Here is a 230,686-nt window from a genome sequence, read left to right as displayed (position 1 = left end):
GATACGTTTCCACCTCGTCCAATCGATCAACTTCGAAGATGTGTTGAAGGAGCACCGTCTTAAAATCTTGAATATCCAAGTTCTGATACGCTGGCGCCAAATATTGCCGCAGATTGGTGATGGGCACGCGGTTGGAAGCCACACCCCGGTGACGCCGCTCACTGACCGGAATCAACGCCTGATGGGCAGCCGCCACGTTCAAATCGTACATGATCGTCCCACCAGCCGCATAGCCATCGCCATTTTTAAACATAGTCATCCCGGAAAACTTCTTATCACCGACAACCAGATTACTCTTCTGGCTGACCGCCAAGTCGGGCACGCCCATGGCCGCCAGTGCTTTTAAAATTGGAGCCGCAAACCCAGCATAGTCCCCAAATTGTGACCCATCTTGGGGATCGCCATTGACGATGTGTTCAAAGATCAAGTTTCGTTCATCGTGATAGACAGCTCCCCCACCAGAGGTCCGCCGTACCAGTTGAACGTCGTGCTTAGCCAAGTAGTGGAAGTCCACCTCGGCCGTGACATTTTGGTTAATCCCAACAATGACGGCCGGGCGATTAACGTACATCATCAGGCCGTGACCGGGAAGCTTGAGGTCGTTGACCAGGTAATTATCGATGGATTGGTTGACCACGGCATCGGTCACCACTTGGCCTTGCCGGTTCGTATCAATTAGAAACATAGGTGAACCCTCCTTGATTTAATTCCAAATGTTAGATTTAAACTGTCGTCTACGGCTGCCAGGGATTCTGCTGCTGTGGGGACCGCCTGCAGCCAAAGAACGGGCTTCCGGCTCGGTTTGAAACCTCGCCAGATTCAGGCGAGTTTCCAAACACGTCCCACGCTGTAAGACCGGGAAAAACCAACCGCCCGGTCTAACACCGTCGTCACGGCTAGCGCCATCCCTGGCCTCCTCCGACTAATCTAGTTTTCAACCATAACCTTAGAAGGGGCATTAGCGTATATACCAGATTACCATTTTAATTCTTACTATAACCTATTGACAACAATTGACTGGCACTACAGGTACGCAAACCAACTAATATCCGCCACAGCGCCAATGTAATTTTGATTTTAGTTTAGCATATCCCTCTGTCAGCAACAACTTAGGTAAGAACATATTGTCAGCGGTTACAGCATAAGGGTATACTAAAGAACGTAATGAGATTAAGGGAGGAATTTACCATGCCTGAACAACAAAGGCCATCAGTTTGGGAACTATTCAAAAGCTTCTTTCACCCCAAAAAAGCTGAACCAAAAGTAACGACACTCAACGGCGTGTGGTGGGAACAACGGCACGCCATCTACCGCCTGGGGATCACCAGCGATGCCATTCAACAACTCGGTAAGATCAGTTTTGCTGAGCTGCTTGTCGAACCCGATCAGGTACTCGATCAAGACCAAGATATTCTCGAGGTTGAAAGCGATAAGACCGTGCAAAACTTCAAGACACCATTTGAAGGAACCGTTGTAGACGTCAATCACTTTCTCGTTGAGAACCCAGATGCCATCAACTCCAACCGTCAATTGGAAAACTGGGTCTTAGACATTCGAATTGATTTCGATTAATCCAAACGACACCACCTTGAAGGAGGGCGACCGTTAGAATAAACTTCCAATGGTTGCGCCCCTTTTTTAGTCGAACGATAAGGGCCACTACCAACGGCTTGGCATCAAGGTTAACGCCCCTGCTACAGGTGTTGCGGCGGGGTCACTCAGAATCCATTTAGACAAAATATTTACCATTTTCGATTTAAAGGACTACCATGAGAATTGAAGCCGGTGGTACCCATGCCAATCACAGATCCGCTGACCCCAAAATTTTTTTGGAGGTAATGGTTATGGCTGTTGTAGAAAAGACTGCTTTATTGGATGAAAAAATGAACGAAGTATTTGACTGGTCCGATGCAACGTTACCTGTTCGTGACGCTTTGTGGGATCACTTCATGGAATCCAATGGTCACAACACCGATGAAACTGAAGCTTCAATGAAGGAAATCGATGCGAAGTCCGACGCTGATGTTCGGTCTTACGTTGAAGATAACCTCAAGAAGTAACCGGCTGTTTCAACCTAAAAATAACCTCGCCAATTTGGCGGGGTTATTTTTTATCTTATTTTAAGTTAACTGGGGACTCACACTATAGAATTTCAAATAGCGATGACCCGTTGCCGGATCAATCACCATGCGCGTCACACTGGTATTAGTTGGTTCTGGTAACGCAGTGGTTGCCGGAGCCGCCAACATCAACAGCGCGGTCGCCTTGATGGTCAGGCCATGGCTAACCACCAGGATGTGGTCAGCGGGATGATCCACGACCTGTTCGGCCAACCATTGGCCAACCCGGTGCTGAATTGCCAGGTAGGACTCACCGCCTATGGACGCCAAGACATCCGGCAGTGCTTCACCCGTAACCGCATCAAAATCCTGTGGCCGTTGTTCACTGATTACTGGCAAACTCTTGCCGGTCCAGTCCCCATAATCGGCTTCCATCAATCGGTCATCAAACGATGGTGTTAGGGCCATCATGGTTGTGAGGGCCGCCGTCGTTTGGCGCGTCCGGTGAAGTGGACTACTGATCAACTGATCGTAGTGCTCACCTTGCAGCCACTGGGCGAGATGTTCCGCCTGTTGAAGACCGCGCACCGTTAAGTGAGTGGCCGTCGTATCCAATTGTCCTTGCATGATTTGATCCACGTTGGCCTGAGTCTGCCCGTGGCGTACCCAATCGAAAGTCGTCATTTGTTAGTCACTTCCTACTCCATTAAAGCTCTTTCACAGTGTTTCGTCGACCCCGTTGGAGTAAATAAATTGCAACGATCACCAAGACTGACCCCAGCACTTCGGCACCCGAGATGGCTAAACCCAGGAAGATGATCGACAGAATAAAGGTCATCACTGGCTGGACGGCATCGACGATACTGATGACATCGGACGGTGCAAAGTGAGTACTGTAGAGAATCAGTGAGAAAGGCACGATGGTCCCAAACACGATGACCGTTGCCATCGAAGCAATCAGCGTTCCAGTCAGTGGGGGCGTGCTGACCCAGACTGGCTGATGCAGGTTGAAGATAATTCCGGCGATAAACGTCCCCCAACCCAACACGGTGATTGGTGAGTGGCCGCCACGCACTAACGGCCGTGGCAGGACCACGTAGCAGGCTGCGGTAATCCCAGAACCAATCCCCCATAATAACGAATCGAACGGAATTGCCAATTGAGATAAGTTCCCACGCGTAATGGCCAGGAAGACCCCAATCATCGCGATGGTAAAAGCAATCAGGTCACTACGCAGTGGGCGATCATGCTTAAATAACAGGCTACCCAGGACGATGAACAGTGGACTCAAGTACTGTAGGATCGTCGCCGCAGCCGCATTCCCCGTCTGTACCGCGATGTAGAAAGTTAACAGGTTCGCGCCCAGCCCAATAACCGCGTAGGCAACTAGCCAGCCGACCTCACGCCAGCTACTGAAGACTGAAAAAGTCTTTTTCCAGCCATACAAGATAAAACTAATCATGAGCAGCACCACCCCAGCGCCTAACGTTCGCGCTGACAAGAACCAATTGGTCGGAATGGATTGCCCCTGTGAAATAAACTGCAAAACTGTTCCGGACACCCCGAACATCGCTGAAGCAATGGTGGCCCAGAAAATACCCTTAATGACGTTCCCCGTCGATACCTCTGAATTTTTCAAACCTGTGAATCCTTTCTCTCTCACACTCACGGCGTGCATTATAATTCTCCAATTTTAACCGATATTCATTAGAATTTGATGGTAAAATGGCGAAAAACAGCGATTGCGGTCAACTTTTTTTCTGCCCCTACTGACGCTTCATCCACTAATACAAAAGTGGACGTGACTTTGCAACGCGTCACGTCCACACGCCCTGCTTAAGCCGTGTGATCCACACGCCGAGCGAGCAAGTCTCCAATTAATTGAATAGCAAACACGATAACTAAGATAATTAGCATTGCCATGACAGTCACATCGGTTTCAAACCGACTGTAGCCGACATTGATTGCTAAGTTACCCAAACCACCACCCCCGATGGCACCAGCCATCGCGGTCAAGTCGATCAGACTGATCAACGTTAGGACGGAAGAACGGATAATATCCGGCAATCCTTCCTTTAAGTAAACCCGAAAGATAATGGCAATCGGACCGGACCCAACTGACTCAGCAGCTTCGACCACCCCATGGTCAACTTCGGCCAAGGCATTTTGAATCTGACGGGCATAAAACGGTGCGGAACCAATGACCAGCGGCACGATGGCTGCGGTCGTCCCAATCGCCGTCCCCACGATGATCCGGGTCAACGGTGCAATCACGGCTAATAAGATAACGAATGGAATCGACCGACACAGGTTGACCAGCTTGTCCAAAATGTTATAAACGACGCGATTCTCCAAGATACCACCGGGCTGGGTGACAATCAGGCCAATCCCGATAGCCATCCCAATAATCCCCGCAACAATCGCCGTAATGGCGGTCATGTAGAGGGTCTCACCGGTCGCCTGCAGGAAGTCACTCTTCATCGTGACCGCGTTAGGAAAATATTTTGCTAATAAATTCACTTAGGCCACCTCCGAATCGTTAGGGTTCAAGTGGGTAATATTGATGCCGGCATCCTGACAGTATTGCCAAGCGGCAACCAACTTATCCGGTTCACCAGACATCACCACAATCAAGTTACCCAGTGGCGTGTCCTGCAGAATTTCAACGTTTCCATATAAGATGTTCGAGACCACACCATACCGCTTATACAACTCGGTAATCAGTGGTGCGTCGGTGCTGGCACCCACATATTGCAGCTGAACCAATTGCTGGCTCTCACTGAGGTTAAGGGTCGCTGCTTGCCGGAAAATCTTTTCCAATGCCTGATTGATCTGCGTGGCCGTGTTGATAAAGTCCTGGGTCAATGGCTTCTCTGGGCGACTGAAAATCGTGACCAGATCACCCCGTTCAATGATTTCCCCAGCTTCCATGACGGCAACCTTGTTACAGATTTCCTTAACAGCTTCCATTTCATGGGTAATCAGTACAACCGTCAGGCCTAATTCCTTATTCAACCGCTTCAGTAATTCCAAAATGGATGACGTGGTCTTGGGATCCAGTGCACTGGTTGCTTCATCACTGATCAGAATTTCCGGGTCATTGGCCAAGGCTCTGGCGATAGCAACCCGTTGCTTTTGCCCACCAGAAAGTTGGGCAGGATAATCTTCGGCCTTTTCACTCAGACCAACCAGGTCCAACAGGTGAGCAACCTTCTTCTTCCGTTCATCGTGGGCAAGCCGACCCTTTAAGGGGTAGCCAACGTTGTCCGCAATCGTCCGGGAAGCCATCAGGTTAAAGTGTTGGAAGATCATCCCAATTTTCGTCCGCGCAGTCCGTAGCTCGCGGGGATTCAAAGCCAAGATGTCCTGACCACTGACCTCTACGGAACCGGCAGTCGGCCGTTGGAGCCGGTTAATCACCCGCACCAACGTACTCTTACCGGCGCCGGAATACCCGACGACCCCGTAGATGTCGCCGCGCTCTACCGTTAGCGAAACCTTTTTAACGGCTTCAACGGTCTGCCCCTTATTATGGAAGGTGACGTCGATATCTTTTAACTTAATAATCGCTTCGTTAGTCAAATCTTCGTTCTCCTTACTCGCCTATGCTGGCAATTTTCTCTCTACTTATATAAGTTAATTTTCCAATGTCATCACCGATAGCGCTCAGGCACCATTGCTGTGAGGATACCATCATCAGCACAGCACGGTGCCCGTCAGTCATCAACGACGTTTAGTTGGTTAGCTTAAATTAACGTGATGCCTTTTACAATGCGCTTCTATTTACCAAGCTGGAATGGTCAAACCGTGGTAGTACTTCGTCAACAACTTCTTCGTTGCTTCGGTCTGGTAAGCCTTCACGATCTTCTTGTAGGTCTTGTTGTTCTTGTCAGACTTGTTGGTAGCGATGATGTTGATGTAAGGAATGGAAGCCTTGTTGATCTTTTCCTTAAAGATTGTTTCGTTGTTTGGCAGCTTAGCTTCAGCAGCGAATTCGTTGTTGATAACGGCTCCGGTCGCATCGGTCAATGAACGTGGCGTTTGGGCAGCATCAACGGCCGTGATCTTCAAGTTCAACTTGTTTTGCGTGATGTTCTTTGGCGTTGGTAATTCAACCTTGGAATCCACCTTGATCAAGCCAGCGGATTGCAGTAAATGTAAGGCCCGGCCTTCATTGGTTGAATCGTTGGGAATGGTGATTTGGTCACCCTTCTTGATGTCAGCAACGTTCTTAACCTTCTTGGAGTATAACCGTAGTGGTGCGCGGACGGTCTTACCGATGGAAACGATATTGGACTTGTGCGCCTTGTTCCATTGATCCATGAAGTAAGTGTGTTGGAAGGAGTTCAGGTCAATTTCGTGGTTCGTCAACGCAGCGTTAGGCTGGTTGTAATCGGTGAAAGTGACCAATTTGATATTGATACCTTGCTTCTTCAGCTTTGATTGGATGGGTTTCCAGATCTTTTCGTCAGAACCCATGATCCCAACTTTAACGGTTTTGTTGCTGGAACTACTGCTGGACTTACCACAGCCAGCGACGATTAACAGTGGAATCAATAATACCAAGAGCCAACTAAAGCGTTTAAATGATTTCTTCATATGCAATATCCCCTTTTTTACAAATAAGTTCTAATTAATTTGATTAAATGTCGCGAGAGAAAACGGTGACCAAAAGAAAAGAGTCCGCTTCTAAATTAATAGAAACGAACTCTGTCGTGGTACCATTCTAATTCAAGTCAGACGTATGCCGACCCCTCATTAACACTCGCCAGCTTACGCCTTAAAGTGCGTGCACGATAATGAGTGCCAAGCATTACCACTTCATCACTAGGACTTAGCGGTACCAATTCATTTCAGGCCATCTTCACCCCGCCGTGGGTTACTCGCTTTCAGCAAAACGCGAGCTCTCTTGAAACCATTGACGGTGGTTACTCTCCTGATCACATTGTTTTCAATCGCTTAATTTAATAGCAAGTCTAATGCAACTTTAATCCGGTGTCAAGGAAAACCTTTAATAAATTTATTTATAAAGAGTCCCGTCCCACCGGGCTTTCACCGCCACATCTGCTTTTTAATCGGTTTCAGGCAAGCAGAAACTCTCACGCAAATTTCACTTAATCCGCGATGACTTGCTCCCGCAAGATGCCAGCGGCCAACAGGAACATGTGGGTCACAACCGGACCGACGAAGCTGAACCCCCGCCGCTTTAAATCCTTAGCCACGGCACTACCAATGGGCGACTGATTAGTCAGCTCGTCACGCGTCACTGCCGGCAAAAGATACGGCGTCCCGTCAACGAAAGCCCACAGATACGCGCTGAAACTGCCAAACTCCGCTTGTACCTTGAGGATGGCCCGCGCATTCCGTAAAACAGCGCGGATCTTACGCTGATTGCCAATCATCTCAGCATCGGCAGCAATCTCCGGAATCGCCAGTTCATCGATCATCGCAGCGACTTCGGGAATTACCATGCCAGCAAAGACGCGCCGGTAGACCGGTAGCTTGCTAGCCGCCGCCTGCCAGCTCAATCCCACTTGGAAAACACCGACCGTGAGCAGTTCGAACAGAACATGGTCATCATGCGTAGGTGTGCCGAAATAATTGTGATACTCCTGTACACCATTTGTGTGCCAGTCTCGGCCGTCGTTTGGACTGATGGTCATGGTCAACCGCCCCCCTTTCATTGCTAAATCCATTGTACACGAAGACTAGCTGTGATGCGATTGACTTTGATTGTCGACTGCGGCTGCCAGAGATTTCGCCCAAGATAGCTCTCATCCCTCACGACAATGTTCTTCACCAGACTATATCCGTCATGAATTTGCTTAATCTGATCTATCATTTTTCTTTTCTGAACATTTACGTCCCAAAAAAGGCCATTAGTTCTGGCGTTTGGTCCAGAATTAATGGTCTTCACGGGAGATAACTATACGGCGACACTACTCGCTAGTTTGGGGAAATTACCTCAAAACCATCCAGCGCCCACCACTGACGATTTCCTAGAGAACTATGAGCCGATAGTCTTTCAGCTGACTGAAATTTTCCCACTATACCTACAATGATGGCAATCTTACCAGCTATTTAAGATAAGCGTACTTGTAACTCCACTGCGTACCGGCAGTGTTGTGGATAACGCCCTTGATTGTTGAGCGCTGCAAGTAGGCGTAGTTGGCCTGGTAGAGTGGCGTAAAACTCTGTTCCTTATTGATCAGCTTGGACGCCTGAACCATGTCTTGCCACCGAGCCTCATCGTTCCCGGCATCGGCACCCTGAGCCTTATCGATCAGGGCATCATACTGCTTGTTGGACCACTTACCGTAGTTCAAGGCATTTGAACTGACTGGAATCTGTAAGAAGGAGATTGGGTCATTGAAATCGGCACCCCAGTGAGACAAGTAGAGGTCAAAGTCCCCACTGGTTGAGCGCGACTGGGCAACGGAAGCTGGAACGTTTTCAATCTTCAAGTTGAAACCGCTCAGATTCTTTTCCAGCGTACTCTTCAGATACTGCGTCACGGTGCTGGCCGCAACGTCATCGTTGCCGGCTAAGATATTCAAGTTAACTTTCTTGATCCCCAATTGCTTCAATCCGGCCGCCCACTTCTGCTTAGCCAACTTGGGGTTATAAGTCGTGGCATTCTTGACCGTTTGCTGCTTGGCGAAGTCTTCACCAGTCTTCGGATCACTCGCTAACCCACTGGCAACGAATCCAGTTGGCGTCACGGAGCCATCCCCCAACACCTTCTTAGTCAGCTGACTACGGTTGATGGAGAGAGCAATGGCCTGCCGAATATTGCGGTTATTCATGATTCGCCGCTTTTCCTGATTGGCATCCTTAAAGTTATATTTCAGATGAATCACGATGGAATACGGGTATTCCTTGAAGGCACTATTGTTCTTGTAATTCTTCACCTGTTCCGTTGAAAGCTGTGCGAAATCAAGCTTCTTGTTCTGATATAAGCTCAATCCGGTCTGTGGATTGGTGACCACTTGGTAATTGATCTTCTGAAGCTTAACAACCTTCTTGTCCCAGTACTGGTGGTTCTTGACGAATGACCAGGTATTCCCCGTCCCACTCCAGTTGGTGATCTTAAAGGGACCACTATAGACCATGTACTGTGACTTCGTGGCATATTTCTTGCCGTACTTATTGATAACCTTCTCGTTTTGTGGGGCAAATAACGGATAAGCCATCAGGATCTTGAAGTACGCAATCGGCTTGTCCAACTGAATCACAACGGTCTGCTGATTTTTAGCGTGAATCCCAATCGACTCAGGATTAGCCTTGCCCGCAATGATCTTATCACCGTTCTTGATTCCGGAGAACATGGTCGTGTAAGAAGCCTTAGTGGCTGGGGTTAACGTCCGGCGCCAAGAATAAACAAAGTCCTGTGCGGTAATCTTATCGCCGTTACTCCACTTGGCGTTGTCACGGATGTGGAAGGTCCACGTTTTTTTATCCTTGGAAACTTTGGCAGAATCCGCCAAACCCGGTGCAACCTTCCCATTCTTACCGAGCCGATAGAAGCTTTCAAAGACATTCCCCGTCTGACCATACCCGGTAGCTTTGGCCAGGTCGATGGTGTCGAGCTGAGCCGTAGCGGGTAACTTTAACGTTTGTGATGGCTTAGTCGTTGCTGTCGATTGACCGCAGGCAGCTAATCCCAATCCCATTACAATCACTGCGGCGACTAAGCCGATGCTGGTCCATTTTTTCATAAAATTCATAGCTCCCTTTTCCTCAAATTTAGTGGTGTGCAATCCCCAAATTCGTATTTAAGTGCAGAAAAAGGCGGGTCTCCCTCACATAATCGTGATGGGAAACCCGCCTACAGTGACAACAATCGCTGTTGTCGTCGTTATGTAGGTCTACTGGTTAACCGGAAAATCACGATTAAACGCAACACAAACAAGCACGTTACATTGGCAACATGCGGCTAACATCATTTGTTGTTGGTTGGCGTTTACTAGCATCGTGATTTTCCCTCCTAACTTTTTGTAATCGAATTGGATTGCACAAGATTAAAGATAGCCTTCTTCTGCTGATTTGTCAAAAGAAAAAACTCGCCACTAACATCTCCCCCTGGAAAACTGTATACTGGTGGTAGTTGAACTAGTAGAAAGGATTTGAACGTATGGACATCGAACGAACGCTTGCTGCACTGACGTTACCGGAGAAGGCCGCACTGGTCTCCGGCAAGAACTTTTGGTATACCGCTGCCGTGGATCGCTTAGGCATCCCGGCACTGATGATGACGGACGGACCTTCTGGGTTACGGAAACAGAAACCCACGGCTTCGGCTGGCGACATTACGGATTCGGTTCAAGCCATCACCTATCCTGCCGCAGCGCTGAGTGCCAGTTCCTGGAACACTACCCTGATGCGCCAATTGGGGGAACATCTTGGTGAGGAGGCTCGCGCAGAACAAGTGAGCCTGTTGCTGGGACCCGGTGTCAATTTGAAGCGGTCCCCCTTGGGTGGTCGGAACTTCGAGTACTTATCCGAAGATCCGCTGGTTGCTGGTAAACTAGCAAGCGCCTACGTCGATGGTGTTCAATCCCAACACGTCGGGGTTTCGGTCAAACACTTCGTTGCCAATAACCGGGAAAATCAACGGTTCACGGCCTCCAGTGATATGTCAGCCCGGACCCTTCGTGAACTTTATTTACGGACTTTTGAAATCATTACCAAAGCTGCTTATCCGGCAACTATCATGACTTCCTATAACCGGACCAATGGTGTCTTGAATTCCCAAAACCGGCACCTGTTGCGCGATATTTTACGTGACGAATGGGGCTTCCATGGTGCCATCATGTCCGACTGGGGCGCAGTGGCTGATCACGCGGAAGCACTGAAGGCGAGCCTCGACTTGGAAATGCCAGGAAAGGGTCAAGCCTCGGTTGATGAAATCATCCGGGCCGTTCAAACGGGCGAGCTGGATGTCGGCACCTTAAACAAGGCTGTCCGTCACCTGCTACACGTGGTCGACAAGTGGCGTCCGGCAGACACTGCTGGCACTTACGATCACCAGGCCCATCACGACTTCGCCCGTAAGCTGGCCGATGACAGTATCATTCTCCTGAAGAACCACCAGAATGAACTGCCACTGAAATCGACCACGGCTGGTAAGGTCGTCGTGATTGGTGAATTAGCCGAACATCCCCGCTATCAAGGCTCCGGGAGCTCCCATGTCAATCCAACAAAACTGGTAACTCCACTGGAAGCCTTGCAGAATACCGGTTTACAGGCGACTTACTACCCTGGTTACCGCCTGGATGAAAGCGAAACGGATGACCAGCTGGCCCAAGCGGCGCTCGATGCCGCTAAGGATGCCGACCACGTCATTGTATTTGCCGGTTACCCAGCCGCGGCTGAATCAGAAGGCTTCGACAAGAATTCAATTCTGTTGCCCGAAAATCAAACGGATTTAATCGGTTCGCTGGCTAAATTAAACGAACATACAACCGTTGTCCTCCAAAATGGCTCTGCCGTTGAGATGCCCTGGATTCATACGGTTGCGGCAGTGGTTGAAACCTACCTGGCTGGTGAAGCCGTGGGTGAAGCCACTTGGGATATTCTGACGGGGGCTGTCAACCCTTCCGGTCATTTGACTGAAACATTCCCCGTTCGTCTGACCGATACACCAATGGCCCCAACGTTTGCGCAGGATCCCCGGCACGAACTCTACTCGGAAGGAATCTTCATGGGCTACCGGTACTACGATACCCATGAAATGCACGTCCTATATGCATTTGGCCACGGCCTAAGCTACACTGAATTTGAATTTACTAACTTAAACATCAAACAGAGTGAACACGGCGCAACGGTTACTTTTGATGTCACCAACACCGGTGACTGTGCGGGCCAAGCGGTTCCCCAACTTTACGTGGCGAACCACACGTCCCACGCGCCGATGCCAACGAAGGAACTCCGTGGATTTACCAAAATCGCGGTTGAACCGGGCGAAACTAAGCCAGTTACCCTGAAGTTAACGCGTCAGGACTTTAGCTGGTGGCGTCAAGGCAAACACCGGTGGCAAGCCGATTCTGGTGATTACGAAATCATGATTGGCCAATCATCCCGTGATATTCGCCTACAGACTAAGCTGACCATGGACTTCAAGAATTCGCCAGCACCAATTACGGATGAGACCTATCTCACTAACGTTGCGTGGAATCCGCGCCTGCTCGAACTCTTTAAGCAAAAAGTGATTGCGCCAGCTAGCCAAGCGGGTACCAGCCTGTTGGGCGCAACGGATGCGGATGGCACACCAACCATTCTGCAAGACCGCATGTTCCTTAACATGCCACTACGTGCACTGATTGCTCAAGGCGTTCCTGCCGACTTAATTGAAGACTTTATTCGTGCTGCTAACGCGCGTTAACTGTATGAAAATGGCCGTCATCCTAACTATTGAGGATGACGGTCATTTTTGCTTTAACTAAGTTAAGGGCAACACCATGTCAATGTGCGGAATTCCGGTATCTAAATAAACGGCGCTCGTAGGTTGAAACCCAAACGAAGCATAGAATTTCTGCAAGTAGGCCTGGGCCTGAATCACGATGACTTGGGCTGCCGGATAGGTCCGTTGCGCCGCCGCAATAGCGGTGCTGACTAACTGGCGACCTGCACCGTTTCCACGATTGGTTGGCGCCACTAGCACCCGACCAATTCGGACCTGTTGGCCTTCATCTATCAACCGGGCATACGCCGTAATGGCACCGGTCGCATCCTGTGTAAATAAATGCTGGGCCTGCACATCGAGATCATCGACCTCCTGATAGGCACAGGTTTGTTCCACAACGAAAACGGCCACCCGCACCCGGTAAATTTCAAATAATTCTGTCGTTGTTAACTGTTCAAACGACTTTTGTTGAAAAGCTGACATGCATCCACCCACTTAATTCAAATGCTTAATATGATTTCTGTGTTCCAGGGGATACTCAACAGGTGTATCCCAATCGCTCAACATTTTATCCGTAATTTCTACACGTTGTAATTCTAAATTATCGTATGGCTCCATGTAGTAGGCACGTTCGTTAAGTCCCATGTAACCACGATACTGAGTGTAATCGCTACTCCCATCCGGCTTAAGCTTAACCCCTTTGGGAATCGTGACGCCATCCAGTAAGTGTTGCAGCAGGTTCATCGTCGATGGTGTATCAGCAGTAGGCTTGCTATAGTGTTTGTTAAATACGGTCCGGACAAAGCGAGATGGTGAGGTATAATCCCCAGGCATCCCAAACGCCCCGGTTCCTGGACCAACCGTTTTTAAGCCAAAGCCTTGGTAATCATGCAGTGGCCGCGTATCCGCAACTAAGGTACCGTACGTACTCAGGTTCTGCAAGTGCCAGCTCAATTGCGGCGAGTTGGCCATTACCCCAACGGGATCTTCAATCAGTTTAAGCTCATGATCGGTAGCTTCTAAAACAGCCGTGTCCCCAGACGGATCACTGAAGATGAAGTGCAGAGGTACCGTGATACCTAACAAGGCAACGGGTTTAGCCACGATTTGAACGGTCGTAATCAATTCACGTAAATCAGCTACACTCTTTGCATTGCCCAACACCCAAGCTGTCAAGTCATGGGGCGCAATACCCAGCTTGTCGGCTGGGGCTTTTTCAGCATACTTAGCGTAATCGGAAAAGTACAGTGCAGCGGCACCTAACCCGTATTCATTAACGCCGTCCACGAAGATATAATGACTCAGATTCCGACCGGCACCTACGAAGCCGTACTTTGTGGTGAATTCTCCCGCGTCTCCTTGAATCTTCTGTTGCCGTGGCATAAAGATTGGTTGACCACCCAACTCGAAGCCAAAATCCATGGTCCGCGCTAGGAAGTGATCACCTTGGCTATTTTCATAGGTTAAACTCGTACACATCAAAATCATCCCGTTTCTAATTTAGTTATCCATTATTCTAAACCTAAATTAGACATTGTGCACGGATAATCGTTAATTATATAACTGATTTTATTAAATCGCGATAAATCGCGTCATACCGCCGTTTAACGGTTTAAGCCTAGAACCATATTCAGCTAAAACCTTTACCCACCAAAATTAGCTTACTAACAGAAGTTCACCAGGAAAACTAGGCATTTTCCAGACATCTCACGGTTCTCCGGTATCTATCCCCTGAGTCCTCAGGTATCCTTAGCGTGGAAAGTATGCCAGCCAGAATTCCGCGACCCCCAAGGGACTAACGATTGACTTCATTCTCAGAACCATCGTCCCGATTACGCCACCATAAACGTTTGTGTCGCCGACCAGAACAGGCAGAGTCCATCACCTCGATTATCAGTAGGCCTGCTCGTTAGTCACCCCAGTTATCCTCCCTTTTCAGACACAGTCCCGTCAGCCACGACATACTTTCCTGCTAAGAGCCGCCACCATCGATGACGACTCTTTTTTAGCTTTCATCAATTTGATAAGTAATTTTGCTTTCACCATTGCCATTGCTAACAACCTGCAATTGATTGGGCACCTGTGCGCGGAGTTCACTCACATGACTGATGATGCCAATCATGCGATGCTGACCTTCAACCGTCTCAAGTGACTCCAGTGCAGTCATCAAGGCATCTTCGTCGAGGGAACCAAATCCTTCATCGATAAACAATGCATCAACATCCACGCTACCCGTAGTCTGCTGAATAACTTCGCCCAAGGCCAGAGCTAAGGCTAAAGCTGCAATAAAGCTTTCCCCACCAGACAGGGTATGCACGCTACGTTGCTCACCAACGTGATCATCATAAACGTTGATTTCCAACCCAGAGTTTTTCTTATACGTGGCTGGTTGATCGTCCACTAAGAATTGATAACGACCATTGGTCAACTGCTGCAAGCGCTGGTTACCCACCGTCAAGATTTGTCGCAAGTAAGTCTGCAAAACGTATCGTTCCAATCCCAATTTGCTATTGGGACCATCCCCGTTGACAACCCCTACGAGTTCAGTAAGCTCTTGGGTTTTCTTGAGAGCGACGGCCCGTTGGTCGATCTGCGTTTGCAACTGCGTGGTCACCTGTTGGTTGTGTTGATACTGATCCTGTTGCCCGTGTCGTTGGTCCTGCAAACTAACAACTTTTTCTGTCGCCGCTTTCAGTGCAACTTGCGTTTGATTGCGATCTGGTTCTGGCTGATCCAACACGCGCTTCTTCAGCTCGGCAATCGTAGTTGTAACCTGTTCCTGTTGCGTACGAAAATCTTGTAACTTCTGACGTTTAGCAGTCAACGTATCGAGTTGTGCTAGTTGGGTGGTCACAATGGCTTCTGTTTTCTCAGTAACCGTCTCGAAATGCTTAGCCATTAACGTTTGCACCACACTATCAGCTTGGGCTAGTCGCTGCTCACTCTGCGTCAGCTCTTGTGCGGCCGTCTTTTCTTCAGTTATGGCAACCGTCAGTCGCTCATTGGCCTGTGTCACTTGCTTAGCCGCCGCGTCCCAAGTCTGTTGGTCCGACTGCAATTGCTTTTGCAAGTTCGTTTCTTGCTGCTGGAATTCAGCCAACGTCGGGGCTGTAGCGGGCAGTTGTTGCTTTTGCGTCGCCAGTTGCGCCGTCAATCGATCCACATGGCTGGTTTCATCTTGCTGGGCAATCTGGTCAGCCTCCAATTGCTGGGTCAGCTTGGATGCTGCGACCGTCAATTGCTCAAGAGCGTGCTGGGCGGCTGTTACTGCCTGCAATTGTTGCTCATTCCGGGTTTGATTAGCCCGTTGTGTGGCCGCCAACTGCTCAAAATGTTGACTGAGCTGATCAAACTGATTAACATCCTCGCTAGTCTCAGGCAAGCCAACGTTTTCTAAAAGTTCAGTCAACCCCCGTTGTTGTGGTTCCTTCAACTCGGTTAGCGTTGTTTGCAAATTCTGCAGTTGGGTCGTCAGCTTCGTCAGTCGATCCTGTTCCTGCTGAGCTTGCGCTTGTGCAGCCTGAACCTCCGCCTCCGTAACCGTCGTATCAGCGATAGCGGTAGGTGCTGGATGCTCAGTCGAGCCACAAACTGGGCACGGACTACCCGGCTTCAGTTGACCAACTAATCGGACGATTTCATGGGCTAAGAGTTCTTGATTTAGCTCTTCGGCGTGCTGCTGTGCAACCTCTGCTGCTGTGGTTTGCGCGGTCACTTGTGTCCCTAAACTGGCCACCTGCTGCGTTAACGTCCGCTGGCGTTGGTCACCTACCTGCAAATCTGCCAATTGTCGACGCCATTCCTTTAGCTGTCCGGCCTGCTGGGTCAATGTCTGTTGCGTTTGATAAAGCTTTGTCTGGGTCGCAATCACTGTTTGCTGTGCCTGCTGGTCTTTCTGATTCTTCTGTTGCTGTTGTTGCCCTGCGGTAACGCGCTGTTGAGCGGCCAACAATGAATTTTGGGCAGAAGCAACTTGTTGGGTCAACTCTGCAATCTGCCGATAAATCGGCTTGATCTTAGCCTGTTGCGCCAGCTGATCCTTTGTCTTATTAATCCGCACTTCCACTGGCGCCAACCGCTGTTGGGCCGCTAGTGCCTTTTGCTGGACCGACTGAGCCGTAGTTGATTGCGCCTGCGCTTGCGTCACTGCTAATTGACGACGTTGCTGATTAGTTTGGGCGAATTCGCGCTCTTGCCACTGCGGTCGAATCTGTTGGGTCCACTCCAGCTCCGTGATCAATTGATGTAACGCGGCCATGGCTGGCTCCTGTATCACTAACGCGTGCTGACGTTCTTGTGCTTGGACTAACTGATGTTGATCATGAACGAGTTGTTCCTCACGCGTGTCCTGCTGTGTCAGCTGTGTAACCTGCCGCTGAGCAGTCGTTACCTGAGTCGTGAGCTCTTGAATTACCGTTTGCGCCGCAGTCTGTTGCGTTGCCATCAGCGCCAACAATTCCGTTGTCTGCTTTGCCTGTAATAAAGCCTCGGCGCGCTCCTGATTGGCCGTCGTCCAAGTCAGACTTGTCTCCAATCGTTCCAATTCTTTTGCAGCTTCCGCATTCTGTGTCCGATCTTGACGTAATTTATCACGCAACTTGTCTGTCCATTGGGCAAAGATCTCGGTGTTAAACAATTGCTCCAAAACTGCGGCCTTATCTTCACTAGGCGCTACTAAGAAGCGGCGAAATTCTCCCTGTGGCAACAAGACAATCTGGGCAAACTGCTTGCCGTCCATCTGTAAAAGGTCTTGCAAATAGTCATTGACCTGTCGCGCTTTCGTTAACTGGTCTATTTCAGTTCCGTTCTCAAACACCGTGAGTTCAACGCTAGCGGCAGCCCGCGTCACGCCAGAACCACGCTTTTTCTGCAGGGTTTGGGCAGGTTCTCTAATAATTCGATAACGCCGATTACGGTGATTAAATTCAAAGGTCACACGCGTATGATCCGCAGTCGTAGCAAAGTCTGACCGCATTTCCTGAGGTTCCCGATCCACACCAGAGGACTGATCGAATAGGGCATAGCACATCCCATCAAAGATAGTCGTCTTCCCACTTCCGGTTTTTCCGCTGATCAGAAATAGAGGCGTCGCATCAAACTTTTGAAAGTTAATCTCCTCATCACGGTACGGGCCGAAATATTGGAGGTGTAGTGTTAGTGGTCGCATTATTTTTCCTCCTTCATAGCCTGCTGCAACGTCTGTTTCGCCCAATTTCCTTGCTGTTTAGTCAGGGTGTGGTCCGTCACCGTCTCAAAAAAGTCATCTAGCAACGTCAGGGGATCGCGCTGAACCTCTTCGATATTAAGGGTTTCCGGCGTCACATCCAACTGGTTAACCCGCTGCAGTTCAATGATCCTTGGAAAACGCGTCTTCAATCGCTGCATCACATTCGCAATTGGCGTGGTATCAGTTAACTCTATCGCAATAAAGTCTTCTGCCTTCACGGAATAGCTGACCTCGGGGTCCATTAAGTGCGTAAAAGAATCGGTCAGGACCACCAAGTCATTCAGGGGTTTTAAGGGTTTAAACGTCACAGATACTGGGGTTGGGTCTGTATCAACAATCCAAACGCCCTTGGTATCCTCGGCCTCACTAGTTGAAAATTTCAAGGGTGAACCACTGTACTTAATTGTTGGTTCATTCTGCAAGGCTTCTTTCCGATGTAAATGGCCTAACGCCACGTAGTCAAACGGCTTCAACAAGTCGACAGGGACTGCATTCAGGCCCCCCACTTGCACCAATGTTTCCGAATCACTGTGTTGACTCCCCGCCGCAAAGAAGTGAGCAATCAGCACATGCTTCTTGTCCGGCGCAAACTGCTCCTGCATGGCAGCAACCAGTCGTTCCATTCCCGCCGCTACCGTCTTAATGCTGTCATCGTCAAAATACTGCCGGACCGCAAACGGCTCAAAATAAGGTAATAGAAAGAACTGCGTATCACCGAGCACAACTGGCTTGACACTATCCGCAATCCGGGTATTCAGGTAAAAGTCGGTACTGCTAAACCACTCACTCCCCTGGCTCAAACGTACCGCTGAATCATGATTACCACTGATTGCCAGCAATGGAAAATGGTGGTGCCGGTTCAGATCGACTAACATGGTATCTAAGGTACTAACCGCATCCTCACTGGGAAGTGCACGATCATAAAGATCGCCGGCAATCACCACGGCGTCAACCTTTTCAGCGATTGCAATAGCCTTAATCTGCTCGTAAGCGTCCCGTTGTTCCGTCAGTAAGTCATACCCATGAAGCTTCTTACCAATATGCCAATCGGCTGTATGTAAAAATCGCATGAAACTTATCCCCTTTCCCGTTGATTCTCAGGTGCCCAATCGCAAGACATGAGGTGGTCGTTGACCAACCCCGCAGCCTGTAAGAATGAATAGACCGTCTTAGGACCAACAAATTTAAATCCCCGTTTCTTCATTTCTCGAGAAATATGCTGGGCAAGATCGGTTGTCCCGGGAATTTGACTGGCGCTGGTTAGATGATGACGGATTGGCCGATCACCGACAAACGCCCACAACCAAGTTGAAAAATCTGTAGCTTCCGACCAATTGCGCAAGACCTGGGCATTATTGATCGTTGCCTCAAGCTTACGGCGATTCCGAATAATGGCGACATTAGTCATCAACTGATCGATCTCGGCAGGCTTCATGACTGCCACCGTTGCCACGTCAAAGTTATGAAAAGCTGTCTCAAAGGCTGCTTGTTTATTTAACACGGTCTGCCAACTCAGTCCCGCTTGATACGTTTCCAAGCAAAGTAACTCAAATAGCTTCTGCTCATCATGTTCTGGCCGCCCCCACACCTCATCGTGATAGCGTTGCATCTTGGGCGAAGACGTTGCCCATTCACACCGTTTGACCATCAGGAAACCTCCTTTTTTCTGCTGACTTTACTATACCAGATTACTATCGAAAACACCCGAACAAATGTTCACTTTTATATTTTTGAAACCGGTATCATCCCCACCGTTACTGATGAAACTACAAAATAATTTGTTGATTTTTTTACTTGACCCCCTTCGTAGAAAAGTCTATGTTATTGTAAATGTTACGTTTTGGGGAATTGAGGAGGTTAGCATCATGCACAGATCACACCATTTAAGAATTCGGTCCTTACTGGTTGCGGCAGCATCGGCCCTATTATTCGTACCGGCCATTGCCACCAGCACCGTTACCGCTCAAGCGGCCAGCGTGAACCCTTCATCAGCAATTCTAAAGAAGTCAGCGCGTTATTATCGGAAGCACGCCAAGACCTTAGGAAAGAAGTACAAGCTGGCATTCGACGCCCAAACTGGGCTTAAAAAGAATGGTAAAGCGACTGTCTACATCAACACCAAAGACGCCAAGCTCAAAAGTAGCGTCAAGATTGCCATGAATTATTGGAATAAGAAGCTCGGTAAGAAAGAATTCGTTCAGGGTTCTAAGAAGCATCACACCTTGACCTTCTCCGTCTCCAAAGCCAAGGCAACGAAGAACGATCAGAGTGATGCATGGTGGACACCTGGCAAGAAGAAACTGCAAGTTCGCTGGTCTTACTACCAAGCCGAAACAAAGAATATTGGGATTGCTATGACAAGTCAACTTAACGATGCCTTCTACAAGAAGTATGCTAAGACGATTGAAGCCAAAGCCAAGGCTAACTTGGCTGCCAGGGGCGTCACTTCTACTGACAGCAATTACCAGACTGAATTCAATGCTGAAGCCGAATCCGTCGAGAAGTCATTGCCAGCCTATGCAACGCTTAAAAACGAAGTTAAGGGTGTCAATACCGTGGCCAAGAATGGACGGATGTATGAATACGCCAGCACGATTGCCCATGAGTTAGGCCACGTGATGGGGCTGAATCATTCCCCTAAGAAGTCTGACCTCATGTACTTTGAGAGCGGCAGCAACAACGTTTACAGCTACAAGAAGGTCAACCAAGGATTGTCCAAGTACAACCCGATTACGAAGACCGATAAGAACCGAGCCAAGCTTGCTCTGAAGATTTATACGGCTGTCCATTAAATTTACACGAACTGAGTCATTCGGAATTTCCCGAATGACTTTTTTGTTGTCGTCTACCTTCCACCCAAACGCTTTCTTTACTCTTGCAATCTAACTGTAATCAATTGTAAATCTGTAGTAACCTGTTAGCCGGTCACACCGTGTACAATGAAAGGCAAAGACTGAGGAGGATGTATTCATGCAAATTAAGTTACATAAGTTAGTTGCAGGTGTTGCGGCCTTTGCCGCTGTATTAGCCGTCGGGGTTGGATTAAACACGACTACTGCTAACGCCGCTGGTAAGAAAGTTGCCGACATTTCGCAATATCAAGGAAACGTTAACTGGAAGAAAGCATCTAAGGACTTAAAGTACGCTATCATTCGTGTGCAACACGGAAGCAAGGGCGACGCTGGTTATATGATCGATAGCAAGCGGAACGTCAACGCTAATGGGGCTTACAAGTATGGTGTTCCATTCGGCCAATATATGTTCGCCGAATTCACGAGTGTTAAGGATGCCCAACAAGAAGCCAAGGACTTCTACAAGCGCAGTAACAAACACACCAAGTTCTTTGTCCTTGATGAAGAAAAGCGGATGCCTTCTGCTAAGGGTAAGGAACAAACTTACGTCAATGCTTGGCTGAAGACGATGCGTGGCCTGACCGACAAGCCTCTGATCATGTACGCCGGCGAATACTACGCGAACTCTCACAAGCTGAACTTTGATAAGTTCGATGGGACTTGGATTGCCAAGTACAGTTCTATTAAGCCTAAGGTTGCCGGCACGTCCGTTGACTTGTGGCAATACACCAGCAAAGGTCGGGTTTCTGGAATCAGCGGAAACGTTGACTTGAACAAGGTCTTAGACAGTTCTGCCGTTAACAAGTGGTTCTCTGGTAACGACAAGAAGGCCAAAGTTAGTTACTTCAAGAGTGCTGACGACGTTACTGGTATCAAGACGAAGAAGACCGTTTACGAATACAAGTCTACGTCATTCACCAGTAACAAGCGGAGTACTAAGGTCAAGGCTGGCACTAAGTTAGCCGTTAAGGCCATCACCAAGAACAATAAAAATGCCTACCGTTTCCAATTAACGAACGGGCATTACGTCACGGCCAACAAGGCATACGTGGCAACTTACTAAAATGATACGTTGAAAAAGACATCCCGCGGGATGTCTTTTTTCGTCCCCACACGCTGATGACACGCAACCATGAGCACCCAACACGAGATTTGCGCGCATGGTCAGTTATGAAAGCGATTAATTATGCTATCATAAACTTATTAATACCTGGGGGGTCTCATTATGCATCAAGGTTTACTACTGGTTAATTTAGGCTCACCGGCATCGCCACAAACCGCGGATGTCCGGGCTTATCTCAAAACATTTCTCAGTGACCGTAGCGTGATTGAAATGCCACCCGCACTGTGGCAGCCGATCCTGCGGGGCATAATCCTACCATTGCGGTCATGGCGGTCAGCAACCTTTTACCAACACATCTGGACCAAGGAAGGTTCGCCACTGATTGTCTATACCCAACGTATCACACAACAGGTACAATCACAGCTACCCGGTTGGGATGTTCGTTACGCCATGACCTATGGTGAACCGGATATTGCTAAAACGCTGAAATTCATGGTACGGGCGGGTTGTGATAATATCGTGCTTCTCCCACTCTTTCCACAATACACACAAAGTACCCACGACGCAATCTTCAAGCAGGCGGCGACCAGTCAGGCACCACTGATCACCATTCGCCACTTCTATCAGGACAGTGCTTACCTCGATCTGTTAGCCGACCAGGTGTGGCAGGCTTATCAGCAGGGAAGCTTTGATGCCGTCCTCTTCAGCTACCACAGCATTCCCAGCGCCATGGTCGCTCACGGCGATCCCTACCCTACGGAATGTCAGGCCACGACTCAGGGCGTACTGGCACGCCTACCCAACCTGCCTGCCACCAAGGTTCAGACCGTCTACCAGTCTAAATTTGGCCCGATGCCTTGGCAGAAGCCCTATCTCAAAAACACGTTAATGCAACTAGTCGAACTGGGCAAACGCAACGTCTTAATTGCGACACCGTCCTTCGTAGCCGACTGCCTAGAAACGCTAGAGGAAGACTACGTTCAGAACTATCAAATATTTAAGGCCAGCGGTGGTGACACTTTCCAAATGGTCCCGCCCATGAATGATGATCCCCGTTTTGCCAAGGTTCTAGCCAACCTCGCGCGACGAAAGGTCCGTGATGTCCATGCCTAATCCAGACCGTCCCAGTCTCGACGAAGTCAATCAGAGTGTTGCCGTTCCCAACAACGGGGCATCATTCTTTCAAAAGTTTCTCGCGTACAGCGGTCCCGGAGCCTTAGTGGCCGTGGGTTACATGGATCCCGGTAACTGGCTCACGTCACTAGCCGGTGGGAGTCAATATCGCTATCAACTCCTAGCCGTTCTGGTAATCGCCATTCTCGTCGCCATGTTCATGCAGACCCTCGCTATCAAATTAGGCGTTGTCGCCCGTCGCGACCTTGCGCAGGCCATCGCAGCACGAGTCCCCACTCCCATTCGCTACATTCTCTGGCTACTCAATGAAATTGCCATGATGGCCACCGATCTGACTGGTGTTGTCGGGACTGCCATCGCACTAAAGCTACTACTAGGCTTACCGCTGGTCTACGGCATCCTTCTCACAATTGCAGATGTTTTGATTGTGCTCCGCTTCCTGCGCTTTGGCATTCGCCGCGTTGAGTTCATCGTTCTGGTTGCAATTCTGACGGTTGGCATCATTTTCGCCATTGAAGTTGGTCGGGCTCACCCGGCCGTCCCCGCCATCCTGCAAGGTGTCATCCCCACTACTAGTTTGCTGACAGACCACTCCAAACTAATTCTGAGTGTTGGGATCATTGGGGCAACCATCATGCCTCACAACCTCTACCTCCACTCCTCGTTGGCCCAGAGTCGGCGCTACGATGTGCACGACCCCGCCCAAGTTAACGAGGCACTCCGTTTTGGCAAATGGGATTCCAACGTCCACTTATTTGCTGCGCTAATTGTGAACGCGCTCTTACTGATTCTTGGCGGTACCCTCTTCTTTGGTCGAACCGGCCAGTTATCCAGTCTGCAGGCCGTCTTTAACGGTTTACAAGATTCGACAATTGTCGGCAATCTTGCCAGTCCTCTGATGAGTTGGTTATTTGCCTTTGCTCTGCTGATTACCGGTCTGATTTCCTCTATCACCAGCACCCTCTCCGGTCAGATTGTGATGGAGGGCTACATTCACATTCGCCTGCCGCTCTGGCAACGCCGCCTACTAACCCGGTTCGTGACACTGATTCCCATCCTAATTATTGGCTGGCTAATTGGCTTTAACGACCGCACATTTGAGCATTTGATTGTCTACGCTCAGGTAACGCTCAGCATTGCCCTGCCGTTTACACTATTTCCAATGGTCGCGTTGACGGGCAACCACCACCTACTGGGGACACACGCCAATCGCCGCTGGGTCACACTGGTAGGGTACTGCTTAACTGCAGTGATCACAATTTTTAACCTTCAATTCTTATTAGACTTGCTATAAAAAACGAGGACCTTGGCAATCGCCAGAGTCCTCGTTACGTCTCTAAATGTTCCTTGCTACATCAGATACCGCTTGGCAAGCTAGTCTCAAGCTTTCCTTACGATAACTCAGTCACCACTTGTAACGTGGCGGAATAGTAATTGTGTTTTTCAATAGACTTAGGCATCTGCTTAGCCGTTTTCTTCTTCAATGACGTCTTCTTCATGGTCGTAGCCGCAAAGTGGACCGGCGCCGTAAACGCCGTGTTCACGTAACTATTGACAGCTCGCCCACCTAGCGTGTAAACAGCGGTAATCTTCTTTTTCTTGTTGAAGAAGGTCAGCTGCTTCGTCAAGGCTTTCTTGGTCACACTATCCTTACTGAGCTTGTACGTCTGTGCCAAGCGCCACGGAACCCGGTTAGCGTTATACCCGACTTGATTATCGGTCCCAGATTCGATGCTGTAAGGTTTAACGGCCTTGAGCTTGATGCTCTTGCCCGTTGCCAAGATAAAATCGGGGAATAGTCCCGTCTTATGCCGTGCACTAAGTTTCTTAACGGCGACTTGACTGCGTTTAGCAACCTTGGTCCAGGTACTATCCTTGGTGTACTTAGCGAACGTCTTGAAGTAGCCGGTCATCAGATCTGAGGACCGCAGCTTGCTGACATCGTAACTGTTCGTGGCCCAATTTCCCATCGTTGGCAAATAGGTTGTCTTGTTGATTTCCTTTTGCTTAATAGCCTTGATGAGCTTCTTAGCCGCTGCCCGATAATTAGTCTTCTTACTGCCCCACTTCTTATCAGCCAAAATTAACGCGTACGCAATGTCTAAATCCCCATCGGTCGCAGAGTTTCTCTGTGAGCCGGTACTCGTCATCTTGCCAGAACGCTTGGTCTGTTGCCACTGCATCAGTGGCACCTTACTAGAGACCCGGTGAGCCCGATAATACTTGTACATTTGATTAAAGGTGGCGTGGGTATTGGCCCCCTTCTTGGCTGCCAGCACGGCCGCTAGCATCCCATAACCCTGACCCTCGGATAGCGCGGTTGTGGTGCCTTGCCCGTTATTAGATTTCACATATTTCTGCGTCTTACCACCCACGTACACCTTCTGCCACTGTTTGTACTGGGTAACTGCTTGGCTAGTCTTGGCCTGGGCCGGCGTTGGTTGAATGCTGGTTAATCCCCAGACGAGGCCGCCGACAAACACGATACCCAATAAATTAGCTAAAATTTTCCGTTTTCGCATGTTGTCTGACTCCTCAATTTCAGAATAGGTTGCTTCCTTCAATTATGCAATATTTCCTTAGAATTGTCGCCGGAAATGGCCCACCCGCACTTTTTTGACCCGAAAAAAATACGCCCCACAACCATCATTGGTCGTGAGACGTAATTCAAGCTAGTCTCTAAAGACTTCCTTCGCAATACCAAATGCAGACCACGCTTTAGGCCAGCCAACGTAGAAGGCTAAATGCGTGATCACTTCGGCAATTTCATCCTTGGTGATACCGTTGCCCTTGCCAATCTTCATGTGTGCGGGCAACTGCTCAAAGTTTCCCCCAGAGATCAGCGCAGAAATCGTGATCAAACTCCGCTGGTGCGCAGACAATTGTTCCTCTCGCGACCAAACTTGCCCAAACAAGACATCGTCATTCAGTTCAGCAAACTTAGGAGCAAATTCACCCAAGTTATCCCGACCAGCCGTTTGTTTCTTAGCCATAATTTACTAGCCTCCTAGTCTAAAACATCATAATGAGCGTCGTCAACGGGTTCCAGCCATTCTGGAGTTCCGGCCGTAATGGCGATATGACTAAACCAACTGTCCTTAGTTGCACCGTGCCAGTGCTTGACGCCATCTTTGGTCACAACAACGTCACCAGCATGTAACCGCCGAGCGGGTTGGCCAGCTTCTTGATACCAACCCTCACCACCGGTAACCAGCAAAATCTGAAATCCATCGTGATGAATGTGCCAGTTGTTTCGGCAACCGGGTTCAAAGGTCACGTTACCGACACCCACACTAACATCCGGATCATTCACTAAGCCTTGTAAGTAGCTTTGACCGGTGAAAAAGTCTTGATAGGCGACATTCTTATCGCCAGCCGGAAAAATAACACCGTTCTTAATATCTTCATTTTTTGCCATCTTAAAACGCTCCTTCACTTGTCATTGAATCGTTGTAAATAATCATGGAAACTCTCGGAATCGGCAATGGACTGATCCACCTTACCATCGTACCAATCGATTTTTCGGCTCAGTACTTGCAGGTGCATCTGAAGTTCCGCGATATCAGCCTCGGCATCATCCTTGGTCTTCTGTAGCATCGCACGTCGTTCTGGAATGGTCGCATCGCCCTTGGCCCGCAGCTTAACGTAACGCTTCAAATCATTGAGCCGCATCCCCGTTCCTTTCAGATGCAAAATGAAGCCCACCCAGCGAATATCTTCGTCGGTGTAATACCGCACACCATTCTCATCACGCTGGGACTTCACCAGCCCCTGATCCTCATAATATCGTAACGTGTACGTGGATAGACCAACTAATTTGGCAAACTCACCAATCCAGTAATGCCGCTGTGCTTCAGCCATCAAACCGCCTCCTTGAATTCCTTACACGACCTAGTAAACACCTTCGAGTGCACTTTAAGTCAACCCTCATTTTGCAAAATTTTTCTATGTATGAGAAAAGAGTTTGAGAACTAGTCCCAAACTCTCCTCGTTATTATTCCACCGCAATTTGATCGATTGCCAACTGCATCATCAGCTGGAAACGTTCATCAATCTTACGCTGAGGCAACGTTAAATAACCCCCTAGTTCTTGCATGATAAAACCAAATAAGGCCGACCGATAGAGTGTCGATTCCACCAGACTGTGATTATCCGCACCATCCAAGAGGTGTAGACTCCGAAACATTTGATTGTATAAATCACTCAATGCTTGATGGGTACGCTTCAACTGTCGCAGATCATTCGGGTTGATTAAGATGGGGGCCAGATGCTTCTCATGACGGCACCCCTTGCGAAACTCCTGGGCGAAGACCATCAAGGCTTCCTTACCCCCCACCCCAAATAAACGTCGCATAAGTCGCTCACTGAGCTGATTGACAAACCGCAAGCCCACCTGATCCAACAGATCCGTTAAACTATCTGCATAGTTATAAACGGACTGCGGCCGAATTTCTAACGCGTCTGCTAAGGCTCGAATCGTCAGATTATCCAATCCTCGTTCTGCAATCAGCTGATCCGCACGGTCCAAAACAATCTCCCTAGTCAACGTTCGCCGTTTTACCATGTTCTCGCCTCTTCCTGAAGTTCTTCTAGATTATTATACATTGAAAGGGCTTTAACTTAAACTACATTACCTGTTTATCACCTAAAATATTATTATCTTAATATGTTGTTCTCGTGCCGGAACAATTCGGCCATAGGCGCCCACGCTTGACCATAACCGCCACCAATTAACGCGCTCCCCAGCATCGCTAATAACCAACTACGTTTGAATTCCGCCGACTGTTTCATATTGTCCTCCCATTTAACTATCCGCCAATTAAACTGACCAGCGATAAATATAGTAACTCCCCGAAGAATGATTCATAAGCTGAACTTGAATTTCACTCAGTATAGCATATAGTTGTCAGCTAAGATAGTTAATTCTGTTATAAATATTTCGATAAAACGGCAGCCTGCGTGCTCCACAGACTGCCGCTTAACATTAGCGTCTAAAACGGTTAATCCTTGCGCTTCAAAGCAACAAACCCGAGTCCACTAGCCAGGAGTAAGGCCACACCAATCCACGTTACTGGCCGAGTAGAACGTTCACCGGTCTGTGGCAAGGTCTTGCCTACATACTGTCCTGACCCAGCGCCGGCACCGTTACCACTGCCCGCTGGTTGACCACTCACAGCCCCAGCGTGGCCGCCATTGCCACTACCACTAGTTGTGTACGCACCCGCACCACCAGCGACAGGTTGCTGACTCCCGCTTCCTGCTGGATAGGTCACAGAGCTTCCCGGCTGATGAGTCGTTGTACCAGGTTTAGTTGGCTTAGTCGGCTTAGTCGGCTTAATTGGCTTAACCGGCTTAACCGGCTTTACTGGTTTAACGGGGTTAACTGGCTTGGTCGGTTTCGTTGGCTTTTCAGGATTCTGCGGATTCTCAGGATTCGTTGGCGTCTCTGTCCCGGGATTTTCAGGATTTTCTGGATTCTCAGGATTTACTGGCGTCTCCGTTCCAGGGTTCTCAGGATTGGTTGGTGGCGTGACACCGCCAGGATTCTCGGGGTTGCCACCACCCTCAGAGCCTGAATTTTCCCGAACATCTTCCGCGGCCACCGTTACTGCAGCCGTTTGACCGTCCTTAATCGTAAATGGGATCGGTGTCTTGCTCAATTCAAAACCTGCTGGTGGCGTTGTTTCGACGAATTGGTAATCGCCGGCAGCCAAGCCATCGACTTTGATGATTCCCTCAGCATCAGTCACCAAGTCGGACTTGATAACTTTACCCGTAGAATCTTGCAACTCGTAGACCGCGCCAGCCAAGACTTCACCATTAGCTGCCGCCGTCTTCTTCAAGATAACTTCGCCGACTTGTTGGTCAGAACCACCGTTACCGGTACCACTACCACCCCAAACGATCCGTGACCCAACGCTTTGACCGTTCAGTGAAGCATTGTTCTTCCAAGTACCACCAGTCCCAGAAACCTCTGGTGTTGTTTGATACGTCATGTTGACCGCCGTCGTCACATTGCTAAAGGTAAAGGTCAACGTACTTCCCATGGTATTGATCTCGGGCGTAATCGTGCCACCATCGCTGGTGAAGAAGCCATTTGAATCATAGCTACCGGTCTGCGCATGAACACTTCCCGGAATATACGTTTGACCCGGTCCTAAGCTATCCGTGATGACCGCTTTATCCATTTTAGAACTGTTCGGATTAAAGGCAATGTTCCACGTTAACTTAGCAGGGGACCCGTCTGGATTCCGTTCAGCAACCCAACCGACCTTGTTAATTCCCCAGTCTAAGCCGATATTGTTACTCTCAGCACTCCCTTTAACATAGAACTGCAGACTACCTTTACGATCCTTCGTGGTGTTCGCAAGGGCGCCGTTAAACGTAATCATCCCGGTACTCTCGCCTTCCTTAATGCTAAACGTCCCAATCTGCTGACCGTTATCATCATACAATGGGAACGTCACATCTCGTCGTCCAACCGCAGTTGGTGGGAACGTTACCGTTACCGTATCGCCGTCCTTGATGGCTTCCCCATCCGGAATGCTCCAGTTGTAATCCAACGTATAGTTATCCCATTTCCCCAAGTCGGTCCCATTTGAAACAACGTTACCGTTGGAATCCGTGATAACCGCGTCACCACCATCTAAGCCAGAAACAACAACACTACCAGCGTGAGCGGTAATCCCACCAGTAGCGAAGCCGCCAACTAAACAAACGGCGATGACTATCAGAACGCCGATTACGGCGGTAGTTACCTTTCTTCGCATCGCAATCCTCCTCCAATCACCTTTCACCAACAGTCAGCCTCATTGACCAAACATCAATGATAGTAATTGCTCGCGTTATAAATCACTTAACTTTGCCAATACTTCCACCGCTCTGTATTTACTATACCTGCTCACAGAAAATCCAGTATCACAGTGAGAAACATTTCGTGTGGTTGGCGTCAACGTAAATAACAACATTGCATTTTTGTTGCCTCCAAGTTGACTCATAACTAAACGCGTCACCACTGACGTTGACCTGACGCGATTTGATGGTTAATTTAATCTGCTAGTGAATCACTAAATGGCTCATAGAAGTCACACAAAAACGGCCGCTCCACTCATGGATCGACCGTCTTTTCTTGCTATATTTCCAACGCACCACCCTGTTGCCCAACAACTCGAGCAGCCAAGACGTTAGCTCGCTGAACTGCCTGGGCAGTCGTATGACCAGCCGCCAATTCGGCCAATAAGCCCCCACAATGGGTGTCACCGGCGCCAATCGTATTGACGACCTGCGTCGCCGTCCCGGGAACCATGTGGCCCTGACCGTGCTCGACGTAGTAGCTGCCCTGCGCATCGAGTGTAACCACAACCAATTCACCAGTAATAACGTTCAGCCGTTGTGCAGTCTCTTGATAGGTCTCAGTTGGCGTTCCCAACCGCTGAATCTCCACTACGTTTCCATGAATCAACATTCCCGGTCGGATCACGCGTTGGCGCACCGTTGGCGTGAGACTACCGACACGTGGCGACGTATCAAATAAGACACGCAGGTGCGGTTGCTGGCTCAAAGCCGTTAAAATGACATCCGCTGCCCGAGCATCCTCCAATTCATACCCGGAAAGATAGACGTAGTCGTAATCTGCAAGCGAAATTCGTTCGAACCATTCGGCTTGCCACCGACGCTCAACACCCGTAATTGACAGAAAGGCGCGCTCACCATTAGCCTCCACGAACGAAACGTCCCACCCATTATCAGCACTTTCATCCCGGACGAGCACTGGAATGCCAAGCCGCTGAAAGGTCGCTTGCACAATGGCTGCGTGCTCGCCTTGACCGACTGGCGCAAACAAGTCCGCGGTAACGCCAGCGTAGGTCAACGCGCGTTGGACGTTAAAGGCCGAGCCCCCCACCTGCGTACTGCGCCAATTGCCAGCAACGTCTTCACCACTCTGGGGGAGGTGCTGAACGTTGACAACGACGTCCACGTAAGCCGCTCCAATCACGAGTACCCGTGCCATCCTAATCGACCTCCTCAGTCAGGCGCTTGCCCACCGGCTTCAACGCAACCATGCAAATGACCGCTACAATTCCCGCCACGAAAACACCTAAACTGTTGTCGCGAAAAATTCCATGAGCAAACGGACCCGTCCAGACGGCATTATTAGTAAACAGGAAGCCTGTGATCACCGCAATCACCCACGAACTGATTCCCTTCCAATTGTACCGGTTAGTCGAAGCCGGCATCATTTCGCTAATGGCATATCCTTCACGGCGATAGAGAACACTATCGCATAGGAAAACGGCAACCCAGGCGGCCAGACACGTTCCCAAGAATCCGAGGAAGAGTTCAAAGTTCCCCATAAAGTTTTCCGAAATGAATAGCACGTATACGGGAACCAGAATCACAATTGCCCCATGTAGAATCAGGGAGTTCCGCTGCGAGATACGAATCCCCACGGTTTCCAGATTAATCCGTGCCGAACGCAGACTGATCATACATTGTGGAATCAGTCCCCCTGCTGCGACTAGGAAGTAAATAACCGTCATCCACGATGGCAAGGCGTGACTCATCACTTCGATGGGATTGGCGGCGCTGGCCAGTCCCGGTTCGACCGTACTCAGTAACACGCCTCCCCACATCAGGATGAATAAAGGAACGGCTCCACCCAACAACGTGTGCCAGAACGTCGCACTCTGACTGGCCTGAGGCTTCACGTAAGCCCCCCAATCGGCCGCGGCCATCGACCAACTGATTCCGGAACCCGCGGCAACAATTGACACGGCGGGCCAAAAGCCGCCTAACCATTTCCCACTTGGCTGGGCCAACGCTTGTTGCCAATTAGCTTTCATCAAAAATAGAACTAAAATCACGACTGTTAAAATCCCAAATAGCCAGGACAACCAAGTCTGAATCTTGGCTAAGACATTTTCATTCACCAGCCCAGAGAGAATCACAATCCCGGCAAAAATAGCCAGTGCTACGGCAACCGTCCAGTCTGATTTGGCGATATGCATCACTTGAAGGAGTGCCACTAGTAACAGTGTTCCGGTAATCACATTGACCGCGAGCCAGCCAACCATGTTGACCCACGCAATCCCATTAGGGAGCTTATTCCCTTGCGTCCCGTACGCGGCGCGCGACAGCTTAAACGTGGTCACGCCTTCGCGTTTCCCAATCATCGCGACCCATCCAGGAAAGGCAAATGAAAGTGCCCCCACCAGCGAAGCTAACGTTGCCTGAACAAAAGATAAATGATAACTAACAATGATTGCCCCAAAGACAATCCCCATAATGCCAATGTTTGCCGCAAACCAGTTGTAAAATAACTTTCCTGGTGCCAGCGTCTTGTCTTTCTGTGGTACTTTAATCGTTTCCCCATTCATAAAGGCCTTACTCCTCAATTATTATGTATTTGTTTGTTGTCGAAAATCCATGATAGCCGTCACGTAATCGGCCAAATGATGTTGCGGATTCTGCTGATCAATCAAGGGACCCCACCCCGCGGGGAGCTGCTGATACCCTTGTTTGGCCCCACAAATTGCAACCGCCATCGCACCAATCGTATCGGTATCGCCGCCCAGATTTGCCGCTAATAGAGCGCAGCGGCGCATGTCTCGGCCATAGTAAGCCAGAGTTAACGCTGCTGGAACGGACTCACTGACGGCGGTCCCTGTTCCGACTAATGCTGCCAATTGACGTGTGAATCCAGCCGGATCATCACGGGTCTCCCGAGCAATCTTTAACCCCAAACGTAACCGCGCCTGCGGGCTTGCTTCCCAAGTGGGTGTACCCAGCTTTCCCGCTGTATCACCAGCCAATAGCGCCCAATCCAGCAGCGCCGACCAGTCATAGTCAGCCAGCGCTGCAGTCACCGCTCCAGCCACCATCGCGGCACCACTAAAAGCCACATCAGTCGCATGGGTTACGCGGGTCACGGCCACGACCATGGCGACTAATTCAGACAGTTGCTGCGGCTTAAACAGCGCTCCGACTGGTGCAATTCGCATGGCACAGCCGTTCGTCACAGCTTTTTGCGTAATTGCCTGTGGATCCTGTCCCGCTTGGATTGCCAGCAAAGCCGCCTTCGAACTGGGACCCAAGATATTCCGTTCAAACGCGTGAACTGATTGGGCCCAAACTAGCAAACGGCGAACTAAGTCCTGAGACTCCACCGCCCATTGATTGGCCTGCAAGCTATCCAGAATCAACAACGCCTGACTAGTGTCATCCGTATATTGCCCCCGCAAATAGTTCATGGCGATGTCGTTTTCCCGTGGACCAGCCATAAAATCCGTCACACCCCCAGGGTACCGCTGATGAATTCGGGATACCGACCAAAGCTCGGTCGGCATTCCCATGGCGTCACCCACGGCCTGTCCGTACAGAACGCCACGAACGCAATCGGCCACGTGTGCTTGACTCCTATCGTCCATGTTCCACCTCCTTTAAAAAAGTCAATGTCACCACTATACCGGAATTCCAAACGCTTGTCAGAGATGAACGCTTACAAATTTATTTATATTATTATTCGGATACCGTAGTGATTTAGTGTCAAAAAAAACGTGTAACCAATTAGTCACACGCTAAAACAATTATTTAGTCAAATTCTTCATACTCGTTAGGATCTTGACCATCGATCCGGCCGTCAGCTTGACTCAACCCGTTGATTGCCGTCATTTCTTCCGGCGTCAGGTTAAAATCAAACACATTCAGATTAGACCGTTGATGCAACAGGTTGCTGGCCTTCGGAATAGGAACGATGCCACGTTGGAAGTGCCAACGGAGAATGATCTGCCCCACATTTTTCTCATATTTCTTCGCTAGCTTCTGAATCAGGGGTTCCTTCAACGCCGCACTACCACGGCCCAGTGGACTCCACGCCTCGGTAATGATCCCCCGCTGCTGGTCCGCCGCCAACATCCGCTGATTGTTCCAGTAGGGATGAGCTTCAATCTGGTTGACCGCTGGCATCACGCCAGTTTTCTTAACCAGTCGATCCAGATGCTCCGGTTCAAAGTTTGAGACCCCAATGGAGCGAATCAAACCACGCGTCCGAGCATCAATCATAGCCTGCCAAGCTTCCACGTAATGGTCACGCTTCGGGAGTGGCCAGTGAATCAGATACAAGTCAAAGTAATCCAATCCCATGCGATATAGGGACTCCTGGATGGCCATCGTAGCGTCCGCATAACGGTGGTACTTACCCGGCAACTTCGACGTAACGAAGAATGCCGACCGTGGCAAGCCGGATTGCCGAATGGCTTCACCGACGGCACCCTCATTATCATAGTTCGTCGCCGTATCAAGACTCCGATAACCATCACGAATCGCCGCCAGAATTTGGTTGACTCCTTGACCGCCACGAACTTGGAACGTTCCCAAACCCACAGCTGGCATCTGGTAACCATCATTAAACGTGACTACAGGTACTTTTGTCATCAAATAACCTCCTGTTTAATTGGTCTCTAAAGTCAACTCTAACGCGAATTTTGTTTAATTGAAACTATTTTGCCGGTGTCGCTTGATCACCCGGTTCAGGATCAACGCGAGAATTAACGAAATTCCAGCATACCCAGCGGCACCCAAGCTAATGTGATTCAAGCCGACTGTTCCCAGCATGCCGGACGCCGTAGCCGACCCCAGAGAAATACCAAAGTTAAAGAAGATGGAATTTAACGAGGAGGCCAATACCGTTGACTGGGGATACTCCTCTTCGGCAATGTTCAGGAAGTGAATCTGAATGGGTGAGTTGATAATCGTCACGATCAGACTCATCGCTAACAGAATCGCCAAGCCACCAAACTTAAAGTTCAAGCCAATTGGCAGTAGGGCCAGTAGAATCACATCGACCACGTAGAATCGGGGCATGATGCGCAACCCGTTACGTTCCGCCAACATCCCCGACAACCGGTTACTGATGATACTCATGATCCCAATCAGGAAGAGTAACCAGTTCAGACTCTGCGTGCTAAAGCCCAGCGCCGTCGTCAACAGTGGTCGAATGTACGTGTAATAGGCGTACATCGTCGCCGCCGTAAACAGGACTAGGGCAATCCCCACGTAGACCCGGGGGTCCTTCAGCAGGACTAATTGATTCTTCACACTGCTCTGCACCTGTTCAACCTCGCGAGGCAACAACCACCCCAACAGCACACAGGTCACAGCACTAATCACTGAAATTAAATAGAAGGCGTCGTGCCAGCTGTAGCTCGTACTGATTGCCGTCCCAATCGGCACCCCAAAGACCGAAGCGATACTGAAGCCGGCAAAAATCCACGATACCAGACTCGCCCGCTTCTCCCGTGGCGCAATCGAACTGGCAAAGGTCATGATTAATGAAATAATTGCCCCGGCCACTACCGCCGTGATGATGCGAGATAGCAACAATACGGGATAGTTCATCGCAAAACCACTCAGTGTGTTCCCTACTAAGAAGATGCCCATCAGGGTCATGAGTGTCTTGTAGCGACTAAACCGACTCGTCAAGACGGTGATAAATGGCGTGCTGACCGCGTAAACCGTGGCAAAAATCGTCACCAAATAACCCACGGTCGCCACCGGAATGCGATATTCCTTGGCAATGTCGGAGAGCACCCCGACCACGATAAATTCATTACACCCCAACATAAATGCCACCAGGACAAAGACGATGGCTTGCCAACGATACTTGTTCACGATATTTTCTCCTCTGAATCTTAAAATTTTCACTCGTTACCTATCAGAATACACTATCTTTCAGAAAATAAGCAGGAGGACGCCTCATGAAAACGTCCCCAATTGAAACTTATTTTTCTAAGGCCACAGATTGTTGATGGGCAGCGATAACACGGTTCAGAACAACCACCAAGATCAGGGAAACCAACGCATAACCGGCGGCACCAAAACTGATATTTTGAAGACCCACCTGACTCAACATCAGTGAGGCCGTGGCTGAGCCTACCGAAATCCCAATGTTAAATGAAATTGCACTGACCGATGACGCCAGCATGGTTGCCTGCGGATAACTCTCGGCAGCCACATCCAGGAAGTGAATCTGAATGGGAGCGCCGGCTATCGTCACAATCAGTGTGAGAATCAGTAGAATCCCGAACCCCGCCACCTGGCTGTTGAGTGCGATTGGCAACGCAACCAGCAGGAGCATATCTGCCACGTAGAACCACGGCAATTTCGACAATCCATTGCGTTCCGCTAACGCCCCTGACAAGCGATTACTGATGATACTCATGATTCCCAGCGCAAAGAGCAACCAATTCAGACTCGTCAGGTCAAACCCCATGCTGGTGGTAATCAATGGCCGAATATACGTGTAATAGGCGTACATCGTGGCCGCCATGAAGAGGTTGACCGCGATGCCCAGGTAAACCCGCTTGTCCGTGAGAAAAACTAACTGATCTTTCACACCACCCTTGGTCTGCGCGACGTTGCGTGGTAGCAGCCAAGCCAACAGCAACGCCGTGACCAACGTGATACCGGAGATGACGTGAAACGCCGTATGCCAACTATCGGCCGTACTGATGGCCACCCCAATCGGCACCCCAATAACCGAAGCAATACTGAAGCCAGCCGAAATCCAAGCAATCAGGACGGCACGTTTGTCGTGTGGCGCGATGTCATTGGCAAAAGCAATGATAAAGGACTCGATTGCCCCGGCAACGGAAGCCGTCACCACCCGCATCACCAGTAACATGGCATAGCTGGTAGCAAATCCACTCAACGTATTACCCACCAAGAAGATTAGGACAAGTACCATCAGCGTCTTGTACCGACTGAACCGGTTGGTCAACACCGTAATAAACGGCGTGCTGACAGCAAAGACCGTCGCAAAAATCGTGACCAAATAGCCTACTGTAGCCACGGAAACGTTCAGCGATTTCGAGATATCCGAAATAACCCCGACGACAATGAATTCATTACATCCCAGCATGAATGAAGTTAGGACAAAGATAATGGTTTGGAGACGGTATTTAGACACGACAAACTTCCTTTCCACGTATATTTTCTAAGGTAGAATCCCCGTTTGGTTTCTTCCAGACAAAAGAACTGTTACTCTCTAGATTACACGACAAAAGAAAAAACGGCTAGTCCTCTCAAGCAACTAACCGTTTTATTTCACATTATTGGTGCTTTAATTATCATTGCAACAAATTCAGAGTCACGAGTTGATACGCCAGTTTTTCATGATCGACCTGAGTCTTGGATTTCTTGCCGGTCGTGGTCATCATCGTCGTGGTCGTCTGTCCCGTCACACGCTGGACTTTGGTCACAATCAACTTAGTATTGGGGTTAAGTAGGTATTCCTTCTCCCCTCGAACCGTAGAGATCGGATCCAGATAGGCCCCGTGATAGCCCTTGGGAAAGTTGATTTTGAGCAAAACTTGCGAGGTAAATTCCGTAGCGACCGCATGACTGGTACTGGTCGAGGCGAACCCGGGATCTGAATAGACGGCTCCTGGCTTGAGAGCCTTCTGATGCAACGCGAGCCGCGCAACCTTATTCGACGTCCCCCGGTAAACCGTCATGGGATGGGTCAGCTTGAACGTCTTGAGACTCGCCCGCAGATCCTTGACCCGTTGCCGTGTCTTGGCCGTAGTTGCTCGCTTGGGATAACGTAGGGCGTTATTTAACTTATCGGAGCCATTGCCGGTGTAGTTACCAATGACCTTGATCTGCCGCTTGCTGAGCTTACCAGCCCACGCTTTGGAGCGCTTAACCAGCTCACGATAGTCATGCTTGGTAAGCTTAATGGCCCGGTTGCCGTAAGTGTAGTTGCCAGTCTGGGCAATCAAAAGCGTCTGAGTTCTTCCGGGCACAGTCACGACAGTACCTGCCGCTGTTCGCTGCACGACCTTGAGTGCCGTATTCTTGGGAATCATCACGCTGACTGGTGCCGACTGGTCGGTGGGCTGTGTCAGCGCCGTCACTGTGTGGTTCGTAACCACCTGCTGCGTCCCGGCCGAGGTATTGGTCGCCGACTCACTGTCAATGTAGATCAGCTCAGGCGATTTAGCCTTAGCGTTCGCTGGCAGTGCCTCCATCGTAGCCCCACCTAACGTGAACCCAACAGCTGCCAACCCTATCAAACAGGTAACTTTATTCATGAAATTTCCTCCTCCGGAGCCGAACATCACCGGATTTCCCCGTCGGCAATGTATCATCCTCCGCTCATGAGTATAGCACGATTAAACGCTCCTTAAACCGTTCAGGGGCAAATTTAATTTTCATTCTAACCGTTGACTAAATACCGCATTCGGCGCTACCACCAAAAAGGGAGCGGCCATCTTTTCAGCCCCTCCCGATTACTCAACTTCTTGTAATATAATCCAAAATCTGAAACATGGCCGCCCGATTCTCATCAGGCACTGGCGTTGTTTCAATGGACTGGGCCGTCTGATGCAACACGGAATCTGCCACGTAATCGCCATCGTTGACCACCATCGCGTGCACGTTATCCTCCGTAACCTCCAAGTGAAACTGGAGGCCGACCACATTGTCGTTAACCACCAAGCCTTGATTCTGAATCTGCTCGCTGGCAAACAGTCGCGTTGCACCATCCGGTAACGCAAACATATCCTGATGCCAGTGAAGGACCTTCAGCTGCGCCGGCAATCCCGGAATCACATTGGCCTGACGCGTAACCGGCGCCCAGCCGACCTCTTTGACCGGTGCCGGGCTGACCGTTGCGCCTAGGAGCTTGGCAATCTGTTGGGCCCCGAAGCACGCACCGAAGATCGGCTTGTGGGCCGCCATCACTTCACGCATCAAGTAGCGCTCGGCCGCAATCCATGGCGCATCATCGTTAGGACTGATCGGACCACCCAAGACCACCAGTAGATCCGTCTCCGCCGCTGATGGCAACTTGCCGTGTTGTGCCGGATGGTAAACGTAGACCTGATGGCCGCGAGCATGGGCCCAGATGCGAATGGCTCCCGGCCCCTCCTCTGGTGTATGTTGCAAAATATTCACGCGCATGTAAAGACCTCCCCGATTCACTTTAGGTTGATTATAGCAGGTTACGTTGGTCATAGGACCATCAGGCTATCGGTTAACTGAGTTAGCTTGTCAATGCTTCTCCTCATGACCTGGTGGCAAAAGGAACTACCACCAGTCCTGATGGTAGTTCCTCCAAAATATCGTATTTATGCGTAGTATACTTCACTGTGGAAGCGGTGATTCTTCATCTGCTTAGCAACTTGCTTCGAGGCATAGTAGTGTTGGGTGACCCAGACGCCAGCACCACCAGCTTCACTGAGAACCGCCAGTTTTTGCCCGTGATACCGTTTGTTGGCTACCTTATAGTAGGTGCCATCCCCAGCCGACTGGTTCCAGCCGCGAAGATCGGTCCAGTTAGCCCGCCGAACGGTCATTTTCCAGCCCACAACCCAATTGGCGTGACGTGCCAGCTTATCTGGATCAGCGTTAAGCTTGCGTTGGTGAAGCGTTGAAGTGCTGGCATAGCGGCTCCCATTCTGGTAGCCCACCGTCCGCCACTTGGTCGCTGTGAACTTTACTCTATCGTACTTGCCGTGACCATCATAATGGTACCAGGCCCCTTGCAACTTCTTCGGCAAAGCTTTCACCGTCTTTCGGGTGCTGGCTTGTGCCGCAGTTGGTGCCACAATCTGCGTCCCACCAAGCGTTAAGCCACCCAGTAATGCCATGAATAAAATTTGCTTTTTCATCAGTCAAGATCCTCCCCAGGATTATGTCGTGTGATTGATACAGCCATAGTATACACCAGCTAGCCACGCAATTGCGGTATAAAAAAATAAATAACAGCCCCCAAAGATTAGGCCATTATTTACCCTTAGTCATTCTTGATTTATCAAATTTCACGATGGTTGCACCGGATGCTTAACCCAGCCAAACAATCGCCGTAAAGCCGTAAGTGAACGACGAAAAGACAGCGTTCCCAAGATCAGAAAAGCTGGTAAGTATTGAATCAGGTACCGACTCCGACCACCTTCAAACAGCAGTAAGAACATAAACGCTCCAATAACGGTGAGTCGCAGAACCTGGGTGAACTTGTGCTGATCGCTCCAGCCGAAAAAGATGATGACCAGCCAGACAATCCACCAAGCTTGCGCCAAATAGCGAAAATCACCTAACCGGGTCCCATACAAGTAGACAAACTCACGAATGCTGCGCGCAAATCCGGTACCCTTGGGTTTCGTGCCATGTAAAATGAAATGTCCTTCTTTGATCCAGGCAAAGGATCCATCAGCACTGTTATTGCGTTGCTTCTTCACCAAGAAAGCCAGATAGCCCCAAAATCCGCGTTGTTTCAGTCGTTTCAGATACATCTTTTTCGACCAATCTGCCCGCGATTTTTTCGTCGGTAACTGCGCCATCTTCAGCGCATCCTTGGCGTTATAGCCCCCGTCCCCGGAAATTCCCATGCTCATGAAATGGACAGCCGGAATGGCACGCGCTGTATTAATTTTAATGTAGCTCTGCGTGTCGAGAACGTGATTACCGGCAACGTAGGCACCACCGCCAGCCATGCCGCTGACTAAGAGACAAGCGACGACGATAGCTCCCTTGCGTTGCGTCAACCCTTGCCAGTATTCTCGCCGAATCACTTGGAGGAGTTCGACTAAAATGATAGCGATCAAGGCGACAATGGCAGAAGGCTTCATGAAGTATGCTGCTGCCACGTTTAGTCCCAACCCAACCGCAGCTAGTACCTTGAGTGTCCAATGCCACTGAGTATAACTCAACACACAGTAACAAAAGATGTAAGCCGAGACGAACGGTAAGACCCAGGCATCAGTATAGGGCACAATGATCATGGGAAAGAGCGCCAGCCAACCGGCGTGAATGTACATGGCTGCCGGAACTTTTCGGCGATCAATCACGGCAACGCTGAGGATATTGAATACGGCGGAGAGGTCCGTCAAGATCAGCGTGACCCAATCAAAGAACAACCAAGAGGTCGTATGAAAGCCCATCACTAACCAGTGTTGGACCAATAGAATCGGCAAGTTGTTCGAGTTTTGACTAAAGTACGACATCGTATTGACATCTTTGGGGTCGATCAGGGCCTCGTGAATGGCGTCCACATCAAAGCCAATGGCCGGATGCATGCACAACACAAAAACTACCTGCCAAGCAACGGTCAGTAATAAAAGTGTGACCGCCGTCACAGCTTGGTGGCGCACAAAGAGCCATTTGAAGACGTGTGATACCTGAGGATAAGCAAAACCCACAATCAACACGGTAATTGCCACAATGAGCACAATTGCCGTAACGATCGTTGTGCCACTCCCCGTCTTGGCGTTGTCACCCAAAATCAAGTTGACCGAAGTAATGGCGAAGTACGTGGTCAACCCAAAGAAGAAGTAAAACAGTCCCCGAATGAATCGGTTACCGTAATTAAATAGCTGATGATCCATTGCATACTCCTCCTTTGCTGATTATTGGCCCACAATGGCTGATAATTACTGCTATCCTCGTATTGCCGGTTGCCCTTAATTCCACTCGCTGCCCTTCTTGCTGCGAAGATAATGCACATCGTGATGAACGATGTGTTTAGCCGCGTGTGTTTCCGCTGAAAAGGTCGCTGTGTTCCAAACACCAGGTAGCGACATTGAGTTGATGACCCCCACTAGTCGAATCCAAGATACGAAAAAGTTATAGAGCGGTAATGACCACACGACCCAACTGATCCTGTGATAAAATTTTCGTTCATTGGGGAACTTGACCAGTAACCGCCCCACACTGACATAATTGACCAGCGAGACGAAGACGTACAAGAGATAGATCACCACGTACGACAACCCTAAGACGACGGGAGAGTACCGAAAGAATAATAGGACGATACTAGCAAACATCCAGATCATCTTCGGAAAGACGAAGGTGTGGTCGACAATCATGCGCCGAACCAAAAAGTTCTTAAAGAATTGACCCAATTGTGCATTTTGATGCATGTATTGTTTGGAGACTTCCAACTCACCACGCATCCAACGCTGGCGCTGCTTGTAGAGCTGTTCCAGTCCGGATAACGGTTCAATGTAGAAGATGGCATCGGCACAGAGCATCACCTTACGCTTCAGCCGTTGCCGCACTTGAAAAGTCATATCGGTATCTTCACCAACCGTATCCGTATTATACATAAATGTGTCCAGCAACGTGTCCTTACGGAAGGCTGAGAACGCCCCTGACATCGTGAATAATTCGTTGTTGTCCGATTCAATCGTCCGCCCGGATAAGAAGGCTTGCGCGTATTCAAAGTATTCCGTCTTCTGGAGAAACCGCAGCCAGTGACCCTTAGTGCGTTTGATCTGATATCGCTGCGTGAGAATTGTCCCGGTCATGGCGGCCAGGTCGATGTCATTTTCGAAGTGCAGCACCATGTTCATTAGCGCATTCTGTTCCAGAACACCGTCGCTATCAATATTGACGATATAGGTGCCAATACACTGATAGATCGCTCCGTTCAGTGCCTTGGCCTTTCCCTGATCCGTCTGAATGAATTGCATATTGAGATTGAAATGATTCTGGGCGCGGGCAAAGGAACTAAAGCTATCATCAGTACTCTGATTATCGGCCAGCACGATCTGCATACTATCATTCGGATACGTGGAATCGTTGATCGACTGCAGGCAAGCAAAAAGCGTGTCTTCAGAATTGTAGACCGGCACGATGATTGAGATGAATGGTAATTTAGCGGGCGCAGAAAGATTCTTAATGTGCCGACTTTGACGCATCAAATGAATCGCCGAGATCAACGATGGAATGATTTCGACGACAATAGGAATCAAGGCCCAGGTAATCCAAAAGCCCATTTGCGTTAGCGTTAGATTAATAAAGTAATTCACGGATGGTTAACCTCTCGAAAAGCGTCGTTTGAAATTGGCATAGAGACTCTGCGACAATTGCGAATAGGTAAAAACGTTGTAATACAGCATGATGACCAACACATAGAAGACAATTCGGCCTAACAGCGTGTGCGCCATAAAGTACCAGCTGGCACCCCCGAAGTAGACCAACGAAACCACTAGCATCAACCGAATCACGTTGGACAGGTAGATCCACAGGGCCCCCATGACCAGATAAAATACCTTCTCCTGGCGACTATATGTCGGGAAAAAGGCCAGAAGTCCGATAAATGCCGTTGTTTCAATGATTCCGGAACATTCATAGTCAATCGACATCGTCACTGGATTCGTGCCGTTGCCAATATAAACAATGCCGTACTTCGTGAAGGCCTGACACCAGTGCGTTAAGTCCCCCAACGTGGACACGCCATTGATGACTAAGTGGGTCATAAACCACACCCAGTATGGGTTGCCCAACGCAATCAGGATAAAGAACAGGCCAACACTGCCCGCGATAAAGTAATACGCGGAAAGGTGGGCCCGTTTTAACACCGAAATAACGTAGAGCCACCCGATAATGCCCAATAACAGGTAGCTACTCATCTAAGCATTCCTCTGCTTTTTCGATTTAGATTTTGTTGTGATAACCGTGCCAACACCACCCAGTGCAATCACCATGCCGATACCGGCTAAAATGAAGGGACCCGTTGACCCACCAGTCGCAGTCAGCGTTTGCGTCCCCAGGTTGGCATTCTTCATGGTGATCGTCTGTGAGCCCCCGGCGACCCTGAGCTCACTCAGTGGAATTCTGGCTTCCATGATATCGTTGTGACCATTGGCCGTCTTGTAACGGTGAACCCTCATCGTCGCCTGACTGAGATCACCATTGCCACCATTCTCACTGTTCCAAGCATTGACGGTCCCGGAAACCGTCGTACCATCGGACAACGTACCGTCCGTCTTAAACGTCACGTAAAACGTCTTGCTGCCAACATTCAAAACATACCCGGATGGTTGCAAGGTGCTGTACCCGCCACCATGTTCCGGTGACATATTGAGATAAAAGTAAATATTGTCATCATCCGCGACTAAGGACTCACGTTTGATATTGTAGTTGTCTCCAGGTTCCTTGACCTCGGTCATCGGTTTGCCAGACCAATCGTCAAAGTTACCGTCGATAGTAATGTCGTATTTATTTGTCGCTGTGCGATTACTGTCCGCGTTAGCCATCGTGGTACTGGTTCCCCACCAAAACGCCCCAAACAGGGCAACAATTAATAATATGGCTCTTCGCACACTAATTCCTCCTCAACTCTGTCACACACGATTGTACTAACCCGTTAAAAGTTTCGGCTGCTTGCCGACAATAGTCGCTGGTTAGCCAGAACCTTTACTCGCCATCACTGATGCTAGTCATCACTAGAAAATGGTTTAACCTGTTAGTCAATCATTTATTCGCCTTTATTGTAGTCACTTCTGGATGAAATTTCTACTGGTTTTTCATCATAACCGAATAAGTGTGACATTACTATAGAAATTAGGAAGAAATTATAAATGTAAGCGAATCAGTTTCGATTGCTATCCCATTGCAACCGATTGTCCGCTTCAGTTCGACACCCAGTCACCTACCGAACGCTTATTTAAGCCACTTTCCGCCGCCGAGCAACCTTCACGACACCAACAATGGCAATGCTAAAACCAGCCGCAACCAGAATCACACCACCCGTGCTCCCACCGGTCGTCGTCAAAGTAGCGCCGCCAAAAGTCGCGTCACTGCTGGTCATTGAGATATTCTGACTAGAAGTCGCAACCACGCCGAGGTCATGCAAAGGCAAGCCCATTTCAACGATTTCATAGTTCCCATGACTATCCTTGGGACGTGAGATCATGGCCTGCGCACGACTAATCGTCCGACCGTTGGCACTGACTGTTACCGGCTTAGTCTTACCAGCCCCTAGGCCCCTGGCCTTACCCAAGGCAATACTGATGGTCTTATCGCCAACCTTCAGTGAATAGCTGTTGGGCAATGACACAAATCCGTGTTTATTATCGTTAGGATTCGTGTTCATATAGAAGTAAACGGTGCTATCATTCGCCACAAGTGAAGCTTTAGCATCCCCGTCCAGGCTAGTCATTGGCTTGTCACCCCAGTCGCTAAAATCACCATCAATGCTGATGTTCAGCTTACTATTGGCCGTCTCGGCTCGTGCGGTAGTGGCCGCACTGCCGACCCAAATAAGGCTCACACAAGTTAGTAAAATCCAAAATACCTTACGCATAGAACTCTCCTCCAATCGCCATCACCCAGTAATTCGTACATCGACTCAAATATTTTGACCGCGTTATGGTTGCCTCAATTGTACGCCGTATTTTTAGCGAATATACCCCCGACTCAAGAGATATGTGCAAGCATTTAAGCTAGTTTTAAGGTTCACCAAACTTGTTCTCTTTACTTTTAAAATATTCCTAAAAATATACACCATTATCTGTGTTTTCAGCCCCCTCTACTTACTACTAATGTAATTTCGGCTGATTTAGTCGCATTGTTCTGCTAAAGTTTACAAATTCTTTAGAACCAAAAGGCCAGCCCCATTTCCAGCGGCTGGCCTGACTTGATCCTGAACTATTCTACTGAGGTTGTTCGCTATCGCTATAATATTGCGGCATTGGCGCAGCCAGTGGGTGTTGTGCCAACCAAGCCACGATTTGGCGGCCTAAATTCTCGCCCATTGGTGCCGACGCCGCAATCTGGGCTTTCGTAATCTGATTGACGTGAATTCCAGCTGTCACCGTACAGCTGCCTGGGAGCACCGGTTGAACCACCTTGGCGACCCGTTCGCCAACAAAGTTGTCCTTGTGGAACCGACCGTCATGGCTGGGATACTTGATGGTCTGCATCGCCGTATCTCGCGTCAGTGTCGTCACGTCCCCAATGTGGGGATTGCTGCCGCCGGTGACGACAATCAGCAAGTCCTCGCCAATCACCGTCACGTCGGCGTCAATCGTGTAATTTTCCTGGGTCACACTAAACTTAGGCATGCTAATCCCCCTCCCAACGTTTGGCAGTAGGCTCATGAATCCCGAACGCATCCAATACCTTCATCGTTTGGTGATCGACCAGATCCTGAATCGTCTGGGGATGGTTGTAGAAGGCTGGAATCGGGGGAATGATCTGCGCGCCAATCTTCGCCAGTTTAGTTAAATTCTCCAGGTGAATCACGCTGAGCGGCGTTTCGCGTGGCACGATCACCAGCTTACGTTGTTCTTTAATTGTGACATCAGCCGCCCGGGCAACCAAGTTCTCACCGAATCCGTAGGCAATGCTGGCCACCGTCTTCATGCTGGCGGGCACGATGACCATACCATCATTCAGAAATGAGCCACTGGCAATCGCGGCACCCTGGTCGCGGTCACTGTAGACCACGTCGGCCAATGCCTTGATCTGATCTAGCGTATAGTCCGTTTCCAGGGCCAGGTTTTTCTTGGCCCAGGCACTCATAACCAGGTGTGTCTCCACATCGGGCAGAGCTCGCAATTTTTTAAGCAGGTCGACCGCGTAAATCGTTCCGGAAGCCCCGGTGACACCAATCACAATCTTCTTCATTCCCCACCAGTCCTTTACTTCAAATACTTTTGCCAGTCCGTTACCTTCATGAACTGGGCCCGCACAAACTGATCCTTCATATCAAATGGTACCGTTCCGTCGATCACCAGCTTGGAAGACATCCCCTGCGTTCGAATCGACTTGGGATCGTATTCCGGGCGTTCGGACGGATCCAACGGATGATTCCGCATGCCCGGCAGGACCATTAGATCTTGGTCGGCCTGGAACCGCGTGTTAACGGTCCACATTACGTCGTTCATATCGAAAATATCCACGTCTTCATCAACCAGAATGACCGTCTTTAATTCCTTAAACGCCGAGAATGCCAGTAGAGCCGCCTGCCGCTGAATCCCCTCATCAGCCTCGTCCTCCTTGTGAATCTGCATGATGGTCATCAACTTGCCCCCACCTGCTGGCGGATTGTAGACGTTGCGGACCTTGCTGGGAATGGCTCGATTGGTCAGCTCTAAAATGCTGGCTTCGGTCGGGATGCCAGCCATGCTGACGTGTTCTTCGGAAGGACCGATGACACTCTGCATAATGGGATTCTCGCGGTGCGTCACGGCGGTTACCTTGATCACCTGTAGCGCTGGATTAGCATCGCCATCGTAACCGGGGAATTCAGGCATGGCCTTCCCGGTATGGGTGTTGATGTCTTCTTGAATGCGTTCGTTAGGCATGATGACCCCTTCCAACGTAAATTCGGAACGCGCGATGGCATTTTCATCGACGGTCAGCGCTGGCGTTAAACCCACCGCTTCCTGCCGAATTGCACCGGCGACACCCAACTCATTGTACCCGAGCGGCGTGGTTGGTGGCTCAAAGGTGCAGCCAATGGTAATGGCCGGATCTAGGCCAATGTTAATGGTCACGGGCATCGGTTCATTAGCCGCCTCATACTCCTTGGCAAACGCCCCAATGTGCCGGCCACCAGGCATAATGTAAATGCCCAATTTATCTTTATCTTCCAATACCATTCGGTGAATTGTAACGTCACTCATTGTTTTGGCCTTGTTAGACCCCAGCACAACCCCCACGGTAATATACGGGCCGGCATCTTGCGGTGTATTGGTCGGTGCTGCCACGAGCTTACGAATGTCGAAGTCGGGATCGGTCGCTTTGTGGACGACCTCATGAGCAGGCGCATCATCAACCATCACCGGTGGAACGGGGTTTTCAACGGCATCGTTAAGAAATTGCCCCAGCGTATGATAATCGTGATGAAACATCAGCCCCACCCGCTTACGACTGGCCATTAGTCCCGTCAAGACTTTGGTTCCGGGGAAGCCCGTTACGTGATTAAACATCATCGCAGGGCCTTCTTGTGTCGGTCGTTCGACGGTTCCACCGGCTCCGATGTAGCGGTAAACGCCAGAGAGTTCGGCGTTGGGATCGACGGCCACATCGGTCGCGTGATACTGCCCGGGCTGCGTCTTCAATTCCGCTAACACTTTACGTAGATCATACGGTTCATTTGCCATTAAATTACCTCCTGCGGATCATTCGTTAAGCATTGAAAGTTGTCATCTTCGGCTAAGGTAGCTTTCCACCATAAGGTTAACGACATATCCAAAACGTATCTGCAACAAGCTGCCAGACCATCTTGCGACTGAAATCTCAATGATGATAACCGTTTAACTACTTGCAACTTTCAATCACTTTATGTATCAACCTTAATCTCCAAAACCCTTGCAAACAAATCCGGTTTCGACTAACGTTATGCTTGATAGGAATAACAGAACTTTCATTTAACCGCTTGCCAGAAAGGATGGTCTCACATGACGCTAGACGATTTCTACAGTTTTATCGTGCTCTATCAGATTCGCAACATTTCCGATGCTGCTGTCGAGCTTAATATTACGCAATCGGCGCTATCCAAACGCCTACGCAACATGCAAGATGAACTGAAAACCAGCCTGATTTCGACACGGAACAAACGTCAACTAACCATCACGGAGAGTGGCGAGGTTTTCTTCCGCTATGCCCAGACCATCACCTCTCAATATCAGTTGATGCAGACTGAACTTCAAGACTATAAAACACTGCAACGGGGCACCCTCCACATCGGAAGTGTTCCCGTCATGTCGCAGTACGGCTTAACCCGCAAGATGAGTCAGTTCATGCACGACTTTCCTCAGATCAACATTCGCCTGGAAGAACTTGAAGGGGCCGACCTACTCAAACAACTACAGAATCAGGCGCTTGATCTTGGCATTCTCCGTGATGTCCAAAGTCAGCAACTTAGCAAATCCCAATTTGAAGCGGTTAATCTGGACACGGACGAGTTACGAGTCGTACTAGCTGCCGACCATCCCCTGGCTCAGCAAGCGGCAGTCAGCATGACCGACCTACACGGTGTAGAAGTCGTCTCGCTCAGTCCCGGTTCCGGCGTTTATGAAAAAATGGGCGCCCTCTACCAAACGGCCGGCTTCACGCCTAATATTCGATTTACCACACCGCACATCGAAACCTTGCTGGGCATGATTGCCCATACACAACGCGTCACATTTTTATTCGCCAAGGCCGCCCAGCCCTTCCTCACCCCAGACTACGTGACCCGACCGTTCAGCCAGCCCTTAATCAGTCACCTGCAACTCGTCTATCCTCGCGGCACTCTCAGTCAGGCGGCTCGCCGTTTTATGCGTTATCTTGAATAGAGCCTCTACTTACGACTAATGTCATTTTTAGCGAATTGGTTGCATGGTTTTCAACTTCTTAGGAGGAACTTAATCAATGGACTATTTGCTCATTCTGCGGGGCATCAATGGCGGAAGCTATCACCCGGTTAAAATGGCCACATTGCGGGCCCTGTTGACCGCAGCCGGCTTCGTGCACGTCGCCTCATACGCCAATAGTGGCAATCTCTGCTTTACCAGTAATCAGTCCCAACCGGCCTGTGAGCAACGCATTGCCACCGTCCTCAGCACCAACTTTGCCTTTCCTATTAATTTTGGTGTCTTCGCCAAATCGGCCTTCCTGGCTGAGCTTCAACAAGCCCCCATCTGGTGGGACGGCCAAGGTAATCGCCAGCACATGTGTCTGTTCAAACTTCAAGATTACGGCAAGCACGATACCTGGCTTCACGACCACCTGGCTCCCATTGATCAAGTGGCGATGACACCCCACCTTATCTTCTGGACGGTCGCGGCGACCGGTAATTTCCAGCACTCGTGGTACGGTCAGGTCTGGGGAACCGCCTTTTACCACCAGACCAGTACCCGCAGTTATCGTACAACCCATAAGCTTTGGCAGCTTCTACAAGAACGCACAACATGATATAATTGAGAAGGCGCTTACATTAATAAATTGAACAATGGTGATGGGCCTCAGTATTTCACAACTGGAAAGGAATGTTGGCATGAACTATCTCTTACTTCTACGCGGGATCAACGTTGGTGGCAACCACAGAGTCCCCATGGCCACGCTACGCGACCTCCTGACGACTGCTGGCTTTACGGCAGTGCGTTCTTACATTAACAGCGGCAATCTGTTTTTCACCAGTGACCAGTCCGCTGCGGATTGTAACCATCTGGTGGCTCAGATACTGACCCGCAATTTTGAATTTCCCATCGACTTTCGCCTGTTAACGCAACCGGAGTTTCTTGCCGACCTCGCCCAAGCACCGGCTTGGTGGGGCGCCGATGAGACCTTACGCCACAACGCCCTGTTCAAATTGAACACCTATGACCAGGCGCATGACAGCTGGCTCACCGACCACATCACCGCTGATTACGACCAGGTGTTGATCACGCCCAACGTTATCTTCTGGACCTCGACACTGCGGACCCATTTCAGCCGCTCGTTCTACTCAAAGATCATGGGCACGCCATTCTACAAGCAGACCAGCGCCCGCAACTACAATACAACCAACAAACTTAAACAAATTTTGGAGGAAACCAATGATTAGAAACGTTGTTCACGACCCTACGCAGCTCAGTACCAAGGCGCAACCGGCCACCAAGCTCGACGCAGCCGTCGTCACGGACCTACTCGATACCTTAAAGGCTAATAGCGAGAATTGCGTCGGTATGGCCGCCAACATGATTGGCATTAACAAGCGGATCATCGTGGTCGACATGGGCGTGTTGCCCGTAGCTATGATCAATCCCCAGATTACGAAAAAAGCCGGTCCCTTTCAGACCAGCGAAGGCTGCCTGTCACTGACCGGCGAACGCCCAACAACGCGCTACCAAACGATTGACGTGGACTTTTTAAATCAGAATTTCCAGCGTCAGCATCAGACCTTCACCGGCTTCGTGGCCCAAATCATTCAACACGAAGTCGACCACTGTGAAGGCATTGTGATTTAACTATTAAGGAGATCTTTTGACATGACCGAAGAAGAAAAAATGTTAGCGGGTAAACTCTACGACCCATCTGACCCCAAGCTTCAGGAACGGCTCCACTACGCACATCGGCTATCTCAGGAATACAACATGACCTTTGACGACGAGACCGAAAAGCGTGAGGAGATCCTCAAAAAACTGATTCCTAATCACGGTGAGGGCACCTACCTGCAAGGACCGATTTTCTTTGACTACGGGAGTTATACCCACTTGGGCAAACACTTCTACGCCAACGCCAACTTTACCGTGCTGGACTGTGGCGATGTGACGATTGGCGACAGCGTCTGGTTTGGCCCCAACGTCACGCTGGTAACCCCCATGCATCCCCTGCGTTACCAGGAACGGAACCTCCAACCCCACGCAGACGGCTCGCTGTTCGATATCGAATACGACAAGCCCATCAAGATTGGTAACAACTGCTGGTTCGGCAGTAACGTGACGGTTATCGGTGGCGTTACCATCGGGAATGGTTGCGTTATCGGCGCCGGCTCGGTCGTCACCCGTGACATCCCCGACAACTCGCTGGCTGTCGGTAATCCATGCCGCGTTGTTCGTGAGATTACCGAGGAAGATTCGATCAAATACAAGTCTGAAATTCACTAGAAACTAAAACTGGCTCACCAGGAACTCCGCGCTAACGGGTTTTCCGGTGAGCCAGTTTTTCTATTTTTGATTACGCCACAATTGATAACTGACCCAACAGAGTAGTCCAAAATCAAATAACATCAGAATTCCCCACAGCCATAGATAGTCCGTGAGTAGCGGTGAATGCTGGACGTGCAGGAGGTCGCCGGTCATCCCCAAGACGATGATGCCGTTGACCAGCAATCCGATACGTTTGGCCGTTCGGCTCTTGGCACAAGCCGTCACAACGACCACGACTAGAATCAAGGAAACTGCCACGACGTCTGGACTGTGCCAGTTAAAGTCCAAGCCGAGACTGCTCATTGATGAGGGAACTAGCGACATGACCAATAGAAAATACAGACTCCCCAATCCCGTCAATAGCGGCACGTACCCGTAAAGTTTACTCATGATCTCCGCCACCCTTTCCATTTATTTACGTTTACCATAGGTGATTCAGCACGGAAAGTAAACTGAAATGCGGGGGTTACGGTGGTCAGCAAAAGAGCCTAGGGTTTTGCCCCGGGCTCAGAAACTAGGCTAAAAAGTATTTAATCTTGCTGGCTAATGTTGGAAAGATATACAGCTGTTGTTGGCGCCAATCCGTTACGGTCTGGCCCGACCCGATAACCCCAGCCAACTGGTTAACGTCGTCAGTTGCCGTTTGACTGACCTCGGAAGCCCCGACCAAGCGATTCTGCTGGTCAAAGACACCGACTAATTCGGCATCCTCATCGTTCGTCCCGGCATAAGCAAAGTCTGGGGATAACGCCAAGCGCTTGATCCGGTAGTCGCTATCGCCAACCGCTTGAACAACGGGCATACCGACTTGCGCAATTTGAGGAAAGGTAAACGAGCCGGTCGCCATCACAGGATACACGATAGAATCTTGTGTGTCCGCCGCCAAATATTCCCCTTCAAACTGGGCAACTGGCGTCAATTGCGGTGCCACGGCAGGATCTTTACTGATGACGTCCCCAACCGTGTTGGGCATGAAGATGGGCGCCGTGACTCGCGTATAGCCGTTGACTTGGCCGTTGTCAAAGTATGATTCGGGCACAAAGACATTGAGCTGCTGAATAGCATCAACCGGCATGGTCACGTAGTCTAGGCCAAGAAAGGCACGGTACCGCAAAACTTGCCCGTCAATCGTCACCTGCGCCGACTGATAACGCGTTTCATCAAATCTTAGTGGGGTCGTCATCACCATTCCTCCATTCTGTGTTGGCGCTCGTTTCCCCTAGCTTAGTGGAAAGTTGGTGAGGGTGCAATGAATGCGGGTTGCTTTGTTGCAAGATTGAACTGAATTCTATAGCAATTATTGGATAACAAAACAGCCGCACTACGACGATACGTAGACGACTGTCACCATCCAATGAAACAATATAAGCCTTGTACTCGGCCTACACTACAGGCACATCTTCCGACTTAGATAATTCCAAAGCGAGTCGTAAATTCAAACTAGTTTGCGGGTTCTTCACAGATTGTCCCAAAATCTTTTCACACTGCTTAATTCGATATTTAATCGTGTTCCGGTGAAGATACAATGTGTTGGCAGTCTTAGTAATCTCGCAGTTAAAGTCTAAGTAAAACTGCAAAGTCTTTCTTAAATCAATAATTGCTGGATCTTCCGGATAAGCCAAATCCTTCAATACCTTTTCACAATAGTAGTGAATATCTTCGTTGTTCGTCTCATCAAATAATCCGATTAATCCCTTAGGATGATAGTAATTCATCGTGTCGGGCTTCTCCCGCTGCTTAACTTCCTCCAAAGCTGATTTGGCTTCAATGTAGGAGTTTGAAATATCTTCAATCTTGTCATATGGATTACCAAAGGAAAAACTCAGATTTATCTTCAAAGCATCTTTAAGTTCCTTCACCAAATTCTTCACTGTTCGTTCGAAGCCAACTTCTTTCGATTGAAAAAGCAAGGCAATATCGTTGCTATTCTTGACCTTAAACGCCACCACATCACGAATCTTCAAAGGAAGTTGTTCCTGCAACCAACTATTAGCGACTTCAGATTCCTCTTTGCGATAAAATATTTGATTACGGATACTGTCATTTGGCACACAGTGTACCAAGGCCATCCGATAATAATCACTTGGAATCAGGCCATAATTATCACCCAAGTCAATCCAATCACGATTATCTTCCTGAGTGGTTTTAGCTTTAATCAATTGTGACAAAAAGTCACTCTTCATCAAGTCAAAGAACTCTTGAACTTTACGGTTCTTATACAAAATAAACGTCAACACCAGCACTGCCTGCTCAATCGCAAACTCAGAAATCGGATATGGAATCTGTTCCGGCTTTAATATCAACATATAATACGGGAAGTAGTTAGCCACCTTAACAGGATAGCCCAATATTTGGACCTTTTCCCCACGAATGTCGTTAATCATCAACGTACTTTTACCTTCGTTGATTTGTTGATAATCATGTGAACTAAGCTGTTCCGCGTAGAAAGAAGCCGGATGATCAGATTCCGAGAAAAATTGAGAATTGCCAATGACCTTGTGCCACGGATTCAATAAAATAACTGGTGCATTAATAATTTTTCCAAGTTCCGCAATAAAGCGGCCGTTGCTGACATCATGCATCAATAAGTTAGAAAAACTCTTCTGAATGTCTAGCGCATATGTAAGTTGTTCCGTTTTCGTGTCCCATAAGTAGCTTTGCATTTGGTAGAGTAAACTACCTAACGGCTGACCACTAGGAATTTTTATAATTGGCAAATCAATCTCAGTCGCATATTTCACCACTGACGGATCAATCTTATCAATAAACCGGCCAACCTTAATTCCTAAAGCCGTGACATTTCGCTGTTTAAGCGATGCCAGAAACGGTTTCAACTTCTCCTGTCCATTCCGGAAAACCATTGCCGTTGTCAAGATAATGACATGTTCCGGAATAAAATTTGCAACATCGGGGGTTTCGGTAATTTCGACACTTTCGACCGGTCGTTCCATGTCTTTGTGAATCGATAAAACTTCCAAATCTGAGAATCGCGGTAAGTTCAGTAACTCTTTGAGTGTGCTCACTTTAGTTAGCCTCCTTAAATAAAAAGTTAGCGCTTTCATCTCCCTAATTAAAACATATTTAGCTAAAATAGACAAATACCATTAATTTATGGTGCAGAGTATGCAATGAATTTCTTGTGAATCTCCTTATAATTGTCCTTGTAAGCGTTTACATATATGGTGAAATTGGAGGACTTATCATGGACAAAGTTACAGAAAAATCAGGTATGGCCTATTGGAAGAAGATCGTCATCTTACTCTGTGCCGGCTGGATTACCATTTGGATCTACCGTTCTGCCCTTGCGCCGGTCTACCCCCAAATCCGCTCATCACTTGGCGGCGGGGTCTCTGACACCGCGTTAGGTTCCATCTCAAGTTTCTATTTCTTAGGTTACGTTATTATGCAGATTCCCGCGGGATTCCTGGTCGATAAGATTGGGAAAAAGCGCGTGTTGATTCCCGGATTTATTCTATTTGCCATCGCCGCCCTCATCGTGGCCATGGCTAGTTCCATTCAGATGATCTACGTGGGTTCCGTCTTAGCCGGGTTAGGCTGTGGGTCCTTCTACGGGTCCGCTTACTCCCTGACTTCACAAAACATCCCCGCCGACAAGAAGAGCTTCTCCACGGCCATCGTGAACAGTGGTTCCGCCGTTGGTTCCGGGCTCGGTATGATTCTATCAAGTTTCTTAGTCGCCCAACAAGGCATGCCTTGGCAAACGATGATGTACATCACGATTGTCATGATTATCTGCATGGTCATTGCATTTCAAGCTATTATTAAGAGCAACAAGGACGATATTGTGAACATCCAAGCTGCCGAAGAAGCTGCAAAAGCCGCTGCCGCTGCGGAACCTAAAGTTAAGGAAAAGGTGTCACTCAGCACCCTCTTCCAGCCCAAGATGCTCTTCGCCTACATTTTATATTTCGCAACCTGCTATGCCTACTACATGATTGTGACGTGGTTACCTAACTTCCTGGCAACTGAACGGGGCTTCCACGGTGCTGCCATTGGTTTCTCCTCATCACTGGTTGCCTTTGCCTCGATTCCTGGTGCCCTATTCTTCAGTAAATTAGCTGATAAATATTTAAATAAAAAGATTCAATTCATTGTCGTTTTGGAACTCCTCTCCGCCGCAATGCTCCTGCTGACGGTGCAAGCCAAGACTTCCGCCTTCCTACTGACTGCTCTGATTCTTTACGGATTCCTGGGCAAGCTAGCCGTTGAACCAATCATCATCTCCTGGCTGGGTGAAAACGCCCCAGCAGTCGGTGTTGGGACAACCTTAGGGGTCTTCAACTTCTTCGGGATGATGTCCTCAATCATTGCCCCCGCCTTGACTGGGAGTATCTCTGATGCCACCGGTTCCAAAGTCTTAGGCTTCTACATCGCCATTATCCTGTTGGCCGTCGGGACCATCCTGTTCTTACTGGCCAACTTGCACAAGAAGCAAGCCAACGCCTAAGTCTCGCGTTCAGCGAGTTCTCCATTATTTTGACATCGTTTCTTCCCCTGTAATCCACATAGCCCCATGCAAACACCCATAAGCATGCCACCCACTGCCAGATGTTTCAACCAATCGTGGATGGCTATGCCTATGGGTGTTTGCGAGTTCATCACAAATTGGAGGTCCTCAGTATGCTTAAAAAGCTCAGCGCGATCTTTGCATTTGCCTTCTGTGGCAGTCTCTTACGGCTTGGCCTCACCTCGATGACCAACCACCATTTGACAACGATTCTCCTGATCAACGTGGTGGGATCCTTTCTCCTCGCCTTCATTTCCAAAACGCTTCCCACCCTAATCCCCCTCTCAGAAGCCGTGATGGCCGGTCTAACTGTCGGCCTCGTTGGGAGCTTCACGACCTTTTCAACCTTCTCCATGGACGTCGTAGCCCTCCTACAGCAAGGGGCACTGGGACTGGCACTTATCTACTGGCTAACCAGCCTACTGTTGGGGTGTGGGGCCGCTGTTCTTGGTTTCCGCATCAGCGCTCGCGTCATCGAAAGGGCGTGATGGCTAATGCTGGCAATCCTCTACATCTGCTTAGCTGGCAGCTGCGGCGCCCTGACACGCTTCACAGTAGGCTACGTGACTGACCTGGTCATTCGACCGACGCAGTTTCCAGTGGCCACCGTCACCATTAACATTCTGGGTTCTGGCCTGCTGGGAATCGCAACCGGACTACTCGCGCCAACCGCACTACTCTTTCAAGTCGCCAGCGGCTTTCTGGGTGGCTTCTCCACCTTCTCTACGTTCACTAACGACTTCATCAAACTGATTGATCACAAACCCATCACGGCGATGAGCTACTTAGCACTATCTGCAACCTTGGGGGTCGTCAGTGCCTTTGTCGGCTACACGCTGGTGACTTAACAATCAACCTTGGCAGCCTAGTGCAGAACCGCGCAGTCCACGTGCGGCTCACCAGCCGCGAAAAAGGCGCAGTGTTCTACCTGCTCCTTTCAGCGCTAGTCGTTCAACTGACAAAATCAGCAATGAAAGCGTTGTTCTAGATTCGTGAACGGCGTATACTATGGGTAACCGCAAGTCTAGTGTGGTGTCGTGTGAGGGAGCAGTGGCGACTGCTCCCTTTTTGTATGCCCTACAAACCTTCTAAGCCGGCATTAGTCCCCTATCATGGTGATTGTCATCAGCAGTGGTTGACTCGCAGAACCGACGACGCCTTTAACCGCCCGGACCCCCAATACGATAGTTGTCGCTATTTATGAAAGGCTCTGTTATGATCAACTCAATCCATGAATCACTAGAAAAATAATACACTCATATCTTACGTCACAGATGACCTTTAGAGTCGTCATCTATTCTTGACACTTCTTTAGCAGCTATAGAGTCTTTAGAACAGTCGGCAATCAAGTTCTATGGCTGTCGACCTAGCCGAATTTACCACGAAGGCTGAACCGGAAGCTCGCTTTTTGGCCGCAAGCGGAATTCACACAGCCGCAAGTAACCAAGCTTGATCAAGCACAAAAAAACGGAAGCACCCATGTCTGAGTCGCTTCCGCCAAAACTATTCTCTAATCATAATATGAAGGTGGTGTTAATTAACGATATGCAGTGGTTCTTGTCCTTGATCGATCCGAACGGTGTTCTTAGCAACGATAGCGGCCATCGCGTCCCGCGCTTCAACGGTAGCGTTCCCTACGTGAGGCGTCAAAATGACGTTATCCAGTGCTTTGAAGCCATCATCGACATTCGGTTCTGCTTCATATACATCCAGCGCTGCGCCGGCCAATTCGCCAGCCTTCAGTGCCTCCAGCAAAGCCGCCTCGTCAATAACGGGTCCCCGTGCGGCATTAATCAGGTAAGCAGATGATTTCATTTGCTTGAATTCAGGTGCCCCAATCATATGGTGCGTAGCGTCGTTTAATGGGCAGTGCAGGCTCAGCACATCACTCGTTTGAATCAACTCTTTCAAGCTGACGAATTTCGCATCAAACTGGGCTTCCACCTTTGGATCAAGCCGGGTCCGTTGTGAGTAGATGATATTCATATCGAACGCCTTCATCCGCTTCGCAACGGCTTGTCCAATCTGACCCATACCGACAATCCCCAGTGTCTTACCAGAGAGTTCATGACCTAAGAAGAAGAGTGGTGACCAGCCATCGAAGCCCTTGGTCCGCATCAGCTTATCGCCTTCAACCATCCGGTGTGCTAACGTAATCATCAGACCCGTCGTCACTTCGGCGGTTGAAACAGTCGAGACTTCTGGCGTATTGGTTACGGGAATTCCTTTTTGCCGTGCATAAGCAGCGTCAATATTGTTAAAGCCCGCCCCATAATTGGCAATGATCTTCAAACCAGGATCGGCATTGATGACGTCCTTGTCGACCTGCGTCGATAACGGCGTAATCAGATAGTCCTTACCCACGATTCGCTTAACCAATTCTTCTTTCGTGATTAATCCACTGCCCGTATAGACATCGATCTCCAGTCCAGCTTCTTTCAAAATAGCTAAAGCAGACTCTGGAATTGCTGCAGTTACTAAAACACTAGCCATGAATGTCACTCCTTCTGCAAGATTTGGGTTTACAACTCTATTGTATACGTTTTCACACAGCGATGCACTGCCGGTTTATTGGGCAGTGTAACCCCCATCGACCACGAATTCTGAGCCGGTTGCAAATTTGGCTTCGTCTGAGGCCAAGTAAACACAGATCCAAGCAATATCGTTGGGTTCACCGATATGGCCCATTGGCGTCTTGGTCCGCGCTGACATAGCTTCTTCAGCACCCGGCAGGTCGTCAACCAATGGGGTCTTGATGTAACCAGGATGAACGGTGTTAACTCGAACGTCGTAGTCCTTCAGGGCGCAGTCAACGGCGGCGGACTTAGTCATGATCCGTACAGCACCCTTTGAAGCGTTGTAAGCACCCAAGTTAGGGTCACCCACGAAGCCTTCGATTGAAGACATGTTGATGATTGATGCTCCGAGATGCTTGTTCTTCATCCGTTGAATCCCAAGACGTGTCCCATAGAAGACCCCGTCCAGGTTAACAGCCAATTGTTGCTTCCATTCTTTGGTCGTGGTATTTTCAATGCTCTTGTTCACGGCCATACCGGCATTGTTCACAATCGTCGTTACCGGACCAAAAGCCTTTTCGGTAGCGTCAAATAAGTCCAGCCAGCCTTGTTCATCGGTTGCGTCGTGTTGGAAAAATTGAATAACGTCTGGGCCACCAATACTCTTCGCAGCCTTTTCACCAACATCAGCATGCCGCCCAGTGATCATAACCTTGCCGCCCTCTTCAACGAACTTGTCGGCAACGGCCAATCCAATTCCTAACGTACCACCCGTAACAATCGCAACTTTTCCATCTAAACGATGACTCATAGCGTTCTACCTCCAGAATTTTTGATGTGGTTGTAACAAACTTCACAATAGAGTGACGGTGATAGCCGAATTAGTCCGGCGTTACCGCCCTTCCAATCCGACTCACCGATTTCTGTTAACTTTGATGGGCTAATCCCATCAACCGATTCTGACTTTGAGAAGCTTGGCCATGGCGCTAACCATCGGCCCGGCAGTGATACTTCTCAAATCCGAACCTTAACTCGTTTTACCCGACAATCAATCTTCCAAGCTAAGTAATGCCGTGGTTAAGTATAACTAATTCGCGTCCCCGCCTTACCTTGTAAGGCCAGGTCAGCCTCATCTAAGGAACAGATGATGGCCGTCCGCCCGGTTTTGGCGAACGCAATTGCTGCCTCAATCTTAGGACCCATGCTCCCGGCGGCAAATTGACCCTCGTCGAGATACTTCTGGGTTTCCTTCACGCAAACCGCTTCCAATTTTTTCTGGTTTGGCTTGCCATAATTGATGTAGACGTTGCTGACATCGGTCAGAATCATGAAGATGTCGGCATTCACCTGCTCCGCCAACTTCCGACCGGTCCGGTCCTTGTCAATAACGGCTTCCAGCCCTTGAAGTAGACCGTTCTCGTCTTGATAGACCGGGATACCGCCACCCCCACCAGCAATGACAATGATGTTCTGTTCCAATAAATGGTTAATGGAATCCACACCGTGAATCATCGCTGGCATTGGTGAAGGAACCACGCGTCGGTAACCCCGACCTGCGTCTTCCTTCATGATCCATCCCTTATTAGCCTGCAGCTGCTTGGCTTCGTCTTCATCATAGAAGACACCAATCGGTTTGCTAGGATCTTTAAAGGCTGGGTCATCACGGTCAACTTCGACCTCGGTCAGCAAGGTTGCAACATTGGCCGACGACTGATTCTGCCGCAACGTATTCTTCAGACTTTGTTCTAACATGTAACCAATGAATCCTTGCGATTCACCATTACAGGCATCCAATGGGAGTGCTGGCACGGTATGCTTGGCCAGCTCGTTTTGTTGGAGAATATTCCCAACCTGGGGACCGTTACCATGGGTCAACACAATTTCATAATCCATGGCCTCAATCTTGGCGATCTGCTCAGCACTCTTCTGAACGTTAGTCATCTGAACTTCAAATGTTGGATCTTGTTTCGGTTGGAGAATGGCGTTGCCGCCGACCGCAATCACAACTCGTTTAGCCATTGGGATTCCCCCCTTTCTTCCGTATCAATATTTCAAATCAAGGTCGAGATTGACCTGCTTGTACACTAACGCTGACACGATTCCGGCCAGGCAATCAATGCCTGACGTGTTGCCATATTCGATAGCTTCTGCCAAGAGATTGTCTAAATTCTCCAGCGGTTCGTTACCCTTGAGGTACCGGACGATGCCCAGTAATGCGCTACTGAACCGGCGCCGCAGGGCGTAGTACAGATAACTCCGACCAACATCGGTCGTATAACTGGCATCTTCTATTCGCGAAGCGACCGCCGCTCTGAGTTCCTGATGGTTGCCACTCAGCCAATCAATGAGGATCCAGCCTAACAAAAAGTCATCGCCCGATGGGGTGAGCCCCCTGCCTCTGCCAATGAAGAAGTCGACTCCCCATTGGACGGTGACGGCATTTGTTAGCCAAGATGTCTCTTTTTGATACGGCGAAGTTTCCGCCCTCAGAAAATCCTGAAACGGTTGATCGAATCCAGTTTGCCGGTCAATGTTACGACAGTTATTCAGTAAGTAGCCTAACCGATCTGAACGAATCCCCTCAGTTAAGAGGTCGGCACGAAACGTGTCAACAATTCTGAGACGCCAGAAGTCCTGGTAAGTCTCGATATAGAATGAATCGCCGCGAAATGCAACTTTGCGAGTATCTCTGATCTGACTCAATAAATCGGTAAAGTCGCGTGGCGGAAGATAGAGTCCACCTGGTAAGAGTTTTGAGCGGTCGCCGGTCAGAATCACCAACGGCGTATGCTGCTTGTCCGTTAAATTAAAGGTATGTTCAAAAACACTGTGAACGTACCAGTCTCTATCTTCTAGAGTCAGAAGTACGTGGTCGCCCAGAACTTCTACTTCACGCATTTATTCCTCGAAACCTAACTTCTTAGCGTAAGCCAGGACAGCTTTCTCGAAGGCTTCCATCGGTGGATTAACGGTCCCTGCTCCGATTTGTCCTAACCCAGCTTTCTTGTTGGCAATCCCCGTGTTAATGACTGGGAGAATACCCGTTTCAACAACCTTCCGTGCGTCAATTCCGATTGAGATTCCCCGGAAGTCCCAAGTTGGGATGGGGAAGTTCGGGTTGGATGCCGTCGTGATTTCAGTCATGTCTTCACTGGTGTGCAAGGCATCGAAGAACCCCCCCGTTCCAACGAACCGGGTAACGGCAGGTGCGGCGATCATGGCGAACCCACCAACCCCAAACGTTTCAGTGATGGCACTGTCACCCATATCGGGAGAGGCGTCATCTTCGGAGAAGCCGGAGAAGTACAGCCCGTGTGGCGTATTAACTGGTCCGGTGAACCATTCGTCACCCATCCCAGCAATCCGAATCCCAAATTCGTAACCGTTCCGGCACATTGCCGTAACAATCGTTCCTTCTTGAATCTGGCGGGCACCGTCCATGACGGACTTAGCAGAAGCCATCATAATGTTCAGGAAGAATTGATCAGTGTCAGCTAAGAATTGGATAACATCTTCCTTGTCTTTCTGGTCGATGTCCAAAGCGACGATACTTGGTGACATTTCCTTTAAGAAGGCCAATGAAGCGGCGATATTCCGTTGGTGGAATTCATCCCCCATGGCAATGGCTTTCGCGATTAAAACGTTTACATTCAGTGGTTCACGCGTTTGCAATGCCTTGCTCAACACTGGGCCTAAGACGTCGCGCATCCAGCGTAACCGGTCAATAACTTCTGGCCCGTTAGCACCGAACCGTAAGACGGCACCGATACCTTCGTTCATCGTGCAGTAAGCACGATTGCCATCAGTCCGGTTTTCAACGACTACGACTGGCATGTGAGCCGAGGTAATCCCGCCCATTGGACCAACCGCATCGACATGGTGGCAAGGAATGAGTGTGACTTCGCCGCTTTCCATGAGTTTGCGCGCGTCATCTTCATTGTCTGCCCACCCTTCAAACATAGCGGCACCAATGCAGGCACCTTGGACGGGGTCGATCATTTTGTCATAAGTAATTGGCGGACCGGCGTGGAGCAGAACCTTGCCGTGCTTGAATTCATCGATAACATCGATTGCGGGAACAACATCCAATAGGAATGGTGAACCGGCAATAATTTTTGAGACAACTGCCTGATTGGCTTCGTCTATGCTTTTATAAACCATTCATTACACCCCTACTTTCAAATCGACTTTATTGAGGAATAGCAGCGCCTTTTGCAGCTCGACATTCCCACCGGCGATTGGCTTCCAGTCAAACTGGACAGCACTTCCGCCACTTTCATTAATTGCTTCCGCAAAACTTTCCAGCCCGATGTTCAAGAAGCGCGTAGCTGTCAACATTTCCTTCAGCTTGTCAGAAACAGCTGGCATCTTCACGTTCGACGGCGCCTCTGGCAGAATTGGTAATGGCGTTTCTTCAACTGGATGACCCACAATGGCCAAGGCCGTCTTAACAGCTTGGGCGTTGTTTTCACAGATGATCACACCTGCTTCAGCTAAGGTCCGCTGTTGTTGACTGTAATCCTGTGGATCCATGTCAGTCCCAACGATGGTAGCAATCACGGGTAACTCCCGACCTTCAGCCTTAGCATCCGCCTTGACCTTGATGATCGTATCTTTCAAATCACCCGCCATATCATCCGTCGTTCCGTAACCGAGCACGATGTCTAACAGGATTGCGGCAGTTTCTGGGTCTTGCCCCGCTGAAACCATCATTTCCTTCCGTTTCGTCGCATCGATCATTGGGTGTGGCCGACCTTGCGTAAAGACGTCATCCCCGAGGTCTAAGACTTCGTAACCGTCCTTCTTCAAGATTGAGCCATCGACCCCATTTTCGGCGTGAAGGCCTAACGTGTTGTTCATTAAGGTTGCGGCTTCGTACGCTAACGTTCCACCGGAGTAGTAACCCTTAATGTACTTCTGTTGTGGTTGTAATTTCACGTCCGGCACCTTAACGGCAACGTCCTCGTTTCCAGTAGGTTCCTGACCGTGAAGTAAGCCAACCGCAATCTTCGCCGTTTCTTCCAACGTGTAAGCTCTGTAGAGACCTTTTTCGTGGGCTTCTGGCTTTTCACCTAAGAAGATGGCAACGACTGGTTTCTTGGCTGCCCGTAACAGGTCAACTGCATCGTCACGGACTTCCTTTGCAGGCGGCTTCGAGATGGCAACGATCACCTTAACGTCTGGATCTTGATCTAGTAAGGCAATACTGTCCTTGAAGGTAATCCCTTGAACTTGGGCCTTCAAGTCACGACCACCAGTCCCGATGGCGTTGGTGACCCCTTCACCCATCTTATGGATGATGGCTGTCACTTCTTGAATCCCAGTTCCAGAGGCTCCAACGATCCCGATGCTGCCCTTGCGAACCCGGTTAGCGAAGGCTAATGGTAACCCATTCGCAATCCCAGTCCCACAGTCGGGGCCCATCAACAACAGGCCCTTTTCGTGAGCCATCTGCTTCAGACGAGCTTCGTCTTCAATCGTCACGTTGTCACTAAAACAGAAAACATTTTTGCCAGCATCCAAAGCCTTTTCAACTTCACCTGCGGCGTAAACCCCGGGTACGGAGATCAGTGCCACTGGTGCATCCTTAGCAACTTCTAAGGCCTTGTCCCAGGTCTTCACCCGTTCCTCACCACTGTTCTCATCGTCGCTCCCGTTGGATTGTTCATCCAGGTAAACCTTGGCCTTCTTGACCACGTCGTCGATTAAGTCTTCGTTATCAACATCGAGGACAACCACCATATCGTTAGGGGTTGCGGCCTCCAGTTCATCGGTAGCCAAGCCACCGGTCTTAAAGATATCTTTGTTAGCAGGGGTTCCCATCATGACTTGTACGTTGTTGACGCCATTCAGCGTTTCCAGATAGTTGGTCAACAGCATGAGCACGATGGAGTCCTGATAACTATTCTTTTCAATCACTGTGTGCAGCATATAGTTATCAACTCTCTTTCGTTTAGTTTATTCGGCGAAGGCACCTTGCCCATTGTACTTATCAAAGTGAACCGTATCGCTCTTCAAGTAATCGTAAATTTCAGTGGCGACTTCGATACCATCTTTCATCGCTTTCTTCCGACGAATCTGGCTCCGTTCACCTGGCAGGTAAACTTGATCAAAGCCTTTAGCTGGCTTCATTTCGTGTAATTCTTCAGTCATTTGTTGGACTTGTTTAGCAAAGGCATCTGGATCCGTGAACTTCTTTGGATCGATCAAGATGTAGAATTGCCCCAAGTTCCGCTTTTCAGTCAGGTCGGCGTACATTGAAGAAACGTGCTTCCCAAATGGCAAGCCGAGTAAGGAACCGGCTACCACGTCGACTAACATCATCAAACCGTAGCCCTTAGGTCCAGCAATTGGGAGTAAGCCACGAACGTCGTGTGGATTCGTGGTTGGGTCCCCATTACCGTCAACCGCCCAGGTATCTGGAATTGACCGGTTCTTTGACCGTGCATCCAGAACTTTCCCCCAAGCTTGAACCGTGGTGGCCATATCGAACACCAGAGGGTCACCGCTTGAACGTGGCGCAGAGAAAGCGATTGGGTTGGTTCCAAAGTAGTTACCACTCCCACCGTAAGGCACGACCATTGGGTCAGATTGGCACATGGCGATGGCCACTAACCCTTCTTCAGCAGCGCGCTTCACGTAGTAGGAAAGCATCCCACTGTGACCGGTCTTTTCCACACCAACAACGGCAGTCCCAGTTTCCTTGGCCATACCGATTGCGTAAGTCAGTGCTTCATTGCAGACGTATTGACCCATCCCGTTGTCACAGTGAACGACCCCGGTAGAAGTCCCCGTCTTTTCAAACTGGATGTTAGGCGCGAGGTTAACCCCACCCTTAGCGATCCGTTCGGCGTAGTAGGCTACCCGTACTGTCCCATGGGAGTGAATCCCACAGGCGTCGGCATATGTTAGGTGGCGTGCTGTCTCTTCGGCAGGAACCTTTGGTAACCCGGCGGCGATAAATTTGTTCATCATTAAATCTTGTAACTCTTGCGGATCAACGAGCGTAATTTCTGAATCTGACATATGCTGTCCCTCCAAGTCTAGTGTGGGTGTGTCGTCGTGTGTTAGATTTCTGGATCGCGGTTAGCATCCTTAGAGTATACGTAAGCTAGTGGTTCGCCACGGCCAACGGCGTAAGCAGCTTGTGGTGAGTAAGAACCCATGTAGAGGTAGTCACCCTTTTCAACTGGGTACCAACCGTTATCCAGGTTGTACATCCCAGAACCACTGATTAAGTATGCCCCGTGTTCTTGGTAGTGTGTTTCGATATAAGCGTGGCTAGCACCTGGTTCGAAAGCCAAGATATGCATGTTCATGTCGAAGCCTAAGTCATCGGTTGGTAAGAAATCCCACAGATGAACATCGGTCATACCTTCGTAGTCTTGTGGTGCCCGGTCGTGCGTGTTCCCAACGATCTTGTATGCCTTATGGCCAGCGATTGGTTGGTAACGCTTCTTGTACAGGAAGACTTCAGTTGGTTCGTCTTGCGCGTTTTCCATGGTCATAATGACACTTTCTGGGAAGTAAGCGTAGCCACCATCAGTCAGGATATTTTCTTCCTTACCATCAGAAACCTTCAACTTACCGGAAACAACGTAAGCCACCGTTTCGATGCCTTCGCCACCAAATCCGGTGTGCTTACCACCCTTTTGGAAGCTGGCAATGTAATCAACGAAGTGGGCGCCTAAACGTGGGGTCCCCATGATGGAAACGTCAACGTTTTCAAAACCAGGTACATTGTTCTTAACCAAGCCATCGTTTGGAATCAACGCGAAGTTGCCTGCCTTAACGACGGAACGTGAACCTAATAATTGCTTTTGGTAACCGGTACGATTGTTTTTGTAACTCATGATCAAGTCTCCCTTTTTATTGACTAGTTTTGTGTGGTTTTAGCTAAGTAAGTTATTTGTAAGCCAATTGGTAAAGCGTGTCTGCCATCAACTTCACACCTTCAACCAGGTCTTCAAACTTGGTGTTTTCGGCTGGGTTATGGCTGACCCCATTGATACTTGGCACGAAGATCATCGCCGTTGGATAAACTGGCGCAATGATTTGAGAATCGTGCCCGGCACCACTGTGCATCACGCGGTACTTGTATTTTCCAGCCTTGGCTTGGCTTTCGATGGTATCAACGATCTTTTGACTCATTGGTACTGGTTTTTCATCCATCCAGAGGTCGATGTTGATGTCTAAGCCCATTTCCTTGGCAACGTCGCGCATCATGTTTTCAATCTCAGTGGTGAATTTAACTAAGTAATCGGCATCGGTGTGACGGCAATCCATCGTGAAGAGGACTTCCCCAGGAACCACGTTAACCGTGTTAGGCTTTGGAACAACTTTCCCAAACGTTAAGACCAGTGGATCGCCAATCTCGTGAGCCTTGTCCAAAGCGGTATTCACGATCTTAGCCATCCCGTAGACGGCATCGTGACGGTAACTCAGTGGCGTCGTCCCGGCATGGTTGGCTTCACCCTTCAAGGTAATGTCGTAACGCCGTTGGCCGGCAATGCTGTTCACAACCCCGATTTGTTCGTGTTCTCTTTCGAGGATGCTCCCTTGTTCAATATGTTCTTCAACGAAGGCCTTGATGTCATCACGCCGCGTTTGCTTGGCACTAAAGTCAAAGCCTTGGCGGTGCATTTCATCAGCGAACTTCTTCCCGTTAGCATCGGCAACGTCCTTGACTTCATCGTTGTTTGCAATCCCGACAAAGTTCTTGCTGCCCCAGAATACTGTTGGGAACCGGCTACCTTCCTCTTCAGCCATGGAGATAACTTCCAGTGACCGCTTTGGTGCGCCGTACTTTTCTTGCAGGAACTGGACGGCAGTCAGTGAAGCAACGACCCCGAATTGGCCATCGAGTGTCCCACCGTTAACCACCGTGTCAATATGCGAACCCGTCATGATGGTTTCTTCTGGCGTCTCGGAACCTTCGATCCGCCCAAACAAGTTACCAACATCATCGAACTTGGTTGCCATCCCGGTTGATTCCATCTGTGCTTTAACGTACTTCTGGGCTTCCAACCATGAATCGGAGTAAAGCAACCGTGTCATCCCACCTGTTGGATCGCTACCGATTGATGACAATTTCTTAAGTCGTTCATCAACAACTTTTTCGAGTTCCATAATTTGAACCTCCTTCATATTATGTTACAAGCTTATTGTATGCGCTTTCATTACTATCATCATTAGTCACTTTGGCCAAATTCAATCGTGAAATTGTTGCATTCCTACTAGATTTGGCCAAAAGCACCAATTGTTGGGGCTGAGATTTTACTAACTTGGTGGCAGAATTGATCTGCGGATTTGTCGCGGCTATTTTACAGTGGGGAATGTCGCTTGAAGCTGTCGCTACTACACGTGCGCTTAAAGCCCTGATACACTGGGATTCAACGACCCTCTTAGGTTTAAACTACGCGACGTCGCTTCCTATTAGGATTGCGTCTTGAATTCTCGACAACCACGTGTTTTCTAATTTTCATGTATTAGCTAAATCAATTGACGTTTTCTTTGGGACCGTCATAGATTTTCACATTTTGTTAGTGGGAGATTGTGCGGATTAGACAATGATTTGGTTTGGTCCTCACTTCCCTTTTACATTGCCGAAACGTGTTCCAGCAAGTAGCCAGCTGTGCTTAACCCCAATCAGGGCAAAAGCCAGGCCCGGGATTTTACACCTAATGACGTTAATGCTCAGGACCTAACCGCCTTGTTCCGCACTCTTTACACAAAAAACAATCCCCTCCAATATCTCTACCGAAGATGGATTGTTCTTCATTGTTATTTGGACGTTAAACTAAACTGTTTCAGCAACTTGCTTTGACGCCTTTTCGATGAACTTGCCTGGGAAGCTTGACGTTACGCCGGCTTCCTTGCTGTAGATCGTTTGGCCACGTAAGATGGTTTGCATAACTTGCGCACCGATTTCACGGCCAATGTATGGGCTGATTTGGTTCCGGTATTCCAAGTCTTCTGCCTTCAAAGTGTATGGGGCGTTTGGCTTGATCAGAACGAAGTCGGCATCCTTACCAACACTGATCCGACCCTTGTCATCCAAGTTGTAACGATCGGCAGGGTTCGAAGCCGTAATCTTGGCGAATTGTGTCAATGACATGCCGCGCTTTTGAACGGCTTCATCGTACATAACGTCAACGTCGTTTTGAACACCTGGGATACCGCCCCATGCATCGAATGCATTGTCAGTATCCTTCAAATCAGGGGTACATGGTGAGTGGTCGGACGTTACGAAGCTAATCGCACCTGACTCAACCCGCTTCCACAAAGCATCTTGTTGGGCTTGTTCCCGGATTGGTGGTGAGCACTTAACGATGGCACCAATTGCATCCAACTCATCCTTGGCAAAGTATAGGTAGTGAACACAGGTTTCACAGGTAACGTCGACACCTTCAGCGCGACCTTGGATAACTGCGTCAACCCCTTCTTGGCAAGCAACGTGGCAGATGTGAATCCGGCAGCCCGTTTGCTTAGCCATAAAGATAGCCTTCTTGATGGCCATGACTTCAGTAAAGGCTGGACGGGTGTCGACGTAGTCTGCCAACGTGGTCTTACCTTCCGCCTTAGCAATTTCACCCAAGCGGTCGGTAATCGCTGCGTCTTCGGCATGAATAGCTAAGACTTTACCCGTCTTGGCAATCTGCTTCATACCTTCGTAGAGGGAGTAGTCATCAACGTTTTCAAAGTCACCGTCGATTGACCGGTCCCCACAGGTTGCTAAGAAACACTTGTAACCTGCAACGCCGCCTTCATCTAATTCTTGAATGCCGCCCTTTAAGTTTGAGGGTACTAACCCACCAAATGAGCCAACATCCACTTTTAATTCATCTTTGTGTGAGTACTTTTCTTCAAGGGTCTTGCCATCAACCGTAGCGGGCACTTGGTTCAAAGGCATTTCCATAAAGGATGTAACCCCACCTTTAGCACAAGAAGCCGTTCCAGTAACATAGCCTTCCCATTGATCCCGGTAGCCACCACCCATTGGGGTAATATGTACATGGGCATCAACCATCCCAGGACTAACAACTAAGCCTTTGGCGTCAACAATCTTACTACCGTCCAGATTTTCTCCAATGGCGGTAATCTTGCCATTATCGACTGCCACATCAGTGTGAACCGCGCCACCCTCAAGGATGACCAATCCATTTTTAATAACTAATTCATGACTCATGTTTATTCCTCCTTTATATCTTGGTTTAAACTTTGGTTAACTGTTGCCGGTTCTTTTTTCGACACCATTTTCTTTAACCCTAGGTAAATCAGGAACGCAGAGATAAATCCAACAAACCATGATAAATCAGAAATCACTTTGACGGCTGGAATAAATTGACCACTAAGTGACAATACGAGAGCTAAGATTGTCGCGATGTAGGCCTCTTTATTGATGCCATGATAACGAATCTCTTTATTCCCGGTATTCAGATCCATATACAGGGTATCCAGATTTTCATGCCGGTAGTGAATGAAGAAGTAGTTGGCAATCATGACCCCAGCAACTGGTCCCAGGACAGCACCAATCCCATTTAAGAAAATGAAGATACTGTCTGAGTTTTCCATCAACTTCCACGGCATAATCAGGAAACTAATGATACTAGCAATGATTACACCACTCTTGTAATTCAACTTCTTAGGGAATAAAGCTGTCAATTGGTAACCGGCTGGAATAATGTTCCCGGTCGCATTCGTTGAAATCGTGGTCAGTAGGAAGACGGCCATTGAAATCAGGATTGCGGGCAGGCTATCCCACCGTTCGATAATGTTCAAAACGTTCCATTCCTGGATGTTGTAATGAATCGAGCCCCCGATCAGAATCACCACACTGGTGAAGGCAAAGATCAGGTAACCAACTGATAAGCCTAATGTCTGGCCAATCGCCTGAGCCTTTGTGGACTTGGCGTTTTGCGTAAAGTCCGCGATACTGGTCCCGGGTGCTGCCCAAACGGCAATTACAGAGTTGAAGATAATAAAGTAAACCAGAAGTGGGTTGGCATGGGAGGTTGCGGTAATGTGGTAGGACAGAATCGGTCCTAACCCGCCAGCACCCCAGATTGCCCAGATTGCCATCCCGCCAAATACGACATAAATCAGTGGGCTTAAAATTGCGGTAAATTTATTTAAAATACTCCCGCCACCAAATCCAACCAGGACGTTTAAGACCCAGAAGATCGTGAATGAGATTAAGCCCGGGATACTGATTCCTAGAATTTTGGTCGAACCCCCAATTTCGAGGAAGCCTGGCCAAATCTTACCGATCATAATCAGTAAAGCTAGAGAACCCGTATACGTCTGTAACCCAAACCAGGCAATCGCCGCGACACAGCCACGCAAGAATCCTGGTAGCTTAGCACCAAGGTTGCCGTAGGCCGAACGAAGGTGCATTGCAAAGGGAATTCCATACTTGGATCCGACGATACCGTTGATGGCCATGAATGCGGAGACGAAGAATGCACTCAGGAATATGGCGATCATGACGTTAAGCGGTGATAAGCCTAAGAACAGGAAGCCACCGACGGCCGCGTAATTAGGAATGTTATGGATGGACCCCATCCACAAGGTAAAGAAGTTACCAATTCCCATGTTCCGCTTGTCGCCGGTCTTAGGAAGTAAATCATCGTTGTAGCCGCGCTCTTTGAACGTTGCAATTTGCTGCTCAGTTACTTCATACTCGTTCGTTTTCACCTTCAAAACCCCTTAGAATGTAATCTTTAACCACCTTCGTTGCAGAATAGTCTCGATAAACGGCCGCGCCCTAAAGTCCTCAGAAGATGATGTTCGCGCGAACGGTCAAGGATTCCGATCAGTCGCAGGCTTGGTTGCCTGCCAGTTAGGAGCTAACTATTTATCACTGCCCATTGTAAGCGGTTTCTTTCTTGGGAGCATTGTCCAAAATGACTAGAAAAACATTTTCATTTGTCACCTTAACGGCTGAAAATTTGGTAAAATGAAACCGATTACAATATTAGAAGGAGTGTGGCGGTTTTGAAGACAACCCAAGTACAACTAAATACCTACCAAGACATCTCACTGATGGCAACCAGTTACGCCCCCGACACGACGCCAACGGCCACCATTCTCTATCTTCACGGTGGCGGACTAGAGTTTGGCCAACGGGACGATCTTCCCACGGCCTACCTCGAAAAATTTACGGCCGCGGGTATTCAGCTTTTTACATTTGACTACCTCCTCGCGCCAGAGGTTAAAATTGACACGATTTTACCCGTCCTACGTGAATCCATTCAGGTCATGTTGGACAAAACACCTCACGCCACCCGCGTCATCCTGATGGGACGTTCAGCCGGCTCCTACCTCGCCTACCTCCTGTTACGGGACGGCTTCACGGCAGACGGTTTCGTTGACCTGTACGGCTACTCCGGCTTGGATTACCCCGAATTCCGGATGCCCGCTGAATTCTACGACAGTTTCCCAAAGGTCCTGCCAATGAATGCGCAAGCACTGATTCAGCGGCAGCCCTTAGTCGCTGGCGAAATGAAGGATCGTTATCCGCTATACGTTTCCGGCCGACAATTTGGCACCTGGCTCAGCCAATTTCTACCAAGCATGCGTGACGTGGCAGCCTACTCACTGACACCGGACGATCTAGGTCGCCTGCCGCGAACGCTTATGATCCACAGCACCAACGACCCCGACGTCCCCTTTGCCACCTCAGAATACGCGGTGAAGTACCTGCCGGAAGCAACCCTGTTACCCATCGCCCATCACGAGCACGACTTTGACCGCGAAGCGACTCCCGAGAGTTTGGCCATTTACGACCAAATCGTTACCTTTATTACAGCTATCCCGGTTGGTGTCCGCGCATCAGCCTGAAATGATTTATAACAGCACGTTTGCTCTAGGTCATACGTGCTGTTAAAGATTCATGAGTAAATCGTTTTACTAAACGGAAACGACCCCATCTATGGTACTATCAAGGCAAGGTGTTTATCACCAAATAGGAGGCGCTTTCATGACCGTCATTACTGATTATATCGAAGAGGCAGATGTTAAGCAACAGCCCCAGTTAACCGCCATGTACCAGATTCTCAAAAAGTTACTACCCGAAGCCACTGAAAAGATGAGTTACGGGATGCCCGCCTTTCACCAAGACAAGGACATCGTTTACTTTGCGGCGATGAAGAATCACTTGGGATTCTATCCCACGAGCACACCGATCATTCAGTTTGAAGATGACTTGGAAGGCCGCTACAAATACTCCAAGGGTGCTATTCAATTCGATTACAACAAGCCGTTGCCCGAAGACTTAATTACGAAAATGGTTCAGTTTAAGCTAGACGAGATTCAGCATAAGTAGAACAAAAATGGTCGATTCCTCTATGGAATCGGCCATTTTTCATCTATTTAAATTATTGCTCCAAATGCCTGTTTCGAAACCACACAAGCCATTGCTACAGCTACCAATGTGACAGTTTGCTTAGCCGGAGGAAGCTGAGGATGGCGCCTGCAGTGACGGCGGTGTTAGACCGGGGACTGCTTCTTCCCGGCCTTACTCCGCGGGACGCGTTTGGAAACTCGCACGAATTCAGCGAGGTTTCAAACCGAGCCGGAAGCCCGTCCTCTGGCTGCAGGCGATCCCCACAGCGGCAGAATCCTCGGCAACCGCAGGCGACAACTCTCACCAGTTAGTCTTCACTGCCCATCATCCGGCCGACAAACGCTGCCAGAATGGCCCCAACTTCTGGGGCAACAATGTACAACCATAGGTGAGACAACGCACTACCACCAGCGAACACTGCGGGCCCAAACGACCGTGCTGGGTTCAACGACCCACCAGTCAGGTTCAACGCCACAATGATCAAGAAGGCTAACGTCACCCCAATCGTAAGCCCCGCAAAGTCACCGTTACCGTGACGGTCGCTCGTCACATTTAAGATGACCAGCAGGAACAAGAAGGTCACGAGTGCTTCAACTAGGAAAGCTAACCCCGTTGAAATCTTGGGGAAGTCCGTCTGACCCAATTGATTCGTTGCCAATCCCAGACCACCGACAAATAATTTCATAATAGCTGATGCTGCGGTGGCACCTAAGACTTGCGCAACGATATACCAGATGGCATCGCGTCCGGAGATTCGCCGGTTGATCAGCATTGCCGTGGTGACGGCTGGATTAAAATGCCCACCGGAAATGCCACCAAAGGCATAGGCTGACACCGTAATGGCTAGCCCAAACGCCAGCCCAATCGTTAACGTGCTTCCGGCTGCCACGGTCACGGCACCGGTCCCTAAGAACACCAACATAAAGGTGCCCAAAAACTCTGCAGTATATTTCTGCATGTTCATTCCTCCAATCCAATTCTCTGTCGAACTAACATTATTATAATATAAATATTTCGGGAACGCTCCCAATACGCAAATTACTTAACGCATCCGCTAGTTAACACGTGCTTTGCCAATGTTCATACCTATTCCGTAACAATTGCCGCAATAGCTGCTGTGATACCACGGACATCATCCACCAGCGATAGGGATGGCATATTCGGCTTATCTGTGACCTGACTGGGCAAAAATGGAATGTGCATGAACCCCGCCCGTAACGCGGGGAACTCGGTCGCTCGCAGGTACTGGACTTGATACATTAGGTGATTGCAGACGTAAGTTCCCGCCGTCGTCGAGACCTGACCCGGTAATCCGGCCGTCTGAATGGCCCTAACCATCGCCTTAATTGGCAGTTGTGTGAAATAGGCAGCAGCTCCCGCCGGTTGGATTGGTTGATCCACGGGCTGTTGCCCAGCATTATCTGGAATCCGACCATCATTCAGATTAATGGCAACCAACTCTGGTGTGAGCGCCGCCCGGCCGCCTGCCTGGCCAATGCTCAGGACGACATTCGGCTGTTCCGCGAGAATAGCCGCCCGAACGACCTCGGCACAGCGGTTGAACTCCGTGGGAACCTCCAGCTTAACAATGTCAGCTCCGGCAATCTTATCTGGCAACTGATTGACTGCTTCGATGGCTGGGTTGGTTGTCTCACCGCCAAATGGGTCAAAACCCGTGACTAATAGTTTCATTTAGGTGACCTCCCAAATAGTTTATTCTCAATTATACTGCTCTTGCCATCAAAACGACGACTCATCAGAAATTGGTTTACCTCTCGCCTGGTTGACAGGTCGAATCGGCAAGGAAAATTCGTTAAGAGCTATCTTCTATAGACAATCTGCCCACTAACTGCTATGATACTTTCATCGTTTAACAGCTGTATTATCAGCATAAATAGACCTACATAGTAGATGTTGCCCATTAATCAATTAAATAAATGTGCATATTGCACACCGAAAGGACCTGCCAGATGAATATGGAGGATTTTCTTCTAAAATCAATTCAATGTTCAACCCTCGACGAGCTAACGGATCTAGTTGCAGCCTATCTCGACCAACCGCTTATCTTGGCCGATCAATCTGGTCGTATCATCAGCAACAGTCACACCACACTCATCCAGATTCCCTCAGATTGGCTAACTCCTGCCGCTAACGTCTCCCTGTATCGCCACGACCAGCTGGCATTCATTCGTAACATCATTAATCCCCTGGCATTGAACACGTGGTACCTCTTCACGGCACACACCAAGCGTCACCCAGTCGCCCACGATAAAGTCCAACTTGCCATCCGGGCCATTAACAGTTTCATCGACCGGTACGCACTAAATCCCAACCAGAGCGAGGTCAACAGTCTCTTTAGCCAGTTGCTGACTCAACCAGCACAAACGGATACGACTCTCCTGCAACCACTACTTGGGGACAAGATGGTCTGTGTGACCGCCACGCCTGAAGCGGGAGCCACTAACCAAACGGCCTTTATTCAGCAGCTTCGTGATCTCATCGCGCCGATGCCGTTGGCCGAGGATCACCAACGCCTAATTTTTTTACTGAACGCGGATGACCTGCCCCAGCTACAACCGCAATTAAAACAGTTAGGGACTTTCTTTCACCACTACTTCTTTGTCTCAGAAGCTTACGGTGATGTTAGCAAGACGGCCGAATTCCGAAATATTTGTGAACAAGCCGCCCAGATTGCGCAACGACTGGGGACGCTGACGGTGGTCAACGCCACACAGAAATACAATATCTACGTGATTCTTTCTCAAGTGGACAACGCCTCCCTGCTGAAGAATACCATGTGCTCACAGCTGTTATTCCTAAAAAAATACGACCGACAACACCACGGCGAATTGTTTAAAACGCTCTTCGAATTTCTGGAAAACGACTGCAAAATCAGCGTGACAGCCGATCAGCTTCACCTGCACCGAAACAGCCTAACCAAACGGTTGCAAAAGATCCAAGACCTAATCGAAATTAATTTTGATGACCCCGACAAAACCTTTGGCCTCCGGCTCAGCTACCGGCTGTTCAACTTTTTACAACTTTGACAATGAAAGGATCGGTTTCAAATGGCTCTAACCCAACTCAATCTAGGCAGTGAACTCGGTCTAGAAATTCTTCATCAGCGCTGGTACGCATTGATTTTGTATCAACTCGATCCAGTTCCCACGGATTTCATGGATTTACGCGTCACGGTGCGCGGTATCTCAACTTTCAACCTCTTACTGCGGCTCAAACACTTGCAAGAATGGGAGCTGATTGAAACGCTCCCCAAAGACGATTACAGCTACCGATTAACCCAGACTGGTGAGATGTTCCACCAGATCTTGCGTGAATTGGAAGACTGGGGCAATGATACTTTAGAAAATAATTTAGCTATTTAATTAAAATGGCGGTCCGCGTTATTAGACCGCCATTTTTTATTAATTTGATTGTGAAAGCGCGTCATTATAAGGATAGTCATACTTAAATGGTGTCTACCCGAACACTATGTATCAATTTAGTATGGTTCCTGTATTGGTTTGCCTAAGCCTGCTGACAAAGGGATGACAATCAGGTATGCTGGCTTTGTAATAAAAAATGAAAACGAACCCTCAATTTTGAAAGGCAGGTATTTTCATGAAAATTAGACAACGGACTTGGACTAAACGGGCAGCAGCCGTACTCTCCCTGGTTGCCGTCACCCTTCCCATGGTGACCAACGTGACAACCGCCAGCGCTAAGACAAAACAACCTAACGTGGCGGCTTTGTTGACGCCCCATGAGGCGAATTATGGCTACTTTATCGATAACTATCGGCATAATCTCGATCAATACAACACGCCCGAAACCAATCCCGTCATTGGCTTAGTCGATGAGTTTTCTTCATATTGGTCTCATGGCCAAGCCGTTGATAAATCCATGCTTAACCTAAACCTCGAAAAAACCGCAGAAATCACGCAAAACCGTACCGACAGGGAATCCACTCGCTCATTTTTAACGGACCAGCAAAACCGACAGTATGCCACCATTCGTGCCCTTGGCCCTTATGCACCAGCATTTATTGCAAATTCAGATGCTCAGACCAACATTTCATCGATGCCTAGCACGCCACTCCCTCACCACTACAAAGCCAAGAAAGTGACTTGGGCATCCCCGACTTCTAAGCTTGGTCCTGTCGTGAAATTAATGAATCTAACTAAGGACTCCCCCTTCTCCGGAACGAATGCCGTTAAGCACTACTATGACTTCGTCCGCCCATATCGAGTAAGTGATACGGTCAAACCATTACCGGCACTGGTTAATTCAATGGCCGATGCTGCCAAAGACTCTTACGACTTCCCTAGTGGTCATACCACGGGTGGTTTTGAAGCTAGCCTTGCCTTGGCCTATGCATTCCCACAACGTTTCCAAGAATTGGCAACCCGTGGTTCCGAAGTAGGTATGGACCGTGTCATCGCCGGTCGGCACACCCCATTAGCAGTTATGGGTGGTCGAATGGTCGGAACAGCTATCACCGCGGCTACGCTCAACGACCCTAACAATCAAGATTTAATGAAGAACGCTTACCAAACGGCACAATCATCCGCACTTTTGGGCAGCAAAGATGACTCCGCACCAGATGACTTTAGCGATTACGAAACGAACCGCAAAGATTATCGTTACCGGATGACTTACGGTTTCGACCAATCTGGCGACACTCACCAAGCTATGCGCGTTCCTAAAGGCGCCGAAGTCTTACTTAAGACTCGCTTACCTTACTTAAATGCTACTCAACGGCGGGCCGTTCTCTTCACGACTGGGATGCCTTCTGGTTATCCAGTTATGGACGATGCCGAAGGTTGGGGTCGTTTGGACCTCTTCTCTGCCGCTAACGGTTATGGTTCCTTCTTAAACAACGTCAAAGTTAACATGGACGCCAAGAAGGGGAACTTCAACGCCAAGGATACTTGGAAGAACCAAATCGGCGGTACTGGTAAGTTGACCAAAGCCGGCACTGGCCAACTCACACTGAGTGGCGCCAACCGATACACCGGTGGTACTGAACTTAAGGGTGGAACGCTTCAAGTTGCTAACACCATTGCTTTGGGTAAGGGAAACGTTAAGCTGGCTAAGGGAAACCTGAAGTTAGCTACGACTAAGGTCACCGTCCGTGGACAATTCCAACAAGCCAAAGCTGGTAAGTTGACGATGAGTCGCGCGGGTCACCTAACGATTAAAAAGACCGCCAAGTTCAACGGGACCTTGAAGGTTACCAAGGGGCAACTCAAAAAGGGTGCCAAACTGATCACCTACAAGAAGCATACCGGTAAGTTCAAACACGTTAATGGCTTACCTAAAGGTTGGCACGTTGTTTACACCAAGCACGCTGTAAAACTCGCTAAATAAATTATCAATTCACAAAGGAACCGGACTGAATCAGCTAGGATTCAGTCCGGTTCCACTTATCTTCAATATTAACCAGCTAGTACGTTACGTCAATTGTTTCTTCTGAAGGATCGCACCTACCCAAATTACAATCAGACTATCAGCTCATTTTCGCGTTTCATCACGACAATGCTCAGCAGAAGTTGTTCCAGAATGTTAGCAAAAACGCCTACAACCAATGCAACGGCTGTTATGATCAAGGCAAAGAGCAACAGGCCAGGTGCATCCTCACCGTCCGCCCACAAATAGATCAACGGTAATACAGCTGCGAAAGTCAGCGTGACCCCATACGCACTCCATTTAATCCAGCCAAGTGCTTTCACTGATTCCGTGGAAAAAGCCGTTCCCCTTGCAATCCTACGTAACAAGTTAAAAGCTTCGAAAATTGCACACAAAACCAAACCGATGGCCACGTATAACCCCAGGCCAAGCGCGACGGCTAATTGATGAAGTTCTACACTCGAGACTCGCAGAATCACGGGTGCTACGATAACTGCTAAGTCCAGTACGGCAACAACCGCGAGCCCTAAAGCCCCTTTTAATACGACTATCTGCTTTCGCATAACGCCATCCCCTTTTAGAATCGATTATATTCGCGTTTATCGATAAACGATATATTCGTAACTGAATCTCAACCAATTCTTAAGATGGCTAACGACACCAAAATAGCCGCTTTCCACAAATTGAAAGCGGCCATAATGAGACAATCGTTTTACCCTAATTTGATACAGAATTGCCACCGACCAGTCGGCTCCATGTCATCACTATCGGCAAAGTTCGCAAGGTAGCACCTAGCCTTTGAATTGAATCTTAACGTAATCTCGATACAGCGGTAAGCTCGCCATCAGTTCATGATGCGTACCGTGACCGCTGACATGGCCGTCTTCAATGAAGTAAATATTGTCGGCATCCACAATCGTACTCAAACGATGAGCGATGATTAACGTTGTCCGCCCCTTCATCAACTCCGTTAGAGCGCGCTGCACCATAGCTTCGGACTCAGAATCCAGACTGGCTGTGGCTTCATCTAACAAGAGAATCTTCGGATCACGTAGAAAGGCACGTGCAATCGCTAACCGTTGACGTTGACCACCACTGACCTTAACGCCCCGTTCACCCACTTGGGTGTCCAGACCATCTGTCATCTTAGCTACGAAACCATCCGCAGAAGCCAATTTCAGTACGTGCCACAACTCTGAATCCGTGAAGTTGCGGTCCGCACCATACGTCAGATTATGCCGAATCGTACCAGCCATGATAGCGGAATCCTGGCTAACGTAGCCAATTTGTGAACGCCAATCACTGAGATTGAAGTCACGCACGTCCGATCCACCAATGGTCACTTGCCCACTCTGTGGTTGATAATAGCGCTCCAGTAAACCGAAAATTGTAGATTTCCCACCACCGGACGGTCCCGCAAACGCAACAACTGTGTTGGGTTTGGCTTCAAAATTCACATCGTGTAAGATTGGCTGGCCATCTTCGTAAGCGAAGTCAACGTGGGTCATGGCTAACGTGGCATCACTGACGGACTGTGTCGCTCCTTCACTAAGTGCTTCTTCCGGTTCACTTAGCAACTCGCGCACGCGTTCAGTTGACCCATTAGCCTTGGACAAGTCGGTAAAGAACCGGGCTAACGTACCAGCCGGACCAATGATTTGGAACAAATACATCATGAAGGAGAACATCGTCCCCATGCTCATTGTGCCAGCGGATACCCGCACAGCAGCGTAAGCCAGTACACCCACAAATACCGCCAACATGGCCGCGGTCATCACAGGGCTAGCGATGGCATCGTAAATTGCCTCGCGCAAACCAATCCGGTAAAGGTCCTGAATCTGTTGGATCCCCGTCTGTGTTTCATAATTCTCGGCGTTGGACGATTTGACCAAACGGATTTCACTGAGTGTCTCGTCCGTCTCGCCACTAAAGGCGGCCATGGCATCCTGTCGTTGATGGCCAATCTTACCGGATTGGCGCATGATTGGCCACATAACAACCATCATCAGGGGGACGGCACTGAACATAATAGCTGTCATCCGCCAGTCCATCAGTAACATAATGACGAGTGCGCCCACAAGTTGAAAGAGTGACGTCACCATCTGGGGAAACGAATTTGCCAGTAGATTCTTGATCTGCATGGTATCGTTGACCAGCCGTGAGGTCATCTCACCGGTCTTCACGTTGTCAAAGTAACTCACACGGAGCCGTACGAGTTTTTGCCAGAGGTTGCTCCGCAAACGGGCAACAACGTTCTCGCCAAAGAATCCTAGTAAGGCCCCGGACACGGCGCTAACAGCGGCGCTCACCACAAACAAAATCACGACACCAATCAGTAATGGCTGGTTCAGCGCATGCCCCAAGCCATTGATCAACGACTGCGCCAATTTAGGCACTGCCAGTTGCGCACCCGTTGCAATCAGCCCTAGCGTTAAACCAATCCAGAGTTGCCAGTATTTCGGTTTGGTCTGCCGAATCAAATGTAAGAAGCCTTTAAAATCAAACTTGCCCGTCCGTCGCTGCTTGGCGGTCCGTGGCGCTACCATTCTACGTTCCATCTCTCTTTGCCTCCGGTATTGCTAAGATTTAAAATCTTGGGCGACCCATACCACCCATGCCGCGGTGTGGCCAGTCCGTTGGTCGGTGCCCCATAAAGTCCCCCCAATCAAGGTCAGCGACTTGGTGCGTCAGCTTCGTCAATAAGTGTTCCAACTGTGCCTGTTCGTCTGGCGTCAATCCACCGAACAGTTCATCAGCAGTCGTGTCAACGTGCTCGTCGTATTGCGCAAAAAGTTCTTTTCCCCGTTCACTCAACTGAACAATGACTGCGCGCTTGTCGGTTGGACTGGGAATCCGTTCAACGAAGCCAGCGTCAACTAACCGACTGATGGTCGCACTCACGGAGCTGGGGCGAATATCGAGTAGTTCTGCAATTTCAGCGTTCGTGAGCCCATTTGGTGACTGCGCTAAAACTTTCAATAACTTTCCCTGGCCACGATTACCACTGTGTGGTCCACCATGGCCGCCCATCCCTGCCTGATGCCCCACTGCCATCAAAAAGGCCCGGTTCTGTAAAAGCTTTCCAAAACATTTTAATAAGTCACGACTCGAATCTGTCATGTTAATTTCCTCCTCGTTTTCTTGATGCTGATAATATTAGCATCTTAGTTAGCTTTTGTAAACTAAAACTAACTAAAAGCTAACATGTTTTCAAATCTCTTAGCCATATTTCAGCACGCATTCCTATAACAGCAACGTTCATCGCAACTAAATTATTTTTAAACTTCTGCTCTCCAACCTACCATGAACACCTGCTAGATGAATCCCTAATCATGCCAAGCCGATGTTCCTAAAATAACCTGTCCCCGGGTCGATTCGCTTGAATTCCTTGACTATGACGGCAAAAATCCGTTGCCAATAATCAAATAGTTTGATTACCAACAACGGATATTTTAGAACCGAATTAGTTATTCTCCATGCATAATTGGCAGCACAGCCTTCTCACAAAGGTAAACTGTCGGAAGTGACAGCGTATCCGTGGCAACGCGCGATCGGTCACATGCCGTGAACCCAACTTCCTTGAAAAAGGCAACTTCAGCCGGCGTTTGCGCCAACACAGCCAAGTACGCCGTCGAATGCTTCAAGCAATACGCCATAACTTCGCCAAGCAACGCTGTCGCGATATAGCGCCGCTGCCACTGCGGATCAACACACAGCAGTTCAATCCTCGCTTGATAACGGCCATCGCGCCCAGCCGTCAGCTCGGCATATACCGCTTCCCACTGGCGCAAGTCGTTCAACACCCATTGCAAATCATGCTGTCCCGCTCGCAACAACGATAACGTCTCTTGGGCGCCGTCGCTTTGCAGTCTACGAAACGCCGGCGTCTCATCTTGGTGTGTACAAAATACGACGCCAACCACCTTTGTCCCTTCAACAGCAACGCGGCCAAAGGTACTATCGTGCATCGCTGGATTTAAATAAATAAAGGTCTCAGCATCGACGACCGCCTGATTATCCTCTTCGGAGTCAGCCCAAGCTGTTCGAATCAAAGTTTTGATTTGTGGCAAATCGTCTGCCACCATCGGACGAATTTCAAGCATAATTTCCTCCTAGCTCATAGTCCATGCACAAATACCGTAAAGACTTCATTCATTCCTATACTGTAAGCTAAGGCTGTCCAGGATTTACCTAAGATGACAATCCAGACAAATTTCTTTAACGCCCTCATCGCGGAACCACCAGGAATGATCGGAAATACATTTTGAATGACCTGTACCGTAACGAACAACAGCAGTGGCAACCAACTCACGTGCATCATCAATCTCTGTACCTTCGCTATACCGGAGAAATAGTCGGGATGCATCGTCATCATGCCAAAAACAATCATGAATCCAATCTCCAAAACTTGAATAGATCTCACCAATTTTTTGGATATCACCAGAAGATTCCTCCCTACGTGTCGCACTGCTCACGCTACTTTAGTTGCAAACTGGCTACGATATAGCGCTGCATAGAAACCATCGGCGGCCAACAATGACTCGTGAGTGCCGTGCTCGATGATTGTGCCGTGATCCATCACTAATATTTGATCGGCATCCTTGATTGTCGATAGTCGATGCGCAATCACGAAGCTAGTCCGACCTTTCATCAGGGCGTCCATTGCCTTTTGAATCGCTTCTTCGGTACGTGTGTCGACGCTCGATGTTGCTTCATCCAAAATCAGGATGGCCGGATCGCACAGAATGGTACGGGCAATCGTTAACAACTGCTTCTGTCCCACGGAGACGACTTCCTTTTCACCCGAGAGTACCGTATCGTAGCCCTGTGGTAGCGTGTCAATCAAATGAGTGACGCGCGATGCCCGCGCTGCGGCTTGAATCTGCTCAAGCGTCGCATCGGGGCGGCCATAAGCAATATTTTCAGCAACTGTGCCGTTGAACAGCCAGGTATCTTGTAACACCATCCCAAATAGACTACGTAAATCCGCGCGCCGCATTGAGGCGATGTCAACGCCGTCAATCGTAATCTTACCGCCTTGCAATTCATAGAAACGCATCAGCAGGTTGATTAGGGTCGTTTTACCTGCACCAGTTGGTCCAACCACAGCAACCTTGCTACCCGGTGCCACGTCAATATTGATATCCTGCATTAATGGCTCGTCTGGTACATAACCAAAATGAACATGTTCAAAGCGTACATGGCCACGCGGTGCGGTCAATGCCGGTACCGGTTGTGCATCTGGCCGCTCTTCGATGGCGTCTTCAATTTCATACACCCGAGCTGCCGAGGCTACTGCCCCTTGCAACGCATTCAAGGTATACGCCAGTTCCGTCACCGGCTCAGAAACTTGGTTAACGTATTGGAATAACGCCTGCACATCCCCGATGGTAATAGTTCCGCTAATAACGGAGAATGCACCACGTACCGCAATAACCACGTAACCCATCGTCCCTAACAAACGAATCAATGGGTTAATCGCATAGGTCACGAATTCCGCCTTGATTGACGTTTGACGCAACTTGTCGTTTAGCGCCTCGTTAGTTGCAATCATTTCCGGCTGCAAGTTAAATGACTTGATCACTTGATCGCCAGTAAAGGCCTCTTCGATGCTGGCATTCAACTGCCCCAGTGCTTTTTGGTTAGCTGCATAATAGCGGTTAGTCCGCTCAGAAACGATTGCCGCGACAACAACACTTGCGATGATGCTGACTAAAGCAATCAGTGTCAGCAACGGGCTAATCAGAAACATTAACACAAAGGCCCCAATAATCGTGATAGTTGCAGTGAACAGCTGAACCAGTCCTTCTTGCAAGGTATCGGCAATTCTCTCCAGATCACTAGTGACCCGGCTGAGAATATCGCCGGTCTGGTGTTGGTCATAATACTGTAGCGGCAAACGATTTAGTTTGGTACTAATCCGTCGCCGTAACATCAAGGTCATCTTCTGAGCAACACTGGCCAACACACCTTGAGACAAATAATTGAACAGTGCGGAGAACAGATACACCCCTAACAAGGCCAGAGCGATTGCACCCATCGTGGTCATATTAATGGCAAACGTCGTCTTCGTTGCCACCGCGTGCGCCATACCAGTCGTGATGTGGTCGATAGCTTGTCCAATCAACAGCGGCGCAGCCAATGAACAGCCGGTAGCGATGATCAAACAAACAATTACGACTAGCAACGGCCATTTTTGAAACATGAGATCTTTTAAGAAGCGACGGGTTGTCGCCGTATTCATGGGATTTGTCATTAAGCCAGCTCCTCCTCGCTGAATTGAGACTTAGCAATTTGCTGGTAAACAGAGCAAGACCGTAACAACTCTTCGTGGGTCCCGGTACCCGCAATCTTGCCATCATCGAGCACGATGATCTGGTCGGCGTCCACAATTGTACTGAGTCGCTGGGCGATAATCAGCACCGCTGCATCGGTTACCGTACCTTTCAAGGCCCGTCGCAAGTTAGCATCGGTCTTGAAATCCAGCGCCGAGAAACTGTCATCAAAGACATAGAGTGACGGATGCTTCACTAGCGCCCGCGCGATTGCCAAGCGTTGCTTCTGCCCACCAGAGAAGTTGGCACCACCTTTATCTACCGGTGCCTCAAGTCCCGCTGGTAAGTCTTGGATGAAATCATCAATCTGTGCCACCGCCGCGGCGTTATGCATCGCCACTGACGATGCTTGGGCATCACCGTGACGAAAGTTTGACGCAATCGTCCCACTGAATAAAAATGCCTTTTGCGGCACATAGCCAATCTTAGCGCGTAACTTAGCCAGTGGATAAGCACGCACATCCTGTCCAAAAGCGGTAATTTGCCCAGCCTGCGCATCATAGAAGCGCATCAACAAGTTGGCAATTGTTGATTTACCGGCGCCAGTACTCCCAACGATTGCCGTTGTTTGCCCACGATGGAGCTGGAAGCTGATATCTTCAAGTACTGGTTGTTGGGCGCCTTCATAACTGAAGGTTACGTGATCGAAAACAACCACAGCATCCCGTGAAGATAATTGTGGCGTTTGCACATGCGCTTGTAACTCCGGCTGCACCGCTAATACTGCATGAATACGCCTAGCACAGGTCTGAGCCCGCGGGATAAACATGAACACTGCAATCCCCATCACCAGATACATCAGCGTCAGTACCGCATACTCGATCATTGCCATAATGTCACCAATCGCCATAGCGCCACTAACCACTTGCTGACCTCCGAACCAAACGAACAACAGTGTACACAGGTTCATCGCCAGCATCACTAGGGGCAGTAATACTGCAAAGATCTTATTTGCCTTGATTGCGGTACCTGCATATTGCGCGAATGTCTTATTAGTACGCTTAGCTTCGGCATCCGTACGGTTGAACGCGCGAATTACACGGACCCCGATCAACCGCTCACGCACGACACGGTTGATCGCATCAAGCTGCACTTGTAATTTTTCAAAGATTGGCACGATCCGTTTTGCCACTAGCGCCATCGCCGTCAGGATTGCAACCATAAATGCCAATAACATCAACGCCAACAGTCGGTTCTTGGAGAAGGCCAAGACTAGTCCGGAAACCGTCATGAACGGCGCTGGTAACAGCATCGACACAATAATCATGAAGGCCTGTTGCACTTGCGTCACGTCATTAGTGTTACGCGTGATCAGCGAAGCAGTCCCAAACTGATTGAAGTTATTCGTAGAAAAACTTTGTACGTGTCGAAATAGCGCGCCACGAACATCACGCCCAAATCCAGCCGAAACGGTTGTCGCTAGCCACGTTCCGTAGATTGCCGCCGCTGCGGTGATGACCGCAACACCAAGCATCCACGCGCCGCCAGACCAGACCGCATTGATATTGCCCTTGACGATTCCATCGTTCACAATAGACGCCGTTAAAGTCGGCAAGTACAAGGTGCCTAAGGTTTGACCAAACAGCAACACAAGCATTGCCACGATCCGTTTGCGATAGGGGCTAAGGTAAGCCATCAGTTTGAGCATCAACGTTCCTCCTACTTATCATCTGCTGCTAGTAATGTATCAGTCGACTCCCGAAAGCCATCGTTTAGCCGTTTGAACAATTGTAGAAATTGGTCAAGTTCTTTAGCACTCAATCGCGCATAAGCCCCCTGCTCAATCTGCCGCGTCAGGTTCCCGACGCGTTGGCACAATTGTTGCCCGGTCGAGGTGAGACAGATTGCCTTGAACTTACGCGAATTCGGCAATAACTCTAAAGTGATCCAGCCGCTCTTAGTCATCGCAGTTATCGAGGAATTGACTGTCTTCTTGGAAAACGTCCACTCACGGCTGAGGTCGGACTGTGTCATTGCCTCATCACTATCATATAAGATATAGAAAACCCAATAGATGTTATCCGTTAACTCGAAATGTTGGGCGATTTCATGGTAGATGCCATCCACATCATTGGATAATTGGTTTACATTCGCAATCTGCATATCTAGACTCATTATTCAGGCTCCTTTTAGTCTGTTTTCGGACTATTTTAAAAGCTATTATAGTCTGAAATCAGACTAATTGCAAGCTCTCCTTTAGAATTTTAGGCTTCTCCTGTCCTTCAACCGATTCCCCCTACCCTACACTCCCAGTTCATCGTCCATGCGCCAGCAAGTCGGGGAGCCACTCTGACGTCTTCGGATCTGTCTGTTCCAAAATATCAAAAAAAAACGATGCGTTTTCCGCATCGTTTGCTTAAATTTATGATTTAGCTTGGGCAATCACGAAGTAGTTACCTTCGGGATCTCTGAAATTAAAGGTCGCAGTTCCAGCATTCTCCACAATTTCACCCGCAGTTGCCAATCGGTCATGTAGCGCCTTAAAATCCTTACTATAGAGCATTAAGGATGGTGTGTTCCCTAAGACCTCTGGCGAATACCGCCGAATAAACGACTTTGCAAAGAAGGACAACTCCACGTTGGGCGCAATATTCACCACAACATTATTAGAACCATCAGGCATGGCGTTAACCTCAATAACTTCCGCACCAAGTTCATCCTGCCAGAACTACACAACCTGTTCCACATCATCGACATACAGCATTGTCCGCATCTTCTGCATACCCTGTCACCTCGCTGATTTATTTGATCACGCCTATCCTACCATGAAAAGAATTTGCTGCCAATTCCAAATTTAGCTGGCTATTCTCTCAGATATCGCGTACACTAGGTAATGCAGGCCACGCCTGTCCAGTTGCTCTGTACATTCCAGATGTATCCTATGGATCAACTGGTGCCCTCATCTAGGATTGATGGGGGCTTTTTTTTTGCGCTTATTTTGATTGCCCCCTCAAACTACGTCTCCTACTTTGTACGTTGACCTTTCTCAACTTCATCGATCTCTAGTGTAAGCAAGACTAACCATTACCCACAAAAGGTTCATGATTAACGCCAATCATGGCACTGATCATGAACCTTTTTAACGTATTCCAGACTGTTTCAGTTGTCCTTGCTTTACCCATTTCACTCCCGTATACTTCTGATTAACGACTCATTCACAGTTCGATATCATGCCGGATTCTCCTGGGAAAATCACAAGCTTCCCTGTCAGCCCTCACCGTTTTCCGGCATCAAAAAAGGTTCGCTAACGCCCCGCCAATCGGCACGTTTCGCGAACCTTTCTGTTACATCTTTTTAGACTAATCGTCCAAGTATTGCTTCGTTGCAGCCACAATGTCTTGTAGCCCAACCTTGGCATCAGAGAAGAACATCTGCGTATTATCCAGCGAGAATAGTGGGTTTTGGATACCTGCGTACCCAGTACTCATTGATCGCTTGATGACAACCACGGACTTCGACTTGTCGACATCCAGGATAGGCATCCCAGAAATCTCATTCCCACTTTCACGAGCCAGTGGGTTGGTAACGTCGTTGGCCCCGATAACCAGGGAAACGTCGGTGCTTTCAAACATTGGGTTAGCATCGTCCAACTGCTTCATCTGATCGTAAGGGACGTTAACATCAGCCAACAGCACGTTCATGTGCCCAGGCATCCGCCCGGCAACCGGGTGAATGGCGTAGTTGACATTGATGCCCTTTTCCGTCAGAACTGTAGCTAATTCAGCAACTTCGTGTTGGGCTTGCGCTGCGGCTAACCCATACCCAGGAACAATCATGACGTTCTGAGCATAGGCCAGTTGCAGGCCAATGTCATCAGCTGAAGTTTCCTTAACATCAACTGGCACATCCGGACCAGCACTACCGCTGTCACTATCGCCAGTCCCAAAGCCACCGGCTAAGATATTGGCAACGGAACGGTTCATTGCTTCGGCCATTTGCAGCGTCAGGATCGTCCCGGCAGCCCCAACTAAGGCACCAGCAATGATCAAGACTTGGTTATTGATAACGAACCCGGCAAAGGCAACGGCCAAACCGGTAAAGGCGTTCAAGAGTGAAACGACAACCGGCATATCGGCACCACCGATTGGCAAGGTCATCAGTAACCCGAAGATCAGTGCCATGGCTAAACCGAGAATCACGAACCAGATATTAGTTGGCGTTGCAATCATGAACCAGGCAGCGACCAGCATCCCCAAGACAACGATGATGTTGAGGATCTTGGCACCAGGGAAGGTAATCGGTTTCCCGGGAACTTTCCCAGACAACTTCCCAGTCGCAATCAGTGACCCGGAGAAGGTAATCCCCCCGATGATCACATCAAGGAATACAGGAATCGAGAACGCGAGGCTTAAAGCGACCCCGTCACCCTTCATCAGGTAATCGAAGATCCCGATAACGGCAGCGGCACCACCACCCACGGCGTTGAACAAACTAACCAGTTGCGGCACGTCAGTCATTGGCACCTTGCGCGCCTTGACGACCCCGTATGCGATTCCGACTGCTAAGCCGGCGATGAGGACAATCCAACCAGTAGCGGTAATCTTACCATCGGCCACGACTTCGATAATAATCATAATAACGGCCATAAACATACCGATGGCGGAAAGCCCATTCCCTTTGCGGGCGGTCTTAGGAGAACGCATCATGTGCACACCCAAGACGTAGCACACTGCGGAAATTAAGTAAATTAAAGAGGCAATCGTTTGTAGGGTACTCATTTAGAATCATCCCCCTCTGATTTTGCTTTTGGTTTACGATCGAACATCCCGAGCATCCGGTCGGTAACGGTATAACCACCCGCCACGTTGATTGCCGCAAATACGGCACCAAAGAATGCCAAGATGTAGAAGACCCAGCTATTGGCTTCGGCTGCAATGACAAAGGCCCCAACCACAACGACACCATGAATGGCGTTGGCCCCGGACATCATAGGGGTTTGCAGGGTAGCTGGAATTTTACTCATAACTTCAAACCCAACCAATAGACTTAAAACAAAAATTGCTAGATTCGTAAATAATTCCTCACTCATCACTAATCAGCTCCTTTCGCGTCGTCTTGATCTTCAGCCGGCGTTTCAGGTTCTTCCGGTTCTGCTGGTTTACGTTCCGGCAGTTCCATGACAGACCGTAGTCGGTTACTAATAATCTCACCGTCATAGGTTGCCAAGAGTTCACCAACCACTTCATCATCAATGTCAAAGACCAGCTTGCCATCCTCGTTTACATCATTTAAGACAGCTTGCACGTTCTTGGCATACATGTCAGAGGCGGAGGCTGGTAATTGACTAGCCATATCGCCAGCACCCACAATTTCAGCACCATTTGGCGTTGTGACCGTTTCACCCGGCTTTGATCCGGCAACGTTCCCGCCTAAGTCACTAGCGGCTAAATCCATAAATAACGTCCCGGTCTTGGCTTCGTCCACGGACTTCTGGGTAACCAGCAGTGGTGGCCGCCGCCCAGGCACTTGCGCGGTCGTAATGATCACGTTGTTTTGGGCGATGAATCCTTCCAATTCTGCTTGTTGTTGTGCAGTTTCTTCCTCGGTCAATTGCCGAGCATAGCCCCCTTCACCGGTGGCAGAAACGGAGGTCGTCAGGAAAGTTGCCCCCAACGATTCCACTTCACCCCGTGAAGCTGGCCGAATATCGTAACCGGAAACCATGGCCCCTAACCGTTTAGCGGTCCCAATGGCCTGTAGTCCGGCAACCCCGGTCCCTAAGACTAACACCTTAGCTGGCTTGGCAGTCCCGGCGGCGGTGATCATCATTGGAAAATACCGTGAGAAATGATCCGCGGCCATCAGGCCCACCTTATAACCAGCAACACTGGCTTGCGAACTCAAAACATCCATAGTTTGGGCCCGTGAGACCGTCCGTGGCAAGAGTTCAAACGCTAATGCAGTAATCTTCTTGGCGGCTAACTTCTTAACAAAGTCAATATCCGTCAATGGCGATAACAAACCAATCAGTGCTTGTCCAGCCTTCATCTGATCAATGGTTGCATCATCTGGTTGGTCAATCGTGGCGATTACAGTTGCTTGCGTAATCGCTTCTGCGCGGTCAACGACTTTGGCACCGGCCTCAGTGTAGACTGCATCCCGATAGAAGGACCGTTCCCCAGCACCTTGTTCAATCAGTACTTGGTAGTCATTCTTGACGAGCTTACGTACGACGTCCGGTGACAATGCGACCCGGTTTTCACCAGGCGCTTCTTTTAAAACCGAAATGGTAATTGCCATTCAACACATCCCCTTTTTGATAAGCTGTTCACAAGTTAACTATAAAGCATTTCAGGTCACAAAACAATGCTTTCAGCTCCATTTGTGCACAAGCGACAATTCTTTGTGCCACGCGGCAGTAAGTGCTCCCATGGTTCAATGAAATCACAAAACATTTTTCCATTTACGCACTGAATTTTCGAATCAATTAGTTAAGTGGATTTGATAACAAGTTTTAACATTCACAAGGAAAATTGACGACTTATTTTCAAATGTAACTTATTGGTCTAGTTCCCCAGCATTCTGCCAGCCGTTCCAAGCACACTGGCGTGGCCTCATTTCCACAAATCCAGTCAACGACCCTTCACACTGGTTTTCAGCCGGTATGACCCTTCATTCTATTCTGTGAGTCACCTTTTCAGTTGTATCACCACGGGTTTTCATTCGCACCCGCTTGCTAATTCAGAACCCAGCGATCAATTGCCTCGCTTACCCCAGATTCAAAGTTTGCGGTGGTGACATGCGTAGCCACTTTCTTAGCTTCTGCCGAGGCATTTTGTACGGCAACTGCACACCCGACTTGCTCAAGCATCGCCAGATCATTGGCATTGTCCCCAATTCCCATAATTTCTGCTGGCGAAATGCCCAAGCGCTGTCCTAGGGCTAACGTGGCCTGCCCCTTGTCAACACCAACGGAATTCACTTCCATGTAGCGATCCGATGAAAATGTACACGTCACCGGCTGCGTAACCTGTTGCTCTACCGCCGCCTTTGCTGCACGTCGGACTGCCAGGCTTGGACTCATCGCAATTACTTTCATGATTCGCCCCAATTGAAACTGCGAAAAGTCACCACGCATAGTTGTGGCCGATACGCCGCGCGTCTTCAGGTAAGCCAAGTCAGCCGCTACAGGATGATAAATTGCGAGTCCTCGCAACGTATACACGTGAATTGCCACGTCGAACTGCTGCAGAACTTTAAAGACCGCCGCAGCCACCTCGTAGGGCAGTTCACGGCTCAGCAGAACGTGATTTTCCCAATTTTCGACGATTGCGCCGCCATTGTATGAAATCACATACTGATTGGGCTGGTTCCACAGGTCAAGACGTCGCAAGAGCGGTTGGATGCTCAGAAAGCTACGCCCCGTATTCGGTACAAATTTGATTCCCATTTGAGTGGCCCGTTTGATTGCCGCAATGTTTGCCGCTGAAATGCTGCCATCTGCTCGAAGCAACGTTTCATCTAGATCACTCGTTATCATTCGGTACATCTTCATTTCCCCCAATCGAATGAAGAGTCCGAGAATAGTTCCCGAACTCCTCATTTAATCGTTCACGTTTACTCTCGAGCCTGCTCTCGTCAGAAATCGATCGTCTAACGTGTTAAGACTCCTCGATACCGGAAATCAACGACAGGGTGTGCATATCATCGCCCAAGTCATCATAGAGCTTTCGGTAAAGCTTGTAGTAGTCGTTATAGGTGGCATGCTGCTCAGCACGTGGTTCAATCTTATCGCCCAGAACTTGCCACTTCTGAACTTCATCAACCGTTAAGGTGTCCGTTGCTAAACCAGCCAACATCACATCACCCAGGTTAGCTTCCGCATCATCGACAGGTGTCCGGACGGCATAACCCGTCACGTCAGCAAACATTTGAACCCAGTCTGGCGAGTTCGTCACGCCACCGGCAATCACAATGTAATCACCCAAGTCGCGGCCCGTGCTTTCCATACTGTGCCGTAAAGCGTAGCAAACCGCTTCTTGGAAGGCGTGGAACAGATCTGCCTTCGTATGAACTAACGATAGTCCGAAGACCATGCCCTTTGCATCAGAATTCCAGACAGGCGCCCGTTCACCCATGAAGTATGGGAGAACTACTAATCCCCGACTACCAGCTGGCACATCTTTAGCTTCCGCGCCCAGAGTAACGTAGGCGTTCGGTCCACCTTGATTGTGAACAGCAACTTCAGCATCCCCAAAGTTATCGCGGAACCACTTCGTAATGGCCCCAGCTGTGGCTGATCCACTAAAGTTATAAACCAGTTCCCGTGATTTATAAGGATATGGCCAAACGATGAGTCCTTTACCCTTGATTGGTTTTTCACTGACAAGTGCGGCATTCATGGATGATCCAATGGCAGCTACGTACCGGCCGGGTTCAAAGACACCCATTCCGATGTTAGCAGCACCAACGTCGACACCCCCGGCGATGACCGGCGTTCCGGCATTCAATCCCAAGTCAGCGGCAACGTCCGCGGTCAACCGACCCGCAATCTCGGTCGCGTCAACGAACTTCTGTGGCATTTTGTTCATCGGGACACCCATTGCGTCCATCATTTCTTTAGACCAAGTGCCCGTATTCACATCGTAGAAACCACCGATGTTCCCAGCAGCTGAGTAATCAATGGAAACCTCACCAGTTAATTTGTAGATCGCGTAATTGTTCGGTGGTAAGAACATCGCCGTCTTCTTCCAATTTTCTGGTTCGTGATTCTTGATCCACAGTACCTTCGTGTACCCGTAGTATGGGTCAACTACGTCGTTACCAGTAATTTCGGATAACCGGTCCAGATCAACATGTTCCTTGACCCATTCCGTTTCACCCGCAGCGCGCCGATCCATCCAAATCAGGTCTGGCCGTACCGGATTCATGTCAGCATCAACAGGAACACCAGAGCCACCATACAGGCCACTCAGACCAATTCCGTTGATATCATCCGGCGAGACACCGCTTTCATTAACGACCGCCCGGATGGAATCCTTAACGCCCTTCAGCCAGACATCTGGCCACTGCTCAGCCCAGAGTGGACGCGGTGTTAGAACATCGTATTCCTCCAAGTCCTGCGCAATTAACTTGCCGTTCGTGTCCATCAGGATACTCTTCGTCCCCGATGTCCCAATATCAGTACCAATCAAGTATTTCATCGTTATTCCCCTCTTTGATCAAACGTTAATCGCGACGGTTTACCATGCCGTGAAGGCACCATCAACTAAGTAATCGGAACCAGTGGAGAAGCTGCTGGTATCGCTAGCCAAGTATACGGCCATCCCTTGTAATTCTTCTGGCTTACCTAAACGACCAAGTGGTGCCCAGTCATTCCAAGTCTTGATTAATGGCTTCAAGTCAGGTGAGTTCAAGGTCAAGTCGGTGCCCATGTAACCAGGACTCATGGTGTTAACCCGCACACCCTTCTTAGCCCATTCAATGGCTAATGACTTGGATAATTGAATAACCCCAGCCTTCGTGGCGTTGTAAGAGCATTGTGGTTGTGGCCGGTTAACAATGTGTGCTGACATTGAGGCGGTGTTTACGATTGAACCTGAGCCTTGCTTCAACATGTAACGACCAGCAGCCGTGGAGCAAAGGAAGACAGCGTTCAAGTTTAAGTTAACAACTTTTTGCCATTGTTCAAACGTCATTTCTTCGGCTGGTACATTCAAGCACATGCCGGCGTTGTTGAAGGCGGCATCCAAACCACCTAATTCCTTAACAACCGTGTCAATCATGTTTTGAACTTGTTCAGGATCGGTGACGTCGGTCTTAATTGCAATAGCCTTTTGACCAGTTGCTTCCGCAATTTCGCGCGCTGTTTGTTGAGCCTTGGCGATGTTGATATCAACGATTGCGACATCGGCACCAGCTTCTGCTAATCCAGTTGCCATGGCTTTACCCAAGCCTTGAGCACCACCCGTAACGTATGCTTTCTTACCATCAAGACGCATCTTATCTAAAATACCCATGATAATTCCTCCTAAAAGATAAATGTATTTTGTAAAACGACTTTCTTTAATTCACGATTAAGCATAAACCCAAAATTTCTAGAAGTCAATCCTTTTTGGTACCGTTTTCAAATATTTTTATTTTTCTGGGTTACTCGTTGCAGCTAGCCCCCGTCATATCTAGCTTTCAGCAGGTTGTGACTTTAGCCGTTTCTTTAATTCACGGACAATTTCAGCGTGTTTTTCTTCGGTCAGGGTCACTTTGAGCCAAAAAATAAGGGCAGCAATGACTAACAACACAATTGGAATATAGAACATAAACATGTTGAATTGACTGACACCGCTAGCCGAGATATCACTAGGCTTAGCGTTCCCCGTCATCCCAACCATCACCGCAACAATGCCGACAATCCCGTTAGACGCCGCACCGGCAAGTTTGTCGATCAATGGCCGAATTGACAACGTCACGGATTCATTCCGCACACCGTTGACCAGTTGCCCATACTCAACACTGTCGGTGATCGTCATTAACGTCGCCAAGAAGATTAATGGATATGGGAAGAAGTAAAACGACACTGCCAGTAAGACCAGCAACAAGTTTTGTCCGGCAAACAAGAACAAGATGTAACCAATCAACATAAAGGCAATCCCACCAATGTAAATCGCCTTCCGCCGAATCAGAGCCTCCAGCGCGGGGTACAGGGCAACTGAGACAACCCCCAAGACACAGGTGATCACACCGACCCAGGTATATGCACCAGCATTGCCCAAACGATAGCGGAAATAGTACATCAGTAGAGAATTGGTAACCACATAGCTAAACGCAAATAGGAAATAGGACGCCGCAATCCACAGCAACTGCTTGTTCCGGCCAATCGCCCGAAAGATATCGGACAGCGTGGTGTGCTTGACGTTGGACCGAATCACGTTATGTTCTTCCTTCAGGTTCAGTGAGGTAATCAGCGCCCCACCGGTACACAACACAGCCACAATCAATACATAACCCGTCCAGCCTGCACGTGTTTGCTGACCAAATGGCACCTTAGAAATCCAGTGAGAAAAGAGCATAATCGCGGGCGTAATAATCACAATGACAATTTGTGCCCCCAAAGTAGACCCAATCCGTGAGGCCGTCCCGAATTTAGTTCGCGTCTTGGAATCCAGGCTAACCGCGGGAAGTAACGACCACAGTGCAATATCACTAAATGAATAGAAAACATCGACGACTAGGAAGGTCACCGCAATCAAGATCAAATATATTGTGGGACTACTCCAAGCCATTCCAAAGTAATCTGAGAACAAGAACACCAAGCCTACTGAGGCAACGACCGACCCAATCATGATCCACGGTCGGAACTTCCCCCAGCGTGTATTTGTATTATCAACTACCCCACCAATCATGGGATCAAAGATAATCTCACCAACTCGAATCACCACAACCAGCATCGTGACGATTCCTACCATCTTCTCGTCGCCGCTATTCGTAAATAGCTGACTCGTCAGAAACATCATGAAATAGATGCTCAACGTATTATAGAACGCGTCATGACCAAACGTTCCTAAAGCATAGGACAGGTACTTTTTCAATTCCAACACCCCACCAATAATTAGTATAAATCATTTTACAAACCCATTTGATAAAATCTATTACTGCACTAGTATAATTGCAATCGCTTTCATAAGCAACCGGTTGAACACTTAAATATCAATTTCACATACTGTTCGGTATCCAGCATTCCTACTGAGACAGTACTTTGCCACTACAGATTGTGTAAAATCAATTTGCCTCTGTGAAATTTTCACTTATCTATCTTCCTGAGTTCGGAACCTCGCCGACAGCCATCCCAGCCACTAATCACGAGCCTTGTCTGCATTTCTTTGGTAGCGCTTACTTAATTGTGGCAAGTCACTTTCTATTTCGTCTAAATGTGCTACACTAAAGTCATTCAATCATTCAGAAGGGAGCCCACCATGCGCACAAGTAATATGCAATCCATTCAACGTTCCAACTACTCGAATATTTACCATCTGCTGTATGACAATGACAAGCTTTCCAAGCAGGACATCGCGGACCAATTGAATCTCAGCTTGCCCACGGTCAGCTCCAATCTCCAAAAACTAACCGAACGACACCTGATCATTAAGAGTGGCCAATTAAAATCACTGATTGGGCGGCGCGCGACCGCCTACGCCATCGACCCCAATGTTAGCCTGAGCGTCGGTGTCGAGATTTTTCGAAATTACGCAACGATTGCCGTTTTGAATCTTCGTAATGAGGTTCTCGACATTCACACGACTAATCTTCCTTTTGCCAATGACGACCAGTATGCCCAGGCACTCAGCCAACAACTGCTGGCTTTTCTACGAACCAAGGGCTTCAGTTTGACTCAGATCAGCGGCGTGGGAATCGGAATTCAAGGCCTGATTTCCAACGATGGTACGACGATTCTTTATGGTAAGATTCTCGATTGCACTGGGATGAAGACCGATAACTTCGGCCAGTACCTCCCCTTCCCAGTGACTTTCTACCATGACGCGGACTGCGTTGCCGTGGCCGAATACGCAAATCAGCCGACCGATGGTATTTTCCTGTCGATCAGCGAGCACATCGGGACCGCCATCATTATTAACGGAAAAGTCTTCAAAAGCCCCAGCGGTCGGAGCGGCACGATGGAACACATCACGTTAAACTCCACCGATGGCCCCATCTGCTACTGCGGCCGCCGTGGTTGCATTGAAACCTACTGTTCCGTCAGTTCTCTGCTCCAAGCAAACGAGGATCTCGGTACATTTTTTGCGGACCTCCATCATCACGATAAGCAGATTGAACAACGCTTCGAAACCTACCTCAATTACTTGTCGGAAGCCATCTACAATCTCCACATGTTTGTTGACCTCCCTATCGTCATTGCCGGTGAGTTAACGAAGTACCTCAGCGAAGCCAATATCACGGCTCTAAAACACCGATTGGGCAAACTATCCGTCTTTCCCGAAACACCAGGATACCTGAAGCGCGGAACCGTCGTTGACCACGCAGTCGCTATTGGGGCAGCAATTCCAGCCACTCAAGAACTCTTACAAAACATCTAAATGAACACACAAAAACACCGAGGAACCGTGCTAATTTAAGCACGGTTCTTCGGTGTTCACTTTATTTCGGATTCAAATGAGACGTTTAGTTCGCAACCGTCTCCACCCAGCGCTTCATCAGGAAAACGCTGATTAAGGACTCTAATGCGGCCACGACCAGCATCCCAATCAGTGGAATCACCATGTTCGTCAGCCCTTGGACGTTAAGGGTTGTCATGACCTGATTGAGCTGGGCGAACAAGAAGACACCCACGCGCATCACCAGTAGAATCACCACAATATACAGGATAGCATCCACGACCCGCTTGCCCGCAGCTGGCAGGAAGTTATTCGTGGCACTAACTGTCAAGTGGATCAGCGTGACCGTCGTCAGCGCGAGGACAAAGACCGTTAGCACCAGCAACGTCACGGTCAACCCAATTTGCGTAATATCCCCGGCACTGATGTCCAAGGGGTGACTCATGGTCAGTCCCCCCAGTTCACTACGGATTTTACGCCAAGCAACCGCGAGGCCAATCAAGTGCAAGCCGACTTGTAACAGGATTAGGTACAGGAACATGACCAGCGAAGACGCTAAATTTGCCACATAAAAAGTGACGTTCTTAGCCGGAATCAAACGGTACGTGTCCCGCGTGAAAGCCATCTCGGCTTGCCGGGCAATCAGGACAAATCCCACGATGTAGACCAAGCCAGACCAGCCGCTCACAGCTCCCAGAAAGTTCATCTGCGACATGTGACCCGAAACCAACGTCCAGATGAGGCTGACTGCAATCGCCGCCAGCTCAATCAACATTAACTGGTTAACCGCCGAAAACTTACTACGGTTGAACACCTTAAATAATTTGCCAAAATTAGTCATTGTCATTACCCCTCTCGTACAGGCTCTCATAGTAAGCCTCAATCCCAATATGGAATTCCGTCCGCACCTCATCGGCCTGCCGGTGCGCGTAAATGGTCTGATCCTTAACAACTACGATTTCATCCAGAATCGGTGCAATCTCAGAAACGTAGTGGTCACTAATCACCATCGTCGCGTTCTCCGGTTTCCACTGGATAATACTGTTGATAATCTTCTTACGGCTCATGCTGTCGATACCGCTGAAGGGTTCATCCAATAAATAGAGGTTTGTCCGCCGTGCTAATGTCAGGGCAATGACTAACTTTTCCTTCATCCCCTTGGACAATGCCGCTAGCTTGAGGCTGGTATCAATCTGTAAGAATGTCGCTAGCTCCGTGAAACGGTCCGCTTCAAAGTCACCGTAGACCGTTTCATAAAAATCAACGATCCGGGTCAACTTCGTGTTACCCGCGAACCCGCGGAGCTGTTCGGAGAAGCTGACGTTGCGTTTTCGGTCAGCCTCGGCACTCTCACCGCTCACGGTGATAACGCCCGCGCCCTTAGCACTCCCCGTAATCAGGCGCATCAGGGTCGTCTTCCCGGCACCATTTTCGCCAAGTAGCCCAACAATCTTTCCGGGAGCCAGCGTCAAATTGGCATCGTGCAAGATTGTTTTCATCCCGCGTTTATAGGTCACATTTTGAATTTCCAAACTGTCAGTCATTTGTTTTGCCCCCTTTGTTCAATATACTGTTGCACGCTCGTTAAAATTTCTTCATCGCTGAGATTCAAGGCGTGTAGCTGCTGGTAGACATGCGCTAGTTGCGTCGTCACCAGTTGTGTTTTTAAGTCTGTGATTTTTGTCGTTTCCATCGTGACAAAATTCCCCCTACCGCGTTTGGATTCAATGATTCCGGCCGCAATCATTTCACTTAATGCCCGCTGAACCGTGTTGACATTGGCCGTGACGTCTACTGCCAATTGCCGAACGGACGGCAACTTTTCCCCTGGTTGCAGTGTACCCGTGATGATTTCGTGGTAAATATGATTCTTGATTTGATAATAAATCGGAATCTTATCATCGAAATGCATATCTGCCGCCTCCCTAGTGTTATATTTTACTATTACACTATAACATCAATCGTATTAGCTGGCAACCCTCATGCCTGAATTCGTTCACGCGTTGACATCTCCCCGGCAATCGCCCACACTGAGACTAAGTGAATTTTAAGGAGATTTGATCAATGACCTGGCTACTCATAATTTTATTCGGTTTTCTCGCCGGCATGGTTCAAGGCCTGACCGGCTTCGGCGCAGCCATCATGATGATGATTTTTCTGCCCAGCATTCTACCGATTGCGGAGAGTGCCGGTGTGGCCTCGCTGATCATGGTGGCCAGCGTCCTAACGTTGGTTCTGCGCTACCGCCACGATATTCACATCAAGCGGATCATCATCCCTTTCCTGGTCTACGCCAGCGTGGCGGCCTGGTCGGTTCACCTCGTCCGGGTCCTCGACGTCCACCTGCTACGCATGCTTCTTGGTGGCCTGCTGATTGCGCTGTCCCTCTACTTTACATTTAATAAAAAAGCCGGGACCAAGCCCTATCCGTGGCTGATCGCCGGTGTCTTCATGATTATCTCAGGCTTCTTCAACGGCCTCTTCGGCATCGGCGGCCCGCTGATGGCCCTGTACTTTCTCTCACTCGCCAACACTACCGGTGAATATATTGGAAATATCCAAACTTTTTTCTTGATTGACACCGTCTACATCACCACACTGCGGGTGTTCAACGGGATTCTAACGACCAGCCTGATTCCCTATATTCTGGTCGGGATGGTCGGCGCCATCATTGGAACGGTGATTGCCGCGCGCCTGCTGAACCATCTGAATATCGGCACCGTGAAACGGTATATCTACGTCTTTATTGGGGTAAGCGGAATTTATTACTTGCTGTTTTAAAGAGAAATCCAGACGAATATGAGATTTTCTAAAACTAAAAACAAACGGTCACCCCAGCAAACTGAGGTGACCGTTTATCTTTACCACAACCTATTTAGCTTAACCAACCATCCATCTCAAACTTCTTCATCTGAATGATCTCACCAGCTGTTTCGGTCAATACCTGTGTCGTTGCAGCATCCGTATCAGTTACCGTCTGCCGATCAAACTCGGCGGTCAATTTGGTCAGGCGCGCCTCATCACTGAAGAGATACGGTAATGCCTTTTGCTGCAGCAACAACAACCACAGATTTACATCCGCCGCCGTCAGTTGATGACTGTCGACATTCTGAGCTAGAGCGTCAGCGACGTGGGTCCGGCTGACCGCCGTTGGTTCATAGATGATGTGCGGTTTCAAATTATTCTGGAAGACGACCTTCTCCACCCGGCCGTCCCGCTCCAGCTCACCACCGATACCGTCATAGATTTCATTAACAATGTTCCAGCTCGTGACGACTTTCAACACCGACTTAAGCTGGGCATCCTGTTGCAGATCATTTTGCAGCCGGCTCTTGAGCTCGTCTAAGTATTGCGGGAGTGCCGCCAATTTAGCTTGGTCAGCAATCTTCATTTCACCCGCGGTCACGGTCAGGACATCCTGGTCACGTAAATCCAGTAACGTGGCTAAAACCAGGTAGGCTTGGGTGGTAAAACGGGTTCGTAGCATCGGCTTCTTGCCAATTCTTTCAGTTAATAAGAGATAATTCTTTGCGGTCGTCAGTGACATTCGGGCATCCTCCTTGAAGATTTCACGGTATATTGCTTACATTTTGTTAGTATAGCACACCCATTAGTATACTGTAACAACTCGAACGGGCTCTCAGTTGTAAGCGCTGTCGGTGCGTGCTATTCTAACCTTGCAGTATCCTAACTCTTCACTAACCCCACATTGATAGCCAAAGGAGATTATAATCTATGCTCTATCCCGTCAGCAATTCTGACCGCACCGTCCTCGACCTCGACGGCACCTGGAAATTCAAGGTCGAAGACGAACAACACCCGGTCGATGTCACCCAGCCCCTCGCCACCACCACACTCATGGCCGTTCCAGCCTCATTCAACGACCAAACGGTGGACCCCAAGATTCGCCAACACGATGGCTTTTTCTGGTACGAACGTGATTTTACCATCATGCACGTCCTTCAAGACCAGCGGCTCGTTTTACGCTTTGGTTCCGTCACCCACGAGGCTTGGGTCTTCGTCAACGGCACCGAAATTACCCATCACAAGGGCGGTTTCACTCCATTTGAGGTCATTCTAAATAACCACCTCATCCCCGGCAAGAACCGTCTGACCGTCAAAGTCAGCAACCTTCTCGACCACACGACCCTGCCCGTCGGCAACTATCACGAAACGACCGACGCCGATGGCCGGGTGACCCATCACGTCGATGAGAACTTCGACTTCTTTAACTACGCCGGCATCCACCGCCCGGTTAAGATTTACACGACACCCCAGCACTTCATCAGTGACGTGACCATCGTCCCTACGGTAGATTTCACTACCGGAACGGCTACGGTGACGGTCACTTCAACCGGTGAGGGGCTCGACCTGACAACGACCATCTGCGATGCCACCGGCCAAGTCGTGGCGACCGTCGACCCAACCACCCACACGGCAACTGTCCCACACGCCCATCTCTGGCAGCCCGGCAACGCCTATCTCTATACGGCGCATGTGTCCGGAACTATTGCTGGTACGATCATTGACCAGTACGACGAGCCGTTCGGCATCCGCACGGTCGAGGTCAAAGCTGGCCAATTTCTGATTAACAATCAACCGTTCTACTTCAAGGGATTCGGTAAGCACGAGGACACCTACGTCAACGGCAAGGGGCTCAACCAAGCCTACAACGTTCTCGACATCAACCTCATGAAGCAGATGGGTGCCAACTCCTTTCGCACCTCACACTACCCTTACTCGGATGAAATGATGCGGCTGTGCGACCGCGAAGGCATCGTAGTCATCGACGAAACACCCGCGGTCGGGCTAATGACCCGTTTTGATTTCAATATGAATGCCGTCGTTCAGCCCGACTTCAATGACGGCACCTGGACCAAAATGAAGACCGAACCGGCTCACCGTCAGGTCATTCACGAAATGATCGACCGCGATAAGAATCACGCCTGTGTCGTCATGTGGTCAATCGCCAATGAAGCCGCCAACTACTCGCTGGGGGCCCACGAATACTTCGCGCCACTCTTCAAGCTAGCGCGCCAGTTAGATCCCCAGAAGCGGCCCTTAACCTACGTGGGTGAGATTCAAGCGTCACCCGCCGCCGATAAATCATCCGACCTGGTCGACGTGCTGGCTCTCAACCGCTACTACGGTTGGTACCTCGATACCGGCGACCTGTCAGCCGCCGAGACTCACCTCCGCGCAGAATTACAGGCGTGGCAAAAACTGTATCCCGACAAACCAATCATGTTCACCGAGTATGGCGCCGATACCATTGCCGGCGTCCACAGCGCTTACGGCGAACCATTCTCCGAGGAATATCAGACCGATTACTACCGGACCTACAGTAAAGTCTTCGATGAGATCCCGAACTTCGTGGGTGAACAGCTCTGGAACTTCGCCGACTTTCAAACGAAATTCGGCATTCAGCGGGTACAAGGCAACAAGAAGGGGATCTTCACCCGGGCCCGCGAACCCAAACAGGCTGTGCGTTACCTCTCTGAGCGCTGGCGTAACATTCCTGATTTTGGCTACAAATCTAAAAACTAACTTGTCTAATCCAACCTAAATAGCCGCCAGCCCCTGTCGCTGAAATGCGATGGGGCTGGCGGCTATTTGTTAACTTTTCAATTTTAGCTCACTAAACTCAACTGACCAGCACTTCTGCCACCAGGATGGCGCCACCGAAGACCAGCACGAAGACGACGACTGGCCAAACAAACTTGAACCAGTGCGAATACTTCATGTCCAGCATCTGCAGGGTTGCCATCACCAGACCAGTTGGCGCCAGGAAGAGCATCGCATACTGACCGAATTGGTAGGCCGTAACCACGGCGAACCGTGGAATATCAACCGTATCGGCTAACGGTGCGAAGATTGGCATTGCCAGCACGGCTAAACCAGATGAGGATGGCACGATGAACCCGAGCACGAAGAAGATCAGCATCAGAATCAGGATGAAGACCGATCCACTCACGTGTGCCACCAGTGTTGAGGAATACTGGAGAATCGTGTCGGAGATGAGGCCTTCGTTCATGACCAGGTTAATCCCCCGGGCAAGTCCAATGATCAACGAGACCCCGACCAGGCTCGCAGACCCGTTGGTAAAGGCATCCACGACACCCTTTTCACCGATCCCGTATTTACCAGTCGCTGTCAGGAACATGATAATAATGGCAAATGCCAGGAAGGATGACGCCATGGTTGGGAACCACCAGCCCTGAGACATCACGCCCCAGACCATGATGGGGAACGTCACCACGAACAGAATCAGGATTAATTTCTTCCGGAAGGTAAACTCGCTGCCCTCTTCACTGTCGCCGGAAGCTACCGACCACATCTTGTTAAACGACGTACGGTCCTCGTAGGTGTAGGAGAAGGCCGGCGTGTTCTTCACCTTCTTACTGTACCAGTGCAGGTACCAGATGACGAAGACGGAAGCCACAATCAGCCCGACGATCCGCCAAACGATTCCCTCCGTAAAGTTGATGCCGGCCGCGTTGGACGCAATCACCACGGAGAACGGATTAATCGTGGAGAACGATGTCCCGACCGAACTCGCCAGGAAGATGGCCCCCACACAGACGATGGAATCGTAGCCCATCGCAATGAAGATCGGCACCAGAATCGGGTAGAAGGCCACGGCCTCCTCTTCAATCCCACAGAGCGTTCCTCCTAAGATCATGAGGACGGCCACCATGAAGATCAACATAAATTCGTGACCCTTCGTCTTCTTGGTCAACGCCAGCAGGCCGGCTTCAAACGCCCCGCTGGCTTTAACCACACCGATGAGTCCTCCTAACACGAAGATGAAGACCATGATATCCACGGCTTCGATGGTCCCACGCACCATACTACTGGTGATGGCGCCCAAGCCCGCCGGATGTTGTTTCAACCGTTGATAAGTATTGGGAATCGAGACGGCCTGGGTAATCCCGCCTGAGGTAAATTCCTTGATCTGAATCTTGACACCCAGCTTATCCAGTTGTTCCTGAGTGGCCGCCACCTTTTCCGTCTTCCCCGAAGGCTTAGTGATGACCAACGACGAGCTGGACGATTCGTAAGCAAGCTTGGAATAGGACCCCGCAGGAATCATCCAGGTCGCCATCACGGCAACGATTGTTAAGATGAATAAGATCACAAACGCGCCGGGCATTCGCAGCTTGAACTTCTTTTTAGGTTGTTGTGCTGGTGTATCCATGTTTCCACCCCTTTGCTCTTAGTTGACTTCTGTCCTTGCTTTTAAACAATTCCGAAAACTGTGCGCAGCTTCCGCCTGCTGTGGGGACGCTCCAGCCAAAGTACGGGCTTCCACTCGACTTGAAGCCACGAAAGTCACGTGTCTCCAAGCTCGCCCATGGTATTGGCTAGCAAGCATGCCAGCCAATACCATTACCACTGCCGGCTGCATTCCTGGCCTCCTCCGGCTACTACTTTTGAACAATTTAAAATTGACTTAATCCACAATTAACCATAGTCACTACAAGTTGGCATCAACTATCGCAACGCCGTGGTACCAATGGGCAGGCACCGTTTGGGCTCTAAGCCAACGTAAGCCGTGAGGGCGGCGTAAATTGGCTCAGCCGTGGGAATCACCTAAGTGGCATGCCACTTAGGTGATTGGTGGGTTTGAAACTCGCTTCTCAGAGGTTCAAATCCAAGCCTAAAGACCGCTCTATGGCTTTAGGCGTCCGCCCACGCGTTCCAGCCAATTTACGCTGCCCGGTAAGGCGATAGCAAACTTTGTTCCAACCAAACGTCATACCAAAACGCGGTCCCAAGAACGGGTGCTACGCCAACATCCCTTGGACCGCGCTCTATGTGTCTGCCAAATTATAAGTGGTGTTCTAACTTACTTAATCAGTGTGCCGACCTTTCCAGCCAACGCATCGTCCAGCCGGTCCAGTGACGTGATCAGGGCCGTTCGGTTGTTGCCCGAAGCGACAAAGTCTAAGCAGGCTTCGATCTTGGGTAACATACTCCCCGGTGCAAATTGGCCCTCGTCAATGTAGCGCTTGGCATCCGCCGCTGTTAACTCGCGGAGTACATCTTCATCCGGTTTTCCGTAATTGACGTACACGGCATCGACTGCCGTTAAGATAATCAGCTGTTCCGCCGCGATGTTTGCCGCTAGTAAAGCACTGGAGCGGTCCTTGTCGATAACCGCTGGCACACCCTTCAAACCAGCTGGGGTCTTGACCACGGGAACCCCGCCGCCACCGCCGGCAATCACGAGGTTGTCGTTTTCAATCAAGTCGTTAATACTCTTGAGTTCAATGATCGACTTGGGCTGTGGTGAAGGGACCACTTGGCGATACCCACGGCCCGCGTCTTCAACGAAGGTGTAGCCCTTTTCGGCCACGATGCGATCGGCATCTTCCTTGCTGTAGAACGCGCCGACTGGCTTAGTAGGGTGCTGGAACGCCGCGTCACTTTCATCAACTTCGACTTGAGTGACGACCGACGCCACATCCTTCACAATTCCCCGTTGGTGGAGTTCATTCTGCAAACTCTGCTGGAGGTGATAGCCAATATAGCCTTGGCTCATCGCCCCACACTCAGGGAAAGGGAATGCCGCCGTCTGCCCGTGTTCCGCCGCGTAATTCATCCCCAGGTTGATGGCCCCAACTTGCGGACCATTCCCGTGACTGATGACAACCTTGTGACCGGCCGCCACGAGACCAACCAGTGACGTTGCGGTGTGTTTAACCAATTGCAACTGTTCTTCCGGTGATTTTCCCAGGGCGTTTCCACCGAGGGCCACAACAATTTTTGCCATTTGCTCGTCCCCCGTTTATTCGCCTAAGGTCGCAACCATCACTGCTTTGATGGTGTGCATCCGGTTTTCGGCTTCTTGGAAGACCACCGATGCGTCGCTTTCGAAGACTTCATCGGTAACTTCCATTTCGGTAATCCCAAACTTATCAGCAATCTCCTTACCTACCTTGGTTTCCGTATCATGGAAGGATGGTAGGCAGTGTTCAAAGATACAGTTTGGATTGCCGGTCTTGGCCATCATTTCACTGGTGATCCGGTAGGGTGAAAGTAACTTGATCCGTTCCGTCCAGACTTCATCTGGTTCACCCATTGATACCCAAACGTCGGTGTAGAGCACGTCAGACCCCTTAACCCCCTGGTCCACATCGTCGGTGATAAAGATAGTTGCGCCCGTCTTTTCTGCGATGGCTTCAACCTTAGCCAACAGTTCTGGTGAAGGGTTCAGTTCTTGTGGGCAGACCAGATGGTAGGTCATCCCCATGATTGCGGCACCGATCATCAGCGCGTTGGCCACGTTGTTTCGGCCGTCACCCACGTATGTAAAGTGGATTTGGTTGTATGGTTTCTTGAGGATTTCCTTAGCTGTTAGGAAATCCGCCAAAACTTGCGTTGGATGGTCTTCATCAGTCAGACCGTTCCAAACGGGGACGCCTGAGTATTCAGCCAGCGTTTCCACGGTCCGTTGGGAGAAGCCCCGGTATTCAATACCGTCAAACATCCCGCCTAACACGCGCGCCGTATCCTTGGCTGACTCTTTCTTACCCATTTGTGTACCGGAAGGGCCGAGGTAAGTCACGTGGGCCCCTTGATCGTAGGCCCCAACTTCAAATGCACAACGGGTCCGAGTCGAGTTCTTTTCAAAAATCAAAGCGATGTTCTTACCCTTCAACTTTTGCTGTTCCGTGCCCGCATACTTGGCATTCTTGAGATCTTCAGCCAGCTGTAACAGGAAACCCATTTCCTTAGGGGTGTAGTCCAATAAAGTGAGAAAACTCCGATTCCGCAAATTGTACATTGTTAATTCCTCCTTTGTTATTTACAATGACAGTATATGTAATCGGTTTCGCGAAACTTCAAGAAGCTTCAAGTCGTCGGGAAAATACTTTTTTTATTATATTGGCACGTTCTCAATCACAGACAATCGTTAGCGATTCAAGCCACCGCAAGTGCTGTTGTGTCAGGTGTTAAGGTCCTCTTTACCCCTTAGCTCACTCACACACCAGCCTTGCTTGAATCACGCTAAGGAATAAAAAAGATTATCAAGATCATCACTATTCGTCACTTACAGCAAATTTATAAAAGTGATTCCCTCTGCGAAGTTAACCAGGTACGTTACACTGAACAAAGATTGCTTGGTACTGACTGCCAAATCAGTTTAGCCGGAGGAGGCCCAAAATGCAGTCAGCTGTGACGACGCTGTTAGACCAGGCGATTTTTCCTGGCCTTACAGCGTGGGACGCACTTGAAGATGCACGAACTTTGCAGCTTCAAGTCGAGGAGAAAGACCGCACTGTGGCTTTCTCCGTTCCCCACAGCAGACGGAATTTTGGGCAGCCGCAGGCGAACCCGCACTGTTTTCAGGTCAAAGTAATCATACATATATTTGCAACGTCCATTGTCCATAATAAGTTAGGAGTTATTTCAAGATGTTGAAACAATCCCGCTTCATTAGTCACGAACGTTACCGGCGGATTCTCATTGCCGCCATCTGCATCGCCCTGGCCTCACAGGTCAACTTCACCGCCTACACCCCCGGCTTTATCCTGACGTTATCGGCGCTGTTACTGCCGATCTTTCTCTACTTTAACGGTGACCTGAATCCGATCCACTTGACGGTCGCCATCGCTGGCGCCTCGCCCATCTTTCGGGGAATCCTGTTATTCATTGGCAATGATGTCAGCCGTACCGACAATCTGCGCTACGTGGCAGCCGACATGGCCTTCTACGTCTGTTACGGTGTGCTGTATTACTGGCTATATTGGCGCAAGGGTCAGCGAAACAATAGCTCCTTTCTACTGACGATCATCGTCTGTGACTACCTCGCTAACTTGCTGGAAGTCAGCATTTTAACCGGGTTCACTGATTACCACTACCGATTATTTCAATTGCTATTCGTCACCGCACTCTTGCGTAGCCTGCTCAGCTGCTGTCTCGCCTTTCTCTACCACCACTTCACGCTTCTCGTCCGCGATGAGGACCACGAACAGCAGTACTACCACTTCATCTGGGTGGCATCGGTCGTGAAAAGTGAGGTCTACTTCATGCGTAAAAATATTACGGAGATTGAAAACGTCATGAAGAACGCCTACCTGTTGAACAAACAACTCCAAAGCGCCGACGTCACCCCCGCACAACGTGAAATGGCCCTGGACATCGCCCGCGACGTTCACGAAATCAAGAAGGACTACCAAAACGTCATCTGCGGGCTGGGTAGTTCCTTTGGTAACGATCAAGCGACCCCCATGCAACTGGCCGACATTCTGCGCGTGACCACTCGCTACATTCGTGAAGCCCTCAAAGATGAACAACGGGGTGTCGTTATCGACACCCACAGTCACGTCGATATCGTCATCCCCAACCACTACTACGTGGTCTCAATTCTCTCCAATCTGATCTTCAATAGCGCCGATGCCATGCTCGACCAGACCAACGGCTACATCCGCATCACGGTCGCCGACGCCGGTCCCAACGTCATCATTACCGTCAGTGATAACGGCTCCGGCATGGACGAAGAGACTCAGGCCATGATTTTCCAGCCGGGCTTCAGTACTAAGTTCGACGAGAACACCGGGAACGTTTACCGGGGCATCGGCCTCTCGCACGTCAAAATTATCGTTCAGGAACAATTTGACGGCGATATTCAGGTCCATTCACAGCTCGGCAAAGGGACTAATTTTGAAATTACGCTCAACAAACAACGACTCGCACAGGAGGTTTCCGCATGAAATTCTACATTGTCGACGATGACCCCGCTATCCCAATGATGCTACGCCGGATTCTCGAACAGGACGCTAACAACAGCGTGATTGGCGTCGCCGCCAACGCTCAGAAGGCGATCGCCGATATCATGATCCAACACGTCGATATTGTCCTGGTTGACCTGTTGATGCCCGGCATGTCCGGGATTGAACTGGTTGAAAAGCTCAAACACCTCCATCCCGATCTCCGTTTCATCATGATTTCCCAGGTTAAGGACGACGAGCTACGGGCTGAGGCCTATCAGGCGGGCATCGAATTCTTCATCGACAAGCCAATCAACCTGATCGAAGTCAAGACGGTCGTGGAAAAGGTCGCCCAAAGCATCCAGATGGCCGCCAAGCTCAACGCCGTGCAGTCGCTGGTTGGCGGTATTCCCACGGCGACTCCGACCGTGGACCCCCATCAGGCGCAAAAGGCTAAAATCCTGTCAATTCTACGCTTTCTGGGCATCACCTCGGAGGCCGGTTCCGCCGACATTCTAGCCATCACCCAGATCATGATTGACCAGCAATTGAGTTTTCGTGAGATTGATTTCAACGTGGCCTACCACATTGACGACCGCGAGAAGAAGATCGTCTTTCAGCGCGTTCGACGCGCCATAAAGACCGGCCTGACTAACCTCGCTCACCTCTGCCTCGACGACATGGGCGACGAGATCGTCGTAGAATACGCTAACACGCTGTATGAATATAAGAACGTCCGGAGTGAAATGCTGTACCTGGAGGGCGAACGCAGCACCCGGGGAAAGATTTCCCTCAAACGTTTCTTCGATGGTCTGGTCCAAGAAATCTAACGCCTACTTCATTTCAAATTCAAACACCGACGTCACAGTCCACTTCTTCCAAGTGGCTGTGGCGTTTTTTGTCAGTCATCAACGACAGAATATGATCTAAAGCTATTTTTTCGTTGACAAATGTAAACGATAGTCTTATGCTATTTACACCGATTACGTTTGTAAACACAAAAGAAAGTCAGGTCTAATTAGCTATGGATAAACTCTTCGTTACAATTGGCGCCGTGATTGCGATTAGCTTCATCGCTTGGTGGTTCTTCGGTAAGCACACCACCGCAACGGTCGACGCAGCGGTCACTCACGATAAACAGGACGTCGACGTTTCCGTCAGTGGTGGCTACACCCCAAGCACCGTCGTTCTCAAGCGCGGGATTCCCGCTCAGATCACATTTAACCGCAAGGATCCCTCGAACTGTCTGGAACAGGTCGTCTTCCCCGACTTCGGTATCAACGAGTTCTTGCCTAAGGACGAAAATCACGCCGTTACCATCGATACCAGCACCCCCGGTGAATACGAGTACGCTTGCGGAATGAACATGTTCCACGGCAAGGTCATCATCAAATAACTATCACTTATCACGCACACAACCCTATTGGAGGTCATCTTATGACGAAAACAAATACCACACAAAAGGCGACCGTCACCGTTGACGGTGGCTACCAACCCGACACGATCGTTTTGAAACAAGGCGTGCCAGCCACGCTCACGTTTAACCGCATCAACGACGCTGGCTGTCTGGATCAGGTTCAGCTTCCCGACTTCAACGTCTTAGCCGATTTGCCACTGAACCAACCACAGGAAATCACCATTGATACCAGCCACGCCGGCACCTATAAGTTTGCCTGCGGTATGGATATGTTCCGCGGAAAGGTGGTTATCGAACCATGAGCATCAAGAATCGTTTCGTTTTCTCACTGATTCTTTCTCTACCTATGCTGATTGAAATGGTGGCAGCCCCCTTTGGCTTTACGCTCCCTGGCGGCGCCTGGACGATGTTTCTCCTGACGACCGGGGTCATGGCCGTCTCCGCCCGGCCATTTATCCAAAGCGCTTGGGCTGCCTTCCGTCATCATCATGCCAACATGGACACACTAGTCGCTATTGGTACCGCAACGGCCTACCTCTATAGTGTCTACGCAATGCTTACAGGCAGAGCCGTCTTCTATGAGAGTGCCGCCTTCGTCATCACCTTCATCCTTCTCGGACAATACTTCGAGGAAAAGATGAAGCATTCCGCCTCAGGGGCCGTCGAAAAGTTGATCGGTCTCCAAGCCAAGAGTGCCGACGTGCTCCGTGACGGTCAGTTCACTAAGGTCCCTCTGAGTGCCGTTGTGGTCGGCGATACAATTCGCGTAAGACCCGGTGAAAAGGTCGCCGTTGATGGCACCATCGCCGATGGCCACTCAAGCATCGATGAATCCATGGTGACTGGAGAAAGTATGCCCGTGACCAAACAAGCTGGTGACCACGTCATTGGTGCCACCATCAACGGTACAGGAACCTTTACGTTTACTGCCAGCAAAGTCGGTGACGACACTCTGTTGGCTCAGATCGTCGAAATGGTCAAGAAGGCCCAGACCAGTCACGCACCCATTCAAAAGACTGTAGACCGGGTCGCAGACATCTTCGTCCCCGCTGTCCTGATTGCCGCCATCCTTACCTTCACCGTCTGGTACGTTCTGTTGGGCGCCAGCCTCGTGAATGCCATGTTATTCGCCGTTTCGGTCATTATTATCGCCTGCCCTTGTGCACTAGGAATCGCCACCCCGACGGCATTGATGGTCGGTACTGGTCGTAGCGCTAAGATGGGTATTCTCATCAAAAACGGTGAAGTCCTCGAAGCAGCCAATAAGATCAAAACCGTCGTGTTCGACAAGACCGGCACCATCACCGAGGGCCATCCCCAAGTCACCGACATTGTGGGGGGACCTGAAGTCCTTCAAGTGGCCGCCAATCTGGAGGTTGCCTCCGAACATCCTCTGGCTACCGCGGTTCTGGACAAGGCCCACGACACTGGTCTTACCCCCGTCGCCGCAACTGATTTCCAAGCCATTCAGGGCAAGGGTGTGCAAGCCACAGTCGACGGTCAATCCGCCTTTATCGGTAATGACAAACTTCTCGACAACTACACGCTTACGCCAGAACTGACGCAACAAATGACCCAGTTACAAAACGCCGCTAAAACGGTCGTCATCGTCGGCCAAGCTGACCAGGTCATTGGCCTGATTGCCATTCAGGACGCCCCTAAACTTAGCTCAGCAGGTGCCATCGCAGCGCTCAAAGCACGCGGCTTACGAACGGTAATGTTGACTGGTGACAATGACCGGGTAGCACGGGCCATTGCTGACCAAGTCGGCATCGACGAAGTCATCGCCAATGTTCTTCCCGGTGACAAAGCCGCTGCCATCACGCGACTACAAGCAGATGGTCCCGTTGCCTTCGCGGGTGACGGTATCAACGATGCACCAGCTTTGACGACCGCCGATGTCGGTATCGCCATGGGTTCTGGTACCGATATTGCCATCGAAGCCGGTGGTATTGTTCTGGTTAAGAATGATTTGCAGGACGTGGTGCGCGCGCTTGAGCTCAGTCAAAAGACATTCAGCCGTATCAAGTTGAATCTCTTCTGGGCATTCATCTACAATACGCTGGGAATTCCCGTGGCTGCCGGACTCTTCGCCGCCCTCGGGCTCGTTCTCAGTCCAGAGCTTGCTGGCCTGGGTATGGCGTTCAGCTCATTCTCCGTGGTCGCCAGCTCCCTACTTCTGAACAAGTCGAAGCTCACGTCTACCGCCGCACCAATCGCTAAGGTAGCCTAAGGAGGTCTAACCATGACTGAAAAATTCTGGCAAAAAGAGACCTGGACCACCATTGCAATTGCATTAGTTTACGTGATTGCAGCAGTTGGTATTGGTTCCCTAATTGCACATTAATTTAGACAAAAATCGTGTTGCCTAGCGGGTAAACCTATCCGGTAAGCAACACGATTTTTTTATGCATTTTTAAAAATTATTGATTTATTTCTCAGTCTGAATAATGTGTACACTTGACTGACAATCGTTAGTCAGTCGCCCCCAGCGCCTGAACGATGGCGTCTTCCATACTCTCTGGCTTCGTGATCGGTGCGTAGCGGTCAATCAACTGGCCGTCTCGACCAACCAAGAATTTGGTAAAATTCCACTTGATTCGACCATGACCGGCGGTAGCTTTGAGGTAGGTAAATAACGGATCTTCATCCTCACCATTCACGCGAACTTGCTTGGTCATCGGAAAAGTCACGCCGTAATGTAGCTGGCAAAAGTCACTCGTCGCTTCGTCGGAGTCCAGTTCTTGATGAAATTGATTCGACGGCAATCCCAGGACTTCCAGGCCCTGATCATGATACCGGTTATACAACGCCTCGATACCCACTAGTTGCGGTGCTAACCCACACTTGCTGGCGGTATTCACGATTAGGACGACCTTCCCCCGGTAATCAGCGAAGTTAATGGCTTGGCCACTCATCTCAATTTCGGAAAAATCATAGATCGTTGTCATTAGAAAACTTCCCTTCTCGAAACCGTTGTGCATAACTCAATTATACACTAACTAGTTTTGAGAGACAGCTATTCCGCCGCCGGGTAGACAGTTGCAAAGCTACCATTCCAGATGCCCTCATGGTGCTTGCGAATCATGGCCGCACTGAGCTCCGGCGTATCAAAGGTGGTACTCATGCCAGCCGTCGTAATCATATCAAAGCCACGGTCGTGACCGACCCGAAACGCCGTATCCACGCAGTACTCCGTCTGTAAACCACAGACTTCCACGCTTTCAGCCAGAATATGATGCAACCGATCCGCTAACCCCGTCTCGTAAAAAGAATCCGTATGGTACTTCAGGAATACGGTATCATCGGCCTGGCGGTGAAGTCGTGTGTCGAGGCGCCAGGCATCGCTGCCGTAAGTCATTTCATCATCAGTATGCTGCATAAAGATTACCGGCCGCTCCTCGTCATGATAGATATCGAGACGCTCGTTGATGCGATCCACCAGCGCGGTATACCCCGAGGCCTGGCTCAGCCCATTCTGAACATCGATTACTAACAGTACATCTGCTTGTGGCATGGTTGTCATCCTTTCAGTACTCAGTTGCTTTGAGTGTAGCACGAACGCCTTAAAAATTCTCCTTATACTTATTACTAATGTAAAAATCGCCGTTTCAGTCTCATCTTTTTTCGAAATCATCAAAAAAATCGTCTGTACCCGGCAAAGGGATGCAGACGACAGTGATTCAACACATTAATGATTTTTTGTTTTTATCAATCATACTTGAAGGAATTCAATTTTTTCACTTTTCTTCCAGTATACTTGAAGAATTCAGAAACACCCTCAGCCTACCGGTAAAACCCAACCGCATCCAGCGTATAAGTCCCGGCCGTCACCGCAATCGTGACGTGGTGTTTGACCGCAGACAACCCCAAGAAGACGGCGTTCTCCACCTTATCGGCAGCCTGCTGCGGTTCGAAATTAGGGACCAACAGGTGACCATCGACCTTGACCGTTAAGCGACTAGCCGCAACCTGGCGACCATACAACGCAAAGCCAGTCCCAGTGAAGTCAAACGCCACCTGGGTCTTCTGTCCGGCAGTCCCCGTTGACAAGGTTCGGTTCCAAATCGTATTGCCTAACCCGCAGACGTGTTGCCAGTCGCCACGGTAGGTGATCCGCTCGTCTAAGTCATCGATCCGCTGATACTGGACGCCATCCGCCACATCATTCTTCTTAACGACAATCTGGGTAATCTCCGTGTGATAGTAGCCGGTGCCCAGTTTGACGCGACCGCTGTAGTGCGGATTGTCCGTATCCACAAAGGTCAACACTGTCTGACCGTCGATGCCCGCCGCTAATCGATTGCCGCTGATGCCAAAGCTCAGCTGGTGAATTTGTGCCAAGTTCAAGCCATCCACGTAACCCAGAGCCACGATGCGATCATTCTTCACTAACTGACAGCTACCATCCGTGGCCACCTTGAAGACGTACGGGGCACTTTCCAGCCGCCCCTTGACGTCCGTGACTTGATACAGACCGATTCCAAAGTAATTGCCAGTCGCCGAATTCTGCTGGGTCGTGTCATCGAATTTTACGGAGACTACCACGGTGTAGTTGCTCCAGCGGTCGTCCCCCAACGTCAGGTTCGGTGCATACGAGTATTCCCAGTCCAGCGCACGTTGGGCCTCGGTGATCTGTTGGCGCAAGACGCCCTGACCATGACGCTGCTCGACTTCAAAGGCCCCACCCTGATCCGTGGTGTACCGCGGTGTGCCACCTCGAGTCGTGTGGTAGTCCGCCGCATAGCCGAAGTCATCCTGATAGAAGATGTCTTGGCTATCCGTCACGTCCAACAGCGTATTGGCTGCGGGTGCTGTCTGCCGTGCATAAACGACCTCGGTATCGTTACTCAAATCTAGCGTCGTTGCGGTCACAATGCTATGTGGCTGAACGAGAATCGTCAGCTTACCAGCCGTAGCCGTGAGCGTTTCACGTTGCTGTTTCAGCCCGCTATCATAGACTTGCCCCGGTTCCGGACCGCGGCTTTCCCACACCGTGACCGGCTTACCAACTGCTGGTAGATTGACGAGTGCCAGCGTATACCGACGAGGGCTCGCGCTATCGTTGACCAAAATCGTTGAAAAGTCCTGTTTGTCCGGCGCCACCAACGTCAAATAACTGGGCGCATCCGTGTGGCTATCCAGATTTTCCGTCCCACCGACCTGACTGTCACAGGCACTCGGTAAATAACGCCACGGATTGCTCTCGTGCCAGCCAGCTTGTGCGAAGTCCGTGAAGTGCTTCATGATCTGCAACCCCACGTTGTCAACTTCAAAGTATCCGGACCACGGGTGACTCGCAGTGATCAACTCCTTGTGACTGTAATTGACCCCGGGATAATAGGCGGAAACGGCGGGCTGGAAGATGTAGAAGGTCCGCCGAGAGTTCACATAACCCTTAATCAGCCGGTTCGCCACATCCAGCCCACTCTGCTTGCCACCGATGCCATCGCCGGAACTGGCTCGTACACGATACTTGCCAAACGTCATCGGCGCGATGCCCTCACTGTACCAGACCTCGTGCTGGTGATCATCGGCTAAACGTTTGTATTGATTATGCGTCCCATCATCGGTATTGTAGTGATAGCCGACTGCCGTCACGCGTTCGAGTAACTCCCGGTCCTTCAGCATGGTATCGCCAAACTTAGTCTCGTAATTCTGGTCGGCCGCAATCAGCTTGATCTGGTGGTAGCGTGCCACGGGAAAGTCCGCCGGGAAATCAGTGTCGTTATGTAGCCGGTCGGCAAACCACTTGATCCAGCGATACATCGGATGTTTGGTCTCGTTTCTGTCCGGATCCACGTAATCAAAGAGGTAGCCGAACTGCTGGTACGCTGCTACAATGGTCTGCTTGTAGAGCTGATACATCGGTTCATACGCCGCCTCCGGTACATTGTGATCGGGATCAGCGCTCTTGACCGACGCCCACAGTGGCCGCAAGTAACCGGGTTCCCCCCAGCGCAACAGGCTGGTCTTTAACCGCGGATTCAACTTTTTGGCATCGGCAATCAGCTGGTAGCCGGCGCCCCGCAAAACGTTAGCGGGTTCATCGGCACTGCGCTTTGTCGCCGGTTCGGTCCCAGAAGACGTATTCGCATCATCCCCGAGTTCTAGCTTGACCATCGACATCAGCGGGTGCTGGCCGCCGAAGAGAATCGCTAAGATCTGCTGGTAGCTCTCGGGCTGTCCCCATTTATAATCCAGCAAGAGCCGTGAAGAATTATTACAGCTCAAGTACCCAAACCCCTTGAAGGTATTGGCATCCTGCGCCGATGTATCCAGTAAATCACCATCAATTGTTACCTGTGTTGTATTCATGACTGATCACACACTCCAATCTATCAAAAATGAAGAAATTTAGAAGTTTCCAGTTTAGTAAACGTTTTTCCGAAATTTACGGCTATAATAATTATAAGGAATGGAATACATAGGCTATAAATAAATCTAATCGAAGGAGGACTACCCGATGACAACCATCAAGGACGTGGCGAAAAGCGCCGGCGTTTCAGCATCTACCGTCTCTCGTATCCTAAATTATGATGCCACCCTCGCCGTCAGCGAAGATACCCGGCGTAAGGTCCTAGAAGTCGCCGAAAAGTTGCAGTACAAGAAGAAACCTAAGAAGGTTAAACAGTCCGGGGCCAAGATTGCCGTGGTGCAATGGCACTCCGACAAGGAAGAACTCAATGACCTGTACTACTACCAGATTCAGTACGGCATCGAGACCAAGGCCCTGAGCGGCGGCGTTTCCGTCGACACCATTTCGTTTAACAACATCGCCAACATCGACCTCACCGGCTACTCTGGCATCATCGCGGTGGGCAAGTACGACGAATCCGAAATCCACCGGTTGGCCGGCTACCACAAGCCACTGGTCTTCATCGGCGAAAACTACCTGCTCTACGGCTTCGACAGTGTTCAAAGTGACTTCCTGACGCCCATCAATTGGATCATCAACCACTACCTGACCGAAGGAATCACCGACATTGGCCTGATTGCCGGCCAGGAAAAGACGTTGACTGAGCACAATGCCGTCTACGACCCGCGCGCCACGACCTACCGCAACCGCCTCGTCCACGAGGACCTCTTCAATCCGGACTTCCTGTTCACGGGTAGTTACGGTCCGGACTCTGGCTACCAGTTGATGGAACGGGCCATCACCGAGCTGAAAGATGACTTGCCACACGCCTTCATTATCGGTAGCGACTCCATGGCGATTGGCGCGCTGAAAGCCCTGAAACAGCACGACATCCCCGTTCCCGGTCGGGTGAACATCATCAGCTTCAACGACGTGGCAATCGCCAAATACGCCTACCCCGCGCTGACAACGGTTCACGTCTACACGGAGATCATGGGCGAACGGGCCTTCGATCTCCTACAGGAACAGATCAAAGATGCCAACAAGATTCCAGAATCCGTGGTCATCAGCACCCGCATCATCAAACGCGACAGTAGCGTATAAAACAATCAAAATAAAACCGCAGTAAATCCAAGGTTCTCAATACCTGGTTTACTGCGGTTTTTAGCTGTTTAATTGGTCCAAATCGTTTAGAAACCGACATCGCTAAATTTCCACATAAAACCTAGTCAAGGTTTTCCCAACACCACGAGACATTGTTAACTGCCCTTATATAATTTTATAAAATATCTAAGAGAGTCGAATAACTTTGAACTAACGCAACGTCAGCCGTGAGGACGGTGAAAATCAACTCAGCTGTGGGAATTCCCTTAGCGGCTGTGCCGCTTAGGAAATTGGTGCCTTTGAGACTAGTCCCTCAGAGGCTCAAAGCAAGCCTAAAGACCGCTCTATGGCTTTAGGCGCCCGCCCTCAGCGCTCCAGTTGATTTTCACCGCCCGGCAAGGCGAAAACGATAGCGTTAATTCTTAAAGTTATTGTCGATATCGAGCCAACGCTGGCGGAGATAGAACGCCGCTTCCTTCGGCTGACGGTCCCGCGTGAACAGGCCCTTCTTATTCCCGTTAACTCGCATGTTCCCTTCGACCGTTTGGAAGTCAGCCAAGTTCCAAGGCTGTTCACCCCGAATGAAGTCATAAGAATCGAAGACCCGGTTGAACATCTGTAGCAATTCAATCTGGTACTCTTCGCTCCACATCACGGAAGGCAACTTGTGCAGGCCTGGCTGAGTATCGGCGCCATATTCGGAGAACACAACGGGTTTGTCGATATCCGAGGCTGCCCACTTGTCGAGTTCCTCGCGCAGACCGGCTTCCCCATCGGAGATTTCGTAGCCCCACTTGTGATACCAACCAGGGTAACGGTTCAACAGGTAGAAGTCAGGGAACTGCTTGCAATAGGAGGTATCGAAGGTGTCATCTTCATTCAACGTAAAGGTCCGTGGCCGTTGATCAGGGTCCAAAGCTTTGGTGGCCGCAAACATTTTTTCAAAGTACGGCACCGCAGACTTACTAGAGGTGTCGGGCTCATTGAAGAGGCTCCAAGCCAGGACACTCGGGTGATTCTTATCCCGGTGGATCATGTCGGTCACTTGGTCGAGATGCTTCTTATAAAGCTCTTCGGTCCAGTCACCATCGAAGAAGGATTGATCGAGGCCACCGAGGAAGCTGGCCGCCGCCATCTTAAACCCAACAGCGGGAACTTCATCGATAATGAGAAAGCCTTCGCGGTCGGCAAAGCGGTAAACCTCTTCGTCGTATGGATAGTGGGATGTCCGGAAGGAGTTGGCCCCCATCCATTTCATCAGCTCGAAGTCCCGCTTCTCCACGTTGAGATCGAAAGCCCGACCGGCGTAGATGCTGTCTTCATGGCGGCCAAATCCCTTGAGGTAAACGGGTTGCCCGTTGACCTCGATCTGGTGCCCGGCGATAGTGATCGTCCGAATCCCAATTTCATCGCTATATTCATCAAGCAACTGGTCGTTGGCCGTGACTTGAATCGTCAGCGTGTAAAGGTGGGCGTCACGAACGTTCCACAACTGAGGGTGCTGCACGATGAGGTCGCCGGATCGGCCATTACTGGTGGCCACAATCTGGCCGTTCTCATCACGCAACGTGACACTGACGCTACCAGCCGATTGACTGGTTGTCACGGTGTAGTGAACCGTGGCCACATCATCACCCAGCGTAGAAACAGCGGTGTAATCCACCACGTGATTCTCAGGCATCGCAACGAGATGGACGCTGCGGTTCAGACCGGAGTAATTGTAAAAATCAAAGAATGGCTTAACCATTTTCTTACCGTTCTTCAGGACGGTCGTATCACCGGCTGGTAAGGCATCGCGGTGTAGCTCATTGTTCATCTTGAGCACGACCAGGTTGTCCTCGTCAAATTTCACCGCACTGGTAATGTCGGCGAGAAATGGGAGAAAACCACCCTCATGACTCCGAATTTCCTGACCGTTGACGTAAACCGTGGCACGGTGCGTTGCAGCACCGAACCGCAGGCCAATCAGCTTACCGCGCAGTGACCCAGGGATGAAGACCCGCTTGGCATACCAGAAATCACCAGTGTATTCACGAGAATCCTTGTCCGTAAAGAAGTCGTTGAAGCTGGCTGGAACGGGCATCTTGATGGGATCGGGTAATTTAGCGGTCCAATTGTCAGCCAGTCCCTGGCTCTCACGGTCAAACTTAAAGTCCCAAAGACCATCTAGTTTCTGGTCAAAGCGGCATTTATTCGTAAGTGGGTAGAGTAACTCTTGCTCCATGTGTCTGATTCCTCCAAACTCTATTTAAATTCGTCTAAGGTGACCTTGGTGGTCTGCCCGTTCAATGTAATCTCAACCCGGTTCCCAACCAAGGCAATGGTTGGAATCGCGATCTCACCGTTAGCGTCCAGGCTCTCCAACTCGCGGTCCCCCAGATAAAGGGAAACCAAGGTGTGCTTTCCAGGCTTCAAAACTCCCGTCTGTAGCGGAATCTTCGTCTTAGGGAAGTAGATGTTGGTGTTGGGCTCTGGTACGGACAATTCGACTTTCAGATTGTCTGACAAGCCAACTAAACCGGTGATACCAACTCGTGTCTGATAGAAGACAGCGTTCTTAGCCTTGACTGCCACCTCGTGTTCACGCGCGTCACCACTATCGGGACCGGAGAAACTCCCTTCGGCCACGTGTAATTCCCGTGCGGTATCAATCTGGTGAATTCGCACGTGCCATGGCATATCCGGAATCACGTAGTTCTTAATATCCACGTCGTCCCATGGTTGCCAGTCGGAATAAACGTAATCGTCGTGAATCTGGTAGTCGGCATACTTAAAGGCCGTCCGCCAGAAGTTCTCGGATTCGGAGACTGCTAGCGTGTTGTCAAAGGCACACTGCTTAAGCAAGACGGAACCCTTGGGGGTGCTGAAACCAAAGGATGAGGAGTACACGTACTTTTCGTATTTGGCAGCACCGGCAGCGTGTTCGTGGGAGTGCTGACCAGCGGTAAAGGACTGGACTTCCATCCCCGTCTTACTGTGAGCGACCAGCATCCGTGGTTCCGGCTGCTTCTTGAGTGGTTCGAACTTAAAGTCGTCACGTTCCGGCGTGGTCCAGAACGGATCGTCATCGGGTAACGCGTAGAAGATAAAGGTCTTGAGCGCCCAGTAGGCCGAAGCGGGGCCGTTGTAGCCTTCCGCAAAGACCATGTTCGGGTAGGCGTAACCGATTGGAATCAAGCCGTCCGTTGTGAAGATATTTTGATGGAACCACCAACGCAAATTGTTTAAAAGTAAATGTTTGATGTCACCTAGCTCATAACCCGCTGGCAAGTCGATGTGCGCATACGCCGCAACCGCCCAGAAGGCCGCTTGGGCAAACCGATAGTCGAGGCTCCGCCCATAAGGCAAGGCCGCTCCGTCCGCCGCAAACCAGTTGGCATAGCTCGGCACGAAGGCCTTGGCGCGTTCCCGCAGCAAGGTAGCTTCGTCCCCCTGCCAGTCGGTCAGACCAACCGTCAGTAAGGTGAAGAACTGGTAAGCAAACGGAATGTAATTGTCAATTTGATTCTTGTACCCATCGTAAGACCAACCGTGGTCAAGGTAGTGGGTGTTGGTGATGGCGTAATCATCGGCGACTAACTGTGAATGGTCGGCGTACCCGGAGTCCGTGATAAACTTGTTAACCATGGCCTTAAAGAAGAGCCAATTCGTCTTCGGGACAACCTTATCATTGACCTGGTCCATCCAATCTACAATCTGCTTCTGTTGTGTCGTGGACAAGCTATCCCAGAAGTTAGGCTTGGTCTCGTACAGAAATGCCGTCAACGCACCCATTTCCACAAAGAGTTGATCATAGTCACCGAGGTCACCCCCCCAATAACTGTCTGATTGGGGATCAACGCCGGCGAGGATTCCTTGCGTGGTCATTTCAAACCAGTCGGGGTAAGCCTTGACGTTCTCGGCGTTACTGAAGAAGGGACCGAGGCCCCACAACAGGCGCATGAAGCCTTCAATTTCAGTCTTGTCTTGCAGGTAGACCGCCCCGCTATCACTCATGCGGAAACGACCCTTTTGCTTCTGTTGACTTAAGACGTCCATTGCAGGGCTAAGAATGTCCAGCAACGCCGACTTCACATCCGCTTTACTACGGAGTGGGTTCGCTTTGATTTGCTCGTTAAATAACTGTCGTTTCAAGTTAAGTCCTCCTTTGCCTATCTTTCGGGTGAAAACTGCCGCCTGCGGTTGCCAGAGATTCTGCCGCTGTGGGGACCGCCTGCAGCCAAAGTACAGGCTTCCGGCTCGATTTGAAACCTCGCAAGATCCATGCGAGTTTCCAAACACGTCCCACGATGTAAGGCCAGGAAAAACCACCTGGTCTAACATCGTCGTCACGGCTGGCGCCATCTCTGACCTCCTCCGGCTAATCTTGTTTTCACCCCATAACAATCGCTTAATTCATATAAAAATAAGTGAACTATAGTATCACTAACCGTAATTATTCGCAATAATTAGTGCGTTTCAATCACTTTTCGAAAAAGGCTCTACGCCGTTAGTGACATAGAGTCTTCCGTACGTTTGCTAATAAACGTATCTTTTTCTAAAACCAATCGTGTCGCTCAGAACTACCGAACCCGTTTGATCATAGCAATGGCAATCCCACCAACTAATTCCATGGCAATGGCGAAGATGAAGATCGCACCGTAACCAAAGGCGGCAACGATAGCCGAGGCCACCATGGCACCCAACATCTGGCCTAACGTGTTGGCCAAATTGATCAGCCCTAAGTCTTTCCCGGCAGTATCAGATGAAGGTAAAACGTCCATGTTCAAGGCACCATCGACGGAGTTGTATAACCCATTCCCGAAGGCGGCGATGACGGCGTAAACGAACATTGCCCATGGCTTTTGAACAAACAGTGGGAACAATGCGGCGAAACCTAAGGCAAAGGTTGCAATCACAACTGGTGCCTTAACCCGGTTCAGCTTATCGGCAAGTGGTCCCCCAATCAAAGCGAAGATCACACCAATGATTAACATAATTGAGGAGAAGATGGAAATTGATTTCCCAGCTTCACTCGTTCCTTGACCAATGTAATCAGTGAACAGGAAGAGTAAGAAGGTCGTGACGATGGTTGACCCAACAACCATGGAGAACTTACCCGTCAAAGCTAAGTAGAAGTCCCGTGCATCGTGCGTTGGGAAGAAGAAGTACTTCTTTAAAGTATCCTTGTTCAGGGAAACTTTGGGTTCATCCATGTTCCCTTTTTCTTGAATCAGGAGCAAGTGAATGATGGCCAAGACAACGGTACTGCCGGCCATGAAGTAGATCCCCATCTTAACGTTACCCAAGAATTGGGCCGCTAACAGCGCGAACCCTTGTTGGGCGATGGTAAATCCGACCCCGTAGAAAGTCGAAACAGTTCCCCGCCACTTAGGCGCGACCCGGTCCGATATTTGCGGGTATATCGCCGCAGCAATGGCATTTTCGGCCGCAGCCGCAACAATCCAAATGAGAATGATGGCCATGATCGATTTAACATTGGCAATGACAACCAGTGAAATTGCAATGGCAATCGTTCCGACAACAATGTAAGGCTTCCGTTTCCCAAAGCGGGTCCGGGTAACATCTGAGAATGCCCCGAATAACAGGTTGGCAACGGCACCTGTGATGGAAGCAACCGTAGCTAAGATCCCAACGGCCCAAACCTTATGTACAGGATCCAATTGCGCGAATAATTGCGGGATTAAAACACTTCTAGTGGAGCCAATTGGCCCGTACCAGCATAATGGCGCCAAAAACATAGCGGATGAGACCATCCAAGGCAGCTTGGGTTGTTCTTCGTCTTTAACTTTGGCGTTGGTAACGACCCCGACACCAGCCTTGACAGCTTTCTGATCCGTCTTATCTTCTTTCGACATTATTTCTCACTCCTAAGTATGTATAGATTTTGTAAGGGCTTTCTTTTAACGGTTTTTAGTGGGCTCCCTTGAATCCAACGCCGGGAGCCTTCTCAAGATTACTAAATTGCGGCTAATAAAAACGCTTACAAGTGGATTATAACGCTTTCATTTTGTAAAGTATAGTTATTGTTTAGTAAAACACACCCGAGTTTAATCATTGTTTACTAAACATACTGTTGTGCCGGCTCTCTCCGACCACTAAAAATTTCAACAAAAAAGAACAGCGGCCGCCATACCAGCACCGCTGTTCCTTCATTATAATGTCGTCATTCAAGTTATCAGCTTGTATCCCAAATTTGGTGAACTAGCTTTGGCTATGAGCCCATCTAACGTATCAAGCCACTACATCCGCAAACCAATAGTTACTAAACAACGAGCTTTATTGATCAGATATTTTCGCATCTTTTCGCAACTTCTGCAGATCCGCGGGTGCTACGACGAGCTTAACTTCCCCCGTCTCCAAATTAACATCTGCCACTACCTGAACACTTTTGCCCATCATGCTCGCAACGTGACGCTTGATCTTCACAGGTGATCCATACGCTAAAATCTCATATTGTTGATGCACCGCTAAGTCCTCCCAGGTCATATTTGCCCACAGAATAACACACTCTTAAGCTCAACCCCCGGTAGCACGTCTTACAAATATTCTAATATCCGCTTAAGACCGGCGCTCTTCACTCTAGACCACAAAAAAGCACCCGGGCGGCGTCTTCACCACCCCGGTGCTTCCTGATTCCCCCAATTAAACTAATGCCAGCACCGCGAAGTTAATCACGAACAACGCCGACACAATCCAGATCAACCCATGAACCTCTTTGGCCTTGCCTTCGACCGTCTTGACCAGACAGTAGAAGATGAAACCAGCGGCAATCCCGTAAGTAATATTGTAGGCAAACGCCATGATAAACGACGTCATGAAGGCGGGAATCGCCTCGCCAAAGTCATGCCACGGGATCTTACTGAAGGCACTCATCATCATGATTCCGACCAGAATCAGTGACGGTGCGATGGCCGCTGTTGGAATGATCGATAACAGTGGTGAAGCTAACGAACTCAACAGGAACAGGATGGAAACGACCACACTAGTCAGCCCAGTTCGGCCACCCGCGCCAATTCCCGCGGAACTTTCCACGTAGGTCGTCAGGTTGGAGGTCCCAAAGATCGAGCCCACGCCGGTCGCAATGGAATCGGCGAATAGGGCCTTATCCAATTTTGACTTAAACCCGGGTTGCGCTTCTAACTCTAGTTCCCGCTTACCGGAAAAAATTCCCGTCTGACGCCCCGTCCCGATGAAGGTCCCCAGCGAGTCAAACGTGTCGGAGAGACTGAACGACAGAATCGTCATCAATACCAGAATTACCCGATTATGCTCGGCAAATAGTGATCCCATCCCCTCGGACGAGAAGGCTGCCAAGAAAGTCGTCCCCAGTTGGTGAAAGGACGAACCAATTGAATAGCCACTTGCCAGATGCAGATTGGTCACCCCCATGGGGATGCCAATGATCGTCGTGGTCAAGATCCCAATCAGCAGAGCCCCTGGCACTTTCCGTACCTTAAAGATCACGGTGACAATCAAACCGATGACGGCCAAAATCAAGGCTGGGGAGTTGAACACTTCCAATGCCGGTGTAATGCTCCCGTTGGTAACGACGGAACCGATCCCGTGCTTGAAGGTCTCCTGTGTGGCGTTAAACGCCTTGCCGTTGACTGTCAGGATGCTGCTGGCATCGCTGGTAAACTGCAGAAAGTTTCCGTTCTTCAATCCAACGTAGGCGATGAACGCCCCAATTCCCCCACTGATGGCGAGCTGAAGGTTAACTGGAATGGCGGAAATCAACATTTTTCGAATCTTGGTTGCCGTAATAATGATATTAATAATGCCACAGAAGAAAACCAACGCCAACGCCTGTTGCCAGGTAAAACCCAGTCCCATGACCACGGTATACGTGAAGAAGGCATTCAGCCCCATCCCCGGCGCCAACGCATACGGAACATTCGCAAACAATCCCATAACCAATGTTCCCGCAACCGAGGCAATAATTGTTGCGAGAAAAACAGCCTGTTGCGGCATCCCCGTCTGTCCCAGAATCTGGGGGTTAACGAAGAGAATATATGACATGGCGAAGAAGGTCGTGACTCCCGCACCAATTTCAGTACCAACGGTGGTTCCTGACTCTTTGAGCCTGAAAAACTTATCCACGGTGGATTCCTCCTATAAAATACGAACATTAAATAATAAATAAAAGCTAATTATCAGTTTCTATACGGAGAACTATACCAGATTACGGCGGATAAGCCAAGAAAAATATACGATACACGAACTTAATGAGTTTTACTACGATTGATGTTGCCCCACCATCATTGCACGTTCACGCTAAGAAATGGGAATTTAAAAACGCCACCAAGCCGATGTTAATCAGCCTGATGACGTCTCATTTGAACTCTAATTTCTAGCCACTAACTTTAGCCAGTGTCTTCTGAACTTTCTGTGGTTTTTCTTGGCGACCAATCAGCAGCAGCCGTAGCGTATTCAGTACGGCAATCAGCGTCACACCCACATCCGAGAAGACTGCCCACCACATCGTTGTGATGCCAAAGGCGGCCAGGGTCAGGAAGAGGAGCTTGATTCCAAGGGCAAACACGATATTTTCCCAAACAATTTGCTTGGTCCGTTTGGCAATTGCAATCGTGCGTGGAATTGCCAAAGGATCATCATTCATCAACACGACGTCAGCCGACTCGATGGCGGCATCGGAACCCAGTGCCCCCATGGCAATCCCCACGTCAGCACTCGCCAGAACGGGCGTATCGTTTAGCCCGTCACCGACGAACGCCAGCTTCTCCTTAGAACCTAGTTGGGCCTTCAAAGCACCCATCTCAGCCACCTTATCTTGTGGCAGTAACTCCGCTTTAACAGCATCAATTCCGATCTGTTGGCCCACCGCCTGACCGACTTGGCGATTATCGCCAGTTAGCATCACGGTATGGGCCACGCCATCCTGCTTTAGTGCGCGCAGGGCTGGTACCGTGTTTTCCTTAATCGCATCAGCAACTTCAATGGCCCCCTGGTACTGACCACCCAAGACCACGTAGACCATGGTCCCAGTTGTACTGCCCGGCAAATCAACCGTCACGCCAACTTGGCGCATCAATTTTGCATTCCCCACGTAAAGGGGCTGGCCAGCTTGAATTCTCTTCACGCCCAGTCCTACCAGTTCTTCCGCAGCTGATTGATTGTCAGTACTGAGGCCAGCCATCGCCACGATTGACTTGGCAATCGGATGCGGCGAGGCCACCTCGGCTGACGCTGCCAACTTAACCAACGCCGGCTTACTAAGGCTGACGGGCGCCACATTGACCACGGCAAATTCCCCTCGAGTCAATGTCCCGGTCTTATCAAAGGCCACCGTCTTGACCTGATTCAAAGCTTCCAAATAGTTACTTCCCTTAATGAGCACCCCACTACGCGACGCGGCACCGATACCGCCAAAGTAACTGAGTGGTACGGAAATAACCAACGCACACGGACAGGAGATCACTAAGAAGATCAATGCCCGGTAGAGCCAATCAGCAAACGGTTGGGCAAAAAGCAACGGCGGTACAATCGCGAGTAACGCCGCCATGCCAACGACGGCGGGCGTGTAGACCCGCGCAAATTTTGTAATAAAGTTTTCAGTCTTCGTCTTTTTGTTAGTGGCATCCTGAACCAACTCAAGAATCTTGGCCACGGTTGAATCCGCGTAGGCTTTTTCAACCCGGAGCTCGATGACCCCATTGCTGACAATCGTCCCACTCAACGCTTGATCACCGGTAACTACCAGACTGGGCTTGGTTTCACCCGTCAGTGCCTTGGTATCCAGGTAGGTCTCGCCACTCGTGACCGTCCCATCGGCAGGAACCTTTTCTCCCGGCCGAACGATGAGCGTGTCCCCTACCTTGATCTGGTCTGGCGTGATCTGTTGCGTATGGCCGTTGACCACTAGGTTTGCGGAGTCCGGCCGAATCTGCAGGAGGGAAGTGATGGACTGTTTGGACTTGCTGACAGCGGAATCTTGGAAGAATTCGCCGATGCGATAGAATAGCATGACCGCAACTGCCTCAGGATACTGCTGAATCGCCAAGGCCCCAACCGTGGCGACCGTCATCAAAAAGGCCTCACCAAATAGTTTGCCGTTAAACAGATCCTTCACGGCATCCACGAGGATCGGACCCCCTACGAGCAGGTACGCCATCAGGTATAGCCCAATTGTAACCGCTTTCAATAATGGTGAAAAACTTGCGATGGCGAGGAGCAGCACACTCCCTAGGATCATGGCTAAGTTACGTTTGGTCTCTGCTAATTTTAAATATTCCCGCATCGTACTCGCCTCCTGAAATTTGATATGAATGGTCGCTCATATGTATGCGTTCATCATAACATATCTATAAAACGTGTCAACTGTTAAAGTGGCCAAACTTACCCCGGCCTTTTATGATAAAATGAAAGCTATGGTGACTAATATGGAAAAACAAAACAATCAGCTTCCCACAACCACAGAAATTAAAAAAAGCGTCGACCTCTTCAAAACCTTTGGCGATGCGACTCGCTATCAGATTCTTTCGCTTCTCTACCAAGGGAGTTGGACCGTCAGTGAAATCACGGCCGTCATGGACGTGTCGCAATCCGCCATCTCCCACCAGCTCAAGACCTTGCGCCAGGCGGGACTGGTCGTTGGCAACCGCGATGGCAAGTTTATCAAGTACACCCTCGCCGATGAGCATATTTTTGAAATATTCGAATTGGTTAAGGAACATATTCAAGAATAATTAGACTCAAAAAGTGCGATCCCACAATGGAATCGCACTTTTGTTTTCAGCTTTTAGTCTGCTGATAAACCTGACGCAACCCCCGGACATCCGCGGAGGACAGGTGCATCTTTCCTTGATCTAACGGATACATCACTGAGGCACGATCCGTGCTGTGGTCGAGCCCCAGCGCGTGGCCTAGTTCGTGAATCGCCACGGAGTCTTTAAAGGCCAACGCGTAGGTAATATTCAGGCTGGCTGTCGCTTTATTGCGAATCGTCATCCCCCGAAAACTGACCGTTTCTGTGACCTGCGGACCGCCACGGCCCAACTCCACGCTGGTCTGATTCCGGGCAACCTTCTTGTGATAGGCCCCAAAGGTAATCTGATTTTCAGATTGTGCCGCCCGACCGGCCTTCAGATGGACAATCCCGGTGCGATTGTAGACGTGGACTGCATGGATAAACGCATGTCGTTCCTTAGCCGGGACATCCTTAGCAAAGTGATATTTGTAGGTCCGTTCCAACTGCTGACCCACAACAATGGGTTCGATCGGCGTGTCCGTAGATTGTTTCGCCTGCTTGTGACTGACCTGCTCCACTTTGACGGTAGCTTCCGATTGTCCAGAAGGCACTGACGACTGGCCACTACCTTGACGTTTCGTCGGTTGCTGGTGACCGCTAACCCAACGCGTCACACCTGCTTGTAGCTGAGTGACTTCACCGGGCATGCCGGCAAATGGCCCCCAACCAGTCTTCGCAACAAACACCGCGACTACTAACGCAATGACTATTAGTAATCGTCTGACGACTTTCACACTGATCTCCCTTTCTCAATCCCGTAATCGTGGTCGGCTTAAAACGACCCAATTAGTATGATTTTACCTGGGTGTTGGGGGAATAGCAAGATTTCCTTGGGCGAAACCAATCCATTTATCTTAACCATTACTTATAAACATCATTGCGTTTCGTGGCTTTTACAACTAAGACGACAAAATCCCCATCCTGAATATCAGCGATAATCCGATAGCTTCCAATTATATATCGCCAAAAGGTTCCTAAGTTTCCCTCCAACGCTTTTCCCCACGCACGAGGGTTAGACGCACCTTGGATATGCTCATTTAACCATTTGACCAAGCGACGTTGCGTCTGAAGATCTAGTTTTTGAAATGCTTTATCTGTTTTTACAGAAAACTTCTAGCTGTAAGTCTTCATTCAAGTCCTAACCGGTGCATAATCTCTTCTCGAGAGACCGTTTCACCATGGCTTTCTTCAAGATTACTAGCTGCATCACGGTAATCAGCCTCATCCTCGAGTCGTTCTAAAATCGTCTGACGCATAAACGTCGCCACTGATTCTCCATAAAAATCAGCTAGTGCTTTAATCTCTTGATACTGATCATCCTTGAACCTAATCGATGTAACGGTCATATTTAGCACCTCCTGAAGGGACTATATCATATAGAGGTTTCAAGTGAAGCCTTTACGCTCAATTTCCAGTTCTTAACTGCAATTTTCAATTAATGGCACAAAAAAACAACATGTCTACCGGTCGCAACTGGTAAGCATGCTGTTTAACTGATTTTAGGTTTTCGTCTATTTTAAAAAGGAAACTACCCCCCTACGCCATGACGTCTTCACGAATACGCGGCAACACCAGTCCTACAAATGCCAGCAGCATCCCCACACTGAGGACCGCCATGTAGCACGGCAATGTCTGAATGGCGCCATTGTGTAGCCAGCTCATCCCGTAGGTCAGCGCGCTAACCAGCAGATAGTAACCCAAACTGAACCAGCCACTGGCACTCCCCATCACGTCTTCGTAGCCAATCAGTGATCGGTTCAGGGCATTGGGCAACGTGACGTTGAGGCCCAGAAAAGTCAGGAAAATCCCACCGATCATAACCGTGGGCTGTTGCCAAGCAGCTGCTAAGATTAAGCCACCACTGGCCGCCACACTGAAGATGAGACCACGTAACGTCACCTGCTCCGGCGTCCAAAAGTTCAGCAGGCGATTCACGAGCAATGCGCCCAATAGACTAGCGCTCGCTAAGACCAGACCGAGCCAGCCGTACTGAACGGCCGAGTAGCCAAAGTGGGTCATGAAGATAAATGGCGCCTCAGCATAGTAGCTGAATAGAATACCGTTGATTCCACCGATTAAGAGACCGTAGCCCCAGACAATGGGATCACGAAGTAACCGGCGTACAACCTGCCATTGGTGAACCTGTGGCAAGCGAATATCGCGAAGTTGCGTTTCTGGTAAGCGGCTCAGGGCATACAGCCCAACGGCCACAGCCATGGCAACTAGTGTCGCAAAGACACTGCGATAACCAAAATAGGTCTGCATGACGCCACCGATTAGCGGCCCCAATGCCGGCGCCAGTGCCATTGCAGCACTGGTTCGCGCAAAGACTTTAGCACCGGTAATCCCGCTAAAACTTTCACGCATGATAGTCTGGGTCACGACCGAACCGGCGCTGGCCCCGAGTGCTTGCACCAACCGCCAGCTAATCAGAACGCTGAACTGCTGGTTGAAGTATAGGCCCAGGTTACCAACCAAATAGAGGGCAATCCCGGCCAACATCGCTGGACGACGACCCCATTTGTCGGCAAGTTGCCCCCAGAGAAGCACCCCCACTGCAAAAGCCACGAAGTAGGTACTCATCGTGAGTTGCACCTGATTGGCACTCACGGCGAAAACCCGGCGTAACTGCGGCAGCACCGGGGTAAAGATAGATTCGCTGATTTGTGGAAAACCAACGAGGGTAATCATCAATCCCAAAGATGGGACCGACTGACGGACGTTTTTCATCGTTTTTCTCCTTAGAATTTATTTTACGGAAAAACGTCCTTGCCCGTTTGCGGGGACACACGCCATTAAGCTGTTAAGAGTCATGGGTTTGCTACCCCTTTCTGTTCGATATTTAATTTACGTTACGGGAAATTGTCAGACTTGTCAAGATATAGATGATCTCTAAAGAATACTTCGCTACCCTTGTCCCTTTGGCAAATATCTATAATTAACTCGATTACATCACATTTCCATGTGTCTCGAGCCAATCGATTGACATTGAGCTAAGTGACATATATATTCAATATATATAGGAGGTGGCAACATGAAGTCCGTAAAACCAAGACTAGTTGGCAGTTCAACTGTTTTGACTGTTCCAAAGGGAATTCAAGCCAAGTATCCAGATTATGATGTTTATTCCGGCCGTAATGGTGCAATTGTCTTTCTTCCAAAAAAGAAAAATCCTTTCACAGATTCCGAGTTCATCAAAACACATCAAAACGCCCTTTCTGACAAAGACTTTACCCAAACTGAGGTTCTAAATGACGAATTCTAATCTTAATTTCCTTCCAGAACAGCAAGAAATCATCTGGGTAGATTTTCAACCATCCAAAAATAACGAATTGCGCGGTCGTCATCCAGCCGTCGTTTTAAGTACCAGTGGCTTCTCTAAAATAACCGGACAGGTTGCTATTTCGCCAATCACACATGCTGCAAATAATCACTTAAAATCGCTATTTGTTCCCATATCAAATAACGATAAAGTACAAGGATACGTCAATCCTATGCAATTCCATACTTTTAGCATCATTGGTAGAAATACGACTAGCACTCACACTTTTCTCGACGATGAAGCCTTTATGAACGTCATCAGAACTCACGAACAAATCTTGAATATCTACGATAACTAAATGAAAACGAACAATTGCCTATTCGCAATTGTTCGTTTTCATTTAGTTTCTATTTCAGTAAGTACTTTGCATCCAGATCATGATCGAACGACGTCAGAATCTTCGGACCATCATTTGTAATCACAATGGTGTGCTCATACTGGCAACTCAGACTGCCATCAACGGTTGAAATGGTCCAGCCATCGTCAGCCGGTGCGCTACATTCGAAGCTCCCCACGTTGATCATGGGTTCAATCGTAATGGTCATTCCTGCCTTCAACCGCGTGCCGTGACCAGCCGTCCCATAGTGGGGAACATCTGGGTCTTCGTGCATGGTTGGGCCAATGCCGTGACCAATATAGTCGCGAACTACACCGTAACCCAGTTGGTTTTCAGCATAATCTTGAATTGCAAAGCCAATATCACCGATTCGATTACCCACAACGGCCTGGTCGATTCCCAGGTAAAGGGACTTTAACGTCACGTCCATTAGCTTTTGAACCTCAGCCGAAGCCTGCCCCACAACGAAAGCGTGGCACGCATCGCTCAGGTAGCCGTGATAGTCGATGACCGTGTCAACCTTAACTAGATCACCGGCCTTGATCAGCTCGTCCTTGCTAGGGCAACCGTGACAAATCACGTCGTTAACGCTGACACAGGTGGAATACTTGTACCCTTCAAAGTTCAGTTCGCCGGGAGTAGCGTCATGGTCAATGATGTATTTGTAGGAAAAATGATCGATATCCCAGGTTGTCATCCCGGGTTTGATGTAATCTGCTAGAGCATGGAACAGACCGGCCAGAATGTCGCCGGCTGCTTGCATCCCTTGAATTTCACGCGTTGATTTTAATGCTATCATGTTGCCTCCTGATGGTGAGTATCATTTCGTTTCTGTCCTAAATTAGTATACCCTACTGGCGTCGCGCTTCAACCGCAATTGTTACTTTCGCTTAGAATAAATCGAGTTGAAATGGCATCAAGTTGTAATCTTCCCTAAAATCGGTATTGGCACCGTTTTCAGTGATTTTTCATACCTGAATATTCTTTTGAAACGTGTTACAATCAATTTTGCTGTGTCACGAACGGAATTTATGAAAAAATTCAAACAAAGGAGGTTCCCGCAATGTCACTCACGAAACGCGATGTCCGCGACTACTTGATTGGGTTTGCCCTAGTCTTGATCATGGTCGGAATCGCTACTTGGCTTCACGATTACGAAATTATTCTCCCAGAGATCGGCGCACTCACGGCCGGTATGTGGATCTACCACACCCCAACCTGGGTCAGTCAACCCTTCAAGATTTTCCTGGCACCATCTGGAACGGCAGTGATTGGCTTTGTCGTCAATCAACTGCCAATCAGCTATCCCGAAAAGGTTGGCATCACACTCTTGTTGATTCTCTTACTGCTCAACGTGCTACGTTCTACATTGGCCCCATCCTTTGCAACTGGACTGCTACCAATTATTATCAACGCAACACATTGGTCATTCATCCTAGCCATCTTCGCGTTTACGCTGACGCTGATGATTGGGGTCCTCCTTCAAGGACACTATAAGGGACTGCCCGCTGGTAAGCCGCTACACTACCAGCACATGCTGGGCTTCGTGCTGGCCGCGGCTATCTGGGTCGGTGCCGTTTGGGTCGCCGGCTATCCGCAAATGGCAGGGATTCCACCGGTTCTGGTCGTCTTCTTTGAGGCTTCCCAATTGCCAAGTTACAGCGGTAGATTGGCTCTACAACAGATTATTGCCCTGAGCGGCGCTGCGACGATCGGCGTTTTGGTCCACTTGGTCATCGCCTCGTGGCTCCTATCTGCGTTAATCACGCTACCCTTGGTCTTCATCCTGCTGCAGCTGCTGCGGATCAAGCTACCAGCCGCTTACGCCTTTCCACTACTAGCGTTGGTGCTCCCGGCAAATATGTTCCACACCTTACCGATTGCGGCGACTATCGCTGCCTGTTACTTCCTGGGGGCAGTCTTTGCCTACCGTAAGTTAGCGCCACTGACCGGCCTCGCATCGGAGAACAACTAATTTAAGACTTGATTATACGGATCAACTCCTCGGAGCTGATCCGTTTTTTTGCATTTACACACTCTTTACCTAACCAACATTCAGTCTTTACAAGCGTTAGGTACACTTGAACTTGCCGTACACTCTCAACAAAACATAATCTCAAGTGGAAAAGGAGACCAATCGTGTTAGACATACTTAAAGCAGCCATCCTTGGCATTATTGAAGGGATTACCGAATTTCTTCCCATTAGTTCGACGGGGCACCTCTACTTAGCCGATGAATTCGTAAAATTAAACGAACCGACCGCCTTCATCAACATGTTCATGGTAGTCATCCAACTGGGCGCCATCATGGCGGTCGTCGTCCTGTATTTTACCAAGCTCAATCCCTGGGCGCCTAGTAAATCAGTACTAGAACGCCGCCAAACATGGACGCTGTGGGCTAAAGTCATCATCGCTGTGCTCCCCTCGGTCATCGTGGGGCTTCCCCTAAACGACTGGATGGAAGACCACCTGACGAGCTGGCAAGTGATTGCGGCCACCCTCATTATCTACGGACTGCTATTCATCGTGATTGAAAATTATAACCGGACCAAACGGCCGCGCTTCACCGACTTGAATCAGCTTCCGATCAAACTCGCTGTTTTCATTGGGATCTTCCAAATTCTGTCGATGGTTCCCGGCACCTCACGCTCTGGTGCCACCATTCTAGGTGCTATCTTGATTGGCACCTCACGCTTCGTGGCCACGGAATTCTCCTTTTTCCTGGCCATCCCCACGATGTTCGGGGCATCGTTATTGAAAGTCCTCAAGTACTTCCTTCACGGAAACACGTTTACTGGGAGCCAAATCATCGTCCTGCTGACGGGGGTCATCGTATCCTTCGCCGTGGCCTACCTCGCCATTAAGTTTCTACTTCACTACATTCGCAACAACGACTTTAAGCTATTCGGCTGGTACCGCATTGTGTTGGGCGCCGTGGTCATTACCTACTTTGGCCTTTTGCATTAACCACCACCCACATTAATATTCCGAAAATCATATCCACAAAGCGTATAAACTGAGCGTCATAGTTACTGATTCCGTTTCTCCTTACGCACACATATTTCAACATGACATTAATCAACGGCCTTGGTGAGTCATCACCACAATCCAATCGCATTAAGCGTTTTCAGCCACGTTATACACATTAAATGATGAGATTACGGGCAATTATTCCCTATTTGCAACAATCTGCAATCAAATGTGACGGGCTTTTAACTACACAGTAACTAAACTGCAATATTTCTCAGGTATGCTGTTAAGTATTAAGAAAACAGATTGGATAGATTTAAAAAAATGTCGAAATCAAAACTTACAACTAAATTTGCAACACTTTTACTTTTATTTGGATTTTCCTTCGGCATGGTGACCGATGTTACATCCAGCTTAGTTCCTGAACAAACAACTACTGCTCAGGCTTCTACTCGTGTGTCTGCTAGTCAGGCCAAGAAGATTGCTAAGATCAACGCCGGCCTGTCAAAAAAGCAAAAAGCTGCCAAGAACTGGGTTGCTAAGCGCGAGTCTAGTTTTAACTACTCTGCCCGCAATGGTCGTTGTTACGGTCGTTACCAGTTACTGAAGTCTTACCTGCATGGTGACTACTCCCCTGCAAACCAAGAAAAGACCGCCAACAAGTACGTCAACAATCGCTACGGGTCATGGACCAAGGCCAAGCGTTTCTGGCAAAGCCATCACTGGTACTAAACCAGCGAATCTGCTTAACGGCAGTTTCAATTACATAAATATTTACCATAATGGCAGTTAGACCCACAAGGTGTTTAACCGCCATTTTTTTACCCAAAAATTGATGAAAGAATGGTCTCTATGAAAAAAATCATCAGTCTAGTCTTGCTCCTTCTACTCGTCTATGCCGGTTTATTAGTGGTTCCCCACTTGACCGCAGCCCGGCCTGCACAAACTGCCACGACTACTGCTAAGCGTCCGTCCAAGAAACCAGCTGTGCCCAAATTGACGCGCAACGACCTACAACACAGTAAGGCCCTCACCTACAGCAGCATCATCTACTTTGCGGTTAAGCATTCCCAGCTTCAGCGCTGGCAAGAGGTCTCCGACTTCAAGCTAGGTTGGCAAGTCGAGATTTACCCGCGCAACGGCCAAACCAAGTATCTGGTGTGGCCCGACCAACATATTCAGGACAGTGCCAAGAATCTCGCACCAAATTGGTTTCGCTTTAAGGACAGCCAGCACGTCTTATATGACAGCATGATTGTCCACTCCTTCCGCAAGGATCAGACTAAGACCGCGAGCTTGACGGAAATTGTAAAACAGATCAATACCGATCACGCTGCCGCTAAGGTTCGTGCCATGCCCCAACGGCTGAGCGTCGTCACCCATAAATAGCACGCAGAACTGGCTGACTTTTCAGCCATAAAATTCACCTAAAAAAGAGTCTAGGATTTTATCCCAGGCTCTCCGTATTCAATCTTCTAAATTTGCCAGAATTTCACTCTCAGTTCCGACGTTGATCAGCGATTCGATGCGGTCTAACAGCATGAGTAGCCACCCAAATGCCATCACAAAGGCAATCATTTCAAACGCCGTTAGGGAAAAGTACCCAATGCCACGAAACATGACTTCCGCAACAACTAAGGCCACCCCGACACCATAGGAAAGATACAAAAACTCCTTGGTAATCTGAGGCAGTAGCCACCGGACGCCAATAATCAGGGCAATAACACAGTAAATCAAGAAACTCGCCACTTGATCATGCAACATGTGCGAGGAAACGTTGTTAGGAAATACTCCCACTAGCCCCAGGTTCAGAGCTGTCAGCGTCAGTAAGACACGCAATAACGTTAACCGTAAGGAAACCGGATAGTTTTCCTGAAGGCACACGAATAAGTAGTCAATCAACGCAATCATCAGTAGCGCGGACAGAATCAGTGTGGCATTGAACTGCCAGCCGCTAGAGGCATTCCGTGTCCCTAGAAAGCTGAGGTTGTGCTGCCACCAGTAACGTTCGTTGTTCACCGCCATCGAAATCACCACGCCGCTGATAATGACCAGCGTGAGCACCGTCGACAACACGCCAGCATCCACTGCCTGGGCAAAGTAGATCATCGCTAGGTTAATGAACACCCCAAAGACAAAGATAATGATGCTCGATGTAATCCGGTCAAAGCTAGCGCCGTTAAATAACACACCCAGCAGCCACATGCTTCCGACCAGAACCAAGGCTAGAATCAAGGCAAATGACAAGACGATTACCGGAAAGTTTCGCCAATAGATATTTTTGGTAAAGCGATTCTGCGGATTGTTCCGATCCCGGATGAAAAAGATCGTAAACAATAATGTCCCCATCACCACTCCGGTGACGATTAAGGCCGTTGCCAACGACTCATCCCCGGAAAGCTTTAAGTGGCGTAAATTCTGCCACCGACAGAAGATATAGTAGCCAATGCTGACCACCAAGGCCATAATCACCGGCCACCACATAATTTTATTTTGAAAAATGCGCCGCCGCGATTCGGCAAATTCGACCACTAACCGATCGCGTTTCACGACCAATTTAACCGGCGTCCCATCCTCTAGTTTGAGTTGCTCACCGATGTCCGCCGGAATTTTTAGGTAGCGTCAAGAATCTTGTGTAAATGAAATGCCTTCGTACATATAATATGTATCTAACTTAAATAAATGATGCTTCCAAGGTGTCCTGGAGTCCTTTGAACCCTCGGTGGATCCGCTTCAGAGACTTCTCGTTATAAACATTAAACTGAGAAACCAGGAAGCGATCCAGTGAATCTTCCGTTGGAAATTGTTCTTTGTGGTGGGTGGTGCGCTTGAGATGCTTATTAAAGTTCTCAATCAGGTTAGTGGAGTATAGTGATTGCCGGATAGCTGGTGGAAAGTCCATGAAAGTGAGTAAATTCGGCATTTTAAGCAGATCTTTGATTAATTTGGGATAGGTCTGATGCCAGTTGTTGGCGAACTCATTCAGTTTCAGTTCGGCTGCTTCACGGTTGGCGGCCCGATGAACTTGTTTAAAGTCACTGATCACGGCCTTGCGGTCTTTTACGCGAACTTTGTTCATCAGATTCCGCCCAACATGAACCAGGCAACGTTGTCGTTTGGCTTTAGGGAAATGCCGATTCAAGCCTTCATCCAAACCAACTAACCCATCGGCCACAAACAACAGCACATCTTTAACGCCCTGCTTGATCAAGGTTCCCAGCAGTTCAGTCCAGATTCCAGTCGATTCCGTTGGCGCCACTTGGTAGTTCAGCACTTCTTTCGTACCATCTGGACGAATGCCAATCGCAATATGAACGGCTTCTTTTTGAACGGTATCCCGCTTTAACGGCAAGTAAGTGGCATCTAAGAAGATGGCCGCATATTGTGAAGCCAGTCGACGTTGCTGGAAAGCTTGAACCTGTTCATTGACGGCTTTAGTCATGTTGGAAACCGTGGCTTTGGAGTAGTGAGCACCGTACATTTTCTCAATGAGTTCGGCAATTTCAGCAGTGGTAATTCCCTTGGTATACAACTGAATGACCGTTGTTTCTAAATTATCACTGTGCCGACCGTAGGCTGGCAAGGTATGATTTTCAAACCGGCCATTGCGATCTCGAGGAATGGTTAAGTTAAGTTGGCCGTACTTCGTATCAAACGAGCGCTCATAACTGCCGTTGCGGTTATTACCAGTGTTAATCCCAGCGTATGAGTAGCGTTCGTAACCCAAAAACTCTGCCAATTCGGTTTGAAGCAGCTGGTTAATCGCAATTTCGAGGTGGTGACGAAAAACTTCGTCCAAATCTTGCTTTTGGGCTAGTGCAGCGATAATTTCTGTGGTAAGTTCATTCATGGGGAATGCCTCCTGTGATGTTTTCTGTGGTTACTAAATATCATAAGGGAAGGCATTCCCTATTTCTATACAATTCAGAAATCTTTTATGCATTTACACAAGATATTTTACGCTCTCAATTTTTAAGTTAAAGTCCTTACTTTTCATGTTTCCCTCCACAGCTCTATAACCCATTCCTTCCAATTATAGCAAATCTGATGGGAAATTAACCGAGTTTATTGGTGTGGCCCCCCGATTCCACATAAAAAGGCCGCCCGTAACTGCCAGGCGACCCGATTGATAAAACTACTGTTATGGTCTGTGAAACTTAACGGAACTATCTTGTTCAGAAAACAAGCGATCATGCGACCCGAACCTAAGACCAATCAAAATCAAAGCATCTTCATCAATGGCATAGACAACGAACACATCACTGTGATCAGCCAGCGGCTGACCAGTGAGCGTGTCACGTAAATGCTCCAACGACTTACGAGTAAAAAAATGCGACCACAAGTGGCCGCATTTTCATCAAACCTATTAGTCGTTTGCATGAACGTCAAACGCATTTAACAGCATTTCCTTGACACCAGGAGCATCGGGATCATGCTGGCCTTTACCTTTATCCAGCTTAACCATCGCTGCCATTTCGGCATCGGTCAGCGTGAAATCAAAGATATCCAGGTTACTCTTGATTCGATCGGCATGAACCGACTTCGGGAAGACGATGACCCCTAATTGATTCTCAAATCGCAGAATAACTTGTCCGGCATTCTTGCCGTACTTCGCTGCCAATTGTGTAATCACCGGATTCTTCAGCAGATATTGATTACCTTGACCCAGTGGCCCCCAGGATTCAAGCTTCACATCCCCGGCGGCCATCAGTTCACGAATCGCCGTTTGTTGGAAGTAAGGATTGAATTCGACCTGGTTCACGGCTGGCAAAGTTGTGAATTGTGGCACAAATTTACGCCAGATCTTAGGTGTCATGTTGGAGACCCCGATAGACCGTAACTTGCCGGCCTGTTGGGCCTCTTCCATCGCTCGCCAAGCGCCAGGAACATCGCCATAGGGTTGGTGAATGAGGTAGAGGTCCAAGTAGTCTAATCCCATTTTTTCTAACGAGAGGTCAATCGCGCGCTTGGCTGGTTCGTAACCGAAGTCTTGCAGCCAAAGCTTGCTAGTTACCCAAATCTGGTCCCGGTCAATGCCACTATCCTTGATGGCTCGACCAACTTCGGCCTCGTTGAAGTAAGCAACGGCGGTATCAATGTGCCGGTAACCAATCTTTAAGGCTTCGCTAACGGCCGTATAAGTGGACCCATCGCTAGGAATTTGAAATGTCCCAAACCCAATCGCTGGGATTTCGTTACCATCATTCAATTTAATCGTTGGAATCGTCATGTTAATTCTCTCCTTTTAAAGCTTGCAAACTTGACCCAAAGATCTGTTCAATCGTCACTGGATCACGGTGATCGAAAAATTGGCTCTCACCCTTGTCCAGGGATGCCATCAACTGCATTTCCTCAGCGGTCAACTCGAAGTCAAACACGTCGATATTTTCCAGCATTCGCTCCTTGTGAACGGACTTGGGAATCACCGTAATTCCGCGTTGCAATAACCAGCGGAGAATCACTTGGCCAACGGACTTGCCATGAGCCTGCGCAATTTGAGCAATCGTTTCGTTAGTGAAAATGTCATGCTTACCCTCGGCAAATGGGGCCCAGGCTTCGACCCGAATATTTTCATCCTGGCTAAAGGTCACCTCAGTCGGCTGTTGATACCACGGATTGACTTCAATCTGATTGATGACGGGCTTAACCGTCATGGTCAATTCTAAGTTTTTCAGTTGATCGGCGTAGAAGTTAGAGACCCCAATCGACCGAATCTTTCCGGCTTGTTGGGCTTCCTCCAATGCCCGCCAAGCCCCCATCGTATCACCATAGGGTTGGTGCAACAGGTAAAGATCGAGATAATCCAGGCCTAATCGTTGTAAGGAAGCATCGATCCCCTGCTTAGCCCGGTCATAGGTGAATTCGGAAACCCACAGCTTGGACGTCACGAAGATGTCCTCTCGGGAAACGCCGCTCGCCTTGATGCCGCGACCAACGGCCTCTTCATTTTGATAAGCCGTGGCCGTATCCAGCAAGCGATAGCCGGATTGCAGCGCAGTCGTGACGGCAGCCTCACATTCCGCTAAATCGGGAACCTGAAAGACACCAAAGCCAAGTTGCGGCATCTGATTGCCATCATTTAAAGTGATCATTGGTACATCTGTCATAAAACACATCGACCTTTCCTGTTCTGAATGTCTTTACTATAACCGCTAACGGTCTGCTTGAAAATTACCAGTTGAGCATGCTAGTATACAGACATCGTATACTACGCCTGAGGAGGACGACCTATGCTTGACAACTATCTCTTAGAAGAACTTGTCACTTTTGCGCAAACAGGAACTCTGGCAAAAACGGCCAGTCAACTCAATGTCACCCAACCAACCGTGACCCGCGGCATGCAGAAGCTAGAAACCGATTGGGGTGTGCGGCTCTTTGACCGCCAACCAAATCGGATCACGCTGACGGCAACGGGAAAGTTAGCGGCTCGGGAAGCTACGACCCTGTTGCAGGCACAACACGAGGCAATTGCCAAGGTTCAAAACTACGATCGCAACCAACGGATACTGACCATCGGCTCAACGATTCCGGGACCGCGAATGCTAATCAACCACGTGGCCCCGACAATCTCAACACCCATAAAAATTGATCAAACCCTCATCACCGCTGACGATCCAACAGCACTACTCACCGATAATACCTACAGTCTGCTGTTTTCTTCACAATCATTACAAACCTCAACGGTCACCTCTAGCTATCTCGGCAATGAGCGCTTATCAATCAATCTCAATCGCTTCATGTATCAAGCCAATCAATCCAGCATTACCTTTAACGAACTCAAAAATCTGAGTTTTTTAGTGCTGACCGATATTGGGCCGTGGCGGGCCGTGATCCAGCACGCTATTCCCAATGCTAAGTTTCTCTACCAAGAACAACGAGAGGCCTTCGAGGAGATTAGCAAATACGCTGACTTCCCCTACTTCAGCAGCAATCTTTCAAACAGCGATTCCCAATTTCCCAAGCCAACGCCGGAAGATGGTCGCGTGCGAATTCCAATCAGTGATGAGCAGGCACATATTGCCGTCTACGCCACTTATTTACGCTCAAATACTGCAGCGGTCACACCAATAATCACCACTTTAACTGAAGCTTGGCCCGACTAGATTCTTTCAAAACGCCTAGGGTCCTTAGCACCACTAACCCTCCCATAACCAAAAGCTATAATACAAAATAACTTATGAGTATTAGACAGACTAGCCAAAACCGCTTAGACTAGAGCCTGTTGGTTACGGATTTTAGACGAATCCGTCCCCTACTATCCACTAAGTAAGGATTCTTTACAATCATCTCAAAAGCGCTTACAATTTCTGTATATAAGTCTAGGAGGCTATCTAAGAATGAAATCCACTATTTTTATGGAACCTGGAAAAGTTGAAGTTGAAGACATTGAAAAACCAGCGATTCAAGCCAGCGATGACGTTATTATCCACGTTGTCCGCACCTGTGTCTGTGGTTCCGACCTGTGGGCTTACCGCGGGTTAGAAGACAAGGCCGCTCACTCCGAGAACTCCGGTCACGAAGCTATCGGGATCGTTGAAGAAGTCGGTAGCGACATTACGACGGTTAAGCCCGGCGACTTCGTTATCGCCCCATTCACCCATGGCTGTGGTCACTGTGCCGCTTGCCGTGCCGGCTTTGATGGTGTGTGCCAAAACCATACCGACAACTTTAGTAATGGCGTCCAATCCGAATACATTCGTTTCCAACACGGCGAATGGGCCTTGGTCAAGATCCCTGGTCAACCAGAAGACTACAGTGATGCCATGTTAAACTCCCTGTTGAGTTTAGCCGACGTCATGGCGACCGGTTACCACGCTGCTCGTGTTGCTAACGTCAAGACTGGCGATACGGTCGTTGTCGTTGGCGATGGTGCCGTGGGTCTCTGTGGGGTTATCGCCGCACAAATGCGCGGTGCCAAGCGGATCATCGCCATGAGTCGTCACGAAGATCGTCAAAAGTTAGCCATTGAATTCGGTGCCACCGATATCGTAGCTGAACGGGGCGACGATGCCGTTGCCAAGGTCAAGGCCTTAACGAATGGTGCCGGTGCCGATGCCGTCTTGGAATGCGTCGGAACAGAATTGTCTAACGACACAGCCATGAAGGTTGCCCGTCCGGGTGCTATCGTGGGTCGGGTTGGCCTGCCTCATGAACCTAAGATGGACATGACCACCTCCTTCTACACCAACACGATCATTGCCGGCGGTCCCGCTTCCGTGACGACCTACGACAAGTCCGTACTGTTGAAGGCCGTCTTAGATGGCGACATTCACCCCGGTAAGGTCTTCAACCAACAGTTCAAGTTGGCTGACATCAATGATGCCTACCAAGCAATGACCGACCGTAAGGCAATCAAGTCCTTAGTTGTCATCGACTAAAACTATAGATAGCATCAAACACGCTGTGTGCCCTCTCAGAAGAGCATCCAGCGTGTTTTTTGTAACAAAAAAACGACCACAAAGTCACTGTGATCGTCCCCCATTTATCCGGCTCAAGCCGTTTAGTTACTCTTTAGCTATTTTGAAAGGTGCTTACTTTTCAACCGCAAAGCCGCCAGTCCAGCCAATCTTTTCGCTAGCAGCCAAGGTCATTTGTAAGAAACCGAAGCTTTCCAGTTCGCGAGCCCGCTTCAATGAACCGGCATCGACAAAAGCAACGCCACTGTCAGTCAATGCAGCAGCCAAGGCTTCCTTAGCAGCGGCATCGTCACTAGCAGCCATTACCGTCGTCTGTTGATCGCCAACTTGACGACTCTGTAACGTTGCCGCAAACGTCGTGTTGAAGGCCTTAACGACCTTAGAATCTGGCAATGCAGCAGCGATTTGTGCAGCGGCGGAACTGTCAGCGGGAACGACCAATTCGTCCCAGGTTTCAAAGTTCAGTGGGTTAGTGATGTCAACGACCACCTTACCAGCCAATGCGGCTTGGTTAACCTTAGCGATGCTGAGGGCCGCGTTGTAAGGTACGGCGAGCACAACGATATCGCCTAAGTTTTCAACGGGATCCTTCGAATCAATGAAGCTGACCTGATTGCCACCTTGTGTGAAAACGTCACCGATTGCTTGACCCATGTTTCCTTTACCAAAAATCGTAATTGCTGCCATAATGCAGACCCCCTGATTAATTTTTGTATTAGTTTTAAGTACAGTTATAAGATTAATCCATTTCTCTACAATTGTCAACACATTGGATTAAAGAAAATAAAAAGCGATTTTACCTGACTTTTCATCTAAACTGTTATAAAATAAGATACAGAAATACAAAAGGGAGGCGGCCGTTCATGGCCAATACACAATTCAGCGATACCATCCACGTGCTGGTCTACATTGCTTACTTCAAGGGGAAGAAGATCACCAGCCAGGAGATGGCTAGCAGTCTAGAAACGTCACCGAGCCTGATTCGCAAGATCATGGCCAATCTCAAGCGGAGCAGTCTATTGGCGCCAACCCACGGACCTACTCAGCTCGCCCTGGCGCATGATCCGGCAGAAATCACGCTCCGTGACATTTATGCCACCCTGCCTGGGCAGGCTCCCCTGCTCAACGTAGACACCCACACCTCACAAAATTGCCCGGTCGGCCAAACTGTTCCAAAGGTGCTAACCCACTATTACCAAGAGATTCAGGCCGCCGCAGAAGCGAAGATGGCGAAGATCACGCTACAGGATATTTTGAACGATGTAACGTTAATGCAGCGATTAACTGCAGAATAGAAGCTAAAATGGTCGCACCCCCAGCTGGGTACGACCATTTTTTATAACTTCATGAAGATTGGAAACACGCATCGGTACGGCTTCTATCCTCCGTCTAATTTGCTAGAATACTGATCAGGCCCGAAACCAATAGCATGCCAAGTTGAATTGCCATCATCACATTCACCCGTTTCCTGATAGTTATGACTTCAGCATACGAGACAAGTCCCATTCTATATACAAAGTTAATAAGAGAAGTTTCTGACAAAATGTCAGAATCATACTAACAGCAGCGGTCGCGACAAAAAAATGGCTGATTCCATCGGCAGAATCAGCCACTTCCAGACAACATCTCTGACACTATTGGGGAGTTGGAGCTTTATACGCTTTCAAGTTCAGAGCCCGGCTAAATCGTAGCGACAGCGGAAAGACTGCCATTGCGCTTAACCATGTTTCCATTATGCCACCCGTCGTCAACCCTCAAAAGTACCCACAAATGAGCTTCTACTGAGAATTTTTCAGAATAGCAGTCAAGTCATTTCTATAACTTAATAAATATCTAACCCACGGTAATCTGCATTCGCCCGTGACGCTTAGAATGATAGAGGTTGCGGTCAACCCGATTGTAAAAGTCCATAGGCGCTTTATCGTCAGTCGTAATTGCCGAGACTCCCACCGAAATCGATAACGCAACCATCCCATCTTTCGTAGGAATCTCTAGGTGATTAATTGCCGCAAAGATTTCATCCACGATTACCTTCGTGGTCGCCACATCGTAATTGGGAAAAAGAATATTGAATTCTTCCCCACCGGTTCGGTACAACTTAATATTAGCGTCGTTAGCCGCCAAAACTGTCTGCACGGTGTCGGTAACCCGCCGCAGAACCAAGTCACCAACTGAGTGACCATACGTATCATTGAAATGCTTGAAGTGATCGATATCAAACATCATCATGGATAATGGCTGGCCATTTTGAGTGCTCTGATTAAATAAATCTTCCATGTCTTCCGTGTAGGCGGCAAAATTATTCGTCTTTGTCAGTGCATCGTGAGTGGCATACTTCGCCAACTGAAGCTTGATCTCGCTGTCGTGAGAAAGCATTGAAACATAAATGTAGAGCAGAATTTCGAAGATGATGAGGTACACCCACTCTTGCCACATCGTCAGCCACGAAAAATCGAATTTTAACTTCATCCAGAACCAGAGTAACGCGCCAAAACTCATAACCGTTGCGAGATAATAGACCATCAGGCAACGTCGCCCCTGCAGCTTCATATGAATGATATTTAGAACGATAAAGAAGCCCATCAACGTTAACGAGTGTCCCCAGGATTGCCAGGACCCCAGCGATCCGTTAAAGACCATGAAGACAATGCCAATAGGGAATAACAGGTAATAGGAAATACGGATATTAATAAAAAAAGCACAAAATGTCACGGCAATTAGCTCAAAGTTCATGAATTGCCAAGAATCACTTTGCCCCACAATCAACGACTGCATGGCAAACGCAAAAAAGACCATATAAATCAGGCCGTACCAGGTATTGACCGTCTCATCTGTAACATTGAGTCGACGGGTATGGGTCCAAGAAATCAGCCAATTATAGGTCACCCAATAGAGCGTCAGAACCCCCAGAACAAAGAAAACACTGGTGGTAAACGGTGGCACCTGCCAATGAGACCAAGTCATTAATAAACCTTCTTCTTTTAATAAGTAATGTGTCTATTCCTTAGCAACTTAACAACGGTGAGTTTGACTAGTCAAACTTTCGCTTGCCAAACGACACCAATTCCATGATACATACCACAATAGTAATCCTTCAGTTCACACAATAGAATAACCAGAAATGCTAAAGTGCTGAATTATATAAACATTTTCGAATGCGTAGTTAATTTTCATATTAACTAATTCCCCATTAATGTATGCCCACACCATCATTAGTCTCCCTCTTAATCCCACCGCCAGAAATTTCACTCACAAGAAAAGGTCAAGTCCATCAGCGACTTGACCTTTTCTGAAATCATATACTTATTTTCCCTCACAACTGCTGATAGACTGGGCTTTTCGGTTGATAGTCAAGGCCTTTACAAACACTTTACACACGACTATCACTTACCATGCTATAGTTATGGTATAGACCGCGTTCGGAAAACTTCCTTGCGGCTAACTACTCTTGTCAGCCGCTGCCGCCTCATCAACCTTCACCTCATACCATCCTGTGAGCCGCTTAACGTTAACCACAACCCGCTCAAAGGACAGAATCGAGAGAAGCAAGAAACAGGGTAGATACTGAATCAGATACCGACTCCGGCCCCCTTCAAATAGGAGCAGGAACATGAAACCACCAACAATCGACAATCGTAAGATTTGAATAACACTCCACCGTGGACCAAATCCAAGAGCAATAATTGCAAGCAACGTTACCCACCACAGCTGCGCCGCAAATCGAAAATCGGCGATATGGCGCCCGTAAAGATAGATAAAGTTTTTAAGCTTATTCGTAATTCCTTTATTATTGGGTTTTTGATTCTCCAGGAAGAAGTGTCCTTCTTTCAGCCAACCAAAGGTCCCGTCCGCTGTATTATTGCGTTGCTTTTTAACCAAGAATTTCAGATAACCCGTTGGTCCTAATTTTTTCAGACGTTTCTTTAGCATCATAACCGAATAATCAGTCTTCTGTTGCTTCGTTGGCAGAAAAGTCATTTCAACAGCTTGCCACCAACTGTAACCACCTTGGCCGTAGACCCCCATCGCCATAAAGTGAATGGCCGGAATTGCCCGTGACTTATCAACTTGAATGTAGGTTTGATTCTCCACCCGGGTATTCACATATTGATAGGTGTAGTAGGCACTTTCGCACATAAACAGCATCATCGCTAATGCAACGAACCAGTGCTGCGGTTTGATACTTTTATGCCGATCCAATGCCATCAGCGCTTCCATGATGACAATGGCAATCACCGGAATAATTGATGATGGCTTGATGAAATACGTCAGCATCACACTGATACCAAAGCCAGTAGCCGCTGCCACACGAATTAGTGAATGTAGGTCGCTCTTCCGGACGGCGAAATAACAGAGTAAATAAAACGAAACCAGTGGTAGCCCCCACGCATCAGTATAGGGCATGATAATCGTGGGAAAAACCGCCAACCAGGCGGCCTGAATGTACATGGCTGTTCCCATAGCGCGTTTCTGCAAAATACGTACACTCAACAAATTAAAAATTGCGGATAAATCAACAAAAAATAAAGCCTCGATTTAAAATTGAAGTGCAACACCTGCTCTACTAGACCAGTTCTTTATTCAGACTAGTCAAAAAGGCCATGAAGACCTATTCTTAATTCACCACAAACAAGAAAGAGGTATCTTCATGACCCGAATTAAGAATATCATATCTAATCAGTATCACCAACTCAATTTAGCTGAACGTGGTCGAATTGAAGCCCTAAGGGGCTTAGATTGGTCCATCCGCCGGATTGCCAAGGCTCTTCATCGTAATCCCAGTACGATTTCGCGTGAATTAAGACGGGGGACAACAACACAGATTAACGCTAATACTCGTATCTTCGAACAGTCATATCTGGCGGAAACTGGCGAAGCAGTTTATCGTAAGCACCGGCTAAACAGCTGTTATCGTGGACTCTTTGATCACTGTCAAACCTTCTGTAATGCTTTGGTTACAGCTTTAAAAGCTCGCCCCAGAATGCATAGTGTGGATACTTTTGTTCACCAATTCAAGACTAATTACCCAGGAGTTGTCTGTCCCTCAACACCGACGGTGTATCGATACATTGATGACCAGCGTTTAACTATCCGTAATTCAGACCTACCAGCTAAACTCCGTCGCCGAGTCAAACGTCCCGGAACAAAGCATCACCGAATCAATAAGAAGAATCTGGGCCATTCAATCGAAGAGCGTCCCACTGTGGTTCAAGCACGTCAAGAGCTTGGACACTGGGAAGGTGACTTGGTCAAAGGTAAACGAGTTGAATCTGAGCCAGCATTAATGACTTTGACTGAACGTGTTAGTCGTTTAGAAATCATCGTTAAACTTCCCAATTATCATGCCGACACTTGCTTGAAAGCCCTCCAGAACACCTTATATGACTATGGAACTGAGTACTTTAAAACCATTACTTTTGATAACGGTGCCGAGTTCTCAAGCTTGAGCCAAGTGGTGGGAACGGACATCTACTTTGCCCATCCTTATTCACCATGGGAACGCGGAACCAATGAGAACACTAACGGCCTTTTGCGCGAGTTCTTCCCGAAGGGTAGATCCTTGGTTTTGGCCTCACTCATTGATATTCAGCTGGCTCAGGATACCTTAAACAACCGGCTGCGGCGGTCATTAAACTATCGTTGCCCAGCCGATCTAATGCCTGAACTAGCTTAGCAACTAGACCACTTCTAAGAATAGATTCTTAGTGTTGCACTTGATTTGACAATTGAGGAACAAAAAATAAAGTGACAAAATCAAAAAATTCCCAGGTTGTCTGGTTAAAGGTCGTCGATATCCAGTGCATGAACAGCATAATCGGCAGGTTATTGACGTTCAGACTAAAGTACGATGTAACATCCGGATCATATACACTGTTAGGATCAGTCGCCGTATGGAGTAACATCCCCGAGTCAAATCCACTGTTAGGATGGACGAAGAACACGAAGAAAATCTGGCCGGCGAGTATCATCAGTAGGAGTAAACGCCCCGTTCGCAATTGTTCCGTAACGAAGACGCGGTAAAGCCAAGCGTGAATCCGTGGATACGCGTAGTTCATCACCAAAATTGCGACAATCCCAATCACTAGCCCGGTCGTGAGCATCGTTGTACTGGTTCCGAATGTCGCATTATCCCCCAGAATAATATTGGGTGATGTGAACGCAAAAAAAAGAGTCAGGAAAAAAAGGATTTTCCAAAAAAGGTTGATCACTGCCTGACTGAAATTATAAAACCTACGCATGAGCATCTTCCTGATTGTTCTGGCCAGCTTCTACTTCCGCTTGAGATGGGAATTGACGTTCCGTGATATCAATACAATATGACCGTGTTGGCGAATCGCTGACTTCAATCCGTAAGAGAACCGCGTTATTTTTCTGCAGAATCCCGTCAATTTCATTAAACAGATACTCCGTCACGTTTTCAACGGTCGGATTAATCACCCGAAACTCAGGCAAATCGTTCAAATACTTACCCGACAACTCATTAATCGCCGTATTCAGAGATTTCTCAATATCAAAAAAGGAAACCATCCCTTCAAAGACGTGCAGTTCACACACAATTTCCCAAGTATGATTATGCTTCTTCCCAGTCCCTGACTTCCAGCGAACGGCATGGCTAGCATTAACATATGATTTGATTTTATAAGTCCGTTGTTTCTGCATCACTCATTTTCCTCTCCTGTCCTTACGGCGCTGCTCGCGAATTGTTTCGACATCGTCGCGTAACACTGCCATTACCCGGCTTCCCTCTTCGCCAAAACCGCGCATCCGCCATGAAGCCTTGGTGGTCATGGCATTGATAATTCCAATCAATCGAATCCACGAACAGATGAACATGTAGATGGGAAGCGTCATCGTCACCCACCACAAATGCTTGTAAAAGCGCTGCTCATCGGGATATTCGTGCATCAAGAGAATCACACTGGCAAAATTAATGACGGCAACAAAGACGTAAAGAACATAAATCACCAGGTAAGACAATAGAATAACCAGTGGCGAATACCCAAAGGCAATTAACGCAAAACTTGCGAAGGTCCAGATCATCCGGGGAAACGTAAACGTATGGTCAATAATCATACGCCGTACCAAGAAGTTCTTAAAAAAGCCCTTCAGCTCGGCTGATCGTTTCATGTAGTTTTCCGTAACCTCTAGTTCGCCTCGCTGCCACCGCTGTCGTTGGGCATACAGCTCTGATAAGCCAGAAATTGGCTCGACATAAAAGATGGCATCCGCACAGATGACAACCTTCTTACCCAGCCGCGTCCGAATCTGAAAAGTCATATCCGTATCCTCACCAATCGTATCGATGTCGTAGAGAAAGGTTTCCATCAAAACCTCTCGGCGAAAGGCGGAAAACGCCCCCGACATCGTAAACAACTGATCACGCGCGGCTTCCATGGTTCGGCCAGACAAGAAAGCCTGTGCATACTCATAATATTCATTTTTGGCTAGAATTCTGTGTCCCCAGCCCTTAACACCTTTGACCAATTCTCTTTGAGGTAGAATGGCGCCGGTCATGGCAGCGATACTAGAATCATTTTCGAATTGCAGTACCATGTTTTTCACAGCGTTAGCTTCTAGTAAGCCATCACTATCAATGTTGATAACGTAAATACCAATACTCTGGTAGATGGCTGTGTTCAGCGCTCGCGCTTTCCCTTTATCCGTATTGACGTACCGCAAGATCAATTCTGGGAAAGTGTTCTGTGCCTTGGCATAAGCACCAAAACTGCCATCCGTACTCTGATTATCTGCCAAGATTACTTGCATCGCACTTTTCGGATATGTCTGGTCGTTAATCGATTGGATACACTCAAACAGCGTTTCCTCCGAGTTATAGACCGGAACAATAATCGTGACCCAAGGCCACTTGCCTGGCGGCGTCAGCTTTTTCTGATGACGCCGCATCCGCATTAACTTAAAGGTAGAAATGAGTGCTGGAATAATTTCAACCACGATCGGAATCAGGGCCCAAGTAATCCAGAAACCCATTTTGGTCAGGGCTAAATTAATCCAGTACATCAAAGTTTATCTTGCCTCCAATCAATGAACTCCCGGTAGATCCCACGTGCTAATTGAGAATAGGTAAAGACATTGTAATACAGAGCAATGACTAACACATAGAAGACCAGTCGGCCAATCACCGAGTGCGCCAGGAAAAATGATTGCCCACCACCGAAATGAACGATGAGAATAACAATACACAATCGCAGGACATTAATGGCATAAATGTAGACCAACCCGAATAACGCGTAAAAGACTTTTTCACGCCGATGATAGGTCGGGAAGAAGACCACCAACCCTACAAACGCGCAGGTTTCGATGATACCGGAACACTCGTAGTCAATTGACATAATCACGGGATTTGTTCCGTTCGTAATATATACCATACCGGTGTGATACATGATCGTGCTCCAATGGGTAATATCACTAAATAGTGCAACCCCATGGATCACAGCATGGGTAAAGAACCAGATCCAATACGGATGACTGAGTGATGTGAGAATGAAGAAGAGTCCCGCACTTCCGACAATGAAGAAGAAGGCAGAGAGTCGCGCTCTTCGCAATACTGATAAGGCATATAGCCACACCACCGTTCCCACTAGGATATTTACGTCCATGAACACCAGTCCTATTAATTGTTTTGTTAACTATCTTTGGTATTCGCTAACGTCTACCACATAAAGTTACTTACTTCGTCAATGTTGGGTCGTCCTTATGCTTGGCCTTACCGGACTTTCTGAATTTCAAGTAGCCCAGACCTGCAATGGCTAAACCAATTCCGGAAATGATATAGGGACCGGTTGACCCACCGGCAACACTGACTTTAGTGTTCCCAATGTTAGGGTTGTACATAGTGATGGTTTGGCCGGTCATTGTGGAAACGTCGAGCTTTCTGAGATCAACTCTAAACTCGAGGATATTATGTCCTTTTTTATTGGTAGAAGAATATCCATTACCAACTGTCCCGTACTGATCGCCTTCATTCCACTTGCCAGCAATGAAGGAAACAGGCTCAGCGTCTCCCTCTTTGACGTTGTTTGGCATATGCTTAGTCGAAACAAAAACCTGTTTACCACCTATATCAAAATTGTAATCACCAGTTCCAGGGAGTACATCATTGCCCTTCATTTGGACGTAAACATAAACATAATCCCCATCACTGACCATTGCCGTATAACCATTGTAACCTTCCGTTAAGTCAACGTATTTCCAATCTTCAAATTTACCGTCAATCTTAATGTTTAGATTATCATTGTCATTATTAGCGTTACTATCAGTCGGTGTCGTTCCCTTAGAACTCTCGTCTGATTTGCCATCGATAGTTCCACCAGAAGTAGCAACACTTGAACTGCTATCCGCCGAACCGGACCAGTTAATCGTCGCCTTTGCTGGATTACGACCAATATCATAGTTCATGAAGGATGCTACCTTACCATCAGCTGACTGTGTGAGCTTCAATTTCGTCAAATCAACGCGAAATTCTGCAACGTTATGAGACTTCACATTAGACACATATCCCGATCCGACGGTTTTATACTGCTCACCACTACTATAGATACCAGCAACCACGGTAAATGCCTTGGCCTCACCAGCACCAACGCTACCAGTCATATTTTTGGGCATCAGATAATAGGTTTTCCCGTCGATTGTGAGTTGATAATTACCATTCTGTGGGATACCACCGTACTCCATTTTGACATACATATCTAAATACTGCCCATCGTTTTTGAGCGCTAATGCATTATCATTATTCCCCTCAACGACATCAGCATACTTCCAATCGGAAAAATCCCCATCAATGCTCACACCATCGCTGGCTTGGGCAGTCACAGGTGTTGGTGTCGTTACAAACACACTGGCTAGTCCCAGCGCAACGACCCCCGTCATTATTAACTTCCACAACTTCATAAATCTTGTTCCTCCCTTCGGAAACGTCTCAGACTTCTCCTCAGTCGATTACTTACTTTTAAACGAAAATTCTCTATACATGGTTATACTATGCCATCCAAGTAAATTAAGCAAGATAACAATTCTTCCTACTAGCTACTTGATGGATTAGGAAACGTGTAGGGTCTGAATATTTCTACCCAGAGACGCATAATTATCAGCTATTATTTTAGTTCATACTATCTGTTTAGAACACCGATTTGTCGGTTAAAACACCCCTGCACCAGTATTCTGTAGAAAGGCATTAACCTTTACGCTTACAAAAAACGCTTAGGCCTTGAGAACAAGCCTAAGCGAACAGCAATTTGATCTTTACTAATCTCTATATTTATACACCATCAAACCGCTTCAATTCATCCAACATCGCGGGTCGCCGCGCGTATTTTACACGCCAGTCCTGAATGAGGTGATCAGCCGTGCTCACTCCCATTGGAAAAGCCTTCATTTTATTCAGAACCTTCACGATATCTCGATAACGCTGCCGGTCACCCGTTTGTTTCGCCATCTGCTGGGCAACTTCCACATACTTACGAAGTAGCTGCCGAGAGAACTTGGGCTTTAATAGCTTCTCGTAAGTCTGGACACCAATTAATCCCCGCTGTGCCAACACAGTATCCAACAACTGCTGATACAAATGATCTTCAGCATAGAGTTGCGCAACATCCGCATGCCTGGGCAAGGCTGCCAATACTTTCTCACGTTCCGTCGGCCAATCCGATGTCGAATACAGCCCCTTCAACTCCCGATAGGCGTCTAAATCAGCTGGACTATACGTTGTAACGAAATCCCACAATTCTTGACGATAAGCTTCTGGCCGCTTCAATTGGCTATACAAAACAAGCAATTGCCGACTGTACTTTTGAACCAATCCTCTCAGACCATCAATCTGGCCGCGCTTTCGGCCATTGATTAATATCTGAATCGCCTGATCATAGTTCTCACGTTGCACCGAAAAATCCACGTAGTACTGCCGGACATCATCATATCTAATATGTGCGCGACAGAAGTCTTCAATCTCGTCATCCGGCGACGCCAATTTAACCAGCCATCGACACTTCAAAACATTTAGCTACTTAGCCGCAACCAAGGCCGCAATATCAATCTTCTTCATTTGCATCATCGCCTGAATTTGAGCCGGCGTTCGTGTCAATTCATCCATATTCTGGGGAACAATCTGCCAGGAAATTCCGAAGCGATCCTTGACCCAGCCGCACTGCTCAGCCTCAGGAACGTGGGAAAGCTTTGTCCAGTAGTAGTCAATCTCAGCCTGATCCGCACAGGGCAACGTAAACGAAATTGCCTCATTGAACCGAAAATCTGGCCCACCATCGAGCGCTAAGAATTTCTGTCCGTTCAAGTGAAATTCGGCAGTTAAAATCTTTCCAGTCATCCCTTCGAAGTGTGTATCTAGCTCTTCGTCGGGATAATACGTCACGGCGTCCAATGACGAATTGGGAAAGACGTTCAAGTAATAGTGAATGGCCTCATCACAATTGTTATCCGCAAACCACAAACTTGGTACGATTTTATCCATCAGCAGCCTCCTGGCAAACCCTATTTTTTTGTTAAGCCTACCGGATTTTGCCATCGGATGCAAGACCTAACCTTCCCCTCACTCAACACCGGCGTAAACCGCTATCATAACCGTAATTATAGCCAATTACAGTGATGTCCCTTATCTTTACACAATCAACATCACTCCTTTACATCCACTTAGTATCCTAGATACTGTACCAAGCCAAGAGGAGGAGTTAACAAAATGAATAAACGAATGAGTACCTTAGTCACCGCCCTGCTATTGACCACCACGTTAGGTTGGCAACAACCCTTGTCAACCATCACGGCATCCGCCAAGGCCAAGACGACCCAAACCACTAAACGGGCCAAAGCCAAGACGGTCAAGTCCACATCAACCCACATCAAGCTCCAAGGTGCATCCAATGCACGTGATTTAGGGGGCTACGTGAACGGCCACGGCCAAAAGATCAAGGCCCACCGTTTAATTCGTTCGAACACGTTATCCAAATTATCCAAATCTGATCAAAAGAAACTGGTCAAGACCTATCACGTTGCTACCGATGTCGATCTACGGACTGTCGTTGAGCAAAAGATGAGCCCCGACGTTAAGATGAAGGGCGTCAAGTTAGTCAAGGCCAACGTCTTTAAGTCCTTCGGTGCTTTCCCCGACTTCTCTAAGAAGAACGCCGGCGATAAGATGATGAAAAAGTCCTACCACGATGCCATCACCACCGCACAGGGACGTAAAGCCTACAAGTCACTGTTCCACCAATTACTGAAGAATCCTAAGAACAAAGCTGTTCTCTGGCACTGTTCTGCAGGTAAGGACCGCGCTGGCATGGGAACTGTCCTGGTTCTCTCCGCACTGAACTTCAACAAGAAGGCCATTGCAAAGGATTACTTAAAATCCAATACATACCTGGCCAAAACAAATAAGGAAAACCTGAAGAAGCAAGAAGCCGGTTGGAAGGCACATGGCAAGACGGTCACACCAACCGTCGTTGCTAACTTCAAGGCGCAAAATGGCGTCAAGATGGCTTACCTGAACACGATGTACAAGGCCGTTAACACGAAGTACGGTAGCATGGATAACTTCCTACACAAAGGTCTTGGTTTAACCAACACCCAACTGAAGCAACTCCGGGCCAACTACCTGACTGCTGCCAAGTAACAATTCTCTAAATTTCAAATGACACGGTAAATGCCCAGAGTCGGAACTGATAACCAACTCTGGGCATTTACGTTACCAATAAAGTTCAGTGGTGATTCGCATTTCCCCTCGTCTCTGTCAAATTGCTACGTTTTTTTTAACATTACTTCAACCGCACAAAGCCCTAACAATCTTGTGCTACATTTAGAAACGTTCCAATGGGAATATAATTCAGGGGGGGATTTATGATGAAAAAAGCACTGTTGATTTTAGGCATTGCCGGTATGCTTGGCACGATGGGGACTGGAACCACTATTAGTCACGCTAGTACAATGACCGGAGCGGTCCGTTACTACAAGATTCATAAAACGACAACCATCAAAAAGAATTACAAGAACTTTAAGCTAACCAACCATCAACCGAACAGCAACTACAAAGCAATCAAGACGTTCAGTTGGAAGACGGCTAAGCTGAAAGCCGGCAGCAAGGTCAAAATCGACCTAGCCGCCAACCAAGGTACGCAATACGACTGGTACCGCATCAAGGCGACGACCAAGCACGCGACCCACCGCTACTGGGTATATGGCCAAGCCTTGAATCTTAAATGATGCTGCCACTAAAAAAGCGACTAGACCCTCGAAACCGTCTAGTCGCTTTCATACTACTATTGTATAAATCACCCATTCAACTGGGTCTGACACCGGACTTATCATCTAATCTAATTACGATCATACGCCCAAACAGCAAGTGGTGCGAAGACCGCAACGATGCCAATATCAAAGATCAAGACCAGCAGAGCTTCATGCGTCCAACTTCCGGTTGCCAAGATCTGCCGAATGGCGGTAATCACGTAGGTTACTGGATTCAAGTTGGCAATAACCCGCAGCGGCTTCGTTAACGAGTGCAATGGAACAAACGCATTCGACATGAATGACAGTACCAACATGGTCATCAGTGACGCACTGTTGACCGCCCCCGCACTCTTGGCTAACAATCCCATCAGTGCGAACACCCAGGATAATGCCCACCCCGTAATGATCGCTAACAGACCAATCGCAATGACCCAACCGAATCCCACGGCCGGCCGCCAGCCCATGAGATAACCCGTCGTCAACGACGTCACTGTCGCAATCAACAAGCGTAAACTATCGGCAAAGAGCTGACCAGCTAACGGCGCGATGTGGGCCATGGGTAACGACTTGAAGCGATCAAAGACCCCAGAATCAAGATCCTCTCTGATTTGCGCGCCCGATCCAGATCCCGCCGACAACATTGTTTGAATAAGGATCCCGGGAACAATGGTTGGTAGATAGGCCTGGACACCACCAGCAATGGCACCCCCAAATAAGTACCCAAACATTAACATAAACAATATTGGTTGAATAATCACATCCATAAAGTTATCTGGATTGTGAATCGTCTTTAATAAGTTCCGATATGCCATCGTAGCCGTATTCATAAATACGTTACCTTTGTGCGTTCTTACATCCATTTTGCATCCCGCTTTCTTAGTTCTTGCCGACCGTTAGATTCATGAAGACATCATCCAATGAAGGCTCTTTAACCGATAAATGATCGATATTAATTTTGGCTTGCTTTAAGGTTGCTAAAATTTGCGTTAGCTGGGTGACTTGCGCTAAACTCATGCTCAACTGTTGCCCAGCCCGCTGAATGGTTCCTGTCACCTGGGCGGCCAACAGTTTCATCGCTTGGGCAACCTGGGCGGTATGACTCACGGTGAAATTCAATTTAGTTCCGCCAATCTGTTGCTTGAGTTCAGCCGGCGTCCCCATCTTCACGACCTTGCCGTGATCAATAATGGCCAGGTTATCAGCCAATTGGTCGGCCTCGTCAAGGTACTGGGTCGTCAGGACCACCGTTGACCCTTGTTTTACTAGTTGCCGAATCGTGCCCCACATCTGGGTACGCGTCCGTGGGTCCAGCCCCGTTGTGGGTTCATCTAGAAAAATCAGTGTCGGCCGCGTAATCAAGCTAACCGCCAAATCTAACCGCCGACGCATCCCGCCGGAGAAGTTCTTCAATGCCTTATCTGCGGAATTTTCTAAGGAGAACTCATTGAGGAGCTCCGTCGTCCGCTGCTTAGCTTCCTGTCGTGACAATCCGTTTAGTCGGGAGAAAATCATCAGGTTCTCCCGTGCCGAAATATCTTCATCAACGGATGCATATTGCCCGGTGAGACCAAACATCGACCGCGCCAGTCGGCCCTCTTTAACGGTATCGTGACCAAAGATCTTCACTTGGCCCGTATCAGCTTTGAGCAAAGTCGTCATCATTCGCAATGTCGTGGTCTTCCCCGCACCGTTAGGCCCGAGTAGCCCAAAGACTTCTCCTTGCCGGACGTTAAATGAGATATCATCTACGACTGTTTTTCCGCCAAATTTCTTGGTTAAATGCGTCACTTCAATTGCATTAATTGCTGTCATCTTAATCCCCTCTTAGCTTTACCTTTTAATCAGGTCCCCCTGACTAAAATTATAATAAGGCCCCCTGATGAATTTGTCAACACTTTGGGTTAAATCCTTAATGCCGCTATCAGCCAATGTCGGGTATAATGGCTTTAGGGAGGGCGATGACATGCCTAATTTAACGAAACAAAAAAATGCGGCTGGTAAGCTGATTGAATTCGGCATGGTCAGCCATACTGCCGATGAAGTAGCTCAGCGTACCCACGCGGACAAGGGCGACCGCCCACTACGGTTTCAAGGCCAAGGGAAGATCCTACTGGCCTTATCGCAAGACGACGGCCTGTCACAAAAAGAATTGGCGACGCGTCTCAATCTAGCCGTACAATCGACAGCGGAATTTGTTAATAAACTGGTCAAAAAGCAATTGGTGACCAAGGAAAAGTCAACGACAGATCGCCGCAAAACAATCATTCGTCTGACGGATTTGGGCCGTAAAACCGCGGCAACTGAAACTTCAAAAGTCCCAGCATACTTAGATTCACTGACGGATACCGAATTGGAACAGCTCACAACCATCTTGACGAAGATTAATAACAATCTTTACGATGAAATCGATGCTATGACGCCGGCCCAATCCAACAAGTTCAAGGCAACGGTGGCGGATCACCTGCGCGACTGGTTTATGTAGTTTTTCTGAACGTAAGTGCACCTGCGATAGGGTCCGTGAAACACTTGAGCACCAGTGATTTTGTACCTATACGCAAAAAAATACGGTTGGTTCCAATTGGGAACTGACCGTATTTTTGTGTAACTAGAATTAGTCAACTAAATGGAATTTTTCAAAATGCGCCTTCAGGTAATCCACCGTCAGACTCTTGGCTGTCTTGATCAACTGTTGCGGCTCACCACTAGCCATCAACCGACCACCTGCCTGCCCACCCTTGGGGCCGAGATCAATCAGGTAATCAGCGTTGGCCATCAGATCAAGATCATGCGTGATGATGATAATCGTGGCCCCCTTGGCCTTCAGGCTGTTAATCACACCCAGCAGCGTTTGCACGTCTTGGGGATGTAGGCCAACGGAGGGTTCGTCAAAGATAAACAGTGTCTTGCTCTGGCGTTTGTTCAGGTGGCTCATGAGCTTTAACCGTTGGGCCTCTCCACCGGACAGGCTCGGCGTGCTTTCACCTAAATGCAGGTAACCCAGCCCCATTTCATCCAGCAACTGAAGCTGTTTCTCAATCTTGGGCACCGTTTCAAAAACGGCTAACGCCTCACGGACCGATAAGTTTAACAGGTCGACAATATTGTAGCCGTGCCACCGAATCTGTTGAATCTCGTCCTTGTACCGTGCGCCGTGGCAGTAAGGACAGACCTCTTCCATGTCCGGCAAGTATTGAATATCCAGGGTAATGGTACCCAGTCCGCCACACTGTTCACAAGCCCCTTGCTTGTTATTGTACGAGAAGTAAGCGAGGCCAAACTTCTTGGCCTTGGCTTCCGGTAAATTGGCAAACATTCGGCGCAAGTTATCCATGATGGTGGTATAGGTGGCCACCGTCGAGCGGGCATTCTTCCCGATCGGCTTGGCATCCACGGACACCACATCCTTCAAATGGGTCTCCAAAGTCGTCACCTGTTTCGGCAGAGCGGCCTGGTCATTCGCCGCCCGAATTGCCGGGACTAGGCTGTCCAAAATCAAACTCGTCTTGCCAGCACCAGAGAAACCGGTGACAGCGGTAATTTTGTTTCCAGGAATGGTCACAGCCACGTCGTGTAGATTAAAGTAATTCTGAACCTCAAACTGCGTGGTGAGCTCGCTGGCCTGCCGACTAGCTGGCACCTTGTCATGCATAATTTTGGCTTGCCCCGAAATATAAGGCCCAATCAGTGACTGAGAATTTCCCACTAGGTCTTGGGGCGTACCTTCGGCAATGATTTGACCGCCGGCATCCCCCGACCCAGGACCAATCTCAATCACCCAGTCAGCGGCCGCAATGATATCGACTTCATGGTCAACCACCACTAAAGAATTTCCTTGGGCAATCAGTTCCCGAAAAATCCGGATGAGCCCCTTAACGTTATCGGGATGTAACCCAATGGAGGGTTCATCCAATACATACAGGACGCCCGTGGTCTCCGTCCGAATGGTCTTGGCTAGTTGAAGCCGTTGGAGTTCCCCAGTCGACAGCGTATTCCCGTTCCGCGATAAGGTCAGGTAATCCAGTCCCAGTTCCAGCAGGGGCCGCAACGTATCCGTCAGATTCTTAAAGAGAACGTCAGCCATGGCTTTCATCTCCGTCGGCAACTCTGCCTTCGCCGCAGTTTGCCACCCGGCTAACGATCCAAGGGTCAAGTCAGAAATTTCTGCAATATTTTTACCTCCGACTAATTGCGTCAAAAGTTCTGGATTCAACCGCGTTCCATGGCAAGTCGGACACTCAGAGAAGTGGAAAAATTCGTTGACCTTCTTGATGGCTCGCTCACTCTTCACCGTCTTCAGCGAATCGTAGACGGCTTCGTGGGCGTTCTCATAAAGCGTATTGTCGGTATGGAAGACGCGACCAGTCGAAGTCCGAAAATCCACCGGATACTGTTTCTTGGCACCGTTGAGGACAATATCCTTTTCCCGATCGGTGAGGTCCTTGTAGGGCACGTTGATGCGCACGCCCAGCGTTTCCGCCACCGTCGGCATAAAGTTTCGGCCGGGTAAATGCCAGGAGGCCACGACCCCTTCGGCTAGACTGAGATTCTCATCACCAATCAGCTTATCCTTGTCTAAGGTCTGAACCGTCCCCGTCCCATGACATTCTGGGCAGGCACCGCCGGAATTGAAGGCAAAGTCTTCGGCAGATCGCGCCATGAATTCGACCCCACACTCCGGACAAGTCACAACTCCCATCTTGCTGTCTGCGCCACCCGGTAGATCCATGGCCTGAGCAACTTTCAGACTGGGCGCAATCCGGTGGCCGTTGGGACAAACCATCGAACCGAGGCGTGAGAAGATGAGGCGTACAACGTTAAACAGCTCACTCATTGATCCAACCGTTGAGCGTTCGGAAGGAACTCCCGGCCGTTGTCGTAGGGCGATAGCGGAGGGAATGTGCCGAACTTCCTGAACTTGCGACCGTTTACTTTGGCCGATTCGCCGTCTGGTATAGGTGGATAGCGCCTCCAGGTACCGCCGCGACCCTTCCGCATATAAAATGCCCATAGCCAATGAACTCTTCCCGGATCCCGAGGGACCTGAAATTGCCACAAACTGGTTCAATGGAATATCCACGTCAATATTTTTTAAATTATGGACATTCCCACCACGTACACTAATATGTTCACGTTGTCTTTCACTCATTGTTATACTTGCCCACCTTTGCCTTTAGTTCCGTTCATAATACTTATCATTTTAACCTATCCCGTAACGTTACAGTCAAGCGTAAGGTCCAAAAAAGAGGTTCAATCCGCAAGTGAATTGAACCTCTCAAAGTCTCTTCATCAAAATCCATTGACAAAGAGCCCATAAAACGATGACGCAGCAAAAGCTATTTTGCAATTACCAGTGTCTTATTCCCACTGATGTAGGTGCCATTAGACAGCACCAACCGCGTTGTCAGGTTATGCTTCTGAATCTTCTTGACTGTCAGTTTAGTCCCACGCTTGTAGTGGCGGACAGCCTTACCATTCATAGCGTTCATAGTTATCCGGTTGTAGGCGTTAATGCCATGTTTGCCGATAACCCGAATGGTCTTTGGCTGAGACTTGTAGTAGGTGTTGCTGACAAATTTGCTATTTGCCGTGATATATCCGGTCTTGCCATTAGCGGCGCGGACGTGGTAACGGAGCGTGCCGGCCTTAGAACGGGCGTAACCGATGACGACAAACTGTGGCCGATTTGGCCGTCTTTGCTTCGTGTACCAGTGAAGGCGCGTTGCTTTAGAAAAGTTCGGATCACTGTAAAAGCCAATCTTCTTGAGCGCGTAAATAGCAGCATACTTACGGGCTGCAACGGCCTTGTCAGCAAGCTGACGCGTAAAGATTGGAGCTGCTACGCCGTTCTTACCAAATTTAACGGTGGCAGAACCGCCCTTACCGTCAGGCAGAACAGCAAGTAAGGCATCGGGTTCAATCGCACGTTGAACAATGAGTTTACCATTCTTCAGCTCACTAACAATCCGATCACCACTTACTGGATCATACGTGTAGACCACTTGAAGACCATCAGGCCATTTCTTGGTAATCTTCACGACCTTATCAGCATCCTTCGCTGGTGCGCTCACACCTGCACTATAGCTCGCTGGCGCATGCGTAAACGTTGGCGCTGCATCGGGTTGATCAAGTTTGACAGTTACTGTACCACCAGCACCATCCGGCAGTGTCACTTCCGAAAGTCTAGTGGCATCCGGATTGTCGGGATCAACAGGTTGCTGCTCAAGTGGTTTCTGAGCAACAGACTTCCCGTTTCTTAGCTCGTTTACCATCTGTTTGCCATTGTCGTTGGTATAGATTGTCTCGCTACCATCTTTCCACTTCTGGTCTACTTTGACGATATCACCAGCAACATTTTTCGTCGTGGCAGTAACGTTGCCAAGTTTATCAGTCACGGTCACCGTCGTATCATGCTCAAACGTTGGCATCTCGCCTGGTTGCCCGGTGTTAACGATGGTTTCAACACCATCGCCACTCTTCAACGTGGTCGTCGAAGGAGAAGAAACTTCTTCCTGCCGATCGATCTCTTTCCCGTTGTTTACCTCAGTTATCGTCGCTTTACTACTGGTTGGATCATACGTGTACGTCGTTGTACTATTATCCTTTGGCCACGTCTTAACGACCTTGATGACGTTGCCAGCATTGTCCTTTGTCACAGTCGTAACAATTCCAGAATCATCTGTCGTTGTATCCGTCGTGTCATGTTCAAACGTTGCCAGTTTGGTCGTAGGATCATAGGTAACGATAGTGCTCGTCTTATCATCATCAGTAATAGTTACCTTATGAGAATCAGCGGGAATCTCCTGTGAGTCGACGATCGTTTTCCCGTTCTTTTGTTCACTCACATCACCTTTTCCTGTGGATGGATCAAGCTTGTACGTGGTTTGGGTACCATCGGGCCAATTCTTAACGACTTTGACAGTATTACCAGCATCGTCCTTCGTTGTAGCAGTAGTGATATCATTATCAGTCACCGTGTCCGTCGTATCGTGTTCAAACGTTGGCATCTGACCTGGTTCGACAGGGTTAACAATGGTTTGAGCAGCATCACCACTGTTCAACGTTGCCTTAGCAGTGATTCCGGTCGTAGGATCGTCGGTAACGAGTGTCGCTTGGTCAACCTGCTTACCATCTTTTTCTTCAGTTACCTTCTGGACCTTAGTGCCTGGATCATACGTGTACGTCGTTTGGCTATCACCTGGCCACTGCTTAACGACCTTGACGACATTACCAGCATCGTCCTTCGTTGTGGCAACAACATTACCAGAACCATCTTTCGTCGTCTGGGTCGTATCGTGTTCAAACGTTGGTGCTGCGCCTGGTTTACTTACGTTAACGATGGTTTGAATGTCATCACCATTCGACACAGTTGCCGTTGTTTCAGGATTTCCAGTCTTAGGATCGGTAGCAAGTGTCTTTTCGTCAACCGTCTGGCCATCTTTGCTGCCCGTAACCGTCTGCTTTCCATCATTCAAAGGATCATACGTGTACGTCGTTTGGGTACCATCGGGCCACTGCTTAACTGCTTTAACAACGTTGCCTTCAGCATCTTTCGTCGTGGTGGTATCACCATCCGTCTTTGTCGTTTCATGCACAAACGTTGGTGCTGAACCTGATTCACCAGCTTTAACGATGGTTTGAACACCGTCACCAGTCTTCAACGTTTCCGTCGCATCAGTGATTCCGGTCGTAGGATCGGTAACGAACTTCTTTTGGTCAACCTGCTCACCATCTTTTTCTTCAGTTACCGTCTGTTGACCATTTTCATCCGTGTACGTTGTTTGGCTACCATCGGTCCACTGCTTAACCACTTTAACAACTTTACCATCGGCGTCTTTCGTTGTAGCAGTAGTGTTTCCAGCATCATCTTTTGTCGTCACGGTCGTATCATGTTCAAACGTTGGTGCTGAACCTGATTTGCCAGTGTTAACGATGGTTTGAACGCCATCACCACTCTTCAACGTTGCCGTATCATTGTCTCCGAGCGTTGCCTCGTCAATCTGATTGCCACCGTTTTCTTCAGTTACCGTCCGTTGACCATTAACATCCGTGTACGTCGTTTTGCTACCATCAGACCACGTCTTAACGACCTTGACGACATTACCAGCATCGTCTTTCGTTGTAGCAGTAACGGTTCCAGAATCATCTTTCGATGTCTGCGTCGTATCATGTTCAAACGTTGGTACTGCCCCTGGTTCGCTTACGTTAACGATGGTTTGAATGTCATCACCATTCGACACAGTTGCCGTTGTTTCAGGCTTCCCGGTCTTAGGGTCGGTAGCAAATGTCTTTTCGTCAACCGTCTGGCCATCTTTGCTGTCCGTAACCGTCTGCTTTCCCTTATTCAAGGTATCATACTTGTACGTCGTTTGGGTACCATCGGGCCACTGCTTAACGACTTTAACAACGTTGCCTTCAGCGTCCGTCGTTGTGGTGGTATCACCAGCCTCATTTGTCGCCGTTGTCTCATGCGAGAACGCTGGCAGTTTGGTCGTAGGATCAAGTGCAACGATAGTATTCGTATTCGGGTCGTCAGTCAGCGTAAGCGGATCACCAGCAGGGTTAAACGGCTGCTGGTCAAGCGTTTTGTCGCCCTTTTTATCCGTTACTGTCAGCTTACCATTGTCATTCTTGTAAATTGTTTCGCTGCCATCAGCCCACTGCTTATCAATCCGAACCACGTTACCAGCTGCATCTTTTTCAGTAATTGTCACATTACCTTTGGCATCCTTATCATTGCCCAAAATCTTCAATGTCCCATTGTTAACGGTAACGGCATAGTTTGCTGAGTCGGCGGTCCCGGTAATTGTGTACGTCCCAATATCAGTCTCAGAGATTGGGGCCAGTTTAACACCGAGCTCATCACTCGATTCGCCATCGACTAACTTATCACCCGCTGCAATGCTAAAGCCATTCGCACCATGTGCCGAGCCGTCGTAATCAGTAGTGACATCATTAATGTTCACCGTAATTGGCCGCTTATTCACGGTCAATGTACCTGTCCCAAAAGTGAGTGTGAAGTTGCCATTGGCCTTGCTCAAAGTATCCTGAGCAACTTTGGTTAATTGTACTGTGTAGCTACCAGCTGGTAATTTATCAGCTTTTACCACTGAGTGTGTCGTTGTATCAACAAACTCGAAATTGTCCGCACCAAGTTGTTCACTAGCATCTGGCCCATTAACTGAGACTGACAAACTTGGTAATGAATCACCATAAGTCATAGTGGTCCCCGTTACAGCCACGTTGCCATCCGCTGGGTTAATCGTAAAGGTTCCTGGAGTAAAGTTGACTGCGTAATTCGGGTTCAGGTCTGAAGATGTATTCGTAATATTATACGAGCCAACATTTTCGCCTGACGTCCGAGTAAGCTTTACGCCAAGATCATCACCAGCAACTAAACCAGTGCTTGCGCCTGTACTTGTATCGGTTAACTCTAGGTCAGGATCTGCATCGCCATAAGTCTTATCAATATTTTTCGCTGTCACTGAAACTGGCCGTGGGTTTACAGTCAGGGTACTCGTCCCAAACGTAATAGCATAGTTAGGATTTTCCGAAATCAGTCGATTTTTGGCAGTCTGGGACAGTTGTAGCGTGTACTTGCCATTAGCTTGTACTTTGGATGCGCCAACTGTATTACCAGTAGTATCCACAATTTCAAAGTCAGGTTGAGTAATGGTACTAGTGGTTCCTGGCACGTTGTCTGTGGACGTGAACGTAGGGTATGCATCGCCATAAACCATGGTAGCGGAACCTAAGTCCACAGAACTAGTTGCTTGCGTAATCGTCAACTTGCCCGGGGTAACTTTAACGTCATAGTTGTCTGAAGTTGCAGTCCCTGTAACAGCATCCGGATACGTTCCAGCATCCGTCTTAGTAATCTGGTTCAACGTAACCCCCAGAGCAGTAGACGTATCGCCTGGGGCCAAAGCATCATCGGGCACACTGTAGCCATTGGTTGCGGGCGCAGAACCATTGTAAGTAGTCGCAACATCATTAGCTGTCACCGTGACTGACTTCTTGTCGATAGTTAGGCTTCCTGGGGTAACGGTAATGGTGTAATTATTATTCAGCTTTGACGTAGGGTCAGCACTGATTGTATATGGCTGAGCCTTAACATTTTCACCAGCATCCCGATTGAGCGTCACACCCAAATCAGAGAGGTGATCATTATTGACTAGCTCACCGCTTGAGACACCGGTAAGCTCAAATTTAGGATCACTCTCACCATAAGTCTTTGTAACCGTTGGTGCAGTCACGGTGATGTCCCGTGGCGTCACAGTTAAAGTGCTTGTGCCAAAATCAGTAATGGTGTAATTATTATCCGCCTTCAAATCAGCTTGGGCCTTAGCCGTATAACGAATCGTGTACTTGCCCCCAGCTTGAAGTTGGTCAACAGGAACGACAGCCTTGCTATCGGTATCAACAACTTCATAGTCGTCTTGGGTGAGTACATCATCGGCACCCGCTACCTTGGTACCTAGGCTGCCACTAATTTCAGGCAACTTACCATCATTACCACCATAGACGACAGTCGCCGCGTTAATAGTTGGTGCCGCAGCTGCGGGGGTAATCGTGACTGTTCCAGAAACGTAGAGCCCAGCATTCGGGTTGTCTGGCGTTAAGCTCTTAATATAGCTCCGCCCTGCTTCCGTTAACTTGAAGTAGTAGGTACCCACGTTTTTTGGCGTAACGTGTGTATCTGAAGCAAGTGCATCAACGTAATAGAAGTTATTTGGATCGGCAAATAAGCCCGCCAATTGGTCAGCAGAGACTGTAACGCCAAACCCGTCACCAAAAATAGCTTTAGGATTCTCTAATGGCGTACCGTAGTCCTGAGACCAAGAGCTAAAGCTCACCATGCTGGCTTGGGTTGCGGCGTTAGTCGTCGACATATTATCTACATCTTTTTTAAATTCACTAAGTGATGTATCCATGCCACTAATGCCGGCATAACCGTCTTGGCTATCTTTAACAATGGTTGCGGGGTCACTTGAATTCTCCGCATCCTTCAGAGACGCTTTAGCATCCGCATTAGTCTTCGAAAGTTGGTCATAGACGTTGTTCACAGAGTCCAATAAGCTCTTTGCGGCAGTCTTTTGCTCATCCGTAATATCAGGTGAAGCCACAAATTTATCATAGATATCTTGCGCCGCAGCCTTCTCAGTATCGGCCTTAGTTTGATTGTCAGTCGCCTGTTGAATCCACTTATCTAGCGTCGACTGCGTTGGAACCAAGATACTCTTACTATCCTGGGGCGTCGTGGAATCGGTAGAATCCGTCCCAGCGGCATTAGGAACCGTCGACCAAGTGTAGGCTGGCGTGCTACCGTCAGTGATAGCTTTGCCATCTTCACCGATTGGCGTAGCGTTGAGGGCATCCGTGACGGATTGATTCGTCCCTACAGTTACTTTAGCCGTAACTGGGGTCCCATCAATCGTTTCACCAGTAGCCGTGTAATAGTGTTCGATTGGGTTAGCGACATCCGTTTCCGTCGATGCTGTCGTTCCAGTGTTAATCTTCACTTTATCCTGGGCAACCGTTTCGCCGGCTGCGGGCGCATCCAGGACAACGGTCACTGGGGTGTAGCCAGGCACTTGAACAACGACTGATTTACCGGCAACCGTGGTCACTTGGATAGGATCCATGCCAGGAATGGCCTCCCCGGTCACAGAATCAACTGGCGTGACTTTGGCTGTAAAGGCTTGACTGATAGGTACACTAAACGCTTGGTTAGCATCCCCAGTCACCTTGTAGCTGTAGTACGATGCATCAGCAAGACTTGAGGCGTGAACCGTCCCATTGCTGGCAGTGGCTTGGTCGCCATCAACAACATAAACATTGCTCGTCGTACTTGCAGGAATTACCGTAACCAGGCTAGGATCCAGGGTTGGATCTGCGGCCACTGCTCGCTCCGCTGCTTCCTTCGTAGAGAACACAGAAATGGTATCCCCGATGTTAGCAGTAACTGGCGTCGTGGTACTTACAGGGGTGTCTCCGGCCGTAGCATCTGCCACGGTGACGTTCACTGACGCTGTCTTTGGTGTGTAGGTAAAGCTGTCGATTCTGGCAGAGTAATCATTCTTATCTTGCCCAGTGGAAGCGGCAATTGAAATTGAATAACCTTTTGAAGTGTCGATGCCAGCAAGTGATCTAGTGAAGCTTTGATGCTGATTTGTAAAATCCATAGTCAACACTTTAGTAAACGAGTTATAGGACATCGTAAAATCCATCAGCGGATCGGTCGCCCGGTTGCTTAAGTCAAATGCGCTAGCTGCTTTCCAATCATTTGCGTTAGTAACCTTTTGAATAACACCATTGGCATCAGTTGACCGCCAACCAAAGTAGGCACTATTACCAGGATCAACAACGCCACTCGTATCATCACCATCGTTATAGTGGTCATCGTAAACAAAGGCAAAGGCATTATTCAACCCACCTAAGCCTAAATTACCACCGCTCTTACCTGTCGTTGCATATTCTGGATCACCGGGTGCGAACACAATGCCGACACCATCAGCTCCACCCGTGGTTGTCCCAATACCCAAGGCACCGGTCATCGAAAAGTTATGGTCAAAATCAATTTCATTTTCAAAAGAGACGTGAGCAACCTGGGGGGCGTTACTTACGGGAAATGAAAAGCCAGGATTACTGGGATCTGTGTAATTATGTGTACCAGGAGTCGTCAACTGCCAAACACCCTGAGAGTTAGCCGCCTGTGTCTTCGTATTCGCTGCAGAAACTGCTGCAGCAACTTTAGGATCATTCAAGTTGGTAGTTTTACTATTACTGAGAGTTTCGACTTTATTCGTAAAGTGGTCCTGAACCTCGCTACCAGATAGCGTCACGCCGGACCCATCCGTCTTACCAACTGACATTGATTGGTCTGGCGTTAAGGTTTGATATTGCTTAGCAGGCGTTGCGGCATCAGCTGTTGCACTTGCAGCTACTTTACTAGCAGAAATATCCGCTGATTCAGCACTGATAGATGCTGGAGAATATGATTGCGTTGCTGGTGTTGCATCTGTTGGTGCCGTAGCTGCGGGTTCTTTAGGTGCTGGTGTCGTAGTCGCTGGTGTTGTTCCATCAGTTTTGCTGGAACCAAGTGTTGTACTCCCCGTCGTTGTTGGCGCTGGTGATGGAGACGTGTCCGCCACCGGGGCATCCCCCGTTGCCGCGTAAACGTTGACCGTTCCCGTACTTTCAGCGATGGCTACCGCCGAAAGGCCAACTAACAGCGTCCCAAATAAACGGGTCTTAATCTTCCAGCCCGTATGTCCCTTGTATAAAATAAAATTCTTTTTTGCGGTTTGATTTGCTGCTTTCTGTCTCAAACTTGACCTCTCCTTTTTCAACGGTGATGAATCCTCACGCACTCAAGAACCGATTTGCTTAATCTTGAACCCCAATCCTCAATTCTGATGCTTAATTGCCATGACAACCAGTTAGTATAATTACCTTTTGTTGGCCATTCTGTATATACATACTATGACCAACCAGTAACAGTATTGATGTAAATCAGTCTATCCATCTAAAACGGGTATCATTACCTTCTTCATGACGGACATTCCGGTCAATTACCCACTTTCGATGATTCGCTTAGAACAAAAAGCTAAGTACCTAGTCACTTACTCACCGAATTTGTATATCTACCGGTTGTCACTGATTCACAACTAATTAGACAGGCTTCAAAAAACAGCGTTTAAAGTCGTTTCGTCTGCTAACCTTTTTGTGGCTCTTTTAATCACAACAACATTATAAGAGTGAAGGGGCTAGCATTCAAGTCGTTAATCCTTCTGGAGAGGTAACCGTCACAGACGGTCTTAGATGTTACCAAAGCTTATGCAATCCACTGTATATTAATTATATGTACAAGGCTTTATATCAACCTATTTTCTAACGTTTCCACGTGCATTTTGCATAAATTTTCTGCAAAATACCCTACCATGCCAGTCCACATAAACGAGCCAATAAAATTTCAAAAAAGCATAATCAGTTATAAATTTCACTACCATAAAGTAGCGTTCGTCATCCAACACCGCTTCTTTATTCGTCCACTAAAGACAATATGTGCAGATTCAAAAATAAGGTTAGCCCCACTCACTGGAACTGACCCTGTTTTATGCCACTCATATCTATATCACATGTTATCTACAATCGCAGCCGTATCGGTTAAATCTCCTTGAAACATCGCCTCAGCACCTAGATCATTAACGCCTACTGTCGATGCCGCTTGAACCACCAGCCACCGAGACCGGCAACCAAAACGACCCAACCTAACCAGCGAATCGGGGTAGCCCGCTCATTCGTAGCGGGCAAGGCCACCGGTTGTTTTCCGGGCTTCGTTGCTGCCGCAAACGCACTCCCAGTATGGATTGGCAACGTTGCAGTCGATTGATTGGTTTGGCCACTACTGTTGGTTGCCTCATTTCCAACTGGCAAGGATGGCTCAGCTGGTTCAATCCCATCTCCCTGGCCACCACTCACTACATCAGGCGCATAGGTATAGGTCACGTCCACCGGTTGCTCGCCAAAGATCCCGACAGCATTCGTTGGTCGCCCAACGACATGATAGCCAGCCAGTGGCAGTGGTTGCGTCTGATAGCCACTTCCCACTTGACCAACAACACTGGTATCGCTATGGACTGGCATCCCCCCAGTGGTCTGATAATGCACCGTCACACGCCCCTGCTTAATGGTCGGCAATGTTGGTGTAGGACCCGGCGCCGGGGTTGGCACCGGTTGTGGATTGGGCGCAGGGTTCGGTGTCGGCGGGGTAACCGGTGATACGGGGGCCGGTTGACGATAAACGTAGGTCACCGTGATTGCCTCTTCGCCAAACACCCCCCGAGCGTTGTCGGGATTTCCCTTCAGCTCATAGCCTGGGATCTTGGCAGCTTCCGCCTGATAGGCATCACCGATATCTCCCTGCAAAGTCTGACTGGCCGCCAATTCATGGCCTTGTTCATCCTGATAGTTCACCGTGACTGGTTCGGCGGCATCGCCGATATCATACCTTTGGACAATCCAAAAGAAGTAACCGTCCTTCACATACTTCGCGATTAAGAAATAATAATTACCGGCCTGATCGCCACCCTCGGGAAACAGGGCCTGGTCGGTAATATTCATGAAATCGAGGCCGCCCTTGCCATCCTCAGTGACCTCACCACCCTGGGTGTACCAATACTCGACAGCCTCACCACCGTCACTCAAAGCGCCATTCACATAATGATGCACCAAAGATATATCCTCAAGCTCCTGCTCAACGCCCGTAGCCAACTCACCGTTCTGTAAGTGAATTGGAATATTCAAATGGGCTTTACGTGTCCATGAGTTCACCTTGATGGGCTCTGGAAATATGTACTGATACGTCTGATTATCACTGACATCGGCCGGAACGTTTTTCAAACTTGAAAAATCCGCGATAAAATTATCATGGAGTTGTAACTCCGTGAGATTGGTTAGTCCCGCCAACGGCGAAACATCACTGATTTGATTATTACTCAGCCATAACGTTTTAAGTTGCGTCAGTTTTCTTAACGGCGAAACATTCCTGATATTGCCAAAATTTTGATAGGGCGCTTCATCCGGGCCCCCACCACCCATCATGAGGGTTTCTAAATTAGTGGCGTATTCCAGCCCATCAAGAAGGTATTCTTCGCCACCCGGATTGTAAGTTGACTCGCCATTCTCGCCGCCATAATAACCGACGTATAACGCCTTCAACCGCTTCAGATCATCTTTCGTAATATCGGCGGTCGACTGCCAAGTCTTGTCATCATCCGGGACTGGGATGAGGTGGGTCAATTGATAAAAGATTGCCCGTTGGAGTCGCTTATTCGGCATCCACTGGTCAATCGACTCGGCGAACTGCTTATTTGCCTCACGCGGTCGGTTGGACTTAGCCACATCCGGCTTCGGCGTGTCAGGTTTCTTCGGTTTGACCACGGTTTCCGTCGAGGTAGCCGCCTCGTTAGTGGCCACGGTATCCGACACAGCCGTCGCAGGCTCAGTCGCCTCCGTTATCGGTAGTTTGGACTCACTGTAACTGTTTTCGTTCGGTCTATCCGACGACGCGCTTCCCAAGAGCTCCTTCTCTGACCGATCCACGCCCGATTTATCCGCAGACTGCTCGACCGTCGCCGGGGTCGCCGCTAGGGCCTTCACCGGTGTGATGAGCGGCCCACCAATTTCAGTTAAAATAATTGCGGTGACCATCCAGCTTTTAACGTGTCGTGTCGCTTGGTATCGATTGACCTCTGCTCCCCAGTGCATGTCAAAATCCTCCTGTACCCGTGGTAATCATTGCCAGACGCCACTGATTACTACAGGATAATAATGATTGCTCATCTGTTATAAGCTGATTTTAGTATATCGAAATTCGTTTTAATTTTCTATAGGTTATTAACATTTTATATTGTATCTAGACGGTAACCTGTTTCACCATTAATTGATTGTCGCCCACAATCATCACTTCAATTCCAATTTGCGTATGAAACGCCCTCAATTTGGACTCATCATACACAACAGAACCAGCTCTGTTGTTTTGTGAATTTGACTAGTATACTCTAGGTATATAGTGCATCTTTGACTCGAAAGGAGACCTCCCATGACTGAGTACTTTCTTATTAACCACCAGGATTACTTTGCGGCTGGTTTCATTATCAATAACGGTGCTGCATACGTCGACACAGCCGCTGGCCTCGACGTTGCGGTAGCGGTGAAGATTGATGCTCCGGCAAGTGCCAAGACCGCGTTATACCATCAAGTCTTGACGCGCCCAGCTGCTGGTAGCGAACGCACCCAACTAACCGAGCAAGAACAAGCCCAGTTGACCCAGAAGCTCGATGAAGGTTTTAACCTAATTAGCACTGATAAATTGGAAAGTTGCTAAATTACCACATATGAGGTGACCATGATGACTGAAACTGTTAAAAAGAACGAGACTAAACCGGCTGACAATCCGTTTTGTCATGCGGGGATGACCTGTGCCCCCGGTTGTGGCTGTGCTAGTGCCGATGGCGTTTGCCGCTGCCCAATGATTTCTGAACGTAAGTGTGCCTGCGATGGTTTCTGTGGTGTGCCTAAGCACTAGATTTACACGTGTCACTGCTCTGGCCAATGGACCTAAAAATATATAAACTCTAATAATAATGATTTAGGTGACGTTATGAAAGTAAAAATGGAAGATGTGGCAAAGCTTGCCGGCGTCTCAAAGACGACAGTTTCAAGAGTGCTGAACAAGCGTGGCTATCTTAGCACCGAAACGGTTAAAAAGGTTCACGCGGCTATGGATGAATTGAACTATCGTCCGAACGTAGTCGCCCAGCAATTATTTAAACAAGAAACGAAACTAGTTGGTTTAATCTTTCCGACGGTCAATAATCCTTTTTATGGGCAGTTGGTCGCCACAATGGAAAAACAACTTTTTAAACACGGCTTTAAAGTGTTGATTGGTAATTCGATGAATGATTCGAATAAGGAACGTCTTTATCTGCAGGAGTTGATGGCGCATCAGGTAGACGGCCTAATTATCGGCTCCCATAATCGAGGCGTTGAAGAATATAAGCATACCAATCTTCCTATCGTCGCAATTGACAGTATCATGAATAAGGATATTCCAGTCGTGTCGTCCGACAATTACATGGGTGGCACGTTAGCAACGGAACTGTTGATTGACCATGGCTGTCAGGTCATCATTCATACCAATGATCCTGAAGCGATTAAAAGTCCCGCCCAGCGTCGGCGCCAGGCGTATGAAGACACAATGACTAAGCACGGGCTCAAGCCAATTGTTTATACGCTGGATTTTGATTTAAATAAAATTGAAAAACAAAAACGAATCCGGGAAATTTTTCAAGACCATCCAGACGTTGATGGCATGTTCATCTCAAATGATATGGACGCTGCGATAGTCATGGATATCGCCACCCAATTAGGCCGGCAGATTCCCAATGATTTAAAGATCGTGGGTTATGATGGCGCCGACATGACTAAAATGTTGCTGCCAAATTTGACGACCATTGTGCAGCCAATTGACGATATGGCTAACAGTGCCGTTGAGACTCTATTACGGCGAATTACTGACAGTCATTATCGCAATGATCAAACCTTCCCAGTTACAGTTTGGCAAGGAAAAACGGGATAAAAAATATGGAACCGGTTGACATATTTAAAGTAAGCGCTTACAATGTATTTTGTTAAGCGCTTACTTTTATCGATGTATGTCAACCGGTTACACAAAAATATTGACTGGTTGCGAATGCAATGGCAACGCAGGAGCAACACTGCCCAGTCGGAATGAGAAGGAACTTGGTTTAACATCATGAAAGATAACATAAATCTGAAACAAGAAATAAGAAATCCTAGCTACTTGCAGAGTGCCACGACATTATTTCTTTATTTTAGTTCATGGGGAATATGGTGGGCATTCTTTCAAATTTGGTTAACCAACACCCTGCATATGTCTGGAACGCAGGTTGGCGAGATATTCTCGGCAAACTCGATTATTACAGTTATTTTGATGACAGTTTACGGCGGGATTCAAGACAAATTAGATATTAAACGTGGCCTATTGTTGGTATGCTCTTTGACATCAGTACTTGTTGGGCCGTTCTTCATCTTCGTGTATGGCCCTTTATTAAAAAATAGTTTTTTAGTTGGTTTGATATTAGGTTCATTATTGTTGTCGATGGGATTTTTGGCAGCTACGGCTGTCTATGAAGCATTATCGGAACGAATCAGTAGACGGACACACTTTGAATATGGGCATGCGCGAATGTTTGGCTCCTTAGGTTACGCAGTTTCTGCCATCTTTGCAGGTCTCATTTTTTCTATCAATCCTGATTTGAATTTTATCGCTAGTTCGGTTTTAAGCTTGATCTTATTCTTGGAATTGAAATACTGGTATCCAGATAAAGAAATAAAAAAAGAGGTAAATAACAGTTCACCTTCAATTAAAGATATGTTCCACGTTTTAAAACGGCTAGACGTTTGGAAAATGATTATCTTTGTCATGTTGTCATGGACCTTCTACACTGTTTTTGACCAACAAATGTTTCCTGGGTTTTATACAAAGTTATTTGCTACCCCCAACGCTGGTGAAAGAATCTATGGTCTATTGAACTCATTAGAGGTTTTTGGAGAATCAATCATGATGATTGTTATTCCCTATGTGATGAAGAAAATCGGTGTCAGGAAAACATTGCTTTTAGGGGTTACGGTTATGTTCATCAGAATCGGCGGATGTGGCGTTGCCAAAAGTATCATAACGATTTCACTAGTCAAAATGTTACATTCCATTGAGGTTCCCCTGTTCATGTTGGCAATTATTAGATACTTTACACTGCATTACGATGTTAAGTTGTCGGCAACGCTGTATATGGTTGGCTTTCAAATTGCCGCCCAAGTTGGACAAATTATTCTATCAACTCCCCTGGGGATTCTGCGCGACAACTTAGGATACAGATCGACATTCTTATTTGTCGCTGCAATTGTATTTATCGCCGTTATCTTCGGCTTCTTCTTCATCGAAAAGGATGATCAGAATGTGGGAGGTGACCCACTATCCTAATTGCACTGAAGTAACCGGCTTAATTGACTGACTACTATAAAGTAATAGCAGGTTTACAAGAAAGGACAACTAACCATGAAAAATAATTTAGACTATCTAACTAAGAGTCAAGACGCAAGAACTGCCAGATTATCAAGTTATGATCAGGATGGGAAAAACCAAGATTATTGGATGATTCCGGCAGGAGAATCGATCACTTTGGGTGAAATTGAGGGTCCCGCTTGCATCACGCATATGTGGATGACTTCATTCTGTCGCAAGACAATTGGACCTGGGATTGTTGATCCTATTATGGGTAGCCACGTTGCCCCTGTTAATGAGATTGCCAATCCGTTAGGTGTTACTTGGGAAGAACAGGATCCCTTTTATTACCGGACGGCATTATTTAAAATCACCTGGGATGACGAAGATACACCAAGCATTTTAGCCCCATTAGGCGACTTCTTCTGTATTGGGAACTCGTTACCAGGGAACTTTCAATCCGCCCCATTCAACGTTTCTGTAAAACCCGAGGAAGCCAATAAGTTTGGTGCACCAGCCGCCAGAAATTGCTATTTCCCAATGCCATTTAATAAAAAGGCCAAGATTGAGATTATTAATCAAGGTGACTTACCATTCGGGCTATACTTCTATATTGATTATGAAATGTATAAAAAGCCCTTGCCAAAAGATACTTTGTACTTTCATGCAAACTGGAACCGCAACCTTCCCTGCCGTGGATGGGGCGATGATTTACAAGTAAACAGTCCTGAAGTCCAAGATATCAGCAACTTATCGGGTAAAGATAATTACGTCTTGTTAGATACTAAGGGAAAAGGGCACTATGTCGGCTGTAATCTTTCCGTTACTCACTTCCAAGGTAGCTGGTGGGGTGAAGGCGACGATATGATCTATGTCGATGGTGAAAAGGTTCCAAGTATCAATGGTACCGGGACCGAGGACTACTTCGGTCATGCCTGGGGAATGCAGAAGAATAGTTTCCTGTATAATGGGTCGATTATTCATGAAAGCGACATGCCAGGCTATCAGGTTTCTTATCGATTCCATCTACCAGATCCCGTCAGATTTTCTAAAGAAATCAAGGTAACCATTGAGCATGGGCATGCTAACCACCTTTCCGACGATTGGGCTTCAACAGCTTACTGGTATCAAACTTTGCCTTCTCCAAAGTTAAGTATTTTACCAGTTGAAAAACGGATTCCAGTCGTTGCCAAAATGGATGTCCCAACATTGAGCGATGCTGAAAAACCTACGCTAACCAAAGAACAAAAAGAAGCATACGCCAAGACTAAAAAGAGAAACGAGTGGTATTCCGCAGGTAAAAACAAAGAAATGCAACTTAAATTTGATAAAACCCACCGTGCTGAAAAAGGTAATCTTGCAGATGCCAAAGCGGTAAGAAGCAAATATCAAAAGGAAGACGATTAGAAGAAGGTGGTAAGTCATGGATAGCCAAAAGGTAAATATAACTGAACTTACTCGGGAAATTTCTGAAAAAGGACAACAAGTTGCTAAGGCCCCGTCACGATTGAATTATCACTTTATGCCACAAATTGGCTGGATGAATGATCCAAACGGGTTTATCAAGTATAAAGGTGAGTACCATCTGTTCTACCAATTTTATCCGCACGGGACCTCATGGGGTCCCATGCATTGGGGTCACGCCAAAAGCAAAGATCTATTGCATTGGGAATATCTGCCAGTGGCACTTGCCCCATCGGAAGCCTATGACTGCGACCCCAACATTGAAGGCTATGGTTGTTTTTCAGGATCCGCAACGACGCAAAACGATGACTTAGTTTTGATGTATACCGGAGATGTTGATAGTAAAGAAATTCCACAAACGCAAAACATCGCAATTTCAAGTGATGGCATTAACTTTGATAAGGTCGATTTGAATCCTGTAATTCCTAACTTTCCTAAAGAAGCCACTAAGGATTTTAGAGATCCTAAACTATTTAAGGTCGCCGATACCTGGTATTCAGTGATTGGGACACACAACGACACATTAGGTGAACTTGCTTTATACAGTAGTCAAGACTTACTCAAATGGAACTATCTTGGAATTCTTGCCCAAAGTAACGGTAAACAAGGGACGATGTGGGAATGCCCGAACATCATTTTATCGAGTCAAAATGACTTTTTAATTGTCTCTCCAATGGAAGGAACAGTTAACCAGAAACCAATCTACATTTCAGGAAAAGCCAACTTGGAAGAACCCAGCTTTAAACAGAACGGCCAAGGAATTCTAGATTATGGGAATGACTTCTATGCGCCGCAGACCATGGACGTCGACGGGCGACATATTCTGATTGCTTGGATGAATCAATGGTTCTCAAAAATGCCAACAGCAGATGATGGCTGGTCGGGTGCAATGACGATTCCACGCGATATTACGATTAAGAATGGTCGTCTCTACCAAACGCCAATCAAAGAATTAGAGACGATTCGAATTGATCAACTTAGTGAAATCAGGAACCAGGAAGTTAGTCATCTTGAACAAGACATTCCTGAAGCTTCAGAACTGAAATTCAACTTGCAGATACCAGCAGACTACGCCGGCAAAATTGAATTGGAGATTGCTGATCGTAAAAACGCCAATCAAAGCTGCACATTGACAGTTGATTTGAAAAAATCAGAAATTATTTTAGACTGTTCAAACTACAGCGTTGAAAAGCGGGAGATCTGTAAAGCACCCTATGAGGGAACCGGAGATACCATTGATTTCGATATTTTCTTGGATACGAATTCAATCGAAGCTTTCATTAATAATGGCGAGACGACAATTACGAATCGCATTTATCCAGAAGCTAAGCTAAAGACCATGAAGTTGGTTTGCGATAATCAAAAAACATTTGTTGTTAATGCCTTCTCTGCATGGAAACTGGATAAAACGATTTAGAGACTGTCGGAGCATTTAGAAAAATCTGTTTTAGTAGTTACCAACTTACGTTACGTAATTGTAGCTTGAAATTGTGACATTAAGATTTAAATCGAAGGAGTCGTGACATAACTAGTCTCATTTTTGAGGGGCTAGTTATGTCACGACTCCTTCGTTGGCTCCAAACATCGGTCACTAAAACAGCTATTACTTCGTTCCGGGTACTTAACTTGTGATACGCATATCCTGAGTCAACCACGCCCGTTTAAAAACGGACGCTTGTGAGAACCACACCCCACGGCATGGCGACCACAATTTGCTTAGATACAGCGATTGCCTACGAATAGGACTTATCCGCTAATTACCAAAGCCTTTTAGGTCCGCAGGTTGCCAGGCGGACTCATTTCTTACAGGGTTGCTAAACCTTTTCCTAAAATATTTTTAGCTGCGTTATGATCACGCACATGAAACGTGCCACAATTAGGACATGTCCGCTTGCAATCAGCCAACGTCCGAAATACTCATCGCCAAAGCATGGTTCCGCAACATATTTTGACTCCGCAGCTCTTCAGCTACGACTAAATCGTGTTTTTTGATCAAGGCCGTAGAGACGTGGTGCTGGAGGTTCTTGCTTGATGGTATCATACCATATGAGTATACTGTATTCATAACAAAACAACTTATAATAATATTTATGGAGGTATCATATGAGTAAAGATATTGGCGGATCAATTCACGAACGAGGTTATGTTTACAACTTTCATTTTCACCTGGTCTGGGTCACTAAACACCGGCACGAAGCATTTACAACGCCAAAGTTAGTCGCTGAAATGACCAATATCCTAACAAAAATAGCCCTGCTGAACGAAGTAACCATTGAGCAAATGGAAGTAATGCCTGATCATATCCACTTATTACTAAGCTTTAAGCCCAAGTATGCGCCAACGAACGTTGTCAAGGCCTTCAAAGGCGGTTCAGCGCGCTTATTCTTTGAGTTACATCCAGAGATAAAAGCCCAGAAGTTTTGGAGTGGACATCTCTGGTCTCCTAGCTACTTCATGAGTACCCTTGGTAATATGAGCAAGGAAACCGTAGAAAACTACATTGCCAGTCAGCGAAGGGCATAGCGGCATTCATCCCCTGTTTGAAAGCAAGGGAATTCTGCCTAATTTATATTAAAAACTAACCATACTACAGAGATATTGCATAGTGCTGAAACAACAGCAAAGACCTTTTTCCACTTTAAAAATAAAATTGGTCTTACCAAAGTATACAGTATACTGTGCAATATACTCATGAGGTGATCACATGAATAGAGACGACATGATTTCACGGCAGCTGCTGCAACTGGCTCACAGAATTAAGCAGCGCCGAAATTTACACATTAAGAATTTGAATTTAACCACAGAGCAAGGGGATGCCTTGCGATACTTTGCGGAACATTCCCATCAAACAATCGCGATGTTTAAGGACTATCAAGGGATTACCCACCAAACTGCCCGGGTGATTGTCCAACACATGGTAACTGCGGGGGTCGTGAAACTAGTGCCCAATCCTGACGACGGCCGCTCAAAGCTAGTCGTGGTGACTGCGCTAGGGTCAACTAAATACGACCAACTCGATAAACATGGCTGGAAAACGAGTGCAGAACTTTTCGCTGGCTTTACGCCGGAAGAACAACAACAATTTCTAGCATTAGCCCGACGCGCTAATGCCAATTTAGAAGGGAAATGATTTGGCGTGCCCACACGCTTATATACCAAAGATGTTACCTTAGTTTTAGTGGCCAGTTTCTTTTATTTAATGGGACCAATGTTAATCAATCCGATAATTGCCGGATTTTCAGCCAATATCGGTGCCAGCAGTATTTTAGCCGGCGTCATTGCCGGGGCAATGAACTTGACCGCGTTAGTCTTACGGCCATTGGCTGGAAACCTAACCGACCGCGTGTCTAAATACACCCTCACGCTAATCGGTGGCATCTTACTTTTACTAGCGAGCCTCGGCTATACGTTAACCACCAACGTGGCGTTAGTTCTGATTTCCCGAGTGATTAGCGGGGTTGGCTATACATTATGTTCCGTCTGTATGGCCACTTGGATGGCTGACCTCTTGCCCGCCGACCGAATTGGTTCTGGGATGGGCATTTATGGGTTAGCCAGCGCCTTAGGAATGGCCGTGGGCCCAGCAGTTAGTGTCTATTTATACCAACACTACAGTTACCAAAGTGTCTTCTGGGTCGCCGCCCTATTCAGCATCCTCATGCTGATTGTCATTCAGTTCGTCGGCGACCATGGTCGGCCCGTTGCCCCGCGCCAAACAAATACAACCTCTGCCAAAAAAGTTCAGCTGGTTCAACCTAAAGTCGTTCCCCTGGCAGTTATCTTGCTGTTATTTTCGTTACCCTATTTTGCCACAGAAAACTACATCGTGAGTTACATTGCTCACCGACACTTTGCCGTGCCAGCGGGCGTCTTCTTTCCTACCTATGCTATTATTTTATTGGTAATGCGGATGGCATTACGCGATGCGTTTGACCACGTGCCATTCAAAAAATTCTTCTGGCTATGCTTAGGCTTTAACCTGTTGGGCATAGTCGGATTAACTGATTTAAACAATTGGTTCATGTTGTTCCTAGGAGCCTTTGGGTTCGCTGCTGGTTATGGCTTGATGTTTTCAATTTGCCAAGCAAAAGCACTGTCCCTTGTACCAATGTCGGATCGTGGCTTAGCCAACAGCACCTTCTACATTGGTATCGACCTCGGGATGTCTGGCGGACCGATGTTAGCGGGGCTTATTACTGCTATGTTTCCTTGGTCATGGCTCTACCCAGTTATGGGATTTACCTTACCATTGATTGTGGTCGTTTACTGGATTGATCGCCGGTCATTGGGCTGATGATTGCTTGAAATTAACGCCTCCTTGAACCGCAATTCAGAGTAATGCCTAATTAATCTAAGCGTTATAACGACGATGACTGGGGATTCGGTGGTAAAAAACCAGCCAACCCCTGACGAAGCCCATCGTGTCATTGTAGAAAAGGCCTCGCTACATGTTTAAATTGCATGTAGTGAGGCCTTTTCTATTGATCTTAATTAGTTATTTGGTGACAACACTTTGATTAGTGGGGCACTGTCAAACTTAGCTTGCGTCCGCATCTTCCGTCACAAACGTATGTTTGTCATCCAACACATACTGGAACTCCACAGCGTTCAACATCAAACTTGCTCGGAACAACGCCTTGATACCCTGTTCGTTGCTCATAACCACAAAGAACTCACGGTCGGTTCCACTCACGCGTTGGAAGGTTTCGTACTCGCCGGTATACCCTTCTTTGCGGAACAAGCCGATAATCTTCATCATTTCAATCTGCGTTACTTCTTTATCTGCCAAATTCAATCTCTTTTCTCTATGCTAAATTTTCGGTCAACAGCGGCCCCTCTAGTGACCGCTAGTGACAATTTTTCCCACGAAAAAGCCGCCCCCACAAACGAGGCGGCTCTGAGTCAATCAGGTAATTACTTACCTAACTTCGTCTTGTTAGTCATGTTTAACTTGTCATCGAAGTCGTAGACAACTGGTTCACCAGTAGCCATTTCGAGGTTCATGATGTCATCGTCGGAGATCCGTTCGATGTACTTGCTTAAGGCACGTAATGAGTTACCGTGGGCAGCGATGATTACGTTCTTGCCGTCGAGTAACTTAGGTGCGATTTGGTCTTCCCAGAATGGCATAACCCGTTCCAGAGTAACCTTCAAGTTTTCACCACCGGGTACGATGTTAGGGTCCAAGTTAGCGTAACGTGGATCCTTAACAGCTGAACCTTCAGCGTCTGCATCCAAGAGTGGAGGCAAAACATCGTAAGAACGACGCCAGATGTGGACTTGGTCATCGCCGTACTTTTCAGCGGTTTCCTTCTTGTTCAAACCTTGTAAAGCACCGTAGTGACGTTCGTTTAAACGCCAAGTTTTGGCTTCTGGAATCCAAAGTTGGTCGGATTCTTCCAAAACGTAGTGTAACGTCTTGATTGCCCGCTTCAGGACTGACGTGTAGGCGTAGTCGAACTTCATGCCAGATTCCTTGATCTTTTGACCAGCAGCCTTGGCTTCTTCGACACCCTTTTCGCTCAAGTCAACGTCAACCCAGCCGGTGAACTTGTTAGCTAAGTTCCATTCACTTTGGCCGTGGCGAATCAATACTAATTTTGCCATCACTTATAACCTCTTTCTTTGATAGAATACCTTGTTATTTTACACCATCTAGCGGCGAATTTCAGCTTAATTGTGCGGTTCTTTTCATGACACCGCTTACCTATCGCTTTTCTTCCCTCACCAGCTGGCAAAATGCCTACGACTTGTCGTCATCCCCATCGGAGCCATCCGACTTCCCATGGTGGTGCCGATACTCACGAATCTTCTGCACATCAACCTGTGGCCGCGGATGCAGCCCGTGAACCGGCCGCACACCCAAGATATCCAGGAAGAACGTGAAGATTGGCACCCCCACGATCAGCCCCCAGACACCAAATAATTGTTCACCAGCCAACAGTACCACGAAAGTATAGAAGATCGGTAATTCCGTGCGACTCGACATGAACTTCGGGTTCAGCACGTAGGCTTCCAACGCGTGGACCACGACAATCATAATTAGAATATAAACGATGTAGCGGAACCCACCGACCGAATAACCCAGAATCGTCAGTGGCACCACAGACACGATGACCCCAGCGACTGGAATCAAGCTCAAGATGAAGATCATGATGGCCAGCGTTGGCAATTGTGGCATGTGCATAATGGCCAGCACCACCGTCGTAATCACCGTATTGCAGAGAGCAATAAAGAACTGCGCCTCCAGCACGACCCCAAACGTATTGACGAACTTCGTTGCGAAGAAGTTGATGTCTTGGAAAATCCAGCCATAGGTACTCGTCAGGAAATGCTTGGAGAATGCCGCCATTTGCTTACTTTCAATCGTAAAGAAGTAACTCAGAATCATCGACATGAACAGCGTTAACCCAAACGATCCAATGGTCGAAATGTAAGTCAAGACGACTTTGGCGCCATTTTGAAGCTGGTTAACGATATCGGAACTCTTGATGTAATCCGAAATCCACCGAACAACCTCATTATTATCCGTCTGCGGATCTTGATAGAACTTAAAGAGCGTCTCCCCACCCTTCATGGACGACGTGATCAGCGCCGGTAGGTAGGTCGTAATCGCCAAGTACAAGCCACCAATAATGATGATGTACGCCAACGATACAATCAGTGCCGGTGGTAGCTTAACCACCTTGCGCACCGCTTTGACCAATTGCAAAATCAAAAAAGTAAAAATAAACGTTAGCAAGATCATATTCATTTCGGCCCGGATTAGCCACAAAATGAAGATCAACACGACCAACACCACGAAACGGCGGAGTCGAATGTTAGCGATAAACCGTTCCCACAAGCTCAATTATAAATCCCCCATTCCATCTTATTTTCATTATACAACATCCTTGTCAAATCCCTAATGATTTTCAACAGTCTGAAATGGGTCACTGGCCGCAACCGTACCATCCCACCGTTTGCGGCTTAGCATAAAGTTTTGGTCTGGGTCATTTTACATTAAAAACCGCGGTGAACGGTAGCTCAAAAGCCCCATTCATCGCGGTTCGGTGTAAATTCTTTTCAGTCATGACTCGACGCCCTCTAAGACTGCCGACCGCTGATTGCTAAACGTCAGTTGTAAGTCGTCCAAGCCCAATGCCTTGTGGATGATGGCCGAAGCCCCACCCTTCAAGGATGCTTCCTTGGCGTTCTTGGTCAGTAGTAACGGTGCTTTACGAATGATCGACATGTCGTCAACATACTTTCTCACAGTATCCATCATCTCAGGCAAGAGCTCCAGAATCGGCGCATTCACGATGATTGCATCCGGCGCAAAGGTATTCGACAGGTTGCCAAGCACCTTTGCCAGGTAGTACGAGAATTCATCGAGGATTGCCAGTAGCTCTGGTCGGTGCCCCAGATAGTCACGGCGAATTCGGTTAACATCCACGTGATCCAGCTTTTGATACGCCATAATCCGCTGGAGGACGGTTCCTTCCGCGACATACTGGTTGACCGTCTGCATACTCTTTTCCTGATAACGATCGGCCAGTGGGCAGGTCCCAATGTTACCGGCCTCACCGTTATGACCACGATAGAGGTGCCCCTCCGTCACGATACCGGCAGAGACCTGATCCCGAATCGTCACGGAAATCAGGTTGCGGTAAACACCTTCACCCGCGAAGTCTCGTTCGTAAATGGCAGATTCATTAGCCAAGTTTTCCAAAATAACGGGAACTTGGAACTTGTCGCTGAAGTATTTCGCCAAATCAAAGTTCTTAAAGCCCTTCAGTGAAGCTCCCAAAATTTGATTCTCGTAAATCGTGCCATCCAAACCAAAGGCAATTCCTAGCAGACGATTGTCACTCTCCGCCACGGTCGTCGCAATCTTCTCATCGATCATGTCCAGCACCGTTGTCAGATCCACGTCACGGGTAGACACGCTCGCATAATTTTCAGACCGGCCATCCAGCCGACTGGTAATCATCGAGAACCGTTGCCGTAAAATATTGATGCTGACGACATAACCATACCCCACGTTTAGCAATGCCATGACTGGTTTCCGACCACCGTTACGCGTGCTGACACCATGACCCACCTCGCGGATCAGGCCTTCGTGCAGCAACTGGCTATAAATGTCAGAAACGGTCACCTTGTTTAAACTAAGATTCCGGGAAATTTGACTACGCGAAATGGGCCCTGCGTTAACGATCTGCTGAAGAACTTGCTTCTCATTAGTTGTCCGCATGATATGTTTGTTGATAATCATAATTTTCTGTAATGCAATCTCACTGTGGCTTCGTGGTGATTTGGGAATCAAATCAGTTTTAGGTCTCGCCCCATCCCCCAAGATTGGTGCTCACCTAGCCACTGTGGGAAGCATTACTCTACCCCCCTTAGTAGAATTTTCTGATTCTAAATACATAGTAAATCACGCTTACCAATTTGGCGTGAAAAACGACTTGTGAAGTTTTTGGGGACTTTTAGGACTATCGTGGCGGGAATTCCTTGCTATGATAGGCTTTCTAGCCACTAAAATGCTTGTAGACCAATTAATTATATTATATACCCACATAAACTATTTGTTTGATAAACTTACCATCCTGTCAAATTTTAGAACTCATTCGTTAGAAATGGTAAGTTTGCTTACCAAATTAGATGCGGTGCTTTACAAATTAAGCCAAAATGTGTCTTGGGCTGGTGCCCACTGTAAACCCATGAGACCTTACAGTAATGGCACCGCTAAATTCCCCAACCTATGGGCAAATAAAAAGGAACGCCACCGTAGTCGCGTTCCTTACTAGAAATCTATTTCAGATACTGTTGCGTGTACTTCGTCAAGGAGAGGCCCTTCTTGTTAGCCTGTTGTAAGGCTACCCGGACGTCCTGATCACTCATGGCATCGGCTTGACCGCCAGCGGCGTTAATCGTCTGCCGGGCGCTACTGATCTGACCATCGGTAATCGTCTTGCCGTCCAGTTCCTTCTGGCTCTGCGTGACGGTGTATTCGTTACTCCCGGAGTAATTGCTTGCGGCCTGCTTCTCAGCGGACGTCAGCGAAGCGCTAGAGCTGCTAGCGGCACTGCTACTGCTATCCGTTGACGATGAAGACGATGCCGCCGAGCTCGTTTCACTCGTTTGTCCCGCGTTATTCGACTTCCGTAAAGCCAAGGCTTGATCGTATAAGTCCTTGTAGTAACTCTGCCGGAACTTCGCATTGTTGAAGAGCTCATCCAGCGTGGTGTTGGATTGGCCGTAGTTCAGCGCCTTGTTTTCACCTTGCGCCTTGTTTAAAATCTGCTTGAATTGTTTAACGTTAGCTCTGATCTCTTTGACCTGCTTGTAGCGGTCCTTGGCCCGTTTGACCAAGACCGTTGACGCATTCGATGTGTCCTTGACTTCCCCGTAGTACTTCTGGGCACTACTGAAATGCCGGGCTTCCAAGGCATTCTCGCCGGAAACATACCGTTGCGTCTGCGTCAGATAGTGTTGCGCCGTCTGATCATTCAGACGCCGTTTCAAGGCATTCTGAAAGTAACTCTCTGCCTGGGTGTAATGCTTACTTTGAATGGCTGTACGCCCGTTGGCCATTGCCGCTTGGTACTCTTTAGCTGTCGCGTGATGGTTCGAATACGCGTAACCGCCAATCAGCAGTGCCACAACGATTGTTGCCACGACCCATACCCATTTTTTCAAAATAAAAGACCTCCGCTGGTAAATTATGGTTATATTATACCATGCCTGTTCCATGAATCGGTGGATTTTACCGGGCTAAGTCAGGTAAAGAAAAGGTTAAGCGCTTACACTAAGAGCTTCCCCTTACGTTTACCCCATTGATAGGCGTATAATGGCGTAGTAATTTTGTTTCTTCATTAATGGAGAAACCGGAAAGGACCCATGACATGCTTGAAAAAACTTTCTACAAAACGTTTCTGAGCCACACCTTTAACATCCCTGTCCGCGTCAACTATTGGGACGGCACCAGCGATGTATACGGGACCGGCACTCCTGACGTCACCATCACCATTCACGAGGCCATCCCGGTTAGAGAGATCTCTCGCAATGCCTCGATTGCATTGGGTGAAGCCATCATGGATGGTAAGATTGAAATCGACGGAAGTATTGAAGACTTATTGACGGCCGCTTACGAAAACGCCGACAGTTTCTTCCACAATTCAAAGTTCATCCACTTCTTGCCGAAGCAAAAGCACACTGAAAAGGAAAGTAAGACTGATGTGCAGAACCACTACGACATTGGGAATAACTTCTACCAATTGTGGCTCGACGACACCATGACCTACTCTTGTGCCTACTTTGAATCACCCGATGATGATTTGTATACCGCACAGGTCAACAAGGTTCACCACATTATTAAAAAATTAAACCCACAACCTGGCAAGACACTGCTGGATATCGGTTGTGGCTGGGGAACTCTGATGCTGACGGCGGCCAAGGAATACGGCCTGCACGTCACTGGGATCACCCTGAGCCAGGAACAATACAATTACGTTAACCAACGGATTCAGGACGAAGGCTTAGCCGACGTTGCTGAAGTTCGCTTGGAAGACTACCGTGAGTTGGGTAACGAACAGTGGGACTACATTACCTCTGTAGGAATGTTCGAACACGTTGGCCAAGAAAACTTAGGCCAATACTTCGACTGCGTTCAAAAGTACCTGATGAACGATGGGGTTGCCTTGATCCACGGGATTACCCGACAACAAGGTGGCGCCAACAACGGTTGGTTGAACAAGTGGATCTTCCCAGGTGGTTACGTTCCTGGCTTGATTGAAAACACCACGCACATCATTGAAAACGGCCTCCAGATTGACGACATGGAACCCCTTCGTCGTCACTACCAAAAGACGGTGGAAATTTGGGACAAGAACTTCAACGAACACCGTGATGAAGTTGCCAAGATGTTTGACGAAAAGTTTGTGCGGATGTGGGATCTTTATCTCCAAGCTTGCGCGGCATCGTTCAAATCTGGTAATATTGACGTGATTCAGTATTTGATTTCAAAGGGCCCTTCTGCCCGGATGTTACCCATGACGCGGGACTACATGTACGATGGTACTCACGCCCAAGCGCCGGTAACGGACTAATTCAAATCTTCAGGTGACCGCGGATCATCTGATACTTAAGGCACCACTCGACTCGGATTGATCACCGGGTTGGGTGGTGCTTTTTGGTTTTGGTTGAAATTTACCGATTGTGACTGAGATACTTGAACAACGACCACCCATTATTTTTTCGGAAAAACCCTTCTGAAAACCGTGTTGAAAAGGCACTTATAACTAGCAATCCATGTAAACCATTGTTGGTGATTTTTATCTCTCCTTTTGCTGGACTAGCTAGCATGTTATAGTTGGCCTACCGCTAAGAATGTTGACTGATAAATAGTAAAGGGAGATTAATATATTTATGAAAATGCGAAAGATCGTTATGGTAGCAACACTACTAGCCGTTGTATCTGGTGGCGAACTCAGTGCCCAAGCGAAGACTAGAATGCTCGGAAAAATCACCCACGTAAAAGTAACCAAACACAAGGTGACTGGCCACACGACAAAGTATGCCCACATCAAACTTACCGGGCTAAAACACGGTGAAACGGCCAAGACTAAAGCCAACAAGCATGGGAAATTCGTGATTAAAGTCAAAAAGAACAACTTAAAGAAATTAAATTTCAAAATTAAGGCCACCAAGAGGGGCTACAAAGCCCGCACATATAAATATAAAGCTGTGAAGAAAACTGCTCCAATTGTGGAAAGACCAGAGAAAAAACCAGTGACAGAGCATGTTAACCTGCCAAAACCCATCGAAACGCCAAGCATCACTGCTCCTTCAGCAAAACCAGCACCTTCAAAGAGTACTGCACAACAAATCGCCGACTTGCGGTTACAACTAGAACAAGCAAAACAGGAGTACACTAAACTTTACATCACATTGACACCAGGGATTCAGAAGTACCAAGTTCTAAATTCAAAAGCATCAGATTTGAGTAACAATCAAACAAAAGCTCGAATCACACTTGTTAAAGCAAGACTAGAACTGGATAAAGTAACCCCAAAAGATCCCAAATACGCTGAATTAAAAAATGCGGTTCAAAATGCACAGGCAGATTTGAACAAGGCAAACATCACCTACTATGAATTTACAGATATAAATAAAAAGCAACTTGAAAATTACGGCAAAGTGCAGTCCAAAATTAACGCTGCGGGTAATCACGTCTGGGATATAGCTCATCAGCTCGCTACATTACAACCCGACATGCCATATGAAGGTGACGGAAACGACTTAGTTCCTTCAGACATTCATCCAGAAGCTTAAAACTACATCCACCTAAAAAGGGACCTCACCAACCGGCAAGGTCCCATTAATTTTATAGATTTGATTTGGTCACGCCATGAACATCGATAAGATGAAGACGCCAATCAGGCCCACGACAACCGAAATGGCCATCGACCGGGTTCGGTAGGCAACGATAATCACGACCACTGCGGCCAGCATTTCTGAATACTTGTCGAGTAGTAGTGCGTAACTAGCGCTGTCGATGAAGATATCCTTCACGACTAGCGCCGTAAACAGTGATACCGGCACGAACTTCATCCATTCGTTGAACCATTCCGGAATCGCCCGCTTTGTGAACAACATCAGCGGGAAGAAACGCGGGATAAAGGCCACAATAAAGCCTAAAATAATTAGCCAAAAGTGTTGCGTACTGTTCCACGTATTAACTGCGTTCATATAGCTCTCCCTGTGTCCTAATTAGCATCCGAATGCTCCACGGCTTTCTTCTTGGACCCCGGACTTCGCAGGCGCCACAGCCAATGACTGTCTGGCAACCGTTTGCGGAGCGTGGCTTCCAATCCGAAACCGATCAGTGAAGCAATAATTGTCGAAATAACCAACCCTAACGTGCTCTTGGTCAGCATCATGCAGACTGCTGCGAGCACTCCTGAAATCAGGCAAATCACGATGGTCAGGCGGTTCTTGATCTGCATAACAATCATGTACAAGAACAGCGCCGTCAGCGCAAAATTAACGATACTGAGATCAATCTTCAAGGCGCTGCCAATCAGACTCCCAACAATGTTACTAGCTGCCCAGAACAGCAAGGAATAATGCTCCACCATTAGAGCTTCCTTACCCGTCCACTTTTTATCAGTGGCAAATTTTAAGTAGTTAATGGCGTAATTTTCATCGTTTAACGAAACCGCGAACATGAAAAGGAAGCGGTTGGATGAGCCCTTTAAGTATGGTGATAAACTCGAACTCAGTAATGCATACCGTAATTCCAGGAAAAACAGCATCAAAACAATTGATAGTAATGGGGAATTAATAGTCAACATCGTGGCAATTAAAAATTGTGCCCCACCGGAAAAGATCAACAAAGAAACTAATCCAGTCAGTAAGGTATTGAACCCTGCCGCGTGTAGCAAAATCCCACAAGCCAGCCCGATTGGAATGTAGCTTAAATTAAGGGGCATGGCTACCCGCAATGTCGACCGCCATAAGGGTTCGTTGGGGTCCGGCACTTGCTTGGGGTTTGGCCGTCGTTTATTCAAGAATGTTTGCCTCCGTCGAATACTCTGAGATATGAAGCAACCTAACGGGTTCCCCCGTTATGCATAAAACCACACGATGATATTTTAACATGTTTCAGGGCATTTTCATATAACATATACAATATTTATCAAGGATGAGCCCGCATTATTCCCGGTTTCATTAACCATTTGTGAAAAATCACGGCAAGTTTTCATAACTTATAAACATATTAGAAATGATGCCCATAAACCTCTAGGTCAGCTGTGAATCCCGTCATGTCTGCTATTGCTGGCAAGTGCCCCCAGTGCGCATAGCCCGCTTTTTCGAAAAGATGCCGACTTGCCTGGTTGTGCCCGAAGATCCGAGAGATGACACTGGTGATGCCCAACCGCGGCGCCTGCATGGCTACCCAGTCCACGGCTTGTGTTCCCAAATGCTGTCCCTGGTGGTCAGCGTCCAAATACAGCGCAATTTCGGCCGTATGACGGTAGCCTGCCCGATCACTGTAACGTTCCAAGCCCACGAAGCCAGCGGTCTCTCCGTCGCTCTCAATCACCCATAACGGGAAGCGCTGCGGGTCGAACGAGGCGAACCAAGGCTGCCGCTGGGCCACCGTCACCGGCGTCAAGTCTGCCGTGCTCCCCTTTGTGGCAACTGCCTGATTATAAATCGCAATGATTGCGTCCTGGTCGTCGACCTCAGCAATCCGAAAGTTAACGGACATACTGTCTCCTCTTTTCTCTTATCTGCAATCCATTATACGCAAAAAGTGCCGCGAAACCAGAGGCTTCACGACACTAAATTTACATATTATTGGTTCATTTCAATTTATGCAGATGCTTTTGGAATATGCGATACACATCTTCATATTTCAGTTTATTTTCATCAACTGAAGCTACCTTTAATGCCAAGTCAGCAATTCCTTGGTTCGATAAATTCAATTGAAAACCATTCATTTTCGCTATAACTGATGCCGCCATAACCGCCGTTCTTTTGTTTCCGTCTTCAAATGGATGTAAATTGATAATTTTGATAAAAACTATACCGATCTTTTTATAGAACTCTGAATAAGCTTCAATACCAAAGAATGCTTGTTGAGGTAATGCTTCAATCGATTCAAGACCCTTAGCATTACGGACAGTTGATTTTTCACTCGTGTTAAGTAAAACTGCTGTGTTCAATGCAATAAGTTCTGAAGTGGTTAAATACTTCATTTACTCATCACTCTTCTTTAATATTTCCAATGCATCATGATATTCAACAAGTGTTTCATTCATTGCTTTAATAAACTCAGAAGATAGCTCACTCTTTTTTTTAACAATCTTTAGCCCATCATTTGTCAAACTTACTTCAAGTTTTGTCTTCTTGGTAATTCCCAATTTCTTTGCCATTTCTGCGGGAATAGTAACGCCGAGAGAATGTCCAACACTGATAACATTTCTTTCTTTACTTAAAGATATATTTTCCATAATCCCACCTCTGACATCATTTGTTTTGTGAGTATAACATCATAACGTTATAACGTCAAAACATTAAGCTGTTTAAAAAAAAAAGAGGCCAAACTCTAAACGAGTTGAGCCTCTCCGAAATTCAGTTATTGATGCTTCTTAATTTTTAGGAATGAGCTTTCGTGTTCGGATCTTCAACCGCTTGTAACTTCTGGTTGTCATCCAATTGCGAGATTCCCATCAAATGCTTCTTCTGCAACCAAACCATTGTTGGCCAGAGCAGTGCTAAACCAAGAATGGTAAAGAGTGCTAAGACCCACAGTGCTTGACCGACCATGCCGGACATCCCTGACGTAATGGCTTGACGGAATCCGAGGATTGAGTAAGTCATTGGCAAGAATGGGTGCACGACGTTGTAGAAGTGGTTCGTTACTTCCATTGGGAACGTCCCACCGGAACCACCTAATTGCAGCATCAGGAGAACCATGGCGATGAAACGACCAGGGTTGTCCAGTAACATTGACAGGAACATGACGATAAACATCGACGCCTCGGCGAAGAACACGGAGATCAGAATCATTTGACCTGGGTGATCGACGGACAAGCCCCCTAGCATCATCAACGCTGGTTCAATCAGCCCCATGGCAAGTCCTTCGACTGCACCAATGGAAACCTTACTCAAGAACCAACCCGTAGCGGTCCCACCTTCGCGAGAAACCTTCCGAATTGGGAAAGCAAAGTTGAATACCAAAGCCCCAACGTACAAGGCAACAGACAGCACGTAAGGTGCTAAGGCGTGACCATAGTTTGGCACGTAACTGTAGCTTTCATGCTTCAGATTGGTTGGTGCGGCAAACATGTCAGCCGTCTTGCTACTCAATGGTTGGGCTTTAATCTGATCAGCACCACTCTTCAAGGACTTGGCCAACGTGCCATTCCCGTCAGAGAGCTTCTTGGCCCCTTGCATCAATTGGTTACTGTTGTCGTCGAGTTTCTTTGACCCAGCAGCCAATTGGTTAACCCCACTGGTCAGCGTTGGTACCTTGCTGTTCAGCGTGTTTAAGCCAGAAGTCAGTTGACCGGATCCATTCATGAGTTGTGCGGATGAACTAGTCAGCTTGTTGCCGGCTGCGGTTAACTTGCCCGTGTTGGCGTTAAGCTTGTTGACACCGGCAGCGGCAGTCTGAAGGCCACCATTTAATTGCGTAGCTCCAGAAGCAAGACCTTTGACACCAGTCTTCAACGCAGGACTATTCTTAGCCAATTTTTTTGACCCATTAGCTAACTGAGTAACCCCAGCCGTCAATGTCGGTACACTCTTGTTCAACGTCGTCAAACCATCCGTTAAACTGTTAGACCCATTTAGCGCGCTTGAAACACCTGCTGTATAAGTATCTAACCCGGTGCTCAATTGATTTGCACCACTGACCAACTTATTCACGTCATCCGTAGAGCTACCAAGCTTTGAAATGGCGGAACTATTATTTTTCAGTACTGTAATCGCACTATTCAATTGTGCCAAATCAGTAGAAGTTATTCCAGAGCCAAGTGCTTGCTGTGCAATTGCTTGCAACGATGCAGAATCAGTTTGCAAAGCAGTTGCTGCTGATTGCAGGGCAGTCAGATTAGACTGTAATGACTGCAATTCCTTTAGTAAAGCTGCCGCATGCGTTACTAAATCAGTAGTTGGATCACTACTTGCTGCGTTTGTCGTCTCAGTCGATTTGATTAAACTAGCCTTGTTAGAAACAGTTTGCGTATCAGCAGCTACCTGCTTGGCTAACTTTTCCGTATCTTCACCGTTTGCAGCAGCTTTGCTTAAGGCTGCTGCGTCGCTACTGGCTTTATCCGCAGCACTCTGCGTTGCATCCACACCATCAGTAGTCGTTGTTTTAGTCGTTGCTTGCTTTCCAGAGGCACCCGCAATACTTACTAAGTCCTTTTGAACCTCTCCAGCTGCACTCTGTAAATCCGACTGACCACTTACCAATCCAGCCTGAGCAGTCTTCAGCGCAGCAACATCTGAAGTGATTTTTGTAATATTATCACTGCTCAAAGCCCCTGTATCAACCAAAGCGGTCAACAATTTCTGAGCAGAGTCCAATTGTTGCGTATTACTAGTTAAGGTTTCCAAGGTTGTCAATCCTGGTGCTAAAGTCGTCAAGAGTGACTGCATTTGCGACAAACCACTCGCTAAAGAACTAGCTCCTGTTGTTAATGCACCTGAATTATTGTCCAACTTCTTTAAACCAGATGATAAACTCTTACTACCGGAACTTAATTTTGTAACGCCAGTAGCTAAAGGTCCAACCTTATTCGTTAACTTTTGTAACCCATTGTTTAAAGTGTAAACACCGTCAACATAGGTATAAGTTCCCGTTTTCAAAGTGTTGGCGCCACTAGCCAGTTTAGAAGTCCCTGCAGTCAACTGTGGCATCCCAGCACTTAATTTGCTGACACCACCAGTAAACTGGTTAACCCCATTAGCATACTGTCCAACCCCACTGGTATACTTCGCCAGTCCGGATTGCAGCGTCTGAGACCCGGTCGACAGCTTTTGAATCCCGGTAGCCAATGGCTTAACGGAGGTCTTCATTTGTTGCAGACCGTTATTCAGCGTGTGGACCCCTGTTGTGTAGGTGTTCAGGCCATCCGTTAAGGTAACCGTCCCGTCCTTCAACTTGGCGGAACCCTTGGCAGCCTTGTCCATCCCTTGGCCGACAGCGTAGATCTGCTTGAAGGTTGCTTGGGCGTATGCCTTCGTCACCTTGGCACGAATTTGACTGTCCAGCTTGGAAGAACCCACCTCACTCATAACTTGGGCGATGTAGTTGGCCGAACCGTTCGTCTTGTAGGTAAACGTCATCTTCTTGGGATTCTTGTTCAGCGCCGTTGCGGCGTTGGCAGAGAAGTTCTTGGGAATCGTGATCACCGTGTAGTACTTGTGATGCTTCAATCCATCGGCCGCCGTCTTAGCAGACACGAACTTCCAACCCAATTGCTTATTCTTCTTCAAATTGGTGATCGTTTGATCCCCAACGTTTAGCTTCTGACCCTGGTAAGTCACCGGTTTATCCTGGTTGACCACCGCAACGGGCAGCTCGCCGGTCTCCCCATACGGGTCCCAGACCGACTTCAGAAAGAAGATACTGTAGAGGAATGGAATAAACATAATGGCAAGAACGGAGATTAAAATCAACCGATTATGCCGAATGTAATTCCATTCGCCTTTAATCATATTCACAAATGCCAACTCCCTTTATCCTCAAAATTACTTTAAAATTGCGCGTTTTCAGCTAATAATAAAAGTATCTTCGCACATTAATGCTTGACTTGTCAAAAATACAACACGCCATCGACAATCTTTAGAAATCGTCACCAATCCTATAAAGTCAACGTTCAAGCATCCTCACATATAATAAATTAAATTTCACTGAGCACAACGTTCAGGTAATTTCCTAACGATATGCCTAATTGTAGCGGGCCTAAACGGCAACCACCTTGACCGAAATCAAGTTGAATGGCGCTATTAACCATGATAACCGAAAATAGCCCAACCGGCACAACTATTTTACCAAAACTTGCAAAGTTCAGCGGCCGCACAAAAAGAGCCGCTCACCAGCTGGCAAGCGACTCGTCAATCTTCTCAATTAGAATAAAGCCACAATTGACCGCCACATCCGGACGAAGACGTTCGCCTTCTCAACGGACTGCGTTACCTTCAATGGCACCTTGGTCGTCTTGGTATTGCCCAAGAAGCCTAACTGGTCACCCTTCAAAGAAATATTGGCTGTCCCAATCGTTGCGTTCTTAGTCACAGGTGCTTCCAAGTCACCCTTGTTGCTGTACTTGGACTTCAACTGCGTCTTAGCAGAAACGTTGCTGGCAACTTGGTCATCGCGAATCCACAGCTTAACGTCTTGACCCAGCGCCGTCTTAGCGGTCTTAGCCTTGGCATCGTGAGTTGTAACCGTCTTAGCACCCTTGATCTGCGTGCCAGCCTTATAGCTGACCGTCTTGAAGTTGTTGTAGACGTAAGACATCATCTTTTGCGTTTGTTGGAAACGAGAAGCATCGGTCTCCGACTTGTGCGCCGCGTGCAACACGACCGTCACGATTCGGTTACCATCGTTGTTAGCCGTCCCGGTGAAGTTCGCACCGGCAGCGTCAGATGTCCCAGTCTTCAAGCCGTCCACGTGGAGTTTAGAATAAGAAGCGGACAAGCCCTTCAACATCCAGTTCCAGTTATCCATCTTGGTGGCGTCGTTCGTGCCCTTTTCAAACCACATCTTCTTAATGCTCGTTGTCTGTAAGACTTCAGGGTACTTGTCCAACAGTGCAACCGCCAACTTAGCTTGGTCGGCCGCAGACCATTCGTTTTCGGCAGACCCTTTAACGTTACTGTAACCGAGGTTCCCAACTTGCTTGTTGGTCAGCCCACAGGCGTTGTAGATCTTAACGTCCGTCATCCCCAGCTTCTTGGCTTGCGCCTTCATCTGAGTCACAAACGCGTGAGGTGAACCCGCCACAGCGACCCCCAGAGCTTCCACAGCCCCGTTGGCCGAGTAAATCAAGGATGCTTGATACAGGGACTTAACCGTGTACTTGTGACCCGCCCGCAAAGGGACGTTGGACAAATCTGTATTTTGGGCAACCTTGGCGATGTCCTTACTGATGGTAATCTTTTGGTCCCACTTTAACTTGCCTGACTTGATGGCATCTAGCACCATGTAGATTGACAACAGCTTGGTCATCGACGCAACGGGCAATGTTTGGTCAGCATTCTTGTTGTACAAGATCTGACCGGTCTTGGCGTCGACCGCAATACCGGCCTTGGCCTTCAAGTTAACCGTGGTGCTGTTACTGTTGGTTGCGGCCTGAGCCGTAACCGGTGCACTCAAACTACTGATACCACCAGTGACCAGCGTTACCGCAGTCACCAGCCCAATAACGAGTTGCCGTAATCGTTTCATCATTAAAATCAAAACTCCTCTATCTTATGTAAGGCCAGAAGCGGCCCTTGTTTTTTATGTCAACTTTAGCAATGTCATACTTAGCTTACTGTTCCCGGCGTCTTCAAACGTTGCGGAATGGCCAGTGGCTGGTCGTGCTTGACCGGTAAGTGAATCACGAAGCTGGTCAACGCATCGTCCGACTCCACGTAGATGTACCCGCCGTGAAGGGCCACGATACTCTGGGCAATAGCCAGTCCCAGTCCAGTTCCACCAGTCTCTTTGGATCGTGATTCTTCAACCCGGTAGAACCGCTCGAAGATCATGTTCAATGACTCTTTAGGAATCTTTGGTCCATCGTTGGTCACGCGAACCTCCAATTCAGTGGAACTGATCTGGTTAGCAACCAAGTTGATGTGTTTCCCGCCATCGCCATACTTCAAGGCATTGGCAACCAAATTGTTGAAGACCCGCACCAATTTCTCGGGGTCGGCCTCCATCATCATCGTTTCCGATGAATTCTCGGCACCAATCGTCATGCCCTTCTTCTGGGCCTCCAGTTCAAAGCTGGCACCCAACTGCTCGAGCATCGCTGCCAAGTTGATATTGGTCAAACTCAGCGGCGTATCCGTCTGCCGGACCTTGGTGTACTCGAAGAGGTCGTCCACCAAGGATTTCATCTGTTTAGACTTCAAAAATGCCGTGTGCGTGTACTTAAGGAGGTCATCCTCACTGTGGTACTGTTTATCCTCAATCAGCCCCAAATAGCCGATAATCGATGTTAACGGCGTTCGAATGTCGTGACTGACGTTGGTGATCAGCTCATCCTTGGATTTCTCAATGGCCCGTTCCTCATTCATCGAATTGATGACGGAATCGACCAATGCGTTAACGGAATCCACGACCCGCTGAACGTCACCACTAACCCGAAACGGAATCCGGTGGTCGAAGTGACCGCTGGCAATGTAGTGCAGTTCATCAATGATGTGCCACAATTGCATCTGCCGGTACCGCCGAATCAGCCGCCACCAGACGACCCAGGTATCGGCCACCAGCATCAGACCAATGAACAGGTTCTCCCAGCTCCAAAGCTGAAAGTGGTTGGGCCCCAAGACGACAGACCGTTTGATGATGAAGATGCCATCACGCAAGCCAGGATTACTCTCGATGGCCTGCACGATCAGTACCAGTAAGGCCAGGTTCAGCATCAGCAGGAGGATAACGGTTACGACCCCTTCCATGAACAGCGCACTCTTCTCGCGCGTGGTTAGCTTCATGGTTGAGCCTCCCAGATATTAAATTGGTAATTGTTGATTAAGTCCATGTTGCGCTCCTACTCTTCTGGTTACGGTTGGGATTGTGGCGCCCGGCTTGACGGGTTCGGTAACTGGTTGGGATTGCGGTCTCGGCAGACTGGTTTGAATCGTGATTGCGCAACGCCCCAAATTCCTTCGACCCACTCGTCTGTTCAATTTAGGTTGCCGAACTCTGAGGTCAGCCTACTTTGCCGAAACGTGTTCCAGCAGGCAGTCAGCTCCGCTTAACCCCGCTAGGCCAAAAATCCAAGCCCGGGATTTTCACCCTAGCGACGTTAATGCTCACTAACTCCCGCCTGCTTCCACACTCTTTTCCGCTCCACACTCTTTAACGAGACTCGATCTTATACCCGACGCCCCAAACAGTCTGGATGACCTTTTCGCCGTTGGTGGCGTCTTCGATCTTATCCCGTAAGTGACTGACGTGGACCATGACGGTCTTGGCCGACACAATACTTTCCTGACGCCATACCCGTTCGAAGATTTCGTCCGCTGAGAAGACGCGGTTAGGGTGGCTAGCCAGTAAGTAGAGGATCCCGAATTCTAAGGCCGTCAGGGAAACCGTCTTGCCGGCAATCGTCTTGACCTCGTGGGAGTCCTTGTTGATGGTCAACGTTCCAATATCCAAGATATCAGGACTGTCATCGGTCACTTGATCTTGGCTCCGCCGCAACAGTGACTTGACTCGTGCCATAACTTCTAAGGGGTTAAATGGCTTGGTGACATAATCATCGGCACCAGAAATCAACCCCTGAATCTTATCCATGTCGCCGGTCTTCGCCGACAGAATCAGGATGGGAATCTGAGAATCTTTCCGAACTTCCTTCATGACTTCGATCCCACTCATTTCAGGCATCATGATGTCTAAGATCATCAAAGCAATGTCCGGCGTGGTGTGGAGCTTGGTCAAGGCTTCCTTCCCATCGTAAGCCGTGATGGGTTCGTAACCTTCATTTTTAATGTAGATTTCAAGTAATTGTGCAATTTCTTTATCGTCATCGACAACTAAAATTTTCATGTGGTCTATTCTCCTTTAATCACTAGGCTAATTCACTAGCGGTCCTGCCCCGTAGGTTTAAGTCTATTCTAACAAATAACCTGGGCCAAGCGACCGGAAAACCCGAACCTTTAGCCGGGCGTAAGGCACTTAACCATTCCTTAATCTTACACTATTTTCGAGTGACTCGCCAACCCAACAGTTAAGGTTCAATTAAGCCGAAATCATGACTTAGGTATAGTCGCTACCACTAACCAGCCTAACCATAAATATCGCGTCGATGACCAATTGATAGCGTCAAAACAACCAGCTTATCGGCTTGTAGCTCACAAATAATTCGGTAGTCGCCCACCCGATAGCGCCATAGTCCAGCAAGATTGGCCGCCAACGCCTTACCCTTGGTAGTTGGGTCGGCAATCCCATCAATATTTGCATAGAGCCACCGCGAAATAATCATGGCCTGATGTTTATCCATTTTGCGTAGTTGCTTAACGGCGTCATGGCTGAATTCCAAACGATAGCTCATTCCTTGAACCCACCGAACTCGTCGATGACCTCCTGCATAGAGACTGTCTTCTGACCGCTCTCCTGGTAGTGCTTGTACGCTGCTTCGGCCATCAAGGTATCGTATTTGTCCTCTAACTGTTCCATCGAATACTTCTTAACCAGATCAGATAGCGATGTGCCATAGAACTCTGCCATATGGGTCAGCCAGTCCTTCTCAGCCTCACTAACTCGAATTGAAATCATTGCCATTCGTCTTCACCTCATTTGTATTACATTGTATTACACTGCTCGAACAAAACCTAGGGGATTGCTCAAAAAAAGCTAACCCCTACATCGAGTTAGCTTTTCCCAGTAATGATTTATTTGTAATTAGGTGCGGCCTTCGTGATCTGAACGTCATGTGGATGAGATTCAATCAACCCGGCGTTAGAGATCCGGACGAATTGGGCGTTGTCAATCAGGCTCTGCACGTTGGCACTCCCGGTGTAACCCATACCGGAACGTAAGCCACCTACCATTTGGAAGATGATGTCGTTCACGCTACCCTTGTATTCCACGCGGGCTTCGATACCTTCTGGCACCAGCTTGTTAGCTTCGTTGACGCCGCCTTGGAAGTAACGGTCGGCGGAACCATGAGACATGGAAGCCAGACTTCCCATCCCCCGGTACGTCTTATACTTCTTACCACCGTCTTCGATGATGTCGCCAGGCGCTTCATCGGTCCCGGACAGCATGGAGCCAAACATCACGGCGTTACCACCAGCGGCCAAGGCCTTCACGATGTCACCGGAGTACTTGATTCCCCCGTCGGCGATGATTGGCTTGCCAAATTCACGGGCCACGTTGGCAGCGTCATAGATGGCGGTGATCTGTGGAACGCCGACACCGGCAACCACTCGCGTCGTACAGATGGAACCAGGACCGATACCAACTTTAACGACGTCGACGCCGGCTTCAAACAGGGCCCGCGTGCCTTCGCCCGTAGCGACGTTACCCGCAATCAGCGTCGCATCTGGGAACTGTTGGCGAATCTCGGCAACTTTGCGGAGCACCCCAGCGGAGTGACCGTGCGCCGTATCAATGATGATGGCGTCGGCACCGGCCTTGAGTAAGGCGTCGGCCCGGTCAAATGTGTCGGAGGTCACCCCAACGGCAGCGGCGACCAGCAAGTGATTGTTGGCGCCAACGGCAGCGTTAGGATATTGGTCGGTATCGTTAGCGATGGCCTTCACGTCGGCAACCATTTTGGCTTGCGATTCGGCGCTCATATTTTTGTGGATGACCCCGAGGCCCCCGTTACGGGCCATGGTCGTGGCCATCGTGGTCTCGGTGACCGTATCCATCGAGGCACTTAAGAACGGAACGTTCAGCTTCAAGTTTGGCGCTAATTGGACACTCAGATCAACTTCATTCGGTAAAACGTGGCTTTCTGCGGGTATTAACAAAACATCATCAAATGTGATTCCTTCTTTAGCAAACTTCGTGTCCCAATTAGACATAGTTGATATCGCTCCTCTTTAATTTAGTCTCAGGCTCGGTTAGGAATCCTGGGAGATATTGTTTCTAAATTTACCAGTCTAGGCCACTCAGGTCAAGGACTCTCACCGAACTATCATACTTCAATCGAATCCACCGAGTAAATTAACGAGGCGCTAAACAACTATTTACCTAACTGGTTTTCACATTCTACGAGTCATCATTTCCGTTGATACAGCCAATAAGTCACGTTAACCCCTTCAAAGACCTGCGTATGCTGTGCGACACAGCGGTAATGGCGTTCCAAGTCCTTTGTCAGCTTGCTGGTGCCCGGATTCAGGTTACCACTGGTAATTCGGCCACTCCCGCCCTGCCACTGCTTGACGGTCTTGCCAGCCGGCGTATTGAGGACGACCCATTCCACCTGATGCTGGCGAATCACGTTGCGCTGCGATTGAAGAATTTGAGGGGCCGCACTCTGTGGAATATTATAGTTCTGGAAGAAATACGTGTTTGGGATGGCTCCAGATGCCGTATAGAAGCCCATGTCGATTGACCCATAATTCAACAGCGTCAGCCGCGTGCCAGTTGGTGTGCGTTGTCGCATGAGGCGGCCGAAGTCAATCTGAGCAGGCTGTTGTGGCTTTGTCGTCTGTTTTTCTGTGATTGACGTATTGTTCGGAAAGACTTTTGAATCAGTCACGTTATTGTTGACCCCCAGCACCAGAAACAGACTCAGTAGCAACGTCACCAGGATAGGAAACGGCGCATCCCCCGTCGGCAACGCCACATGGCTGAAGAAGATTTGGCAGAAATACACGAACGGTAGAACGAAAAAGCCAAAGTAAATCAGTTGGTAGTACTGGTAGACCGCGCCCGCCTGGTAGCCGTAAAGCGCCAGCAGGTCACAACCCAGGGCACTCGCCAGATACAGCCCCCGACTGAAGTTGGTGGTAAAAATGCCGCGCTGGAAGATCACGACCAACGTCCCCACAACTCCCAGCAGGAAGAACAGCACATTACCCCAGTAGAATTGCGAGACCAGCGTGACGGACTGGACCAGATTGGCGAAAGCCGCCACGGAAGAGGTCAGATAAACTTTAGTGTTGAATAGAATATATACGTTAATAAAGGCTCGCAGCGATCCCGTCATCAGAAAGTAGATCAACCATGGTAGAGTTGCCAGCAGGAAACCACCGGCACTCCACCCGATGACACGTCCCAGTTGCCGCCACTGTCGTTTAACCAGCAGGCGGCCTATAATCACCAGATAGAACACGATCCAGGCGCCTAGCAGCGTGTATTTCGAGAGAAAAATGATGCCGACCAATGCCCCCTGCGCAAAGTACCACCAATGGCTGACACGAAAGTCACGCCGGTCTAGCAATACCATCAGGTAAATCAGGGAGAGCAACAACGGTAGCGTAAAAAATTCCACCGTGTCGCCGTAATCGTAGTACGGGTGGTACAGGAATAATAGCGGAGAAAGTAAGGCTGTCAGGAGGGCTGGTAACTCACTGGCGTTTAACAACTTGGCTAATTTATACACGAAAAACATGGCGGCGGTGACCGTGGCAATCTCAACCAGAAAAATCAGCAGAAAGCTTCGCGATGAAACCAGGTAGGCCAAACCGTGAAGAAAGTACACGTAAGGGCCTTTCTGCTCGAAAATATCCTTATACGGGACGATGCCGTGCATCATGGCTTTGCCCACCGTGAAGAAGGCGTTGTTGTCCGGCGATGTATCGAAGTAAAAAGCCGGCGATGTGTAGGAACAAAACGTCATGATAAACGCGCCAACGATGGCTAGCAGCCCCAACGACTGGCAGTCCGGACTGCGCAATTTCAAACGGATTCGCTGCAACATGGTGACCCCTCCTCATTAATTCGGTGAATAATCAATCTGAGTGGATAAGAAAAGGCGTGGTTGCCCACGCCCTTTCTCTGCGTTAAGTAGTCGCTGCATCGCCCGATAGCTTCGACAAGATCTCCAAGCAATGGCACTCCTGAAACACTATCGGTCTGGCTGCGATCCAACGCCACTTCAACTCATGCTGTCAGTCTACGCACTTACGCTACCTACGAACAGTAAACGCACTTTATTTGTAAATGTAGTAGCGAATCTCGTAAGGCTTGTAGCCCTTTTGGTAAACAGCAAAGTGGAAGTATTTGCCGCCTTCGTCCAGCTTCTTAGCTTGCTTCTTGGACAGCTTGATGTCGAACCGGCCGTTCTTGGCAACACGGAACTTCTTGACTTCCTTGCCCTTGCGGTTGTAAAGGTAAACTTCTTCACCCTTCTTACCCTTTTGGAACAAGATCTCGCGGGCGTCCTTCCGATAGTGCAGGCGACCCCGTAACTTCTTGTCAGCAGCGACTCTCTTTTCGCGCTTAGCTAACTTCTTCGCCAACTTTCTTGCTGGCTTCTTAGCCGGTTTCTTGGCAGGTTTTTCTGCCGGTTGCTGGCTACTGCTTTCAGCAGAGCTGATTTCGGCCGCGCCTCCAGCATCGCTAGACCCCATGGCTGGCCCAATCAACGCGCTACCGGCATTGCTACTGCCACTCGCGGCATCGGCGTCGCTCCCATCGGCGTTAGCGTTGGTCGCAATGGCCCCAGCAGCGAACAGTGCAGCAACTAATCCCAGTACGTACCCAAAGATTTTTTTCATAAAAAATCCTCCCCACGAAAATGAAATTTTTCATCAAGCCACTAACTGGCTCAACTACTTGATAGCATCATAGGTCATTCATGAATGGACAACAAGCCATAGAATTTAGCGACTTAGCGGCGAAATAAAATCAGCGGGATTGGCGATGATTACCGCGGAACTTGTCTCGTACCAACCAGGTTGTGAGCGAATAATGACCATGGCTCACTGGTTATCGCCTGCGGCTGCCGGGATTCTGCCACTGCGGGGACCGGTCCAAGCCAAAGTGCGGTCTTGGACCTCGACTTGAAACCTCGCTTAACCCCGCGAGTTTCCAAGCTCGTCACATGGCGTAAGAACGGGAAAAACCAACCACCCGTCCTAACGCCATCATCACGGCTGGCGCCATCCTGGCCTCCTCCGGCTAAGCTAGTTTTTACCCCACTTCATGGACTCATCCACACTATCAATTGACCTCCAGTAAATCACAAAAAGGCCCCATCTAGCAGTCACCACAAGGGCAACGACTAGACAGAGTCTCACTTGATTACATTTTTAACGATTACTTCGGATTAACCACACCAGATTCAGCAACCGGCAGAGCCGGAGGGAACCAGGGACGCCTTGGAGACACGCGATTGGGGCGTGGCTTCAAGGCGAGCCCGCAGACCGCTCTTTGGCTGCAGGCGGTCCCCACAGCGGTAGAATCCCTGGTTCCCGCAGGCGGCGCCAGTTGCCAGTCGCTCTCGTTACACCCAAACTGGGCGATTAACCGAAGAAACCACCGTTGATCTTGTAAGTCCGTCGCAACCAGAACATCCCTGCGATGGAGACCAGGCCCAAGATAATACTTGGCCATGGCATCAAGATTGGGTTGACGACACCTGGCAGCATTTGTGCCAAGTAGAACAACGCCATCCAGACCAGGAACCCGACTAAGACGATCAGGGCCCGCAAGAACCCATTCAGCGTGTGCTTGATCTTAGGACTGAATAACCGTGGCATGATTGGCAGGATGAACCCAGCAATCAGCGCACTGACGGTAATAGCCGTGATCCCAACGGGACGGCTAGTCGTCATCAGTTTTGGTGAGAAGAGGTACATGATCCCAAACATCAAGTTAAAGATCATGAAGAACGTCAGGGAGTTGTAGATCATGTTTGGCCAGTAGTTGCGCCCAAACAATTCATTATCCGGCCGCGTTGGTCCTTCAACAACTTCCTTAACTCGTGCTTCGATACCACCGTAAGTATTCTTACCGGTCTTCCCACTCTTTTGGCCCTCGACCAGTTCATTAACCATGTCTTGGACGGCCTGAGCCTTCTTTTCTGGCGTGAGCTTAGTCTTTTCGAGTTCCTTGTTGAAGCGGTACATGTATTCGGCGTTACGCTTGGTCAACCCAATGTTATCAAACGCTGCCCGTTCATTCACAGCAACGTTGTTACGCTTCTGATGAACGCCCGCGTTCCGCGGAGTTTGCTTGTTATCACTCATCTACTTCTGTTCCCTTCTAAACGTTGAAACGGAATTCGACGATGTCGCCGTCTTCCATCACGTAGTCTTTACCTTCGACCCGCAGCTTACCAGCTTCCTTAACAGCAGCTTCGGTCTTGAATTGGTCTAAGTCGTCAAACGCCATCACTTCAGCCCGGATGAATCCGCGTTCGAAGTCGGAGTGAATGATCCCAGCAGCTTGTGGTGCCTTGGTGCCCGTCTTGTAGGTCCAAGCACGGGTTTCCTTACCACCAGCCGTGAAGAATGTCTCCAGACCTAATAAGTGGTATGAGGCCCGAATCAACCGGTTCAGCCCCGGTTCTTCTACCCCTTCAGCTTCCAAGAAGTCTTGCTTTTCGTCGTCATCCAACTCAGCAATTTCTTCTTCGGCTTCGGCGGCAACGGCAATGGCTTCGGCGCCTTCCTTGGCGGCGTAGTCCTGAATCAACTTGAAGTACTTGGAGTTTTCAGGATCAGCCATGTCGTCTTCGGCAATATTAGCCACGTACAGGACTGGCTTAGACGTTAATAAGAAGAGGCCCTTAACGATCTTCGTCTCGTCTTCGTCAAAGTCGATGGTCCGAACGGCACCACCATCTTCAAGGACGGGCTTGATCTTCGTCAAGACAGCTAATTCTTCCTTGGCTTCCTTGTCGCTCCCCTTAGCAGCCCGTTCAACCTTGGCCAACCGTTTGTTAACGGCCTCCAAGTCGGACAAACCAAGTTCCAAGTTGATCGTTTCGATATCATCGATTGGGTCGATCTTCCCGGAAACGTGGGTGATGTTGTCATCGTCAAATGCCCGCACAACGTGGACAATGGCGTCGACTTGGCGAATGTTTTCCAGGAACTTGTTTCCCAGACCTTCACCCTTGCTGGCACCCTTAACGATCCCGGCAATATCGGTAAATTCAAAGGTCGTTGGCACAACCTTCTTGGCTGGAATTAATTCCTGAATCCGGTCGAGACGGCTATCTGGAACTTCCACCATCCCCACGTTTGGGTCAATCGTCGCAAACGGGTAGTTCGCCATTTCGGCACCCGCCTTGGTAATCGCGTTAAATAAAGTTGACTTCCCGACGTTCGGCAGGCCAACGATCCCTGCAGTTAATGACATAGCAATTATTCACTCTTTCCATTATCGGTGTCGGTCTTACGAACCAATACCTTTTTTAGTTTCTTTTCAAACTCGCGCCGTGACAGCATCACAACGTGGCCACAATTTGTACACTTGATTTTAATATCGGCACCCATCCGGGTAATTTCCCAACGGTTAGTCCCGCATGGATGTGGCTTCTTCATTTCCACCAAATCGCCTAAATCATACATACTTTGGCCTCCCTAGCTTAATCCGACTGGATGTTCAACAGGTCCAAGATGCGGTTCAAGTCGTCGTTCGAGAGATACTCGATCTCGATGCGACCTTGATGGTCATCGCCGTTGCCTTCGTTGATGGAAACCTGCGTACCAAAGCGTTCTTGGAGCTGGTTTTCCGTTGATCGCAGGAATGGCGACTTCTTCTTGGCGGGCTTCTTGGCCAGCTTCTTAGCTGCGCCATTCAGCTTGCTAACTTCCGCCTCCAGCGTCCGCACGGTCATGCCATCGGTAACTGCCTTCTTAGCTAAGGCCACTAACTTGGTCTTATCCTTCAGGGACAGCAACGTCCGGGCCTGGCCCATCGACAGCTCATTCTTTTGCAGCATGTCTTTGACCGCCTTAGGTAGCCCAAGCAAACGCAAATAGTTGGCGATGTACGGCCGGCTCTTGCCTAGTCGTTCGGAAACCTGCGCCTGCGTCAAGGTGAGCTTGGTCATCAAGGTATCGTAGGCTTCGGCCTCTTCAAGTGGTGTCAGATCTTCACGTTGGAGGTTTTCCAACACGGCGATCTCCATCATCTGTTCTTCGGTAATGTCTCTAACAATCGCGGGAATCGTCTCCTTGCCAGCTAATTTAGAAGCCCGGAAACGCCGTTCGCCCGCAAGAATCTCGTAACGGTTGGCCCGCTTATCCGGTTGACGCACAATAATCGGCTGGAAGACCCCCGTCTTTTCGATGGAAGCCGCTAAGTCGTTTAATCCCTTATGATCGAACTTCTGCCGTGGTTGGTACGGGTTGGGGCGAATGTCGGTCAGGGTCAGATCCACGACCGTTTCTTCGCCGGCATCCACGCCATTCTCAGCAAACAGCGCGTCGATTCCGCGCCCTAAACTTTTCTCTTTCTTACTTGCCATGGGCAGCTAGCACTTCCTTTGCGAGTTCAGTGTATACCTCAGCACCTTTGGACTTTGGTGCGTAATCAATAATCGGCATCCCGTGACTGGGCGCCTCCGCCAATTGGACATTCCGCGGAATAATCGTGGCGTAAACCTTGTTTTGGAAATACTTCTTTACTTCTTCGTTGACCTGCTTTCCCAGATTAGTCCGGGCATCGTAGAGGGTTAATAGGACCCCTTCGATCTTCAGGTCGCGGTTAAAGTGTTTCTGAACCAACTTGACCGTGTTCAACAACTGTGTCAGTCCTTCCAGCGCATAGTACTCACTCTGCACAGGAATCAGGATCGAGTTAGCTGCGGTAAACGCGTTGATGGTCAGGAGTCCCAGCGAAGGGGGACAGTCGATCAAAATATAATCATAATTGTCTCGAATCTCATCCAGGGCATCCTTCAACCGGGTTTCACGCGCCATCATTGGCGTGAGCTCAATTTCGGCTCCGGAAAGCTGAATCGTTGCGGGAACGATGTCCAACCCTGGATGTTCAGTATGCAAAATCGCGTCGTCAATCGGTGTCTCGTTAACCAAGACATCGTAAACTTCACGTTCAATGGTGGCCTTTTGAATGCCGACCCCGCTGGTAGCGTTGCCTTGGGCATCAGTATCGACCAGCAAGACTTTTTGGCCCGCTGATGCCAATGCAGCGCCTAAATTAACGCCAGTCGTGGTCTTACCCACGCCACCTTTTTGGTTGGCTAATGCGATGATATAGCCCATATGTCGTTCCACCTCTAGCTTTCTTTGGGAATGTCAATGATGATGCGGTAACTATCTGCGGTTTCTTCTTCCTTGGTCGTCAGTGCCATCCCAGCATCGGTGACCATCTTCACAGAGTGACGAATCGTGTTGACTGCTACCCGCGTATCACCAGACACGCTTTGCTTGGTGACTTTGCGCCGCCGCTTCGGTTGTTTCTGTTTGGCGATCAGTGCTTCGGTCTCTTTGACGGTCAACTGATTAGCCGCTATCTGCTTCAGCATCGCCGGCTGATCGTCAATCGCCAGGGCAAGCAAGGCCCGTCCGTGGCGTTCGGTGATCTGTCGGTTCAAGATGGCATTGCGAACCGGTTCCGCCAGCTTCAACAAGCGTAACTTGTTGGCAACGAAGCCCTGACTCTTCCCAATCCCCTCGGCGAGTTGGGCCTGGGTCATGTGATTGAGTGTCATCAGTTGCTGGTAAGCGTGTGCTTCTTCAATGGCGGATAACTCCTCCCGTTGGAGGTTTTCAATCAGCGCCATGGAAGCCGTCTCGTCATCGCTCATTTCTTCTACGATGGCCGGCACTTCGGACCATTTCAGACTATTGACCGCCCGAAACCGCCGTTCACCGGCAATGATCTCGTAGTGGTCAGTCTCGTACTGTCGGAGCACGATAGGTTGCAGGAGCCCGTGTTCTTCGATAGTCTGGGCCAGTTCGCTGATGGCCGTGGGATCAAACCGTTGTCGCGGCTGAAACCGGTTGGGAATGATCTGGGCAACCGGAATCATCACCACGTTTTGTTTCACGGGATGTGACGGCTGCGTGGCCTTTTCCCGATTATTTCCAAATAATGAAAATGGCAATTATCTTACCCCCATCCCATTAATCTTCTAACGGTTCTTTGTTCGGCGTTCCCGCTTTACGGGGGTAACGCTTGGGTGTGTGCTTGACCTTGTCGATGACCACAATGTGGCGTTGGTCGTGGCTGACCGGTAACTCGAAGGCGTGGTCGGCAGCAAGCTGACCACCCAACGTCGTAATTGCCGATTGACTCACGGCCAATTCGTCCGCGGTAGCCGCGGCCTTCAGCGCAACAAATTGCCCACCGACTTTAGCCAATGGCAGGCACAGTTCACTGAGGACGGACATCCGGGCAACGGCCCGCGCCAAGACTAAGTCGTAACCTTCACGGTTGGCCGCACGCTTGCCACCGAATTCTTCGGCCCGCGCGTGATGGAAAGCCACCCCAGTCAGGTTGAGCTTGGCAGCGAGTTCATTTAAGAAGGTGATCCGCTTGTTCAGCGAGTCCACGATGCTGATCTGTAGCTGTGGAAAGACGATCTTCAACGGAATCGACGGAAAACCAGCACCTGCGCCGACATCGACGACCGTTAGAGGTTCCGTTCGCATCGCTGGCACGTAAAAAGCGGGCGTCAGTGAGTCGTAAAAATGTTTCAGGTAGACATCTGGCTCCGCGGTAATGGTTGTTAAATTTACGTGTTCGTTGGTCGCAACTAAGAACTCAAAGTACGTCGCAAATTGCTGTTCCTGTGTTGCGGTTAATTCAATGCCTTGCGTGGCTAGCGCGGCACGAAACTCTTCTGGATTCATACACTATCTCCCAGTTCACTTCTGTGAAACACAATTGTTTCACGTTTGATTATACTTTACCTTACTTACAAACGAAACGCAACCGAACTGCCAGGCAAAACTGCCAGCTGGTGGTCGCCTCGTTATCACGTCGTTTCCTATTATACCGAAAATCCGGTTCACATGAAACGCCTATCGCTGGGAAAATAATGAGAGGGGTGATTCCCGCCGTCTAGCTGGGAATCACCCCTCCTGAAAAGTCAGATTAAAGTTGTACCTTGAGAACGACCACTTATTGTCATGACAAAAACGGACCGTTGACTGTCCGCCGGGCCCCAGTCAATCGGGGGCGGTGCTTGGCAAATCCCGTGTTGCCCACCGCGATGGTGTCGATGACAGTCTGCCCCAAATACAACGGATGATTCGTCACACTCGCCATCCCCCGCTGAATCGTGATGACGTTGTAGTTAATCGCGTCGTGAACCTCATGATAGTGTGGATCCTGGCAATTAATGTAGGTAGTTGCCGAACCCACAGTCGTCACGGGAATCGTGTTATCCACCAAGTAGCTGGCGCCAAAATGTAAATGACCAGTAAAGATGCCACCAATGTTGTGCCCATGGAGAATCGACAAGAGTTCCCGGTTGTTCTGCAGTAAGGCGTAGCGCATCGACCGTAGTGCTGGCGCATCAAGCGGATGGTGAAGAAAGATAAAGGCCCGCCGCCGTGGCGCAATGTGCAAGTTCTTATTTAACCAGTCTAACTGCTCTCGGTCCAGCCAACCGGCTTCCTTGGTCGTCTCCCATTTGGAATCTAGAAAGTAAAAATCCATATTCTGATACATCTGTTTATACGCATAGTACGGCTGATGCGACTGTGATAGATAGCCGGCATTGAAGGCTTCCCGATCATCCTGATCACCGAGAATCACCTGGATTGGCGCCTGTAACCGCTCGGCCTGCTCGTTTAAGTATGCGCGCAACTTCGCATAATCTTGGCCGGTGCCATCCTGCATCAGATCTCCCCCGATGACGATGAGGTCCGGCGCAATCTGATGTGTCAAAACATCGTCAAAAATCTGCTGGAGCTTCTCAATGGGTGGTACTTGCTGATGATACTGTGGTTCGACGGCGGCCGCGGTTAATTGCGGATCCGATAAATGCACAATGGTAAATTTGTTCATGGCCCCGTTGCTCCCCCCGAAATAAAGTTCGGTCGTTGAAAATACTTTCCCCGACGACCGTAATCCCTAAGCTAGTTCCAGCATAGCGAACTTATGTAAATAATCGGTATGGTCCATGTCAACATCGTGTAAAGTTTCCGCAAATGGTGAGCAATCTCGCGAAGGGGCTGAATGAAGTGGGGCATCATAACTTGCCAAGAACTAGTGTCCTATCTTAAGAGCAAAAAAGTGCAGCGAACTTCACAGATTTCGCTGCACAATCAACCTTGCCGGCAAGACTAGTCACCGGCTAGTTATGACGTTCTGGTGGTCGGGAAAACCACAACATCGGTAACCAAGTAACAATCAGTATGATCAGCGTCTCAGTGTCTGTCGCGGACATACGACCATCCTCTTCCCCTTGATTTAATTCCATGATACCAAGCGTATGTATCGTTTTTGTATGGAAAGGCCCTTATTTTTGTAAAGGTTTGGTGACAATGCCCTGCCCTGGGTACGTCCCCGTTTGCCAGGCTAAAACTCAACGCAAGCAAAAAGTCCCAATCAAGCCAACACACAGTCAGCTCAATTGGGACTCGTTATTTATAAACTACTGTCTAGCAATTAACGGCTACAGCTTCAGCCAAACCTAAGCCGGAAGGGGATAGGTCCTGTGCAGTGACAAGCTTGTTTGTCAGCGTTCTCCGCTGGCTTACAAGCTGGGACGTCATAGAAACTCGTGATTTTCGAGGTTCTATGGCGCCTCCAGAGACCGCTCTTTGGCTCTGGAGGTTGCCCCACAGCGTAGTACCTATCCGCTGTAGGCGTTCAAAGTAGGCAAGTTGCTAGTTCTTCATTGCGCGAACTTCTTCGAGGAACCACTTGTTGAATTCAACCGCATCGATATCAACGGATACCTTAGCATTGGTCTTGCCATCGTGGTAAGCACCGCGGATGTCACCGACCGTTTCACCAATGGCTGGACCATCAGTTTGGACGTCGATCCACATGTCTTCCGTCGTGATTGCTTCTGGGTGAAGCAGGTAGAAGATGGTGTTCACGTCATGCATGGCGATCCCCTTATCACTGTTGTCACCATCGTTAACGATGATGTCATGCAGCATCTTACCGGTTTCGCTGATTTGTGGCAATTCTTCGATGCTTTCGTGGGTCAATAAAGCCTTCATGGTAATGTCCAAACCAACCATTACGATTGGCACACCAGACTTGTACATGATAGCGGCAGCATCTGGATCGGTGAAGACGTTGAATTCTGCGGCACTGGTCATGTTCCCTTTGCCTAAGGCACCACCCATGGCCACGATTTCCTTGATGTGGCTCTTAACTTCTGGGTATTCGGAGAAGAGCAAAGCAATGTTGGTGTATGATCCCGTTGGCACCAAGGTAATTGGTTCGTCGCTAGCCATGATTTCGTCATGTAAAGCTTCAACGGCAGTCTTATCTAAAGGCTTTGGCAAATCAGTTGGGAAGTCGTAACCAGGCATCCCTGATTCCCCATGAATCCGAGCGGCGTCTTCGAAGTCCTTGAACAGTGGTTGTTCAGCACCGGAAGCCACTGGAATCTTGGCGTTGAAGAAGCGCACGATCTTTTGGGCGTTGATGGTGGTCTTGTCGACCGTCACGTTCCCAGCAACCGTCGTGATCAGCTTCAAGTCAATGCTAGGATCGTTGATTGCCATGGTTAAAGCAGCTGCATCGTCAATCCCGGGGTCAGTATCCATAATAATTTTAGTAGTCATCTGTGTTTCCTCCCAATGAAATTAATTTCAGTTTCGTCAGCGGCCGTAACCGCTTACGTTTAACCCGTAAGTGAAACCCCGCCACTACAGCAGGGCACTAAAGACTAAATCAAGTAGGAACAGCACGCCTAACAGGTAGACGGGCCAAGTCATCTCCTTAGCTTTACCCAAGGCTACCTTCATAATCGGGTAGCAGACAAAGCCAAAGGCCAGACCGGTCGAGATGCTGTTGGTGAATGGAATCAGCACGATAATCAGAAATGCTGGGAACCATTCGGAAAAATCAGCCATCTTAATGTTGCCAATGGCCGCCATCATCAGCGCACCCGTGATAATAATCACCGGCGCAATCGCTGCGGATGGGACGTAGGCCAGTAGAGGTACAAAGACCAGCGAGAGCGCGAACAGGACTGCGGCGACTAATGCCATGATCCCGGTCCGACCACCGGTTTCAATACCAGAAGCACTTTCAGCGGCGGCCACTGTGGGACTGGTTCCTAAGAAACCAGACAGGAAGGTCGTCACGGCACTACCCTCAAAGGTCTTCTTGAACTTCTTTTGGTTCGGCAGTAAGCCTTGCAGAAGGCCCATGGATTCAAATACTAGAATCATGGTCATGGAGAAGGCTGCCAAGATAAATGGCGTGCTCAACCAGTGAGAGAAATCATTCTTGAAGACGATTTCGTGGTACTGTCCTAACCGTGCTAAATCAACGCTAGGCGTGTCAGCATCTTTGATTCCAAAGAAGAAGGCCACCAGACTCGTCGCGATAATCGCGATGAAGAAGTTTCCCTTCACCTTTCGAATGTACAGAATTAGACTGAGAATCAGTCCAAACAGCGCCAACAGTGGCGTTGGTTTGGTCAGATCCCCTAGGACCACCAGCGAGGAAGTCTTCCCAGCGACAATCAGCCCGGCTTTCTCCAGGCCAATTTCCACCAGGAAGAGCCCAATTCCCGCGGTAATCCCACTCTTTAGCGATTCCGGAATGGCCTCCGATAGAATCGTCGACACCTTGGTAAAGGCGATCAGCATGTAAACAAAACTGGCGACCGCCGCAATCCCTAGGGCTTCACGCCAACTCAGACCCATGTTCACCACAATGGTGTAGGTAAAGAAGGCGTTGACCCCCATCCCCGGTGTCAGAATGATTGGTGCGTTGGCCCAAAAGGCCATCACCAAACACCCAATCACCGAAGAGAAAATGGTGGCGAAGACACTCAAGTCGGTGGGAATCCCGGCATCCTTTAAGATTAGCGGGTTCACGATAATAATGTAGGAGATGGCGAAGAAGCCAGTTACTCCCGCGATCAGTTCGTTGCGGACGACATCCTTATGCCGCAGCGCTTCTCTTAGCGTCATATCATTGGCTAAGTCCACCTGCGATTGTTGCTTATCCATAAAAATCCCTATCTTTCGATGCGCCATTACTCGACGCACAGACTTCAACGGGCTTTGCAACCGAATGGTCTCACGCATCCGGCTGGGTTTCACTTCCCGTCTAGGAAGGTCGGCACCCGTACGGACTAATCGAGCGGTTGCTCGTTAGTCTCGCTACATATTGTACATGACGTTCGTTAAAAATCCTGGTGAATTGGCTCGGGGTTCAAACTGCGTAATTGCATCGCCTTGCCGGGCGGCGCAAATAAATCGTGACACTGTGGGCGGACGCCCGGAGCCATAGTGCGGTCTCCAGGCTTGCCGGCAAACCTCTGAGAACCGAGTTTTACCGACACCAATTGTCTAAGTGGCACAGCCACTAAGACAATTCTCACAGCTGAATTTATTTGCACCACCCTCACGGCTTACACGCGTTTAAGACCCGGGCCAATTACCATTTTTCTGTTGTATCCGTGCCTATACAGTTCCCTGGCACCATCATCTAGCAGCGACATTTCCTTGGCCAACTTCGGCCACGAATGTGATCAGGTAAGGCGCTCAGCCACCACTGCCTGACGGATGAAAGCCGGTGCTAGATGGGGTAAACCCGGGGGCATTTGACACAGATAGCCCAAAGCCATCGGCCCTGGGCTATCAATTTTTTAAGCTTCAATCTAAGGTTGGTAAAATCTTACCAAACGAAGAGACCAACGATCCCGGCAGAAAGCAGGGAAACTAAGATCCCGGAAAGTAACATGTAACCAACGTTCTTAGAGATCAGTTCGTTGTTTTCACGGTCAACGATCCCCTTGAAACAACCGATAATCATCCCAGTAGTTGAGAAGTTAGCGAATGAAGTCAAGAAGACAGTCAAGATGGCACGGTAGTGAGGTGAGAATGCATCCGTGTTGATGGTTGAAGCGATCTTACCCATAACAACGAATTCATTCGTAACCAACTTAGTACCCATGTACTGTGCGAAGCCGAATGCATCGTGGACGTTCAGACCCATTAACCAAGCGAATGGGAACATGATGATCCCAAGGATGTGTTCCAAGGATAACCATGGGTTGAACAATTCAAGAATACGGTCGATCAATGCAGCCAAGGCAACGAAGGCGATAACGTTTGCGGCGATGATCAAGATCAGACGACCGGCACCTAAGATAGAATCACCCAAGAATGAGAAGAATGGTTCTTTCTTACCGTCATCTTCAACGGCACCTTCTTCAGCAGCAGCAGAGCTAGAACCACCGATTTTAGCGATAGTATCTTCTTCTGGTGCAACTTCAACAGGGTTCAGCATGTTCGTTACGATAATGGCGTTCAAGATGTTAATTGGAACGGCCGTCAAAACGAACTGCCCAGGAACCATTTGGGTATATGCACCCAGAATGGAAGCCGTGATACATGACATCGACATCATCGCAAGCGTTAAGTTACGTTCCTTACGCATGCTCTTTAATTGTAATTGAGAAACGGCTAAGGCTTCAGTGTTCCCTAAGAACATCATTTCAACAGAGAAGAATGATTCAAACTTAGGTTGGCCAGTAATGAAGGAAAGTCCACGACCAACCCACTTGATGATCCAAGGCAAGATCCCGATGTAAGTCAGGATATCGAACATTGGAACAACCAATAAAATTGGCAGCAATGAACTCGTAATGAAGTTCATTGACTTAGCAGTCCCACCGAAGTTCGGCGTTACCCAGTTAGGTAAGGCGAAGACGATCCCTTGGTAAGCCACTTGGACTAACCAGTTGAAACCATCGGCAGCACCCTTAACGATGTCTTGCCCGATAGAGAAACTGGTGAAGAACCAAGCCAATACCAAGTTAAGAACTAAGACGATAGCAGTTGATTTCCAGTTGATCTTTTTCTTATCCTTTGAGAATAAGAAAGCGAGTGCGAGGTAAACAATTACCCCTAAAATATTGACTGCGACTAGCATTGGTCAAAATACCTCTTTCCGATATTATTCTTTGATGTATGGCCCCTTTGCCATACAAAAGTTGACACGATGTGTTGCGGCAGAAATTATGTAACGCATAACTTCTGTTACGAACGTAATCAGTTCGTAACGGCTAGATTTCAACGCGTGCGGCGAATGGTGAAATTGCTAAATCTAAATATAATGGATGTTTCGGTGCCGCAAGCACGCTGACCTTTGCAACCTAGTGGTTAACCCCTGATGTGCTGCTACATCACCTCCCTTCATGGTGCCATGTTCATTCCTACTTATTGCGTAAATTCATTTAAAAAGCTATGTCCAGCGGCGTGACCCGCTAAGCCGAAATTCTCAAGGACAGTGGCGCCAACATCCGCTAACGTCCGGCGAATGCCCAATGCATGGGTGCTTGGCCGTGATGCCGAATAAGCAATGATCGGCAGGTACTCGCGGGTTGGTGTGACGGTCGCCGTTGGATCAACAGCGTGGCTGGCAGTCACGAGTAACAGGTCATTGACCCCCATATCGTGAATCACCTGACCCAACGCTTGATCCGCGTGGACCAGCGCCTCGCCAAAGCCCTCAATATCACCACGTTCACCGGCGAACCGAAAATCCGGTAACATTACCAACGCCATTCCTGAAGATGGCCGGTATAACAACTCATTGAGTACGCGGAAGGCATCCTGGTTGCTTCCCAGCTGAACCTTTTCCGCGGCATCCTGCGTCTGTAAATAACTCTGAAACGGTGCGGCAATGGTAACGGGATACCCCGCTTCAGGCAAGGTTGCCAGAACACTCTGCGTGCGAGTCCGGCCATTGTAATCCCACATCTCTCGCAAACCCGTTGCGGGCTGGTTATCCTGAGCCGCCATATGCAGACGGCCGAAGAATCCCATGGGGACCGCAACCGGGTCAATACCGAACAGTGGATGGTCAACCCGAATATTCCCGAGGCCTAAGCGCTGTAATGTTGGAAGATTTAGTTTACCCGACCAACTAACCGCCACATGACCTAATGTATCAGTTCCGACAGACTGAAAGCGGTTTGCGTCCGGGGCTTCCCCCAGGCCTAAACCAGCAAAGTCAATCACGAAAATGCGATGAAATGCCACCATTTCTCACTCCTCAGGTCAACACCGGCATTCAATTCCAGTTGGTGTTTTTTCGGTCTAGTAATAATATACCGTTTCCAGGAGCGCCTGTAAATGGCTGATTGCAAGAAATCTGAGAAACCTGATTTCCGAACATTGCGCCCCTTAATCGTTGACAGCACACGGCCACCAGGCGCGGACTTCCCACGGTTACCCGGAGTGGCAGCAATTTACATAAAAGGATTTACTTGGTCCACGAACCCTTTATGCGAGCGTTACCACTTACTGACACGATTACAAGCTGACTAACCAAACTAAAAATCAAGATTCCGTTAATCCAAGTCGGCGACGGCTTGGTTGAACCGAACAACTTACTTCTAGAATCATAAAAACGGGCTTCAAGTTGGGTGAAAATAACTTGAAGTCCGCTAACTTCCGGAAAGGAGGTTGTGACTTAATTCCCGTTTGATAATCATTTTAATACTTAATCGCCTCATAACTTGTATTTCGAACCAACTGCCGCAGCCCCAAATCATACTATATTTTATTTCTGGCTACCGTTTTGGTTTTGGAACGGTGACGCTTAATTCCTTCATTACCTCAACAGATCACGCTCTAACGATTCTACTTGAAATCCTTGTATGACCTCTGCATCCGTAACATCCGAGCTCTAGTTAAAACTTGTAACACTGTCTACACGTCTCTAAACACATACGCTTACGTGAAGCGCTAAGCTGACACTATATTCAGTTGTTCATCATTCTTGAACTGTCGCTTGAATCCACCAGAGTTCGTTAGAAGGTTTATCGGAGTTGTCAAAAACATTTTCTTTGTTGCGGGTTTCTCTACTAAAAACCTGTCTCTCGTCAAAACGGAAATCGGTTTCGTAAAGCATTGACTCAACTAAATTATGTGATGCTGGAATCACAACTCTTAATTCCTTTCCGTGACATAATAGTAACACGGCCTGTAAGCGTTTGCAATAGAAAAGCTAAAACTTCTTGATTTATTTTATCCGATCGGCCTAGAACGTTGATATAACAGACATCCAAGCAAAAAAATACCGTCAGCGAGTCGTGGTCGCCAACGATATTTTTGATGTATGAATCAATTCCAGGCAAATTCCATGGGTTCTTGTTTGGAGGAAAAGTTTCACAGATATGAGCTTAGTAAATTGATTCCAAATTAAGTAAATCGAAACGAAATGTCGTGTGGAGTTACCCTCAACACACACCATAGTTATACCGCGAATCCATCCACATTGCACACTTTTTGAACCCGCAATTTTCATCGAGAGATTGAAAGCGGCGACTAATGGGCATTCACAGCGATAAAAGAATTCTCCTCAGTTGCGTCGCGCCATTAATACCAAGAAGGCTTATCCCCATCGGTATTGGGCTTGTTAACGCCCAGGGATTCCCGGATGGCCTGACTTGGATCAGCGACTAATTTAGCCACAACAGCGGCGATGCTCTTTCGGGAAACCTCGGTCCCTTTGAAGGCTTCACCCTTCTTCGTGGTCTCGTAGTCAATCTCATCCTTATTACTCAACCAAGCTGGCCGAATCAGGGTGTAGTCAACATCAGAACTCTCAATAACCTTGGCAGCGGCCGCGTAAGTCTCCAGGTAGCCCCCATCCAGCATTTGGTGATTCCACTTGCCATAATTGCCCGGAACTTCGTCGTAAATGCCTAACGTGGAGATCCAGATCAAGCGACTGACTTGGCTTTCGTCCATTGCGGCCACAACGGCTTTGGCTTCGTCCTCAATATTCTTACCTGCGAGGTTAGCATAGACGATATCACTACCAGCCATGGCGGCCTTCAAATCGGCAACGTTGCTGGCATCACCCTCAACGACCTTGACCCGGTCACTGGCGGCATCCACTAAACGCTTGGCGTTCCGCAGAAACAACGTTAAGTGGTTCTGGTCATTTTCCAACAGCTGTGCTGTAGCCAGCTTAGCAATTTTTCCATTGGCACCCAGTACTAATACGTTTGTCATAAATATTAACCCCTTTTCGTTTTTGTTTACGGTTATACTGTAATACTCACAGTTACATTTAGCAACTGAAAAGGTTGGGGACTTTTGGGTGGATCTGCTTGAACTAGCTTAATGACAGGGATTTTAGGGCGTCAAAAAAGCAACGTTGCTGAGGCAACATTGCTCGAGTGGAAATTAAATTGATTGGCGGCTTGAACTTGCTGGCTACGGTTGCGGGTGAAATGCGCGCTTCCGCTGCCATAGCCGAAACGTGCACCGAGGGACAGCTGGTTGCGCTTAACCCCAATAAGCAAATAATCCAAACCCGGGATTTTTTGCTTATTGACGTTAATGCTCGCCAGCTAACCGCCCCTCGGCGCACTCTTTTACTAAATCAACATCAACGTTACACCGTCAATCGGCGTCAAACTGTCGCCTAAATCACCGAAAACTAATTCCTTCTGGAAAATCGGCGAGTCGAGTTCAGTCAAGTTCGTCTTTTCAATGGTCAGATGATAACGGCCATGCCGGTCCTTACTCAAGCCATAATTCACGAATTCTTGTTCGGGGGCGTATTCCGCGAAATGGACGGCGTAATGTCCGAGCTGGTGGGAAACGACCAGACGAATCCCGTTTTCATCTCTAAAAATGTGCAAAATTGTTCACTCCTAAATTGATTGAAACTATCCCAGTATTTGGCACAAAAACAAAGGAAGGGTCGCGACAACGCTTCCCTCCCGCTATCGGCGCGTAGCCAATCAAGGTTGGGAAACGTGCCGCGGCTGTCGACAATCACGGCTCATCAATCCATGATCAACCTACGTGCGCACAGTGATGTCAGCCTTGCCAAACCACGAAGAGTTCGGCTTCACCAGGATAGTTCCTCTATGTACTTAGATTGTACCATACTTACCCTAAAAAGATTAGGCACACTCAGCAAGCCAGCAAATTTTCTGAAAAAGGCGCTCCCATCCCTTGCCAGTGGTGGGGCAAACATGGTTCAATATTAATAACAAGGCAATTAATTATTAAATTAACTAGTAATTACGCATTCTAATGGAGGCCCACTATGGCAAACACAAAGAACAGTCAGGCAGCAAAGATTCGCCAGCAAATTATTACTTGGTTACAGGACGATCAAACATCAGAGGTCGTATCCGAAGAAAAATTCCCCGGGATTCGCGGAATTCGGGCAGTCAAGCTGCGCGATATGTTAGGGAAACTGGGCTACGTCTCCTCGGTCGTAATGGGCGCCGTCTCAGCCGCACCATCCATCGATCACCGCATCAAGAAGGCCGCAGTCAAGCCACGAGAGGTCTACTACTACTTCGACAGTAGTACCCCAGCGCCGGCAAAGGTCCAACGGCAGGCCCAACAGGCAGCCACTGCCGCAATGGTCACAGCGACGCCAGTAGCCTCGTCAGCAGCCGTTCACACGATCCAAACGACAGGGCTCACCGGACTCTCTGGTACGCCAGCTTTCAAACAGCTGGTTGCGGCCAACGATCACTTGGCTAGCGCGGTGGATGACCTCCTGACAGCCGCCCAAAGTCAGCGTCCCCTCTCCAATCTAGAACTAGACTTCTTGACGGATTTTGCGACCCAGGTAGCTAAGCAGACAGAATCACTCCAGAATTTCACTGCCCAGACGCGAATCGATCGTTTACGACGACTGTAACCCCTGTTAAGTAATTCACTTATTAGATAGTGCCCATAATTATTTAACCAATTTAACGTTTTTTGCGAAATTTCCTTGACTTTTAAGCACTCGACCTTTAATCTGTTATAAATTACTTTTATGGGGGGACGATTGCTCATGGCATTACACGAAGATAACCGGGTGTTTTGTGAAAAGACCGAACTTTTCTCAGATTCATTCTACGGCACCATTACAAAAATCTACGAACATTCCGCACTGGTGAAGGTTGAACCCGACCAACTCTCCAAGAAGGAAACCGATAAGATCGATTCTTTCGGGGATCTTGTTGTTATCCGCCTCAAGGAACTGCAATTGGTGGACGCCGCTGGTAAGCCTATGGACGAACCAGAAGACGAAGAACCGTTAGAAGCAGCTGAATAAGCGTTACTGACTGCCAGTCCACACCGCGTGGGCTGGCTTTTATTGTGCTCGCAAACGCGGCTATTGGATGGCCTGTCAGCGTAGAAATTGGCGTGCTATTAATAATTCCACCATTTCTGATAGTTCTCACGTCGCGCAAAAGAAGGTGCGGGCCATCCCGCACCTTCCGTTTTGTTTAAAATTAACGCGCATTGACAATCTCGGTGAGCTGTTGAATCAGCTCTGGCAGCTCTTCATTGAGGACGTCACTGACGTGTTCTTCAATGCGCCGGCCGCGCGGTGTGATTTCGAAAACGTGGTAGCGGCGGTCGGTCGCCAACGTCTCGTCATCAATGTAGCCGTTGTTTAACAGCCGGCTGATCTGGATTGAAATCATGGATTGGCCGACGTTTAGGCGTCGCGCCAGTTCACTTGTACTAACTTTCTCCATTGCCAGTTCATGCAAGATCCGATATTGTTCAAACGTGATTGCATCCCCGCTGCTTGGCCGTTTGATAAAGGGACGCAGGAGTGAATTCAACTGGTGAATCCGCTGAACGTCCACGGCTAACTTATTGGCTTCCATCATGTTACTCTTCCTCCTCGTGACCACCGACAGCCTTACTTCGTCGGTCCGTCTTTAACATAGTCATCGCGTAGTGGTAACTTAGTGGGTAAAACCATAAGCCCTGAAAGTTACCTCCCCTAAACATCCTACCACAGATAACAGACTACATTATAAACAAATCACATCTTAGCCAAATTTGCTATTATTATCTTTATACGGAGTGCTGATAAACGTTGAAATGGCGGCATTTACGCCTGGAACCGCTCATCATCGAAATGCAGGGCCTCTTTGTTCCCCTGGCGGAGACGCTTGAGCAGTAACGTCACATCCACCTGAGATTCCGAGATGCCCATGAGATTGAGCCCACTGACCAGCAGATAACGCTGATGAAACTCAATTGCTGCTTGCCCATCGTACTCTTCCTGTGTTAGCAGGGCGTCCACCGACAGAGCGTGGTGCTGGGTATATTGAAATTCGGTCGTCATCTGATGGGCGATACGTAACGTTTCGTCATTCTTCTTGCGTAAGCGCGCAGCCGAATCACTGAAGATCATCTCCATCCCATTATCAAGTTGGGCCCGGACCTGCTTCTTTCCCCATACAGCGTTGATATTGTCGACAAATTGGAGTCCCACCCAGCTGTTATGACCGCCATGCTTGGGTTGCTCCGTCGCGACGACTCGCAGCTTGCCACTAACAATGGGCAGCGGTTCGCTCAAACCGAGCATCTTCACGTAGCTTCCCATGTTGAGCCAAGCCATGTTCGTCGACGTTAGTATCAGGTTGGCCAATGCCTTGGGCGTGAGTGCCGCACGGAAGAAGCCATCGCGCATTGTCACCACGACGGAATCGGCCGCGAGATTCGTTTGCCGGAAGTTCTTAATAAAGACCACCGACTGCCAATCTAGCTCGGGCTCACCGGTCGGAATTCGCCGGGTAACATCCTCCAACTGTAACTTCGTAAAATCAATCACATTTTCCCGTTCGATCTGACTACGCAGTTCGGGGCGAAGACCGCGGGTTAATGGGTTAACCATAGATATTCTCCTTAATAGGAAAATTGAGGTATTCGATAGCTTACCATGGCCTTCCTGTTACCCGGCTATAGATTGCCACAAAAACCGAATGATAGCAAGAAATATACATTGAATTTTTAAAATTAGTTTCAGAACGTACATTGGCTAGAATCGCCAGTATGAACGATTTCTACGGGTCATCATTTGGCGGATGATGGACGAACTATAATTTAATTTATTCCTATTAAATTCGAGTTTTCTCATAAACTGGCACAAACTTTCATGGGGATTTCATGCAACAGCCAGAATTACTTGGTATACTCTAGGAAAAGGTGAGGTGAAGGGGTATGGCCAAACAACGACATCCGTTGGGAGACGTGCTGTACAAGGCCCGCTTGGTGTTGGCGGATGGGGCCAGTCACGCGGAGGTTTTGAAAAATCTGGATATTCCTGGTTGGTATCTGATTGAGTTGGAACACAACCACATCACTCACCCCAACCCGGACTTGTTGACGTTGATTTTCCAATGCTACGGTCTGAATAATGATCAGGTGGCCGCCCTGCAGCGAACGCCAGATTTAACGACGGCACTATTCGAGCTGACCCTCACCACGGAACTGAAATTAGCGGCCAACCACCACGAAACGTTGGACTGGCCCGACAGCGCAACATTTGCTGCTGAACATGGCATTGTCAAGATGCGCGACCCGCGCGCCATCAACAGCTACGCCGACATCCTTCGCTGCATCCGATTGAATGCTGAGTGGTGTCCAATTCACACAGCCAGCCTGATCTACGGCGTCTCCCCGATGGCCTACTGGCAAATGGAGGCGGCCCAGATTCCCGTATCTAACGCGGTCATTGCTGTCCTAGCGGAACGTTTACGCACGGATAATTTACAACCCTTTCTGGAGGCGGAGAACCTGTCTGCCGCGGTTAGTACGCAGTTGCGGGACCATCCTGAGAATTTACCAAGTTGACCATTTTGAGACTAGAAAAAGGACCGCTCCGGTTGGGAGCGGTCCTTCGTGTAACAATCGTTAATTACTTGTTTGTGTAGTAGTCGTTAACACCAGTGGTCGTTTGAGCCTTTGCAGGTGAAGTCCCGGTCTTTTCTGAAGCCGTGTAGAAGGCCTTAGTCGAGCTACCGAAAGTACCGGCAATCGTGCTAGAAAGTTTGAATTCCGTGTAGTACTCTTTCGTATCGTTAGACTTCTTGTAGTTAGGCGTGTCAAGCGTTGCTAACCCAGCATTGGTCAAGTAAGTGGACGCATCTGAAGCAGTGAAGGTCGCTTCGGAAACACCAGTGAACCCAGCAGATACAGTAGGGAAGGCTACCGTGTTTTCAGTAGCAGTCTTACCAGTCGTGTAAGCTTGGATGCCCTTAGCGGCTTGGGAAAGGTCCCCGTTACCAGCCGTCTTGTAGAACGTAAACTTAGAGGTCGTTGGTTGGTTTTGGTTAACGAGTAAGGAAATCGTGTCACCCGTCTTGGCATTGCCCAAAGCAATCTTGTTTGAGCTATCGCTAGCCACGTAACTGTAACCAGTGCCAGTCAAAGCGGCCTTACCCCAAGCATCAGTAGCTTGAGTCGCAGCATCGGTACCAACAGCGGTACCTTTAACAGTTGATAAGACCTTCGTTGCGTCAGCTTTCAAACCAGACAGCGTCGTTGAAGCAACAGTCTTACCTGAGCCTGCAGCCACAAAGTTAACATTCACGTCAGTAGCAGCGTTAAACGTAGCGCCAGCTGGCTTCGTCGTGGTAACACCCTTAGAGTAAACCCAACCGTTAACGCTTGGATTAGTGGCATCAGTAACGTAGTAGTAAGTTGACCCTTCACGTGACTTCTTGATGGCAGACGTTACAGTCAATACATCGTTAGCGTAGTCGGTCGTGTCCTTAACAGACTTCGTGGCCTTGTATTGCGTGTACTTAGGTGCGCTCCACGTCACGCCAGACTTACCAGGCTTGGCAAAGTATACGGTCGTGTTAGCAGGCATCTTAGCGGACTTCGTCGTTGAAGCCTTCTTGATCCCACCAGCAAAGGTCCCGGCCTTCTTACCACCGTAAATGTAACCACGGTACTTACCGTCCATGGAAACGATCTTGTAGTAAACAGAGCCCTTGTTCGTCGTCTTTTGGTAGTAAGCACGGAAGTAGTCAGCGGACTTCTTGGAAGAGGCTAACTTATTCATCGTGTTCTTTGAGGCAACCGTCTTGGCACCTTTAACAGTCCCTGGCTTGGAGTAGAGGGCGTTCTTCCCAGTAGGTTGAACGTTGCGCTTCGTAGCGTCGGTGCTCAGAGTCTTACTTGAAACAATCTTAGCCTTGCTAGCAGCTTGAGCAGTGGTCGAAACCGTGGCAACGGCTCCTAAGCTTAAAGCAGCTAAACCAAGGTAAAGTGATTTGGCTAAATTTGATTGCATAATGTACTGTCTCCCTTGAATGTTTAAGTTATGTGTTAACGCCTCCTAGTATACCAAATTAAATATAAATTTACTGATAATTAATCAAACTTTCGATGACTTAACCACTAGCCGTCGCAACTATTGTCAAAAGCATCCACAACTAAAAAAGAACCGCCATTTCTGACGGTTCCCATGTGTAAATTTAAGCGGACTACGACACACTCCAGGTCCCGCCGTTAGCAGTTGCGGTCGCCTTGCCACCGACCAACGTCGCCTTAAAGTTGGCGGTCAGTACATCTCCGTATTTTGCCAACTTATGACTGCTGACAAAGGTGCTGGCGGCAAAGACAAAGTCGTAGTGGTAAAGGTTCCCACCCTGATCTTTGTAGGTCTTGGTCCCGCTAATGTTACCCCGGTTAATACCGATCTCAATTTTGGTCAGGTTAAGCTCCCCAATCAGTTGGCCCGCTTTGCCGCTTAGAGCTTGCGTTGCATCCGTAGAAAGCGTCATGGCCAAATCCTTACTAGAAAGCTTGCTGCCATTACTCAAGCCATCAACCACCGCAACTTTACCGTTATCGACACCATCAACGGTCAATTGCAATTGCGAGGTGGCTGCCGACATCACATCGACGTACACCGTGTTGCCATACGTTGCGCCAAGCACGGCACTCGACACTGCAGTCGCGGACGTCGCCTTGTAACCGCTAGGTGTCATCGCCGTCACGTAATCGGTCAGATTGGTGCCCGCAGCGTTCTTGGCATTGTCCACGCGACTTCCGGCGTGAGTATTGGCCTGTGCGGTTACCCATGTGGCGTTTCCTACCAGCTTGCCATTCTCCCGGTAGACTACTTTGACACTGTTATCACTCGTTGGCGTCTGATCAACTTCACCTACCATCAGACCGCCAAATGACGTGTTACCCGCGTTCTGGTAGCCTTTACCAGCATAAATCCAGCCTGCAATCGATGCATCCGTCGTGGATGTGACGTAGTAGTACAGCGTCCCCTCCCGCGTCTTCGTCTCAGCCCTGGATACCGTGAACGTGTCGTGCTTATTAGACCCATACAAGCTGACCTTGTGCGCCTTGTACTGGGTATTCTTCGGTGCCGTCCATAATGTATTCTTGTTAACGTTCTTCAAATGAAAACCGGTCGTCCGTGATGGCATCGTGGCGGCCTTCGTGGTCTCGGCCACTTCAATGCCACCCGCTAAGACGCCTTTTGTGCTGCCACCATAAATGTATCCCCGATACTTGCCATTCATCGAGACAATCTTGTAATAGACCGATCCCCGATTCGTGACCGCCATGTGGTAGGCCCGAAAGTAATCCTTAGAGTATCCCGACTTCACCAACTTCTTGACCTGTCTGGTAGAAGCCACCAGCTTGGCGCCCCGAACCGTCCCCGGCTTAGTGTAAATGGCGTTAGATCCGGTTACTGCCACATTCTGTGCATGCTTGCCCAGCGCCGACTTGGACACAATCTTTGCGCTCGACGAGGCCTCCGCTGTACGTGCCGTATTAATCGTGGTCGTGACCGCACCGAAACTCACCGCCACGACTCCTAGACACAGCGATTTCGCTAAACTAGATTTCATGCTATTTCTCCCCTGAAAAAGTTGTAGGTGAACAGGGCCAGTATAGCGAGCCGCGGCTAAAATTAAAAGCGACTATTGAAAATATTCAATGTAAATAATTATAATCGCATATCAATATATTTATAAATAAGCCGCTAACTATTACCCAGACGGCCCTGCCGTTAATTATAATTTTCAGACCATTTATTTTTAAATATCGGCCGCTTGCTCATAATGCACTAACTTCTCCAGCAGGCCCTCAGCGTCCACCTCAGCTTGGCGGCAGCGTTCTTGCATAATCTCTCGGTGATTGCGTACAAGGCTACTCAGCGTCACTGGAGACAGTAACCAACGCAACTTGAGTTCCTGGTCGTAGGGTTGCAGGGCCATGTTAGCTTCGATGTCAGCTAGGAGGCTTTCATCGAGTCCCAGAACGACCGCCGCTTCCGATTGGGAGAGTCCCATTTCCTGGCGAGCAGCTCGGATCTCTTCCGGCTGGAGAAAGTTATACTTTCGCCGATAGATGGCAAAATCCGTTCGGAAATTGTAATCCGGATCGTCAACCGGTTCCAGGTATTCCTCCTCATCATCGACATCGGCGGTGGCCGGTACCCAGTAACGGTGCGTGTTGGCAATCGGTTCGCTAAAAATCTTAAGGTGTTCTTCAACTTCAATAACTTTGAAATCCACAGGTGCTCCCGTAATGTCCGGGTGACTGACGCGTGCAACAACTTTGACCATGTAGCTGACTCCCCTTCCGAAAACCCAAGTAGCGTGACGCTTACATAAATCTCATGATATTCCGCAAACTCCGTTCCATTTTCAACGTCTCCATGACTATACCGAATTTCGCCGGTTTAGTCATGGATGTTGGCTTACAAATAAATTCATAGACTAACGGTTATAAACAAAACGGACGTGATGTAAGCTTCTCATCACGTCCGTCTCAATCTAGTTTTCAACCACTTGATACCATTTGTTCACATCAACATGACCTGTATCCGCATACTTGGCCTTCAGAACGCCTAAGTACATGTAGAAGTCTGGAAACAAATCCTCTGTTCGATAGTAATAAGAATTTAGTTTACTTTTAATATCATTCACAGCTGTCGCAAGAACATTTACTTTTACGCGTTCTTCATCTTGCGCAACTGGTAAGTCTCCGTCAGGAAGATTTACAGCTGTTGCTGAATCCAACGAGCTTCGAACGTATTGCAATCGCAAGCAGACTCGGGGAATCTTGTTCTCCCCTGACAATCCGTTCATATCCAACTTATCGAAATTCAGAAAGGCACCCTTTTGAACTGAAATTCGCCTATTCTGCTCCCGCTTAACGACTTCCTGATACAATGAATTCTGCCCATCTTCGCGAACAAAAAAGATGTCGAGCTGGGGTTCGTCACCCTGATTGGCATACCCGTCTACCATGAACAGCAAAGAAATAAATGGATTCGAACTAACATCAATCAGTGGCGTCCCCAATCCATAATGCTGTAACTCCGCTAAATTTGCAGCTCGCTTATCTAGATTGTCATGAATCGAAAAATACGAGACATTTTCCGGGAATTTTTGAGCAACTGATTTATAAATTTGCTCGTAGTTACGCCTAAAATCGTCCGTATATCCCGTGACCCCTTTTCTAAAGAGGGTTGGCCCGCAAATCCCAGTTGCCTGGTTGTCCCCGATATACAGTCTTATATCCTTGCTCCAAACGACTACTGATCTGATCGATAATTTCCTTCAAAGCATAAAATACTGACCAGGACGAATGATCCTCCGTATAGGCATGATCAACCTCTAAGCTTTTAAACACTGGTCCCAAACTTTCCTGCAATTCCTTTAGTAATTCGCTTTTATGTGACTCACCGTCAACTTTAATCTGCTTCAATAAATAGATTAAATTGCCATCAAACTCCGTGTTAGTCAATTGCAAGTCAACATTCATCGTATCAAATACCTTTTTAGCATCATATAGTTCCTGTTTGGATTGATAATTATCTGTCACTGCCACTCACTTATCCTCAGCTGGGACAAAAATCCCTAGATTATCAATCCGATATTTCATCGCCATCGTTGATACGTCTAACTGTCCAGCAACCATCTTAATAATTGACTTGACCTCCGCCATTTGTAAATGACGACCATCCAGATGTTGGTCTGAAATGGCTTGCCTAACACCTCGTGATACTAAAACTTTGGGCATCAGAAACTGCGCAGCAAAAGCATTTGCAAAAACTTCATCCTGCCGATCTTCAGAACTATAGTCACTAGAATCATCATTGCGATTAGCGTATCGCACATTTTGCATAGCATGGCCCAGTTCATGAGCCATCGAAAATCGCTGGCGTTGCCGATTCTCAGAACCATCAATAAATATATCATTATTGCTGATCTTGCCACTGCCGTTCATTTGCTTCTCAATGTGGACCTGAAAATTAAGCTCTTTGAGAAATCTTTCAACATCAACAGGTCCTTCAACTTCTTCATTAGGATTCACGTGTCCATCTTTATTCAAACTATTTAAGCGTGAAATGAAGTCACTTGAAAATATCTCGTTTAATTTCATCATCGGCCTCCCATCGATCAGCTTTACTTTCTAAGTACTAAAGGTAAATATTACTTACCTCTGTCTATTATACAGATTACACTTAAGAATATGCCATTAACAGGCCCTTTTTTAGAAAACAGTCTAAATCTCCAACTGTTGTATAGATTCTCGTCTCAAAGACTTACTGAACTTGTCCCAGCATAACACGCCCCGT

General features: G+C 48.6%; 205 protein-coding genes and 4 pseudogenes (1 of these 209 only partly in view). 57 read left to right on the top strand and 152 right to left on the bottom strand.

The features are described 5' to 3' along the window. A protein-coding gene (locus ACEPSU_RS03325) for a biotin/lipoate A/B protein ligase family protein (protein ID WP_395323538.1) crosses the window boundary here: on the bottom strand, positions 1-685 show its 5' portion. The gene continues 350 nt to the left of window position 1, outside the view; only the first 685 of its 1,035 coding nucleotides appear in the window; the start codon lies at positions 683-685; its stop codon lies off the left edge, out of view. Between the two features lie 503 nt (positions 686-1,188). On the opposite strand from ACEPSU_RS03325, the gene ACEPSU_RS03320 reads away from it, so the two are divergent. Together ACEPSU_RS03320 and ACEPSU_RS03315 are read left to right on the top strand one after the other, a co-directional pair. After that, on the top strand, positions 1,189-1,572 hold the full coding sequence (locus tag ACEPSU_RS03320) for a glycine cleavage system protein H (protein ID WP_020089387.1): 384 nt from the start codon (positions 1,189-1,191) through the stop codon (positions 1,570-1,572). A 272-nt stretch (positions 1,573-1,844) separates the two neighbouring features. After that, complete coding sequence (locus ACEPSU_RS03315) at positions 1,845-2,060, top strand: hypothetical protein (protein WP_020089388.1); 216 nt, start codon at positions 1,845-1,847, stop codon at positions 2,058-2,060. A gap of 60 nt (positions 2,061-2,120) precedes the next feature. Here ACEPSU_RS03315 and ACEPSU_RS03310 read toward each other — a convergent pair whose 3' ends face one another. The 7 genes from ACEPSU_RS03310 to ACEPSU_RS03280 form a co-directional block, all read right to left on the bottom strand. Beyond that, positions 2,121-2,744 (bottom strand): histidine phosphatase family protein, encoded by a 624-nt coding sequence (locus ACEPSU_RS03310; RefSeq protein ID WP_020089389.1) that lies wholly within the window; start codon positions 2,742-2,744, stop codon positions 2,121-2,123. A gap of 22 nt (positions 2,745-2,766) precedes the next feature. Then, positions 2,767-3,738, bottom strand: a complete 972-nt coding sequence (locus ACEPSU_RS03305) for a DMT family transporter (protein WP_260338491.1) — start codon at positions 3,736-3,738, stop codon at positions 2,767-2,769. Positions 3,739-3,896: 158 nt separating this feature from the next. Further along, positions 3,897-4,541 (bottom strand): methionine ABC transporter permease, encoded by a 645-nt coding sequence (locus ACEPSU_RS03300; RefSeq protein WP_191980178.1) that lies wholly within the window; start codon positions 4,539-4,541, stop codon positions 3,897-3,899. Positions 4,542-4,580: 39 nt separating this feature from the next. Next, positions 4,581-5,642, bottom strand: a complete 1,062-nt coding sequence (locus ACEPSU_RS03295; protein WP_395322814.1) for a methionine ABC transporter ATP-binding protein — start codon at positions 5,640-5,642, stop codon at positions 4,581-4,583. A gap of 201 nt (positions 5,643-5,843) precedes the next feature. Next, positions 5,844-6,659 carry a MetQ/NlpA family ABC transporter substrate-binding protein gene (locus ACEPSU_RS03290; protein ID WP_020089393.1) on the bottom strand — a complete coding sequence of 272 codons (816 nt, stop codon included), beginning with the start codon at positions 6,657-6,659 and terminating at the stop codon, positions 5,844-5,846. Between the two features lie 515 nt (positions 6,660-7,174). After that, the gene (locus ACEPSU_RS03285; protein ID WP_395322813.1) at positions 7,175-7,723 is read right to left on the bottom strand and encodes a DNA-3-methyladenine glycosylase I; all 549 of its coding nucleotides are present in this window, start codon (positions 7,721-7,723) and stop codon (positions 7,175-7,177) included. Between the two features lie 414 nt (positions 7,724-8,137). Further along, on the bottom strand, positions 8,138-9,778 hold the full coding sequence (locus ACEPSU_RS03280; protein ID WP_395322812.1) for a peptide ABC transporter substrate-binding protein: 1,641 nt from the start codon (positions 9,776-9,778) through the stop codon (positions 8,138-8,140). A 416-nt stretch (positions 9,779-10,194) separates the two neighbouring features. On the opposite strand from ACEPSU_RS03280, the gene ACEPSU_RS03275 reads away from it, so the two are divergent. After that, complete coding sequence (locus ACEPSU_RS03275) at positions 10,195-12,444, top strand: glycoside hydrolase family 3 C-terminal domain-containing protein (RefSeq protein WP_395322811.1); 2,250 nt, start codon at positions 10,195-10,197, stop codon at positions 12,442-12,444. Positions 12,445-12,501: 57 nt separating this feature from the next. On the opposite strand, the gene ACEPSU_RS03270 is transcribed toward ACEPSU_RS03275, so the two are convergent. The 5 genes from ACEPSU_RS03270 to ACEPSU_RS03250 form a co-directional block, all read right to left on the bottom strand. Next, positions 12,502-12,948: a GNAT family N-acetyltransferase gene (locus ACEPSU_RS03270; RefSeq protein WP_395322810.1), complete on the bottom strand. Its 447-nt coding sequence runs from the start codon at positions 12,946-12,948 to the stop codon at positions 12,502-12,504. Positions 12,949-12,960: 12 nt separating this feature from the next. Further along, positions 12,961-13,944 (bottom strand): choloylglycine hydrolase family protein, encoded by a 984-nt coding sequence (locus ACEPSU_RS03265; protein ID WP_395322809.1) that lies wholly within the window; start codon positions 13,942-13,944, stop codon positions 12,961-12,963. A 526-nt stretch (positions 13,945-14,470) separates the two neighbouring features. Continuing rightward, entirely contained in the window at positions 14,471-17,632 is a 3,162-nt protein-coding gene (locus tag ACEPSU_RS03260) for an SbcC/MukB-like Walker B domain-containing protein (protein ID WP_395322808.1), read from the bottom strand. Beyond that, positions 17,632-18,762 carry an exonuclease SbcCD subunit D gene (locus tag ACEPSU_RS03255; protein ID WP_395323536.1) on the bottom strand — a complete coding sequence of 377 codons (1,131 nt, stop codon included), beginning with the start codon at positions 18,760-18,762 and terminating at the stop codon, positions 17,632-17,634. The genes ACEPSU_RS03260 and ACEPSU_RS03255 overlap by 1 nt, the downstream gene beginning before the upstream one ends. 5 nt (positions 18,763-18,767) lie before the next feature. After that, the gene (locus ACEPSU_RS03250) at positions 18,768-19,340 is read right to left on the bottom strand and encodes a DNA-3-methyladenine glycosylase I (protein WP_395322806.1); all 573 of its coding nucleotides are present in this window, start codon (positions 19,338-19,340) and stop codon (positions 18,768-18,770) included. Positions 19,341-19,557: 217 nt separating this feature from the next. On the opposite strand from ACEPSU_RS03250, the gene ACEPSU_RS03245 reads away from it, so the two are divergent. From ACEPSU_RS03245 to ACEPSU_RS03230, 4 genes are all read left to right on the top strand, one after another. Next, on the top strand, positions 19,558-20,484 hold the full coding sequence (locus tag ACEPSU_RS03245) for a matrixin family metalloprotease (protein WP_395322805.1): 927 nt from the start codon (positions 19,558-19,560) through the stop codon (positions 20,482-20,484). Positions 20,485-20,662: 178 nt separating this feature from the next. Beyond that, positions 20,663-21,607 (top strand): GH25 family lysozyme, encoded by a 945-nt coding sequence (locus tag ACEPSU_RS03240; protein WP_395322804.1) that lies wholly within the window; start codon positions 20,663-20,665, stop codon positions 21,605-21,607. Positions 21,608-21,769: 162 nt separating this feature from the next. Continuing rightward, complete coding sequence (gene hemH / locus ACEPSU_RS03235) at positions 21,770-22,720, top strand: ferrochelatase (RefSeq protein WP_395322803.1); 951 nt, start codon at positions 21,770-21,772, stop codon at positions 22,718-22,720. Then, on the top strand, positions 22,707-24,035 hold the full coding sequence (locus ACEPSU_RS03230; protein ID WP_395322802.1) for an Nramp family divalent metal transporter: 1,329 nt from the start codon (positions 22,707-22,709) through the stop codon (positions 24,033-24,035). The genes hemH and ACEPSU_RS03230 overlap by 14 nt, the downstream gene beginning before the upstream one ends. A 97-nt stretch (positions 24,036-24,132) precedes the next feature. On the opposite strand, the gene ACEPSU_RS03225 is transcribed toward ACEPSU_RS03230, so the two are convergent. From ACEPSU_RS03225 to ACEPSU_RS03110, 24 genes are all read right to left on the bottom strand, one after another. Then, positions 24,133-25,263: a glycosyl hydrolase family 8 gene (locus ACEPSU_RS03225; protein WP_395322801.1), complete on the bottom strand. Its 1,131-nt coding sequence runs from the start codon at positions 25,261-25,263 to the stop codon at positions 24,133-24,135. A 150-nt stretch (positions 25,264-25,413) separates the two neighbouring features. Further along, the gene (locus ACEPSU_RS03220) at positions 25,414-25,734 is read right to left on the bottom strand and encodes a carboxymuconolactone decarboxylase family protein (protein WP_395322800.1); all 321 of its coding nucleotides are present in this window, start codon (positions 25,732-25,734) and stop codon (positions 25,414-25,416) included. A gap of 14 nt (positions 25,735-25,748) precedes the next feature. Then, positions 25,749-26,159: a cupin domain-containing protein gene (locus tag ACEPSU_RS03215; protein WP_395322799.1), complete on the bottom strand. Its 411-nt coding sequence runs from the start codon at positions 26,157-26,159 to the stop codon at positions 25,749-25,751. 14 nt (positions 26,160-26,173) lie between these two features. Beyond that, the gene (locus ACEPSU_RS03210) at positions 26,174-26,602 is read right to left on the bottom strand and encodes a MerR family transcriptional regulator (RefSeq protein WP_395322798.1); all 429 of its coding nucleotides are present in this window, start codon (positions 26,600-26,602) and stop codon (positions 26,174-26,176) included. Between the two features lie 133 nt (positions 26,603-26,735). Continuing rightward, positions 26,736-27,305, bottom strand: coding sequence for a TetR/AcrR family transcriptional regulator (locus tag ACEPSU_RS03205; protein WP_020089410.1), 570 nt, complete (start codon positions 27,303-27,305; stop codon positions 26,736-26,738). A 92-nt stretch (positions 27,306-27,397) separates the two neighbouring features. Further along, on the bottom strand, positions 27,398-27,532 hold the full coding sequence (locus ACEPSU_RS03200; RefSeq protein WP_020089411.1) for a hypothetical protein: 135 nt from the start codon (positions 27,530-27,532) through the stop codon (positions 27,398-27,400). Between the two features lie 209 nt (positions 27,533-27,741). Beyond that, positions 27,742-29,511, bottom strand: a complete 1,770-nt coding sequence (locus tag ACEPSU_RS03195; protein ID WP_395322797.1) for a SpaA isopeptide-forming pilin-related protein — start codon at positions 29,509-29,511, stop codon at positions 27,742-27,744. Positions 29,512-29,873: 362 nt separating this feature from the next. Then, a complete protein-coding gene (locus ACEPSU_RS03190; protein WP_395322796.1) occupies positions 29,874-30,752 on the bottom strand; it encodes a PfkB family carbohydrate kinase in 879 nt (292 codons plus the stop codon). Between the two features lies 1 nt (position 30,753). Continuing rightward, on the bottom strand, positions 30,754-32,118 hold the full coding sequence (locus tag ACEPSU_RS03185; RefSeq protein ID WP_395322795.1) for a purine-cytosine permease family protein: 1,365 nt from the start codon (positions 32,116-32,118) through the stop codon (positions 30,754-30,756). Positions 32,119-32,139: 21 nt separating this feature from the next. Continuing rightward, positions 32,140-33,168: an ADP-ribosylglycohydrolase family protein gene (locus tag ACEPSU_RS03180; protein WP_395322794.1), complete on the bottom strand. Its 1,029-nt coding sequence runs from the start codon at positions 33,166-33,168 to the stop codon at positions 32,140-32,142. Between the two features lie 163 nt (positions 33,169-33,331). After that, a complete protein-coding gene (locus ACEPSU_RS03175; protein WP_395322793.1) occupies positions 33,332-34,174 on the bottom strand; it encodes an aldo/keto reductase in 843 nt (280 codons plus the stop codon). A gap of 54 nt (positions 34,175-34,228) precedes the next feature. Then, positions 34,229-35,410, bottom strand: coding sequence for an MFS transporter (locus ACEPSU_RS03170; RefSeq protein WP_395322792.1), 1,182 nt, complete (start codon positions 35,408-35,410; stop codon positions 34,229-34,231). A gap of 109 nt (positions 35,411-35,519) precedes the next feature. Further along, positions 35,520-36,707: an MFS transporter gene (locus tag ACEPSU_RS03165; protein ID WP_395323532.1), complete on the bottom strand. Its 1,188-nt coding sequence runs from the start codon at positions 36,705-36,707 to the stop codon at positions 35,520-35,522. A 160-nt stretch (positions 36,708-36,867) separates the two neighbouring features. Beyond that, positions 36,868-37,833: an ADP-ribosyltransferase gene (locus ACEPSU_RS03160; RefSeq protein WP_395322790.1), complete on the bottom strand. Its 966-nt coding sequence runs from the start codon at positions 37,831-37,833 to the stop codon at positions 36,868-36,870. 202 nt (positions 37,834-38,035) lie between these two features. Then, entirely contained in the window at positions 38,036-38,704 is a 669-nt protein-coding gene (locus ACEPSU_RS03155) for a type 1 glutamine amidotransferase (protein ID WP_395322789.1), read from the bottom strand. A 167-nt stretch (positions 38,705-38,871) separates the two neighbouring features. Continuing rightward, positions 38,872-39,414: a hypothetical protein gene (locus ACEPSU_RS03150; protein WP_395323530.1), complete on the bottom strand. Its 543-nt coding sequence runs from the start codon at positions 39,412-39,414 to the stop codon at positions 38,872-38,874. Between the two features lie 150 nt (positions 39,415-39,564). Further along, complete coding sequence (locus tag ACEPSU_RS03145; RefSeq protein ID WP_395322787.1) at positions 39,565-41,127, bottom strand: TIGR03766 family XrtG-associated glycosyltransferase; 1,563 nt, start codon at positions 41,125-41,127, stop codon at positions 39,565-39,567. A gap of 75 nt (positions 41,128-41,202) precedes the next feature. Next, positions 41,203-42,552: a TIGR03111 family XrtG-associated glycosyltransferase gene (locus ACEPSU_RS03140; RefSeq protein WP_395323529.1), complete on the bottom strand. Its 1,350-nt coding sequence runs from the start codon at positions 42,550-42,552 to the stop codon at positions 41,203-41,205. 6 nt (positions 42,553-42,558) lie between these two features. Beyond that, positions 42,559-43,155 (bottom strand): exosortase family protein XrtG, encoded by a 597-nt coding sequence (xrtG, locus tag ACEPSU_RS03135; protein WP_395322785.1) that lies wholly within the window; start codon positions 43,153-43,155, stop codon positions 42,559-42,561. Beyond that, positions 43,156-43,848 (bottom strand): Firmicu-CTERM sorting domain-containing protein, encoded by a 693-nt coding sequence (locus tag ACEPSU_RS03130; protein WP_395322784.1) that lies wholly within the window; start codon positions 43,846-43,848, stop codon positions 43,156-43,158. A 344-nt stretch (positions 43,849-44,192) separates the two neighbouring features. Next, positions 44,193-44,831, bottom strand: coding sequence for a Firmicu-CTERM sorting domain-containing protein (locus ACEPSU_RS03125; protein WP_395322783.1), 639 nt, complete (start codon positions 44,829-44,831; stop codon positions 44,193-44,195). Positions 44,832-45,180: 349 nt separating this feature from the next. Then, positions 45,181-45,591 (bottom strand): amino acid decarboxylase, encoded by a 411-nt coding sequence (locus ACEPSU_RS03120; RefSeq protein WP_395322782.1) that lies wholly within the window; start codon positions 45,589-45,591, stop codon positions 45,181-45,183. 1 nt (position 45,592) lies between these two features. Next, positions 45,593-46,156, bottom strand: a complete 564-nt coding sequence (locus tag ACEPSU_RS03115; RefSeq protein WP_395322781.1) for a UbiX family flavin prenyltransferase — start codon at positions 46,154-46,156, stop codon at positions 45,593-45,595. Between the two features lie 14 nt (positions 46,157-46,170). Beyond that, positions 46,171-47,637: a UbiD family decarboxylase gene (locus ACEPSU_RS03110; protein WP_395322780.1), complete on the bottom strand. Its 1,467-nt coding sequence runs from the start codon at positions 47,635-47,637 to the stop codon at positions 46,171-46,173. Positions 47,638-47,934: 297 nt separating this feature from the next. Here ACEPSU_RS03110 and ACEPSU_RS03105 point away from each other — a divergent pair, with 297 nt between their 5' ends. The 5 genes from ACEPSU_RS03105 (at position 47,935) to ACEPSU_RS03085 (ending at position 51,105) form a co-directional block, all read left to right on the top strand. Next, positions 47,935-48,813 (top strand): LysR family transcriptional regulator, encoded by an 879-nt coding sequence (locus ACEPSU_RS03105; RefSeq protein ID WP_395322779.1) that lies wholly within the window; start codon positions 47,935-47,937, stop codon positions 48,811-48,813. A 76-nt stretch (positions 48,814-48,889) separates the two neighbouring features. Continuing rightward, complete coding sequence (locus ACEPSU_RS03100) at positions 48,890-49,432, top strand: DUF1697 domain-containing protein (protein ID WP_395322778.1); 543 nt, start codon at positions 48,890-48,892, stop codon at positions 49,430-49,432. Positions 49,433-49,514: 82 nt separating this feature from the next. Beyond that, positions 49,515-50,063, top strand: a complete 549-nt coding sequence (locus tag ACEPSU_RS03095) for a DUF1697 domain-containing protein (RefSeq protein ID WP_395322777.1) — start codon at positions 49,515-49,517, stop codon at positions 50,061-50,063. Beyond that, complete coding sequence (locus ACEPSU_RS03090) at positions 50,056-50,466, top strand: peptide deformylase (RefSeq protein ID WP_020089428.1); 411 nt, start codon at positions 50,056-50,058, stop codon at positions 50,464-50,466. Before ACEPSU_RS03095 ends, ACEPSU_RS03090 begins: the two co-directional genes overlap by 8 nt. 21 nt (positions 50,467-50,487) lie before the next feature. After that, positions 50,488-51,105, top strand: a complete 618-nt coding sequence (locus tag ACEPSU_RS03085; protein WP_395322776.1) for a sugar O-acetyltransferase — start codon at positions 50,488-50,490, stop codon at positions 51,103-51,105. Between the two features lie 60 nt (positions 51,106-51,165). Here ACEPSU_RS03085 and ACEPSU_RS03080 read toward each other — a convergent pair whose 3' ends face one another. From ACEPSU_RS03080 to ACEPSU_RS03070, 3 genes are all read right to left on the bottom strand, one after another. Next, positions 51,166-51,537, bottom strand: a complete 372-nt coding sequence (locus tag ACEPSU_RS03080; protein WP_395322775.1) for a hypothetical protein — start codon at positions 51,535-51,537, stop codon at positions 51,166-51,168. 124 nt (positions 51,538-51,661) lie between these two features. After that, positions 51,662-52,330, bottom strand: coding sequence for a hypothetical protein (locus ACEPSU_RS03075; protein ID WP_395322774.1), 669 nt, complete (start codon positions 52,328-52,330; stop codon positions 51,662-51,664). A gap of 199 nt (positions 52,331-52,529) precedes the next feature. Next, a complete protein-coding gene (locus ACEPSU_RS03070) occupies positions 52,530-54,170 on the bottom strand; it encodes a PucR family transcriptional regulator (protein ID WP_020089433.1) in 1,641 nt (546 codons plus the stop codon). A 179-nt stretch (positions 54,171-54,349) separates the two neighbouring features. Here ACEPSU_RS03070 and ACEPSU_RS03065 point away from each other — a divergent pair, with 179 nt between their 5' ends. From ACEPSU_RS03065 to ACEPSU_RS03055, 3 genes are all read left to right on the top strand, one after another. Continuing rightward, the gene (locus ACEPSU_RS03065) at positions 54,350-55,615 is read left to right on the top strand and encodes an MFS transporter (RefSeq protein ID WP_020089434.1); all 1,266 of its coding nucleotides are present in this window, start codon (positions 54,350-54,352) and stop codon (positions 55,613-55,615) included. A 173-nt stretch (positions 55,616-55,788) separates the two neighbouring features. Further along, positions 55,789-56,163, top strand: coding sequence for a fluoride efflux transporter FluC (locus tag ACEPSU_RS03060; RefSeq protein ID WP_395322773.1), 375 nt, complete (start codon positions 55,789-55,791; stop codon positions 56,161-56,163). A gap of 6 nt (positions 56,164-56,169) precedes the next feature. Further along, entirely contained in the window at positions 56,170-56,523 is a 354-nt protein-coding gene (locus tag ACEPSU_RS03055; protein WP_395322772.1) for a fluoride efflux transporter FluC, read from the top strand. Between the two features lie 685 nt (positions 56,524-57,208). On the opposite strand, the gene ACEPSU_RS03050 is transcribed toward ACEPSU_RS03055, so the two are convergent. From ACEPSU_RS03050 to allW, 11 genes are all read right to left on the bottom strand, one after another. After that, positions 57,209-58,168, bottom strand: a complete 960-nt coding sequence (locus tag ACEPSU_RS03050; RefSeq protein WP_395322771.1) for a 2-hydroxyacid dehydrogenase family protein — start codon at positions 58,166-58,168, stop codon at positions 57,209-57,211. A 75-nt stretch (positions 58,169-58,243) separates the two neighbouring features. Further along, positions 58,244-59,002, bottom strand: a complete 759-nt coding sequence (locus tag ACEPSU_RS03045; RefSeq protein WP_395322770.1) for an SDR family oxidoreductase — start codon at positions 59,000-59,002, stop codon at positions 58,244-58,246. Between the two features lie 266 nt (positions 59,003-59,268). After that, positions 59,269-60,210, bottom strand: a complete 942-nt coding sequence (gene arcC / locus ACEPSU_RS03040; protein ID WP_395322769.1) for a carbamate kinase — start codon at positions 60,208-60,210, stop codon at positions 59,269-59,271. A gap of 24 nt (positions 60,211-60,234) precedes the next feature. After that, positions 60,235-61,089: a DUF2877 domain-containing protein gene (locus tag ACEPSU_RS03035; protein WP_020090394.1), complete on the bottom strand. Its 855-nt coding sequence runs from the start codon at positions 61,087-61,089 to the stop codon at positions 60,235-60,237. Further along, the gene (locus ACEPSU_RS03030; RefSeq protein ID WP_260338533.1) at positions 61,090-62,352 is read right to left on the bottom strand and encodes a DUF1116 domain-containing protein; all 1,263 of its coding nucleotides are present in this window, start codon (positions 62,350-62,352) and stop codon (positions 61,090-61,092) included. Between the two features lie 3 nt (positions 62,353-62,355). Next, positions 62,356-64,122, bottom strand: a complete 1,767-nt coding sequence (fdrA, locus tag ACEPSU_RS03025; protein ID WP_395322768.1) for an acyl-CoA synthetase FdrA — start codon at positions 64,120-64,122, stop codon at positions 62,356-62,358. A 27-nt stretch (positions 64,123-64,149) separates the two neighbouring features. Continuing rightward, positions 64,150-65,217 carry an ureidoglycolate dehydrogenase gene (allD, locus tag ACEPSU_RS03020; protein WP_020090391.1) on the bottom strand — a complete coding sequence of 356 codons (1,068 nt, stop codon included), beginning with the start codon at positions 65,215-65,217 and terminating at the stop codon, positions 64,150-64,152. Positions 65,218-65,258: 41 nt separating this feature from the next. After that, entirely contained in the window at positions 65,259-66,044 is a 786-nt protein-coding gene (gene allE, locus ACEPSU_RS03015) for a (S)-ureidoglycine aminohydrolase (RefSeq protein ID WP_020090390.1), read from the bottom strand. Positions 66,045-66,096: 52 nt separating this feature from the next. Continuing rightward, complete coding sequence (allC, locus tag ACEPSU_RS03010; RefSeq protein WP_260338537.1) at positions 66,097-67,320, bottom strand: allantoate deiminase; 1,224 nt, start codon at positions 67,318-67,320, stop codon at positions 66,097-66,099. 670 nt (positions 67,321-67,990) lie between these two features. Further along, complete coding sequence (gene allB / locus ACEPSU_RS03005) at positions 67,991-69,379, bottom strand: allantoinase AllB (protein ID WP_260340412.1); 1,389 nt, start codon at positions 69,377-69,379, stop codon at positions 67,991-67,993. A gap of 2 nt (positions 69,380-69,381) precedes the next feature. Next, entirely contained in the window at positions 69,382-70,887 is a 1,506-nt protein-coding gene (gene allW / locus ACEPSU_RS03000; protein ID WP_020089329.1) for an allantoin permease, read from the bottom strand. A 300-nt stretch (positions 70,888-71,187) separates the two neighbouring features. On the opposite strand from allW, the gene ACEPSU_RS02995 reads away from it, so the two are divergent. Then, positions 71,188-72,033 (top strand): alpha/beta hydrolase, encoded by an 846-nt coding sequence (locus ACEPSU_RS02995; RefSeq protein ID WP_395322767.1) that lies wholly within the window; start codon positions 71,188-71,190, stop codon positions 72,031-72,033. A 139-nt stretch (positions 72,034-72,172) separates the two neighbouring features. Continuing rightward, on the top strand, positions 72,173-72,517 hold the full coding sequence (locus ACEPSU_RS02990) for an iron chaperone (protein ID WP_395322766.1): 345 nt from the start codon (positions 72,173-72,175) through the stop codon (positions 72,515-72,517). A gap of 328 nt (positions 72,518-72,845) precedes the next feature. On the opposite strand, the gene ACEPSU_RS02985 is transcribed toward ACEPSU_RS02990, so the two are convergent. Both ACEPSU_RS02985 and pcp read right to left on the bottom strand, forming a co-directional pair. Continuing rightward, positions 72,846-73,496 carry an MIP/aquaporin family protein gene (locus ACEPSU_RS02985; RefSeq protein WP_020089332.1) on the bottom strand — a complete coding sequence of 217 codons (651 nt, stop codon included), beginning with the start codon at positions 73,494-73,496 and terminating at the stop codon, positions 72,846-72,848. 128 nt (positions 73,497-73,624) lie between these two features. Beyond that, entirely contained in the window at positions 73,625-74,230 is a 606-nt protein-coding gene (gene pcp / locus ACEPSU_RS02980) for a pyroglutamyl-peptidase I (protein WP_395322765.1), read from the bottom strand. A gap of 278 nt (positions 74,231-74,508) precedes the next feature. Between pcp and ACEPSU_RS02975 the strand changes: the two genes are divergently transcribed. The 3 genes from ACEPSU_RS02975 (at position 74,509) to ACEPSU_RS02965 (ending at position 77,905) form a co-directional block, all read left to right on the top strand. Next, on the top strand, positions 74,509-75,585 hold the full coding sequence (locus ACEPSU_RS02975; protein WP_395322764.1) for a PucR family transcriptional regulator: 1,077 nt from the start codon (positions 74,509-74,511) through the stop codon (positions 75,583-75,585). Positions 75,586-75,606: 21 nt separating this feature from the next. After that, positions 75,607-75,921 (top strand): winged helix-turn-helix transcriptional regulator, encoded by a 315-nt coding sequence (locus ACEPSU_RS02970; RefSeq protein WP_395322763.1) that lies wholly within the window; start codon positions 75,607-75,609, stop codon positions 75,919-75,921. A gap of 235 nt (positions 75,922-76,156) precedes the next feature. Beyond that, entirely contained in the window at positions 76,157-77,905 is a 1,749-nt protein-coding gene (locus tag ACEPSU_RS02965; RefSeq protein ID WP_395322762.1) for a phosphatase PAP2 family protein, read from the top strand. A gap of 131 nt (positions 77,906-78,036) precedes the next feature. On the opposite strand, the gene ACEPSU_RS02960 is transcribed toward ACEPSU_RS02965, so the two are convergent. The 16 genes and pseudogenes from ACEPSU_RS02960 to ACEPSU_RS02885 form a co-directional block, all read right to left on the bottom strand. Then, entirely contained in the window at positions 78,037-78,507 is a 471-nt protein-coding gene (locus ACEPSU_RS02960) for a DUF2975 domain-containing protein (RefSeq protein WP_395322761.1), read from the bottom strand. A 228-nt stretch (positions 78,508-78,735) separates the two neighbouring features. Next, on the bottom strand, positions 78,736-80,502 hold the full coding sequence (locus ACEPSU_RS02955; RefSeq protein ID WP_395345339.1) for an ABC transporter ATP-binding protein: 1,767 nt from the start codon (positions 80,500-80,502) through the stop codon (positions 78,736-78,738). A 28-nt stretch (positions 80,503-80,530) separates the two neighbouring features. After that, positions 80,531-81,064: a MarR family winged helix-turn-helix transcriptional regulator gene (locus ACEPSU_RS02950; protein WP_395322759.1), complete on the bottom strand. Its 534-nt coding sequence runs from the start codon at positions 81,062-81,064 to the stop codon at positions 80,531-80,533. A 347-nt stretch (positions 81,065-81,411) separates the two neighbouring features. After that, complete coding sequence (locus tag ACEPSU_RS02945) at positions 81,412-82,047, bottom strand: GNAT family N-acetyltransferase (RefSeq protein ID WP_395322758.1); 636 nt, start codon at positions 82,045-82,047, stop codon at positions 81,412-81,414. A 14-nt stretch (positions 82,048-82,061) separates the two neighbouring features. Beyond that, the gene (locus ACEPSU_RS02940; RefSeq protein ID WP_395322757.1) at positions 82,062-82,334 is read right to left on the bottom strand and encodes a hypothetical protein; all 273 of its coding nucleotides are present in this window, start codon (positions 82,332-82,334) and stop codon (positions 82,062-82,064) included. An 81-nt stretch (positions 82,335-82,415) separates the two neighbouring features. After that, positions 82,416-84,200, bottom strand: a complete 1,785-nt coding sequence (locus ACEPSU_RS02935) for an ABC transporter ATP-binding protein (protein WP_395322756.1) — start codon at positions 84,198-84,200, stop codon at positions 82,416-82,418. Beyond that, positions 84,200-85,927 carry an ABC transporter ATP-binding protein gene (locus tag ACEPSU_RS02930; RefSeq protein ID WP_395322755.1) on the bottom strand — a complete coding sequence of 576 codons (1,728 nt, stop codon included), beginning with the start codon at positions 85,925-85,927 and terminating at the stop codon, positions 84,200-84,202. Before ACEPSU_RS02930 ends, ACEPSU_RS02935 begins: the two co-directional genes overlap by 1 nt. A gap of 11 nt (positions 85,928-85,938) precedes the next feature. Beyond that, the gene (locus ACEPSU_RS02925) at positions 85,939-86,394 is read right to left on the bottom strand and encodes a MarR family winged helix-turn-helix transcriptional regulator (protein ID WP_395322754.1); all 456 of its coding nucleotides are present in this window, start codon (positions 86,392-86,394) and stop codon (positions 85,939-85,941) included. Between the two features lie 247 nt (positions 86,395-86,641). Then, positions 86,642-86,935 (bottom strand): annotated as a pseudogene (locus ACEPSU_RS02920) (glyoxalase); the annotation flags it as partial. A gap of 643 nt (positions 86,936-87,578) precedes the next feature. Then, positions 87,579-88,997 carry an NAD(P)(+) transhydrogenase (Re/Si-specific) subunit beta gene (locus tag ACEPSU_RS02915; RefSeq protein WP_020089342.1) on the bottom strand — a complete coding sequence of 473 codons (1,419 nt, stop codon included), beginning with the start codon at positions 88,995-88,997 and terminating at the stop codon, positions 87,579-87,581. Then, positions 88,994-89,308, bottom strand: coding sequence for an NAD(P) transhydrogenase subunit alpha (locus ACEPSU_RS02910; RefSeq protein WP_020089343.1), 315 nt, complete (start codon positions 89,306-89,308; stop codon positions 88,994-88,996). Before ACEPSU_RS02910 ends, ACEPSU_RS02915 begins: the two co-directional genes overlap by 4 nt. Positions 89,309-89,310: 2 nt before the next feature. Then, complete coding sequence (locus ACEPSU_RS02905; protein ID WP_395322753.1) at positions 89,311-90,519, bottom strand: NAD(P) transhydrogenase subunit alpha; 1,209 nt, start codon at positions 90,517-90,519, stop codon at positions 89,311-89,313. 436 nt (positions 90,520-90,955) lie between these two features. Beyond that, on the bottom strand, positions 90,956-91,768 hold the full coding sequence (locus tag ACEPSU_RS02900) for a Cof-type HAD-IIB family hydrolase (protein ID WP_395322752.1): 813 nt from the start codon (positions 91,766-91,768) through the stop codon (positions 90,956-90,958). Between the two features lie 112 nt (positions 91,769-91,880). Then, a complete protein-coding gene (locus ACEPSU_RS02895; RefSeq protein ID WP_020089346.1) occupies positions 91,881-93,422 on the bottom strand; it encodes an FGGY-family carbohydrate kinase in 1,542 nt (513 codons plus the stop codon). 39 nt (positions 93,423-93,461) lie between these two features. Further along, a complete protein-coding gene (locus tag ACEPSU_RS02890; protein WP_020089347.1) occupies positions 93,462-94,238 on the bottom strand; it encodes an SDR family oxidoreductase in 777 nt (258 codons plus the stop codon). 159 nt (positions 94,239-94,397) lie between these two features. Continuing rightward, entirely contained in the window at positions 94,398-95,804 is a 1,407-nt protein-coding gene (locus ACEPSU_RS02885; RefSeq protein WP_395322751.1) for a glycoside-pentoside-hexuronide (GPH):cation symporter, read from the bottom strand. 384 nt (positions 95,805-96,188) lie between these two features. Here ACEPSU_RS02885 and ACEPSU_RS02880 point away from each other — a divergent pair, with 384 nt between their 5' ends. Beyond that, the gene (locus ACEPSU_RS02880; protein WP_395322750.1) at positions 96,189-97,307 is read left to right on the top strand and encodes an ROK family transcriptional regulator; all 1,119 of its coding nucleotides are present in this window, start codon (positions 96,189-96,191) and stop codon (positions 97,305-97,307) included. Between the two features lie 85 nt (positions 97,308-97,392). Here ACEPSU_RS02880 and ACEPSU_RS02875 read toward each other — a convergent pair whose 3' ends face one another. Genes ACEPSU_RS02875 through ACEPSU_RS02865 form a run of 3 tightly spaced genes read right to left on the bottom strand, consistent with a single transcriptional unit; the run spans position 97,393 to position 99,237 of the window. Further along, complete coding sequence (locus ACEPSU_RS02875; protein WP_395322749.1) at positions 97,393-98,166, bottom strand: hypothetical protein; 774 nt, start codon at positions 98,164-98,166, stop codon at positions 97,393-97,395. Next, positions 98,159-98,869 (bottom strand): ATP-binding cassette domain-containing protein, encoded by a 711-nt coding sequence (locus tag ACEPSU_RS02870; RefSeq protein ID WP_395322748.1) that lies wholly within the window; start codon positions 98,867-98,869, stop codon positions 98,159-98,161. Before ACEPSU_RS02870 ends, ACEPSU_RS02875 begins: the two co-directional genes overlap by 8 nt. Beyond that, positions 98,866-99,237, bottom strand: coding sequence for a GntR family transcriptional regulator (locus tag ACEPSU_RS02865; RefSeq protein WP_395322747.1), 372 nt, complete (start codon positions 99,235-99,237; stop codon positions 98,866-98,868). Before ACEPSU_RS02865 ends, ACEPSU_RS02870 begins: the two co-directional genes overlap by 4 nt. Positions 99,238-99,389: 152 nt before the next feature. Here ACEPSU_RS02865 and ACEPSU_RS02860 point away from each other — a divergent pair, with 152 nt between their 5' ends. Beyond that, positions 99,390-100,106: a sulfite exporter TauE/SafE family protein gene (locus tag ACEPSU_RS02860; RefSeq protein WP_395322746.1), complete on the top strand. Its 717-nt coding sequence runs from the start codon at positions 99,390-99,392 to the stop codon at positions 100,104-100,106. Between the two features lie 94 nt (positions 100,107-100,200). On the opposite strand, the gene ACEPSU_RS02855 is transcribed toward ACEPSU_RS02860, so the two are convergent. Next, complete coding sequence (locus ACEPSU_RS02855) at positions 100,201-100,872, bottom strand: hypothetical protein (RefSeq protein ID WP_395322745.1); 672 nt, start codon at positions 100,870-100,872, stop codon at positions 100,201-100,203. A 188-nt stretch (positions 100,873-101,060) separates the two neighbouring features. On the opposite strand from ACEPSU_RS02855, the gene uidA (ACEPSU_RS02850) reads away from it, so the two are divergent. Continuing rightward, on the top strand, positions 101,061-102,872 hold the full coding sequence (uidA, locus tag ACEPSU_RS02850) for a beta-glucuronidase (protein ID WP_395323525.1): 1,812 nt from the start codon (positions 101,061-101,063) through the stop codon (positions 102,870-102,872). 97 nt (positions 102,873-102,969) lie between these two features. Here uidA (ACEPSU_RS02850) and ACEPSU_RS02845 read toward each other — a convergent pair whose 3' ends face one another. The 3 genes from ACEPSU_RS02845 to argF all read right to left on the bottom strand — a co-directional run bounded on the left by ACEPSU_RS02845 (position 102,970) and on the right by argF (position 107,115). Continuing rightward, entirely contained in the window at positions 102,970-104,523 is a 1,554-nt protein-coding gene (locus tag ACEPSU_RS02845; protein ID WP_395322743.1) for a YfcC family protein, read from the bottom strand. Between the two features lie 651 nt (positions 104,524-105,174). Then, complete coding sequence (gene arcC, locus ACEPSU_RS02840) at positions 105,175-106,101, bottom strand: carbamate kinase (protein WP_395322742.1); 927 nt, start codon at positions 106,099-106,101, stop codon at positions 105,175-105,177. A gap of 15 nt (positions 106,102-106,116) precedes the next feature. Next, complete coding sequence (gene argF / locus ACEPSU_RS02835; RefSeq protein WP_395322741.1) at positions 106,117-107,115, bottom strand: ornithine carbamoyltransferase; 999 nt, start codon at positions 107,113-107,115, stop codon at positions 106,117-106,119. 631 nt (positions 107,116-107,746) lie between these two features. Here argF and ACEPSU_RS02830 point away from each other — a divergent pair. From ACEPSU_RS02830 to ACEPSU_RS02810, 5 genes are all read left to right on the top strand, one after another. Next, positions 107,747-109,045, top strand: coding sequence for a sensor histidine kinase (locus ACEPSU_RS02830; RefSeq protein WP_395322740.1), 1,299 nt, complete (start codon positions 107,747-107,749; stop codon positions 109,043-109,045). Continuing rightward, entirely contained in the window at positions 109,042-109,872 is an 831-nt protein-coding gene (locus tag ACEPSU_RS02825) for a DNA-binding domain-containing protein (RefSeq protein ID WP_395322739.1), read from the top strand. The genes ACEPSU_RS02830 and ACEPSU_RS02825 overlap by 4 nt, the downstream gene beginning before the upstream one ends. 194 nt (positions 109,873-110,066) lie before the next feature. Beyond that, positions 110,067-110,438, top strand: coding sequence for a cupredoxin domain-containing protein (locus tag ACEPSU_RS02820; RefSeq protein ID WP_395322738.1), 372 nt, complete (start codon positions 110,067-110,069; stop codon positions 110,436-110,438). A gap of 41 nt (positions 110,439-110,479) precedes the next feature. After that, complete coding sequence (locus tag ACEPSU_RS02815; RefSeq protein ID WP_395322737.1) at positions 110,480-110,761, top strand: cupredoxin domain-containing protein; 282 nt, start codon at positions 110,480-110,482, stop codon at positions 110,759-110,761. Beyond that, positions 110,758-112,692: a copper-translocating P-type ATPase gene (locus tag ACEPSU_RS02810; RefSeq protein ID WP_395323521.1), complete on the top strand. Its 1,935-nt coding sequence runs from the start codon at positions 110,758-110,760 to the stop codon at positions 112,690-112,692. Before ACEPSU_RS02815 ends, ACEPSU_RS02810 begins: the two co-directional genes overlap by 4 nt. Positions 112,693-112,933: 241 nt before the next feature. Here ACEPSU_RS02810 and ACEPSU_RS02805 read toward each other — a convergent pair whose 3' ends face one another. The 3 genes from ACEPSU_RS02805 to ACEPSU_RS02795 form a co-directional block, all read right to left on the bottom strand. After that, entirely contained in the window at positions 112,934-113,410 is a 477-nt protein-coding gene (locus ACEPSU_RS02805) for a glutathione peroxidase (protein ID WP_395322735.1), read from the bottom strand. Positions 113,411-113,478: 68 nt separating this feature from the next. After that, on the bottom strand, positions 113,479-113,976 hold the full coding sequence (locus ACEPSU_RS02800; RefSeq protein ID WP_395322734.1) for an isochorismatase family protein: 498 nt from the start codon (positions 113,974-113,976) through the stop codon (positions 113,479-113,481). A gap of 269 nt (positions 113,977-114,245) precedes the next feature. After that, positions 114,246-116,777, bottom strand: a complete 2,532-nt coding sequence (locus tag ACEPSU_RS02795; protein WP_395322733.1) for a glycosyl hydrolase — start codon at positions 116,775-116,777, stop codon at positions 114,246-114,248. Positions 116,778-116,925: 148 nt separating this feature from the next. Here ACEPSU_RS02795 and ACEPSU_RS02790 point away from each other — a divergent pair, with 148 nt between their 5' ends. Beyond that, positions 116,926-117,921, top strand: a complete 996-nt coding sequence (locus ACEPSU_RS02790) for a LacI family DNA-binding transcriptional regulator (RefSeq protein ID WP_020089369.1) — start codon at positions 116,926-116,928, stop codon at positions 117,919-117,921. 415 nt (positions 117,922-118,336) lie between these two features. On the opposite strand, the gene uidA (ACEPSU_RS02785) is transcribed toward ACEPSU_RS02790, so the two are convergent. From uidA (ACEPSU_RS02785) to ACEPSU_RS02760, 6 genes are all read right to left on the bottom strand, one after another. Beyond that, positions 118,337-120,145: a beta-glucuronidase gene (gene uidA, locus ACEPSU_RS02785; RefSeq protein ID WP_395322732.1), complete on the bottom strand. Its 1,809-nt coding sequence runs from the start codon at positions 120,143-120,145 to the stop codon at positions 118,337-118,339. Between the two features lie 20 nt (positions 120,146-120,165). Continuing rightward, positions 120,166-122,055: a DUF2264 domain-containing protein gene (locus tag ACEPSU_RS02780; RefSeq protein WP_395322731.1), complete on the bottom strand. Its 1,890-nt coding sequence runs from the start codon at positions 122,053-122,055 to the stop codon at positions 120,166-120,168. Between the two features lie 428 nt (positions 122,056-122,483). Further along, positions 122,484-123,779, bottom strand: coding sequence for an MFS transporter (locus tag ACEPSU_RS02775; RefSeq protein WP_395361591.1), 1,296 nt, complete (start codon positions 123,777-123,779; stop codon positions 122,484-122,486). Positions 123,780-124,200: 421 nt separating this feature from the next. Next, positions 124,201-124,389, bottom strand: a complete 189-nt coding sequence (locus tag ACEPSU_RS02770) for a hypothetical protein (protein WP_395322730.1) — start codon at positions 124,387-124,389, stop codon at positions 124,201-124,203. 177 nt (positions 124,390-124,566) lie between these two features. Beyond that, entirely contained in the window at positions 124,567-126,024 is a 1,458-nt protein-coding gene (locus ACEPSU_RS02765; RefSeq protein ID WP_395322729.1) for an NCS2 family permease, read from the bottom strand. Between the two features lie 250 nt (positions 126,025-126,274). After that, entirely contained in the window at positions 126,275-128,182 is a 1,908-nt protein-coding gene (locus ACEPSU_RS02760) for a heavy metal translocating P-type ATPase (protein WP_395322728.1), read from the bottom strand. A 142-nt stretch (positions 128,183-128,324) separates the two neighbouring features. On the opposite strand from ACEPSU_RS02760, the gene ACEPSU_RS02755 reads away from it, so the two are divergent. Continuing rightward, positions 128,325-128,630: an ArsR/SmtB family transcription factor gene (locus tag ACEPSU_RS02755; protein ID WP_395322727.1), complete on the top strand. Its 306-nt coding sequence runs from the start codon at positions 128,325-128,327 to the stop codon at positions 128,628-128,630. A 46-nt stretch (positions 128,631-128,676) separates the two neighbouring features. Here the strand turns inward: ACEPSU_RS02755 and ACEPSU_RS02750 are convergent, their stop codons facing one another. From ACEPSU_RS02750 to ACEPSU_RS02735, 4 genes and pseudogenes are all read right to left on the bottom strand, one after another. Further along, the gene (locus tag ACEPSU_RS02750; RefSeq protein ID WP_395322726.1) at positions 128,677-129,426 is read right to left on the bottom strand and encodes a matrixin family metalloprotease; all 750 of its coding nucleotides are present in this window, start codon (positions 129,424-129,426) and stop codon (positions 128,677-128,679) included. Between the two features lie 127 nt (positions 129,427-129,553). Further along, positions 129,554-129,790: pseudogene (locus ACEPSU_RS02745) on the bottom strand (type II toxin-antitoxin system RelE family toxin); the annotation flags it as partial. Positions 129,791-129,819: 29 nt separating this feature from the next. Further along, positions 129,820-130,038, bottom strand: a complete 219-nt coding sequence (gene relB, locus ACEPSU_RS02740; RefSeq protein WP_395322725.1) for a type II toxin-antitoxin system RelB family antitoxin — start codon at positions 130,036-130,038, stop codon at positions 129,820-129,822. A 190-nt stretch (positions 130,039-130,228) separates the two neighbouring features. Next, complete coding sequence (locus ACEPSU_RS02735; protein WP_395322724.1) at positions 130,229-131,422, bottom strand: multidrug effflux MFS transporter; 1,194 nt, start codon at positions 131,420-131,422, stop codon at positions 130,229-130,231. 304 nt (positions 131,423-131,726) lie between these two features. On the opposite strand from ACEPSU_RS02735, the gene ACEPSU_RS02730 reads away from it, so the two are divergent. After that, a complete protein-coding gene (locus ACEPSU_RS02730; RefSeq protein WP_395322723.1) occupies positions 131,727-131,957 on the top strand; it encodes an antitoxin of toxin-antitoxin stability system in 231 nt (76 codons plus the stop codon). Next, positions 131,944-132,312 (top strand): type II toxin-antitoxin system PemK/MazF family toxin, encoded by a 369-nt coding sequence (locus ACEPSU_RS02725; protein ID WP_395322722.1) that lies wholly within the window; start codon positions 131,944-131,946, stop codon positions 132,310-132,312. Before ACEPSU_RS02730 ends, ACEPSU_RS02725 begins: the two co-directional genes overlap by 14 nt. Before the next feature lie 49 nt (positions 132,313-132,361). Here the strand turns inward: ACEPSU_RS02725 and map are convergent, their stop codons facing one another. Then, complete coding sequence (gene map, locus ACEPSU_RS02720) at positions 132,362-133,150, bottom strand: type I methionyl aminopeptidase (protein WP_395322721.1); 789 nt, start codon at positions 133,148-133,150, stop codon at positions 132,362-132,364. 264 nt (positions 133,151-133,414) lie between these two features. On the opposite strand from map, the gene ACEPSU_RS02715 reads away from it, so the two are divergent. From ACEPSU_RS02715 to ACEPSU_RS02700, 4 genes are all read left to right on the top strand, one after another. Next, entirely contained in the window at positions 133,415-134,326 is a 912-nt protein-coding gene (locus ACEPSU_RS02715) for a hypothetical protein (protein ID WP_395322720.1), read from the top strand. 164 nt (positions 134,327-134,490) lie between these two features. Beyond that, positions 134,491-135,318, top strand: coding sequence for an undecaprenyl-diphosphate phosphatase (locus ACEPSU_RS02710; protein ID WP_395322719.1), 828 nt, complete (start codon positions 134,491-134,493; stop codon positions 135,316-135,318). 393 nt (positions 135,319-135,711) lie between these two features. Next, positions 135,712-136,053, top strand: coding sequence for a hypothetical protein (locus ACEPSU_RS02705; protein WP_020090482.1), 342 nt, complete (start codon positions 135,712-135,714; stop codon positions 136,051-136,053). Positions 136,054-136,173: 120 nt separating this feature from the next. Beyond that, complete coding sequence (locus tag ACEPSU_RS02700; protein WP_395322718.1) at positions 136,174-136,710, top strand: hypothetical protein; 537 nt, start codon at positions 136,174-136,176, stop codon at positions 136,708-136,710. 78 nt (positions 136,711-136,788) lie between these two features. Here ACEPSU_RS02700 and ACEPSU_RS02695 read toward each other — a convergent pair whose 3' ends face one another. From ACEPSU_RS02695 to ACEPSU_RS02680, 4 genes are all read right to left on the bottom strand, one after another. Beyond that, positions 136,789-137,871 (bottom strand): DUF998 domain-containing protein, encoded by a 1,083-nt coding sequence (locus ACEPSU_RS02695; RefSeq protein ID WP_395361589.1) that lies wholly within the window; start codon positions 137,869-137,871, stop codon positions 136,789-136,791. A gap of 124 nt (positions 137,872-137,995) precedes the next feature. After that, entirely contained in the window at positions 137,996-139,171 is a 1,176-nt protein-coding gene (locus tag ACEPSU_RS02690; RefSeq protein WP_003561746.1) for an IS256-like element IS1310 family transposase, read from the bottom strand. A gap of 516 nt (positions 139,172-139,687) precedes the next feature. Further along, the gene (locus tag ACEPSU_RS02685) at positions 139,688-140,551 is read right to left on the bottom strand and encodes an aldo/keto reductase (protein ID WP_395322717.1); all 864 of its coding nucleotides are present in this window, start codon (positions 140,549-140,551) and stop codon (positions 139,688-139,690) included. 1 nt (position 140,552) lies between these two features. Then, positions 140,553-141,428 (bottom strand): aldo/keto reductase, encoded by an 876-nt coding sequence (locus ACEPSU_RS02680; protein WP_395322716.1) that lies wholly within the window; start codon positions 141,426-141,428, stop codon positions 140,553-140,555. A gap of 123 nt (positions 141,429-141,551) precedes the next feature. Here ACEPSU_RS02680 and ACEPSU_RS02675 point away from each other — a divergent pair, with 123 nt between their 5' ends. Together ACEPSU_RS02675 and ACEPSU_RS02670 are read left to right on the top strand one after the other, a co-directional pair. Next, entirely contained in the window at positions 141,552-142,424 is an 873-nt protein-coding gene (locus tag ACEPSU_RS02675; RefSeq protein ID WP_395322715.1) for a LysR family transcriptional regulator, read from the top strand. A gap of 234 nt (positions 142,425-142,658) precedes the next feature. Then, positions 142,659-143,699: a zinc-binding dehydrogenase gene (locus ACEPSU_RS02670; protein ID WP_125701100.1), complete on the top strand. Its 1,041-nt coding sequence runs from the start codon at positions 142,659-142,661 to the stop codon at positions 143,697-143,699. Between the two features lie 153 nt (positions 143,700-143,852). Here ACEPSU_RS02670 and ACEPSU_RS02665 read toward each other — a convergent pair whose 3' ends face one another. Further along, positions 143,853-144,425 carry an NADPH-dependent F420 reductase gene (locus ACEPSU_RS02665; protein ID WP_395322714.1) on the bottom strand — a complete coding sequence of 191 codons (573 nt, stop codon included), beginning with the start codon at positions 144,423-144,425 and terminating at the stop codon, positions 143,853-143,855. 176 nt (positions 144,426-144,601) lie between these two features. On the opposite strand from ACEPSU_RS02665, the gene ACEPSU_RS02660 reads away from it, so the two are divergent. Further along, positions 144,602-145,033 (top strand): Rrf2 family transcriptional regulator, encoded by a 432-nt coding sequence (locus ACEPSU_RS02660; RefSeq protein ID WP_260338920.1) that lies wholly within the window; start codon positions 144,602-144,604, stop codon positions 145,031-145,033. Between the two features lie 538 nt (positions 145,034-145,571). Here ACEPSU_RS02660 and ACEPSU_RS02655 read toward each other — a convergent pair. After that, on the bottom strand, positions 145,572-146,702 hold the full coding sequence (locus tag ACEPSU_RS02655; RefSeq protein WP_395322713.1) for a GGDEF domain-containing protein: 1,131 nt from the start codon (positions 146,700-146,702) through the stop codon (positions 145,572-145,574). A gap of 474 nt (positions 146,703-147,176) precedes the next feature. Next, on the bottom strand, positions 147,177-148,274 hold the full coding sequence (locus ACEPSU_RS02650) for a TIGR03766 family XrtG-associated glycosyltransferase (RefSeq protein ID WP_395323129.1): 1,098 nt from the start codon (positions 148,272-148,274) through the stop codon (positions 147,177-147,179). A gap of 112 nt (positions 148,275-148,386) precedes the next feature. Here ACEPSU_RS02650 and ACEPSU_RS02645 point away from each other — a divergent pair, with 112 nt between their 5' ends. Then, complete coding sequence (locus ACEPSU_RS02645; RefSeq protein ID WP_060463087.1) at positions 148,387-149,412, top strand: IS30 family transposase; 1,026 nt, start codon at positions 148,387-148,389, stop codon at positions 149,410-149,412. A gap of 28 nt (positions 149,413-149,440) precedes the next feature. Here the strand turns inward: ACEPSU_RS02645 and ACEPSU_RS02640 are convergent, their stop codons facing one another. From ACEPSU_RS02640 to ACEPSU_RS02610, 7 genes are all read right to left on the bottom strand, one after another. Beyond that, on the bottom strand, positions 149,441-149,839 hold the full coding sequence (locus ACEPSU_RS02640; protein ID WP_395322712.1) for a hypothetical protein: 399 nt from the start codon (positions 149,837-149,839) through the stop codon (positions 149,441-149,443). A gap of 130 nt (positions 149,840-149,969) precedes the next feature. Then, positions 149,970-150,401 carry a 6-carboxytetrahydropterin synthase gene (locus ACEPSU_RS02635; protein WP_395322711.1) on the bottom strand — a complete coding sequence of 144 codons (432 nt, stop codon included), beginning with the start codon at positions 150,399-150,401 and terminating at the stop codon, positions 149,970-149,972. After that, positions 150,402-151,757, bottom strand: a complete 1,356-nt coding sequence (locus ACEPSU_RS02630; RefSeq protein WP_260339659.1) for a TIGR03111 family XrtG-associated glycosyltransferase — start codon at positions 151,755-151,757, stop codon at positions 150,402-150,404. Then, on the bottom strand, positions 151,757-152,356 hold the full coding sequence (xrtG, locus tag ACEPSU_RS02625; RefSeq protein ID WP_395322710.1) for an exosortase family protein XrtG: 600 nt from the start codon (positions 152,354-152,356) through the stop codon (positions 151,757-151,759). Before xrtG (ACEPSU_RS02625) ends, ACEPSU_RS02630 begins: the two co-directional genes overlap by 1 nt. Before the next feature lie 70 nt (positions 152,357-152,426). Beyond that, positions 152,427-153,647 carry a Firmicu-CTERM sorting domain-containing protein gene (locus tag ACEPSU_RS02620; protein WP_395322709.1) on the bottom strand — a complete coding sequence of 407 codons (1,221 nt, stop codon included), beginning with the start codon at positions 153,645-153,647 and terminating at the stop codon, positions 152,427-152,429. A gap of 367 nt (positions 153,648-154,014) precedes the next feature. Further along, positions 154,015-154,746, bottom strand: coding sequence for a hypothetical protein (locus ACEPSU_RS02615; RefSeq protein WP_395322708.1), 732 nt, complete (start codon positions 154,744-154,746; stop codon positions 154,015-154,017). Between the two features lie 9 nt (positions 154,747-154,755). Further along, positions 154,756-155,220 (bottom strand): VOC family protein, encoded by a 465-nt coding sequence (locus ACEPSU_RS02610; RefSeq protein WP_395322707.1) that lies wholly within the window; start codon positions 155,218-155,220, stop codon positions 154,756-154,758. Between the two features lie 225 nt (positions 155,221-155,445). Here ACEPSU_RS02610 and ACEPSU_RS02605 point away from each other — a divergent pair, with 225 nt between their 5' ends. Then, complete coding sequence (locus ACEPSU_RS02605; protein WP_395322706.1) at positions 155,446-156,375, top strand: tyrosine-protein phosphatase; 930 nt, start codon at positions 155,446-155,448, stop codon at positions 156,373-156,375. Between the two features lie 224 nt (positions 156,376-156,599). Further along, positions 156,600-156,962: a hypothetical protein gene (locus ACEPSU_RS02600; protein WP_395322705.1), complete on the top strand. Its 363-nt coding sequence runs from the start codon at positions 156,600-156,602 to the stop codon at positions 156,960-156,962. A 110-nt stretch (positions 156,963-157,072) separates the two neighbouring features. On the opposite strand, the gene ACEPSU_RS02595 is transcribed toward ACEPSU_RS02600, so the two are convergent. Further along, on the bottom strand, positions 157,073-157,846 hold the full coding sequence (locus ACEPSU_RS02595) for an ABC transporter permease (protein ID WP_395322704.1): 774 nt from the start codon (positions 157,844-157,846) through the stop codon (positions 157,073-157,075). A gap of 16 nt (positions 157,847-157,862) precedes the next feature. Then, entirely contained in the window at positions 157,863-158,798 is a 936-nt protein-coding gene (locus ACEPSU_RS02590; protein ID WP_395322703.1) for an ATP-binding cassette domain-containing protein, read from the bottom strand. Between the two features lie 151 nt (positions 158,799-158,949). On the opposite strand from ACEPSU_RS02590, the gene ACEPSU_RS02585 reads away from it, so the two are divergent. Next, positions 158,950-159,468 (top strand): MarR family winged helix-turn-helix transcriptional regulator, encoded by a 519-nt coding sequence (locus tag ACEPSU_RS02585; protein WP_395322701.1) that lies wholly within the window; start codon positions 158,950-158,952, stop codon positions 159,466-159,468. A 129-nt stretch (positions 159,469-159,597) separates the two neighbouring features. On the opposite strand, the gene ACEPSU_RS02580 is transcribed toward ACEPSU_RS02585, so the two are convergent. From ACEPSU_RS02580 to ACEPSU_RS02570, 3 genes are all read right to left on the bottom strand, one after another. After that, positions 159,598-162,132, bottom strand: coding sequence for an AAA family ATPase (locus tag ACEPSU_RS02580; RefSeq protein ID WP_395322699.1), 2,535 nt, complete (start codon positions 162,130-162,132; stop codon positions 159,598-159,600). A gap of 187 nt (positions 162,133-162,319) precedes the next feature. After that, a complete protein-coding gene (locus ACEPSU_RS02575; protein WP_395322697.1) occupies positions 162,320-170,314 on the bottom strand; it encodes an MBG domain-containing protein in 7,995 nt (2,664 codons plus the stop codon). 883 nt (positions 170,315-171,197) lie between these two features. Beyond that, entirely contained in the window at positions 171,198-173,255 is a 2,058-nt protein-coding gene (locus ACEPSU_RS02570; protein WP_395322695.1) for a MucBP domain-containing protein, read from the bottom strand. Positions 173,256-173,589: 334 nt separating this feature from the next. On the opposite strand from ACEPSU_RS02570, the gene ACEPSU_RS02565 reads away from it, so the two are divergent. From ACEPSU_RS02565 to ACEPSU_RS02540, 6 genes are all read left to right on the top strand, one after another. Beyond that, positions 173,590-173,874 carry a hypothetical protein gene (locus tag ACEPSU_RS02565; RefSeq protein WP_395322693.1) on the top strand — a complete coding sequence of 95 codons (285 nt, stop codon included), beginning with the start codon at positions 173,590-173,592 and terminating at the stop codon, positions 173,872-173,874. 24 nt (positions 173,875-173,898) lie between these two features. Further along, positions 173,899-174,075: a hypothetical protein gene (locus ACEPSU_RS02560; RefSeq protein WP_395361587.1), complete on the top strand. Its 177-nt coding sequence runs from the start codon at positions 173,899-173,901 to the stop codon at positions 174,073-174,075. A gap of 75 nt (positions 174,076-174,150) precedes the next feature. Beyond that, entirely contained in the window at positions 174,151-175,128 is a 978-nt protein-coding gene (locus ACEPSU_RS02555) for a LacI family DNA-binding transcriptional regulator (protein ID WP_395322689.1), read from the top strand. A 177-nt stretch (positions 175,129-175,305) separates the two neighbouring features. Further along, the gene (locus ACEPSU_RS02550; protein ID WP_395322687.1) at positions 175,306-176,553 is read left to right on the top strand and encodes an oligosaccharide MFS transporter; all 1,248 of its coding nucleotides are present in this window, start codon (positions 175,306-175,308) and stop codon (positions 176,551-176,553) included. A gap of 75 nt (positions 176,554-176,628) precedes the next feature. Continuing rightward, positions 176,629-177,981: a glycoside hydrolase family 172 protein gene (locus ACEPSU_RS02545; RefSeq protein ID WP_395322686.1), complete on the top strand. Its 1,353-nt coding sequence runs from the start codon at positions 176,629-176,631 to the stop codon at positions 177,979-177,981. A gap of 16 nt (positions 177,982-177,997) precedes the next feature. Further along, complete coding sequence (locus ACEPSU_RS02540; protein ID WP_395322684.1) at positions 177,998-179,455, top strand: glycoside hydrolase family 32 protein; 1,458 nt, start codon at positions 177,998-178,000, stop codon at positions 179,453-179,455. Positions 179,456-179,841: 386 nt separating this feature from the next. Here the strand turns inward: ACEPSU_RS02540 and ACEPSU_RS02535 are convergent. Beyond that, a pseudogene (locus tag ACEPSU_RS02535) lies at positions 179,842-180,061 on the bottom strand (RNA-guided endonuclease TnpB family protein); the annotation flags it as partial. 80 nt (positions 180,062-180,141) lie between these two features. On the opposite strand from ACEPSU_RS02535, the gene tnpA reads away from it, so the two are divergent. The 3 genes from tnpA (at position 180,142) to ACEPSU_RS02520 (ending at position 182,332) form a co-directional block, all read left to right on the top strand. Next, positions 180,142-180,561, top strand: a complete 420-nt coding sequence (tnpA, locus tag ACEPSU_RS02530; protein ID WP_395322682.1) for an IS200/IS605 family transposase — start codon at positions 180,142-180,144, stop codon at positions 180,559-180,561. 181 nt (positions 180,562-180,742) lie between these two features. Then, complete coding sequence (locus ACEPSU_RS02525) at positions 180,743-181,168, top strand: MarR family winged helix-turn-helix transcriptional regulator (RefSeq protein ID WP_395322680.1); 426 nt, start codon at positions 180,743-180,745, stop codon at positions 181,166-181,168. A 6-nt stretch (positions 181,169-181,174) separates the two neighbouring features. Continuing rightward, a complete protein-coding gene (locus ACEPSU_RS02520) occupies positions 181,175-182,332 on the top strand; it encodes an MFS transporter (protein WP_395322678.1) in 1,158 nt (385 codons plus the stop codon). A gap of 243 nt (positions 182,333-182,575) precedes the next feature. On the opposite strand, the gene ACEPSU_RS02515 is transcribed toward ACEPSU_RS02520, so the two are convergent. The 5 genes from ACEPSU_RS02515 to ACEPSU_RS02495 all read right to left on the bottom strand — a co-directional run bounded on the left by ACEPSU_RS02515 (position 182,576) and on the right by ACEPSU_RS02495 (position 187,719). Further along, a complete protein-coding gene (locus ACEPSU_RS02515) occupies positions 182,576-182,827 on the bottom strand; it encodes a hypothetical protein (RefSeq protein ID WP_395322676.1) in 252 nt (83 codons plus the stop codon). 125 nt (positions 182,828-182,952) lie between these two features. Next, a complete protein-coding gene (locus ACEPSU_RS02510; RefSeq protein ID WP_020089663.1) occupies positions 182,953-183,645 on the bottom strand; it encodes a 2,3-diphosphoglycerate-dependent phosphoglycerate mutase in 693 nt (230 codons plus the stop codon). A 136-nt stretch (positions 183,646-183,781) separates the two neighbouring features. After that, complete coding sequence (locus ACEPSU_RS02505; RefSeq protein ID WP_260340209.1) at positions 183,782-184,888, bottom strand: AI-2E family transporter; 1,107 nt, start codon at positions 184,886-184,888, stop codon at positions 183,782-183,784. 219 nt (positions 184,889-185,107) lie between these two features. Beyond that, positions 185,108-186,292: an ROK family protein gene (locus ACEPSU_RS02500; protein ID WP_027825985.1), complete on the bottom strand. Its 1,185-nt coding sequence runs from the start codon at positions 186,290-186,292 to the stop codon at positions 185,108-185,110. 539 nt (positions 186,293-186,831) lie between these two features. Continuing rightward, positions 186,832-187,719 carry a hypothetical protein gene (locus ACEPSU_RS02495; protein WP_260340210.1) on the bottom strand — a complete coding sequence of 296 codons (888 nt, stop codon included), beginning with the start codon at positions 187,717-187,719 and terminating at the stop codon, positions 186,832-186,834. 206 nt (positions 187,720-187,925) lie between these two features. On the opposite strand from ACEPSU_RS02495, the gene ACEPSU_RS02490 reads away from it, so the two are divergent. Both ACEPSU_RS02490 and ACEPSU_RS02485 read left to right on the top strand, forming a co-directional pair. Continuing rightward, the gene (locus ACEPSU_RS02490; protein ID WP_395322673.1) at positions 187,926-189,128 is read left to right on the top strand and encodes a class I SAM-dependent methyltransferase; all 1,203 of its coding nucleotides are present in this window, start codon (positions 187,926-187,928) and stop codon (positions 189,126-189,128) included. Between the two features lie 319 nt (positions 189,129-189,447). Continuing rightward, positions 189,448-190,353, top strand: coding sequence for a hypothetical protein (locus tag ACEPSU_RS02485; RefSeq protein ID WP_395322671.1), 906 nt, complete (start codon positions 189,448-189,450; stop codon positions 190,351-190,353). Between the two features lie 69 nt (positions 190,354-190,422). Here the strand turns inward: ACEPSU_RS02485 and ACEPSU_RS02480 are convergent, their stop codons facing one another. From ACEPSU_RS02480 to ACEPSU_RS02345, 28 genes are all read right to left on the bottom strand, one after another. After that, entirely contained in the window at positions 190,423-190,770 is a 348-nt protein-coding gene (locus ACEPSU_RS02480) for an AzlD domain-containing protein (protein WP_125701727.1), read from the bottom strand. A 17-nt stretch (positions 190,771-190,787) separates the two neighbouring features. Further along, positions 190,788-191,513: an AzlC family ABC transporter permease gene (locus ACEPSU_RS02475; protein ID WP_395323128.1), complete on the bottom strand. Its 726-nt coding sequence runs from the start codon at positions 191,511-191,513 to the stop codon at positions 190,788-190,790. A 287-nt stretch (positions 191,514-191,800) separates the two neighbouring features. Continuing rightward, entirely contained in the window at positions 191,801-192,295 is a 495-nt protein-coding gene (locus ACEPSU_RS02470) for a GNAT family N-acetyltransferase (RefSeq protein WP_395322669.1), read from the bottom strand. Between the two features lie 94 nt (positions 192,296-192,389). Next, positions 192,390-192,785, bottom strand: coding sequence for a type II toxin-antitoxin system death-on-curing family toxin (locus ACEPSU_RS02465; RefSeq protein ID WP_395322667.1), 396 nt, complete (start codon positions 192,783-192,785; stop codon positions 192,390-192,392). Further along, the gene (locus tag ACEPSU_RS02460; RefSeq protein ID WP_395322665.1) at positions 192,786-193,040 is read right to left on the bottom strand and encodes an AbrB/MazE/SpoVT family DNA-binding domain-containing protein; all 255 of its coding nucleotides are present in this window, start codon (positions 193,038-193,040) and stop codon (positions 192,786-192,788) included. A 145-nt stretch (positions 193,041-193,185) separates the two neighbouring features. After that, the gene (locus tag ACEPSU_RS02455) at positions 193,186-196,257 is read right to left on the bottom strand and encodes a YhgE/Pip family protein (RefSeq protein ID WP_395361639.1); all 3,072 of its coding nucleotides are present in this window, start codon (positions 196,255-196,257) and stop codon (positions 193,186-193,188) included. 412 nt (positions 196,258-196,669) lie between these two features. Then, positions 196,670-197,995 (bottom strand): serine hydrolase, encoded by a 1,326-nt coding sequence (locus ACEPSU_RS02450; RefSeq protein WP_395322661.1) that lies wholly within the window; start codon positions 197,993-197,995, stop codon positions 196,670-196,672. 77 nt (positions 197,996-198,072) lie between these two features. Continuing rightward, positions 198,073-199,248, bottom strand: coding sequence for a cell wall metabolism sensor histidine kinase WalK (locus ACEPSU_RS02445; RefSeq protein ID WP_020089650.1), 1,176 nt, complete (start codon positions 199,246-199,248; stop codon positions 198,073-198,075). Between the two features lie 367 nt (positions 199,249-199,615). After that, entirely contained in the window at positions 199,616-200,305 is a 690-nt protein-coding gene (locus tag ACEPSU_RS02440) for a response regulator transcription factor (RefSeq protein ID WP_020089649.1), read from the bottom strand. Positions 200,306-200,543: 238 nt separating this feature from the next. Beyond that, a complete protein-coding gene (locus ACEPSU_RS02435; RefSeq protein WP_395322658.1) occupies positions 200,544-200,810 on the bottom strand; it encodes a type II toxin-antitoxin system RelE/ParE family toxin in 267 nt (88 codons plus the stop codon). Then, complete coding sequence (gene relB, locus ACEPSU_RS02430) at positions 200,807-201,040, bottom strand: type II toxin-antitoxin system RelB family antitoxin (RefSeq protein WP_395322656.1); 234 nt, start codon at positions 201,038-201,040, stop codon at positions 200,807-200,809. The genes ACEPSU_RS02435 and relB (ACEPSU_RS02430) overlap by 4 nt, the downstream gene beginning before the upstream one ends. 110 nt (positions 201,041-201,150) lie before the next feature. After that, positions 201,151-202,290 carry an IMP dehydrogenase gene (locus ACEPSU_RS02425; protein WP_395322654.1) on the bottom strand — a complete coding sequence of 380 codons (1,140 nt, stop codon included), beginning with the start codon at positions 202,288-202,290 and terminating at the stop codon, positions 201,151-201,153. Between the two features lie 197 nt (positions 202,291-202,487). Then, entirely contained in the window at positions 202,488-204,134 is a 1,647-nt protein-coding gene (locus ACEPSU_RS02420; RefSeq protein WP_395322652.1) for a teichoic acid glycosyl transferase, read from the bottom strand. Positions 204,135-204,366: 232 nt separating this feature from the next. After that, positions 204,367-204,933: a hypothetical protein gene (locus ACEPSU_RS02415; protein WP_027825981.1), complete on the bottom strand. Its 567-nt coding sequence runs from the start codon at positions 204,931-204,933 to the stop codon at positions 204,367-204,369. A 747-nt stretch (positions 204,934-205,680) separates the two neighbouring features. Then, positions 205,681-206,406 carry a DUF1129 domain-containing protein gene (locus tag ACEPSU_RS02410; RefSeq protein WP_020089643.1) on the bottom strand — a complete coding sequence of 242 codons (726 nt, stop codon included), beginning with the start codon at positions 206,404-206,406 and terminating at the stop codon, positions 205,681-205,683. A 16-nt stretch (positions 206,407-206,422) separates the two neighbouring features. Further along, positions 206,423-207,523: a redox-regulated ATPase YchF gene (gene ychF / locus ACEPSU_RS02405; RefSeq protein ID WP_395322650.1), complete on the bottom strand. Its 1,101-nt coding sequence runs from the start codon at positions 207,521-207,523 to the stop codon at positions 206,423-206,425. A 5-nt stretch (positions 207,524-207,528) separates the two neighbouring features. Beyond that, positions 207,529-207,735, bottom strand: a complete 207-nt coding sequence (locus tag ACEPSU_RS02400) for a DUF951 domain-containing protein (RefSeq protein ID WP_260338799.1) — start codon at positions 207,733-207,735, stop codon at positions 207,529-207,531. Between the two features lie 17 nt (positions 207,736-207,752). Then, positions 207,753-208,637: a ParB/RepB/Spo0J family partition protein gene (locus ACEPSU_RS02395; RefSeq protein WP_020089640.1), complete on the bottom strand. Its 885-nt coding sequence runs from the start codon at positions 208,635-208,637 to the stop codon at positions 207,753-207,755. Next, positions 208,627-209,394: a ParA family protein gene (locus ACEPSU_RS02390; protein WP_020089639.1), complete on the bottom strand. Its 768-nt coding sequence runs from the start codon at positions 209,392-209,394 to the stop codon at positions 208,627-208,629. Before ACEPSU_RS02390 ends, ACEPSU_RS02395 begins: the two co-directional genes overlap by 11 nt. Positions 209,395-209,408: 14 nt before the next feature. Then, entirely contained in the window at positions 209,409-210,239 is an 831-nt protein-coding gene (noc, locus tag ACEPSU_RS02385) for a nucleoid occlusion protein (protein WP_395322647.1), read from the bottom strand. 19 nt (positions 210,240-210,258) lie between these two features. Beyond that, positions 210,259-210,987, bottom strand: coding sequence for a 16S rRNA (guanine(527)-N(7))-methyltransferase RsmG (gene rsmG, locus ACEPSU_RS02380; protein WP_395322645.1), 729 nt, complete (start codon positions 210,985-210,987; stop codon positions 210,259-210,261). Positions 210,988-211,264: 277 nt separating this feature from the next. Next, positions 211,265-212,149 carry a metallophosphoesterase family protein gene (locus tag ACEPSU_RS02375; RefSeq protein WP_395322643.1) on the bottom strand — a complete coding sequence of 295 codons (885 nt, stop codon included), beginning with the start codon at positions 212,147-212,149 and terminating at the stop codon, positions 211,265-211,267. 824 nt (positions 212,150-212,973) lie between these two features. Further along, on the bottom strand, positions 212,974-213,888 hold the full coding sequence (rihC, locus tag ACEPSU_RS02370) for a ribonucleoside hydrolase RihC (RefSeq protein ID WP_020090233.1): 915 nt from the start codon (positions 213,886-213,888) through the stop codon (positions 212,974-212,976). An 84-nt stretch (positions 213,889-213,972) separates the two neighbouring features. Next, positions 213,973-215,289 carry an NCS2 family permease gene (locus ACEPSU_RS02365; RefSeq protein ID WP_395322641.1) on the bottom strand — a complete coding sequence of 439 codons (1,317 nt, stop codon included), beginning with the start codon at positions 215,287-215,289 and terminating at the stop codon, positions 213,973-213,975. A gap of 670 nt (positions 215,290-215,959) precedes the next feature. After that, complete coding sequence (locus tag ACEPSU_RS02360) at positions 215,960-217,219, bottom strand: NupC/NupG family nucleoside CNT transporter (RefSeq protein ID WP_260338796.1); 1,260 nt, start codon at positions 217,217-217,219, stop codon at positions 215,960-215,962. A gap of 287 nt (positions 217,220-217,506) precedes the next feature. Beyond that, the gene (locus ACEPSU_RS02355) at positions 217,507-218,334 is read right to left on the bottom strand and encodes a hypothetical protein (protein ID WP_020090236.1); all 828 of its coding nucleotides are present in this window, start codon (positions 218,332-218,334) and stop codon (positions 217,507-217,509) included. Positions 218,335-219,672: 1,338 nt separating this feature from the next. Next, complete coding sequence (locus ACEPSU_RS02350; RefSeq protein ID WP_395322638.1) at positions 219,673-220,314, bottom strand: SDR family oxidoreductase; 642 nt, start codon at positions 220,312-220,314, stop codon at positions 219,673-219,675. A gap of 368 nt (positions 220,315-220,682) precedes the next feature. Beyond that, entirely contained in the window at positions 220,683-220,949 is a 267-nt protein-coding gene (locus ACEPSU_RS02345) for a hypothetical protein (RefSeq protein ID WP_260338794.1), read from the bottom strand. Between the two features lie 413 nt (positions 220,950-221,362). On the opposite strand from ACEPSU_RS02345, the gene ACEPSU_RS02340 reads away from it, so the two are divergent. Both ACEPSU_RS02340 and ACEPSU_RS02335 read left to right on the top strand, forming a co-directional pair. After that, positions 221,363-221,971, top strand: a complete 609-nt coding sequence (locus ACEPSU_RS02340; RefSeq protein WP_395322636.1) for a hypothetical protein — start codon at positions 221,363-221,365, stop codon at positions 221,969-221,971. Between the two features lie 138 nt (positions 221,972-222,109). Beyond that, positions 222,110-222,373, top strand: coding sequence for a hypothetical protein (locus ACEPSU_RS02335; protein ID WP_020090241.1), 264 nt, complete (start codon positions 222,110-222,112; stop codon positions 222,371-222,373). A gap of 181 nt (positions 222,374-222,554) precedes the next feature. Here ACEPSU_RS02335 and ACEPSU_RS02330 read toward each other — a convergent pair whose 3' ends face one another. Together ACEPSU_RS02330 and ACEPSU_RS02325 are read right to left on the bottom strand one after the other, a co-directional pair. Then, on the bottom strand, positions 222,555-222,941 hold the full coding sequence (locus tag ACEPSU_RS02330; RefSeq protein WP_020090242.1) for a MarR family winged helix-turn-helix transcriptional regulator: 387 nt from the start codon (positions 222,939-222,941) through the stop codon (positions 222,555-222,557). A 227-nt stretch (positions 222,942-223,168) separates the two neighbouring features. Next, positions 223,169-223,957, bottom strand: coding sequence for a hypothetical protein (locus tag ACEPSU_RS02325; RefSeq protein ID WP_260338792.1), 789 nt, complete (start codon positions 223,955-223,957; stop codon positions 223,169-223,171). Between the two features lie 326 nt (positions 223,958-224,283). On the opposite strand from ACEPSU_RS02325, the gene ACEPSU_RS02320 reads away from it, so the two are divergent. Further along, positions 224,284-224,916 (top strand): hypothetical protein, encoded by a 633-nt coding sequence (locus ACEPSU_RS02320; RefSeq protein WP_395322632.1) that lies wholly within the window; start codon positions 224,284-224,286, stop codon positions 224,914-224,916. Between the two features lie 64 nt (positions 224,917-224,980). Here the strand turns inward: ACEPSU_RS02320 and ACEPSU_RS02315 are convergent, their stop codons facing one another. From ACEPSU_RS02315 to ACEPSU_RS02285, 7 genes and pseudogenes are all read right to left on the bottom strand, one after another. After that, on the bottom strand, positions 224,981-226,363 hold the full coding sequence (locus tag ACEPSU_RS02315; RefSeq protein WP_395322630.1) for a hypothetical protein: 1,383 nt from the start codon (positions 226,361-226,363) through the stop codon (positions 224,981-224,983). A gap of 193 nt (positions 226,364-226,556) precedes the next feature. Then, positions 226,557-227,945, bottom strand: a complete 1,389-nt coding sequence (locus ACEPSU_RS02310; protein ID WP_395322628.1) for an S-layer protein — start codon at positions 227,943-227,945, stop codon at positions 226,557-226,559. Between the two features lie 189 nt (positions 227,946-228,134). Beyond that, positions 228,135-228,665 carry a helix-turn-helix domain-containing protein gene (locus ACEPSU_RS02305; protein ID WP_395322626.1) on the bottom strand — a complete coding sequence of 177 codons (531 nt, stop codon included), beginning with the start codon at positions 228,663-228,665 and terminating at the stop codon, positions 228,135-228,137. Between the two features lie 210 nt (positions 228,666-228,875). Then, positions 228,876-229,352: a hypothetical protein gene (locus ACEPSU_RS02300; protein ID WP_395323509.1), complete on the bottom strand. Its 477-nt coding sequence runs from the start codon at positions 229,350-229,352 to the stop codon at positions 228,876-228,878. A gap of 42 nt (positions 229,353-229,394) precedes the next feature. Further along, positions 229,395-229,586: pseudogene (locus ACEPSU_RS02295) on the bottom strand (hypothetical protein); the annotation flags it as partial. Continuing rightward, positions 229,564-229,935: a hypothetical protein gene (locus tag ACEPSU_RS02290; RefSeq protein ID WP_395322622.1), complete on the bottom strand. Its 372-nt coding sequence runs from the start codon at positions 229,933-229,935 to the stop codon at positions 229,564-229,566. The gene ACEPSU_RS02290 and the pseudogene ACEPSU_RS02295, both read right to left, overlap by 23 nt. Beyond that, complete coding sequence (locus ACEPSU_RS02285; protein ID WP_395323508.1) at positions 229,936-230,490, bottom strand: ImmA/IrrE family metallo-endopeptidase; 555 nt, start codon at positions 230,488-230,490, stop codon at positions 229,936-229,938. Between the last annotated feature and the right edge of the window lie 196 nt (positions 230,491-230,686).

This window comes from Levilactobacillus parabrevis, assembly GCF_044051715.1.
Taxonomy (GTDB): Bacteria; Bacillota; Bacilli; order Lactobacillales; family Lactobacillaceae; genus Levilactobacillus; species Levilactobacillus parabrevis.
This window is presented reverse-complemented; position numbering and strand designations above follow the sequence as displayed.

Excerpts from the sequence above, each read along its gene's own strand:
- ACEPSU_RS03320 (WP_020089387.1), top strand. The coding sequence starts at position 1,189 with ATGCCTGAACAACAAAGGCCATCAGTTTGGGAACTATTCAAAAGCTTC.
- ACEPSU_RS03315 (WP_020089388.1), top strand. The coding sequence starts at position 1,845 with ATGGCTGTTGTAGAAAAGACTGCTTTATTGGATGAAAAAATGAACGAA.
- ACEPSU_RS03310 (WP_020089389.1), bottom strand. The coding sequence starts at position 2,744 with ATGACGACTTTCGATTGGGTACGCCACGGGCAGACTCAGGCCAACGTG.
- ACEPSU_RS03305 (WP_260338491.1), bottom strand. The coding sequence starts at position 3,738 with ATGCACGCCGTGAGTGTGAGAGAGAAAGGATTCACAGGTTTGAAAAAT.
- ACEPSU_RS03300 (WP_191980178.1), bottom strand. The coding sequence starts at position 4,541 with ATGAAGAGTGACTTCCTGCAGGCGACCGGTGAGACCCTCTACATGACC.
- ACEPSU_RS03290 (WP_020089393.1), bottom strand. The coding sequence starts at position 6,659 with ATGAAGAAATCATTTAAACGCTTTAGTTGGCTCTTGGTATTATTGATT.
- ACEPSU_RS03285 (WP_395322813.1), bottom strand. The coding sequence starts at position 7,723 with ATGACCATCAGTCCAAACGACGGCCGAGACTGGCACACAAATGGTGTA.
- ACEPSU_RS03280 (WP_395322812.1), bottom strand. The coding sequence starts at position 9,778 with ATGAAAAAATGGACCAGCATCGGCTTAGTCGCCGCAGTGATTGTAATG.
- ACEPSU_RS03275 (WP_395322811.1), top strand. The coding sequence starts at position 10,195 with ATGGACATCGAACGAACGCTTGCTGCACTGACGTTACCGGAGAAGGCC.
- ACEPSU_RS03270 (WP_395322810.1), bottom strand. The coding sequence starts at position 12,948 with ATGTCAGCTTTTCAACAAAAGTCGTTTGAACAGTTAACAACGACAGAA.
- ACEPSU_RS03265 (WP_395322809.1), bottom strand. The coding sequence starts at position 13,944 with ATGTGTACGAGTTTAACCTATGAAAATAGCCAAGGTGATCACTTCCTA.
- ACEPSU_RS03260 (WP_395322808.1), bottom strand. The coding sequence starts at position 17,632 with ATGCGACCACTAACACTACACCTCCAATATTTCGGCCCGTACCGTGAT.
- ACEPSU_RS03255 (WP_395323536.1), bottom strand. The coding sequence starts at position 18,762 with ATGCGATTTTTACATACAGCCGATTGGCATATTGGTAAGAAGCTTCAT.
- ACEPSU_RS03250 (WP_395322806.1), bottom strand. The coding sequence starts at position 19,340 with ATGGTCAAACGGTGTGAATGGGCAACGTCTTCGCCCAAGATGCAACGC.
- ACEPSU_RS03245 (WP_395322805.1), top strand. The coding sequence starts at position 19,558 with ATGCACAGATCACACCATTTAAGAATTCGGTCCTTACTGGTTGCGGCA.
- ACEPSU_RS03240 (WP_395322804.1), top strand. The coding sequence starts at position 20,663 with ATGCAAATTAAGTTACATAAGTTAGTTGCAGGTGTTGCGGCCTTTGCC.
- hemH (WP_395322803.1), top strand. The coding sequence starts at position 21,770 with ATGCATCAAGGTTTACTACTGGTTAATTTAGGCTCACCGGCATCGCCA.
- ACEPSU_RS03230 (WP_395322802.1), top strand. The coding sequence starts at position 22,707 with ATGTCCATGCCTAATCCAGACCGTCCCAGTCTCGACGAAGTCAATCAG.
- ACEPSU_RS03225 (WP_395322801.1), bottom strand. The coding sequence starts at position 25,263 with ATGCGAAAACGGAAAATTTTAGCTAATTTATTGGGTATCGTGTTTGTC.
- ACEPSU_RS03220 (WP_395322800.1), bottom strand. The coding sequence starts at position 25,734 with ATGGCTAAGAAACAAACGGCTGGTCGGGATAACTTGGGTGAATTTGCT.
- ACEPSU_RS03215 (WP_395322799.1), bottom strand. The coding sequence starts at position 26,159 with ATGGCAAAAAATGAAGATATTAAGAACGGTGTTATTTTTCCGGCTGGC.
- ACEPSU_RS03210 (WP_395322798.1), bottom strand. The coding sequence starts at position 26,602 with ATGGCTGAAGCACAGCGGCATTACTGGATTGGTGAGTTTGCCAAATTA.
- ACEPSU_RS03205 (WP_020089410.1), bottom strand. The coding sequence starts at position 27,305 with ATGGTAAAACGGCGAACGTTGACTAGGGAGATTGTTTTGGACCGTGCG.
- ACEPSU_RS03200 (WP_020089411.1), bottom strand. The coding sequence starts at position 27,532 with ATGAAACAGTCGGCGGAATTCAAACGTAGTTGGTTATTAGCGATGCTG.
- ACEPSU_RS03195 (WP_395322797.1), bottom strand. The coding sequence starts at position 29,511 with ATGCGAAGAAAGGTAACTACCGCCGTAATCGGCGTTCTGATAGTCATC.
- ACEPSU_RS03190 (WP_395322796.1), bottom strand. The coding sequence starts at position 30,752 with ATGGCACGGGTACTCGTGATTGGAGCGGCTTACGTGGACGTCGTTGTC.
- ACEPSU_RS03185 (WP_395322795.1), bottom strand. The coding sequence starts at position 32,118 with ATGAATGGGGAAACGATTAAAGTACCACAGAAAGACAAGACGCTGGCA.
- ACEPSU_RS03180 (WP_395322794.1), bottom strand. The coding sequence starts at position 33,168 with ATGGACGATAGGAGTCAAGCACACGTGGCCGATTGCGTTCGTGGCGTT.
- ACEPSU_RS03175 (WP_395322793.1), bottom strand. The coding sequence starts at position 34,174 with ATGACAAAAGTACCTGTAGTCACGTTTAATGATGGTTACCAGATGCCA.
- ACEPSU_RS03160 (WP_395322790.1), bottom strand. The coding sequence starts at position 37,833 with ATGAATAAAGTTACCTGTTTGATAGGGTTGGCAGCTGTTGGGTTCACG.
- ACEPSU_RS03155 (WP_395322789.1), bottom strand. The coding sequence starts at position 38,704 with ATGCGCGTGAATATTTTGCAACATACACCAGAGGAGGGGCCGGGAGCC.
- ACEPSU_RS03150 (WP_395323530.1), bottom strand. The coding sequence starts at position 39,414 with ATGAAAAAGCAAATTTTATTCATGGCATTACTGGGTGGCTTAACGCTT.
- ACEPSU_RS03145 (WP_395322787.1), bottom strand. The coding sequence starts at position 41,127 with ATGGATCATCAGCTATTTAATTACGGTAACCGATTCATTCGGGGACTG.
- xrtG (WP_395322785.1), bottom strand. The coding sequence starts at position 43,155 with ATGAGTAGCTACCTGTTATTGGGCATTATCGGGTGGCTCTACGTTATT.
- ACEPSU_RS03125 (WP_395322783.1), bottom strand. The coding sequence starts at position 44,831 with ATGCGTAAGGTATTTTGGATTTTACTAACTTGTGTGAGCCTTATTTGG.
- ACEPSU_RS03120 (WP_395322782.1), bottom strand. The coding sequence starts at position 45,591 with ATGCCTAAGTTTAGTGTGACCCAGGAAAATTACACGATTGACGCCGAC.
- ACEPSU_RS03115 (WP_395322781.1), bottom strand. The coding sequence starts at position 46,156 with ATGAAGAAGATTGTGATTGGTGTCACCGGGGCTTCCGGAACGATTTAC.
- ACEPSU_RS03110 (WP_395322780.1), bottom strand. The coding sequence starts at position 47,637 with ATGGCAAATGAACCGTATGATCTACGTAAAGTGTTAGCGGAATTGAAG.
- ACEPSU_RS03105 (WP_395322779.1), top strand. The coding sequence starts at position 47,935 with ATGACGCTAGACGATTTCTACAGTTTTATCGTGCTCTATCAGATTCGC.
- ACEPSU_RS03100 (WP_395322778.1), top strand. The coding sequence starts at position 48,890 with ATGGACTATTTGCTCATTCTGCGGGGCATCAATGGCGGAAGCTATCAC.
- ACEPSU_RS03095 (WP_395322777.1), top strand. The coding sequence starts at position 49,515 with ATGAACTATCTCTTACTTCTACGCGGGATCAACGTTGGTGGCAACCAC.
- ACEPSU_RS03090 (WP_020089428.1), top strand. The coding sequence starts at position 50,056 with ATGATTAGAAACGTTGTTCACGACCCTACGCAGCTCAGTACCAAGGCG.
- ACEPSU_RS03085 (WP_395322776.1), top strand. The coding sequence starts at position 50,488 with ATGACCGAAGAAGAAAAAATGTTAGCGGGTAAACTCTACGACCCATCT.
- ACEPSU_RS03080 (WP_395322775.1), bottom strand. The coding sequence starts at position 51,537 with ATGAGTAAACTTTACGGGTACGTGCCGCTATTGACGGGATTGGGGAGT.
- ACEPSU_RS03075 (WP_395322774.1), bottom strand. The coding sequence starts at position 52,330 with ATGACGACCCCACTAAGATTTGATGAAACGCGTTATCAGTCGGCGCAG.
- ACEPSU_RS03065 (WP_020089434.1), top strand. The coding sequence starts at position 54,350 with ATGGACAAAGTTACAGAAAAATCAGGTATGGCCTATTGGAAGAAGATC.
- ACEPSU_RS03060 (WP_395322773.1), top strand. The coding sequence starts at position 55,789 with ATGCTTAAAAAGCTCAGCGCGATCTTTGCATTTGCCTTCTGTGGCAGT.
- ACEPSU_RS03055 (WP_395322772.1), top strand. The coding sequence starts at position 56,170 with ATGCTGGCAATCCTCTACATCTGCTTAGCTGGCAGCTGCGGCGCCCTG.
- ACEPSU_RS03050 (WP_395322771.1), bottom strand. The coding sequence starts at position 58,168 with ATGGCTAGTGTTTTAGTAACTGCAGCAATTCCAGAGTCTGCTTTAGCT.
- ACEPSU_RS03045 (WP_395322770.1), bottom strand. The coding sequence starts at position 59,002 with ATGAGTCATCGTTTAGATGGAAAAGTTGCGATTGTTACGGGTGGTACG.
- arcC (WP_395322769.1), bottom strand. The coding sequence starts at position 60,210 with ATGGCTAAACGAGTTGTGATTGCGGTCGGCGGCAACGCCATTCTCCAA.
- ACEPSU_RS03035 (WP_020090394.1), bottom strand. The coding sequence starts at position 61,089 with ATGCGTGAAGTAGAAGTTCTGGGCGACCACGTACTTCTGACTCTAGAA.
- ACEPSU_RS03030 (WP_260338533.1), bottom strand. The coding sequence starts at position 62,352 with ATGGTTTATAAAAGCATAGACGAAGCCAATCAGGCAGTTGTCTCAAAA.
- fdrA (WP_395322768.1), bottom strand. The coding sequence starts at position 64,122 with ATGCTGCACACAGTGATTGAAAAGAATAGTTATCAGGACTCCATCGTG.
- allD (WP_020090391.1), bottom strand. The coding sequence starts at position 65,217 with ATGTCAGATTCAGAAATTACGCTCGTTGATCCGCAAGAGTTACAAGAT.
- allE (WP_020090390.1), bottom strand. The coding sequence starts at position 66,044 with ATGAGTTACAAAAACAATCGTACCGGTTACCAAAAGCAATTATTAGGT.
- allC (WP_260338537.1), bottom strand. The coding sequence starts at position 67,320 with ATGGAACTCGAAAAAGTTGTTGATGAACGACTTAAGAAATTGTCATCA.
- allB (WP_260340412.1), bottom strand. The coding sequence starts at position 69,379 with ATGAGTCATGAATTAGTTATTAAAAATGGATTGGTCATCCTTGAGGGT.
- ACEPSU_RS02990 (WP_395322766.1), top strand. The coding sequence starts at position 72,173 with ATGACCGTCATTACTGATTATATCGAAGAGGCAGATGTTAAGCAACAG.
- ACEPSU_RS02985 (WP_020089332.1), bottom strand. The coding sequence starts at position 73,496 with ATGCAGAAATATACTGCAGAGTTTTTGGGCACCTTTATGTTGGTGTTC.
- pcp (WP_395322765.1), bottom strand. The coding sequence starts at position 74,230 with ATGAAACTATTAGTCACGGGTTTTGACCCATTTGGCGGTGAGACAACC.
- ACEPSU_RS02975 (WP_395322764.1), top strand. The coding sequence starts at position 74,509 with ATGAATATGGAGGATTTTCTTCTAAAATCAATTCAATGTTCAACCCTC.
- ACEPSU_RS02970 (WP_395322763.1), top strand. The coding sequence starts at position 75,607 with ATGGCTCTAACCCAACTCAATCTAGGCAGTGAACTCGGTCTAGAAATT.
- ACEPSU_RS02965 (WP_395322762.1), top strand. The coding sequence starts at position 76,157 with ATGAAAATTAGACAACGGACTTGGACTAAACGGGCAGCAGCCGTACTC.
- ACEPSU_RS02960 (WP_395322761.1), bottom strand. The coding sequence starts at position 78,507 with ATGCGAAAGCAGATAGTCGTATTAAAAGGGGCTTTAGGGCTCGCGGTT.
- ACEPSU_RS02955 (WP_395345339.1), bottom strand. The coding sequence starts at position 80,502 with ATGGAACGTAGAATGGTAGCGCCACGGACCGCCAAGCAGCGACGGACG.
- ACEPSU_RS02950 (WP_395322759.1), bottom strand. The coding sequence starts at position 81,064 with ATGACAGATTCGAGTCGTGACTTATTAAAATGTTTTGGAAAGCTTTTA.
- ACEPSU_RS02945 (WP_395322758.1), bottom strand. The coding sequence starts at position 82,047 with ATGCTTGAAATTCGTCCGATGGTGGCAGACGATTTGCCACAAATCAAA.
- ACEPSU_RS02940 (WP_395322757.1), bottom strand. The coding sequence starts at position 82,334 with ATGATTGTTTTTGGCATGATGACGATGCATCCCGACTATTTCTCCGGT.
- ACEPSU_RS02935 (WP_395322756.1), bottom strand. The coding sequence starts at position 84,200 with ATGACAAATCCCATGAATACGGCGACAACCCGTCGCTTCTTAAAAGAT.
- ACEPSU_RS02930 (WP_395322755.1), bottom strand. The coding sequence starts at position 85,927 with ATGCTCAAACTGATGGCTTACCTTAGCCCCTATCGCAAACGGATCGTG.
- ACEPSU_RS02925 (WP_395322754.1), bottom strand. The coding sequence starts at position 86,394 with ATGAGTCTAGATATGCAGATTGCGAATGTAAACCAATTATCCAATGAT.
- ACEPSU_RS02915 (WP_020089342.1), bottom strand. The coding sequence starts at position 88,997 with ATGAGTACCCTACAAACGATTGCCTCTTTAATTTACTTAATTTCCGCA.
- ACEPSU_RS02910 (WP_020089343.1), bottom strand. The coding sequence starts at position 89,308 with ATGAGTGAGGAATTATTTACGAATCTAGCAATTTTTGTTTTAAGTCTA.
- ACEPSU_RS02905 (WP_395322753.1), bottom strand. The coding sequence starts at position 90,519 with ATGGCAATTACCATTTCGGTTTTAAAAGAAGCGCCTGGTGAAAACCGG.
- ACEPSU_RS02900 (WP_395322752.1), bottom strand. The coding sequence starts at position 91,768 with ATGTACCGAATGATAACGAGTGATCTAGATGAAACGTTGCTTCGAGCA.
- ACEPSU_RS02895 (WP_020089346.1), bottom strand. The coding sequence starts at position 93,422 with ATGAAATACTTGATTGGTACTGATATTGGGACATCGGGGACGAAGAGT.
- ACEPSU_RS02890 (WP_020089347.1), bottom strand. The coding sequence starts at position 94,238 with ATGGGTATTTTAGATAAGATGCGTCTTGATGGTAAGAAAGCATACGTT.
- ACEPSU_RS02880 (WP_395322750.1), top strand. The coding sequence starts at position 96,189 with ATGCGCACAAGTAATATGCAATCCATTCAACGTTCCAACTACTCGAAT.
- ACEPSU_RS02875 (WP_395322749.1), bottom strand. The coding sequence starts at position 98,166 with ATGACTAATTTTGGCAAATTATTTAAGGTGTTCAACCGTAGTAAGTTT.
- ACEPSU_RS02870 (WP_395322748.1), bottom strand. The coding sequence starts at position 98,869 with ATGACTGACAGTTTGGAAATTCAAAATGTGACCTATAAACGCGGGATG.
- ACEPSU_RS02865 (WP_395322747.1), bottom strand. The coding sequence starts at position 99,237 with ATGCATTTCGATGATAAGATTCCGATTTATTATCAAATCAAGAATCAT.
- ACEPSU_RS02860 (WP_395322746.1), top strand. The coding sequence starts at position 99,390 with ATGACCTGGCTACTCATAATTTTATTCGGTTTTCTCGCCGGCATGGTT.
- ACEPSU_RS02855 (WP_395322745.1), bottom strand. The coding sequence starts at position 100,872 with ATGTCACTGACGACCGCAAAGAATTATCTCTTATTAACTGAAAGAATT.
- uidA (WP_395323525.1), top strand. The coding sequence starts at position 101,061 with ATGCTCTATCCCGTCAGCAATTCTGACCGCACCGTCCTCGACCTCGAC.
- ACEPSU_RS02845 (WP_395322743.1), bottom strand. The coding sequence starts at position 104,523 with ATGGATACACCAGCACAACAACCTAAAAAGAAGTTCAAGCTGCGAATG.
- arcC (WP_395322742.1), bottom strand. The coding sequence starts at position 106,101 with ATGGCAAAAATTGTTGTGGCCCTCGGTGGAAACGCCCTGGGAAAATCA.
- argF (WP_395322741.1), bottom strand. The coding sequence starts at position 107,115 with ATGTACAATTTGCGGAATCGGAGTTTTCTCACTTTATTGGACTACACC.
- ACEPSU_RS02830 (WP_395322740.1), top strand. The coding sequence starts at position 107,747 with ATGTTGAAACAATCCCGCTTCATTAGTCACGAACGTTACCGGCGGATT.
- ACEPSU_RS02825 (WP_395322739.1), top strand. The coding sequence starts at position 109,042 with ATGAAATTCTACATTGTCGACGATGACCCCGCTATCCCAATGATGCTA.
- ACEPSU_RS02820 (WP_395322738.1), top strand. The coding sequence starts at position 110,067 with ATGGATAAACTCTTCGTTACAATTGGCGCCGTGATTGCGATTAGCTTC.
- ACEPSU_RS02815 (WP_395322737.1), top strand. The coding sequence starts at position 110,480 with ATGACGAAAACAAATACCACACAAAAGGCGACCGTCACCGTTGACGGT.
- ACEPSU_RS02810 (WP_395323521.1), top strand. The coding sequence starts at position 110,758 with ATGAGCATCAAGAATCGTTTCGTTTTCTCACTGATTCTTTCTCTACCT.
- ACEPSU_RS02805 (WP_395322735.1), bottom strand. The coding sequence starts at position 113,410 with ATGACAACGATCTATGATTTTTCCGAAATTGAGATGAGTGGCCAAGCC.
- ACEPSU_RS02800 (WP_395322734.1), bottom strand. The coding sequence starts at position 113,976 with ATGCCACAAGCAGATGTACTGTTAGTAATCGATGTTCAGAATGGGCTG.
- ACEPSU_RS02795 (WP_395322733.1), bottom strand. The coding sequence starts at position 116,777 with ATGAATACAACACAGGTAACAATTGATGGTGATTTACTGGATACATCG.
- ACEPSU_RS02790 (WP_020089369.1), top strand. The coding sequence starts at position 116,926 with ATGACAACCATCAAGGACGTGGCGAAAAGCGCCGGCGTTTCAGCATCT.
- uidA (WP_395322732.1), bottom strand. The coding sequence starts at position 120,145 with ATGGAGCAAGAGTTACTCTACCCACTTACGAATAAATGCCGCTTTGAC.
- ACEPSU_RS02775 (WP_395361591.1), bottom strand. The coding sequence starts at position 123,779 with ATGTCGAAAGAAGATAAGACGGATCAGAAAGCTGTCAAGGCTGGTGTC.
- ACEPSU_RS02760 (WP_395322728.1), bottom strand. The coding sequence starts at position 128,182 with ATGCGGGAATATTTAAAATTAGCAGAGACCAAACGTAACTTAGCCATG.
- ACEPSU_RS02755 (WP_395322727.1), top strand. The coding sequence starts at position 128,325 with ATGGAAAAACAAAACAATCAGCTTCCCACAACCACAGAAATTAAAAAA.
- relB (WP_395322725.1), bottom strand. The coding sequence starts at position 130,038 with ATGACCGTTACATCGATTAGGTTCAAGGATGATCAGTATCAAGAGATT.
- ACEPSU_RS02735 (WP_395322724.1), bottom strand. The coding sequence starts at position 131,422 with ATGAAAAACGTCCGTCAGTCGGTCCCATCTTTGGGATTGATGATTACC.
- ACEPSU_RS02730 (WP_395322723.1), top strand. The coding sequence starts at position 131,727 with ATGAAGTCCGTAAAACCAAGACTAGTTGGCAGTTCAACTGTTTTGACT.
- ACEPSU_RS02725 (WP_395322722.1), top strand. The coding sequence starts at position 131,944 with ATGACGAATTCTAATCTTAATTTCCTTCCAGAACAGCAAGAAATCATC.
- map (WP_395322721.1), bottom strand. The coding sequence starts at position 133,150 with ATGATAGCATTAAAATCAACGCGTGAAATTCAAGGGATGCAAGCAGCC.
- ACEPSU_RS02715 (WP_395322720.1), top strand. The coding sequence starts at position 133,415 with ATGTCACTCACGAAACGCGATGTCCGCGACTACTTGATTGGGTTTGCC.
- ACEPSU_RS02705 (WP_020090482.1), top strand. The coding sequence starts at position 135,712 with ATGGTGACCGATGTTACATCCAGCTTAGTTCCTGAACAAACAACTACT.
- ACEPSU_RS02700 (WP_395322718.1), top strand. The coding sequence starts at position 136,174 with ATGAAAAAAATCATCAGTCTAGTCTTGCTCCTTCTACTCGTCTATGCC.
- ACEPSU_RS02690 (WP_003561746.1), bottom strand. The coding sequence starts at position 139,171 with ATGAATGAACTTACCACAGAAATTATCGCTGCACTAGCCCAAAAGCAA.
- ACEPSU_RS02685 (WP_395322717.1), bottom strand. The coding sequence starts at position 140,551 with ATGACGATTCCAACGATTAAATTGAATGATGGTAACGAAATCCCAGCG.
- ACEPSU_RS02680 (WP_395322716.1), bottom strand. The coding sequence starts at position 141,428 with ATGACAGATGTACCAATGATCACTTTAAATGATGGCAATCAGATGCCG.
- ACEPSU_RS02675 (WP_395322715.1), top strand. The coding sequence starts at position 141,552 with ATGCTTGACAACTATCTCTTAGAAGAACTTGTCACTTTTGCGCAAACA.
- ACEPSU_RS02670 (WP_125701100.1), top strand. The coding sequence starts at position 142,659 with ATGAAATCCACTATTTTTATGGAACCTGGAAAAGTTGAAGTTGAAGAC.
- ACEPSU_RS02665 (WP_395322714.1), bottom strand. The coding sequence starts at position 144,425 with ATGGCAGCAATTACGATTTTTGGTAAAGGAAACATGGGTCAAGCAATC.
- ACEPSU_RS02660 (WP_260338920.1), top strand. The coding sequence starts at position 144,602 with ATGGCCAATACACAATTCAGCGATACCATCCACGTGCTGGTCTACATT.
- ACEPSU_RS02655 (WP_395322713.1), bottom strand. The coding sequence starts at position 146,702 with ATGACTTGGTCTCATTGGCAGGTGCCACCGTTTACCACCAGTGTTTTC.
- ACEPSU_RS02645 (WP_060463087.1), top strand. The coding sequence starts at position 148,387 with ATGACCCGAATTAAGAATATCATATCTAATCAGTATCACCAACTCAAT.
- ACEPSU_RS02640 (WP_395322712.1), bottom strand. The coding sequence starts at position 149,839 with ATGCTCACGACCGGGCTAGTGATTGGGATTGTCGCAATTTTGGTGATG.
- ACEPSU_RS02630 (WP_260339659.1), bottom strand. The coding sequence starts at position 151,757 with ATGTACTGGATTAATTTAGCCCTGACCAAAATGGGTTTCTGGATTACT.
- xrtG (WP_395322710.1), bottom strand. The coding sequence starts at position 152,356 with ATGGACGTAAATATCCTAGTGGGAACGGTGGTGTGGCTATATGCCTTA.
- ACEPSU_RS02620 (WP_395322709.1), bottom strand. The coding sequence starts at position 153,647 with ATGAAGTTGTGGAAGTTAATAATGACGGGGGTCGTTGCGCTGGGACTA.
- ACEPSU_RS02610 (WP_395322707.1), bottom strand. The coding sequence starts at position 155,220 with ATGGATAAAATCGTACCAAGTTTGTGGTTTGCGGATAACAATTGTGAT.
- ACEPSU_RS02605 (WP_395322706.1), top strand. The coding sequence starts at position 155,446 with ATGAATAAACGAATGAGTACCTTAGTCACCGCCCTGCTATTGACCACC.
- ACEPSU_RS02600 (WP_395322705.1), top strand. The coding sequence starts at position 156,600 with ATGATGAAAAAAGCACTGTTGATTTTAGGCATTGCCGGTATGCTTGGC.
- ACEPSU_RS02595 (WP_395322704.1), bottom strand. The coding sequence starts at position 157,846 with ATGGATGTAAGAACGCACAAAGGTAACGTATTTATGAATACGGCTACG.
- ACEPSU_RS02590 (WP_395322703.1), bottom strand. The coding sequence starts at position 158,798 with ATGACAGCAATTAATGCAATTGAAGTGACGCATTTAACCAAGAAATTT.
- ACEPSU_RS02585 (WP_395322701.1), top strand. The coding sequence starts at position 158,950 with ATGCCTAATTTAACGAAACAAAAAAATGCGGCTGGTAAGCTGATTGAA.
- ACEPSU_RS02580 (WP_395322699.1), bottom strand. The coding sequence starts at position 162,132 with ATGAGTGAAAGACAACGTGAACATATTAGTGTACGTGGTGGGAATGTC.
- ACEPSU_RS02570 (WP_395322695.1), bottom strand. The coding sequence starts at position 173,255 with ATGCACTGGGGAGCAGAGGTCAATCGATACCAAGCGACACGACACGTT.
- ACEPSU_RS02565 (WP_395322693.1), top strand. The coding sequence starts at position 173,590 with ATGACTGAGTACTTTCTTATTAACCACCAGGATTACTTTGCGGCTGGT.
- ACEPSU_RS02560 (WP_395361587.1), top strand. The coding sequence starts at position 173,899 with ATGACTGAAACTGTTAAAAAGAACGAGACTAAACCGGCTGACAATCCG.
- ACEPSU_RS02555 (WP_395322689.1), top strand. The coding sequence starts at position 174,151 with ATGAAAGTAAAAATGGAAGATGTGGCAAAGCTTGCCGGCGTCTCAAAG.
- ACEPSU_RS02550 (WP_395322687.1), top strand. The coding sequence starts at position 175,306 with ATGAAAGATAACATAAATCTGAAACAAGAAATAAGAAATCCTAGCTAC.
- ACEPSU_RS02545 (WP_395322686.1), top strand. The coding sequence starts at position 176,629 with ATGAAAAATAATTTAGACTATCTAACTAAGAGTCAAGACGCAAGAACT.
- ACEPSU_RS02540 (WP_395322684.1), top strand. The coding sequence starts at position 177,998 with ATGGATAGCCAAAAGGTAAATATAACTGAACTTACTCGGGAAATTTCT.
- tnpA (WP_395322682.1), top strand. The coding sequence starts at position 180,142 with ATGAGTAAAGATATTGGCGGATCAATTCACGAACGAGGTTATGTTTAC.
- ACEPSU_RS02525 (WP_395322680.1), top strand. The coding sequence starts at position 180,743 with ATGAATAGAGACGACATGATTTCACGGCAGCTGCTGCAACTGGCTCAC.
- ACEPSU_RS02510 (WP_020089663.1), bottom strand. The coding sequence starts at position 183,645 with ATGGCAAAATTAGTATTGATTCGCCACGGCCAAAGTGAATGGAACTTA.
- ACEPSU_RS02500 (WP_027825985.1), bottom strand. The coding sequence starts at position 186,292 with ATGATTATCAACAAACATATCATGCGGACAACTAATGAGAAGCAAGTT.
- ACEPSU_RS02490 (WP_395322673.1), top strand. The coding sequence starts at position 187,926 with ATGCTTGAAAAAACTTTCTACAAAACGTTTCTGAGCCACACCTTTAAC.
- ACEPSU_RS02485 (WP_395322671.1), top strand. The coding sequence starts at position 189,448 with ATGAAAATGCGAAAGATCGTTATGGTAGCAACACTACTAGCCGTTGTA.
- ACEPSU_RS02480 (WP_125701727.1), bottom strand. The coding sequence starts at position 190,770 with ATGAACGCAGTTAATACGTGGAACAGTACGCAACACTTTTGGCTAATT.
- ACEPSU_RS02475 (WP_395323128.1), bottom strand. The coding sequence starts at position 191,513 with ATGCCCCTTAATTTAAGCTACATTCCAATCGGGCTGGCTTGTGGGATT.
- ACEPSU_RS02470 (WP_395322669.1), bottom strand. The coding sequence starts at position 192,295 with ATGTCCGTTAACTTTCGGATTGCTGAGGTCGACGACCAGGACGCAATC.
- ACEPSU_RS02465 (WP_395322667.1), bottom strand. The coding sequence starts at position 192,785 with ATGAAGTATTTAACCACTTCAGAACTTATTGCATTGAACACAGCAGTT.
- ACEPSU_RS02460 (WP_395322665.1), bottom strand. The coding sequence starts at position 193,040 with ATGGAAAATATATCTTTAAGTAAAGAAAGAAATGTTATCAGTGTTGGA.
- ACEPSU_RS02455 (WP_395361639.1), bottom strand. The coding sequence starts at position 196,257 with ATGATTAAAGGCGAATGGAATTACATTCGGCATAATCGGTTGATTTTA.
- ACEPSU_RS02450 (WP_395322661.1), bottom strand. The coding sequence starts at position 197,995 with ATGATGAAACGATTACGGCAACTCGTTATTGGGCTGGTGACTGCGGTA.
- ACEPSU_RS02445 (WP_020089650.1), bottom strand. The coding sequence starts at position 199,248 with ATGAAGCTAACCACGCGCGAGAAGAGTGCGCTGTTCATGGAAGGGGTC.
- ACEPSU_RS02440 (WP_020089649.1), bottom strand. The coding sequence starts at position 200,305 with ATGAAAATTTTAGTTGTCGATGACGATAAAGAAATTGCACAATTACTT.
- ACEPSU_RS02435 (WP_395322658.1), bottom strand. The coding sequence starts at position 200,810 with ATGAGCTATCGTTTGGAATTCAGCCATGACGCCGTTAAGCAACTACGC.
- relB (WP_395322656.1), bottom strand. The coding sequence starts at position 201,040 with ATGGCAATGATTTCAATTCGAGTTAGTGAGGCTGAGAAGGACTGGCTG.
- ACEPSU_RS02425 (WP_395322654.1), bottom strand. The coding sequence starts at position 202,290 with ATGTCTAATTGGGACACGAAGTTTGCTAAAGAAGGAATCACATTTGAT.
- ACEPSU_RS02420 (WP_395322652.1), bottom strand. The coding sequence starts at position 204,134 with ATGTTGCAGCGAATCCGTTTGAAATTGCGCAGTCCGGACTGCCAGTCG.
- ACEPSU_RS02415 (WP_027825981.1), bottom strand. The coding sequence starts at position 204,933 with ATGAAAAAAATCTTTGGGTACGTACTGGGATTAGTTGCTGCACTGTTC.
- ACEPSU_RS02410 (WP_020089643.1), bottom strand. The coding sequence starts at position 206,406 with ATGAGTGATAACAAGCAAACTCCGCGGAACGCGGGCGTTCATCAGAAG.
- ychF (WP_395322650.1), bottom strand. The coding sequence starts at position 207,523 with ATGTCATTAACTGCAGGGATCGTTGGCCTGCCGAACGTCGGGAAGTCA.
- ACEPSU_RS02400 (WP_260338799.1), bottom strand. The coding sequence starts at position 207,735 with ATGTATGATTTAGGCGATTTGGTGGAAATGAAGAAGCCACATCCATGC.
- ACEPSU_RS02395 (WP_020089640.1), bottom strand. The coding sequence starts at position 208,637 with ATGGCAAGTAAGAAAGAGAAAAGTTTAGGGCGCGGAATCGACGCGCTG.
- ACEPSU_RS02390 (WP_020089639.1), bottom strand. The coding sequence starts at position 209,394 with ATGGGCTATATCATCGCATTAGCCAACCAAAAAGGTGGCGTGGGTAAG.
- rsmG (WP_395322645.1), bottom strand. The coding sequence starts at position 210,987 with ATGAATCCAGAAGAGTTTCGTGCCGCGCTAGCCACGCAAGGCATTGAA.
- ACEPSU_RS02375 (WP_395322643.1), bottom strand. The coding sequence starts at position 212,149 with ATGAACAAATTTACCATTGTGCATTTATCGGATCCGCAATTAACCGCG.
- rihC (WP_020090233.1), bottom strand. The coding sequence starts at position 213,888 with ATGACTACTAAAATTATTATGGATACTGACCCCGGGATTGACGATGCA.
- ACEPSU_RS02365 (WP_395322641.1), bottom strand. The coding sequence starts at position 215,289 with ATGGATAAGCAACAATCGCAGGTGGACTTAGCCAATGATATGACGCTA.
- ACEPSU_RS02360 (WP_260338796.1), bottom strand. The coding sequence starts at position 217,219 with ATGCTAGTCGCAGTCAATATTTTAGGGGTAATTGTTTACCTCGCACTC.
- ACEPSU_RS02355 (WP_020090236.1), bottom strand. The coding sequence starts at position 218,334 with ATGGTGGCATTTCATCGCATTTTCGTGATTGACTTTGCTGGTTTAGGC.
- ACEPSU_RS02350 (WP_395322638.1), bottom strand. The coding sequence starts at position 220,314 with ATGACAAACGTATTAGTACTGGGTGCCAATGGAAAAATTGCTAAGCTG.
- ACEPSU_RS02340 (WP_395322636.1), top strand. The coding sequence starts at position 221,363 with ATGGCAAACACAAAGAACAGTCAGGCAGCAAAGATTCGCCAGCAAATT.
- ACEPSU_RS02335 (WP_020090241.1), top strand. The coding sequence starts at position 222,110 with ATGGCATTACACGAAGATAACCGGGTGTTTTGTGAAAAGACCGAACTT.
- ACEPSU_RS02330 (WP_020090242.1), bottom strand. The coding sequence starts at position 222,941 with ATGATGGAAGCCAATAAGTTAGCCGTGGACGTTCAGCGGATTCACCAG.
- ACEPSU_RS02325 (WP_260338792.1), bottom strand. The coding sequence starts at position 223,957 with ATGGTTAACCCATTAACCCGCGGTCTTCGCCCCGAACTGCGTAGTCAG.
- ACEPSU_RS02320 (WP_395322632.1), top strand. The coding sequence starts at position 224,284 with ATGGCCAAACAACGACATCCGTTGGGAGACGTGCTGTACAAGGCCCGC.
- ACEPSU_RS02315 (WP_395322630.1), bottom strand. The coding sequence starts at position 226,363 with ATGCAATCAAATTTAGCCAAATCACTTTACCTTGGTTTAGCTGCTTTA.
- ACEPSU_RS02310 (WP_395322628.1), bottom strand. The coding sequence starts at position 227,945 with ATGAAATCTAGTTTAGCGAAATCGCTGTGTCTAGGAGTCGTGGCGGTG.
- ACEPSU_RS02305 (WP_395322626.1), bottom strand. The coding sequence starts at position 228,665 with ATGGTCAAAGTTGTTGCACGCGTCAGTCACCCGGACATTACGGGAGCA.
- ACEPSU_RS02300 (WP_395323509.1), bottom strand. The coding sequence starts at position 229,352 with ATGGTAGACGGGTATGCCAATCAGGGTGACGAACCCCAGCTCGACATC.
- ACEPSU_RS02285 (WP_395323508.1), bottom strand. The coding sequence starts at position 230,490 with ATGAAATTAAACGAGATATTTTCAAGTGACTTCATTTCACGCTTAAAT.